The organism is Undibacterium sp. Di27W, assembly GCF_049340345.1.
Classification (GTDB): Bacteria; Pseudomonadota; Gammaproteobacteria; order Burkholderiales; family Burkholderiaceae_D; genus Undibacterium.
The window spans coordinates 230685-461370 of record NZ_JBMPOS010000001.1 but is presented as its reverse complement, the minus strand read 5'-3'; the positions used below and the strand labels follow the sequence as shown (position 1 = coordinate 461370).

Annotated in this window: 208 protein-coding genes, 9 tRNA genes and 3 riboswitches (2 of these 220 only partly in view); of the genes, 76 read left to right on the top strand and 141 right to left on the bottom strand. The window is 50.0% G+C overall.

The window, feature by feature from the left end:
• Together ACO0LF_RS02045 and ACO0LF_RS02040 are read right to left on the bottom strand one after the other, a co-directional pair.
• Positions 1 to 162, bottom strand: the beginning of a protein-coding gene (locus tag ACO0LF_RS02045) for an acyl-CoA thioesterase (RefSeq protein WP_423011424.1). The gene continues 300 nt to the left of window position 1, outside the view; 162 of the gene's 462 nt are visible here — the first part of the coding sequence; its start codon is at positions 160 to 162; its stop codon lies off the left edge, out of view.
• Positions 159 to 935 carry an SDR family oxidoreductase gene (locus tag ACO0LF_RS02040; RefSeq protein WP_423011422.1) on the bottom strand — a complete coding sequence of 259 codons (777 nt, stop codon included), beginning with the start codon at positions 933 to 935 and terminating at the stop codon, positions 159 to 161. Before ACO0LF_RS02040 ends, ACO0LF_RS02045 begins: the two co-directional genes overlap by 4 nt.
• Before the next feature lie 341 nt (positions 936 to 1276).
• Between ACO0LF_RS02040 and ACO0LF_RS02035 the strand changes: the two genes are divergently transcribed.
• The gene (locus ACO0LF_RS02035; RefSeq protein ID WP_423012429.1) at positions 1277 to 2899 is read left to right on the top strand and encodes an electron transfer flavoprotein-ubiquinone oxidoreductase; all 1623 of its coding nucleotides are present in this window, start codon (positions 1277 to 1279) and stop codon (positions 2897 to 2899) included.
• Positions 2900 to 3123: 224 nt separating this feature from the next.
• On the opposite strand, the gene ACO0LF_RS02030 is transcribed toward ACO0LF_RS02035, so the two are convergent.
• From ACO0LF_RS02030 to ACO0LF_RS01895, 28 genes are all read right to left on the bottom strand, one after another.
• A complete protein-coding gene (locus ACO0LF_RS02030) occupies positions 3124 to 3690 on the bottom strand; it encodes an NUDIX domain-containing protein (RefSeq protein ID WP_422950379.1) in 567 nt (188 codons plus the stop codon).
• Positions 3683 to 4150, bottom strand: a complete 468-nt coding sequence (locus ACO0LF_RS02025) for a DUF2818 family protein (RefSeq protein ID WP_423011420.1) — start codon at positions 4148 to 4150, stop codon at positions 3683 to 3685. Before ACO0LF_RS02025 ends, ACO0LF_RS02030 begins: the two co-directional genes overlap by 8 nt.
• 11 nt (positions 4151 to 4161) lie before the next feature.
• Positions 4162 to 5646: an NADH-quinone oxidoreductase subunit NuoN gene (gene nuoN / locus ACO0LF_RS02020; RefSeq protein ID WP_423011418.1), complete on the bottom strand. Its 1485-nt coding sequence runs from the start codon at positions 5644 to 5646 to the stop codon at positions 4162 to 4164.
• Positions 5647 to 5718: 72 nt separating this feature from the next.
• Positions 5719 to 7212, bottom strand: coding sequence for an NADH-quinone oxidoreductase subunit M (locus tag ACO0LF_RS02015; protein ID WP_423012427.1), 1494 nt, complete (start codon positions 7210 to 7212; stop codon positions 5719 to 5721).
• 26 nt (positions 7213 to 7238) lie between these two features.
• Positions 7239 to 9326, bottom strand: coding sequence for an NADH-quinone oxidoreductase subunit L (gene nuoL / locus ACO0LF_RS02010; RefSeq protein ID WP_423011416.1), 2088 nt, complete (start codon positions 9324 to 9326; stop codon positions 7239 to 7241).
• Positions 9327 to 9431: 105 nt separating this feature from the next.
• Positions 9432 to 9746, bottom strand: coding sequence for an NADH-quinone oxidoreductase subunit NuoK (nuoK, locus tag ACO0LF_RS02005; RefSeq protein WP_162041807.1), 315 nt, complete (start codon positions 9744 to 9746; stop codon positions 9432 to 9434).
• Positions 9747 to 10394: an NADH-quinone oxidoreductase subunit J gene (locus ACO0LF_RS02000; protein WP_423012425.1), complete on the bottom strand. Its 648-nt coding sequence runs from the start codon at positions 10392 to 10394 to the stop codon at positions 9747 to 9749.
• Positions 10395 to 10410: 16 nt separating this feature from the next.
• Positions 10411 to 10899 (bottom strand): NADH-quinone oxidoreductase subunit NuoI, encoded by a 489-nt coding sequence (nuoI, locus tag ACO0LF_RS01995; protein WP_110253963.1) that lies wholly within the window; start codon positions 10897 to 10899, stop codon positions 10411 to 10413.
• Between the two features lie 12 nt (positions 10900 to 10911).
• A complete protein-coding gene (gene nuoH, locus ACO0LF_RS01990; protein ID WP_423011414.1) occupies positions 10912 to 11970 on the bottom strand; it encodes an NADH-quinone oxidoreductase subunit NuoH in 1059 nt (352 codons plus the stop codon).
• Positions 11970 to 14276, bottom strand: a complete 2307-nt coding sequence (gene nuoG / locus ACO0LF_RS01985) for an NADH-quinone oxidoreductase subunit NuoG (protein WP_423011412.1) — start codon at positions 14274 to 14276, stop codon at positions 11970 to 11972. The genes nuoH and nuoG overlap by 1 nt, the downstream gene beginning before the upstream one ends.
• 32 nt (positions 14277 to 14308) lie before the next feature.
• The gene (gene nuoF / locus ACO0LF_RS01980; RefSeq protein WP_423000863.1) at positions 14309 to 15604 is read right to left on the bottom strand and encodes an NADH-quinone oxidoreductase subunit NuoF; all 1296 of its coding nucleotides are present in this window, start codon (positions 15602 to 15604) and stop codon (positions 14309 to 14311) included.
• Positions 15604 to 16089 (bottom strand): NADH-quinone oxidoreductase subunit NuoE, encoded by a 486-nt coding sequence (gene nuoE / locus ACO0LF_RS01975; RefSeq protein WP_423000861.1) that lies wholly within the window; start codon positions 16087 to 16089, stop codon positions 15604 to 15606. The genes nuoF and nuoE overlap by 1 nt, the downstream gene beginning before the upstream one ends.
• A gap of 37 nt (positions 16090 to 16126) precedes the next feature.
• Positions 16127 to 17380, bottom strand: coding sequence for an NADH-quinone oxidoreductase subunit D (locus tag ACO0LF_RS01970; protein WP_423011410.1), 1254 nt, complete (start codon positions 17378 to 17380; stop codon positions 16127 to 16129).
• Complete coding sequence (locus ACO0LF_RS01965) at positions 17380 to 17976, bottom strand: NADH-quinone oxidoreductase subunit C (protein ID WP_423011408.1); 597 nt, start codon at positions 17974 to 17976, stop codon at positions 17380 to 17382. Before ACO0LF_RS01965 ends, ACO0LF_RS01970 begins: the two co-directional genes overlap by 1 nt.
• Positions 17977 to 18005: 29 nt before the next feature.
• Positions 18006 to 18482, bottom strand: coding sequence for a NuoB/complex I 20 kDa subunit family protein (locus ACO0LF_RS01960; protein WP_423000855.1), 477 nt, complete (start codon positions 18480 to 18482; stop codon positions 18006 to 18008).
• Between the two features lie 6 nt (positions 18483 to 18488).
• Positions 18489 to 18848: an NADH-quinone oxidoreductase subunit A gene (locus tag ACO0LF_RS01955; protein WP_110253971.1), complete on the bottom strand. Its 360-nt coding sequence runs from the start codon at positions 18846 to 18848 to the stop codon at positions 18489 to 18491.
• Positions 18849 to 18961: 113 nt separating this feature from the next.
• A tRNA-Leu gene (locus ACO0LF_RS01950) sits at positions 18962 to 19046 on the bottom strand.
• A gap of 85 nt (positions 19047 to 19131) precedes the next feature.
• Positions 19132 to 19527 carry a preprotein translocase subunit SecG gene (gene secG, locus ACO0LF_RS01945; RefSeq protein WP_423011406.1) on the bottom strand — a complete coding sequence of 132 codons (396 nt, stop codon included), beginning with the start codon at positions 19525 to 19527 and terminating at the stop codon, positions 19132 to 19134.
• 41 nt (positions 19528 to 19568) lie between these two features.
• On the bottom strand, positions 19569 to 20312 hold the full coding sequence (gene tpiA / locus ACO0LF_RS01940) for a triose-phosphate isomerase (RefSeq protein ID WP_423011404.1): 744 nt from the start codon (positions 20310 to 20312) through the stop codon (positions 19569 to 19571).
• 190 nt (positions 20313 to 20502) lie between these two features.
• Positions 20503 to 21483, bottom strand: coding sequence for an NAD(P)H-quinone oxidoreductase (locus ACO0LF_RS01935; RefSeq protein WP_423012423.1), 981 nt, complete (start codon positions 21481 to 21483; stop codon positions 20503 to 20505).
• Between the two features lie 156 nt (positions 21484 to 21639).
• A complete protein-coding gene (pnp, locus tag ACO0LF_RS01930; RefSeq protein ID WP_423011402.1) occupies positions 21640 to 23775 on the bottom strand; it encodes a polyribonucleotide nucleotidyltransferase in 2136 nt (711 codons plus the stop codon).
• A gap of 225 nt (positions 23776 to 24000) precedes the next feature.
• The gene (rpsO, locus tag ACO0LF_RS01925; RefSeq protein ID WP_110253976.1) at positions 24001 to 24270 is read right to left on the bottom strand and encodes a 30S ribosomal protein S15; all 270 of its coding nucleotides are present in this window, start codon (positions 24268 to 24270) and stop codon (positions 24001 to 24003) included.
• A 131-nt stretch (positions 24271 to 24401) separates the two neighbouring features.
• On the bottom strand, positions 24402 to 25940 hold the full coding sequence (locus ACO0LF_RS01920; RefSeq protein ID WP_423011400.1) for a 2-isopropylmalate synthase: 1539 nt from the start codon (positions 25938 to 25940) through the stop codon (positions 24402 to 24404).
• Positions 25941 to 26337: 397 nt separating this feature from the next.
• On the bottom strand, positions 26338 to 27204 hold the full coding sequence (pssA, locus tag ACO0LF_RS01915; RefSeq protein ID WP_423011398.1) for a CDP-diacylglycerol--serine O-phosphatidyltransferase: 867 nt from the start codon (positions 27202 to 27204) through the stop codon (positions 26338 to 26340).
• A 115-nt stretch (positions 27205 to 27319) separates the two neighbouring features.
• Positions 27320 to 27757 (bottom strand): hypothetical protein, encoded by a 438-nt coding sequence (locus ACO0LF_RS01910; RefSeq protein WP_423011396.1) that lies wholly within the window; start codon positions 27755 to 27757, stop codon positions 27320 to 27322.
• 504 nt (positions 27758 to 28261) lie between these two features.
• Positions 28262 to 29278: a ketol-acid reductoisomerase gene (gene ilvC / locus ACO0LF_RS01905; protein ID WP_110253979.1), complete on the bottom strand. Its 1017-nt coding sequence runs from the start codon at positions 29276 to 29278 to the stop codon at positions 28262 to 28264.
• Between the two features lie 56 nt (positions 29279 to 29334).
• Positions 29335 to 29826 (bottom strand): acetolactate synthase small subunit, encoded by a 492-nt coding sequence (gene ilvN / locus ACO0LF_RS01900; RefSeq protein ID WP_110253980.1) that lies wholly within the window; start codon positions 29824 to 29826, stop codon positions 29335 to 29337.
• Entirely contained in the window at positions 29826 to 31541 is a 1716-nt protein-coding gene (locus ACO0LF_RS01895) for an acetolactate synthase 3 catalytic subunit (protein ID WP_423011394.1), read from the bottom strand. Before ACO0LF_RS01895 ends, ilvN begins: the two co-directional genes overlap by 1 nt.
• Positions 31542 to 32070: 529 nt before the next feature.
• Between ACO0LF_RS01895 and ACO0LF_RS01890 the strand changes: the two genes are divergently transcribed.
• From ACO0LF_RS01890 to rarD, 11 genes are all read left to right on the top strand, one after another.
• A complete protein-coding gene (locus tag ACO0LF_RS01890) occupies positions 32071 to 32643 on the top strand; it encodes an RNA polymerase sigma factor (protein WP_423000836.1) in 573 nt (190 codons plus the stop codon).
• Positions 32640 to 33056 (top strand): DUF3619 family protein, encoded by a 417-nt coding sequence (locus ACO0LF_RS01885; protein WP_423011392.1) that lies wholly within the window; start codon positions 32640 to 32642, stop codon positions 33054 to 33056. Before ACO0LF_RS01890 ends, ACO0LF_RS01885 begins: the two co-directional genes overlap by 4 nt.
• A 2-nt stretch (positions 33057 to 33058) precedes the next feature.
• Positions 33059 to 33793, top strand: a complete 735-nt coding sequence (locus ACO0LF_RS01880; protein ID WP_423011390.1) for a DUF3106 domain-containing protein — start codon at positions 33059 to 33061, stop codon at positions 33791 to 33793.
• A gap of 3 nt (positions 33794 to 33796) precedes the next feature.
• Positions 33797 to 34315 (top strand): RDD family protein, encoded by a 519-nt coding sequence (locus ACO0LF_RS01875; protein ID WP_423011388.1) that lies wholly within the window; start codon positions 33797 to 33799, stop codon positions 34313 to 34315.
• A gap of 62 nt (positions 34316 to 34377) precedes the next feature.
• On the top strand, positions 34378 to 35049 hold the full coding sequence (locus tag ACO0LF_RS01870) for a TetR/AcrR family transcriptional regulator (RefSeq protein ID WP_423000828.1): 672 nt from the start codon (positions 34378 to 34380) through the stop codon (positions 35047 to 35049).
• The gene (locus ACO0LF_RS01865) at positions 35046 to 35627 is read left to right on the top strand and encodes a TIGR00730 family Rossman fold protein (RefSeq protein ID WP_423011386.1); all 582 of its coding nucleotides are present in this window, start codon (positions 35046 to 35048) and stop codon (positions 35625 to 35627) included. Before ACO0LF_RS01870 ends, ACO0LF_RS01865 begins: the two co-directional genes overlap by 4 nt.
• Before the next feature lie 106 nt (positions 35628 to 35733).
• Positions 35734 to 35943 carry a DUF3460 family protein gene (locus ACO0LF_RS01860; protein WP_423000824.1) on the top strand — a complete coding sequence of 70 codons (210 nt, stop codon included), beginning with the start codon at positions 35734 to 35736 and terminating at the stop codon, positions 35941 to 35943.
• A 47-nt stretch (positions 35944 to 35990) separates the two neighbouring features.
• A complete protein-coding gene (locus ACO0LF_RS01855; RefSeq protein WP_423011384.1) occupies positions 35991 to 36848 on the top strand; it encodes a segregation and condensation protein A in 858 nt (285 codons plus the stop codon).
• Positions 36849 to 36888: 40 nt separating this feature from the next.
• Positions 36889 to 37728, top strand: a complete 840-nt coding sequence (panC, locus tag ACO0LF_RS01850; protein WP_423011382.1) for a pantoate--beta-alanine ligase — start codon at positions 36889 to 36891, stop codon at positions 37726 to 37728.
• The gene (locus tag ACO0LF_RS01845) at positions 37728 to 38636 is read left to right on the top strand and encodes a cobalamin-binding protein (protein WP_423011380.1); all 909 of its coding nucleotides are present in this window, start codon (positions 37728 to 37730) and stop codon (positions 38634 to 38636) included. Before panC ends, ACO0LF_RS01845 begins: the two co-directional genes overlap by 1 nt.
• Before the next feature lie 81 nt (positions 38637 to 38717).
• A complete protein-coding gene (rarD, locus tag ACO0LF_RS01840; RefSeq protein ID WP_423011378.1) occupies positions 38718 to 39614 on the top strand; it encodes an EamA family transporter RarD in 897 nt (298 codons plus the stop codon).
• 54 nt (positions 39615 to 39668) lie between these two features.
• Here the strand turns inward: rarD and ACO0LF_RS01835 are convergent, their stop codons facing one another.
• A complete protein-coding gene (locus ACO0LF_RS01835; RefSeq protein WP_423011376.1) occupies positions 39669 to 40187 on the bottom strand; it encodes a hypothetical protein in 519 nt (172 codons plus the stop codon).
• A gap of 197 nt (positions 40188 to 40384) precedes the next feature.
• Positions 40385 to 40484: riboswitch (TPP riboswitch) on the top strand.
• Between the two features lie 57 nt (positions 40485 to 40541).
• On the opposite strand from ACO0LF_RS01835, the gene ACO0LF_RS01830 reads away from it, so the two are divergent.
• On the top strand, positions 40542 to 42671 hold the full coding sequence (locus ACO0LF_RS01830) for a TonB-dependent siderophore receptor (protein WP_423011374.1): 2130 nt from the start codon (positions 40542 to 40544) through the stop codon (positions 42669 to 42671).
• A gap of 111 nt (positions 42672 to 42782) precedes the next feature.
• On the opposite strand, the gene ACO0LF_RS01825 is transcribed toward ACO0LF_RS01830, so the two are convergent.
• Positions 42783 to 43535, bottom strand: a complete 753-nt coding sequence (locus ACO0LF_RS01825) for a CPBP family intramembrane glutamic endopeptidase (RefSeq protein WP_423011372.1) — start codon at positions 43533 to 43535, stop codon at positions 42783 to 42785.
• 163 nt (positions 43536 to 43698) lie between these two features.
• Positions 43699 to 44250: a TetR/AcrR family transcriptional regulator gene (locus ACO0LF_RS01820; protein ID WP_423011370.1), complete on the bottom strand. Its 552-nt coding sequence runs from the start codon at positions 44248 to 44250 to the stop codon at positions 43699 to 43701.
• A 228-nt stretch (positions 44251 to 44478) separates the two neighbouring features.
• Between ACO0LF_RS01820 and ACO0LF_RS01815 the strand changes: the two genes are divergently transcribed.
• Positions 44479 to 44988, top strand: a complete 510-nt coding sequence (locus tag ACO0LF_RS01815) for a hypothetical protein (protein ID WP_423011368.1) — start codon at positions 44479 to 44481, stop codon at positions 44986 to 44988.
• A gap of 61 nt (positions 44989 to 45049) precedes the next feature.
• Here the strand turns inward: ACO0LF_RS01815 and ACO0LF_RS01810 are convergent, their stop codons facing one another.
• The 8 genes from ACO0LF_RS01810 to ACO0LF_RS01775 all read right to left on the bottom strand — a co-directional run bounded on the left by ACO0LF_RS01810 (position 45050) and on the right by ACO0LF_RS01775 (position 51496).
• Entirely contained in the window at positions 45050 to 46507 is a 1458-nt protein-coding gene (locus ACO0LF_RS01810; protein WP_423011366.1) for a Ppx/GppA family phosphatase, read from the bottom strand.
• Positions 46508 to 46656: 149 nt separating this feature from the next.
• Positions 46657 to 47547 (bottom strand): class I SAM-dependent methyltransferase, encoded by an 891-nt coding sequence (locus tag ACO0LF_RS01805; RefSeq protein ID WP_423011365.1) that lies wholly within the window; start codon positions 47545 to 47547, stop codon positions 46657 to 46659.
• Between the two features lie 172 nt (positions 47548 to 47719).
• A tRNA-Lys gene (locus ACO0LF_RS01800) sits at positions 47720 to 47795 on the bottom strand.
• A gap of 65 nt (positions 47796 to 47860) precedes the next feature.
• Positions 47861 to 47936: transfer RNA gene (locus ACO0LF_RS01795), tRNA-Lys, on the bottom strand.
• A gap of 67 nt (positions 47937 to 48003) precedes the next feature.
• Positions 48004 to 48765 carry a tol-pal system protein YbgF gene (gene ybgF / locus ACO0LF_RS01790; protein ID WP_423011363.1) on the bottom strand — a complete coding sequence of 254 codons (762 nt, stop codon included), beginning with the start codon at positions 48763 to 48765 and terminating at the stop codon, positions 48004 to 48006.
• A 96-nt stretch (positions 48766 to 48861) separates the two neighbouring features.
• Positions 48862 to 49389 (bottom strand): peptidoglycan-associated lipoprotein Pal, encoded by a 528-nt coding sequence (gene pal, locus ACO0LF_RS01785; protein ID WP_423011361.1) that lies wholly within the window; start codon positions 49387 to 49389, stop codon positions 48862 to 48864.
• A 70-nt stretch (positions 49390 to 49459) separates the two neighbouring features.
• Positions 49460 to 50737, bottom strand: a complete 1278-nt coding sequence (tolB, locus tag ACO0LF_RS01780; protein ID WP_423011359.1) for a Tol-Pal system beta propeller repeat protein TolB — start codon at positions 50735 to 50737, stop codon at positions 49460 to 49462.
• 15 nt (positions 50738 to 50752) lie between these two features.
• Positions 50753 to 51496, bottom strand: a complete 744-nt coding sequence (locus ACO0LF_RS01775; protein ID WP_423011357.1) for an energy transducer TonB — start codon at positions 51494 to 51496, stop codon at positions 50753 to 50755.
• Between the two features lie 488 nt (positions 51497 to 51984).
• On the opposite strand from ACO0LF_RS01775, the gene ACO0LF_RS01770 reads away from it, so the two are divergent.
• The 3 genes from ACO0LF_RS01770 to ACO0LF_RS01760 all read left to right on the top strand — a co-directional run bounded on the left by ACO0LF_RS01770 (position 51985) and on the right by ACO0LF_RS01760 (position 54278).
• Positions 51985 to 52380 carry a VOC family protein gene (locus ACO0LF_RS01770; protein WP_423011355.1) on the top strand — a complete coding sequence of 132 codons (396 nt, stop codon included), beginning with the start codon at positions 51985 to 51987 and terminating at the stop codon, positions 52378 to 52380.
• A gap of 91 nt (positions 52381 to 52471) precedes the next feature.
• Positions 52472 to 53023, top strand: coding sequence for a cytochrome b (locus tag ACO0LF_RS01765; RefSeq protein WP_423011353.1), 552 nt, complete (start codon positions 52472 to 52474; stop codon positions 53021 to 53023).
• A gap of 25 nt (positions 53024 to 53048) precedes the next feature.
• Positions 53049 to 54278 (top strand): erythromycin esterase family protein, encoded by a 1230-nt coding sequence (locus ACO0LF_RS01760; RefSeq protein WP_423011351.1) that lies wholly within the window; start codon positions 53049 to 53051, stop codon positions 54276 to 54278.
• A 21-nt stretch (positions 54279 to 54299) separates the two neighbouring features.
• On the opposite strand, the gene ACO0LF_RS01755 is transcribed toward ACO0LF_RS01760, so the two are convergent.
• Positions 54300 to 55205, bottom strand: coding sequence for a LysR family transcriptional regulator (locus tag ACO0LF_RS01755; protein ID WP_423011349.1), 906 nt, complete (start codon positions 55203 to 55205; stop codon positions 54300 to 54302).
• Positions 55206 to 55363: 158 nt separating this feature from the next.
• On the opposite strand from ACO0LF_RS01755, the gene ACO0LF_RS01750 reads away from it, so the two are divergent.
• Both ACO0LF_RS01750 and ACO0LF_RS01745 read left to right on the top strand, forming a co-directional pair.
• Positions 55364 to 56002, top strand: a complete 639-nt coding sequence (locus tag ACO0LF_RS01750; protein ID WP_423011347.1) for an NAD(P)-dependent oxidoreductase — start codon at positions 55364 to 55366, stop codon at positions 56000 to 56002.
• 149 nt (positions 56003 to 56151) lie between these two features.
• Entirely contained in the window at positions 56152 to 56715 is a 564-nt protein-coding gene (locus ACO0LF_RS01745; protein ID WP_423011345.1) for a hypothetical protein, read from the top strand.
• A gap of 162 nt (positions 56716 to 56877) precedes the next feature.
• Here ACO0LF_RS01745 and ACO0LF_RS01740 read toward each other — a convergent pair whose 3' ends face one another.
• The 7 genes from ACO0LF_RS01740 to ACO0LF_RS01710 form a co-directional block, all read right to left on the bottom strand.
• Entirely contained in the window at positions 56878 to 57375 is a 498-nt protein-coding gene (locus ACO0LF_RS01740) for a lipocalin-like domain-containing protein (RefSeq protein WP_422950426.1), read from the bottom strand.
• Between the two features lie 32 nt (positions 57376 to 57407).
• Positions 57408 to 57632, bottom strand: a complete 225-nt coding sequence (locus tag ACO0LF_RS01735) for a hypothetical protein (protein ID WP_423011343.1) — start codon at positions 57630 to 57632, stop codon at positions 57408 to 57410.
• Positions 57629 to 58930 carry a PQQ-dependent sugar dehydrogenase gene (locus ACO0LF_RS01730; protein ID WP_423011341.1) on the bottom strand — a complete coding sequence of 434 codons (1302 nt, stop codon included), beginning with the start codon at positions 58928 to 58930 and terminating at the stop codon, positions 57629 to 57631. The genes ACO0LF_RS01735 and ACO0LF_RS01730 overlap by 4 nt, the downstream gene beginning before the upstream one ends.
• A gap of 13 nt (positions 58931 to 58943) precedes the next feature.
• Positions 58944 to 59483, bottom strand: a complete 540-nt coding sequence (locus ACO0LF_RS01725; RefSeq protein WP_423011339.1) for a manganese efflux pump — start codon at positions 59481 to 59483, stop codon at positions 58944 to 58946.
• Positions 59476 to 61173: a PQQ-binding-like beta-propeller repeat protein gene (locus tag ACO0LF_RS01720; protein WP_423011337.1), complete on the bottom strand. Its 1698-nt coding sequence runs from the start codon at positions 61171 to 61173 to the stop codon at positions 59476 to 59478. Before ACO0LF_RS01720 ends, ACO0LF_RS01725 begins: the two co-directional genes overlap by 8 nt.
• 17 nt (positions 61174 to 61190) lie before the next feature.
• Positions 61191 to 62225 (bottom strand): ferritin-like domain-containing protein, encoded by a 1035-nt coding sequence (locus tag ACO0LF_RS01715; RefSeq protein WP_423011335.1) that lies wholly within the window; start codon positions 62223 to 62225, stop codon positions 61191 to 61193.
• A gap of 124 nt (positions 62226 to 62349) precedes the next feature.
• Entirely contained in the window at positions 62350 to 62682 is a 333-nt protein-coding gene (locus tag ACO0LF_RS01710) for a hypothetical protein (protein WP_423011333.1), read from the bottom strand.
• Here ACO0LF_RS01710 and ACO0LF_RS01705 point away from each other — a divergent pair.
• A complete protein-coding gene (locus ACO0LF_RS01705) occupies positions 62654 to 63454 on the top strand; it encodes a MipA/OmpV family protein (protein ID WP_423011331.1) in 801 nt (266 codons plus the stop codon). The genes ACO0LF_RS01710 and ACO0LF_RS01705 overlap by 29 nt on opposite strands.
• Positions 63455 to 63528: 74 nt before the next feature.
• Here ACO0LF_RS01705 and ACO0LF_RS01700 read toward each other — a convergent pair whose 3' ends face one another.
• The 5 genes from ACO0LF_RS01700 to ACO0LF_RS01680 all read right to left on the bottom strand — a co-directional run bounded on the left by ACO0LF_RS01700 (position 63529) and on the right by ACO0LF_RS01680 (position 67952).
• Entirely contained in the window at positions 63529 to 64674 is a 1146-nt protein-coding gene (locus ACO0LF_RS01700; RefSeq protein WP_423011329.1) for an acyltransferase family protein, read from the bottom strand.
• 125 nt (positions 64675 to 64799) lie between these two features.
• Positions 64800 to 65750, bottom strand: coding sequence for a DMT family transporter (locus ACO0LF_RS01695; RefSeq protein ID WP_423011327.1), 951 nt, complete (start codon positions 65748 to 65750; stop codon positions 64800 to 64802).
• Positions 65751 to 65842: 92 nt separating this feature from the next.
• Positions 65843 to 66667 (bottom strand): AraC family ligand binding domain-containing protein, encoded by an 825-nt coding sequence (locus ACO0LF_RS01690; protein ID WP_423012421.1) that lies wholly within the window; start codon positions 66665 to 66667, stop codon positions 65843 to 65845.
• Between the two features lie 84 nt (positions 66668 to 66751).
• Positions 66752 to 67186 carry a ribonuclease HI gene (gene rnhA, locus ACO0LF_RS01685; protein WP_423000756.1) on the bottom strand — a complete coding sequence of 145 codons (435 nt, stop codon included), beginning with the start codon at positions 67184 to 67186 and terminating at the stop codon, positions 66752 to 66754.
• The gene (locus ACO0LF_RS01680; protein ID WP_423011325.1) at positions 67179 to 67952 is read right to left on the bottom strand and encodes a class I SAM-dependent methyltransferase; all 774 of its coding nucleotides are present in this window, start codon (positions 67950 to 67952) and stop codon (positions 67179 to 67181) included. Before ACO0LF_RS01680 ends, rnhA begins: the two co-directional genes overlap by 8 nt.
• Between ACO0LF_RS01680 and gloB the strand changes: the two genes are divergently transcribed.
• The 3 genes from gloB (at position 67930) to ACO0LF_RS01665 (ending at position 70641) form a co-directional block, all read left to right on the top strand.
• Positions 67930 to 68742 (top strand): hydroxyacylglutathione hydrolase, encoded by an 813-nt coding sequence (gene gloB, locus ACO0LF_RS01675; protein ID WP_423011323.1) that lies wholly within the window; start codon positions 67930 to 67932, stop codon positions 68740 to 68742. The two genes, ACO0LF_RS01680 and gloB, sit on opposite strands and share 23 nt — an antisense overlap.
• Before the next feature lie 11 nt (positions 68743 to 68753).
• Entirely contained in the window at positions 68754 to 69950 is a 1197-nt protein-coding gene (earP, locus tag ACO0LF_RS01670; protein ID WP_423011321.1) for an elongation factor P maturation arginine rhamnosyltransferase EarP, read from the top strand.
• Positions 69951 to 70065: 115 nt separating this feature from the next.
• Entirely contained in the window at positions 70066 to 70641 is a 576-nt protein-coding gene (locus ACO0LF_RS01665) for an elongation factor P (RefSeq protein WP_422950438.1), read from the top strand.
• 114 nt (positions 70642 to 70755) lie between these two features.
• On the opposite strand, the gene ACO0LF_RS01660 is transcribed toward ACO0LF_RS01665, so the two are convergent.
• From ACO0LF_RS01660 to ACO0LF_RS01650, 3 genes are read right to left on the bottom strand one after another with little or no spacing between them, the layout of a single operon-like run.
• Positions 70756 to 71565: a MetQ/NlpA family ABC transporter substrate-binding protein gene (locus tag ACO0LF_RS01660; RefSeq protein WP_423011319.1), complete on the bottom strand. Its 810-nt coding sequence runs from the start codon at positions 71563 to 71565 to the stop codon at positions 70756 to 70758.
• Positions 71566 to 71624: 59 nt separating this feature from the next.
• Entirely contained in the window at positions 71625 to 72284 is a 660-nt protein-coding gene (locus ACO0LF_RS01655; protein WP_423012419.1) for a methionine ABC transporter permease, read from the bottom strand.
• Positions 72284 to 73315, bottom strand: a complete 1032-nt coding sequence (locus tag ACO0LF_RS01650; RefSeq protein WP_423011317.1) for a methionine ABC transporter ATP-binding protein — start codon at positions 73313 to 73315, stop codon at positions 72284 to 72286. Before ACO0LF_RS01650 ends, ACO0LF_RS01655 begins: the two co-directional genes overlap by 1 nt.
• A gap of 260 nt (positions 73316 to 73575) precedes the next feature.
• Between ACO0LF_RS01650 and ACO0LF_RS01645 the strand changes: the two genes are divergently transcribed.
• On the top strand, positions 73576 to 73884 hold the full coding sequence (locus ACO0LF_RS01645; protein WP_423011315.1) for a hypothetical protein: 309 nt from the start codon (positions 73576 to 73578) through the stop codon (positions 73882 to 73884).
• An 81-nt stretch (positions 73885 to 73965) separates the two neighbouring features.
• Here the strand turns inward: ACO0LF_RS01645 and ACO0LF_RS01640 are convergent, their stop codons facing one another.
• Complete coding sequence (locus ACO0LF_RS01640; protein ID WP_423011313.1) at positions 73966 to 75219, bottom strand: DUF1501 domain-containing protein; 1254 nt, start codon at positions 75217 to 75219, stop codon at positions 73966 to 73968.
• Between the two features lie 40 nt (positions 75220 to 75259).
• A complete protein-coding gene (locus tag ACO0LF_RS01635) occupies positions 75260 to 76840 on the bottom strand; it encodes a DUF1800 domain-containing protein (RefSeq protein WP_423011311.1) in 1581 nt (526 codons plus the stop codon).
• A 385-nt stretch (positions 76841 to 77225) separates the two neighbouring features.
• Here ACO0LF_RS01635 and ACO0LF_RS01630 point away from each other — a divergent pair, with 385 nt between their 5' ends.
• Positions 77226 to 78803 (top strand): ABC transporter substrate-binding protein, encoded by a 1578-nt coding sequence (locus ACO0LF_RS01630; protein WP_423011309.1) that lies wholly within the window; start codon positions 77226 to 77228, stop codon positions 78801 to 78803.
• A 105-nt stretch (positions 78804 to 78908) separates the two neighbouring features.
• On the opposite strand, the gene ACO0LF_RS01625 is transcribed toward ACO0LF_RS01630, so the two are convergent.
• Complete coding sequence (locus ACO0LF_RS01625) at positions 78909 to 80480, bottom strand: thioredoxin family protein (protein ID WP_423011307.1); 1572 nt, start codon at positions 80478 to 80480, stop codon at positions 78909 to 78911.
• A gap of 241 nt (positions 80481 to 80721) precedes the next feature.
• Here ACO0LF_RS01625 and ACO0LF_RS01620 point away from each other — a divergent pair, with 241 nt between their 5' ends.
• Together ACO0LF_RS01620 and ACO0LF_RS01615 are read left to right on the top strand one after the other, a co-directional pair.
• A complete protein-coding gene (locus ACO0LF_RS01620) occupies positions 80722 to 81246 on the top strand; it encodes a DUF2846 domain-containing protein (protein WP_423011305.1) in 525 nt (174 codons plus the stop codon).
• A 444-nt stretch (positions 81247 to 81690) separates the two neighbouring features.
• Entirely contained in the window at positions 81691 to 82749 is a 1059-nt protein-coding gene (locus ACO0LF_RS01615) for a sulfate ABC transporter substrate-binding protein (RefSeq protein ID WP_423011303.1), read from the top strand.
• A 154-nt stretch (positions 82750 to 82903) separates the two neighbouring features.
• On the opposite strand, the gene ACO0LF_RS01610 is transcribed toward ACO0LF_RS01615, so the two are convergent.
• The 4 genes from ACO0LF_RS01610 to gltX form a co-directional block, all read right to left on the bottom strand.
• Positions 82904 to 82979 (bottom strand) — tRNA-Glu (locus tag ACO0LF_RS01610).
• A gap of 66 nt (positions 82980 to 83045) precedes the next feature.
• Positions 83046 to 83121 (bottom strand) — tRNA-Glu (locus ACO0LF_RS01605).
• Between the two features lie 32 nt (positions 83122 to 83153).
• Positions 83154 to 83229 (bottom strand) — tRNA-Ala (locus ACO0LF_RS01600).
• Between the two features lie 64 nt (positions 83230 to 83293).
• Positions 83294 to 84688, bottom strand: coding sequence for a glutamate--tRNA ligase (gene gltX, locus ACO0LF_RS01595; RefSeq protein ID WP_423011301.1), 1395 nt, complete (start codon positions 84686 to 84688; stop codon positions 83294 to 83296).
• Between the two features lie 191 nt (positions 84689 to 84879).
• Here gltX and ACO0LF_RS01590 point away from each other — a divergent pair, with 191 nt between their 5' ends.
• The 3 genes from ACO0LF_RS01590 to ACO0LF_RS01580 all read left to right on the top strand — a co-directional run bounded on the left by ACO0LF_RS01590 (position 84880) and on the right by ACO0LF_RS01580 (position 86109).
• On the top strand, positions 84880 to 85782 hold the full coding sequence (locus ACO0LF_RS01590; RefSeq protein ID WP_423011299.1) for a pseudouridine synthase: 903 nt from the start codon (positions 84880 to 84882) through the stop codon (positions 85780 to 85782).
• A 72-nt stretch (positions 85783 to 85854) separates the two neighbouring features.
• Positions 85855 to 85931: transfer RNA gene (locus ACO0LF_RS01585), tRNA-Pro, on the top strand.
• A 101-nt stretch (positions 85932 to 86032) separates the two neighbouring features.
• Positions 86033 to 86109: transfer RNA gene (locus ACO0LF_RS01580), tRNA-Pro, on the top strand.
• A 79-nt stretch (positions 86110 to 86188) separates the two neighbouring features.
• Here the strand turns inward: ACO0LF_RS01580 and ribD are convergent.
• Positions 86189 to 87286, bottom strand: coding sequence for a bifunctional diaminohydroxyphosphoribosylaminopyrimidine deaminase/5-amino-6-(5-phosphoribosylamino)uracil reductase RibD (ribD, locus tag ACO0LF_RS01575; RefSeq protein ID WP_423012417.1), 1098 nt, complete (start codon positions 87284 to 87286; stop codon positions 86189 to 86191).
• Positions 87287 to 87308: 22 nt separating this feature from the next.
• Complete coding sequence (gene apbC / locus ACO0LF_RS01570; protein WP_423011297.1) at positions 87309 to 88397, bottom strand: iron-sulfur cluster carrier protein ApbC; 1089 nt, start codon at positions 88395 to 88397, stop codon at positions 87309 to 87311.
• 202 nt (positions 88398 to 88599) lie between these two features.
• Here apbC and ACO0LF_RS01565 point away from each other — a divergent pair, with 202 nt between their 5' ends.
• Complete coding sequence (locus tag ACO0LF_RS01565) at positions 88600 to 89286, top strand: carboxypeptidase regulatory-like domain-containing protein (RefSeq protein ID WP_423011295.1); 687 nt, start codon at positions 88600 to 88602, stop codon at positions 89284 to 89286.
• A gap of 74 nt (positions 89287 to 89360) precedes the next feature.
• Here ACO0LF_RS01565 and ACO0LF_RS01560 read toward each other — a convergent pair whose 3' ends face one another.
• Complete coding sequence (locus ACO0LF_RS01560) at positions 89361 to 90887, bottom strand: phage tail sheath family protein (RefSeq protein ID WP_423011293.1); 1527 nt, start codon at positions 90885 to 90887, stop codon at positions 89361 to 89363.
• Between the two features lie 23 nt (positions 90888 to 90910).
• Entirely contained in the window at positions 90911 to 91510 is a 600-nt protein-coding gene (locus ACO0LF_RS01555) for a DUF924 family protein (RefSeq protein ID WP_423011291.1), read from the bottom strand.
• A 127-nt stretch (positions 91511 to 91637) separates the two neighbouring features.
• Here ACO0LF_RS01555 and ACO0LF_RS01550 point away from each other — a divergent pair, with 127 nt between their 5' ends.
• From ACO0LF_RS01550 to ACO0LF_RS01535, 4 genes are all read left to right on the top strand, one after another.
• A complete protein-coding gene (locus tag ACO0LF_RS01550) occupies positions 91638 to 92171 on the top strand; it encodes a GbsR/MarR family transcriptional regulator (RefSeq protein WP_422950456.1) in 534 nt (177 codons plus the stop codon).
• Positions 92172 to 92293: 122 nt separating this feature from the next.
• Positions 92294 to 92731, top strand: a complete 438-nt coding sequence (locus ACO0LF_RS01545) for a thiol-disulfide oxidoreductase DCC family protein (RefSeq protein ID WP_423011289.1) — start codon at positions 92294 to 92296, stop codon at positions 92729 to 92731.
• A gap of 8 nt (positions 92732 to 92739) precedes the next feature.
• A complete protein-coding gene (locus ACO0LF_RS01540; RefSeq protein ID WP_423011287.1) occupies positions 92740 to 94056 on the top strand; it encodes an SDR family oxidoreductase in 1317 nt (438 codons plus the stop codon).
• Complete coding sequence (locus tag ACO0LF_RS01535) at positions 94053 to 94526, top strand: DUF2269 family protein (RefSeq protein ID WP_423011285.1); 474 nt, start codon at positions 94053 to 94055, stop codon at positions 94524 to 94526. The genes ACO0LF_RS01540 and ACO0LF_RS01535 overlap by 4 nt, the downstream gene beginning before the upstream one ends.
• Positions 94527 to 94531: 5 nt before the next feature.
• Here ACO0LF_RS01535 and ACO0LF_RS01530 read toward each other — a convergent pair whose 3' ends face one another.
• Complete coding sequence (locus ACO0LF_RS01530) at positions 94532 to 95263, bottom strand: site-2 protease family protein (protein WP_423011283.1); 732 nt, start codon at positions 95261 to 95263, stop codon at positions 94532 to 94534.
• Positions 95264 to 95312: 49 nt separating this feature from the next.
• Positions 95313 to 96197, bottom strand: coding sequence for a DUF2167 domain-containing protein (locus tag ACO0LF_RS01525; RefSeq protein ID WP_423011281.1), 885 nt, complete (start codon positions 96195 to 96197; stop codon positions 95313 to 95315).
• 249 nt (positions 96198 to 96446) lie between these two features.
• Between ACO0LF_RS01525 and ACO0LF_RS01520 the strand changes: the two genes are divergently transcribed.
• From ACO0LF_RS01520 to ACO0LF_RS01505, 4 genes are all read left to right on the top strand, one after another.
• Positions 96447 to 97514 carry a hypothetical protein gene (locus tag ACO0LF_RS01520; RefSeq protein WP_423011279.1) on the top strand — a complete coding sequence of 356 codons (1068 nt, stop codon included), beginning with the start codon at positions 96447 to 96449 and terminating at the stop codon, positions 97512 to 97514.
• Between the two features lie 128 nt (positions 97515 to 97642).
• The gene (gene metG / locus ACO0LF_RS01515) at positions 97643 to 99712 is read left to right on the top strand and encodes a methionine--tRNA ligase (RefSeq protein ID WP_423011277.1); all 2070 of its coding nucleotides are present in this window, start codon (positions 97643 to 97645) and stop codon (positions 99710 to 99712) included.
• A gap of 31 nt (positions 99713 to 99743) precedes the next feature.
• Positions 99744 to 100223, top strand: a complete 480-nt coding sequence (locus ACO0LF_RS01510; protein ID WP_423011275.1) for a GNAT family N-acetyltransferase — start codon at positions 99744 to 99746, stop codon at positions 100221 to 100223.
• A gap of 174 nt (positions 100224 to 100397) precedes the next feature.
• Complete coding sequence (locus ACO0LF_RS01505; protein ID WP_423011273.1) at positions 100398 to 102230, top strand: aminopeptidase P family protein; 1833 nt, start codon at positions 100398 to 100400, stop codon at positions 102228 to 102230.
• Positions 102231 to 102322: 92 nt separating this feature from the next.
• On the opposite strand, the gene ACO0LF_RS01500 is transcribed toward ACO0LF_RS01505, so the two are convergent.
• The 8 genes from ACO0LF_RS01500 to pstS (ACO0LF_RS01465) form a co-directional block, all read right to left on the bottom strand.
• Positions 102323 to 103768 carry a serine hydrolase gene (locus ACO0LF_RS01500; protein WP_423011271.1) on the bottom strand — a complete coding sequence of 482 codons (1446 nt, stop codon included), beginning with the start codon at positions 103766 to 103768 and terminating at the stop codon, positions 102323 to 102325.
• Positions 103769 to 104062: 294 nt separating this feature from the next.
• Entirely contained in the window at positions 104063 to 105355 is a 1293-nt protein-coding gene (gene phoR, locus ACO0LF_RS01495; protein WP_423011269.1) for a phosphate regulon sensor histidine kinase PhoR, read from the bottom strand.
• Positions 105356 to 105522: 167 nt separating this feature from the next.
• Complete coding sequence (phoB, locus tag ACO0LF_RS01490; RefSeq protein ID WP_186951889.1) at positions 105523 to 106209, bottom strand: phosphate regulon transcriptional regulator PhoB; 687 nt, start codon at positions 106207 to 106209, stop codon at positions 105523 to 105525.
• Positions 106210 to 106218: 9 nt separating this feature from the next.
• The gene (phoU, locus tag ACO0LF_RS01485) at positions 106219 to 106929 is read right to left on the bottom strand and encodes a phosphate signaling complex protein PhoU (protein ID WP_423011267.1); all 711 of its coding nucleotides are present in this window, start codon (positions 106927 to 106929) and stop codon (positions 106219 to 106221) included.
• Between the two features lie 105 nt (positions 106930 to 107034).
• Positions 107035 to 107814: a phosphate ABC transporter ATP-binding protein PstB gene (gene pstB / locus ACO0LF_RS01480; protein ID WP_423000690.1), complete on the bottom strand. Its 780-nt coding sequence runs from the start codon at positions 107812 to 107814 to the stop codon at positions 107035 to 107037.
• A gap of 13 nt (positions 107815 to 107827) precedes the next feature.
• Positions 107828 to 108700, bottom strand: coding sequence for a phosphate ABC transporter permease PstA (gene pstA / locus ACO0LF_RS01475; RefSeq protein WP_423011265.1), 873 nt, complete (start codon positions 108698 to 108700; stop codon positions 107828 to 107830).
• Complete coding sequence (pstC, locus tag ACO0LF_RS01470; RefSeq protein ID WP_423001037.1) at positions 108700 to 109734, bottom strand: phosphate ABC transporter permease subunit PstC; 1035 nt, start codon at positions 109732 to 109734, stop codon at positions 108700 to 108702. Before pstC ends, pstA begins: the two co-directional genes overlap by 1 nt.
• A 116-nt stretch (positions 109735 to 109850) precedes the next feature.
• Positions 109851 to 110894, bottom strand: coding sequence for a phosphate ABC transporter substrate-binding protein PstS (pstS, locus tag ACO0LF_RS01465; RefSeq protein WP_423011263.1), 1044 nt, complete (start codon positions 110892 to 110894; stop codon positions 109851 to 109853).
• Positions 110895 to 111135: 241 nt separating this feature from the next.
• Between pstS (ACO0LF_RS01465) and ppk1 the strand changes: the two genes are divergently transcribed.
• From ppk1 to ACO0LF_RS01450, 3 genes are all read left to right on the top strand, one after another.
• Complete coding sequence (gene ppk1 / locus ACO0LF_RS01460) at positions 111136 to 113271, top strand: polyphosphate kinase 1 (RefSeq protein ID WP_423011261.1); 2136 nt, start codon at positions 111136 to 111138, stop codon at positions 113269 to 113271.
• Between the two features lie 2 nt (positions 113272 to 113273).
• Positions 113274 to 113753 carry a phosphohistidine phosphatase SixA gene (gene sixA, locus ACO0LF_RS01455; protein ID WP_423011259.1) on the top strand — a complete coding sequence of 160 codons (480 nt, stop codon included), beginning with the start codon at positions 113274 to 113276 and terminating at the stop codon, positions 113751 to 113753.
• An 88-nt stretch (positions 113754 to 113841) separates the two neighbouring features.
• On the top strand, positions 113842 to 114729 hold the full coding sequence (locus ACO0LF_RS01450) for an EamA family transporter (RefSeq protein WP_423011257.1): 888 nt from the start codon (positions 113842 to 113844) through the stop codon (positions 114727 to 114729).
• On the opposite strand, the gene ACO0LF_RS01445 is transcribed toward ACO0LF_RS01450, so the two are convergent.
• The 3 genes from ACO0LF_RS01445 to ACO0LF_RS01435 all read right to left on the bottom strand — a co-directional run bounded on the left by ACO0LF_RS01445 (position 114730) and on the right by ACO0LF_RS01435 (position 117089).
• On the bottom strand, positions 114730 to 115611 hold the full coding sequence (locus ACO0LF_RS01445) for a UDP-2,3-diacylglucosamine diphosphatase (RefSeq protein WP_423011255.1): 882 nt from the start codon (positions 115609 to 115611) through the stop codon (positions 114730 to 114732). It abuts the gene before it with no gap.
• 2 nt (positions 115612 to 115613) lie between these two features.
• Positions 115614 to 116378, bottom strand: coding sequence for a GNAT family N-acetyltransferase (locus ACO0LF_RS01440; protein WP_423000676.1), 765 nt, complete (start codon positions 116376 to 116378; stop codon positions 115614 to 115616).
• A 234-nt stretch (positions 116379 to 116612) separates the two neighbouring features.
• Positions 116613 to 117089, bottom strand: coding sequence for a hypothetical protein (locus ACO0LF_RS01435; protein ID WP_423011253.1), 477 nt, complete (start codon positions 117087 to 117089; stop codon positions 116613 to 116615).
• Positions 117090 to 117285: 196 nt separating this feature from the next.
• Between ACO0LF_RS01435 and pstS (ACO0LF_RS01430) the strand changes: the two genes are divergently transcribed.
• Complete coding sequence (pstS, locus tag ACO0LF_RS01430; RefSeq protein WP_423011251.1) at positions 117286 to 118350, top strand: phosphate ABC transporter substrate-binding protein PstS; 1065 nt, start codon at positions 117286 to 117288, stop codon at positions 118348 to 118350.
• Here pstS (ACO0LF_RS01430) and ACO0LF_RS01425 read toward each other — a convergent pair.
• The 7 genes from ACO0LF_RS01425 to ACO0LF_RS01395 form a co-directional block, all read right to left on the bottom strand.
• Positions 118347 to 119189: a DUF4184 family protein gene (locus tag ACO0LF_RS01425; RefSeq protein ID WP_423011249.1), complete on the bottom strand. Its 843-nt coding sequence runs from the start codon at positions 119187 to 119189 to the stop codon at positions 118347 to 118349. The two genes, pstS (ACO0LF_RS01430) and ACO0LF_RS01425, sit on opposite strands and share 4 nt — an antisense overlap.
• Positions 119140 to 119835, bottom strand: coding sequence for a replication initiation protein (locus ACO0LF_RS01420; protein WP_423011247.1), 696 nt, complete (start codon positions 119833 to 119835; stop codon positions 119140 to 119142). Before ACO0LF_RS01420 ends, ACO0LF_RS01425 begins: the two co-directional genes overlap by 50 nt.
• On the bottom strand, positions 119832 to 120470 hold the full coding sequence (locus ACO0LF_RS01415; protein WP_423011245.1) for a VOC family protein: 639 nt from the start codon (positions 120468 to 120470) through the stop codon (positions 119832 to 119834). Before ACO0LF_RS01415 ends, ACO0LF_RS01420 begins: the two co-directional genes overlap by 4 nt.
• Before the next feature lie 45 nt (positions 120471 to 120515).
• Positions 120516 to 121424, bottom strand: coding sequence for a hypothetical protein (locus ACO0LF_RS01410; RefSeq protein WP_423011243.1), 909 nt, complete (start codon positions 121422 to 121424; stop codon positions 120516 to 120518).
• Positions 121425 to 122084: 660 nt separating this feature from the next.
• Positions 122085 to 123386: a c-type cytochrome gene (locus ACO0LF_RS01405; RefSeq protein ID WP_423011241.1), complete on the bottom strand. Its 1302-nt coding sequence runs from the start codon at positions 123384 to 123386 to the stop codon at positions 122085 to 122087.
• A gap of 53 nt (positions 123387 to 123439) precedes the next feature.
• Positions 123440 to 124192 carry a c-type cytochrome gene (locus ACO0LF_RS01400; protein WP_423012415.1) on the bottom strand — a complete coding sequence of 251 codons (753 nt, stop codon included), beginning with the start codon at positions 124190 to 124192 and terminating at the stop codon, positions 123440 to 123442.
• Positions 124193 to 124315: 123 nt separating this feature from the next.
• The gene (locus ACO0LF_RS01395; protein ID WP_423011239.1) at positions 124316 to 124672 is read right to left on the bottom strand and encodes a hypothetical protein; all 357 of its coding nucleotides are present in this window, start codon (positions 124670 to 124672) and stop codon (positions 124316 to 124318) included.
• Between the two features lie 134 nt (positions 124673 to 124806).
• Between ACO0LF_RS01395 and rpoD the strand changes: the two genes are divergently transcribed.
• Entirely contained in the window at positions 124807 to 127476 is a 2670-nt protein-coding gene (rpoD, locus tag ACO0LF_RS01390) for an RNA polymerase sigma factor RpoD (protein ID WP_423011237.1), read from the top strand.
• A 242-nt stretch (positions 127477 to 127718) separates the two neighbouring features.
• Here the strand turns inward: rpoD and ACO0LF_RS01385 are convergent, their stop codons facing one another.
• Positions 127719 to 128243 carry an AAA family ATPase gene (locus ACO0LF_RS01385; protein WP_423011235.1) on the bottom strand — a complete coding sequence of 175 codons (525 nt, stop codon included), beginning with the start codon at positions 128241 to 128243 and terminating at the stop codon, positions 127719 to 127721.
• On the bottom strand, positions 128231 to 128821 hold the full coding sequence (pnuC, locus tag ACO0LF_RS01380; protein ID WP_423012413.1) for a nicotinamide riboside transporter PnuC: 591 nt from the start codon (positions 128819 to 128821) through the stop codon (positions 128231 to 128233). Before pnuC ends, ACO0LF_RS01385 begins: the two co-directional genes overlap by 13 nt.
• Before the next feature lie 200 nt (positions 128822 to 129021).
• On the opposite strand from pnuC, the gene ACO0LF_RS01375 reads away from it, so the two are divergent.
• Positions 129022 to 129519: a pilin gene (locus ACO0LF_RS01375; protein ID WP_423011233.1), complete on the top strand. Its 498-nt coding sequence runs from the start codon at positions 129022 to 129024 to the stop codon at positions 129517 to 129519.
• Positions 129520 to 129603: 84 nt separating this feature from the next.
• Here the strand turns inward: ACO0LF_RS01375 and ACO0LF_RS01370 are convergent, their stop codons facing one another.
• Positions 129604 to 131835: a TonB-dependent receptor plug domain-containing protein gene (locus tag ACO0LF_RS01370; RefSeq protein ID WP_423011231.1), complete on the bottom strand. Its 2232-nt coding sequence runs from the start codon at positions 131833 to 131835 to the stop codon at positions 129604 to 129606.
• A 303-nt stretch (positions 131836 to 132138) separates the two neighbouring features.
• Here ACO0LF_RS01370 and ACO0LF_RS01365 point away from each other — a divergent pair, with 303 nt between their 5' ends.
• Positions 132139 to 132321, top strand: a complete 183-nt coding sequence (locus ACO0LF_RS01365) for a hypothetical protein (protein ID WP_423011229.1) — start codon at positions 132139 to 132141, stop codon at positions 132319 to 132321.
• 75 nt (positions 132322 to 132396) lie between these two features.
• On the opposite strand, the gene ACO0LF_RS01360 is transcribed toward ACO0LF_RS01365, so the two are convergent.
• The 5 genes from ACO0LF_RS01360 to ACO0LF_RS01340 all read right to left on the bottom strand — a co-directional run bounded on the left by ACO0LF_RS01360 (position 132397) and on the right by ACO0LF_RS01340 (position 137111).
• Positions 132397 to 133152, bottom strand: coding sequence for a hypothetical protein (locus ACO0LF_RS01360; protein WP_423011227.1), 756 nt, complete (start codon positions 133150 to 133152; stop codon positions 132397 to 132399).
• Between the two features lie 12 nt (positions 133153 to 133164).
• The gene (locus ACO0LF_RS01355) at positions 133165 to 134004 is read right to left on the bottom strand and encodes a MipA/OmpV family protein (protein WP_423011225.1); all 840 of its coding nucleotides are present in this window, start codon (positions 134002 to 134004) and stop codon (positions 133165 to 133167) included.
• 148 nt (positions 134005 to 134152) lie between these two features.
• Entirely contained in the window at positions 134153 to 134935 is a 783-nt protein-coding gene (locus tag ACO0LF_RS01350) for a glycosyltransferase (RefSeq protein ID WP_423011223.1), read from the bottom strand.
• A 160-nt stretch (positions 134936 to 135095) separates the two neighbouring features.
• The gene (locus tag ACO0LF_RS01345) at positions 135096 to 136412 is read right to left on the bottom strand and encodes an ATP-binding protein (protein WP_423011221.1); all 1317 of its coding nucleotides are present in this window, start codon (positions 136410 to 136412) and stop codon (positions 135096 to 135098) included.
• Between the two features lie 12 nt (positions 136413 to 136424).
• Positions 136425 to 137111 (bottom strand): response regulator, encoded by a 687-nt coding sequence (locus tag ACO0LF_RS01340; protein WP_423011219.1) that lies wholly within the window; start codon positions 137109 to 137111, stop codon positions 136425 to 136427.
• 241 nt (positions 137112 to 137352) lie between these two features.
• On the opposite strand from ACO0LF_RS01340, the gene ACO0LF_RS01335 reads away from it, so the two are divergent.
• Together ACO0LF_RS01335 and ACO0LF_RS01330 are read left to right on the top strand one after the other, a co-directional pair.
• Complete coding sequence (locus tag ACO0LF_RS01335; RefSeq protein WP_423011217.1) at positions 137353 to 138069, top strand: hypothetical protein; 717 nt, start codon at positions 137353 to 137355, stop codon at positions 138067 to 138069.
• Between the two features lie 90 nt (positions 138070 to 138159).
• On the top strand, positions 138160 to 138843 hold the full coding sequence (locus ACO0LF_RS01330) for a GNAT family N-acetyltransferase (RefSeq protein ID WP_423011215.1): 684 nt from the start codon (positions 138160 to 138162) through the stop codon (positions 138841 to 138843).
• A gap of 63 nt (positions 138844 to 138906) precedes the next feature.
• Here the strand turns inward: ACO0LF_RS01330 and ACO0LF_RS01325 are convergent, their stop codons facing one another.
• From ACO0LF_RS01325 to ACO0LF_RS01285, 9 genes are all read right to left on the bottom strand, one after another.
• On the bottom strand, positions 138907 to 139851 hold the full coding sequence (locus ACO0LF_RS01325; RefSeq protein ID WP_423011213.1) for an exopolyphosphatase: 945 nt from the start codon (positions 139849 to 139851) through the stop codon (positions 138907 to 138909).
• 180 nt (positions 139852 to 140031) lie between these two features.
• Positions 140032 to 140511 (bottom strand): DUF3060 domain-containing protein, encoded by a 480-nt coding sequence (locus tag ACO0LF_RS01320; protein ID WP_423011211.1) that lies wholly within the window; start codon positions 140509 to 140511, stop codon positions 140032 to 140034.
• A gap of 291 nt (positions 140512 to 140802) precedes the next feature.
• Positions 140803 to 141084, bottom strand: a complete 282-nt coding sequence (locus ACO0LF_RS01315; protein ID WP_423011209.1) for a hypothetical protein — start codon at positions 141082 to 141084, stop codon at positions 140803 to 140805.
• A gap of 11 nt (positions 141085 to 141095) precedes the next feature.
• Positions 141096 to 141443, bottom strand: coding sequence for a chorismate mutase (locus ACO0LF_RS01310; RefSeq protein WP_423011207.1), 348 nt, complete (start codon positions 141441 to 141443; stop codon positions 141096 to 141098).
• Positions 141444 to 141740: 297 nt separating this feature from the next.
• Positions 141741 to 141959, bottom strand: a complete 219-nt coding sequence (locus ACO0LF_RS01305; RefSeq protein WP_423011205.1) for a hypothetical protein — start codon at positions 141957 to 141959, stop codon at positions 141741 to 141743.
• Positions 141960 to 142127: 168 nt separating this feature from the next.
• Positions 142128 to 143411 carry an MFS transporter gene (locus tag ACO0LF_RS01300; protein WP_423011203.1) on the bottom strand — a complete coding sequence of 428 codons (1284 nt, stop codon included), beginning with the start codon at positions 143409 to 143411 and terminating at the stop codon, positions 142128 to 142130.
• A 567-nt stretch (positions 143412 to 143978) separates the two neighbouring features.
• Positions 143979 to 144536: a hypothetical protein gene (locus ACO0LF_RS01295; RefSeq protein WP_423011201.1), complete on the bottom strand. Its 558-nt coding sequence runs from the start codon at positions 144534 to 144536 to the stop codon at positions 143979 to 143981.
• A 213-nt stretch (positions 144537 to 144749) separates the two neighbouring features.
• A complete protein-coding gene (locus ACO0LF_RS01290; protein ID WP_423011199.1) occupies positions 144750 to 145592 on the bottom strand; it encodes a transposase in 843 nt (280 codons plus the stop codon).
• A 315-nt stretch (positions 145593 to 145907) separates the two neighbouring features.
• Positions 145908 to 148610, bottom strand: a complete 2703-nt coding sequence (locus ACO0LF_RS01285; protein ID WP_423011197.1) for a DUF4214 domain-containing protein — start codon at positions 148608 to 148610, stop codon at positions 145908 to 145910.
• 340 nt (positions 148611 to 148950) lie between these two features.
• On the opposite strand from ACO0LF_RS01285, the gene ACO0LF_RS01280 reads away from it, so the two are divergent.
• A complete protein-coding gene (locus ACO0LF_RS01280) occupies positions 148951 to 149958 on the top strand; it encodes a hypothetical protein (protein ID WP_423011195.1) in 1008 nt (335 codons plus the stop codon).
• 556 nt (positions 149959 to 150514) lie between these two features.
• On the opposite strand, the gene ACO0LF_RS01275 is transcribed toward ACO0LF_RS01280, so the two are convergent.
• Together ACO0LF_RS01275 and ACO0LF_RS01270 are read right to left on the bottom strand one after the other, a co-directional pair.
• Positions 150515 to 150606, bottom strand: a tRNA-Ser gene (locus ACO0LF_RS01275).
• Positions 150607 to 150699: 93 nt separating this feature from the next.
• Entirely contained in the window at positions 150700 to 151950 is a 1251-nt protein-coding gene (locus ACO0LF_RS01270) for an aspartate kinase (protein ID WP_423011193.1), read from the bottom strand.
• On the opposite strand from ACO0LF_RS01270, the gene ACO0LF_RS01265 reads away from it, so the two are divergent.
• Positions 151892 to 152155 (top strand): hypothetical protein, encoded by a 264-nt coding sequence (locus ACO0LF_RS01265; RefSeq protein ID WP_423012465.1) that lies wholly within the window; start codon positions 151892 to 151894, stop codon positions 152153 to 152155. The two genes, ACO0LF_RS01270 and ACO0LF_RS01265, sit on opposite strands and share 59 nt — an antisense overlap.
• A 289-nt stretch (positions 152156 to 152444) precedes the next feature.
• Here the strand turns inward: ACO0LF_RS01265 and ACO0LF_RS01260 are convergent, their stop codons facing one another.
• The 4 genes from ACO0LF_RS01260 to ACO0LF_RS01245 all read right to left on the bottom strand — a co-directional run bounded on the left by ACO0LF_RS01260 (position 152445) and on the right by ACO0LF_RS01245 (position 156402).
• Positions 152445 to 153011: a DUF1415 domain-containing protein gene (locus ACO0LF_RS01260; protein ID WP_110254278.1), complete on the bottom strand. Its 567-nt coding sequence runs from the start codon at positions 153009 to 153011 to the stop codon at positions 152445 to 152447.
• A gap of 123 nt (positions 153012 to 153134) precedes the next feature.
• Positions 153135 to 153824: an aquaporin Z gene (gene aqpZ / locus ACO0LF_RS01255; protein ID WP_423011191.1), complete on the bottom strand. Its 690-nt coding sequence runs from the start codon at positions 153822 to 153824 to the stop codon at positions 153135 to 153137.
• 277 nt (positions 153825 to 154101) lie between these two features.
• Entirely contained in the window at positions 154102 to 155688 is a 1587-nt protein-coding gene (aceB, locus tag ACO0LF_RS01250; protein WP_423011189.1) for a malate synthase A, read from the bottom strand.
• Positions 155689 to 155721: 33 nt separating this feature from the next.
• Positions 155722 to 156402, bottom strand: a complete 681-nt coding sequence (locus ACO0LF_RS01245) for a haloacid dehalogenase type II (protein WP_423011187.1) — start codon at positions 156400 to 156402, stop codon at positions 155722 to 155724.
• 166 nt (positions 156403 to 156568) lie between these two features.
• Between ACO0LF_RS01245 and ACO0LF_RS01240 the strand changes: the two genes are divergently transcribed.
• Entirely contained in the window at positions 156569 to 157474 is a 906-nt protein-coding gene (locus ACO0LF_RS01240) for a LysR family transcriptional regulator (RefSeq protein WP_423011185.1), read from the top strand.
• 144 nt (positions 157475 to 157618) lie between these two features.
• Here ACO0LF_RS01240 and ACO0LF_RS01235 read toward each other — a convergent pair whose 3' ends face one another.
• The gene (locus tag ACO0LF_RS01235; RefSeq protein WP_423011183.1) at positions 157619 to 159265 is read right to left on the bottom strand and encodes a hypothetical protein; all 1647 of its coding nucleotides are present in this window, start codon (positions 159263 to 159265) and stop codon (positions 157619 to 157621) included.
• Between the two features lie 222 nt (positions 159266 to 159487).
• Between ACO0LF_RS01235 and ACO0LF_RS01230 the strand changes: the two genes are divergently transcribed.
• A complete protein-coding gene (locus ACO0LF_RS01230) occupies positions 159488 to 161923 on the top strand; it encodes a hypothetical protein (RefSeq protein WP_423011181.1) in 2436 nt (811 codons plus the stop codon).
• A gap of 49 nt (positions 161924 to 161972) precedes the next feature.
• Here the strand turns inward: ACO0LF_RS01230 and ACO0LF_RS01225 are convergent, their stop codons facing one another.
• The 4 genes from ACO0LF_RS01225 to ACO0LF_RS01210 all read right to left on the bottom strand — a co-directional run bounded on the left by ACO0LF_RS01225 (position 161973) and on the right by ACO0LF_RS01210 (position 165702).
• On the bottom strand, positions 161973 to 163682 hold the full coding sequence (locus tag ACO0LF_RS01225; protein WP_423011179.1) for a methyl-accepting chemotaxis protein: 1710 nt from the start codon (positions 163680 to 163682) through the stop codon (positions 161973 to 161975).
• A 233-nt stretch (positions 163683 to 163915) separates the two neighbouring features.
• The gene (locus ACO0LF_RS01220) at positions 163916 to 164119 is read right to left on the bottom strand and encodes a cold-shock protein (protein ID WP_007878889.1); all 204 of its coding nucleotides are present in this window, start codon (positions 164117 to 164119) and stop codon (positions 163916 to 163918) included.
• 256 nt (positions 164120 to 164375) lie between these two features.
• Entirely contained in the window at positions 164376 to 165161 is a 786-nt protein-coding gene (locus ACO0LF_RS01215) for an enoyl-CoA hydratase/isomerase family protein (protein ID WP_423011177.1), read from the bottom strand.
• 61 nt (positions 165162 to 165222) lie between these two features.
• A complete protein-coding gene (locus ACO0LF_RS01210) occupies positions 165223 to 165702 on the bottom strand; it encodes a thioesterase family protein (RefSeq protein WP_423011175.1) in 480 nt (159 codons plus the stop codon).
• 144 nt (positions 165703 to 165846) lie between these two features.
• Between ACO0LF_RS01210 and ACO0LF_RS01205 the strand changes: the two genes are divergently transcribed.
• The 4 genes from ACO0LF_RS01205 to ACO0LF_RS01190 all read left to right on the top strand — a co-directional run bounded on the left by ACO0LF_RS01205 (position 165847) and on the right by ACO0LF_RS01190 (position 170716).
• On the top strand, positions 165847 to 167049 hold the full coding sequence (locus tag ACO0LF_RS01205) for an acetyl-CoA C-acetyltransferase (protein ID WP_423011174.1): 1203 nt from the start codon (positions 165847 to 165849) through the stop codon (positions 167047 to 167049).
• A 29-nt stretch (positions 167050 to 167078) separates the two neighbouring features.
• Positions 167079 to 169211 (top strand): 3-hydroxyacyl-CoA dehydrogenase NAD-binding domain-containing protein, encoded by a 2133-nt coding sequence (locus ACO0LF_RS01200; protein WP_423011173.1) that lies wholly within the window; start codon positions 167079 to 167081, stop codon positions 169209 to 169211.
• A 156-nt stretch (positions 169212 to 169367) separates the two neighbouring features.
• Positions 169368 to 169727 carry a hypothetical protein gene (locus ACO0LF_RS01195; protein WP_423011171.1) on the top strand — a complete coding sequence of 120 codons (360 nt, stop codon included), beginning with the start codon at positions 169368 to 169370 and terminating at the stop codon, positions 169725 to 169727.
• Positions 169727 to 170716, top strand: a complete 990-nt coding sequence (locus ACO0LF_RS01190) for a CapA family protein (RefSeq protein ID WP_423012411.1) — start codon at positions 169727 to 169729, stop codon at positions 170714 to 170716. The genes ACO0LF_RS01195 and ACO0LF_RS01190 overlap by 1 nt, the downstream gene beginning before the upstream one ends.
• A 15-nt stretch (positions 170717 to 170731) precedes the next feature.
• Here ACO0LF_RS01190 and ACO0LF_RS01185 read toward each other — a convergent pair whose 3' ends face one another.
• Positions 170732 to 171043, bottom strand: coding sequence for a 2Fe-2S iron-sulfur cluster-binding protein (locus ACO0LF_RS01185; protein ID WP_423011169.1), 312 nt, complete (start codon positions 171041 to 171043; stop codon positions 170732 to 170734).
• Between the two features lie 105 nt (positions 171044 to 171148).
• Between ACO0LF_RS01185 and ACO0LF_RS01180 the strand changes: the two genes are divergently transcribed.
• The gene (locus ACO0LF_RS01180) at positions 171149 to 171487 is read left to right on the top strand and encodes a hypothetical protein (RefSeq protein WP_423011167.1); all 339 of its coding nucleotides are present in this window, start codon (positions 171149 to 171151) and stop codon (positions 171485 to 171487) included.
• Positions 171488 to 171601: 114 nt separating this feature from the next.
• Here ACO0LF_RS01180 and ACO0LF_RS01175 read toward each other — a convergent pair whose 3' ends face one another.
• The 4 genes from ACO0LF_RS01175 to ACO0LF_RS01160 form a co-directional block, all read right to left on the bottom strand.
• Positions 171602 to 171898: an SCP2 sterol-binding domain-containing protein gene (locus tag ACO0LF_RS01175; protein WP_423011165.1), complete on the bottom strand. Its 297-nt coding sequence runs from the start codon at positions 171896 to 171898 to the stop codon at positions 171602 to 171604.
• Positions 171899 to 171995: 97 nt separating this feature from the next.
• Positions 171996 to 172649, bottom strand: coding sequence for a class I SAM-dependent methyltransferase (locus ACO0LF_RS01170; protein ID WP_423011163.1), 654 nt, complete (start codon positions 172647 to 172649; stop codon positions 171996 to 171998).
• The gene (locus ACO0LF_RS01165) at positions 172642 to 173445 is read right to left on the bottom strand and encodes an HAD family hydrolase (protein ID WP_423011161.1); all 804 of its coding nucleotides are present in this window, start codon (positions 173443 to 173445) and stop codon (positions 172642 to 172644) included. The genes ACO0LF_RS01170 and ACO0LF_RS01165 overlap by 8 nt, the downstream gene beginning before the upstream one ends.
• The gene (locus ACO0LF_RS01160) at positions 173442 to 174383 is read right to left on the bottom strand and encodes a CysB family HTH-type transcriptional regulator (protein WP_423000588.1); all 942 of its coding nucleotides are present in this window, start codon (positions 174381 to 174383) and stop codon (positions 173442 to 173444) included. Before ACO0LF_RS01160 ends, ACO0LF_RS01165 begins: the two co-directional genes overlap by 4 nt.
• Before the next feature lie 172 nt (positions 174384 to 174555).
• Here ACO0LF_RS01160 and ACO0LF_RS01155 point away from each other — a divergent pair, with 172 nt between their 5' ends.
• Positions 174556 to 176772 carry a patatin-like phospholipase family protein gene (locus ACO0LF_RS01155; RefSeq protein ID WP_423011159.1) on the top strand — a complete coding sequence of 739 codons (2217 nt, stop codon included), beginning with the start codon at positions 174556 to 174558 and terminating at the stop codon, positions 176770 to 176772.
• A gap of 56 nt (positions 176773 to 176828) precedes the next feature.
• Here the strand turns inward: ACO0LF_RS01155 and ACO0LF_RS01150 are convergent, their stop codons facing one another.
• The gene (locus tag ACO0LF_RS01150) at positions 176829 to 177995 is read right to left on the bottom strand and encodes an ABC transporter substrate-binding protein (RefSeq protein ID WP_423011157.1); all 1167 of its coding nucleotides are present in this window, start codon (positions 177993 to 177995) and stop codon (positions 176829 to 176831) included.
• Between the two features lie 76 nt (positions 177996 to 178071).
• Positions 178072 to 179058 (bottom strand): fumarylacetoacetate hydrolase family protein, encoded by a 987-nt coding sequence (locus ACO0LF_RS01145; protein ID WP_423011155.1) that lies wholly within the window; start codon positions 179056 to 179058, stop codon positions 178072 to 178074.
• Between the two features lie 187 nt (positions 179059 to 179245).
• Here ACO0LF_RS01145 and ACO0LF_RS01140 point away from each other — a divergent pair, with 187 nt between their 5' ends.
• A complete protein-coding gene (locus tag ACO0LF_RS01140; protein ID WP_423011153.1) occupies positions 179246 to 180979 on the top strand; it encodes a methyl-accepting chemotaxis protein in 1734 nt (577 codons plus the stop codon).
• Between the two features lie 257 nt (positions 180980 to 181236).
• Here ACO0LF_RS01140 and ACO0LF_RS01135 read toward each other — a convergent pair whose 3' ends face one another.
• Positions 181237 to 182328, bottom strand: a complete 1092-nt coding sequence (locus ACO0LF_RS01135) for a hypothetical protein (protein ID WP_423011151.1) — start codon at positions 182326 to 182328, stop codon at positions 181237 to 181239.
• A 382-nt stretch (positions 182329 to 182710) separates the two neighbouring features.
• On the opposite strand from ACO0LF_RS01135, the gene ACO0LF_RS01130 reads away from it, so the two are divergent.
• Positions 182711 to 184552: a DUF885 domain-containing protein gene (locus ACO0LF_RS01130; protein ID WP_423011149.1), complete on the top strand. Its 1842-nt coding sequence runs from the start codon at positions 182711 to 182713 to the stop codon at positions 184550 to 184552.
• A 220-nt stretch (positions 184553 to 184772) separates the two neighbouring features.
• On the top strand, positions 184773 to 185657 hold the full coding sequence (locus ACO0LF_RS01125; protein WP_423011147.1) for an HDOD domain-containing protein: 885 nt from the start codon (positions 184773 to 184775) through the stop codon (positions 185655 to 185657).
• A 92-nt stretch (positions 185658 to 185749) separates the two neighbouring features.
• Here ACO0LF_RS01125 and ACO0LF_RS01120 read toward each other — a convergent pair whose 3' ends face one another.
• From ACO0LF_RS01120 to prpB, 7 genes are all read right to left on the bottom strand, one after another.
• A complete protein-coding gene (locus ACO0LF_RS01120; protein ID WP_423011145.1) occupies positions 185750 to 187639 on the bottom strand; it encodes a propionate--CoA ligase in 1890 nt (629 codons plus the stop codon).
• Between the two features lie 197 nt (positions 187640 to 187836).
• Positions 187837 to 188562: a hypothetical protein gene (locus ACO0LF_RS01115; protein ID WP_423011143.1), complete on the bottom strand. Its 726-nt coding sequence runs from the start codon at positions 188560 to 188562 to the stop codon at positions 187837 to 187839.
• Between the two features lie 244 nt (positions 188563 to 188806).
• Positions 188807 to 189997, bottom strand: coding sequence for a 2-methylaconitate cis-trans isomerase PrpF (prpF, locus tag ACO0LF_RS01110; protein ID WP_423011141.1), 1191 nt, complete (start codon positions 189995 to 189997; stop codon positions 188807 to 188809).
• 79 nt (positions 189998 to 190076) lie between these two features.
• Entirely contained in the window at positions 190077 to 192671 is a 2595-nt protein-coding gene (gene acnD / locus ACO0LF_RS01105) for a Fe/S-dependent 2-methylisocitrate dehydratase AcnD (protein ID WP_423011139.1), read from the bottom strand.
• Between the two features lie 62 nt (positions 192672 to 192733).
• On the bottom strand, positions 192734 to 193207 hold the full coding sequence (locus ACO0LF_RS01100) for a GNAT family N-acetyltransferase (RefSeq protein ID WP_423011137.1): 474 nt from the start codon (positions 193205 to 193207) through the stop codon (positions 192734 to 192736).
• A 42-nt stretch (positions 193208 to 193249) separates the two neighbouring features.
• Complete coding sequence (gene prpC / locus ACO0LF_RS01095) at positions 193250 to 194398, bottom strand: bifunctional 2-methylcitrate synthase/citrate synthase (RefSeq protein WP_110254118.1); 1149 nt, start codon at positions 194396 to 194398, stop codon at positions 193250 to 193252.
• An 84-nt stretch (positions 194399 to 194482) separates the two neighbouring features.
• A complete protein-coding gene (gene prpB, locus ACO0LF_RS01090) occupies positions 194483 to 195373 on the bottom strand; it encodes a methylisocitrate lyase (protein ID WP_423011135.1) in 891 nt (296 codons plus the stop codon).
• A 208-nt stretch (positions 195374 to 195581) separates the two neighbouring features.
• Here prpB and prpR point away from each other — a divergent pair, with 208 nt between their 5' ends.
• From prpR to ACO0LF_RS01065, 5 genes are all read left to right on the top strand, one after another.
• Positions 195582 to 197222 (top strand): propionate catabolism operon regulatory protein PrpR, encoded by a 1641-nt coding sequence (gene prpR, locus ACO0LF_RS01085; protein ID WP_423011133.1) that lies wholly within the window; start codon positions 195582 to 195584, stop codon positions 197220 to 197222.
• Between the two features lie 116 nt (positions 197223 to 197338).
• Positions 197339 to 197704: a response regulator transcription factor gene (locus tag ACO0LF_RS01080; protein WP_423011131.1), complete on the top strand. Its 366-nt coding sequence runs from the start codon at positions 197339 to 197341 to the stop codon at positions 197702 to 197704.
• Positions 197701 to 198312: a chemotaxis protein CheC gene (locus ACO0LF_RS01075; protein ID WP_110254122.1), complete on the top strand. Its 612-nt coding sequence runs from the start codon at positions 197701 to 197703 to the stop codon at positions 198310 to 198312. Before ACO0LF_RS01080 ends, ACO0LF_RS01075 begins: the two co-directional genes overlap by 4 nt.
• A gap of 11 nt (positions 198313 to 198323) precedes the next feature.
• Positions 198324 to 199340 carry a diguanylate cyclase gene (locus ACO0LF_RS01070; RefSeq protein ID WP_423011128.1) on the top strand — a complete coding sequence of 339 codons (1017 nt, stop codon included), beginning with the start codon at positions 198324 to 198326 and terminating at the stop codon, positions 199338 to 199340.
• Between the two features lie 104 nt (positions 199341 to 199444).
• The gene (locus ACO0LF_RS01065) at positions 199445 to 200179 is read left to right on the top strand and encodes an AAA family ATPase (protein WP_423012409.1); all 735 of its coding nucleotides are present in this window, start codon (positions 199445 to 199447) and stop codon (positions 200177 to 200179) included.
• Between the two features lie 7 nt (positions 200180 to 200186).
• On the opposite strand, the gene ACO0LF_RS01060 is transcribed toward ACO0LF_RS01065, so the two are convergent.
• Together ACO0LF_RS01060 and ACO0LF_RS01055 are read right to left on the bottom strand one after the other, a co-directional pair.
• The gene (locus ACO0LF_RS01060; protein WP_423011126.1) at positions 200187 to 201578 is read right to left on the bottom strand and encodes a YfcC family protein; all 1392 of its coding nucleotides are present in this window, start codon (positions 201576 to 201578) and stop codon (positions 200187 to 200189) included.
• A 13-nt stretch (positions 201579 to 201591) separates the two neighbouring features.
• The gene (locus ACO0LF_RS01055; RefSeq protein WP_423011124.1) at positions 201592 to 202710 is read right to left on the bottom strand and encodes a succinylglutamate desuccinylase/aspartoacylase family protein; all 1119 of its coding nucleotides are present in this window, start codon (positions 202708 to 202710) and stop codon (positions 201592 to 201594) included.
• 282 nt (positions 202711 to 202992) lie between these two features.
• Between ACO0LF_RS01055 and ACO0LF_RS01050 the strand changes: the two genes are divergently transcribed.
• The 4 genes from ACO0LF_RS01050 to ACO0LF_RS01035 all read left to right on the top strand — a co-directional run bounded on the left by ACO0LF_RS01050 (position 202993) and on the right by ACO0LF_RS01035 (position 210236).
• Complete coding sequence (locus ACO0LF_RS01050) at positions 202993 to 203946, top strand: MurR/RpiR family transcriptional regulator (protein WP_423011122.1); 954 nt, start codon at positions 202993 to 202995, stop codon at positions 203944 to 203946.
• A gap of 252 nt (positions 203947 to 204198) precedes the next feature.
• Positions 204199 to 206907 carry a TonB-dependent receptor gene (locus ACO0LF_RS01045; protein WP_423011120.1) on the top strand — a complete coding sequence of 903 codons (2709 nt, stop codon included), beginning with the start codon at positions 204199 to 204201 and terminating at the stop codon, positions 206905 to 206907.
• Positions 206908 to 207034: 127 nt separating this feature from the next.
• A complete protein-coding gene (locus ACO0LF_RS01040) occupies positions 207035 to 208285 on the top strand; it encodes a cyanophycinase (RefSeq protein ID WP_423011118.1) in 1251 nt (416 codons plus the stop codon).
• A gap of 343 nt (positions 208286 to 208628) precedes the next feature.
• Positions 208629 to 210236, top strand: a complete 1608-nt coding sequence (locus ACO0LF_RS01035; RefSeq protein WP_423011116.1) for a methyl-accepting chemotaxis protein — start codon at positions 208629 to 208631, stop codon at positions 210234 to 210236.
• Between the two features lie 28 nt (positions 210237 to 210264).
• Here the strand turns inward: ACO0LF_RS01035 and ACO0LF_RS01030 are convergent, their stop codons facing one another.
• The gene (locus ACO0LF_RS01030) at positions 210265 to 211875 is read right to left on the bottom strand and encodes a hypothetical protein (protein ID WP_423011114.1); all 1611 of its coding nucleotides are present in this window, start codon (positions 211873 to 211875) and stop codon (positions 210265 to 210267) included.
• A gap of 208 nt (positions 211876 to 212083) precedes the next feature.
• Positions 212084 to 212419 carry an energy transducer TonB gene (locus ACO0LF_RS01025; RefSeq protein WP_423011112.1) on the bottom strand — a complete coding sequence of 112 codons (336 nt, stop codon included), beginning with the start codon at positions 212417 to 212419 and terminating at the stop codon, positions 212084 to 212086.
• A 342-nt stretch (positions 212420 to 212761) separates the two neighbouring features.
• On the opposite strand from ACO0LF_RS01025, the gene ACO0LF_RS01020 reads away from it, so the two are divergent.
• Both ACO0LF_RS01020 and ACO0LF_RS01015 read left to right on the top strand, forming a co-directional pair.
• Positions 212762 to 213214 carry a cache domain-containing protein gene (locus tag ACO0LF_RS01020; protein WP_423011110.1) on the top strand — a complete coding sequence of 151 codons (453 nt, stop codon included), beginning with the start codon at positions 212762 to 212764 and terminating at the stop codon, positions 213212 to 213214.
• A 337-nt stretch (positions 213215 to 213551) separates the two neighbouring features.
• The gene (locus tag ACO0LF_RS01015; RefSeq protein ID WP_423011108.1) at positions 213552 to 215675 is read left to right on the top strand and encodes an EAL domain-containing protein; all 2124 of its coding nucleotides are present in this window, start codon (positions 213552 to 213554) and stop codon (positions 215673 to 215675) included.
• Positions 215676 to 215746: 71 nt separating this feature from the next.
• Here ACO0LF_RS01015 and gcvP read toward each other — a convergent pair whose 3' ends face one another.
• The 4 genes from gcvP to ACO0LF_RS00995 form a co-directional block, all read right to left on the bottom strand.
• Positions 215747 to 218635 (bottom strand): aminomethyl-transferring glycine dehydrogenase, encoded by a 2889-nt coding sequence (gcvP, locus tag ACO0LF_RS01010; protein WP_423011106.1) that lies wholly within the window; start codon positions 218633 to 218635, stop codon positions 215747 to 215749.
• A 119-nt stretch (positions 218636 to 218754) separates the two neighbouring features.
• Positions 218755 to 219132: a glycine cleavage system protein GcvH gene (gcvH, locus tag ACO0LF_RS01005; RefSeq protein ID WP_423011104.1), complete on the bottom strand. Its 378-nt coding sequence runs from the start codon at positions 219130 to 219132 to the stop codon at positions 218755 to 218757.
• A gap of 93 nt (positions 219133 to 219225) precedes the next feature.
• Positions 219226 to 220356 carry a glycine cleavage system aminomethyltransferase GcvT gene (gene gcvT / locus ACO0LF_RS01000; protein WP_423012407.1) on the bottom strand — a complete coding sequence of 377 codons (1131 nt, stop codon included), beginning with the start codon at positions 220354 to 220356 and terminating at the stop codon, positions 219226 to 219228.
• 80 nt (positions 220357 to 220436) lie between these two features.
• A riboswitch (glycine riboswitch) is annotated at positions 220437 to 220575 on the bottom strand.
• An 11-nt stretch (positions 220576 to 220586) separates the two neighbouring features.
• A riboswitch (glycine riboswitch) is annotated at positions 220587 to 220675 on the bottom strand.
• Between the two features lie 513 nt (positions 220676 to 221188).
• Complete coding sequence (locus ACO0LF_RS00995; RefSeq protein ID WP_423011102.1) at positions 221189 to 223594, bottom strand: penicillin acylase family protein; 2406 nt, start codon at positions 223592 to 223594, stop codon at positions 221189 to 221191.
• A 226-nt stretch (positions 223595 to 223820) separates the two neighbouring features.
• On the opposite strand from ACO0LF_RS00995, the gene ACO0LF_RS00990 reads away from it, so the two are divergent.
• Together ACO0LF_RS00990 and ACO0LF_RS00985 are read left to right on the top strand one after the other, a co-directional pair.
• Entirely contained in the window at positions 223821 to 225632 is a 1812-nt protein-coding gene (locus ACO0LF_RS00990) for an ABC transporter transmembrane domain-containing protein (protein ID WP_423011100.1), read from the top strand.
• 59 nt (positions 225633 to 225691) lie between these two features.
• Positions 225692 to 226069 (top strand): VOC family protein, encoded by a 378-nt coding sequence (locus ACO0LF_RS00985; protein ID WP_423011098.1) that lies wholly within the window; start codon positions 225692 to 225694, stop codon positions 226067 to 226069.
• 55 nt (positions 226070 to 226124) lie between these two features.
• On the opposite strand, the gene ACO0LF_RS00980 is transcribed toward ACO0LF_RS00985, so the two are convergent.
• Positions 226125 to 226700 (bottom strand): TetR/AcrR family transcriptional regulator, encoded by a 576-nt coding sequence (locus ACO0LF_RS00980; protein WP_423011096.1) that lies wholly within the window; start codon positions 226698 to 226700, stop codon positions 226125 to 226127.
• A gap of 107 nt (positions 226701 to 226807) precedes the next feature.
• Here ACO0LF_RS00980 and ACO0LF_RS00975 point away from each other — a divergent pair, with 107 nt between their 5' ends.
• The gene (locus tag ACO0LF_RS00975) at positions 226808 to 228028 is read left to right on the top strand and encodes an MFS transporter (RefSeq protein ID WP_423011094.1); all 1221 of its coding nucleotides are present in this window, start codon (positions 226808 to 226810) and stop codon (positions 228026 to 228028) included.
• 48 nt (positions 228029 to 228076) lie between these two features.
• Here the strand turns inward: ACO0LF_RS00975 and ACO0LF_RS00970 are convergent, their stop codons facing one another.
• Complete coding sequence (locus ACO0LF_RS00970; protein ID WP_423011092.1) at positions 228077 to 229738, bottom strand: amidohydrolase; 1662 nt, start codon at positions 229736 to 229738, stop codon at positions 228077 to 228079.
• A 369-nt stretch (positions 229739 to 230107) separates the two neighbouring features.
• Between ACO0LF_RS00970 and ACO0LF_RS00965 the strand changes: the two genes are divergently transcribed.
• Positions 230108 to 230686, top strand: partial view of a transglycosylase SLT domain-containing protein gene (locus tag ACO0LF_RS00965; RefSeq protein WP_423011090.1) — the start only. Its footprint extends 975 nt past the window's final position; only the first 579 of its 1554 coding nucleotides appear in the window; it begins with the start codon at positions 230108 to 230110; the stop codon falls past the right edge of the window.

The following is a 230686-nucleotide window of genomic DNA, read 5'->3' as shown; positions in this document are numbered from 1 at the left end:
CGGCAGACAACCCATCATGCTCAGCCACTCAATGCGCGCCTGTTCCATATAACGAAAGTACACAGTATTGTTGACATGGCCCATGGCATCCATATCGCCCCATCGGATAGGAATGGTGACGGTATAGACCAGCTTCTTTTCCGTAACCTTATTCTCTATCATTGCACGCTCATACCATCATCTGCCGTGACGATGGCACCGTTGAGGAAACGTGATTCTTCAGCAGCCAGCAAGAGCAGCAGACCATCCAGATCTTCTGGCGCGCCTACGCGTTTTCTAGGCAACATGTCGACCAGCTTTTGACCCGCGTCTGTAGAAAAATAATCTGAATTGATTTCAGTGGAAATATAACCCGGGCAAATTGCATTCACATTAATGCCATACTTGCCCCACTCTACCGCCATGGCCTTGGTCATATGGATGACCGCTGCTTTACTCATGCAGTAAATGCCTATTTGTGGCAATACACGCAGACCAGCTACCGAAGCAATATTGATGATGCGATGCTGTTTTTTTGGATCACCCTTGTGACGGGCAATCATGCGCTTGGCTGCTTCCTGCGCCACAAAAAAGGCTCCACGCTGATTGGTGTCCATGACATAGGCATAATCATCCGGTGTCACGTCAACCAGGCGTTGCGTGGTAGACACACCTGAATTATTGATGAGGATGTCGATAGGGCCTGCCTCGGTCTCGGCATGGGCAATTGCAGACTTGATGCTGCCATAATCTGTGACATCCAGAGCGACCACATGGGCAGCACCACCTTCAGATTCGATTTCAGCACGCAATTCCTTGAGCCTGTCTATGCGGCGTGATGCCAGCACGACCTGCGCGCCAGCCTGTGCCAGAATTTTTGCAAATCGTGCGCCAAGACCACTGGAAGCACCAGTTACCAATGCAATCTTGCCTTCGAAATTAACTTCTATGCCCATCTGATTCTCCGCAATATTTGGAATAAATTCACTAATCTATAACCTCTATGATGACATACTGATTATGCTTGTGTTGTATGGATTTGAGTTACTTGGAAATTTTTACAGAAATTTTCCTGCTATTTTGCACGATCTTGATGCATACCAAAGTTGGCTCTGCGATAATTCTGTGTATTTTAGATATCCACAACAATAAAAATTCGAGCCCCTCCTCGCTTGCGCAATACATTCACAGCAGATAACATGCTGACAGCAAATAAGCACGTTCGTTCGAAAATCTTCAGAAAGTGAAAATAGCCATGACACAAAGCATACTTGAACAGTACGGTCCTCGCGACGCAATGGAATATGACGTCGTCGTCGTCGGTGGCGGACCCGCTGGCCTGTCAGCCGCCATCAAGATCAAGCAACTTGCGGCAGAAAAAGGGGCGGAAGTATCTGTTTGTGTACTGGAAAAAGGCGGTGAACCTGGCGCGCACATCCTGTCTGGCGCAGTCATGGACCCAAAAGCACTGACTGAACTCTTTCCTAACTGGAAGGAAATGGGCGCGCCACTGAATACCGAAGTCACAGAAGACCGCGTCCTGGTCCTGACCGAGAGCAAAGCCTACCGCACGCCTAACTGGATGCTGCCAGCCTGTTTCGAAAATCACGGCAACTACATCGTTTCGCTGGCCAATGTGACGCGCTGGCTGGGCCAGCAGGCCGAAGCGCTGGGAGTAGAAGTATTCCCCGGTTTTGCCGCAGCAGAAGTCTTGTATAACGATGACGGCTCAGTCAAAGGTGTTGCCACCGGCAATATGGGCGTAGACCGCCATGGCCAACCCACCTCGGCTTTTCAGCTCGGCATGGAGTTGCATGCAAAGTACACCCTGTTTGCCGAGGGCGCACGCGGCCATCTGGGCAAGCAAGTCATCGCCAAATATGATTTGAACAAGGGCAAAGACCCGCAATCCTATGGCATAGGTATCAAGGAATTGTGGGAAATCGATCCCAAGCAACACAAGCAAGGTCTGGTCGTGCATACGACTGGCTGGCCATTGATGGATCAGTACAGTGGTTCTTTCCTGTATCACCTGGAAGATAATCTGGTGGCAGTTGGCTATGTGGTTGGCCTGGCGTATGAAAATCCGTATCTGTCACCTTACGAAGAATTCCAGCGCTTCAAGACCCACCCTGCTATCCGTACCTTCTTTGAAGGCGGCAAACGTATTTCTTATGGCGCACGTGCTATCACAGCTGGTGGCTTGCAATCCTTACCTAAACTGGTGTTCCCTGGCGGTGCATTGATAGGCTGTGACGCTGGCTTCCTGAACATGAGCCGTATCAAAGGTAGCCATGCCGCCATCAAGACTGGCATGCTGGCAGCAACAGCCGCCTTTGAAGCCGTATCTGCCAATCGTCAGCATGATGAACTGAGTGCTTATTCAACAGCATTTGAACAATCCTGGCTGCATGAAGAGTTGTACACCGCACGCAATGTCAAGCCCCTGCTCAAGCGTGGCACTTACGGCTCACCGCTGGTATGGCTGGACCAGGTGGTCTTGCGTGGCAAGGCACCATGGACGCTGCATCACAGCAAGGCCGACCATGAATGCCTGCGCCCAGCATCTGAATGCAAGCCTATTGTTTACCCCAAGCCTGATGGCAAGCTGACATTTGATCGTTTGTCCTCAGTGTTTATCTCGAATACCAATCACGCAGAAGATCAGCCTATTCATCTGACCTTAAAAAATGCTGATGTTCCAGTTTCGGTCAATCTGGCTAAATTCGCTGGCCCGGAAGCACGTTATTGCCCGGCGGGTGTGTATGAATTCGTGAAAACTGAAGAAGGCGCAGACCGCCTGCAAATCAATGCGCAAAACTGCGTGCATTGCAAGACTTGCGATATCAAGGATCCGACACAGAATATCGTCTGGGTGACGCCTGAAGGGGGGGGAGGACCTAATTATCCAAACATGTAACATGAGGTACTGATTAAGCTACTGCGCGGGGCGATTTTGAGCCTGCTGTTTTTGCAGATTCGTCGCCGTACCTTCGTACGACTGCGCTTCTTAACTCAAACTAGCCCCGCTCGCTACGCTTACTCAGCACCTCATGACACAGACATATGGATGACAAAGCAAACGAAAAAGCCGCGATAAGCGGCTTTTTCGTTTTCAAGATTTTTTGTGGCTCTGATTTGCAATCACCACTTACCAGCCAGGATTTTCTCCAGCCAGAATGTGCCTATGACGGTTTTTACGTCGGTGATCTGGCCGGATTTTATCCAGTCCAGCATTTCTGGCAGTGTGGCGGTGAATACTTCGAGGAATTCTTCTTCATCGAGGGCGGCCTGCCCTGCCGTTAAACCCTTGGCCAGGTAGATATCCAGGTGTTCGTCTGAATAGGCGATGGCGTTGTGAATGGTGCAGACGAAAGACCAGTCGCTGGCGGTGTAGCCGGTTTCTTCACGTAACTCGCGCTGGGCGCAGAGCAAGGGGTCTTCACCTGCATCGATTTTACCAGCCGGGAATTCTATGAAGACTTGATGTAAGGGATAGCGAAACTGCTTTTCCAGCAGGATGCGTCCATCATCAAACAGGGGAATGATAACCACGGCACCAGGATGACGTATGTATTCACGGGTCGCTGTCTGTCCATCAGGCAAGGACACGACATCTTTATCGACCTTCAGAAAACTGCCCTCATACACCAGCTCGCTGCTGATCTTGTTTTCTTGCAGATCCAGCTTGCTGGTAATTTTTTCAGCCATGATTGCGCTTCAGGTAGCGGTATACGAAACCAGGGAAAGCCAGTACCAGGAACAGGCAGGCATTGATGACATAGAATTCCCAGGCTTGCGGGAAACGATTACCTGCCGCTGACTCAAGGACAAAAGCAATGCCACCGACGCAGAAATACAGCACAATCAATTCAAAAAGGCGCAACCACAGTGATTTTACAATTGGTAAGGGTGCGCCTCCAGAAACTTCAGTCTGCACCTGCTTTTTTATTAAATCGTCGCTGGAGGAAAATACCAGGCCATCTGAGCGTGAATCTGTACCAGCCACATCAACTATCGATATGAGCTCAGGAGCACGGGAGAAAATAGATTTGAGGAATGCAAAGCGCTGCAAAGCAATGATGCCAAAGCAGCGCTCATTCAAGAAAGGCAGGTTGGCAGCCAAAACTGCCAACACGATGATCAACCAGGTTGATGCAGAATTACCCACTGCTGGCCGTATCAGTATTTAAGTGTATTGGAAATGGCGTTCACACAGGCTGTCATCAAGGAGCCAGGCATGAGACCCAAAACCAGTACCAGCAAACCATTGACACTCAAGACCATGCGCATATCCGTGCTGGCAGCAATAGGGCTGTGATCCAGTGGTTCATCAAAATACATCAGTTTGACGATGCGCAGGTAATAGAAAGTACCAATCAGTGAGAATGCCACGGCAACCAGGGCCAGCCACAATTTACCGCTGGACAGTACAGCCTGCAAGACCGACAGTTTGGCGTAGAAGCCCATCATAGGTGGGATACCAGCCAGCGAGAACATCAATAACAGCATGATGAAGGCAAACCATGGGTTGCGCTTGTTCAAGCCTTTCAGGTCATCGAGGTTTTCCGCCTCAAAACCCGAGCGTGCCAGCAACATGATAATGCCGAAAGTGCCCAGCGTGGTCAACACATAGGTAATGCTATAGAACATGGAAGAGCTGTAGGCATCTACCGCCAGATCCGCATTGCCATTCGCCACGCCAGACAACAAGCCCAGCAACATGAAACCCATTTGCGAAATGGTGGAATAAGCCAACATACGCTTCAAATTGGTTTGCGCAATCGCCGTCAGGTTACCTATCGCCATCGACAAGACTGCCAACACCACCAGCATTTGTTGCCAATCGACCGCTAGCGGGAACAGTCCCTCAACCAGCAAACGGAAAGTAATCGCAAACGCTGCCAGTTTAGGAGCGCCGCCCAGCAATAAAGTCACCGCAGTCGGTGCGCCCTGATAAACGTCAGGCACCCACATATGGAAAGGCACGACACCCAGTTTGAAGGCAAGGCCGGCAACCAGGAAAACGATACCGAAAACCAGAATAGTCTTGTTCGCTGTCGCTGTCGCAGTGACTTTGACGACTTCATTCAATTGCAGGGAACCGGTAGCACCGTACAACATGGAAATACCATACAACATGAAACCGGAAGCCAGAGCACCGAGGATGAAATACTTCATCGCCGCTTCGGTAGATACAGTATGTTCACGACGCAAGGCAACCAGGGCATACAAAGACAGGGACATCAATTCCAGGCCCAGGTAAATCACCAGGAAGTTATTACCGGAAATCATCACCATCTGGCCCAGCAAGGCAAACAAGGCCAGGACATAGTATTCGCCGCCAAGATGCGTATTCGTCATGGCACGGTCACTGACATACTGACGGGAGTAGATCAGGGTCATGCCCACAGCAATGTAAGAGAACAATTTCAGCAGCACGGACATGGGATCAGAAACAAACATATTGTTACTGACATACTCAGACTTCACTGGTTCAGCGAGTGCTACCGTCAAGACACCACAGACCGTCAATGCCAATATGCTCAAGGCATAAGTGACATTGCGTTTGCTGTCAGGCAAAAACATATCTGTCAGCAAGATGGCGCAGATGGCCAACAGCAAAAAGATTTCAGGATAAAGTGGTATCAGGTTCATATTATTCATTTTTTACTAGCATTGATCTGCTGCCACGCTTGCCCCAGGCAAACTGCGTGGCTTGCTTATCCAAATTCCCGGTCAGGGTGTCAGCTTAGGAACTGCCACATGTTGCAACAGATCAGAGACTGAAACCTGCATCGCATCTGTAAATGGTGCTGGATACAAACCCATTACCAGTACCGCTATCGCCAACACGCCCAGCATGAAGAATTCACGTTTATTGATGTCGGTCAGATGGGCTACATGTTCATTCGTGATATTGCCGAAGACCACGCGCTTAACCATCCACAAAGAGTAAGCCGCACCAAAGATCAGCGCTGTTGCTGCCAGCATACCTATCCAGAAATTGAACTGTACCGCACCCAGGATCACCATGAACTCGCCGACGAAACCGGAAGTTGCAGGCAAGCCGCAGTTAGCCATGGAGAACAACACGAACAAGGCAGCAAACTTCGGCATTTTATTGACCACGCCACCGTAGTCAGCAATTTCACGGGAGTGTACACGGTCATACAAGACACCGATGCACAGGAACATCGCGCCAGAGATAAAGCCATGGGAAATCATTTGTACGATAGCGCCCTGCACTGACATGTCGTTGAACATGAAGAAACCCAGTGTCACGAAGCCCATATGTGCAATCGAAGAATACGCCACCAGCTTTTTCATATCCTTTTGCACCAGTGCCACCAGACCGATGTAAATAACGGCGATCAGCGACAGTGTGATCATGAAACCTGCCATGTAATGGCTGGCATCAGGTGCTATAGGCAGAGAGAAACGCAGGAAACCATAAGCACCCAGTTTCAACATGATCGCTGCCAACACGACAGAACCACCAGTAGGCGCTTCTACGTGGGCATCTGGCAACCAGGTATGTACTGGCCACATTGGCACCTTGACTGCAAACGCCATCAGGAAGGCGCAGAAAATCATGATCTGGGTGCTCAGTGGCAAAGGCAGTTTATGCCATACCAGGATATCAAAGGAATGACCGGCTTTCAGGTACAGGTAGATGATGGCAATCAGCGTCAACAAAGAGCCCATCAAGGTGTACAGGAAGAACTTGAACGCAGCATACACGCGGTTCGGGCCACCCCAGACACCGACGATGATATACATAGGGATCAGCGTCGCTTCAAAGAAGACATAGAACAACATGCCATCAGTTGCGCAGAACACGCCTATCATCAAGCCAGACAAGATCAGGAAAGCACCCATGTATTGGGAGACTTGCTTTTCTATGACTTCCCATGCTGCGATCACGACGATCACCGTGATGAAGGCAGTCAAAGGTACCAGCCACAAAGAGATACCGTCTATACCCAGGGCATAGAACACATTGAAGCGTTCTATCCAGCTATGTTTTTCGACAAACTGCATGCCATGCGCAGTATTGTCAAAAAGCTTGATCAAAGGCAGTGTGACGATGAAACTGCAAATCGAGCCTATCAGGGCCACACCGCGTACCAATGCATTATTGTTATCGCGGCCAAAAGCCAGTATGAAGATACCGAAAGCTATCGGTAACCAGATCGAAAGGCTAAGTAGAGTAGAAGTTGACTGCATAATAATTATCTTTTTATAGCCGTGGTCACTTATTTAGCAAAGGGAAACAGCACTGTGTAAGCCAGGAAACCCATCACGCCGAGTATCATCACAAATGCATAGTGATAGATATAACCACTCTGCAAATGACGTATCAATTTGGAGACCCAGCCAACCAGTTTCGCGCTGCCGTTAACTACCAGGCCATCGATGATGCCTTTGTCGCCGATATTCCACAAACCGCCACCGAGCATGCGTGCGCCACCGGCAAACACGATCTCGTTGAAACGATCCATGTAGTACTTGTTGTCGAGCAAAGTGTAAAGTGGCATGAAAGTACTCTTGATCCTGGCCGGTATTTCAGGCTTGACCATGTAGAACACATACGCCACTACCACACCTGCCAATGCCAGCCAGAACGGTGGCGTCATGAAGGAATGCAGACCCATTGCGCCAGCACCATGGAATTCGTGATGCAATTCTTCCATTGCATGATGCGCTTCATTGACAAAAATCACGTTCTTGAAGAAGCCACCAAACAACATAGGCTCAATTGCAATCGCACCGATGAACAGCGAAGGAATCGCCAACAGAACCAGAGGCAACCAGACAACTAAAGGTGACTCATGCGGTTTTTGACCCGGAGCCAAACCATGGTGATGATCGTCATGATGATCATCAGCAGCATGGTGGTCGTCTTTGCGTGCATCCTTATGCGCTTTTTTATGATCATCGTGGTGATCATGTGCATGTGCCTTGCCAAAGTTTTCCTTGCCATGGAAGACCAGGAAATACATACGGAAAGAATAGAAAGCCGTAACGAATACACCTGCCAGCACAGCAAACTGGGCAAAACCAGCGCCAGGCAAATGACTGGCCTGTACTGCTTCGATAATACTGTCTTTGGAATAGAAACCAGACAGGAAAGGCGTACCTATCAATGCCAGCGAACCAGCCAGAGATGTCAGCCAGGTAATCGGCATGTACTTCCTCAAGCCACCCATGTTGCGGATATCCTGATCATGATGCATACCGATAATCACGGAACCCGCACCCAGGAACAACAGGGCTTTAAAGAAAGCATGCGTCATCAAATGGAATACTGCAACCGAGTAAGCAGAAGCACCCAGTGCCACGGTCATATAACCCAATTGCGACAATGTAGAGTAAGCCACTACGCGCTTGATATCGTTCTGGATGATGCCCATGAAACCCATGAACAGCGCAGTAATCGCACCTATCACCAGAATGAAGGACAAGGCAGTATCAGACAATTCAAACAATGGTGACATGCGTGACACCATGAAGATACCAGCAGTAACCATGGTCGCCGCGTGGATCAGTGCAGAGATCGGGGTTGGGCCTTCCATGGAATCTGGCAACCAGACATGCAGAGGGAACTGCGCAGATTTACCCATCGCGCCGATGAACAGGCAGATACAGGCAACCGTAATCAGCATCCAGTCTGTATGCGGCAACAGCATGGCTGCCAATTCATTTTTCTTGGCGAATACTTCAACATAGTTCATGGAGCCAGTATTGGCGACCAACAAGCCTATGCCCAGGATGAAACCAAAGTCACCGACACGGTTAACCAGAAAGGCTTTCATGTTGGCGTAGATTGCCGTTGGTTTGGTGTACCAGAAACCAATCAGCAAATAAGACACCAGACCCACAGCTTCCCAGCCAAAGAACAATTGCAGGAAGTTGTTACTCATGACCAGCATCAGCATGGCAAAGGTAAACAAGGAAATATACGAGAAGAAGCGGTTATAACCTTCGTCTTCTGCCATATAGCCTATGGTGTAGATATGCACCATCAGTGACACAAAGGTCACAACGCACATCATCATCGCTGTCAGGCTGTCTACCATGAAGCCGACTTCCAGCTTCATGTTACCAACCTTCATCCATTGATACAGGGTCTCGTTATACGTTGCGCCATCCAGCACGGCAGACAAGGTCATGCAAGAGATGATCAATGCAATCAACACACCAAGTATGGTGACTGTATGCGATACCTTGCGGCCAACCACATTGCCAAAAAACTTCGTTCCTAGCAGACCTGCAATAGCAGACCCAACCAGGGGCGCCAGTGGTACTGCCAATAATAATTGTGGGTTAAGTTGCCCCGCCATGATGACCCTTTGTTAGCTTTATTACTTTTCTAAATCGCCAGCCCATACCGGACTACCGGACTACCCGCCTGTCGCAGCAGGCGACAATCCGCACCATTAAACTGATTAACCTTTTAATGCATCCAGATCTTCGACATTGATGGTGTCCAGATTACGGAACAGCACCACCAGGATCGCCAGACCTATCGCTGACTCAGCAGCAGCAACCGTTAGTATGAAGAACACGAATACCTGCCCTGCTGCATCACCCAGATAATGGGAGAACGCGATGAAATTGATATTCACGGCCAACAACATCAATTCAATCGCCATCAGCAAGACGATGATGTTTTTACGGTTGAGGAAAATACCGACGATGGAGATCGCAAACAGGATTGCGCCCAAAATCAGGTAGTGCGTCAAACTCAAAGTCAAAGCCATTTAAGCCTCCGGATTCACAGTAGCTGCCGCAGCAGTGGCATTATTCTGGGCGCGTTCGGATTCAGCTTTCATGCTGACGATACGGATACGGTCCTTGGCTTTCACTTTAACCGCAGCAGCAGGATCAAAATATTTACTGTCTTTACGACGACGCAAAGTCAGGGCCACTGCAGCAACAATAGCCAGCAACAAAATGGCCGCAGCAATTTCAAAGGCAAACTGGTAATGCGTGAAAATCTCCATGCCCAGGTATTTGGTATTGCCTATCTTGTCAGCTGCTGCTGGCACATGATTGTCCGGGCGCAAAAAGCCACGCAGCAACACTGCAGACATTTCCAGCACGATGATGACGCCAACTGCCGCAGCAACCGGGAAATGGCTCCAGAAACCTTCTCTCAATTTGTCGAGATTGATATCCAGCATCATCACCACAAACAGGAACAAGACCATGACCGCACCGACATACACCAGCACCAGCACGATAGCCAGGAACTCAGCCTTCAACAGCAACCAGATACCCGCGGCATTGAAGAAGGTCAGTACCAGAAACAAGGCGGCATGCACAGGGTTGCGTGCAGAAATCACCTGGATCGCAGCGACTATCATGATCGCTGCGAAAACATAAAATAAAACGGTAGTAAATTCCATATCGAACCAGGTCCAGTTAGCGGTATGTGGCATCAGCGGCACGCGCTGCTGCAATTTGTGTCTCGTAACGATCACCTACAGCCAGCAACATCTCTTTGGTGAAATACAGATCGCCGCGTTTTTCACCGTGATATTCCAGCACATGGGTTTCCACGATGGAATCGACCGGGCAGGATTCTTCACAGAAACCGCAGAAGATGCACTTGGTCAGGTCGATGTCATAACGGGTAGTACGGCGGCTGCCGTCGGCACGTTGATCAGATTCGATCGTGATAGCCATTGCCGGGCAGACTGCTTCACACAATTTACAGGCGATGCAGCGCTCTTCCCCATTCGGGTAGCGGCGCAAGGCATGCAGACCACGAAAACGTGGGGACTGCGGTGTTTTTTCCTCAGGAAATTGCACCGTGATCTTGCGGGCGAACATATAGCGGCCTGTCAGGGCCAGGCCCTTGATCAGTTCGCGCAGCATCAGGCTGCCAAAAAAATCCTTGATTGCTTCCATTTTTTTAGCCTCTTACTTCCAAATATTCCATGGAGTTTGCATCCATGCTGCGACGATCACCAGATACACCAGGGTAAGCGGGATAAATACTTTCCAGCCCAGGCGCATGATCTGGTCATAGCGATAGCGTGGGAAAGATGCGCGTGCCCAGATGAACATGGAAACCACAACAAAAGTCTTGATACCGAGCCAGATCCAGCCAGGGATGAAATCCAGGAAGCTGAACGGTGCAGACCAGCCGCCGAGGAACATCAAAGATGCCATGGCAGAGATCAAAATCATGTTGGCGTATTCAGCCAGGAAGAACATGGCGAAAGACATACCAGAGTACTCAACCATATGACCGGCAACGATCTCGGACTCACCCTCAATCACGTCAAACGGATGACGGTTGGTTTCAGCAATACCGGAAATCACATACACCACGAACATAGGCAGCAACGGCAACCAGTTCCAGGAGAACAGATTGAAACCATGGCTGGCTGCAAAACCCTTGGTCTGGGCATTCACGATGTCGGTCATGTTCAGGCTGCCGGATACCATCAGCACGATGACCAGCACGAAGCCCATGGCGATTTCATAGGACACCATCTGTGCAGAAGCACGCATGGCACCGAGGAAAGCATACTTGGAGTTAGATGCCCAACCGGCGATAATGATGCCGTAGACTTCCATGGAAGTAATCGCCATGATCAGCAGCAAACCGGCATTGACGTTCGCCAATACAGTTTCAGGGCCGAAAGGAATCACCGACCATGCTGCCAGCGCCGGCATGATGGTCATGATAGGTGCCAGCACGAACAAGACTTTATTGGCCTTGGCCGGAATGACGATTTCTTTGAGCAGCAGCTTCAGCGCATCGGCGATAGGCTGCAACAAGCCTGCCGGACCTACGCGGTTAGGGCCAAGACGGATGTGCATCCAGCCTATCATCTTGCGTTCCCACAAGGTCAGGTAGGCAACACAACCCATTACTGGCAATGTGATGCAGACGATCTTGATCAAATTCCAAATTAAAGGAATATGAATGAATTCCCATACCCAATTGAAAATAGAGAGCAGCAAATTCATTATGCACGCTCCAGTTTGATCGCACCGAACATGCCGTCCAGATTACTTGTCAGGGTGTGGCCCGCAGCAATCCTGACTACATTCTCAGGCAGAGATTGATCGATTCCCACAGGTATCAGGGTAGAACCTGTTTTACTCAGTCTCACCATGTCACCTTCGGCAATACCCAGTTTGCTGGCATCAGCAGAGCTGATCCATGCTTGCGGTGCACGCGCATCGGCTGTCAGTTGCAGAGATTCCGCACGGCGTACGATAGCGTCTGTACTGTAGATACCAACGTCAGCAATACGTTCCATGCCAGCAGCTGCATTAGCAGGAACTGCCGGAGCCAGTTTTGCCAGATTATTCAATTGCGTAGTCAGGTCAGCTTGCGTCAATACTGTTGCACGCACCGCTTCTGCTGTCTCAAAATCAAAATTATCCAGGCCCAGCAAATTGCCGAGTACGCGCAAGACTTTCCATGCTGGACGAGTATCGCCCAGAGGCTTGACGACGCCATGGAAACTTTGTGCACGGCCTTCGCAATTCACGAAAGTACCGGATGTCTCTGTGTAAGGAGAAACTGGCAGCAAAACGTCAGCATATTCAGCGCCATGCTTGAATGGCGACATGACGACGACCATTTCAGCATTGTCCAAAGCCGCCTTGGCTTGTACTGGATGCGCGCTGTCAAGCAAAGGCTCGGCGTGCAAAACGATGTAGGCTTTTTTCGCTTCAGTGAAGACTGGCTTGGCATTATTGGCAGGGATGGCATTTGCCAGGTAGCCGCCAACAGTGTTTGCTGCTTCTGTCAGATAACCAAATTCAGTAGCTGCGTTTTCAGCTATCCATTGTGCCAGCGCATGCAATTGCGATGCTTCTGGATGATAAGAAGCTGTGTTACCCAGGAACACGCCTGCATTGCCAGCCAGCAGGCTGGCGGCAATCGCTTCTGCTTTGGCAGATGCTTGCACAGCCTCAAAACCAGCTGGTTTGGCGATTTCTTTTTTAGCTGCGATAGCAACTGCAACTTCAGCCAGGAACGCTGTCCACAGAGAAGGTGCGACTACTGCATTGTTGGCCAGCTTGATGAGCAATTCATCATTGGTCGCATGCAGGATACTGAGTTTGGCACCCATTTTTACTGATTGACGCAGACGCGCTGCCAGCAAAGGATGGTCCTTACGCAGGAAGGAACCGATAACGAAAACATTTTTCAACTGACCAAACCTGGCGATGCTGGTACCCAGCCAAGGCTTGACAGAAGAATTCAAAGCGAAGTCAGACTGACGCAGGCGGAAATCAACATTATCAGAACCCAGGCCACGCACTACGCGTTGCAGCAGTGTCAGTTCTTCCAGGGTGGAGCTAGGTGCGGCAACCGCAGCGATCGCATCTGCGCCATGTTCATGCTTGACGTTACGCAGACCATGCGCGACATATTCGAGCGCTGTCTGCCAGTCAGTTTCCTGCCATTCACCGCCCTGCTTGATCATGGGCTTGGTCAGGCGTTCTGTGCTGTTCAGTGCTTCGTAAGAGAAACGGTCTTTGTCAGAAATCCAGCATTCATTGATTTCTTCGTTTTCAAGCGGCACTACGCGCATGACCTTGTTGTTCTTGACCTGAACAATCAGGTTGGAACCCAGGCCATCATGGGCACTGACAGATTTACGACGTGACAATTCCCAGGTACGGGCAGAATAACGGAAAGGCTTGGATGTCAGTGCGCCGACTGGGCACAGATCTATCATATTCCCTGACAATTCTGAATCAACTGTCTTACCGACGAAGGAAGTGATTTCAGAATGTTCGCCACGGTTGAGCATGCCCAGTTCCATGACGCCAGCGATTTCCTGGCCAAAACGAACGCAGCGCGTACAGTGTATACAGCGGCTCATTTCTTCCATGGACACCAGAGGACCTACGTCCTTGTGGAATACCACGCGTTTTTCTTCATCGTAACGGGATGCAGTGCCACCATAACCAACAGCCAGATCCTGCAATTGGCATTCGCCGCCCTGATCGCAGATAGGGCAATCCAGCGGGTGATTGATGAGCAAAAATTCCATCACTGCTTTTTGTGCTTTTACTGCCTTGTCGCTGGACGAACGGACGATCATGCCCGCTGTCACAGGTGTGGCGCAGGCAGGCAAAGGCTTCGGTGCTTTTTCAACCTCGACCAGACACATGCGGCAGTTAGCCGCAATAGATAATTTTTTGTGATAGCAAAAGTGCGGAATGTAGGTGCCAAGCTTATTGGCAGCATCCATTACCATACTGCCCTCTTGGACTTCGACTTTTTTGCCGTCTATTTCGATTTCAACCATGGTCTACTCTAAGTGTGCTAACCGAAGCTGGCTTACATGTAAGTGGGCACCAAGCAATGCTTATGCTCGATGTGATATTCAAATTCTTCGCGGAAATTCTTGATCATGGCGCGTACCGGCATCGCTGCTGCATCGCCTAGAGCGCAAATTGTCTTGCCCTGGATATTGTCAGCGATGGAGTTCAGCATATCCAGATCATCTGGACGACCATGGCCATGTTCTATCCTGTGCACCATGCGATACAACCAGCCGGTACCTTCACGGCAAGGTGTGCACTGACCGCAGGATTCTTCAAAATAGAAATAAGACAGGCGCAACAATGATTTCACCATGCAGCGTGTTTCATCCATGACGATAACTGCACCAGAACCCAGCATGGAACCGGCCTTGGCAATGGAGTCATAGTCCATGTCGGTCGCCATCATCACATCACCAGTCAATACCGGCATGGAAGAACCACCAGGGATAACTGCCTTGATCTTTTTACCGTCACGCATGCCGCCAGCGAGTTCCAGCAAGGTGGCAAATGGTGTACCCATAGGTACTTCGTAATTACCAGGTTTTGCTACGTCGCCAGACATGGAGAAAATCTTGGTGCCGCCATTATTTGGCTTACCCAGCGCAGCGTATTTTTCGCCGCCCATGGCAAACACGAAAGGTACAGCAGCAAATGTCTCGGTGTTATTGATCGTGGTTGGCTTGCCGTATAAACCAAAGCTGGCCGGGAAAGGAGGTTTGAAGCGTGGCTGCCCTTTCTTGCCTTCCAGCGATTCCAGCAAGGCTGTTTCTTCGCCGCAGATATACGCACCGTAGCCGTGGAAAGCATGCAACTGGAAGTTGAAGTCGGAACCAGCAATCTTGTCGCCCAGCATATTGGCTGCACGTGCTTCTTCCAGCGCTTCTTCGAAACGATCGTAGTCAGCAAAAATCTCGCCGTGGATGTAGTTGTAACCCACGGTGATGCCCATGGCGTAAGCGCCTATGGCCATGCCTTCGATCAGGGCATGCGGGTTATAACGAATGATGTCACGATCCTTGAATGTACCAGGCTCGCCCTCATCTGTATTACAGACCAGATATTTTTGACCAGGGAATTGACGCGGCATGAAGCTCCACTTCAAACCAGTAGGAAAACCCGCACCACCGCGACCACGCAAGGACGAAGCCTTCAACTCAGCAATCACTTGCTCAGGAGGGATTTTGTCATTGAGGATACGCTTCAAGGATTCATAGCCACCACGTGCTACGTAATCTTGCAGATGCCAGTTTTTACCATCCAGACCAGCCAATATTAAAGGCTTAATATGGCGATTATGCAGACTCGTCATTATTTACCCTCTTTCAATTCATTGACCAGACCGTCAATTTTTTCATTCGACATGAAACTGCACATGCGCTTGTTATTAACCAGCATGACAGGCGCATCGCCGCAAGCACCCATGCATTCACCTTCTACCAGGGTGAACTGGCCATCGGCCGTGGTTTCCCTGTAATCAATACCAAGCCTTTGCTTGAGGTGATGAGCTGCACGTTCGCCACCAGACAAGGCGCAAGGCAGATTGGTACATACTGAAATCTTGAACTTGCCCACCGGCTTGGTGTTGTACATATTGTAGAAAGTCGCGACTTCCTGCACTGCTACAGCGGGCATGCCGATGTAGTCAGCCAGCGTCTGCATAACTTCCGGGGATACCCAGCCAGTTTCATCCTGGGCAATAGCCAATGCGGCCATCACAGCGGACTGGCGCTGGTCAGCCGGGAACTTTGCAAGTTCACGATCAATTTTTTTAAATGCCTGCTCTGATAACACCATAGCTAATGCCTCGATTCGACGCCCTCAGGGCGCCGCTTTATCTGTCAATCTCACCAAACACAATATCCTGAGTACCGATGATCGTTACCGCATCAGCAATCATGTGACCTTTTGCCATTTCATCCAAACCCTGCAAATGCGCGAAACCTGGCGCACGGATTTTCAGACGATAAGGCTTGTTAGCGCCATCGGACATCAAGTAAATACCAAACTCACCTTTTGGATGCTCAACTGCGGCATAAGCTTCGCCAGCAGGAACATGGAAACCTTCGGTGAACAGCTTGAAGTGATGTATGAGCTCTTCCATATTCGACTTCATGTTCACGCGATGCGGTGGCGCAACCTTGTGGTTATCAGTAATTACCGGGCCCTGGTTATTTCTCAGCCACTCTACGCATTGTTTGATGATGCGGTTGGACTGGCGCATTTCTTCCACGCGCACCAGATAACGGTCATAACTGTCGCCATTAACGCCGACTGGGATATCAAAATCCAGCAAGTCATAGACTTCATACGGCTGCTTCTTGCGCAAATCCCACTCAATACCAGAACCACGCAACATAGGACCACTAAAACCCATGGCCATGGCACGCTCTGGCGACACCACACCAATACCTACCAGGCGTTGCTTCCAGATACGGTTATCAGTCAGCAGTGTTTCGTATTCGTCGACATATTTCGGGAAACGGTTGGTGAAGTCTTCAATGAAATCCAGCAGGGAACCCTGACGGTTTTCATTCAGCAACTTCATCGCTTTTTCATTCTTCAAGGCCGATATAGTGAATTGCGGCATTTGATCCGGCAAGTCACGGTACACACCACCTGGGCGATAGTAAGCTGCATGCAAACGTGCGCCTGAGACTGCTTCATAGCAATCCATCAGATCTTCACGCTCGCGGAACGCGTACAGGAACACTGCCATCGCACCCACGTCCAGCGCATGCGCACCTATCCACAGCAAGTGGTTCAGCAGGCGCGTGATTTCATCAAACATGACGCGAATGTACTGCGCACGTAAAGGCACTTCCAGACCCAGCATCTTTTCTATGGCCATGACATAGGCGTGCTCATTGGCCATCATGGATACATAGTCGAGACGATCCATGTAAGGCACGGATTGCAGGAAAGTTTTTTGCTCAGCCAGCTTTTCAGTCCCACGATGCAAGAGACCAATGTGCGGATCAGCACGTTGTATCACTTCACCATCAAGCTCCAGCACCAGGCGCAACACACCGTGCGCAGCAGGATGCTGAGGACCAAAGTTCAGGGTGTAATTCTTAATCTCAGCCATTATTTCATCCCGTAATTTTCTTCACGAATCACACGCGGCACATTTTCGCGTGGCTCTATCGTGACAGGCTGGTAAACGACGCGCTTTTGATCTGCGTCATAACGCATTTCAACATAGCCAGAAACTGGAAAGTCTTTACGGAATGGGTGACCGATAAAGCCATAGTCAGTCAGGATACGACGCAAGTCATTGTGACCATCAAACAGGATACCAAGCAGATCGAAAGCTTCACGCTCATACCAGTTGGCGGCATTCCAGATATCGATCAACGAAGGCACGACTGGCATTTCGTCATCCGGCGCAAATACGCGCACACGCAAACGCCAGTTATGCTTGATCGACAACAGATGGGAAACAGCAGCATAACGCGCGCCTTCCCACAAGCCATCGCCATAGGCAGAATAATCAACACCGCAAAGGTCGATCAATTCTTCAAAACTGGTTTCTGCATGATCGCGCAAGCTGCGCATCACATCCAGATAAGCAGCTGCAGAAACCACGATAGTAATTTCACCCAGCGCATTCTTCAAATCCAGAATACGCTCACCCAGGACATTCTTTACTGCCGTCTCAAGGTTTTCCAGTTTGGTAGTCATAATTTAATGTTGCTCCAGCGAGGCCGCAATTAACGAGCAATGGTATTGGTACGTTTGATCTTGTTTTGCAACTGTATGATGCCGTACATCAGCGCCTCAGCGGTTGGCGGGCAACCTGGCACATAAATATCAACAGGCACAATACGATCGCAACCACGAACCACAGAATACGAATAATGGTAGTAACCACCGCCATTAGCGCAAGAACCCATGGAAATAACCCAGCGCGGCTCTGCCATCTGGTCATACACCTTGCGCAATGCAGGCGCCATCTTGTTGCACAGCGTACCAGCAACAATCATGACGTCAGACTGACGCGGAGACGGACGAAAAACCACACCAAAGCGATCCAGATCGTAGCGTGATGCGCCAGCGTGCATCATCTCTACCGCACAGCAGGCCAGACCAAAAGTCATAGGCCACATGGAACCAGTGCGCGTCCAGTTGATCAGCTTGTCAGCGGTCGTCGTTACAAAGCTCTCGTTGAATACACCTTCAATTGCCATAATCCATCACTCCCAATCCAGAGCGCCTTTTTTCCAGATGTACCAAAATCCAACGCCAAACTCGAGCACGAAGCCGAGCATAATCAGAAAACCTGTCCAGCCCAGATCACGCATTGCTACTCCCCAAGGGAAGAAGAATGCCGTTTCCAGGTCAAACAAAATAAACAAAATCGCTACCAGGTAATAACGCACATCAAACTTCATGCGCGCATCTTCGAATGCCTCAAAACCGCATTCGTAAGCAGAATTTTTTTGTGAATCTGGTTTATAGGGAGCAAGAACACGCCCCAGAATTTGCGGCACCACACCAACGGCGATACCAACCAGAATAAAGAGAAGAACTGGGAAATAATTTTCGAGGTTCACGTTAGGCTACCTGTAATTGAATGCCAGATTGAAGCATTTATTTCTTAAGATCAAACCACAAGAAATAAAGCTTCCTCGACCGGGCCAGCAAAGAAAACTGACCCTATTTTTTTTGGTGCCGACGACGAGACTCGAACTCGTACAGCTTTCGCCACTACCCCCTCAAGATAGCGTGTCTACCAATTTCACCACGTCGGCTTAAGCCCAGCATTCTACTATGTATAGCCTCATTGTTCAACGCGCAATTGCAGCAATTCAACGTTTTTTGCTGAGCAAGATCAAATTATTTTGGAATCTGACCCGCTTGACCAGCGGCGGACGCTGGTGCGGATGCTGCAGTTGCAGCAGAAGCCGCTGCAGGAGCAGATGCCGGCACACTGGCGGCAGCAGGCTGGGTCACAGTAGTAACACCTTCCATCACACCACCAGAAGGCTTGCGAGCACCAGAACTAAACACTGCCAACCCCAGCGTCGCTGCAAAAAATATTGCAGCAGCAACACCTGTCGCCTTGGACAGGAAATTGGAGGACCCTGTTGCACCAAACAGACTACCAGAAGCACCGGAACCGAAAGACGCCCCCATGTCAGCACCTTTACCGTGCTGCAACAACACCAGGCCAATAATTGCCAATGCCGACAGAATCTGAACAATAATGACCAACGTATGTAAAGTTTGCATTCAAAACATCCAAGAAAAAATTAAGTACTACAATAAATCAATCAACTGGCAGCAATAATCACGAGAAAATCTTGCGACTTCAGTGCAGCACCGCCAATCAAACCACCATCAATATCGGGCATTGCCAATAACTCCCTGGCATTTTCCGGCTTCATGCTACCACCATACAAAATCTGTACTTTTTCTGCCGCAGCGACATCACGAGCAGCTACTTGCTGACGCAGGAAATGATGCACCTCTTGCGCCATTTCCGGTGTTGCTGTTTTACCCGTACCGATAGCCCATACAGGCTCATAGGCAATCACCACACCACTCAGGCTATCCAGCACATCCAGGACTGCAATCAACTGCGCAGCAACGACTGCATTGGTTTGACCACTCTCACGCTGCTCCAGAGTCTCACCCACACAGACTATAGGCAAAACACCATGCTTCAACAATTGCTGGGCTTTATGCGCCACCAGCTCATTTGTTTCAGCGTGATAAGCGCGACGCTCGGAATGTCCAACGATTGCATATTTACACGCGCAGTCTTGCAACATTGCCGCAGAAATCTCGCCCGTATAAGCACCATGTGCATGCACAGACACATCTTGCGCCCCCCAGGTGACAGCCGTACCATCGAGCAATTCTGCACATTGCGCAAAATACGGCGCAGGAGCACAAACCAATACATCGCACTGCACATTGGCAGGCAAACCCGCTTTGATTTCAGACAACAATGTACGGTTGGCAGCAAAACTACCGTTCATCTTCCAGTTACCGGCTATTAAGGTACGTCGCATAGTGGGCCAAAATATAAATAACCGTCTATTGTAGCCTCCGGCGCAAGCAGGGTCAAACCAGCAAGACCAGTTTTACACCAAGATTTGCCTCAAAGACATAATTACATCAGATATATGAACAATATAACAACGTAAAGAGTTATCGCAGTATTTAGTTAAAAAACAACATCTGAAATTTTAAGACGCAAACTTAATCCAAAGCCAGCATGATCTTACCTATATGCGCCCCCTCCTCCATCATGGCATGAGCCTGAGCCGCCTGCTCCAGCGGAAAAACCTGATGTATGACCGGCACGATCTGCCGGGATGCCAGCAAGGGCCAAACGTGCTGCTGCAACTCTGCAGCGATTTTCGCCTTGAAAGCGACGGAACGCGGACGCAAGGTCGATCCCGTCACCGTCAGGCGCCTGCGCAAGACCTGCCCCAGATCAAGCTCCGCCGAGTTACCGCCAAGCAGGGCAATAATGGCCAAACGCCCATCATCTGCCAGGCAATTGATTTCTTTTGGCACATAGGAGCCAGCCACCATGTCGAGAATGACATCCACCCCTTTACCAACCGTTAATTCCTTGATGACATCAACGAAATTTTCAGTCTTGTAATTAATGCCGCGCTCTGCGCCCAGCTTTTCTGTCGCCCTGCATTTTTCATCCGATCCCGCTGTAGCAAACACTCTATGACCCAGGGCCCTGGCAATTTGTATTGCTGCCACACCGATACCCGAGGTGCCGCCCTGCACCAGCAAGCTTTCGCCAGGTGACAGGTGCGCGCGCTGAAATACATTACTCCAGACCGTAAAATAAGTTTCCGGCAGCGAGGCTGCCTCCATTAAGGACAAACCGGCAGGCAGCTTCAAACACTGTCCCGCAGGTGCTGCGCAATACTCAGCATATCCACCACCCTGCACCAGAGCGCAAACATGATCACCCAACTCAAAACCACTACCCTGCAGCTCACCACCAACCACCTCACCCGCCACTTCCAGACCCGGTAAATCGGATGCACCAGGTGGCACGGGATAAAAACCAAGGCGCTGCAAAACATCGGGGCGATTCACACCAGCCGCACTAACCTTGATCAATAATTCACCCTTGCCCGGCACTGGCACGGGCCTGCTACAAATCTGCAAGACTTCAGGTTTGCCATATTGGGTAATTTCTATTGCGCGCATTTCTGTTTTCATCGTCAGCCTCTGGGTGAGTACAGCCTTATCAGCCACAATTGTAAGCCAATAAAAAAACGCCCGTGCAAGACGGGCGTTTTTCAACTCTCAGGGACAAGGAGAGCGTCGGATTTGGTGTCGACGGGCTCCCGGGCTGAGAATTTATTACTGCTGCTGTTGTTGCTGTGGCTGAGCTTCAGATTCAGAAGCTGCTGCTTTCATCGACAACTTGAAGCGACCACGGTCATCAGTTTCCAGTACTTTTACACGTACTTGCTGACCTTCTTTGAGGTAGTCAGCAACTGCATTCACGCGCTCATTGGCGATCTGGCTGATGTGCAGCAAACCATCTTTACCTGGCATGATTTGCACGATCGCGCCGAAGTCCAGCAATTTCAATACTGTACCTTCGTAGATCTTGCCAACTTCAACTTCTGCCGTCAGCTCTTCGATACGGCGCTTGGCTTCCTGGCCAGCTGCTGCATCAACAGAAGCGATAGTGACTACGCCTTCATCGCTGATGTCGATTTGCGTGCCTGTTTCTTCTGTCAGAGCACGGATCACTGCACCACCCTTACCGATAACATCACGGATTTTTTCAGGGTTGATCTTGATCGTGATCAGGCGTGGAGCGAAGTCAGACAATTCGGTTTTACCGACTGGTACTGCCTCTTGCATTTTACCCAGGATATGGATACGACCCTCTTTGGCTTGCGCCAGAGCGACTTGCATGATTTCTTTAGTGATACCCTGGATTTTGATATCCATTTGCAGGGCAGTGATGCCTTCTGCAGTACCAGCTACTTTAAAGTCCATGTCACCGAGGTGATCTTCATCACCCAGGATGTCTGTCAGAACAGCAAACTTGTTGCCATCCTTGATCAGGCCCATGGCGATACCGGCAACATGCGCTTTCATAGGCACGCCAGCATCCATCAAAGCCAGGCAGCCGCCGCAGACGGAAGCCATGGAAGAAGAACCATTGGATTCTGTAATTTCGGATACCAGACGGACTGAGTAGCTGAAATCTTCTGGATCAGGCAAAGCAGCTTGCAATGCACGTTTAGCCAAACGGCCATGACCGATTTCACGACGCTTAGGCGTGCCAACACGGCCTGTTTCGCCAGTAGCGAACGGAGGCATATTGTAATGCAGCATGAAGCGGTCAGAGTATTCACCCATCAACGCATCAATTTTTTGCTCGTCACGGGCCGTACCCAGAGTAGCAATCACCAAAGCCTGAGTTTCACCGCGCGTGAACAGGGCTGTGCCATGCGTACGTGGCAAAACGCCAGTGCGGATAGTGATAGGACGCACAGTGCGTGTATCACGACCATCGATGCGTGGCTCGCCTTCCAGGATTTGGGAGCGAACGATTTTCGCTTCCAGATCAAACAGGATATTGCCAACTTCAGATGAATCAGGAGCAGCTTCGCCTTTGGCAGCAGCTTGCTCAGCCAGTGCCGCAGCAACTGTAGACGTTGCCGCCTTCAATTGTTCAGTACGCGCCTGTTTTTCTTTAGTTTGATACGCAGTGCGCAACAGAGGCTCTGCCACTGCTGTAACAGCAGCGATCAGTGGCTCATTTTTTGCAGCAGGCGCCCATTGCACTTCAGGCTTGCCACCGTCACGTACCAGTTCATGGATCGCATCGATCACAGCTTTCATTTGCGTGTGGCCGTAAACAACTGCGCCAAGCATGATTTCTTCGGACAATTGCTGCGCTTCAGACTCAACCATCAATACAGCTTGCTCAGTACCAGCAACAACCAGATCCAGCTTGGATTGTTTCAGTTGAGTTGCAGTTGGGTTCAGCACATATTGGCCATCAATATAGCCTACACGTGCTGCGCCAACTGGGCCACTGAATGGGATGCCAGCAACAGAAATCGCTGCAGAAGCACCGATCATGGCAGCGATATCAGGATCGATCTCTGGATTGACGGACAATACATGGATGATGACCTGAACTTCATTCAGATAGCCTTCTGGGAACAGAGGGCGAATTGGGCGATCAATCAAACGGGAAGTCAGTGTTTCTTTTTCTGATGGACGACCTTCACGCTTGAAGAAACCGCCAGGAATGCGGCCGGCTGCGTAAGTTTTTTCCATGTAGTCCACGGTCAGGGGAAAGAAATCCTGACCTGGTTTTGCATCTTTCTTGGCAACAACGGTTGCCAGTACAACGGTATCTTCTATGGATACCAGGACTGCACCCGATGCCTGGCGAGCGATTTCGCCGGTTTCCAGTGTTACCTGGTGCTGACCATATTGGAAGGTTTTAGTAATTTTATTAAACACAATGTGTCCTTTCTATTTGCCGACAGATTTTCAGGCGCTGTCGTTCACCTCACCACGAGCAATCCGCCTGGACTGCTTTTTGCCTGTTTTTCAATATTTACATCAAAAACCGGGCTAAAACTGGATAAAACTAGATGAAACCAAAACTCTAGATGGACAAAAAGCCTGCGACAGTGAACTGACGCAGGCTTTTTGCTACAAATCTTTTGCTAAATTCAGCAAGAATTACTTACGCAAGCCGAGTTTTTCGATCAGTGAGCGATAGCGATTCAAGTCTTTACCTTTCAGGTAAGACAACAGACTCTTACGACGGTTAACCATCATGATCAAACCACGACGTGAGTGGTGATCTTTAGAGTGTGCTTTGAAGTGACCATTCAGATCATTGATACGTGCAGTCAACAGAGCAACTTGCACTTCAGGAGAGCCTGTGTCGTTTTGACCACGGGCATTGTCCGCTACGATAGCGGCTTTTGCATTTTTTTCGATAGACATGATTTTCCTTAACATGCGATAACAATAGTCATATTAACTATACAAACCATCATTATCGTGACATAACAATTCCGCCGGAATGACAGAACGCGTGACTATAACACCGTTTTTAGCCAGAATCAAATCCGGGCTTAAATCTGTGGATTCAGCTTCTCGGTTTTTGATTGCAATTTATTTAATGCAGACAAATAAGCTTTCGCCGAAGCAACAACGATATCAGGATCAGCGCCAACGCCGTTGACGATGCGACCAGCCTTGGACAAACGCATAGTCACCTCCCCCTGCGACTGCGTACCAGTAGTAATCGCATTCACCGAGAACAACAGCAGCTCTGCCCCACTCTGCACCTTGGAGTCGATGGCATTCACGATAGCATCTACCGGGCCATTGCCATTGCCTTCGCATGTCACTTCTTTGCCTTCAGAAGTAAATACGACTTTGGCATACGGCAGCTCACCCGTTTCTGAACGTTGGGACAAGGACACATAATGGAAGGCATCATTGTTATGTGCATATTCTTCGTCAGAGACCAGGGCAAGAATATCTTCGTCAAATATTTCAGACTTCCTGTCTGCCAATTCCTTGAAGCGAGCAAAAGCCGCATTGACTTCAGTTTCTGATTCCAGCGAGATTCCCAACTCTTCCAGACGCTGCTTGAAGGCATTGCGGCCAGACAATTTACCCAAGACCAGCTTGTTGGCGCTCCAGCCTACGTCTTCCGCACGCATGATTTCGTAAGTATCACGCGCCTTCAAAATACCGTCTTGATGGATACCCGATGCATGGGCAAAGGCATTTGCGCCAACAACAGCTTTATTCGGTTGCACGGCAAAGCCTGTGATTTGCGACACCAGCTTGGATGCAGGGACGATCTGGCTGATATCTATACCCAGTTGTAAATCGAAATAATCTTTACGTGTACGCACCGCCATGACGATTTCTTCGAGTGCCGTATTACCTGCACGCTCACCCAGGCCATTGATGGTACATTCAATCTGGCGTGCACCGCCTATCATGACGCCAGCCAGGGAATTGGCAACGGCCATACCCAAGTCATTGTGGCAATGCACGGACCAGACTGCCTTATCTGAATTCGGGATGCGCTCACGCAGGGACTTCAGCATATTGCCGTACAGCTCAGGTACGGCATAACCAACGGTGTCGGCAAAGTTAATCGTGGTTGCACCTTCTTTAATGACTGCTTCAAGCACGCGGCACAAGAAATCCATATCTGAACGGCTACCATCTTCAGGACTGAACTCAACATCGTCAGTAAAGTTGCGGGCATAGCGCACAGCTTGTATGGCTTGCTCCAATACCTGATCCGGCGTCATGCGCAATTTCTTTTCCATGTGCAAGGGAGAAGTCGCGATAAACGTATGAATACGCTTGCGCTGGGCGGCCTGCAAGGCTTCTGCGGCACGGGCAATATCACGGTCATTGGCGCGCGATAGCGAGCAAATCGTCGAATCCTTGATGATGGAAGCAATCGCCTTGATAGATTCAAAGTCACCCGGCGAGGCTGCAGCAAAACCTGCCTCAATCACATCAACCTTCATTCTTTCCAGTTGCTTGGCAATACGGATTTTTTCATCCTTGGTCATAGACGCACCGGGTGATTGTTCGCCATCGCGCAAGGTTGTGTCGAATATGATGAGTTTGTCGGCCATGCTATTGCTCCTGATATAAATTGAAGTTTGAAATGTTGTAGGTGTAAAAACTGCAAACTGTGAATATTCTCCGGCCTACCCTTGCAAGACGCACATGGGTGGCGAGACTACTCAAATTGTGGGTATAGGGGGATTTAGCGCGTGAACGCTAGTAGAGATGCCAGCAATAGCGATAGCAGACCAGACAGGCCTGCCATAGTGTTTTTTGCTATTGATGTGGATATAGATTTCATGCAAAAGACTATAAGCGCAAAGGCAGAAAAGTGCAAGAATTTATAGCAGGAAAATCCTGTTTTTATGAGGCAGAAAAGCAAAAAAGCCGCGATACATTTTTCGTATTGCGACTTTTCTTGAAAAACACCGAATTTAATCTGGAATTACGAGTTTTGATGCGAGCTTATTTATCATCATGGTGATGATCATCAACGCTGGTCTGCACGATACTGACTGGCCTGCCTTTGCGCCAGCGCCACAGCAGGACGGCATAGCCAGACAAGCCATACAGGACAAACAAACCAAACAAGACCTTGGGTGGATCACTGACCACAGCCACATAAGCCAGCACGATAAGGAAAGGTGCAATGAATGGCACTGAACGACGCAGATTCACGTCTTTGAAACTATAGAAAGGCACATTGGTCACCATCGTCAAACCAGCGAACAAGGTGATGCTCCAGGTACTCCAGCTCAGGTCACGTCCAGGGAAATGCAAGTCTTCCATCAACAATATAAAGCCAGCAACCAATGCTGCCGCTGCGGGGCTGGGCAAGCCCTGGAAATAACGTTTGTCGACCACGCCTATATTGGTATTAAAGCGCGCCAGGCGCAAAGCAGCCCCGGCACAATACACAAAAGCGGCCAGCCAGCCGAGCTTGTTCATACCCTTCAGCGACCATTCATAAGCCACGAGTGCCGGAGCTGCGCCGAAAGAGATCATGTCTGACAAACTATCGTATTGCGCCCCAAATTCACTCTGGGTATTGGTCATGCGCGCTACACGGCCATCCAGGCCATCCAATACCATGGCAACAAATATTGCCAGGGCAGACTGGTCAAAACGCTGGTTCATGGCCATGACGATTGCATAAAAACCACAGAACAAGGCTGCAGTTGTAAAGGCATTGGGCAAAAGATAAATGCCACGCCGCGGCTTGGCTGGCACATGCAAACCATCTGCTTGCGCACTTGCCTGCGTATTTTTACGCAGGCCCTTGGGGAAGAGCTTAAAACTACCTTTGGGCTTACGTCTTTGTGTCGGTGCCATTCGTGATCTATAAAAAATTACCCAGATTACATGAGTAAGATATGAAAAGTGGGCGAAGTATAACGCCGATTACCCTTGATGAAAACAATGTTAATGCTACAAGCAAAGCGACTTTCTAACTCTTGTCAGCCCGTTCATACAGCAACACACGCAGCCATTGCCTGGCCTCATCCGCCTCATCAAAGAAGGCATATGCACAAACTCCTTCATAAATACGTTTAAATGCAGACTCAACAACACCACGTCCGGCAACACCGGGGGCAGCAGCGACGACATTGGCAATACATGCAAAAGTAGCCACCCCGTTCGCCGTAATACGCCCCAGCTCCTCCATACCTTCGGGCGTACCAAGCATGGATTCCTTGATAATAGCCAGCCCAGCCCAGGGGCCACCATGCATCAATTGCAGCGAATAGGGACGCACTGCCGCACCCCACTGACGTACCAGCTCAACATTCCACGGGCCCAGCACTTCCGTCACCAAAATCCGGCCTTCAAGATAGATCTTGAATCGACCGTGAGGTGGAAACGCGCTTTCGATTTGCAGATCCATGAACACCACCTGATTTCATCTTCTTTTCCAGATTCTAATCCATCCCTATTGAGAACGAGGAAAACTTCAAGGGGCCGCAACATTAAGTAGCAATCTACAAAAAACAAAAGCCGCCCAAAGTGGACGGCTTTCAGTCTGCTAATTTCATACATCTTCGAGCTGCATGCACCTACGAGCGCTCGCTGGATGATGCCCAGCGATCTCAGCAATTAGTTTTTGCTTTGATCAAACAGTTTGTTTTTTGCAATCCAAGTGCACTTGAAGGCGTAAAAAAATCGCCCCTGCGGGCGATTTTTAGCCTTCGAGCTGCGCGCGCCTATGAGCGCACGCTGGATGATGCCCGGCGATCTTAAAAATTAGTTTTTGCTTTGATCAACCAGTTTGTTTTTAGCAATCCAAGTGCACTTGAAGGCGTAAAAAAAGTCGTCCTAATGGACGACTTTTAGCCTTCGAGCTGCGTGCGCCTATGAGCGCACGCTGGATGATGCCCGGCGATCTCAGTAATTAGTTCTTGCTTTGATCAACCAGTTTGTTCTTCGCGATCCAAGGCATCATGGCACGCAATTTCGCACCAACTTCTTCGATTTGATGCTCAGAAGTCAAACGGCGGCGGGAGATCAAAGTCGGTGCACCGGCTTTGTTTTCCAGGATGAAACTCTTCGCGTATTCACCAGTCTGAATATCTTTCAGGCATTGGCGCATGGCGTTTTTAGTGTCTTCTGTGACGACTTTAGGGCCAGTCACATATTCGCCATATTCTGCATTGTTGGAGATCGAGTAATTCATGTTGGCGATACCGCCTTCATAGATCAGGTCAACGATGAGTTTCAATTCATGCAGACATTCGAAGTAAGCCATTTCTGGCGCATAACCAGCTTCAACCAGAGTTTCGAAGCCAGCTTTGATGAGCTCAACCGCGCCACCGCACAGAACCGCTTGTTCACCAAACAAATCAGTTTCTGTTTCTTCACGGAAGTTGGTTTCGATGATGCCGGCACGGCCACCACCATTAGCCATCGCGTAAGACAAGGCGATGTCGCGGGCAGAGCCAGATTTATCCTGATATACAGCGATCAGGTGAGGCACGCCGCCGCCCTGGCTATAAGTACCACGTACAGTGTGGCCAGGTGCCTTAGGAGCGATCATGATGACGTCCAGATCGGCGCGTGGCACAACTTGACCGTAATGGACATTGAAGCCGTGGGCGAATGCCAGCACTGCACCTTGTTTGGCGTGAGGTGCAACGTTTTCTGCGTAAACCTGGGCGATGTTTTCATCTGGCAGCAAAATCATGATGACGTCAGCAGCTTTAACTGCGTCGTTCACTTCAGCCACGTTCAGACCGGCATTTTTTGCCTTGTCCCATGAAGCGCCGCCTTTACGGAGGGCGACAGTGACTTTACAGCCGGAATCATTCAAGTTCTGTGCGTGTGCATGACCTTGAGAACCGTAGCCGATGATAGCAACGTTTTTGCCTTTGATCAGGGAGAGATCACAATCTTTGTCGTAGAAAACTTTCATTTTGTATCCTAATAATTAAGTATTTTTGTAAGGGATGGCGTATGCCTGAAACTATATTAAACCTTGAGGATGCGTTCGCCGCGTCCTATGCCTGAACCACCGGTACGTACCGTTTCCAGAATTGCCGTGCGGTCTATGGAATCGATGAAAGCATCCAATTTACCTTTATTACCGGTCAATTCTATGGTGTAGGTCTTTTCGGTGACATCAATGATGCGGCCACGGAAAATATCTGCGGTGCGCTTCATTTCTTCGCGCTCCTTGCCGACCGCTCTTACCTTGATCAGCATCAGTTCGCGTTCTATATGCGCGCCTTCGGTCAGATCAACCACTTTGACTACCTCAATCAGGCGGTTCAAATGTTTGGTGATCTGTTCGATGATGTCGTCAGAACCAGAGGTCACGATAGTCATACGCGACAGCGTCGGGTCTTCGGTCGGTGCCACCGTCAGGGTTTCAATGTTATAGCCGCGGGCGGAAAACAGACCAACCACACGGGACAAGGCACCGGCTTCATTCTCAAGAAGGATGGAAATAATATGTCTCATTACAGATCCTCCGAACCAAGCAACATTTCAGTCAAGCCCTTGCCTGCCTTGACCATAGGCCAGACATTCTCGGTTTGATCAGTAATGAAGTTCATGAATACCAGCCTGTCTTTCATGGCAAAGGCTTCACGCACTGCGCCATCGACGTCTGCCGGGTTTTCTATCTTCATGCCGACGTGACCATAGGCTTCCACCAGCTTGGTAAAGTCAGGCAGAGAGTCCATGTAAGACTCGGAATAGCGTGAACCATAATCGATTTGCTGCCACTGCCTGACCATGCCAAGGAAGCGGTTGTTCAACAAAATGATTTTTGGCGTCAGGTGATATTGCTTGCAGGTTGCCAGCTCTTGTATGCACATCTGTATCGAGGCTTCGCCAGTGATACAGGCCACAGTCGCATCCGGGTTAGCCATCTGCACACCCATGGCGTACGGCAAACCTACCCCCATAGTGCCCAGGCCACCAGAATTAATCCAGCGACGTGGCTTATCAAAGCGGTAGTATTGCGCGGCCCACATCTGATGCTGGCCTACGTCAGAGGTGACAAAGGCATCGCCCTTGGTGACTTCCCAGACTTTTTCAACCACAGACTGTGGTTTGATGACTTCGGTGGAAGTCGGGTATTTCAGACATTCACGGCCACGCCATTCATTAACCTGCTTCCACCAGGTAGCCAGCGCCTTGGGATTAGGACGTGTCTCAACCGCACTCAGTTGTGACAGCATTTCCTGCAAGACGTCTTTGACATTACCTACGATAGGAATATCAACCTTGACGCGCTTGGAAATCGACGAAGGATCAATATCAATATGAATGATCTTGCGTGGATGTGAAGAAAAATGTTTGGGATTGCCGATCACGCGGTCATCAAAACGAGCACCAATGGCAATCAGCACATCACAGTGCTGCATGGCCATATTGGCTTCGTAAGTACCATGCATGCCTGGCATGCCAAGGAATTTTTCATCGCTGGCACGATAAGCACCCAAGCCCATCAGGGTATTGGTACATGGGAAGCCGAGTAAATCGACCAGCTTGTTCAGCTCTGGTGCAGCATGCGCGAGTATCACGCCGCCACCGGTGTAAATCATGGGACGTTCAGCCTGCAACAGCAGTTGCACAGCCTTGCGAATTTGTCCTGCATGCCCCTTGTCGACTGGCTTGTAAGAGCGCATTTCGACTTCTTTAGGGTAGCTATAGGTAGTTTTGTGCATGCTGATATCCTTGGGGATATCGACCAGCACAGGACCAGGACGACCTGTCGTCGCTATATAGAATGCTTTCTTGACGGTCTCGGCCAGATCCCTGACGTCTTTCACCAAAAAATTATGCTTGACGCAAGGACGGGTAATGCCAACGGTATCACATTCCTGGAAAGCATCCTGGCCGATAACGGCACTGGGAACCTGTCCTGAAATAATGACCATGGGAATCGAATCCATATAAGCAGTTGCCAGCCCGGTTACCGCATTGGTAACGCCAGGTCCGGAAGTGACCAGGGCCACGCCTACTTTATTGGAGGAACGGGAATAAGCATCGGCAGCATGTACTGCAGCCTGCTCATGACGCACCAGGATGTGTTGAAACTTGTCCTGATTGAAGATTGCATCATAGATATAGAGTACGGCACCACCCGGATATCCGAATACATGCTCAACACCCTCTTCGGCAAGACACTTGACAAGTATCTCTGCGCCTGTAAATTCTGAACTCATAAATTGTGTCCTTTCAAGGTCCATAGGAGATTGATCGGATGTTCTTTCCTGGCGAAATCGACATGTAAATACCGGAAAGCTGAGATCCCTTTATGTGCGGTCACATTCCCCTTTACACATCCGTTGGATATGGTGCCAGGCAAGGCTTAGTGCACTCGTTCAATCAGTATTAAGGCTTTTACAAGGACAGACTTCTCACGCTTGTGGCATGGGTCAGAACAAACAGCTTCTTAAAGCGAACTTGTCGGCGACAGCATTGTGAGCCGTTCCAGACAAGTATTTTGTGCTCCGAGATTTTGGAGCGGACTCAAACAGTACTGCGTCGCAGCAATTTGGTCAAGGAAAATTCTATAAGAAAAGAAACTTATTTAGCTTTAAAATGTTAGTGAATGACAAGAAATCACAAAATTCAGGACATAAGCACGTATTTTTGCTAGCATGTGCGCAATTTTGCATGGTCAGCTCCCTTGAAAAGTTAAAGAAGAAGCCGAACCTGCTATAAACCACGTAAAGCGCGTAACTGCCAACAATGGCCACAGACAAAGAATTATCCAGCTTTTTGGAAGGTGTAGAGCGTCGCGCCTTTAAACATGCTGTCTATACCGTAAGAAATGAAGAATCTGCTCTGGACATCGTCCAGGAAGCAATGATCAAGCTCGCCGAAAAATATGGTGACAAGCCAGCGGCAGAATTGCCCATGCTGTTTCAGCGCATATTGCAAAATACCATTCTGGATTTTTTTCGCCGTGAAAAGGTCAGAAATACCTGGGTCAGCTTGTTTTCCAGCATTACACCTTCCAATAATCAAGATGATGATAATTTTGACTTATTGGAAAGTTACGCTGCAGAAGATGGCACGGAAGCATCAGAATCCAGTGCCGACAAGATAGAACGTGAGCAAGTTCTCAATATAATTGACGAAGAAATAAAAAAACTTCCAGCACGTCAACGGGAAGCCTTCCTCATGCGTTATTGGGAAGACATGGATGTAGCGGAAACCGCCGCTGCAATGGGTTGTTCCGAGGGTAGCGTTAAAACACACTGTTCCCGGGCGACACACGCATTAGCTGTCACGCTCAAGGCTAAAGGAATTCACCTATGAACTATTCAAAAGAAGCGAAAGACCTTGAGTTTGCTTACAAGGTAAGAAGAGCGCTGAATGAGTCAGCGGAAAGCCTGCCTGCCCCCACCCTGGACAGGCTGGCGCAGGCGCGCAAACTGGCTTTGACGCGCAAGAAACATGAAGCACCTGTAGCTGTACAAGTATTAAAAGGCGCATTTGCCGGTAATTCTGGCTTTTCTTTCCAGGGCCCAGGCTCCTGGATGGGCAAACTGGGCCTGGCATTGCCTTTATTGGTCCTGGTTGTTGGCTTGTTGGGTATTTACGAATACGAACAACAGCAAAACATCAATGAACTGGCAGATATCGACACTGCCGTTCTGGTAGATGAATTGCCGCCAGCCGCTTATGTCGACACCGGGTTCAGTGCTTATTTGAACAAAACCGAGGAGTAGTAGTGAGGTTAGCGTCAATACCGAAATCTATCTGTCTTGTTATTATTTCTCTTGCAATACCGCTGGCTTTGGCTGGCGGTATTTCTGTTCCTGCGTCCACTGCACAGACCAACAGTAAGCCTGCTACCGGTTTGCTGGGTGGCAGTACGCTGAGCAAACCCTTGTGGACCGAACTTAGCCCTGCACAAAAACAGGCTTTGGCACCACTCAGCCCGGAATGGGACAAAATGTCCGAACTGGGTAAGAAAAAATGGCTGGAAATTGCCAATCGCTACGCAAGCATGAAGCCGGATGAACAAGCCAGATTGCAGGAGCGCATGCGTGACTGGGTCAAATTGACACCCGAGCAACGCATGGCTGCCCGTGAAAATTACGCAAAATCAACACAACTCAAACCTGAGCATAAATCTGCACAGTGGCAACAATACCAACAGTTGAGCGAAGAAGAAAAAAAACGCCTGGCTGATGAGAATCAAAAAAAGAAAAGTGTGACGAATCTGTCCTCTGATTCTGTCAAGAATCCAAAAATCCTGGCACCCATCAAAGTCGGCCCCAAGCCTGCAACGAGCCCAAGTCCGACTCTGCCAGCTGTCAAGGTGGTGACTCCTGCCGCCGCCGTCACTGCCGCGCCTGCTTCAACAGCCATCCCCTCACCCGCAGGTAATGCTGCTCCCGCATCCAGTGCGGCCGACTCCGCATCGGCAAGCAGCTCCGCACCCCAAGGACCGGGCAAGTAATCTGTGAATTCTGATCTGACTGCTCCGGCTATACGTCGCCGCCTCATTTGCATGGTGTATGAAGCCATGCTCTTGTTTGGCATCGTCTTTGTCTCCGACTTTTTGTTTGATGTTATTACGCAAAGCAGGCATGCCCTGATGTTGCGTCATGCACGCCAGTTTTGGCTATTCCTGGTGATTGGCGCCTATTTTGTGTTTTGCTGGAGTCGCAGCGGCCAGACCCTGGCCATGCAAACCTGGCGTATCAAAGTGACCGATCTGGATGGTGGCAAATTGCCTGTCGCTAAAGCCATAGTTCGCTATTGTCTGGCCTGGATGTGGTTTTTACCCGCCATGGGCTTGGTTTACCAATTAAACCTGAAAGAATGGACAATGGCAGGCGTAGTTCTGATCGGTATGCTGGCCTGGGCTTATACAGCACGGATGAGCAAAGACGGTCAGTTCTTGCATGACAGACTGGCAAAGACGAGATTGATCCACATTCCTTCGGAAAATGAACTGAAAGCGCAGTCCAGCGCCTGATACTCTTTTGATGTTGGGCTTTCAATGTTATTCTTATGAAATAATTTATCGAGAAGAATGACATGCAACACAAAGCTCCTCGTCGCACCAGGGAACGCATACTAGAACTATCCCTGCGCCTTTTCAATGAGTTCGGCGAACCGAATATCACCACGACTGTGATCGCGGAGGAAATGAATATTTCCCCCGGCAACCTCTATTATCATTTCCGCAACAAAGACGATATCGTTAACTCTATCTTTGTCCAGTTTGAGGCAGAGATTAATAAGAAACTGGCCTTCCCTGAAGGGCGCAAAGCCAATATTCAGGATATCTGGACTTATCTGCACCTGACATTTGAACTGGTCTGGCGTTACCGCTTTTTCTACCGCGACCTGAATGACTTGCTCTCCAGGAATCGCAAACTGGAACTCAATTTCAAAGAAATATTGACGCACAAGATCAAGGTGGCGACCGGACTTTGCACCGGCCTGCGTGCCGACGGCGAGTTTGAAGCCAGCGATATCGATATTGATGCCCTGGCCACCAATATGGTGGTGGTCGCGACTTACTGGTTATCCTATGAATATGTGCGCAATCCACGCAAATATACAGAATTGCAAACCATGTCTGAGTCGCTCGCACGTGGCTGCTATCAAGTCATCGTCCTGATCAGCCCTTACCTGCGTGGTGAAACCAAGAATGTCTTCGAGAAACTGTCGCAAGACTATTTGCGCAAAATGAATCCCACATGAAGAAGATTTGCGTTTATTGCGGCTCCTCCCCCGGCATCACGGAAGGCTATGCCATTGCTGCTCGCCAATTGGCAGCCGAACTGGTCAGGCAAGACCTGGGGCTGGTGTATGGCGGTGGCAATGTAGGCTTGATGGGCATTATCGCCGATGAAGTCCTGCGTCTGGGCGGGCAAGTCACCGGGGTAATACCACAAGCATTGATGGATAAGGAAGTTGGTCATACCGGCTTGAGCAAACTGCACATTGTTGCCAATATGCATGAACGCAAAGCCATGATGGCCGACTTGTCTGATGCCTTTATCGCCATGCCAGGTGGCATAGGTACGCTGGAAGAACTGTTTGAAGTCCTGACCTGGTCACAACTGGGTTTTCATGAAAAGCCAATCGGTTTATATAATACCAATCATTTTTACCAAAAATTGCATGATTTTCTGTTGCATACGGTAGAGCAAGGTTTCTTGCGCCCTGCCCATCTGGATTTACTCTATATAGAAACAGATCCGGCTCAGCTATTGCAAAAATTTGCTGAGTATCGCCCCAAACATGTCAAAAAGTGGCTGGAAGTCAAAGATCTTTGATTTTATTGGCGCAATTGAATCTTTACTCCAGGGGCAAAACACCATAGTCAGGTCAAAAGCAGAGTAAAATGCGGCTTCATCTGACTTTTTGTGTTTATTTCAAATTATGAAATTCTCCAAGCAATTCTCGCTGTACGAATCCGAAGCAACCAACTTCATCAAAGACTTGAAAAAAGCCAACCCAGCGCTGGAACAAAGCCAGCGTGATGGCCGTGCTCTGCTGTGGGACAAGCAGGCGATTGATCTGGATACGCAAAAGCGCACTGAGGAATCACGCATCAATCAGCAAGCTTACGTGTATCAAAACAAGGGCTGATTAAGCCCGCTTGATACCCAGCTATATAGCAATAATCCGAAAAGCTTGTGACTACCACAACTGCTTTAACGCCAAGCGATTTACCTCTGGTTGGCGCAGTCGACAGCACACCTGATGTGGTCGACGGTTTGGCGTTTGCCAAACTATATGGCGAGCCTTTGTTCAAACTGCCAAATGATCTGTATATCCCGCCTGATGCGCTGGAAGTATTCCTGGAAGCATTTGAAGGCCCGCTGGACTTGCTGCTTTATCTGATACGCAAGCAAAACTTCAATATCCTCGACATCCCGATGGCGCAAGTCACGCTGCAATATTTGCAGTATGTCGAGCAGATACGCAAACACAATCTGGAGCTGGCAGCTGAATATTTGCTGATGGCGGCCATGCTGATAGAAATCAAGTCACGCATGTTACTGCCGTCGAATAAAAACAAAGACAGCGAAGAAGCCGATGACCCGCGCGCAGAGCTGGTGCGCCGTCTGCTTGAATACGAGCAAATGAAGCTGGCCGCTTACGACTTGAATGCAGTGCCGCAACTGGGTCGCGACTTCTTGCACGCCCAGGTTTTTGTAGAACAAAACACCGTGCTGCATTGGCCACATGTCGATATCGCCGACCTGCAATCCGCCTGGGCCGACGTACTGAAACGCGCCACACTGGTGGCTCACCACAAAATCAGCCGCGAAGAACTCTCGGTGCGTGCACATATGACTGGTATTTTGCGCAAGCTGCAATCTTCCAAATTTGTAGAATTTTCCGACCTGTTTGATATCAGCCGCGGGGCGCCGGTACTGGTAGTGAATTTTGTTGCCCTGCTTGAGCTGGCCAAAGAAACCCTGATAGAAATCACCCAGGCTGAAGCCTTCGCACCTATCTATGTGCGCCTGGCCTATTCAGCTGCCTGATCGCATTGAATAAAACTACTCCTCACTATAGAGCCGTAACATGAAAATCATTTCCTCCATTGAAGAATTGCGCGACCAACTGAGTGGACAATTGCGTACTGCATTTGTACCTACCATGGGCAATTTGCATGAAGGGCATTTATCCCTGATGCGGCTGGCAAAAAAACATGGTGACCCGGTGGTCGCCTCAATTTTCGTGAATCGCCTGCAGTTTGGCCCGAATGAAGATTTCGATAAATATCCACGCACTTTCCAGGCTGACGTAGAGAAGCTGGAAAAAGAAGGTGTATATGTCTTGTTTGCCCCCACTGAAAAAGACTTGTATCCAGAACCGCAAGAATACCGCGTGCGCCCACCAGATGACCTGGGCAATATACTTGAGGGTGAATTCCGCCCTGGTTTTTTCACCGGCGTCACTACCGTTGTTCTGAAGCTGTTCTCTTGCGTGCAGCCACGCGTCGCCGTGTTCGGCAAAAAAGATTATCAGCAGCTCATGATAGTACGCAATATGAGCAAACAATTTGCCTTGCCAACTGAAATCATCGCCGCAGAAACTTTCCGCGCAGAAGATGGCCTTGCCCTGTCTTCTCGTAATATGTATCTGTCGCCAGAAGAGCGTGCCGAAGCACCTGCCCTGTACAAAGTATTGAATGAAGTCGCGGCAGAAGTGCGCGGTGGTCATCTGGATATGTTTGAACTTGAACGTCAAGCCATGGCAAAACTGGCTACACGCAACTGGAAACCAGATTACATCTCGATACGCAAACGCTGCGACCTGCAGCCACCATCTGCCGGGGATATTGCCCAGCAATCTCCACTGGTTGTAGTCGCCGCTGCCAAACTGGGCGGCACACGCCTGATCGACAATCTGGAAATCTGATGCGCTTGTTACAAGCACTGCAATCCACAGTCAAATTGGTAGCAGGCAGCACTGTGTTGGCGACCTGCCTTGCATCCACCACTGCGTTTGCATCCATCACCGTGCTGGATGATGCGCAACGCCAGGTCACCGTAGATAAACCTGCGCAACGCATCGTCAGCCTGGCGCCACATATTACGGAGATGCTGTTTGAGGCCGGTGCCGCCAACAATATCATTGCCGTTACTGATTATAGCGACTACCCGGAAGCAGCAAAAAAACTGCCATCCATAGGGAATATTTTCGCTCTGGACCTGGAACGCCTGCTTGCCCTCAAACCTGACCTGGTCATCGTATGGGGCACTGGCAATGCAAAAATCTTGGCCAATAAATTACGCAGCAATCACATCACCGTCTTTGAAAGCGAGCCCCATAATTTTGAAATGGTGGCGACCTCGATAGAGAGGCTGGCGACACTGGCTGGCACTGACAATACAGGCAAAGCCAATGCACAAAAGTTCAGGCAGCGTCTCGACAATCTGCGCAAGACTTATCAATTGCCCGCTTCTGTGACACCGGTCAGTGTGTTTTATCAAATGATACGCAGACCATTGATGACCATCAATGATACCCATATGGTGTCTGATTCCATACGTCTTTGTGGTGGCAGGAATGTATTTGGTCAACTCAAAGACCTGAGCTCTACCATCACCACAGAAGCCGTGCTGGCGGTCAACCCCGATGTCATACTCAGCAGTGGCGAAAATATCGACAATATGGCGGACTGGAAGCAATTCCCCACCCTGACAGCTGTGAAGAAAAATAATTTCTATGCAGTCAAAGGCGACTGGCTGAATCGCGCAGGACCGCGCATACTCGATGGCACCGAGGCGCTTTGCAAGCATCTGGCCGCAGCAAGAAGCAAATAGACCCAAGCAGCAAACAATTTCTTTTCAAGCGATAATGATAGCCTTGCTTGCTGCTGCAAGCTTTATTGTTGATTGCTACTCATGCGCCAAGGTATCTTGTTTGCAGGCTCCGCTTATTTTCTCTGGGGCCTGTTTCCTATCTATTTCAAAACCCTGCACGACGTCCCGGCACTGGAAATTTTACTGAACCGCATGCTGTGGTCGCTGTTATTTCTGCTAGGTGTTTTGGCCTGGCGCAAGCAATGGGCATGGGTAAAGGATGCAGCACAACAACCGAAATTGATTGCCGGTTTTGCCCTTAGCGCCCTGCTTTTGTCAGCCAACTGGTTTGTGTATATCTGGGCAGTCAATCATGGTCACATCGTTGATGCCAGCCTGGGTTATTTCATCACACCTCTGGTCAATATTCTTATAGGTTCAGTCTGGCTGCGCGAAAAGCTGCGGCCGGGTCAATGGTTGTCGGTGGCACTGGCGGCAACGGGTGTCGCCTGGTTGACCATACAAACCGGCCACTTACCCTGGATAGGCCTGATACTGGCAACGACATTCGGCACCTACGGCTTGCTGCGCAAGACCTCGGCATTAGGTGCGCTGGAAGGCTTGTCACTGGAAACCGCCCTGCTCTTTCCGTTTGCCTGTGGCTGGCTATGCTGGATGACTTTGCAAGGGCAAAACAGCTTCATCGCCAGCAGCGTGGATATCAAGATGCTGCTACTCATCAGCGGCCCCATTACCGCCATCCCCTTGTTGCTATTTGCCGCTGGCGCCAGACGCATTCCCATGACCACACTGGGACTGCTGCAATACATCTCGCCCCTGGTGCAATTGCTGTTAGGCGTCTGGCTTTATCATGAGCCTTTCGACTCCAACAAATTGACAGGCTTTATCGCTATATGGACCGCACTCATTGTCTATTCTTGCGAAGGGCTTTGGAATAACTTCAGGTCATCTCAAAGCAAGGCCAACCCATCTGCCTGATTTGAAGGGCAGGACTAAAATCGAGCTACCCTTCAGGTATAGCAAAGCCGTCATTTAATGACTGGTGCTTAATGTGACTCGCACGGGAAATTGCATTTTGCACGCAACCCCTTTGCACAGAGCTGGTTTATAGTGCTCTTCCATCAAAGCCATCGCCGCTATCTTTGTCATGCGTTCATCCGGGGATGTCAACACGCCTACAGCATTCGGCGTCCCATCTGCATTGACCTCAACGACGACCGATAAATCCCCCTTCAGGTGAAGTACGTCCTGAGCTTTCATGATCACCCTCAGTATGTCTTTTGTACCCTTCAATGGATAAGGCGGCTCATCAGTTGCATCCAGGTGCTCATACATGGAGCGGACGATGGCCTTCTCCTTGTTGCTCAACTCGGCATAAGGCTTATTGATCGGTACGCTGACATTCGTCACTGCATTTCGCGGGATATGAGAGCCAGTTTCCAAGCTCTCATGTTTGAGGGAATATTCTGCTGCCGGTGCAGCTTGTTGCGCATATGCAGATGCGCCATGGAACAGGCAAAAAATTACAACCCAGGAGTGAAATTTAGACATAAGCATAGAAGTCCAATCAGTGAATTGACAGTTAATGCAGAAAATGATCAGGCAGACAAGTGTACAATTTATTAATTATACAAGCCCTACTCATAAAAACCATGACAAAAACTGGTTTTTTCTTCAATGAAATAGCGGCCCTCACTGCGGGCCTATATGCAACGTCAGCCTTGACATGCCGTTTCATGGTAAAGTGTGGCCTACGCTAGGGGTCCTGGAAATAATAATTTCCGGGTGAGAGAGTCCCTTCTACCTGATCTGGATAATGCCAGCGAAGGGAAGCGCAAAGTCCCGGTCGTTCTTGCTTCTTTGTTTGCTCCCGCGCTGTCATCCACAACGCAATAAGAGCACACCATGTCTAACATCACCATACGTCCCAGCATCATCGCCTTTTCCATCGCCCAAGCTTATCTCTTGCTGTCATCTGCCAATGCGCAAAGCAACACTGGCAATGACAAGGCGCTGCCAGAAGTCACCATTACCGGTAGCAAAGTGACTGAACCCAAGGTGGAGCGCAGCAAGGTCACTGGCTTTATTGACACCGCGCTGGTAGATACGCCTTACTCGGTGAATGCTTTCAGTGCGGCGCAGATGCAGGATTTGCGCATACGTCAGACCACAGATGCCATGAAGTTTGATGCCAGTGTCAATGATGCCTATAACGCCATTGGTTATGCCGAGCAATTCTCCATACGCGGCTTTGCACTCGACAATGCCAGCAGCTACCGCAAAGATGGCTTTGCCATACCAGGGGATGCCGCCATCCCCCTGGAGAACAAGGAACGCATAGAAATCCTCAAGGGTATCGCAGGCTTCCAGGCTGGCTTTGCTACGCCAGGCGGCATCATCAATTATGTGACCAAACGCCCCACCAGCTACGCCGTTCGCTCTGCCACATTTGAAATCAGCGAGCGTGGCACAGTGTATGGCGCGGCGGATATCAGTGACAATTCCAGCGACAAGCAATTTGGCTTTCGCATCAATGCAGCAGGTGAACGCCTGCGTTCTTATGTCAAAGGCGCTGACGGTAACCGCCAGTTCGTTTCTGCTGCATTTGACTGGCACATCACACCGCAAGCCCTGCTGCAAATCGATGCGGACTACCAGCACAAATCACAATTATCAGTACCCGGTTTTCAATTATTCAATGGCACTGATTTGCCACGCGGCGTCCCTGCTGACCTGATGCTCAATGCCCAGCCCTGGGCCAAACCTGTCGATACCCGCAACAGCAACCTGGGCCTGCGTTTTGAATACCAGATCAACGCAGACTGGCGCGCCAGTGTCGCCGCTAATAAACATGAGTTCAAGCGCGATGACTACACTGCCTTCCCTTATGGTTGTGGTGCGGCCAATCTGTATCCTGGTTATTGCGCGAATGGTGACTATGATGTGTATGACTACCAAAGCGTCAATGAATCCAAATCACTGTGGGGCACACAAGCCCTGCTGAATGGCAAATTCAACGCTGGTGGCATGCAGCATGAACTGGCTGTTGGCATCAGCAATTCGCAACGCAAGGATTATTTTGGTGACTATGTCTATGACTATGCAGGCAGCAGCAATTTGTTCCGCCCTGTCAGCGTGATGCCATCAGCAAATAAAACCGGCCCCGTCTTTCTGCGTCGCACTGATAAGGAATGGTCAGCCTTTGTGCAAGACATTATCAGCCTGCAAGACAATCTGAAACTGCATCTGGGCCTGCGTCGTTTGAATATCTCACGTACTCAGTTTGATAATCCTGGCTATGACCAAAGCAAATTCCTGTCCACCGCAGCCCTGGTATTTAAACCGACTCAGCAAGTTTCTGTCTATGGCAGTTTTGCCCAGGGGCTGGAGCATGGCGGCATCGCCCCTTTCGGCACCAGCAACGCCAGCCAGATGCTAAACCCTGGTAAATCCACGCAAATTGAATTTGGTGTGAAAGCAGATGTGCAGCGTGACCTGAGCCTGTCTGCCGCCATCTTCCGCATCAAAAAACCGCTGGAATATACCAATAGCAGCAATACCTATGTCAGCAATGGTGAAGCACTGCACACAGGACTGGAACTGTCTGCTCAAGGCAAACTCACGCCACAGTTGAACCTCGGTGCCAGCCTGACAGCCCTTGATGCCAAACAACAAAACACGGGGATCAGCAGCCTGGACGACAAGCGCGTCATGAACGTGCCGCGCTTCAAATCTACTGTCTATACCGATTATGCCGTAGCGGAAGTCAAAGGCTTGAATGTCAACGCAAGCTGGCAATATGCCAGCAGCAAGGCATTCAGCCCGGATAATAGTGTGACTGTGCCTGGCTACCATGTCGTCAATCTGGGTGCGCGTTATGCGACGCAGATCGGTACAACAGCCACTACCCTGCGCTTTAATATCGACAATGCGCTGGACAAGTTTTACTGGCGTGACGTGACGCAATCCCTGGGTGGTTATTTATTCCCGGGCGCACCGCGCACTTATAAAGTGTCGGCACAATTTGATTTCTGATAGCTGCCAGATAGCTTCACTTCATAAAAAAGACAGGTTCAAACCTGTCTTTTTTTGCTACCTGCACATCCTGATTGCTGCATGACTTATAGGTGCAGCAATACAGCGTTTTTACCAGTTTGCACTTAAGAGTCCGAATCCGGCGAGGATATCCCAGCCTGCGTGCTCAATAATACCTGCGCGGATATTGCCACGCCAATGGGCGAGTATACCCAGAAACAGACCATGCAACACAATAGCTATTACTGAGCTGAGCCCCTCATAGGCATGCCCAATACCGAACAGGATAGCCTGGAGCAAAATGGCGACGCCAACATTTCCCGTCATTAAAGCAAGCTGACGCTGGAGATAACCCCGAAACACGATCTCTTCACATATGCCGGCACTGATGGATAAACATATCCAGGCAGTGATTCCAAAAAAACCAGTCGGCCTGGAAGAGAGTATAGGATTACTGGATGGCGAAACCTGATCTGGCAAGAGATAATGTACACCAGATGAGCATGCATAAATCAGCACAAGTGCCAGTACGGCATAGGCACAATCACTAATCAATTTATTCGGCGTGAAGGACTTGAATTCAAAAAATTCCAGCACTGAACGGCCATAGCCCTGCATGCCTTTATAAATGAAAAATGCCCAGTACCAAAGTATCGCGATCATGATCAAATTCGTCTTGAGCATTTGAGATGGATCAGGTGTCTGGCTAACAGCAGGCTTGCTTGAAACATTCAACACTCCAGCCACCAGCAAAATCATGACGATGCCAAACAAAGTCAAGGTATGCCTTGGTGAGGCCAATAATTTCTTTGGATTTTCTATCGTTCCGGTCGCACTTGCTGAGTTGTTATAGAGCTGGTTCATGCTAGGCATATCCTTATATTTGTTGAATATCAAGTGTGATAAAACATCAGAAAATTTTATCGATGTGATGCAAACCGGATGAAGAAAGGCAATGTGCTCCTGTCATTTCGCCTCGTCTCTATCTTCAGGTTTTTACTTCCACAAAACACGGGATGCGTGATCCTTATGCTTTGAATTTTTCATTGCCTTGACTTAACAGCCTGACGAAGAATTTCAATGCGGCCGTCGTGCGATCCAGATCACCCGTACTCATATATTCCAGCACCAGACCATCGATCACAGCACCGCATAAAGTAGCGATGGTACGGCGCTCGGCTGATTCAGGTAAGCCATGCTCAAGTACTTCCAGCCAGCTGGAACTCGTATCGGATAAAAATTGTGCATAGACTGCGGGATTTTGCAGCGCCAGTACCTGAACCTCAAACAGCAAGCGCACATAGCGAATATTGTCACTGTCGGTAATCCAGCTCCAAAACGACTCCATACTGGCTTCACCTTGAGTAGCATGCATCATTTTGATCACTGATTGCTGTACACGAGAACGCGCCTCATCCATCACGACCGTGATCAATTTTTCCTTGGATTCGAAGTGGTAGATTAATAGTCGCGCACTGGTTCCAATTTGCTCTGCCAGTGGTCGCAACGACAGCTCAGCCAGGCCGTTAGCCAAAAAATAGTCAAGCGCGTTATCGCGCAATTCATCTCGTCTAGTCATGAAACACATGTTACATGAAACGATCGTTACATACAATTAAATTTAATAAAGCTTTTGATTTATTTTTGACGTATTAAAAAATTGCTGTCCAGACTAGTCGGGCATCGCCTCTTTATTACCTCAGTATTGATATTCAATACTTTGCAGGCAGCGAGTGTCATCACAGACAAGCTGTGTCATCCTGGACCTGACATTTCAGCAAAGCCATGAATGATGAGGAGTGAAGACATGATGAACAGTTTCAAGTATATTTTTCTTGTTACCGGCAGCCTGCTCGCTGGTTTTGCAGGTGCAGAAGAAGTGTTGAAATGCCGCGCCAGCTTCCCGAATTTTGGCAATGGTAAACATCAATTTGAAATACAAATCGACAAATTGGCTGATGGAAGACTGGCAGGGAAAATTGATGGCAAAGCAGCCAACCAGGACATCAGGATGAAGGAATATCCCGTATCCAGGGATCTTGATTATGCAACTGATCCGTATTCAGCTGCCTATGGTAAATTCAACGAGGCTGAAGTTGCACTTATCCATATCCACAAGCTGCAAAACGACCAGCACCTGGGGGAACGGACTATCATTTCATTTCTATTAAAAGAAGTCAGCAAGGTTGACTTCTATGACATGGCAGGAGGTAAGCCAAACAAATTTGGCGGTACAGTATTATTTGCAGCCTATGATAAATCAGGCAAACTTTTAGGACGGGTATTCCGGTCCATCATGGTGGCTGATTGCATTTAATTGATCTCTAGCCCTTGTCCAGGCAAATCACTGGACAAGGTTTATTGCGTGACGGGGGAAATTACACATTTGCCCTGACGAGAAAATCCATCCCTATCTCGCGCCAGCATTCAATTTCTTTTTGCAACCAATAAGCTACGGTGGGATGCACACTGACCCAGTCACGCTTCATTTCCAGCTCGACCCGGCCTTTCATTTTCAGGCGCACATCTTCAAAGTCAATTTCTGCTCGTGAGTGCATGAGCATGACAGCCAGGCGCAGGGCCAGCACTGCTTTGGCAAAATCCTGGTCACCCAGGCCATCGCCCACTTTGCGCAAATTACCTTTCTGGCTGAGGATGAGTTTGCTCATGACCCTTTGCTCGCGCGCAGTAAAGCCCGCCATATCGGCATTTTCTACCATATAGGCACCGTGCTTGTGATAGCCAGTATGTGAGATCGCCATGCCGACTTCATGCAAGATCGCACTCCATTGCAATAAGCGCACATAGGTATCACCAGCAGGTTTCAATTGCAGATACAGGGATTTGACCATATCTGCAACCCGGTTTGCCCGCGACATATCAGTACGGAATAAACTGGCAAAGGTCTGTACTGCCACTTCGCGACGGTCACGCTTGGTGGCGCGCAAATACAGGTCCCACATCACACCCATGCGCAAACCGGCTTCGATGGGTAGCAAGACACTGATATTAAATTCCATCATCAAACCTATGAGTATGGCCAGCCCACCAACCACCATGGCAACACGCTCAGGCTTGATGCCACTTAACTCCAGTTGATCGATTTGCCCGCATTGCACACAATATTGTTTGAGTGCATTCAGACTCTTCAAGGTCAGACTGCCATCACCCAGCCCACCTTTGCTGATGGCATCAGAAATCGCCCGCATTGTACCTGAAGAACCATAGGCCTTGCGCCAGTGCTGGGGTTGATAAGGTGGCGCTGCATCTTCAAACATGGAGCGGGCTGACAGGATGGCAGCTTCAAATGCCGCATCCGTCAAACGCCCGTCAGGAAAAAAGCTGGCACTGTGCTTGACCGTGCCTATGCTAAAAGATTCCACTTTCACGATTGCATGGCCGTGACCAAGTATCACCTCGGTAGAGCCGCCACCAATATCCAGCACCAGACGGCGCTCCTCTGGTATAGCCACGGCATTTGACACGCCCATGTAAATCAGGCGCCCCTCTTCTTCGCCGGAGATTACTTCTATGGGGCAGCCTATGGCCGCCTCGGCCAGCGGCAATAATTGCGCAGCATTTTTGGCGATGCGTATGGTATTGGTCGCGACTACGCGCAGGTTTTCTATCGGATAAGCATTCAGGATTTCACGAAACCGCGCCAGGCAGTTGATCGCTTTATCCATGGCCTCTGGCGTCAGGTTGCCATTTTTATCGAGGCCTGCTGCAAGGCGTATGGGATCGCGTGCGCTTTTGATGACTTTGATGACATCGCCTTCATGCCGGGCGATGTGCATGCGAAAACTGTTGGAACCCAGGTCAACGGCGGCCAGCATGTTTTCTATCCTTTACTGAGTATGAGTATGGCGATCAACAAACGTGTTTAAAATAGCTAAATACAGAATAAGCATAAATGATATTAATCATTCTTTATGACCATACAGTGACCGTGACAAGCGACGGTGGTCTGCACACCACAAAATGCTTAAGACTGCACAAAAAATCTTCTTTGCATAGCTTCCAGTCCCGTTGTTTTCAAGACTTCAGCCAGGCGCTCTGCCGGCCTTTTGGCGGGCAAGCCCTTGTATTCTGCCACGATGAGCTCATTCTTCATGGAATGCTCCCATCCTACCAGTTCTGTGACCCTGACCTGATATCCATGCGCTTCCAGTTGCAAACAACGCAGTACATTGGTGATCTGGCTACCAAATTCACGTGTATGGATAGGATGACGCCACATTTCTGACAAGGGATTATCCTTGACCGCATCGCCCTTGGTCTTGCGCAGTTCTGCCGCCACTTCCGCCTGGCAGCAAGGCACCAGCACCATGAACTGGGCTTTTTTCTTGAGAGCGAACTGGATAGCGTCATCAGTAGCAGTATCGCAAGCATGCAAGGCAGTGACGATATCGATTTTTTCGGGCAAGGCTGATGAAGTAATGGAATCGGCAACAGACAAGTTCAAAAAAGACATGCCAGGAAAATCCAGCCGTTGCGCCAGCTCAGTCGAACGCTGCACCAGTTCGTCGCGCGTCTCTATGCCATAAATCCTGGCCTTGCTTTGCGCTTGTTCTGACTTGAAGAACAAGTCATACAAGATAAAACCCAGATAAGACTTGCCTGCGCCATGATCCACCAGGCTGATATCTGCATGATCTTGCTGCAATTTCAGCAGTAGCGGCTCTATGAACTGGTACAAATGATAAACCTGCTTGAGCTTGCGGCGACTATCCTGGTTCATCTTGCCGTCGCGCGTCAGTATATGCAGCTCCTTGAGCAGTTCCACTGACTGTCCTGGACGTATCTCATGCTTCTCTTGCGTCTCTGGTGTCTTTTGTATAGCCTGCTTGTTGACCTTGCCAGCTTTCTTTTTCATGGTATGACGCTCACAGAGAGTATGAGGACACGATAGTCCTGCAACCGATATTAAGATAAACGACTGGAGAGACGCCAGCTCTTTATGCTGGCGCTTCAGCACATCAGAGTATGCCATCAGCCAAAGTGGAAAACAAAAAAGGACTCAGGCATGACACCTGAGTCCTTTGTTTTGGTAGGCCGTGCGGGATTCGAACCTGCGACCAACGGATTAAAAGTCCGCTGCTCTACCAGCTGAGCTAACGACCCAAAACTGTTACAAACTGCTAAAAAATTTAAAGACTTAGTAAAGCGACCTAAGTCTTTGGTATTCGTGGTAGGCCGTGCGGGATTCGAACCTGCGACCAACGGATTAAAAGTCCGCTGCTCTACCAGCTGAGCTAACGACCCGAAGACCAAGATTATAGGTGGTTTCGGGGTCGCTGTCAACGCCGCTGCCAGATTAAGGAATATAGCCTTATTTTAAGGCTGCCAGGCGGTTCTTGGCTGCCTGGGCTGCTTCGGTATCAGGATACTTGGCAATCACGCTTTCCAGGACCTTTTTGGCGGCAGGCTTTTCTTTCAATTCTATATGGCAGGAAGCGATATTCAACAGGGCATCAGCTGCCTTGGGATGATCGGGATAGTTCTTTACAACCTGCTGCATGTTCAAAATGGTATTGCGGAAATCCCGCTGGGCAAAGTAAGCGAAACCCAGCCAGTATTGTGCTGACCCGGCAAATGCGGATTGCGGATAATTCATCAGGAAGCTGGAGAAAGCTGGCGTTGCCGCCTTGTAGTCACCTGCCTTGAACAAGGCCATGGCGGCATCATAAGAACGCTGCTCACCGACATCAACGGTGGCTTCTTGCCCGTCTACAGTCATGCGCTTGGGCTCCAGCTTGCGGATGCGATTGTCGAGATCCACATAAAAATCCTGCTGGCGCTTTTGTGCATTCGCGAGGTCATTGGCCAATACTTCGATCTGGCCGCGCAGCTTGGCGATTTCTGCATGCAATACTTCATTCTCATTTGCCAGCGCAAAGGCGGAGCTTTTGTCTGCCTTGGTTTCCAGCCTGGAGTCCAGCTTGGCATTCACAGCATCCACTTTTGCCCGCAAGTCCAGGATGGCCTTGCGCGCCTCATCATCATCAAAAATACCGGCAGATGCCACCGAGGGCAGAAATGCGCAGGACAGTGCTGCTGCGAGGAAGGTAGTGCGTAGGGAATTGAGTTTCATGGCAATCTGAAAAAATGGATATGCACTGCACCTTCAACATCAAAGATGCAGCGCCAAATGCAAAGAAAGCCTCAATCGAGGCTTTCAAACACGGGCTTACTTGTACAGAATGTCGGAACGACGATTTTCTGCCCAGGAAGCTTCGTCACTACCTGTTGCCTTTGGTTTTTCCTTGCCCAAAGAAACAGCTTCAATTTGTGCATCAGATACACCCAGCAAAGTCAGGGATTTGCGTACTGCTTCAGCACGTTTTTGGCCCAGTGCCAGATTGTACTCACGACCACCGCGTTCATCAGTATTGCCTTGAATCAGAATGTTGCGGTTTTTGTTCGTTACCAGGAACTTGGCATGCGCATCAACCACAGGTTTGAATTCTTCTTTCACAGCATAGCTGTCATAGTCAAAATACACGCTGCGTTTAGCCAGGGCACCTTGCGTCAATGGATCAACATTTGCTGTCACTTGCTTGACTGCATTGGTGTCAGTTTGCGTATTGTTTGTTGTTGAAACTGGTTTGTCTTCAACTTTCTTGTCTTCCAGAGGGACTTTGGAAGCACAGGCAGTCATCAGAACTACACTGGAAATCAACATTGCCAGGGTTTTGGATTGGGATGTAAAACGCATTTTCTCTCCTGATTAAAATAGATAAGCAAATAATTAAGCGCAATTAGCTAAGCAAATAGTCAAATACTGCTTATTTCATGAAAGGACCCCAAGTGGGTTCCCGAATATCTCCGGCCTGGACCGTCAATTTTTGTTTCACCTTACCATCAATGGACACTACAGCAAGCGAGCCGCGGCGGCCGGACTCGGTTGCATACATAATATAACGTCCATTCGGTGAAAAGCTCGGTGACTCGTCCTTGGTAGTGTCTGACAGCCTGAGTTCCTGGCCGCTGGCCAAATCCAGTACATATAACTGGAATTTGCCATCGCGACGTGAAATATAAGCCAAAGTCTTGCCGTCGGGGGATATTCTTGGTGTGATATTGTAGGAGCCACCAAAAGTAACGCGCTTGGCTTCACCCCCACCTGCACTCATTTTATAGATTTGCGGATTACCGCCACGGTCACTGAGGAAGTAAATTGACTGACCATCAGCTGCAAATTGTGGCTCAGTGTCGATGGAGGAGCTGGAAGTCAATTTTTGCAGATTACCGCCACTGGCGTTGACAGTAAAAATCTGAGTCTGACCATCGCGCGACAAGGCCACTGCCAGCTTGCTGCCATCTGGCGACCAGGCTGGCGCAGAATTATTACCTTTAAAATTGGCAACTTCAGTTCTTTCACCAGTGACCAGATTTTGCACCAAAATTACAGGTTTGCGCTTTTCAAAGGACACATAGGCAACCTTGGTACCATCTGGAGACCAGGCTGGTGAAATAATCGGCTCAGGCGAGCGCAAGGCGACTTTGGTGCCTTCGCCATCTGCATCAGCCACTTCAAGCCTGTATTCAGAACCGGCCTTGGTCACATACGCAATGCGAGTGGAAAAAATACCGCGTACGCCGGTCAGTTTTTCATAGATATCGTCAGCAATTTTATGGGCCGTCAGACGTACATTGGCAGGAGGGGCAGTAACGGCAAAGCCAGACAAGGTGCTGGACTTCACGGTATCAAGCAATTTATAGCGCACATCAAAGCGGCCATCAGCCAGGCTTTGCACGCTACCAACTACAAGCGCATCTGCGCCTTTGGATTTCCAGTCGCCGAAGTTGACGACAGCGTTTTCATTCAGGACGACATTGGCATCAATAATTTTGAAATAACCACTGCGCGTCAGATCATCCTTGATGATGCTGGTGACTTGCTGAGGTGTCAGTGCTTCGTCAGTGAAAGCGGCAATGGCGATAGGAATCTGGTTGGAACCTACGCCAGAAACTTCTACCCTGATCTGGGCTTCAGCCAGGGCAAGGCCAGACAAATTAGCGACTGCGGCGACAACTGCAGTGACAGCGATTTTTTTCAACATGGACATCATCGGAGTTTATTCTTCCTTCATACGATAAACCAGCGTCAGGCTGGTCGGGACAAGGCCAGTCTTATCACGCGGAAAAGGTGCAGACTTTTCTATGCCTGCAGCCACAGCGTCATCAAAACTGACAATCCCCGAGGATTTAACTTTGCGTATTGCACCACGGAGTGATCCATCTGGCAATAGGTTAATGCTGTATTCCACTGTAGGATTACCGGCCGTGCTATCAATTCCGCCAAAAACTGTATTGGATCTGACCTTGGCAGCGATTTTTGCGATATAGCTAGGGTCGCCACGGTTATTGCCCGTCGATTTGTCAGCAGTGCCAGAACCGCCACTCCCTACCTTGGCAGCCTGATTGGTAACACGCGCCAGTTCTTCTTTGTATAGGTCGTCGGATTTTTTCTTGTCCTTGGCCAGCAATTTTTTCTTCTCGGCAGCTTCTTGCGCAAGCTTTTCTTCCTTGCGTTTCTGCTCTGCTAATTTTTCCTGCTGTTCTTCTTTGCGTTTTTTCTCAGCCAATTCACGCTGATGCTCTTCTTCTTTTTTCTTTTCGAGCAATTTACGTTTTTTTTCCTGTGCCAGAGCGATTTCCGGGTCTTCCTGACGCACTTCTTCCTTGACCGGAACTGGCTCTTTTGGTTTTTCTTCCACTACAGGGTCGGGGATGGGGATAGGCTTAGGTGCGGCTTCGCGGGTCGTCGTATCCCAAAGCTCGGCTTCTACTACGTTACTGGCCTTATTTTGCCAACTCACGCCTATCCACAAAAAACTTAATAAAATAACATGAACAAGCGCAGCCATTGCGATGGCTCGCAGTTGCCCTGTCTGATGCTGATGGAAATCCGGATGTGCTTGATTGGAAACCTGATTCATAGTCCTTAAGACTTTATTGGCACGACTTGGTTCCGGAATTGTTAACCACGTCAGTGACAAAAAATGCGCATTAATGTTGTAACAGCTGAAATTATAAACCGCAATGGGCTTTTACCCCAGAGTTCATAACTATCGAATATGTTAAAGCATAATATAAAGCTATTTTGTGTAAAATTTGTAAGTATTAGCGAATTAGCACTCAACGCTGGATGGCAAGGTCCTTCGCCATGCCTTGCAATCTGGTTCTTGATTTCATGATGCAGGCGATTACTTCATGCTCCGCCGCCCAGCGACTAGAATGAAGATGATGGTTTGTTTGCCTGACATCAGGCTGTATTTTTTCTTTTATCCAAGAGCAAAGGAAAATCATGTCCCACTTAGCCACCCCAGGTGCGGTCGTCTACGCCAAAGATTTGAGTAAAGTCAGCTGTTTTTATGAACAACTCCTGCAATCCATCGCGACGCATGCGGAAGACGAATACACAGTCCTGGAATTACCGCATTTCCAATTAGTCATTCATGCCATACCGGACCGCATTGCCAACACTTTCGAAATCACATCTCCGCCCAAAAGACGTGGGGAATCAGCCGTCAAATTGATGCTGCCAGTTGCCAATATAGGCAAAGCCAGGGAAGTGGCTGCCAGTTTGGGCGGACAAATAGATGCGGCCGATCGCGAATGGGAATTCCAGCATTGCCGCATCTGCGATGGCCATGACCCGGAAGGAAATGTCATACAAGTCAGGGAATTTATCTCCAGGTAAGCACAAAAATATGAAGCGAAGCCGAATTGATCTTGAAACTTCTACGACCTTATACGGTCCATCATCTTTTTAATCCTGATGGGTAAACGAAATGATGGATCAAGCAAACCGGCTCAGCAAACTCACTATTTCTTTGCACTGGATCATCGCGATTCTCATCGTGGGTTTATGCGCCGTCGGCTTGTACATGACCAGGGCTGAGGCCTGGGCGCTTTATCCCTTGCACAAATCACTGGGCGTGCTGGTTCTGATTATCGCCATTGTGCGCATCATCTGGCGCATATGGAATGGCTGGCCTGCTGCTGCGGCAAACTATACAAAGCTGGAACAAGTAACGGCCAAAGTCATTAAATGGGCATTGATCCTTGGCACGATAGCCCTGCCCTTCAGTGGCATGCTGTTTTCCGGGGCCAGTGGCCATGGCTTTGGTATTTTTGGCCTGGTCCTGGTACCTGCACAGCATATGCCTGGCAATCCGGCTGAAGTTCTAGCGTACAGTGAATTCTGGGCAAGCACTGGCGAAACCATGCATCATGTCAGCGCCTATATCCTGATCGCCGCCATACTCTTGCATATGGCAGGTGCACTTAAGCATCACATCATCGACAAGGATGCAACACTCAAGCGCATGCTGGGCAAATAAATCCTGCCATTTCCAAAGAAAATATATGATGCATAAAACCTGGATAAGCGGGCTATTGTTCGCCCTTGCCTTGCCCGCTGCCATCGCACAAACCACATCGCCTGCCTGGGATGCCTGGCTGACAAACAATACCAGCGCCGTCTCAGACAACAATGCCAGCGATGTCTATGCCGACCTGGCCGCTTTTGGTGCCGCCATCAAAGACAAGCGCATCGTCATGCTGGATGAGCAAAGCCATGGCGAAGAAAATGTCTTTGCACTGAAAGCCAGACTGGTCAGGTATCTGCATGAAAAACACGGTTACCATGTATTGGCACTGGAAAGTGGTTTATATGATGTAGACCGCATCTGGCGTACTGCTGATGCGGCGAACAACATACGCTCACAAGCAGCAGGAAATGTGTTCTACCTGTATGCCAACAGCCCGGCCATGCAGGGTTTGTTCGATTATCTGCAAACACAAAAACAGGGCAAGTCTCCATTGATATTGTCTGGCATGGACGGTCAGCACACAGGTCTATATGCCAGGCAATATCTGGTGGCTGATCTGAAAAATCAAGTCAATGACAAACTGGGGAATGATGCGTTCTGGGACAAATTTACTGAGCTCAGCTTGCAGTTGTTCAGCATGAACCGCTCCCTGCCAGATGAAAAAACCCAGGCGCAATACTTTCAATTCATACAGAAATTAAAAACTGCCCTTTCTTCCAGGGAGCAATATTTTTGGCAGCGCATCGTCATCAGCATGGAAGATCAGGCCTTGCGCTACTGGGGGCACAGGCATGAACACCGCAGTGCGGTCATGGGTGAGAATTTATTGACCCTGTTAACGCAGCGCTACGCCGACCAAAAAGTCATCGTCTGGGGTAATTTTGTCCATTTGAATCGCAGTGGCTTGCCACAGCATGGCAATCTCGGGCATGTCATTAGCCGACAGTTCAAGGACAAAGTCTATGTCGTGCATTTCACAGGCAACAAGGGCAGTTACTATAATTTCTTCAACGATCAGAACACGCCTGTCCTGAGCTTTCCTTCCAAGACGATAGAAAATCATCTTGCACCCCAGCCGGGGCCTTATAATTTTACTGACTGGCGAAAACTGCCTGTACAACTGAAACAGGATGTGAGCATGCAGGCTGCATTGACGTCTTATTTGCCACAAGGCTTATATGAACTACCTGAAGCTGGGCCTCAATGGCATGAACGTATTGATGCTACGTTTTATCTGGATAAGATAACGAGTACCAAACCATGAGCTTGGTCGCAGATTTTTAATTCAATCCGTTTTAATAAACGACTTATAAAAATCAATAAAAGCCCTGACCTTGACTGGAATATGTCGACCCGGTGGCAAGACGGCATACACCCCACCCCTGGGCAATTCATAATCAGGTAAAAGGCGTTGCAACTTGCCAGCCTTGATCGCCGCCGCCGAACTCATTTCTTCCATGGCAGAGATACCCGCACCATGCTGTAAGAGTGTGAGTAAGGCAGTCGGAGAATCAACCTGCATGCGTGACTTCATATGCAAGCTGTGCACGTTACCGTTTGCATCGCTGATTTTCCAGGTCAAGGGCGTCGGCAGCAGGGATAATGCTATCCATTGATGCGCTCGTAGATCTTCTGGCAATTTGGGTGTGCCATGTTTTTTCAAGTAACTGGGCGCAGCCACGATATATTGTTGAAACTCACCCAGCTTGATGGCTCTTTGTGAAGAATCACGCAACCAACCCATACGAAAAGATAAATCTATGCCATCGGCGACCAGGTCCGATATGCGGTCGCCAGTACGTAAATCCATGCTCAATTGTGGATGGAGACGAGAGAATTCAGCAACTGCAGGCGCGATAGCCAGGCTTGCGTGGCTGACACTGGCGGAGATGCGCAGCAAACCAGTTAGCTCGTCTTGCTGACTCCCTACTTGCGTTAACGCATCGCGCAGGCCTGAGAGCAAGGGTTGACACTGCTCGTGCAGATGTCGCCCGGCATCAGTCAAGGCCATCTGGCGCGTCGTGCGTGTAAACAAACTTAAGCCTAACTGGTGCTCCAGCCTGTTGATTTGCACACTGATCTTGGCCTTTGCCACATCCAGCCTGTCGGCCGCTGCGGTAAAACTACCGGCCTCTACAACAGCAGCAAATATCGTCAGGCTATTCAGATCAATCTGGTCCAGCGTTGCCATCCTCCCACCTCTACTTGCGCGCTTGATACACATCATTTTACTCTGGCAACGATGATTGATAAGAATTTTCTAACAATGAATTAATAATTATGACGTTTATCTAAGCAATCAAAACTGTCAAACTGCACTCCATCAACTCATAGCTCAAGGAGAAATAAATGAATATCGCCCTCATCGGTGCCAGTGGTTTCATAGGATCGGCCATTTTGAAAGAAGCTTTATCGCGTCAGCACAAGCTTAGCGCTTTTGTCGCACATCCAGAAAAATTGGCAGCAACTGACAATCTCCAGGTATTTGCCACCGACGTACAGGACCTGGATGCGCTGGGCAAACAATTGGCTGGCTTTGATGCCATCATCAGCGCCTTTAGCGGCCACGCCAATACTGAGACCCTGGCTTATTACGTCAGTGGCATCAAGAACATCATTGCAGCCGCCAAACATGTACACACGCCACGCTTGCTGGTTGTTGGTGGTGCAGGTTCGCTGGAAGTTGCGCCTGGCTTGCAGGTGTTGGATACACCCGACTTCCCAGAGGCCTATAGAGCATCTGCAGAAGGTGCGCGTACTGCTCTACAACTTTTACGTCAGGAAGAAACGCTCAACTGGACCATGCTCAGCCCTTCAGCCATGATTGCGCCAGGACAACGTACTGCACAATTCCGCCTAGGCAAAGACAGTTTATTGATCGCTGCAGATGGCAAGAGCCATATTTCGGTAGAAGACTACGCCGTCGCCATGCTCGATGAATTGGAAAAACCAGCACATCAAGGTCAACGATTTACTGTTGGATATTGATTAACAACATCTAAAGTCACGTGGGTGCATACTAAGGTAGGGGATGCTTATGCGGACAGCATTTACTGTGATATCTTTCAGTCTCACAGTAAACCGGCTTCCCGGCAAATCAACCGTAGTTAACCCACAAACACTTTGGAAATAATCATATGAGCGCACTGGTAATCAAGGAATGGAAAGTTGGCACTAAGGCCATCGATGATAAAAACAATTTCATCAGCATCACAGGCCGCCAAAGCGGACTGATCGCCTGGATTTTATCTTTGATGGGGGTCGATCCAACTACCAGGATTTTGGTTGGCGTGGATAGAGTGGAGTTCACCTCCAACTCCCTGGCTGGAACAGAATCACGTATGTTACCGCTGCAAAGTATTTGTTCGACTTATTACGGCTATCACAAGCCTTGGAAGAAGGCACTGGGCTTCTTTGCAATAGCTTTCTTTATTGCGTCCAGCTTGATAAAGGAGCAGATGTTTACTCCTGCGATTGTAATATTGTTAGTTGGGGCGCTGATAGGTTTGGTGTACTACTTTTTAAACCGCGAACTGACCATGGGTTTTGTTGAAAATAGTGGTCTCATTGACGGCATACGATTCAAGCGCTCTGTCATTGAAAATATTGATGTGAATGAAGAGCAAGCGAAGTCTGCTTGCGTCATCATACAAAAATTGATAGAAGCCAAGGAAAAGCGTAGTACGGCGGTCAGTAGCTAAGCCAAAGTAAGCAATACCAGGCTTTGCGGACTTGAAAGCCGAATGACAAGCGGGCTGCCAATTTTAGTGTAGGCAGCCCGCTTGTTTTTATTGGCGCTTACATTAATTGCCGCTTATATTAAGCAGCCAACTAAGCACCTAGCTAAGTAAGGCTACGTAAGCTTAAGTAAGGCGCTTTAAACGCCGCAAATATTGCCCTGGTGTTCCTACGTTCAGATAATCCTTGCCATCAAATACAAAGCTGCGCTTTTGTACCGTGCCTGTGTAGGCACGCATGACATCGGCAAATACGTTCATGACTATGGTGCCGCCCAGATGCGGGTGATTGGTATCCATCTCTACCGTATAGGTGCCGAAATAGGCATACGGGCTAGCCGTGGCAAAGCTGTCGATCAGCAGGGAATGTGGCACTTCCCAGGGCTTTTGCGGTGTCAGCCAGGATGATTGCGGCTGACCGCTGAAAGGGTCTGCTGGTATCGCCAATGGTGGATTTTGCGAAATCATCAAACTGAAGTGGCCGCTCTTGTCATATACCCAGTAACCTGCCGATGGATTGCCCCAGGGGTAGGTTTTCTTGGTCGGGTCGCTGGGGTCGTCACCGATATCCCAGGCTTCGACCATTTCCCAGCTACCGATGAGGGTTTGTGCATTGAGGCTCATATGAAATTCCTTCTGCAAATTTAATCAACTGTCTATTTTGGGCAACCTTCATTGATCCAGGTCTGGAACATCGCAAGCTGTTCTTTGGTAAAAGGCGGATAAGGTGGTGGTGGCATGCCGCCCTGTAACTGGCTCAATACCATGCTGGCATTGAGCCTGACATCATCGTATTTGGTCAGGTCCAGCCGCCACATCATGGATGCGCGAAACTGATTGAACAGAGGCGCAATATCTTTTTCGAATGAAACCTGGCTCATGATGTCAGCTCCATATTATTGACAGGAATTTTCCAGACACAGCCGCTAGCGGCGCGTGCGCGTATATCTTTTTTTGCAGTGAATTCAAAATCGCCAAAATCGACCACATACATGAATGCACCATCTGGCGAAAAAGCGACATCAATCGGCCGGTGCCAGGGCACAGATGCCAATGCGGGCAAGGCATGCTTGCTCCAGTCTTTGGTATCTACACGGATAAGATTGCGCCCCACTCTTGGCCCCGGCGGCCCGGTCATGGGACGTTCATCGCCAAATTGCGCGACGATGAGATCACCGGCATGGTGTAGCCCGGCAGGTATCTGCGCCATCTTGACTGCACAGGCATTGACATCGAAGGCCATTAAGGGTGTTTCTGGGGCTGGCAGATCTGCATGATTAGCCAGGACAAAGGCTTGCCCTTCACCTTGTGGATTGCGATAGGCTGGCGCGTTTATGGGCAAGCCGCCGAGATAGTCTGGCCAGCCATACCAGGCACCTGGTTTTATTTCAAACAGAAAGTCAGGGCAATTCCAGACTGGCCGCACACCGCGTACGTCAGTTCCCTGCTCGGTCGCAATGAGTCTGCCATCCGGCAAGAATAACAAGCCAAAGGCATTGCGTATGCCCCAGGCTAGCAGCTCCAGATTTGTACCATCCAGATTACAACGCATGATGCTGGCAGTGCATGGCGTCTGGCCTTGTAAGCAGGTTCCACCTGCGTGCACTTGTCCAAAGCGCGCAAATGCGCTGGAGGAAATTTGCTGGCCTTCAGGGTCGCTGACTGTCGCTACATGGTCACTGAGCGTAATGTCATAGCCAGGTATATCTGGCGCATGCCTGGTTTCACGCAGCCAGGCCAGGTCGTGCGAATCCGTGCCTATGATGCCGCTATTAGTCATGGCACCCTGACCAAAATACATTTTATTGTCTGGCCCTACCGCCACCATATTGGTGTGGTAATTGCCAAAGCCAGGCAGATCATCCAGCAACACCGCCCACGCGTTTGTTTTCAGGTCAAGACGACTGATGCGACCTGGATAGCCCCCCTCAGAAATGATGAGGCTGTTGTCATGCCAGACCAGACCATTGACTGGCTGGCGCAAATTATTCAATAATTCCTCGACGCTGCCATCTTCATTGACACTGAGTATGCGCCCGCCTTTGGCAGCGCCATCAAATGGCAAACCCGTCTCAGCAATATATACCTGCCCGGCAGGGGAAACCGCCACACTGCTAGGGAAATTAAGATTGCGCACATAGGCCTGCATGGCCGTGCGTTCACTCTGGTCTTTTGGCATGATGAACAGTCCGTCAGTCGTTATACATCATGCGTACAGCCAGAAAACACATATAGGCACCGGCCAGCAATTCCACGCGCTTGGGTAAAAAATTACGTATCCAGTTGGCGAAATACAAGCCAAAGCAAGCCATGCCTGCGCTGATGACACCGATGATGATGGCCGAAGTCATCACAGGCGCACTGGAAAAACTGACACCTGCGCCAGCGACGACATTGTCAAGGCTTAGCGCAAGCGGCAAACCCAGCAAAAAGCCCGGATGATTGACGAATTGTGGCAAGCCTTTGGCTTCGCTGCGATAAGCCAGCCACAAGATAATGACGCCACAAGCGAGCATGGCAAATGGTGCGATATGGGAGGCAAGCGGGCCCAGCATACTGATCAGGCCGCGCCCAAGCAGCAGGCCCAGTATCGCAGCCCCCAGCTCACAAGCACAAAACGCGATTGCCAGCATATGCATACGTCTGCGCTGCATGGGTAACAACCCCAGAGACGTGCTGGCCTGCAAATTGTCGAGCCCGGCGACAATACCAAACAAGATGACTTCAAGCATGTTGATTCTCCTGGTCTTTCAAACCATAGATACGCAATACCCCGCCCTGCTTGCCAAATACCAGCGCACCGGCCACCATATAATTGCCTGCCACTGCCGGCCCCAGGCAATAGCCATAGCCACCATTCATGCCACCAGTCTGGTCACCCAGATTGTCTTGCCAGAGCATCTTGCCGCTATAGACATCAAAGGCATACACAGCCACTTTGGAGGTGGAAAAGAACACCAGATCGTTGACGACCACAGGAGAGCTCAAACCTGATTCACCAGGTGTGCGGTACATCGGCGGTTGTGACTCTATGTACAGACGCGGATCACTGTCATCCATGGCCCAGGCATCTTCCAGGGTTTCCCAATCCAGGGCGCGCATGAAAGGGGTCGTGCGGTAATCAATGCCAGCTTCGACATTATGATAATTATTGCCGCCTACGCCGATGAACAGACGACCCAGCGCAGTGTGCACGGCGGCTGTGCTGTAAGTGCCAGAATAATTTTCCTGATCTTCTTCATCCGACTCTTGATTTGGCACATAGGGGTCCATACGCTGGTCGTTGGGGGAGACATGCGGATCGACCGTGGGTATCTGGGTGCCATCGTTATAGAAAGGCAGTAATTGTCGCCAGTTCAACAATTCCAGCGTCGCTGCATCAAACCTGAAGAAGCCACCATTCTTGCAACCAGCAGTGACAACGCGGCGGCCATTGATGGTCAACAGCGTAGGTGAACCACCAAAATCAACATCGACGTCGGTAGCGCGATAACTGCTCTCTGCCGGTGGCTGACTAAAACCACGAAATTGACCGCTGGATGCGTCCAGCGACAATATACCGTTGGAAAAACCTTTACTGGGCAAGGCACTGTCAGGCACAGGGTTGCCAGTTGCGCAGTACAGGCGATCCAGCCGCTCATCATAGGCAATGGAAGACCAGACCGAGGCCCCGCGTATAGCAGGATTATTCGGCCCTATGGTGTACATGGCTGGCAAAGTGCCGCTCACAGATTCTGGCGGCAAGACATTGGGTAAATTGGGCACGCCTTCTTCATACTGGCATGTGCAGTATATCCATTGCACCTGACCAGTCTGGGCATCCATGGCATAGATAAAGCCAAAGCAGCCGGGGTTTTCACCCTCACCCATGCCAACAAAGACGAGACCATTGCTGCCATCTGCAGCCGCTACCACCGGAGATGACCAGCCTGCTGCTGGCACGCCTGCCGAGACATCGCCAAGATTGGATGTGGGTTGATTGAAATCAGGATCAGCATGGCGCAAATCCACAACCCAGTTCAAGCTCAGGTCCGTCGCATTCAGGCAATAGAACTTGCCATTGAAAGCGCTGAAATAGACTTTATTATCCCAGATAGCCGGGGTGCACCCCATGCCCATGAAGCCGTGCGTATCACCTTCAGTCGGGTCTATCGGCCATTCATAATGCGCCACCGTCATGCCGCTGGACAATTCTATCTTCATGAACTTGCCACCATTCGCTCCCGGCAATTCATGATTATTCGCCAGCCCTACATACAGGTAACCATCGACGATGGCAGGCACAGACAAGACCGGGCCAGGGATGGCTATATCATGTAATAGCGTGAATTGATCAAGCGTATCACGACTAATATCACTGCCCTGCACTTCACCCGTGTGCGCAGTATCGCCATGGAACATCCACCAGTTAGTTTGCGTCATTGCGGCTCTCCAGAATGTCAGGCGGGAATATAGTCAAATGTGGGACCGGCAGTCTGGCCAGGAACGACTTCCCGCGTCATCAGCAACTGTGCCTGCTCTCTGAGCGACTGCATGGACAGCAAGGCCAGTGCAAGATTGTCAGGCTGGCCGTTAAAGACATTGTGCAGTTTGCGCAGCATGTCAGAGTAAGTGCTGTTGAAAGTCAGGTTCAGGTCGGTAATGCGCGGCTTGCCTGCATAGCTATGTGGGTTGGGATTGCTGATGACAGGGTAAATGCCGCCGACATCAAATTTTATGCGATGGCCTTCAAATACCCAGGCAGGCTGGTCTGGCTTTGGTGTGGGGTTGGCGATCAGTTTGCGGCCATGGTAAATCTCTGCGTATTTGTAGTAATGCGCCAGTTCATGCTCAGGATCAATCGGGCTGGTGTCGCTGCCCTCGCCCTGCTCAACGATCATATCTATCGCCGCCAGCGCTGTTGCCTCATCGTAGACACCCTTGTTTTGCAATTCCTTGAAACCCGTCACCAATTGTTTTTCTGGTGGACCGGTAAAGATATTACCCATTTTGGACAATTCACAAATTTCTTTTTTGATGTGCGCATAGAACTCGCCTATGGTCACACCATCTGCTGGCGGTGTTGTGCCATCCACGGTTTTCTCGGGTTCTTCTATAACCATGAATACATCAAACAGCAATTGCTTGGATAGTGCGGCCAAGGGGACGATGAGGCTGTCCTCAACCGAACCTGGCAAGTTTCCGGGATAGTGGGGAATAAAGTGCTGATGATCAATTTTCGGATGCCCACCTATGGCATTAAGGACATTGCAGTCCAGCGACATGTGCAACATCTCTTGCTTGACGATGGATTTGATGAGATGGGCGATTTCCAGATTCTGGTCTGTCTTGATTGAATACAAGGCATACAGATAAGGCGGTATGGTCGAATGCTCCAGCTCTATGGCAGTTTGCAAGGAATGCTTGAGCAGTTTCAAGCGATGATCGAAGCTATTCTCACGGCATTCGATCAATGCATGTTTGAGGCGAATCATGAATTCTCCCGACGGGTAACAGTCCATTAACGCTTACTAGCCTGAATATCGCCTTGAATGTGGCTTCATATTCAATGCGCATATTTAACATTTTTAATAGCCTATTTAACATCATCCCTCATGATTATAAAATACGCAAGTGATTATCTAAAAAACAAATAAAAATCAACTTACTGTGTCTTTCATGTAACTCACTCACGCATACCAAGGTCAACTTCAGGCTTTCTGCTACGTCATCACAGGCTGCAAAATCACCATAAGTACCGGATTTCAATACGTCTTGTCCACGCATGCAGGGCCTGCAATTTTCCATTGGCATAGTTTTTTCAACTTTGCGAGACTTCGCTCCGAGCTCTCCGTCGGAGAGTAGTTGTGCGGCAAGAATGCCGCCCGGACTGTTTAGCTTCCATTGATGAAAAGGGTTCACCATGAAACATATTTTTACACTGACAGCCATCGCTTTCTCCAGCTTCATGGCAATGTCATTTTCTGCCCAGGCACAAGACAAACCGGCGCAAGAGCCTGAGACGACTGCAGTCATGGGCGCAGGTTTTTTCTATGCGCCTGAATACCTGGGCGCAAAGAAAAATCGCTTTGGTCCGGCCTTGTTTGGCGAATACCAAAACAAGAATGGTTTCTTTCTCAGCTCTTCCCGTGGCATAGGCTACAGCCAGAAAGTCGATAATTTTTCCCTGAGCGCAGGCCTGGGTTATCGTGCTGGCCGCGAAGACTCCCGCGATTCTCACTCCCTGTCCAGTTCCGATGATTTGAAAGGCATGGGTGATATCTCTGGTTCGGCAACTCTGAATTTGAATGCGAGCACCACATTTGCTGGCGGCATCAGTGCCAGCTTCGGTACCAATCTGGCGCTCTCTCGCAGAGAAAACGGTAACGCCTATCATTTTGGCTTGTCGGCCCCGGTGTTTCAAACTACTTCAGACAAAGTCGAAATCGGCGGTTCTTTGACTTATAGTGACGCCAAATACAACCAGACATATTTTGGTGTAACACCTACTCAAACTGCCAATTCCGGCTACAGGACATTTAGCCCCAAAGCGGGCTTTTCCCAGGCATTGGGAACCGTCTCCTGGACGCATGTCATAGACAAAAACTGGTCAGTACGTAGCGCAGCTGGCGTCTCGCAAGTATTAGGTGATGCGGCAGACAGCCCATTGACCAAAAAGAAAACCAGCCCTATCTTGTTGACTACGGTAAATTATACTTTCTGATTTTCTTTGGCTTGAATAGACTCCTATCCTAAAAAAACGGGCCTGATATCCACGAGATTCAGGCCCGGTTTTTATTAAGCAGTTTGCAAAGCAGGAGGCACATTCCTGATTTTTTTACGCAGATAAGTATTTGCTGGTTCAGCAACATAGCGAGCCACCAAACCAGCCAGTACTGCACTCAGTAACAGGAACAAAAAAAGGCAGGGCAAGCGCATTTCATACGACAATTCCTTCTTGCTGATGATATTGCGCATAAGCGCCAGCACGATGATGTGAAACAGATACAGTTCATAACTATGCCTGCCCATCCAGCCTAGCCATGCCATTCCTTTGCGTATGGCCCAGCCTTGCTGAGATGCTTGTTTCGTCGCCATCAAAAAAGCAGCACTGCACAGAGAAATCAAAGTAAACCCTTCGACTTCATGGCCACCTATGCCGCGCAAATATACAACTGCCAGGACTAGCATGGCGAACCAGCGCAAACAAATTGCGGCAGTTTTCCTTAACTCAATCTTTTGTGCCAGCAATGCAGTCAGGCAGCCTATGGCAATCGCGTCAAAACAGGCGAAGTAGGCGTACATGTATTCAATTTCATTTTTCAGATGCTGACTGCGGTAGATAGGTGCATACACGATCAAGCCCAGGCAGAGCAAAACAAATAAACTCTGTTTGCGCAGGGTAATGCACAACAAAGGCAGGCAAAGATAAAACATCTCTTCGACAGACAGCGGCCAGTAGATATTGAGGCAATAATTAAAATAGCCTGTCGACTGCATCAAAACGTTATGCCAGAAAGTCAGCACCGAGCCTGCTGCAATGAAAAAATATGAGGCAGGCATATGATGGCCGTTATCAGCATTATCAAAATGCGGCACGCCCAAACTGCCGAGCGTGACAATGATGAATAAGGCCAGTAACAATGGCGGCATGATGCGGGCAATTCGCAACAGATAAAATTCTCGCCAGTTGATATGCGCCAGACTGCCCCAGCGCCTGAGTGAATTGGAAGTGATCAGGTAACCAGAAATGGTGAAGAAGATAGTGACACCATAATTGCCATTCAATACGATGGCACGCAATACATCTGGCCCGAGCAAACTCCCCAGGGGGCTGTCTTTCAAGCCAAGTCCAAGTGAGAAATGCAAAAGCAAGACCAGCAAAATGGCCAGTCCACGTAAAAAATCAATTCCTGCGTTTCTGCTGCTTATATTTTCCTGCATGGACAAACATCCTTCAAATCCGGTGAATACACAAAGAAGAGGGTTGACTCTGAATCAACGCATTCGTTTCTTTGTATACCATATTTCCAGGGATGAACGACTTGCAGAACAGTTGAAGCAAATTCTTAGTGAATAGCTTGAGGTTTTGCGCGCAAAGCAGTCACAACACCAACAATCAATAAAATGATGCCAAGTAATACCATGGGCTCGGGCATACGTTTGCTCAGGATGAAGGCATAAGCCAGCGCAGCCAGCGTCTCAAACACAATGAGCTGCCCTGCCAGATTGGTAGGCAAACGCTGGCTGGCCTGGTTCCAGCACATCGTGCCCAGCCATGAGGCAAATAGGCCTATGATAAGCATCAGCGTGATGAAGTATTGTGGCCGGGGCCCAAATGGCATGGAAAAATCCTGGCCAGTCACTCCCATGTATATCCATAGTCCAAGATAACCGAGCAAGGCCAGCGGCAAGGTTGCAACACCCTGGGCACTGGCCCAGACTCTGGGATTGCGGTCGGGGTGGTGACGCAGCCAGTCGGCATTTCTTAATGGATACCAGGTCCAGCAAGCCACCGCAATCAGGGCGAACAAGCCACCGATGATATAGGTCTGAATATCTTTGTCTGAGGCTGCCTGCAATGCGGCTATTTCTACACTGTTGACGCAGGCAACACCCGCAAAAATAATCAATAGCGATGGCAGCATGCGTCGCCAGCCTATGCTGCCATCGCGCCGGGCATTGCGGTAATTGGCAGTGATGGCAATGACGACCGGCAGTGTACCTATCAGCATGGTGGGCAAGGGTGCACCTGAGCGTTGTATGGCGCTGGCCAGGCACAGGTAGTAGAGTATATTGCCGATGGCGGCCAGCTTCAGTGCCTCCAGCCAGTCTGACTTATTCAGCAAACGCAATTGTCGTCTGTCCATCCAGGCTATCGGCAGAGTGATCAGTCCAAATGCCAGGTAGCGGCCAAAGGATTGCAAAGCAGCCGGGTATTCTGGCAAGAGCAAAGGACCGATGAATACCAGCCCCCACATCAAGCCTGCCGCCATCGCATATACAACGCCTATACCCATGCTGTTCACCCCCTGAAAAGAATCAGCTTAAAACAATACGGGAGAGTAGTCTTGTACCAGATTGCGCTTGTAGCCAGTGTTTGGGGTACTGCTTAAGCACGCATCTGCTGCTGATAACGAGCAGGTGTCACACCATAGCGACGCACGAAGGCTCTATTCAAATGCGACTGGTCTGTCAGGCCCGTTGCTGCTGCCACCTGAGCCGGCGGCAAGCCCTTGCCCAGCAGGCATTTGGCTTCATAAAGACGCAGGGCCATCAGCATTTGCTGAGGGGTCGCATGATATTGCGCCTTGAAACTGCGCAAAAAATGAAAGGGGCTAAGACCCGCCACCAGCGCAAGTTGCTCAAGGCTGATGCGTTCTGCCATGCTGGCGCGCATATAATCGAGCACACTAACAAAGCGTTGTTTGGCTAAGGATACTGGTGCTTGCGGCGCACTGGCAAAGCGTTTGAATTCAAACAGGATATCAAACAAGAGACTGTCAAAACTCAGCTTGTCGGTCGCTTGCCAGATTTGCTCCAGCATGACACCCAGCTTGCGCGCACTATTGGCATCATGGGCGACTGCATCCCTGAACCACCAGCCTTGCTCACCCGTGACTTCGGCCACGACATCAGGATCGATGTACATCATACGGTAGCGCCAACCAGTATCAGTCTCTGCCCTGCCAGTATGCAACTCATCAGGGTTCATCATCACTACAGAATCTTGCGGTGCCAGATGATCGCTACCCAGATAACGAAAGCGCTCTACTCCACTGGCGATAGAGCCGAGACCAAAAGCTTCATGCGTATGCGGCTCAAAGGCATGGGCGACGATATGGGCGCGGTAAAGTTCTACGCCTGGGCGATGTTGCGCCTTTTTGAATTCGGCACGATCACTCACATGTTCAAAACTTTCAGGCACACCGGGCATGGACAAAGCGCCATCATTGTTCTGAAGGCCTTGTTGTATGCCAGTGTGGATGTTCGCTATGTCCATAAGATATATTGCCTGCTTTTACAATACCGTTTCAACACCACGGTTAGCCAGTTGATCCGCTCTTTCGTTGCCGGGATGGCCGGTATGGCCACGCACCCAGCGCCAGTCGATTTCGTGGATAGTACGCGCAGCATCAAGTTGCTGCCACAGATCGACATTTTTTACTGGTGCCTTCGACGCGGTTTTCCAGCCCTTGGCTTTCCAGCCTGTGATCCATTCAGTGATACCTTTTAAGACATACTGGCTATCGGTATGCAGGGTGATGTGGCAGGGGCGCTTCAATGCACTCAGAGCCTGTATCACCGCCATCAATTCCATGCGGTTATTGGTGGTTTCTTTCTCACCGCCAAATAATTCTTTTTCTTTATTGCCAGCGATCAGCAAAGCGCCCCAGCCACCGACGCCAGGATTTCCCTTGCAGGCACCATCTGTGTAAATTTCTATGTTATCCATTTGATTCTTTTGATTTGTTTGCTACTGGCAAGGCATGTGCACTAGTGAGCCGTTTTTGTTTCCAGGCAGGACCTATCAAATGCATGCCTTTCACTCTTTTCACGGCTTGCAATATATACACTGCACCAAAATAAGGCCACCAGCGTTGCCCCGCTTTTTCCATGAAACGATAACGATGCAACCATTTTTCCGATTTGAAAGGGGGAGCATAGCAACCAAAGTCACTGCTGCCCACTTCCATGTTTAATAATTTCAGCCAATCCTTCAAACGCGGCGGGCTGATGAATTCCCCTTCCTGGGGTAAAAAATAATTTTTGCTCAAACGCCCGGCAGCCTGCCTGGCCCCCCAAAGACTGGCGCGATTGAAACCAGTGATGATGACCCGCCCCTCAGGTATCAGTACCCTTTCCACTTCGCGCAAGATCTGGTGAGGTTCTTCGGCAAACTCCAGAACATGTGGCAGAACTATCAAGTCTATGCTGTGTGCGTCAAAAGGCAATTCAGCAAAATCGTGCACCACCACCACAGGTCGTTTTTGTCCAGGTGGATTATCACCAGGCATGCTGGAATTGGTCAGCCAGCGATGTGGCATGCGACTGGCAGCCAGCGCATCAATTTGCGGCAAACCTATTTGCAAGGCATTGAAACCAAAGATGTCCACCGTCAATTTGTCGAGCATGGCCTGCTCCCATTGACGGATATAGCTGCCTGCTGGCAGCTCTAACCATGTTCCAAGGTCTATAATGTTTTTTTCCAAAGCATCCATGCCTGATATGAAGAATTCCCTGAGTATATTGACTGTCCCCGCCTTTGACGACAATTATCTATGGATTATCCATGATGGCCAGCACGCTGCCGTGGTTGATCCTGGCGATGCCATGCCAATTTTACAAGCCCTGGCACAGCATGGACTGACATTGTCCGCTATTTTACTCACTCATCATCATGCAGATCATATAGGTGGTGTACCACGCCTGCTGGAACATGCGGCAGTCCCCGTGTTTGGCCCCACTAAAGACAAGATAGCCGTGATCACGCAAAAACTGCAGCAAGATGATGTAATAACCGTGCCAGGCATCAACCTGGAGTTGAAAGTGCTGGACGTACCCGGCCATACACTGGGTCATATTGCCTATTTTGCACCTGAGCAGCATTGGCTGTTTTGTGGCGATACTCTGTTTGCCGGTGGTTGTGGCCGTCTGTTTGAGGGTACGCCTGCACAGATGCTGCATTCGCTGGACCAACTGGCAGCCCTGCCGGATGACACCGCAGTGTATTGCGCCCATGAATACACCCTGTCCAATCTGCGCTTTGCCAAAGAAGTGGAACCAGGCAACCAGGATTTGCTCGAACGCATCAAACGTGAACAGGCCAGACGTGAACAAGGCATACCTACCGTGCCTACCCAGATAGGCCTGGAAAAACAGACCAATCCCTTCTTGCGCAGCCGCAAAAGCACAGTCATCGAACGCCTTTTGGAAAGCGGTAAAATCCCTGCCATACAAAACGATGCCAGCCATTTCGCTGCCTTGCGTGAATGGAAAAACCGCTTTTAAGAAACATAAAGATGCATTTAACAGAAATAAATACACAGCCCATAGCAAAATCTCTGGCCTTGTTTTGCAAGGTTGTCGATAATTTTGGCGATATAGGCATATGCTGGCGCATGGCCAGGCAATTGCAGCAGGAACATGGTATTGCCGTGACGCTATGGGTGGACGATTTGCGCAGCTTCCAGCGCATCTGCCCGCAAGTAAATATTGATGCGGACATACAAGAAATTGCAGACGTCATCGTCAGGCACTGGCGCGATCAGCAAGGTACATTTACCACTGCCAATATTGCCGACATCGTCATAGAATTTTTTGCCTGCGATATCCCGCCAGGCTACATTCAAGCCATGGCAAAGTGTGAGCCACGCCCGGTCTGGCTGAACCTGGAGGGCTTAACGGCAGAAGAATGGGTAGAAGGCTGCCATACCCTGCCCTCGCCTTACCCGTCTTTGCCATTGACCAAGCATTTCTTCTTTCCGGGTTTCAATAACAAAACCGGTGGCTTGTTGCGTGAAGCCAGCGTGGACCATGAAAGAGCTGCCTTTCAAGCTGATCCTCAGGCTGTGGCAGCCATCCTGCAACAATTGGGATTGACCGAAGCTGAGATCAATAGCACCAAGGTATCGCTATTTTGCTACCCGCATGCACCGGTAGCTGAGCTGCTTAAGGCCTGGGAAAATGCCGACCAACCCATGACCTGCCTGGTGCCTGAAGGTGTAGCGAGCGAAGCCATAACAGCATTTTTGGGGCAGCCCTCCAGGGCAGGTATCAGTGGCAGCCGTGGCGCATTGACAGTACGCGTCCTGCCCTTCACCCCGCAAGCTGATTACGATAAATTGCTGTGGGCTTGTGATATCAACTTTGTGCGTGGTGAAGACTCTTTCGTGCGGGCGCAGTGGGCCAATAGGCCCTTCATCTGGCATATCTATCCCCAGGATGAAAACCTGCATCATGTGAAATTGAATGCATTTTTAAAAACCACTACCTCTGCCACGGCAAGTCTGATTGCCTTGTCACATGCATGGAATGGCGTCATCCATCCACCATTGGACTGGGCAGAAATATGGCAAGGCTTTCAAGCTGACTTGCCTGAAATTGCCCGACTGTCCACACAATGGCAGGAAAAAATGCAAGAAAATGGGGATATGACGAGCAATTTATTGAAGTTCGTCAATGCAGTTAGGGTAGCAAGCCAAAAAGATGCAGTATAATGTTGGGTTAATTTTTAACCTGTTTTAAATCTCAATCAAACGTGGGCTTGCGGTGATTTTTTGCCAGTGGGCAACAGATGATTTTTATGCAACCTACTTTTTACGTATACTCGCTATGAAATTTGCAAAAGAAATTCGTGTTGGCAACATCATTATGGTCGACAGCAAGCCAATGATCGTTTTGCGCTCTGACGTCAACGGCTCCAGCCGCACAGGCTTCACTTACAAGTGGAAAATGAAAAGCTTGTTGACCAACAGCCCACAAGAAAACGTTTTCCGTGGCGACGACAAGTTTGACGTAGTTGTATTGGACAAAAAACCAGTTACTTATTCTTACTTCGCTGACCCACTGTTCGTATTCATGGATCAAGAATACAACCAGTATGAAATCGAAGCAGAAAACATGGGTGAATCCTTGAATTACCTGAAAGATGGCATGGAATGCGAAGCGGTATTCTATGACGGCAAAGCGATTTCTGTTGAATTGCCTACCACTATCGTTCGCCAGATCATTTACTCTGAGCCAGCAGTCAAAGGCAATACTTCAGGCAACGTCCTGAAAGAAGCCAAGATCGAAAATGCAATCGAAGCAAATTGCCATATCGTTCAAGTTCCACTGTTCGTCAGCCAGGACGACATGATCGAAATCGATACACGCACTAACGAATACAAAAAAGTCGTACGTAACTAATACGTAACCAATACGTAAGACCCATAAAAAAACGCTGCTTATTTATTAAATAAGCAGCGTTTTTTTTCGCCTTGAATTTAAGCTTGCCCAAGTGGGATAAGCTTAAACCTGGTATCAGAATGCAGGAACAACCGCACCCTTGTATTTCTCTTCTATGAATTTTTTGACTTCTGGCGAATTCAATGCAGCGACCAGCTTTTTGAATGCAGGGCTGTTTTTATTGTCTTCACGTGCTACCAGCAAATTTGCATAAGGTGAATTGGCATCTTCGATGAACAGTGAGTCTTTGACAGGATTGAGCTTTGCTTCTATCGCATAATTGGTATTGATCAAGGCCAGGTCAACCTGGTTCAATACGCGTGGCAAAGTTGCCGCTTCCAGTTCCTTGAATTTCAGTTTCTTAGGATTTTCAATAATATCTTTTTGCGTCGCAGAGATATTTTTTGGGTCCTTCAATTTCAACAAACCCTGTTTTGCCAGCAACAGCAAAGCGCGGCCAGAATTGGATGGATCATTTGGGATGGCAATAGTCGCGCCATCAGGCAAGTCAGCCAGTTTTTTATACTTACTGGAGTAAGCAGCGAAAGGTTCTACGTGTACCTTGGCGATAGGCACTTCGATATCGTTCTTGTGGCTTTTCTTGAATTCATTCAGGTAAGGCTGGTGCAAAAAGAAATTGCCATCCAGATGTTTTTCATTGACCTGCACTGCTGGCTGTATATAGTCAGTGAATACTTTCACTTTCAAATCCACACCCTCTTTGGCGAGTTGCGGTTTGATAAATTCCAGTATCTCGGCATGTGGCACCGGACTGGCTGCAATGTTCAAGGTTTCTACGGCAAATGCTGATGGTGAAAACACAGCAGCAGCTGTCAAACTACCTGCCAGGATAAGGGTAAAACGGCGTTTCAAGTTCAAAGACATAGTGGCTCCAATTTAAAAAATAAAAACTTACTTAGTTACTTACTTAGTTACTTGCTTAGTTATTTACGTGTGAATTTCAAAACCAGCTTGTCACCTACAAATTGCAGCAACTGCACCAGCACGATCAAAATAAATACGGTGACCACCATGACCTCAGTCTGGAAACGCTGGTAACCGTAGCGCAGCGCCAGGTCACCCAGACCACCACCACCGATCACGCCCGACATGGCTGCATACGACACCAGGGCAATCGTCGTTACTGTTGCTGCAGCCAGCAAACCCGGTAAAGCTTCCGGCAATAAGGCGTGCCAGATAATTTGCCAGGTCTTGGCACCCATGGCCTGACAAGCTTCAATAATTCCCTTATCTACTTCCCGCAACACGTTTTCTACCAAGCGTGCAAAAAATGGCGTTGTTCCAATTACCAGCGGCGGTATGGTTCCCGGCACCCCCAGCGATGTTCCCATCAACAGCAGCGTGAAAGGGATCAATACGATCAGCAAAATAATGAAAGGGATAGAGCGCAAAATATTCACGACTACCGACAACACTGCGTACAGCAGACCCTGCTCCAGCAATTGCTTTTTACCTGTCAAAAACAGCAGTACACCCAAGGGCAAACCCAGCACCACGGTGAACAGCAAAGAGGCACCCGTCATCGTCAAAGTATCTAGTGTCGCCAGTGCGATATCACTCCAGTCAATTTGAGAAAAGTCCATCATTGCACCCCTGTTGCTGCGCTGATTCTTGCCACGCGGACACCAGCATTTTTCAATAAATTCTCTACAGTTGCGGACTGTTCCCGCGTACTGTGCAACTCCACCAGTAACTGCCCGTAAGGCGTATCCTTGATGCGTCCTATCACGCCTTGCAGAATGGCGATATCGACACCAGCTTGCGCCGCGATACGGGTGATGATGGGCTCATGCGTACTTGCCCCTACATAACTCAAACGCAGCAAGTGACGGTCAGCGTCCTGGTCGCTGCGCTCCAGCACAGACAAGTCCAGCGCCTGATTTTCTGCGACCAGGCTTTGTGTCACCGCATGTTGAGGATGCAGGAACACATCGACCACGTCGCCGAGCTCAACAATCTCTCCCGCATCTATGACTGCCACCTTGTCGCAGATCGTGCGTATCACCTGCATTTCATGGGTGATCAAGACGATGGTCAGGCCCAGTTTTTTATTGATATCCAATAACAGGCGCAAGATCGCTTGCGTGGTCTCAGGGTCCAGTGCCGAGGTCGCCTCATCGCATAGCAATAGATGCGGATAATTTGCCAGCGCCCTGGCTATGCCCACCCTCTGCTTTTGTCCACCAGACAATTGCGATGGATATTTATGACCCTGGTCTTGCAAACCTACCAGCTCTAGTAATTCGGTTACCCTTGCCTGGATTTCCTGCCTTGTATATTTGCCACTCAGCTTGAGCGGAAAGGCAATATTTTCGATAACCGTTTTTGCATGCAGCAAATTGAAATGCTGGAACACCATGCCCACACGCTGGCGCAAGGCATGCAGTTGTTGCGTGTCAAAACTGGTGATGTCCTGATCATCAATCACTACTTTGCCCGCACTGGGACGTTCCAGTAAATTCAGGGTGCGCAGCAAAGTACTTTTACCCGCACCGGAACGGCCTATGATGCCAAAAACCTGACCCGTTTCTATGTTGAGATTAATATTATGCAAAGCCCTTACTGCGCGGCCCTGATGGCTATAAATTTTTGCTAACTGCTCTATACGTATCACTGAATATCTGACCGGCTGTTGTTGCTGTTGGACTCAACTTTATCGAAGGCAACAAGTTTTTTCCAATCATATATATGCATTTGTATATACAACTATTCGTATAAGCAAAGTTGAAAAATGAATACGCACTATCAATTGAGCAGGTTTGATTAAAGTTGATGCGTGGCAATAAACTGTGATTTGTGTTTAAATCGCTTGTAATTTATGCCCAGGCTCGCTATGTTGAAATGATCCTGGTCCTGGTCTTAGGAGTTCATATTATGGTCACGTCCGTTACATCTTCGAGCGCAGCGCAAGTTGCACAACAACAGCAACTCTTGCAGCAGGCTGCTGCCGGGCAACAGAAACAAAGTGCGGAAACCATAGGCGCAGCAGCAGACCGCGACTCTGGCGCCGCTGATGCTATTGCAGATCAAAAAAGAATTACCGCCTCACAAGCTGAGCAACAGGCGCAGCTTGCCAGCAAACAAAATGTAAAGCAGCCAGAACCACCGCCGCCAGAGCAGCCAAAACCTGTCATCAATACCAGCGGACAAGTGACTGGGACAACCATCAATACCACGGCCTGAACACCGTGCACATACAAAAAGCCACTCAGGATTAATCCTGAGTGGCTTTTTTACTTGCTATGATCAGCAATTAGTCAGCAATCAGGCTTTGTTCACAAATAAATTAAAGCTGGACCTGGCATAAGATTGCTCAGGAAAAACCTTGAGCAATTGATTGTCAGACAAACCCATATGACGCTCGCAGACCTGCGTCAATATAGAACGAAAATCGGTAGTCACAGGCACATCACGCCCTTCATATAACTGATCATTACCGAGGCCGCGCCAGTCGCCATATACCTTGCCGCCAGCGACTTTGCCACCTAGCACCCACATGACATTGCCATGTCCATGGTCAGTGCCGCCATTGCCATTCTGTTTGGCAGTACGGCCAAATTCTGACATCACGACGATCGTGGCGTCATCAAACATGGGGCCAAGGCGCCTGGCCAGATTCGCCAGACCCAGACCGAGCGGTGACAGGCGGTTGGCCAACTGACCTTTACCTGCCCCCTGGTTGGCATGGGTGTCCCAGCCACCCAATGCCATGAATACCATCTGGATTTTAGGATCATTCTTGAGCAAGGTCGCAACGCGGGTGCTATCGTCAGGAAAACCATTGGGCAAGGGTGCACCACCATCCGCAGCCTGCTGTTCTTTTTCCATGGACGCGCCCATCATTTCCTGGTGTGCCTCTTTGGCATCACTGAAAACTTTGGCGTATTTATCGTTTTCCTTATACATCTGCTCAAAAGCTGCGCCTACCTTGGGCCTGTCCAGTACATTCGCCTTGGTACCCGCCGCACCGCTGGCGATATTGCTGGCGGCAACCGTGCCCGACAAAATACGGGGCATGACAGCACCGACACTGACAGCGCGCGTTGGGGTCGTCGTGCCTGGTAAATTGCCCAGCAAACGGTTCATCCAGCCATCTGTCGTGCCTTTACGCCCAGGCGTGCCAGACTCCAGATAATCCTGGGCATCGAAATGTGAACGGGTAAAATCCGGTGAGCCACTGGCATGCACGAAAGCCAGTTTCTTTTGCTGCCAAAGATCCTGCAAGTCTGCCAGTGCGGGATGCAGACCAAAATAGCCATCGAGATCTATTGCACCATCGGTCTGACCCGGCCTTGCCAGTGCGATAGTCGGGCGCAGGCGCGCATAATTGCTGTCACCATAAGGTGCTACCACATTCAAGCCATCCACCGCACCCCGCAGCATGATGACGATAAGCTTGTTTTTTGTTGCTGCCTCGGTAGCTGCGCCATTCGCTCTGGCGGCCCAGGCGGCCTGCCCCACAGGGACCAGCAAACCCGCTCCGGCGGCCATGGAATATAAGAAATTTCTGCGTTTCATTTTGCTCTCTTTATCTGTACGATCTGTGCGCTTGCCTGCTTCAATGCTGCATAAAATCCGGACTGCCCAATATCAGTGAGGCGCGCAGGGCTTCGGGATTACCATTCACAATTTCTATGCTGCGACCAGACAAGCCAGGTCCCAGGGTTTGTAGCAAGGCAGTGGCACTCACCGCAGGCATGACTGCGGGCCGGTCTGATTTTTCCTCAGCCTGTTTTGCCAACTGTTTCTTGCCCATTTTGTCGCCATCCTCTATCTCTTTATCGAATGGCAAACGACCCGTTGCGAGTGCGGTTGCAAAGTTGATGCGGCGGCTGATGGCATCCGGGTTCATCCAGGCATCCTGAGTGTTTTTATAACCATCTGGCGTCTGGCTACCGTATAAAGGCATGCCGAGTTGTGCCAGCACACCCAGGGCTGGCCTGACATTTTGCACGTTGACATCACTGGCCCGGATGGCTGACACCACATATTGATACGGGGTTTTATATTTCACGCCCGCATTTTGGGGATCACGAAATTCGGCACTGGCAAACAAGGTTTGCAGCACCGCCCGTATATCACCACGGGTATCAAGGTAACGTTTGGCAAGCTTGTCGACCAATGCTGGCGCAGGTTTGTCAGCGACAAAATATTGTGCCAGTTTGAGACTCAGATGATGGGCGGTAGATGGATGTATGGCCAGTACATCGAGTGCGAACTCAGCTTCTGCCTGACCACGGGGCGCTATGGTTTTACCAAGCCATTGCTTGCTACCGTTATCATGCCTGCTCGCATCGAAGTAAAAATTCTGGTTATTCCTGACCATGGCACGCGGATCAAAGGTCCAGCCGGTCAGCATGCGCGCCAGTTCTGTGACGTCTTTCTGGGTATAGCCACCATCCACACCCAGGGTATGCAACTCCATGACTTCACGTGCATAGTTTTCATTCAGGCCGCTGGACTTGGCCTTTTGCCCACCGCCCTTGCCCTGCTTGCCATTCGCATGAAAGTCTGCTGACGTGGATAGCCAGTTATCCAGATAAAACAACATGGCAGGATGCTTGGCCGTCGCCCCCAGCAAATCACGAAAGTTGCCAAAGACATAGGGACGTATGGCATCGCGCTCATAGCTGGCGACAAGTGCACGGTCCAGACCTTTGCCATTGAACACATTGAAATGATTGAACCAGAAATCGACCATCACTTCTTCCAGCTGATGTGAGCTTTCTATCGCATGGTATAGCCTGGATTCTGCGGTTTGCTCCATAATGCGGCCGACAAGTTCACGGCGTTTCTTTTGCGCAGCATCAGATTCATCGCTGGTATCTTTCAAGGCTTTTTGATAATCAAACAAGACCGCGCCAGCACTCTGCCCCATGACATCAAGTGATTTCAATTTCTTTTGCAAGCCATCTGGTAAGGGCAGGAATTGTGGATTCAACTGCTGCTCTATATAGGCATCCACACCCATTTTTTTGACCCGTTCTATATCGCCAGGCCGCGGCCCGTAGGCAAGGCGGTTCAATACATGCAAGGCCTCGGCCTCAGTCGAAGGACTTGCGGCATGCACCGGAAGAGCACAGATATTGACGGTGATTAACAACACCAGCAAGCCAGGAATTTTTGTCAGGTTTTTCATTTATTTTTTATACCCGTTATTGAAACTGTCGAAGTATTTATGTTGAAGTATTTATGCCGAAGAACAATGACTTGCTTACTCGTTCGCACTATGTAATCAATATAGTTTCATGCGAATAGCTTTCACAAGTAACGATATGTAAATCAGAATAAGCAAAACTGCGGATTGTTACAGGTAAAAGTCTTGCAGCCCCTCGCAGAACATAAGCGACAAGCAGATTCATTTCGTTCTTGCAGAATGTGCATCCATTTGTAAATTTGTAAGTTGGTTTTATCAAAATCTCAGAACACATTCCATCCCATTTCAAATATACAAATACATTCATGGCCCTGATGAAAAGCGCAGGCAATGGTAAGCTTGCAAGATTGAAACTTGAAAATTGCTTATGCTTCCCACCACAAAAAAATTCCTGCTCCCTGCACTGCTTGCAGTCTCGCTGGGTATTTCCCAGCCTGCTTCCAGTCTTGCAGCCAATCTCAAGATAGGCCTTGCCGCTGACGTTAATTCCATGGACCCGCATTATTTCAATAGTGGACCGAATAACGCCATGGCCTCGCATTTGTTTGAGGCACTGGTCAATGTTGATTCAGATGGTCGCGTGGCGCCTGGCCTGGCTTTATCATGGAAGGCCATCAACCCTACTACCTGGGAATTCAAATTGCGGCCTGGCGTGAAGTTCCATGATGGCAGCGAGATGACAGCAGAAGATGTGGTGTTTTCCCTGGACAGGCCAGCTCAGATAAAAAATAGCCCTGGCCCCTACACCAGCTTTACCAAACAAATTATTGGCAAACAGATCGTTGATGCCCATACCTTGCGTCTGAAAACGGCAACAGCATACGGCCCGCTGCCGCTGGACATGAGTTCTGTATTCATCGTTTCAAAAAAAGCAGCATTGCAGGCAAGCACCGATGACTTCAACAGCGGTAAGGCAGCAATCGGTACCGGCCCCTATAAATTTGCCAGTTTCAAACGCGGTGATGCAGTTGAGCTGACAAAAAACGATGCTTACTGGGGTGAAAAATCCGCCTGGGACAAGGTTAGCTTCCGCATCATCACTGCAGGTGCGCCGCGCATGGCTGCTCTCTTGTCTGGTGATGTCGATGCGATAGAGAGCATCCCTCCAGCAGATTTGAGCAAACTCAAAAGCAATGCCAAATTCAAGCTGGAACAAAAAATTTCCTGGCGCACCCTGTTCTGGCAACTGGATCATCAGGCCAGGGTCTCACCCTATATCACCGACAAGGCAGGCAAACCCCTGACGACCAATCCGTTGAAAGACATACGCGTGCGCAAGGCGATTGCCAAGGCCATCAACCGCACAGCATTGACAGAGCGCATACTGGAAGGCCTGGCAGTGCCAGCATCCAATCTGGTCGCCCCTGGCGTGTTTGGCTATAACGATGCCTTGAAAGTGGAAGCCTATGACCCGGAAGGCGCTAAAAAATTACTGGCGGAAGCTGGCTATCCCAATGGCTTTGCGATTACTCTGCATGGCCCCAATAATCGCTATATCAATGATGAACAGATAGTGCAGACTGTCGCACAATTTCTCAGCAAGATAGGGATACAGGCCAAGGTGGAGACACAGCCGCTGGCAGTGTATTTCCCCAAGACGTCCAAGGGCGATTTCAGCATGGCCTTGCTGGGCTGGGGTTCACTGGCTGGTGATTTTGCCCTGCGTACCACTCTGGGCACTGTCAATGCCGACAATGGCTGGGGTAGCTGGAACTGGGGCAAATACAGCAACCGTGCACTGGATGAGGCAATACAATCTTCCCTCGCCTCTGTCGAAGCTGACAAGCGCGAAGCATTTGCCAAAACAGCCATGGCGACCGCCCTGCAGGATTATGCAGCCATCCCGCTGCATCATCAATATGCCAGCTGGGCCATGCGCAAGGGCTTGCATTACAAGGCCAGGACGGATGAATTTACCTTTGCTCATCAATTCAAGCCAGACTGACTTGCATTGAAAATCCCATAAAAAAAATCCCGCGATATCAAGTCGCGGGATTTTTTTGTTTTATACCAAGATTGCCATCAGGATTTATGTATCAAGATTTATGTATCAAGATTTACTAAGCACACCCTGGCAAACTGTTTTTTGCGGATCACTCGCGGGTAACTTGCCGCAAATGCCATCGAGTTGCGTGCGGGCTTTTTGATAAGCGACCTGGTGCTTGCCTTCTTTATTCCAATCTGTCAGTTTTTTACCCATTTTTTCCAGGTAGGCACGGTTACGCTCATAAAAGGCATTGTCAATTTTCGCAGCTTCACCAAAAACATTTTGCACCGCTTTTTCTATACGGGCATCATCATTGGGTGCCAGTTCAACCAAGCTACTGACGTAGTTGGAACCCCATTGCAAACGGGTGGCTGGGCCTTTGGCGGCGTTATACGCCTGTTCATACCAGTTTGCAGCGCCCACTTTATCGCCGCGCTTCTTGGCATTTGAACCCAGGGTGGACATGAAATAATAAGGCGAATGTGAACGCTTGAGTTCAGCCTTGAGCAAGCTGTCTGAATCATCAAGCAAGCCAGCATCACCCAAAGCATGGGCAGCCGCATTGACGACAGACTGGCGCTCATAGGCATCGGTGGTTGCCTGTTCTATCAGACCCACACGTTTTTGCACATCCTTTTGCAAGGCTGCTTCTGGCTTGGCATTATCCAGACTGGCCAGAGCAACCTGGGCACCAACTGCTCCCAATCTGTCGGTCTTGGAAATCGTGGCATCGTCGGCCAGCTTGACCAGCGCCGTGTTCCAGGCACGTACCAGCTTGTTGCGAGGCTCAGATTTGGCAGCGGTCAAGAACTCGGTGATTTCCCCGGCGGCATTGCTCAACAAATCCATATTGTCGCGCGCTGTTTTGGGGTCATTAATGGCTTTCAAGACCTTCTCTGTTGCCTGTGTCTTGTCTATATTTGGCACAGTCTGGCCAGGCTTGGCCGTGGCTGCAGCGTAAATACCGCGCATATACAAACGTGTGGCATGCAAACCAGCCGGGCTCAGTTCAGACAGTTTGAGCAAAGTCGCCACCAGTTCTTTGCCGGGCACCAGTTTTTGCTCAGGATCATCCCATGAATAATCGGCCAGCAAGCTCCAATCCTCATCCTTGAGATTCTTGCCGCCGGTCAGTGCCAGCTTCATGGTGTCTTGCACGGACAACGTGGTATTCAGTGCCTGGGTCAGGACTTGCAGATAGCGCTCAGAATCAACTTCGCCTGGCAAACGGGTGATCTCGGTGCCGTCAGGCTTGAACAGGATCATGGTGGGATAGCCGCGCACCTTGAATTGCGATGCAAATTTTTGCGCACCCGGCGTATCACCATCCAGATAGACAGGAATGAAATGACGCGACTTATCGATGAACTCCTGGCGATTGAAGATCGTTGCCTTTACTTGGTTACAAGGTGGACACCAGATTGCGCCCCAATACAGAAACAAGGGTTTATTACTGGCCTTGGCCTGGGCAAAAGCCGCTTCAACATTATTATCTTTGCGCCAGTCTATGCCACCCTGCGCGGCATTGGCAGCATGGGCAGAGGCGCTGGCTGCCTTGCTATCGGCAGCATGCGCTGGCAAGCTGGCAATGCTGCTAGCGAGTAAAGCAAGTATCAGAGAGGGAGTTATCTTCATGGATTTGGACCCGGGATAAATATATCAGGCGTCCAGTGTAACAAAATTAATGTCCCTGTTGTGCACCAGACCTGGCCTGTTATCAGACTAATTTTGAGCTTGCATATTTGTTTTCTTAGACTTGATGAGCCAGTTTGACTAAGTGAACTGCGTATTGCCAATGGGCTTGGAAGTTGTCACCTTGAATGCTATCTGCTATCTTAGCGCGTCATTTAAGCTTAGCTCTTTAATAAATTTCACTATGATGAAACGCTACTTTATTTTACTGATCTCCATACTACTCACCGCATGCGCGGCAACGGGTCCTGCATATCAAGCAGCCAGGGCACCTGAAAATGGCAAGGCTCTGATCTACGTCTACAGAGTAAAATCATTTGCTCTAGGAGGCAGAGATGCTTACTTTTACGTCGACGGGAAAAATATCGCTGATTTAAGTGTAGAGGGATACACGTGGTTTCAGATCCCGGCAGGAGAGCATAAGTTTGAACAAAGATGGCCTGCCGATGTGCCCGGCAGCACTAACCCTGTCACAGCAAAAATAGCACAGCTTTTTAAAAAGAGCAGCGATGATGGAAGTGTAGAGAAGAAAACACTGCAACAAGGTTATGTCAATTGGGAAGCAGGACAAACCTATTACTATCGTTTTGGAACCAACCTCGCTGGCACCTCTCCAATGAAAATAGAGTGGTTTTTACAAGAAATCACTGCCGAGCAAGCCCTGCCAGAGCTAAAGAAAACAAAATTACAAAACTCCTTCACAAAATAAAGGGCGCATCAATTCAGTCAGCATCGTATTGTCATGCCTCAACACAATAAATGGCCTGGGATACGATGCTGTCACGATGTAGATAAGCTGGAAAATTTACGTCCTGCCATTCAAACTTGGCAAACAGCGCAAAGGAATGCTACCTGAAGCCACCCGTCTATTTGCCTTACTTCAAAGTATTGTTTATGTCGATAAGGCCCGGTTATCGTGCGGCATTCTTTTCGACATTTCCCAGACTGTTTAGCAATAACCCTCTTTAAAATGCCGCAACTCCTCCCAGGCATGTTGCAATCAATCCCCCATCTGCTTTTGATGCCTGTACCTCACTAAACTTTGCCTGCAACCAGGGATTATGCTTTTCTGATATAAGCAAGTAAAAATATCATCGTTCACAAGCACTGTATTTTTACGCAAGATGGACGATCTGCAAATTGAGAGAGAAAAATGAGCAAGATCGCCCACGTAAAACAATTAATCAAAACCCGTCAACGCCAGCGCCGCGCCAGTTTTACTGCTGCATTGCTGATCGCGGGTGTCAGCCTGCTCGCCTTCTATAGTACGGCACAAGCCGCCACAGGCAGCATCTTGAATGCATCGTATGACGTGACCAGGGAATTGTTCAAGGACATTAACCCGGCCTTTGTCGCGGACTGGAAAAAGAAAACCGGCGAAAGCATCAGTGTCAACCAGTCCCATGGTGGCTCCAGCAAACAGGCACGCTCTGTTATTGATGGGCTGGAAGCATCGGTAGTCACCATGAACCAGGCCAATGACATCGACATCCTGGCCGATAAGGGTTTGTTGCCACAGGACTGGGCCAAGCAATTCCCCAACAATGCCGCGCCGTTTTATTCGACCATGGTATTCCTGACACGCAAGGGCAACCCAAAACATATCGCCAGTTGGGATGACCTTGGCAAACCTGGCTTGAAAGTCATCATCCCCAATCCAAAAACCTCAGGCAATGGCCGCTATAGCTATCTGGCAGCCTGGGGCTCAGTCATCAAAACTGGCGGCACAGAAGCACAGGCACGGCAACTGGTAGAAAACCTGTTCAAGAATGTGCCGGTACTCGATGGCGGCGGACGTGGTGCCACCACCACTTTCACCCAGCGTGAAATTGGTGATGTACTGGTAACCTTTGAAAACGAAGTGCAACTCGTGCGCCAGGAATTTGGCGACAACTTTGAAGTCGTTTACCCCAAAATCTCCATCCTGGCAGAATCGCCGGTCGCGGTAGTTGATAAAGTGGCAGACAAACTGGGCACTCGTAAAATTTCTACCGCCTATCTGCAATTCCTGTATACCGAAGCTGGTCAGGATTTGATCGCCAAACACTATCTGCGCCCACGCTCAGAAATCGCAGCAAAAAAATATGCAGCCTCGTTCAAACCTGTGAATTTGTTTACTGTCGATGATGTATTCGGTGGCTGGAAACAGGCGCAGAAGAAGCACTTTGATGATGGCGGGGAGTTTGACCGTATTTATCAGACGAAAAAGTAAGGGGAAATTTAAAACGGTAAAACCGGGGAAATGAAGCGGGTAAGTGAAGCAGATCAATGCTAAATCATTTACCCGTTTTTCAAGGAGGAAACTCTGAAAAACAAAAAAGCCTTGATTTCTCAAGGCTTTTTTGTTTCTCTTAACGAGAACTTACTGGCGTCCCCAAGGGGATTCGAACCCCTGTACTCACCGTGAAAGGGTGATGTCCTAGGCCTCTAGACGATGGGGACATATTCTGTCCGTGTTACTGACCTAAACTACAACAACTTGTTGTCCACAATAAGCATTAAGTTTATTGGCGTCCCCAAGGGGATTCGAACCCCTGTACTCACCGTGAAAGGGTGATGTCCTAGGCCTCTAGACGATGGGGACAACAAGTATGTTTTCTGCTCTGCCACATTTTTTGGTGGAGGTAAGCGGGATCGAACCGCTGACCTCTTGCATGCCATGCAAGCGCTCTCCCAGCTGAGCTATACCCCCGACGCTGCAGAACAGAAACAAGATTATAGGGGATACATCGCAAGATGTAAAGCCCCCAGACTTTCTAGCCTGCAATTACGCTCAGGCGCTGTATAACGACTTCACGGCCAAACAGCTCGATGACGGCATCAATGGATGGCGTTTGCAATTGACCTGTCAGCAGCAAGCGCAAAGGCATGGCCAGTTGCGGCATCTTCAATGAGAAGTCGGCCAGGGTTTGTTTCATGGCGGCAGACAGTGCAGCCTTATTCCATTCCACGGTTTTGCACAGCTCGGCGTATTGACGCAAGGCTGGCAAGATAGCTTCAGTCACATGCTGGGTCAGCAATGCAGGATCTGCCGCTGGCTGACGATAGAACAGCATGGCAGCCTGCCCCAGCTCTACTGTGGTATTGGTACGCTCTTTCAACAGTGCGATCACGGCTTCCAGTGCAGGCGCATTGTCAAACTGCGCACCATCATCCAGCATTTGCTGTTTGATCAAACCAGCCAGGCGCGCATTGTCGGCGGCCTTGATGTAGTGGTTGTTGATCCATGCCAGTTTTTCAGGATTAAACTGGGCGGCAGAACCAGACAAATGGCTTAAATCAAACCAGCTGCACATTTGCTCCATGGAGAATATCTCATCATCACCATGGCTCCAACCCAGGCGCGCCAGGTAGTTGAGCATGGCTTCTGGCAGATAGCCCTGTTTTGGATACTCCATCACACTGACAGCGCCATGGCGCTTGGACAGCTTTTGCCCGTCCGGGCCTAATATCATGGGTAAATGACCATAATGCGGCAAAGTCGCGCCAAGCGCATTGAGGATATTGATCTGGCGCGGTGTGTTATTGACATGATCGTCACCACGAATGACATGGGTGATTTGCATATCCCAGTCATCGACTGCGACGCAGAAGTTATAAGTAGGCGTGCCATCAGGGCGGGCAATAACCAGGTCATCCAGCTCACGGTTACCAATAGTGATTTGTCCCTTGACGACATCCAGCCAGCTGACTTCGCCATCCAGAGGATTTTTGAAGCGTATCACCGGTTTGCGGTCAGCCGGAATCGCTGGCAAGGTCTTGCCAGCTTCAGGACGCCAGGTACCGTCATAGCGCGGTTTTTCACCTGCTGCACGTTGACGTTCACGCATGGCCTCAACTTCATCTGGTGAAGAATAGCAGTGATAGGCAGTGCCTTTTGCCAGCATGTCAGCCAGCACTTCGCCATAGCGCTCCATGCGTTTCATTTGATAAAAAGGGCCTTCGTCATGATGCAGACCCAGCCAGTTCATGCCATCCAGGATAGCTTGCACGGCTTCTGGCGTAGAGCGTTCAAGATCAGTATCTTCTATGCGCAGCACGAAAGTGCCACCAAAATGACGGGCAAATGCCCAGCTGAACAAGGCAGTGCGGGCACCGCCAACATGGAGATAGCCGGTAGGGCTGGGAGCGAAACGAGTACGTACAGTCATGAGATCACTAGCCTGCGCCCTGCTGTCGATAAGCTGACACACTAGGACGCGATAATGGTTAAAACCAGCATTTTACCGTTTTAACATCCCGGGCGGATAGTTTCATGATACACGCCAGACCGCCAAGCTCCTCCCCCATGCCTGCATGATAGTATGGCGGCGCAAACAGACCATACAATAAACGATCAGATATGCAAGTCCAGCCCCTTCAAACCCTACCATTGCCAGTGCGCGATGGCATCGCGCCCAGCTACATCTGGATACCCGAAGGCCATTGGGACAATCTCTGCCATTTTTTGCAAGCCCATTTCCCGGATGTGGATGCCAGCACCTGGCAAGCACGGCTGGAAAAACAAGAGGTGGCAGATCAGCACGGCAAGACTCTGCTTGCTGACAGCGCTATCAAACGTGGCATGTGTATTTACTACTACCGTGAAATAGAGAATGAAACACCCATCCCGTTTCATGAAGAAATCCTGTTCCAGGATGCGCATTTGCTGGTAGTAGACAAGCCGCACTTCTTGCCTGTCATTCCATCAGGACGGTTTTTGCGAGAAACCCTGCTGGTCAGGCTAAAGAAAAATACAGGCTTGATGGATCTGACCCCCATACACAGACTGGACAGAGAAACCGCAGGCGTTATGCTGTTTTCCCATAATCCAGTCACCCGCGGGCAATATCAATCCCTGTTCCAGCGCAAAAGCATGACAAAGACCTATCACGCTGTTGCAAAGCATTTGCCAGAACTGGTTTTTCCTTTCCGTCATTGCAGCCGCATGGAAGAAGCAGACAAGTTCTTTGTCATGCGTGAAGTGGCAGGCATGGCAAATTCAGAAACCCTGGTTGATATCAAGGAGAGGCGTGGTGAGCATAGTCTCTACCAGTTGCAACCAGTGACCGGTAGAAAACATCAATTGCGCCTGCACATGAGCAGCCTGGGTGCACCTATTTTGAATGATGCGTTTTATCCAGTCGCCCTACCCTGCAAGGCGGATGATTTTTCTGCTCCTTTGCAGTTGCTGGCAAAATCCATCTGTTTTGATGATCCGATTACTGGACAGCAACGCTATTTTGAAAGTAAAAGATCACTGTAATCGCCTGCCATAGAGGGCCAGACTGGCAAACGGGTTGACAGCAAGTCTCTAAAGCAGTAATATTGCGGTCTTCGGAGTGTAGCGCAGCCCGGTAGCGCACCTGCTTTGGGAGCAGGGGGTCCAAGGTTCGAATCCTTGTACTCCGACCAGATTCCAGGGATCGTCAGAGACGATCCCTTTTATTTCGGTAGATTCAGATCTTGTTTTTCAAGCTGCATCAATTGAAATAATAAATGACAGACCAGTTTTTCGGAGTGTAGCGCAGCCCGGTAGCGCACCTGCTTTGGGAGCAGGGGGTCCAAGGTTCGAATCCTTGTACTCCGACCAAGTTAAAAAGGATCGTTGATTATTCAACGATCCTTTTTTCTTTTCTGCCTTATATTTTCCTGCTTCACATATAAATGATTTATCTGAAGCGCGCCAATACCCGCAAATCATCTCCTACCTGACTAACTTCCTGGAAGTGCAAGCCCCTGGCTTGATCCACATGCGTTAATTCAGGTAAATTAAATAAACCAGCCCCACTCCCCAGCAGCTTGGGTGCCAGGTACAGCAATAATTCATTGACACAGTCTTGCCTGATTAACGCACCATTTAATGTCGCCCCAGCTTCCACATGCAATTCATTGATTTGCCTGCGACCCAGTTCTTGCATCAAAGCTGGCAAATCGACTTGCTGATTTGCACCACGCAAACAAATAACTTCTGCCCCCGCCTGTTCCAGTTGCGCCTGCTTTTCAGTTTCTGACACAGCACAAACAATCAAAGCTCCACCTTGCAAAACCCTGGCTTGTGGCGAGATACGCAGATGTGAATCGACAATGATTTTTTGTGGCTGACGTGGAGTGTCTATGCCCCGCACATTCAGCATGGGGTCATCCGCCAGCACGGTGCCTATGCCAGTCAAAATTGCATCCGCACGTGCGCGCCAGTGATGACCATCCTGCCTTGCTGCTGACCCGGTGATCCACTGGCTTTGGCCATTACTCAAAGCGGTGATGCCGTCGAGGCTGCCAGCAACTTTCATTCTGACCCAGGGCTTGCCAGTCTCCATGCGCTGGAAAAAACCTAAGTTCAATTCCCGCGCCTGCAAGGCAAGATCAGGAAAAGTACCACATTCAACTGCGATACCGGCTTCACGCAAAATACTTAAACCGCGCCCAGCCACTTGTGGATTGGCATCTTGCATGGCCGCGACCACGCGGGCAATACCTGCATCGCGCAAACCATTTGCGCAAGGTGGTGTACGACCAAAATGGCTGCAGGGTTCAAGCGTGACATAGGCAGTGGCGCCACGCACGTCGTTACCTTTTGCTGCAGCATCGCGCAATGCCTGCACCTCTGCATGCGCCTGCCCCACAGGCTGGGTCCAGCCCTGCCCCAGCACCTGACCATCACGCACTATCACGCAACCCACTTTGGGGTTGGGTGAAGTTTCTATGCTGGCGCGACTTGCCAGTTCCAGCGCCTGCTGCATGTAAGCATAATCAGCCTGCCTATCCATACTATCCATACTCGCCTGCACCTCAGGTATTTTGTATGGTGATAGTCGGGAATTTGCTGGTCATGTCCTTGGCTTTTTCAGCAACCTTGATCGCGACTTTGCGGGCAATGTCTTTATACAGGCCAGCGATTTGCCCATCAGGCTCGGCGACCACAGTCGGCGTGCCAGCATCAGCTTGCTGGCGTATCGTCATCGTCAAAGGCAGGCCACCGAGGAAATCGACGCCAAAGTCTGCGCACATCTTTTGTCCGCCGCCTTCGCCAAAAATATGCTCGGCATGACCGCAGTTGGAGCAGATATGGATGCTCATGTTCTCAACGATACCGAGGATAGGGATGCCAACTTTTTCAAACATTTTGAGACCCTTGCGTGCATCCAGCAAGGCGATGTCTTGCGGAGTCGTCACGATGATGGCACCAGTGACCGGCACTTTTTGTGACAGCGTCAGTTGCACATCGCCAGTACCAGGTGGCATATCAACGATCAGATAATCCAGATCACGCCAGTTGGTTTGCCCCAGCAATTGCTGCATAGCCTGGGTCACGAGTGGGCCACGCCAGACCATGGGCTCGTCAGGGTCTATCATGAAACCGATGGAAGATACTTGCAGGCCATGGTTTTCCAGCGGTTCCATGGTTTTGCCATCGACTGTCTCAGGGCGGCCAGAGATGCCCATGATCATGGGTTGCGAAGGGCCATAGATGTCGGCATCCAGGATACCGACAGCCGCACCCTCAGCGGCCAGGGCCAGGGCCAGATTGGCAGCGGTAGTCGATTTGCCGACCCCACCCTTGCCTGAGGCCACAGCAATGATATTTTTCACGTTAGGCATGAGTTTGATGCCAGGCTGCACAGCATGGGCAATGATTTTTGAACTCACATTGACCAAAACCTTGCCCACACCTGGCAAGGCCGTAATGGCAGCCACAACGGCAGCGCGTATCAGTTCAAACTGGCTTTTAGCCGGATAGCCCAGCTCCACATCCAGGCTCACGTCTGCGCCTTCTATCTTGATATTTTTTACTGATTTAGTCGTGACCAGGTCTTTATTCGTGTTTGGGTCTGTCACTTTTGCCAATGCGGCTTTAATGTCGTCAACTGTAATACTCATGCAATTCTCCATAGATATGTCGCAAGTCTAGCGCAATTTGCGTATCAAGGCTGCATCTGTCCTGATCTATCCTGATCTGCTCCGATTACCAGGACTGTTGTAAGCAGGCATGTTGAAGCATCGCAAACTTCCCTTGCCCATTAGAGTTCAAGCATAATGACCCTGCCCGTATTTGTACTTATCAAAAAATCAGGAGACACTAATGTCCATTCAAACAAAACTGCAAGCGCATAAATTTTGCCTGTCATTGGCTGCACTGGGCCTTTGCAGTTATTCCCTGACTGCCCAGGCTGGTTTGCTGGTAGGACATTTAACCGACAAAAACGGGCAAGCCATGAGCAATGCCGTTTTGTTTGCAACGCCGCTGGACACGCCCTCCCCCGCAAAAAAACCTGGTGAAACCAGCGTGGTGGCACAAGAGAATTATGCTTTCAGCCCATATCTAACTGTCATACGCGCAGGCACTCAAGTTCGCTTCCCTAACAAGGATAATCATGAACATCACCTGAAGTCATTTTCCCCGGCCAAGACATTTGAATTGCGCGTGAATAGCAAGAAAGAAGAGCCCGCCCCTATCTTGTTCGATAAAGTCGGCGAAGTTGCCCTGGTCTGTCACTTCCATGACTGGATGCGCGGCTTTATCTATGTTGTTGATGCACCGTATTTTTCCAAGACCGATGCATCGGGCAGCGTGGCCCTCAACAATCTGCCCGCAGGCAAATATGAAGTCAAAGCCTGGGCTCCGAATATGTTTGGAGAAGCTTTGGCGCAAACTGTGCAAGTGGGCAACGATGGCCCAACCAACGTCAAATTCCAGTTCAATTTCGTGCCCAAGGCACCACCTGCTCCTCGCAATCTGAGCAAGGGTGCGACATTTGGTTATGACTGATTTATTGTGATTTACAGAGTGTCCCGCATAGCGCAGGGCACTCGTCATCTGCTGAATTACAGCTTAAACGCAGCCTAGTCGGCTTGCATTTGCTGCTGGAAAGTCAGCACAATAAATTCTGCGGGATGCACCAGCGCGACCTTGACCGTGACATTCATCACACCATCAAGCAGGTCTTGCGCTGTCATGGTGCTACCCAGACCGACACTCACGCTGTAGGCGTCCGTTGCCTTGCTGCCAACCAGACCGCCTTCCTTCCACAATGTATTCAAAAAATTGCTGATAGAGGCGTTTACGCTATTCCAGGCCAGATTATCGTTGACCTGAAACACATAGGCTTGCAAGGCAAGTTTAATCGATTGCTCTATCATCATCACGGTACGCCTGACATTGATATAACGCCAGTCATCACTATTCCCCGCCAGGGTACGGGCTCCCCAGACCAACAGGCCATAATTAGGGAACGTGCGTATGGCGTTCACGGCCAGACCATTCAAGGGGACATTCAAGGCAGACTGCTGCTGATCATTGATGGCGACCACAGGAGAAATAGCATTGATGACAGTCGTGTTGGCTGGTGACTGAAACACGCCAAAAGTATGATCGGTACGCGCATAGACGCCCGCCATCGCAGCAGCGGGTGGCAGCAGGTTAACGCTGCTGGCGATATTACTCATGCAGAATTGATATAAGGGTGAAACCGCCATCAGGCTTTGATGACGCTGGCGTACCGCCACTGCATCGCCTGCCTGCGTCAATGCATTGACGATGTTGAGGTAAGACTGCAACTTTGGCGCACCTGGATTAGACGGTGGAAATAAAGTAGGCGCTTCTGTGCTCAAATCTGCCACCAGCAAAGGCAAGCTAGCTACTGAAATCCAGCTGTAGTCTATCTCACCAAGGCTGATGATATTCGTGTTCAGCCATGGATAATAACTTACAGCATATTTATTGAACTCATCACCCAGCCCGGCAATTTTGTAGAAGCCACCGCTACCCGTACCACCCGTGATCGGGTCTTGCGCACTGCCATCGGCAGCTAAATAGCCATTGTGCACATCCAGTATGCATATGATGTGTTGTGATTGCTCACAGCTTTGTAATGCCAGTTGCGACACACTGGTCCAGTCATCCAGGCCAAGATGCACTGCGTCTGGCATGACCAGTAAATCTGCTTCTGCACAGCCAGCAGCTATAGTCAAAGCATTTGTATAAACGTCTTTGCTAAAAGTACCGGCAGCAATCACTTCATCGTAAGTGCCAAGAGACAGCACGTAGCAAATCCCGCCGCCATTATTGAAGAACAATTCCAGGCCATAGTAGAGACCGAAAGCAGGTGCAGCTTTATTGGCCTGGTATGGCGGCGTTGCCTGGCTATTGCTGAGGTAGTCATATTCTATCTGTGGAGCAGCACCGAAGATATCAATGTATTCCGCTAGCGATGAAATGCGTACTGGCAGAGCTGCTCCAGCTGCCTTGGTGCTGTTCTTCGCCGTATAGCCAAGAAATACAGGGACAGCAGTAGGGACTGCTACCACCGTACTGGAAAAACCATCCACTTCAGTAACATACACACCTGGCGTTGCAAGTTGCTCTATCATGCCTCGGTACTCCCTGGTAATTGCTAGAAAGATGAGCCGGGTCCAGCCAAAAATGTCAACTCATCCGCGGTAGATGTTCGCCCGAGTATCGCATTCCTGTGCGGGAAACGGCCAAAGCGGCCAATGATCGCGCGGTGCTTTATCGCGAATTTATAAAACCCATCAAAAATCTCGCGCTGTGCTTCTGGCACTTCGCGGCGCAAGGCATCATACAGGGCAACCGACCTGTCCTGATCTACCAGCGACTCTGAATGTTCGAGTGGCAGATAAAAGAATACTCTTTGTATGGGGCGCAACTGACGGTCAGCCTGCAATTGCAAACCTGCCTCACAGTACACCCTGGCTTGCGCATCATAGGCAAAAGACTCAGGCAAGTCCCTGTACATATTCCTGGGGAACTGGTCGCAAAGGATGATCAATGCCAGCCTGCCTTCAGCGGTATTTTCCCAGCCAGACAATTCCCCCTGTATGGCTTGCTCGGTCAGGTTGGCGAAGCCATCCCTGATGGCCGCATCCAGGTCATCACTCTTGGACCACCATAGCTTGGCCTGGGATTGCGAGGTTTTGGCATCGTCGGTATCCAGGCCAAACCAGAAATTCAATACTGCATGCACGTCATCCATCTATGCCCCTCTTAGATTTAAGCCTCATTAAGCTACATACTGAGCAATTTTATCTTTTGATTAAGGAAATAGACAATTCTTTTATTTCTGTCTTGACTGAAATAAGGGAATTAACTACACTGTGCTCATGGAACTTACACCCGTCAAACAAAAATTTATCCTGCACTGGGGCGAAATGGGCACCTTATGGGGTGTTAACCGTACCGTGAGCCAGATACATGCCCTGTTGTATATAGTCGGCTGCCCCATGCAGGCAGAAGAGATTGCAGACACACTGGGTGTAGCAAGATCGAATGTATCCAATTCGCTCAAAGAGCTGCAAAACTGGAAACTGGTGAAACTGGCGCATGTCATGGGTGACCGCAGGGCGCACTATGAAACCTCGCTGGATGTCTGGGAATTGTTTCGCACGGTAGTACGTGAACGCAAGGAAAGAGAATTCAATCCCACCATCGCTACCTTGCAACAATGTCTGGATAGCCCGGACCTGGATCAGGAAGACAAGGCTACACAGTTACGCATAGCAGAAACCCTGGCGCTGATGAAGACCGTCACCACCTGGACCGATGAAATGCTGCGACTGGAACCAAATACCCTGATGAAGCTCTTGAAGATGGGGGCTGCGGTACAAAAATTTGTGCGTGGAGATGACAAGCAATAAGCTTGCTACAACAGCATTCATCTGATTCGCACAAGAAAAAATGCCCAGGCATTTTTTTTGAAAACAAATTTCTGTTTCGACAGAAATATCAGAAATAATAGTTAGAATGGAGAAAGAGCAAAATGAGCGACTACCCACTGACCCTGCTATACGATGCATCATGCCCAGTCTGTAAGCTGGAAATGGATAATTTGCGTGAACGCGATCAATTGCATCAATTGAATTTTGTCGATGCCTCCGCACCTGGTTTTGATGCTGCTAAATATGGCGTGAGCCTGACAGAAGCGATGCGCGTCCTCCATGGTGTCAAGCCTGATGGTACGGTAGTGACTGGCGTAGAAGTCATCCATCTTGCCTATCGTGCCGCGGGCCTGGGCTGGCTGACTGCATTCAGTAATTTGCCTGTACTCAAACCCATCTGCAATTGGGGCTACGAACATTTCGCAAAAAATCGCCACTGGGTTTCTGAAGTATTTGCAGACACTATCTTACGCATTGCTGCCAGACGCGCTGAAAAACGTAGCCGCGCCTGCAAAGAAGGCAGATGCACAATTAAATAAGTATCATCATGAAAATTCTTATTTGCGGCGCGCAAGGTTTTCTGGGCCGCCATATCAGCCAGGCTTTGCAAGAGGCGGGACATGAAGTCTGCCATGGTGTACGCAAACCCAAACTGCCTGAACGCCTGACTGATCCTGAAGAAATAGCGATCAATTATGCCCAGGATATCGAGCCAGCCATCTGGGAAAAACGTCTGCGCAGCCTTGGGCAAATTGATGTCATCATCAATGCCGTCGGCATACTCAATGAAACGCCAGAACTCAGTTTCGGTGCCATTCATCACGATGCACCTGCTGCCTTGTTTTATGCAGCCGCCAGACGTGGCGTTAAAGCCGTCGTACAAATATCTGCTCTCGGTGCTACGAACGAAACTGAGCACCCGGAAGCGATGACAGGCTATATGCAAAGCAAACGTGCGGCTGAAAAGGCACTCATCGCCAGCGGCCTCAGCTACTTGATCCTGCGCCCTTCTTTGGCTGTCGGCATTGACGGTGGCAGCAGCCAGTTATTCCGCAGCATGGCCAGCTTGCCTTTGCTTGGTTTGCCAGGTCGCGGTGAACAGCAGGTGCAGCCTGTGCATGTAGATGATCTGTGCGCAGCAATCGCGCTCTGGCTTGCAGATGAAAACCGCAAAAGCATGCTCTTGAATGCAGTCGGCCCGCAAGCCATGTCTTACCGGCGCATGCTGGAAATTTATCGCAAAGCCATGGGCATGTCTGCTCAATGCATGTTTTCTATCCCCATGTCTGTGATGCGTTTCGCTGCCAGCGCAGCCAGACTGTTGCCGCAAAATCTGTTGACACCAGATAGTTTGCGCATGCTGGAACAAGACAATGTTGCTGATGCTACTGCACTTGCAACACATCTGGGCAGGCCAGCAAAATCGCATAAGGACTGGTTCACTGGCATCCCTGCCAAGATGCTAGCCAGCAGTGCGATTGCAGGCTGGAGCCTGCCGCTGTTTCGTTATGTGCTGGCGCTGGTTTGGTTTGTCACTGCCGCAGTATCGTTTGGTCTTTACCCTATCTCCGGCAGCCTGGCCTTATTGCAGCCTTTAGGACTTAGCGGTACTCCTGCGATGTTCATGTTGATGGCCGCATCGACCCTGGATTTGTGTCTGGGCTTGGCCACCCTGCTCTGGCCACGGCGTATTTTATGGCTGATGCAAATTGCCCTGATTGTTGGCTATAGCGGCATCATTGCGATTTACTCGCCTGAATATTATTTACACCCTTTTGGTCCGGTCCTGAAAAACCTGCCGATACTGGCTTTACTCGCTTATTTATACGCTCATCAAACAGACACACGAAAAGAAACAAAATGAACACCTATCTATTGCTTAAAACTTTGCACGTCCTGTCCTCTGTCTTACTGGTTGGTACCGGCTTTGGCTCAGCCTTTTATATGTTCTTTACCAACCGCAGCAGGCAATTCAAGGCGCAGGTCGTGGTTGCGCGGCTGGTGGTACTGGCGGACTGGTGCTTTACTACGCCCGCAGTAATCATCCAGCCCCTGACTGGCTTTGCCATGGTGCACATGGCAGGCTGGCCCTTGAGCACACCCTGGATCATGTGGTCTTTCGTCTTGTATCTGTTTGCCGGGGCCTGCTGGTTGCCGGTGGTGTGGCTGCAAATACGCATGAAAGCCATGCTCGAAGTTGCTGATGCGAATAACACCAGCACGCTGCCTGAGCAGTACTGGCGTTATGCCAAGATATGGGAATGGCTGGGCTATCCGGCATTTATCGCCATGATAGGCGTGTACTTTTTAATGGTGAACAAGCCCAGTTTTTAAAACTGCTAAACGCCTTTGACCTGACGTGCAGCCTGCACCATCTCATGCACGTCATTGGTCATAACCGCCAGGAAGCCCAGCAAGATCAGGTAGTAAGCTGCATAGGTAAAGCGGACTTCGGCTGACATATTATAGTAAGCCTTGTTCTCTTCTGCTTCCGGGTCGTATTTCCAGGCGCGCCACAATTGCGGCCATGCCAGAAGACCAATGATGATGAGCATGGGGCTGGGGCGGTAGTAAAACAAAGCCAGCAAGACGGGCACGCCAACAAACCAGATGCGCGGTGTCAGTACGGCGGTAATGCGCCCACCGTCGAATGGCGACAGCGGTATCATATTGAACAGGTTTAAAAAGAAACCTGAATACGATACTGCCAGCAATAAATCGCTATTGTAATTACGGGCCAGGAAATAACACAGGATAGAGCCGACCGTGCCTGCCAGCGGCCCGCCCAGACCAATATAAGCCTCGGTCTCGGCATCGTGGGGCATGTCTTTCAATTCTATCCATGCCCCCAGAAAAGGGATAAAGGTAGGCAAGCCCACATCCAGCCCACGCTGACGGGCGGCGATGTAATGCCCCATTTCATGCACGAACATGAGCAAGACAAATCCCACTGCATACCACCAGCCATATATCCAGGCGTAAACAGCGATGGAAATAATCATGGTGCCGCCCGAAGTCAACAGCTTGGTAAACTTGACGCCGGAAAACAGCAGGAACAACAATTTCATCATGATTAATTCACTCTCACCTGGATTTGATAGCAATACTGCTGTTCAGTTTTTATTCCGCTTTTTTACGCCCAAACAACTTGCCTATCATTGCCCCCAAACCTACTACAGCCAGCAAAGCCAGCTTGGCAAACTTGGCAAAGAAGGCAAAGATGATGGCAAACAAGCCCAGCTTTTTAGCGGCCACACCTGCCACAAGCGCGGCCAGACCATACTCAGCCACCTTGTCGGTACTGATATTAAAGTCACTATAACGCTTGCCTTCTGAGAATTGCAGTTGGCCCAGCAAGTTTTTGGCGATGGATTTTTGTTGCGGCAAATCATGCAAGTCCGTCACCAGATTCATACTGATATAACCTTCACGGCCCAGTGCATAGGTGTTGTAGTTAACACCCTGGCGATCATTGCTACCTAGTTTATCCTTGGTGATGGCGGACCACACCAGTCTATGGGTAGGTGCTTCATAATTTGGTTTTTCTGCCCAGCCTACCAATTGCATTTCAGGGATGCCGCGCTGGCGGCGCTCCTTATTACCTTCTTCCGTACCTTCTTGCAGGCTCTTCAGCAAATCATCGGCATTCCACTCCTTGGCATCATCATCCTTGATATAGCCAGATTTTTGATAGCGCGCAACGATCATCCAGTTACCATCTTCAGGGAAGATGGCCCCCAGCAAACTCGGGTCAGAAGAGTTACCCATGGCATGCATGATGCGCCCTGCCTGAGGCATGGGAATGTAAATCTGACCTGCAGGCAATTTCAAGACTGCCTGGTCTATCATTTTGATTTCAGCAGGGCCAGCCTGCATGACTTTCTTGGCATCCTCAAATGCAGCTTTGACTTCCGCATCAGCGGCAGCATTTTGCGCACCAGCAAAATGGCTGAACATGATTAAAAATAAGCTTGCTACCCACTTTAAAAACTGCTTGGCGATCATATTTATTCCCTGTAGATTTATAGACCTTGACAGGCATTACCCATTGCCGTGGCCACTTATTATTGCAATTATTTCATGGATTTTGTGCATTTATACACATTTTATTTCCATAACGCTATGCATAATGCCTTGAAGGTTAGACTAAATCAAATCCATACTTAGGTATTAGGCGCTAAAATAGCGCCCCCGGCTTAGCTATCAAATACAAGTGTTTGCCATCTTTGCAAAAAGACAAACACAAGCAGACTCATGACCTTCTCCGCAAGTAATACCGACACAAGCATCCATCAAACCGTGGAGAACCTGCCTGCCGCCGTTATCAGTATGGCTGAACGCCATTTGCGCGATATTTTGCAACTGGCGTTTGAGCACACTGAGCAACAGCAAGCGGTGGTCGTGTTTGACAGGCGCTGTCCTTTGGCACTGGCTCTGACCAGCGCCTATCGCGCTTGCCTGCCTGATGCACGCTTCATCGATTTTGATGCAGAGACGCCTGAGCTTATTTTGTCGACCTTGAATGCCTTGCAGGCGTCTGATCTGGCGGTGCTGATACAGTCCACCAATTTTCGCCTCGAAGCCTACAGGTTGCGGGTAGAGTTATTCAAGCGCGGCCTGAAAGTCATAGAACACCCGCATCTGGCGCGCATGGAGGGCGATGAAAACCTGTATTACATAGAATCGCTGGCCTATGACGCCAACTACTACCGTGGCACTGGCAATGCGCTCAAACAAAAAATCGATAGCGCCAGCCGTGGTGTCGTCGATAGTGGCGGTACTGAACTGGTCTTCAGTGGCCGCTTTGAACCGGCCAAGCTCAATGTTGGCGACTATCGCCAGATGAATAATGTCGGCGGCCAGTTCCCTATCGGTGAAGTGTTCACCGAATCGGTGGCGCTGGAAGATGTGTATGGTCAAATCCGCATCTTTGCCTTTGGCGACACTACTTTCACTGTCAATCGCCCGGAACAGCCGATTACCCTGATCGTGGAAAAAGGCCAGGTCGTCGGCACCATCAATTCCACACCTGAATTTGATCAGGTGCTGGCTAATATCCGCGCTGACGATAGCGTAGTCTGGGTGCGCGAACTGGGTTTTGGCATGAACAAGGCTTTTTCCAAGGACAAGACGGTGCGCGACATAGGCACTTATGAGCGCATGTGCGGCGTTCATTTATCCCTGGGGGCCAAGCATGGCAGCTATGCCAAGCCGCATATCAAGCGTGGTGAAGGCCGCCATCATGTCGATGTCTTCGCCGTTACTGAAGCGGTGAAACTGGATGATGAAGTTGTCTACAGGAATGGCGCCTGGGTAGTTTAAGCAGCATCCCTTAGCAAAACAACACAAAAATCTCTTTACTATCCCCCAGGATCAGGGCATAGCGGCTGCAATTTGTGCTTTCGCTGTTAGAATAATGCTCTTGTCCGTTCATAAAAAGTGCATCAACCATGACCCGTAAGCTGTTTGTTACCACCGCCCTGCCCTACGCTAATGCGCCCTTCCACCTTGGTCATATCATGGAATATATCCAGGCTGACATCTGGGTAAGGCATCAGCGAATGTCGGGTCACGAGGTACATTTCGTCGGCGCGGATGATGCACACGGTGCACCTATCATGATTGCGGCTGAAAAAGCCGGTATCACGCCACAGGCTTTCGTGGCGCAGATCGCTGCCGGACGCAAACAATATCTCGACGGTTTCCATATCCAGTTTGACAACTGGCATTCAACCGATGGTGAAGAAAACCATCAGTTGTCGCAGGACATCTATCGCAAGCTAAAATCTGCTGGCTTTATCACCAGCAAAACCATAGAACAGTTCTTTGACCCGGTCAAAAACATGTTCCTGCCTGACCGCTACATCAAGGGCGAATGCCCTAAATGTGGTGCCAAGGATCAGTATGGCGATTCTTGCGAAGTCTGCAGTGCCGTCTATGCACCAACCGAATTGAAGAATCCTTACTCTGTCCTGACCGGTGCCACACCGATCATGAAATCGTCCGAGCATTTCTTCTTCAAACTGTCGGACGAAAAATGCGTGGAATTCTTGCGTGGCTGGGCTTTGAAAGACAATCGCCTGCAATCCGAGGTGGCGAATAAATGCAAGGAATGGCTGGAAGGCGAAGGCGGCCTGGGTGACTGGGACATCAGTCGCGATGCGCCCTACTTTGGCATAGAAATCCCCGATCAACCGGGCAAATATTTCTATGTCTGGCTGGATGCGCCTGTCGGTTACCTCGCTTCGTTGAAAAATTACTTTGGCAAGACAGGCCGTGATTACGATGCTTTCATGGCTGACCCTACGACGGAACAAATCCATTTCATCGGCAAGGACATTACCTATTTCCACACCCTGTTCTGGCCAGCGATGCTGAAGTTCTCTGGCTATAAAACACCAGACAATGTGTATGCGCATGGTTTTGTGACGGTGTCTGGCGAAAAAATGTCCAAATCGCGTGGCACTGGTATTTCACCATTGCGCTATCTGGAAATCGGCATGAACCCTGAATGGCTGCGTTATTACTTCGCCGCCAAACTGAATGCCAAAGTCGAAGATCTGGACATGAATCCAGAAGACTTCGTTGCGCGTGTCAATTCCGACCTGATCGGCAAATACATCAACATCGCCAGCCGTGCTGCCGGTTTCATCAGCAAGCGTTTTGATGGCGTAGTGGCGACGGACTGGGCCACGGCTGATGATGCCTTCCTGAATAATCTGCGCAATGTAGCGCCAGAAATCAAAGCCTTGTTCGAAGCACGTGAATACGGCAAAGCCCTGCGCGCTGCGATGGAACAGGCTGACCTGGTGAATGCCTATGTCGATTCCAACAAACCCTGGGAACTGGCGAAAAAGACAGAGAACGATGCCAAATTACAGGAAGTCTGCAGCCGCTTGCTGGAAGCTTTCCGCATCCTGACCATCTTCCTGAAACCGGTCTTGCCACAACTGGCAGCACAGGTAGAAGCACAATTGAATATCGCGCCATTGCAATGGGCTGATGTTACTACCCCATTGCCGCATCAGCACAAGATCAATCCTTATACGCACTTGATGCAAAGGGTGGATTTGAAGATATTTGACGACTTGTTTGATGCACCAGCCCCGGTAGCTGTGGCGGCTTCTGAAGCGACAGAGGCTACAGAAGTTAGCACTTCTGACATCGAACCATTGGCAGAAGAAATCAAGATCGATGACTTTGCCAAAGTTGATCTGCGCATTGCCAGGATCGTTAATTGCGAGCATGTAGAGGGTTCAGACAAGCTCTTGCGCCTGACACTGGATGTCGGTGAAGGCCGCACCCGCAATGTGTTCTCAGGCATCAAGTCTGCTTACCAGCCAGAACAACTGATAGGCAAATTCACCGTCATGGTGGCCAATCTGGCACCACGCAAGATGAAGTTTGGCATGTCAGAAGGCATGGTATTGGCTGCCTCTGCCGCTGATGAAAAGGCCAACCCAGGTTTGTACATACTGGAAGCCTGGCCTGGTGCCCAACCTGGTATGCGTGTGCGTTAATATCTTTTGTGCGTAAATACAGTACCAGCGTATGAATATTGTAGTCCGTGAAGCTGTTCTAGAAGATGCGCAACTCATCGCGCATCTGACCCGCACTTGCTGGAACAATAAGGTTGCAGCAAGTTCTACGGGTCATCACGAAAGCAGTGAACGCGTCTGCAATGACTTGATGCAGGGTGGTGGTTTTATCTTATTGCTGGATGATGAACCCATTGCCTCAGTACGCTGGCTACCACTAGATACAGAAACTCAGTGCTGGGAAATGCTGCGCATGGGCGTGCTACCCGCCTTCCGCGGTTCAGCTCTGTCCCAGCATTTACTGGAAGCCGTCATCCATGCGGCACAGGCATCTGGCATAGAAGAATTGCGCCTAGGTGTACGCAGTGACCAGCCCCGTTTGCTGGATTTGTATGCCGCCTTCGAGTTTGAACTCGCGCCTGAGCTGGAATATTCCCACGCCAATCCAAATGAGCCAGCGCCTCATGTCATGCGGCGATTCTTGAAAAATTAAAGAAATCGGCACATCTGCTCATATCTAATATATTTTAGGTATACTCTTTCCCAGTTTTGCAAATGCAGGCATGTGCTGACATTCTAGCAATATCGTCAGGCATAAGCTGCATTTACGCCGTCTTGGTATTAAACTTATCCTCACCCCTGTCTATCCTGCTTTGGAAACTCATCCATGAACAGCCCTGTTAGCCCTTCTGCCATCACTTCCCCCATCCCTGCCCGTCTGGTGCAATTGCGCGCTGCCATGCAGGCGCAAGGGCTGGATGCCTATATCGTGCCATCCTCCGACCCGCATCTGTCTGAGTATTTGCCGGATCGCTGGCAAGGTCGCAGCTATTTCTCAGGCTTTACCGGCTCGGTAGGCACGCTGATCGTTACAGCAGATTTTGCTGGTCTGTGGGTAGATAGCCGTTACTGGAGTTCAGCAGAGGTAGAACTGGCGCCAACTGGCATCAAGATGATGAAAATTGCATCAGCCGCAGCTACGCTGTATATAGACTGGCTGGCCAGCAATCTGCAAGCTGGGCAAACGGTGGGCGTGGATGGCGCAGTATTGGGCCTGGCAACTGCCAGAGCACTGGAACAGGCTTTGCAAAGCCAGGGCATCACATTCAATACCAGCCATGATCTTTTGGATAAGGTATGGAACGAACGCCCCAGCCTGCCACAAGCTGTAATCTACGAGCATGCAGCACCGTATGCCGTAGTGGCCCGCGCCGACAAGCTGGCGATGCTACGTGAGCAAATGCGCACTAAAAACGCTGACTGGCACTTTATTTCCACTGTCGATGACCTGGCCTGGATTTTCAACTTGCGCGGTGCCGATGTCAGCTATAACCCGGTCTTCGTGGGTCATGCGCTGATCAGCCAGACTGAGGCGAAGCTGTTTGTATCAGCAGGCAAAGTCCCGGCAGAGCTGGCAGCGATACTGGCAAAAGATGGCGTCACCCTGGCAGACTATAGCGAAGCAGCATCGACACTGGCTGCTCTGCCAGCAGATAGCAGCATCATGATAGACCCGCGCAGGATTACGTATGGTTTCCGTCAGAGCATACCTTCAAACGTCAAAGTCATAGAAGCCATCAACCCATCTGTATTTGCCAAATCCCGCAAGACGGCAGAAGAAGCGCAATTCGTGCGCGAAGCCATGAAACAGGATGGTGCAGCGCTGTGTGAATTCTTCACCTGGCTGGAAGGCGCATTAGGCAAGCAGCGCATTACTGAGCTGACTATAGACGAAGAAATTTGTGCCGCCCGTGCGCGCCAGCCTCAGTTTGTCTCACCCAGTTTTAATACCATCGCTGGCTTCAATGCCAATGGTGCCATGCCTCATTATCGTGCGACCAAAGAATCGCATTCCGTGATTGAAGGTGACGGCTTGTTGCTGATAGACTCAGGTGGGCAATACCTGAATGGCACGACGGACATCACCCGCGTGGTGCCCATAGGCCAGGTATCAGAAGCGCAAAAACGTGACTTCACACTGGTCCTGAAGGGCATGATCAATCTCTCACAAATGCGCTACCCGCGTGGCACGCTGTCACCCATGCTTGACACTGTAGCGCGCGCGCCTATCTGGGCTGACGGTGTGAACTATGGTCATGGCACTGGCCATGGTGTAGGTTATTTCCTGAATGTGCATGAAGGTCCGCAAAGTATTTCCCCGGCGATCGCAGAAGCACATATGGCAATGGAACCGGGCATGATTACCTCGAATGAACCCGGCATCTATCGCCCGGGCAAATGGGGCGTGCGTATAGAAAACCTGCTACTGAATGTGCCTGCCCTGCAAACAGAATTTGGCGAGTACCTGGAATTTGAAACCCTGACACTCTGTCCCATAGACACACGCTGCATCACGGTAGATCTACTGCGCGAAGATGAAATCAAATGGCTCAATGATTACCATGCCACGGTCTTGCAACGCCTGTCTCCACGTGTCAGCGGTGCTGCATTGGTATGGCTGAAGGAAAGAACTCAGCCTCTGCTGCGTTCAGGCACATGACAATCTGTTTGCCCACCTGACCACTATTGATAGAGTTTAATGAGGTGCAGTACAGAAGGTAGCGCTCAGGCTACCTTCTGTACTCTGCTGAGCTATTTCTTAGCTCCGTCTGCCAACACTTGCAATCGCTGGATGGCATTCTGATTTTGCGGATTGAGTTCCAGGGATTTTTGGTAATTGCTCTTCGCCAGCTCAATCATGCCTGCCGCTTCATAGGCTTCTGCCAGGCTATCGTAAGTATTGGCACTTTTTGGATATAGGTGAACACCCAGCTTGAATAACTCCAATACTGATTGTGGCTTACCGGTTTTCATTTTGGCGTAAGCCCATTCATTCAAGACTTCCTCACGCAAAAAGAAATCTGCATCTTTGTCTTTTAAATCCTGATAGACAGCAAGCGCCTGATCGTAGCCTGCTTTCTCTATTGCTTGCACAAAGCTGGACGGTATTGTCCATTGCCGCAAACGGTACTGGCTATTGATAATCTTGCTACCTATATCATCTACATCTGTCGTAGCATTAGATAGCACAACCACGCCTTTGCCAGCTTTTCTGTCAAATCCGATATAGCTACGGTAACCACCGGTACCACCAGAGTGATTAATAATTTCACTCCCATACTTACTGCCGCCTCCCCAGGCTAACCAGACTGATTTTCCTGGCTCCTGGGGCGCCAAAGGCTCCTGCATTTTATCGACGATGGTTTGCACGGAACTCTTTTGTTTCCCCATATTGACAGCAAGAAATTTGAGCATGTCTGTTGTGGAAGATCGCAATCCACCCGCTCCATTGAATACTCCCAAATCCCAATTAGAAACAGGTGTCAATTTCCCTTCGCCAGCAAACTCTTGGGTCACGGCATAGGGGCTGGCCAGGTGCTTCTTCATATCCGGCGTCATACCAATGCCTGTGCTCTGCATATTCAAAGGCAAGAGAATGCGGGCTTTTACCAGCGTCTCATAGTCCATACCCGCTCTCAAGCTCAGTGCATGGCCCAGCAAACCTACCCCAAGGTTTGAGTACTCGCTTTTGGAGCCTATATCACGCGGCAACTGATAGGTGGATAAAAATTGGTAGAGTAAGTCCTGGGTATAATCCACATAGGGATTTCTCTGATCTTTTGGCACGAGATTGCCTGGCATTCTGGGCAAACCAGATACATGGGTAGAGAGATCGCGCAGGCTGATTTGCTTGCCAGCACGGCCAGGCATTGTCACCGTTGACGGCAAATATTTTGCCACCGGATCACTCAAGCCAAGCTCGCCTTTTTCTACCATATCAACCAGGATCAGGCTCGTGAATACCTTGGTGATAGAACCAATTTCAAACACAGTATCGGCATCTGCCAGTATATGGTTTTCCAGATTGGCATAGCCATGGCTGATGACGCGACTGCCTTTATCATCGATGATGCCAACCACAATACTGGCACCCATTTTTTCCTGATCTATACGCTGCTTGAGAATGACCCGAATTTCTGCATCACTCAGTGCGGTGGCTGCTTGCGCATTCATGGCGCAAAGTGTCAGGGCCATCATACTGAATTTAAAAGCGCTATTTAGGTTGCTTAGGTTACTTAGGCTACTTAGGTTATTTAGTGCTGAGTATGTCAATTTATCTCTCTCCATATAATGTGCAGTCATCATTCAGCGAACGCAGCTCGCGAGGCAAATGAAGCATACTGCCACACACAAGCCCATAGCATGAAGTATGCCATTGCCTAAGCATTTGATTTTATACAGCGTATTGTTGGGAGGGTGTGTCCGCCTGGGGCAAGCGGACAGGAGTGAATACAGAACGGACAATACACTATCGCTAGTGGACCACAACAATTAAGCAGTGACTGCAGCACCTGGAAACTGCACGCAGAATTTACTACCTACATCCGGCGTAGATTCAATCAGCAAATTCGCCTTGTGCCTTAGCAGCACGTGCTTGACGATGGCCAGGCCCAGACCTGTACCCTGGGTTTCGCGTGAACGGCTTTTATCGACACGATAAAAACGCTCAGTCAGGCGTGAGATATGTTCGGCGCTGATGCCTATGCCATCATCCTGCACCGCAAATTTAGGGCCATTTGCAGTATCTATCCAGCTGATTTTGATGTGGCCGTTCTCAGGTGTATAACGGATGGCATTTGTCACCAGATTGGTCAGCGCACTGCGGATTTCATCATTACTGCCACGGATGTCGGGACCTGTACATTCCAGTGTAATTTTATGTTTGCCAGCAGACAGTGCATGTGCCTCTTGCAAAATCTGTTCTAGCAGGCCCAGCATATTGATGCGTTCTGGCCGTGGTGGATAATCAACAGATTCCAGCCTGGTCAGTGTCAGCATATCCTCCACCAGACGCTGCATGCGTTCACCCTGCTCTGTCATCAGTTTCAAATGCATATTGCGGGTCTGGCTATCCAGGTCATCCTGCATGGAAGCGATTTCCAGGAAACCGTTGATGACCGTCAATGGCGTGCGCAACTCATGCGAGGCATTGGCAATGAAGTCGCGGCGCATCATATCTATACGTTCAGATTCAGTAACATCATGGGTCACCAGAATCTGACGACGGTTTTCAAATGGAATGATATGGGCAATCAGCTTGCGGTCACGGAAAGACAGGGTCAATGGTGTCTCATAGCGGCCCAGGATGATGTAATCCATGAATTCGGGGCTGCGTACCAGGTTGGTGACGCGCATGCCCTTATCCTGGGCATGACTCAAACCAAGATGACTTTCTGCCGCCGGATTACACCATTCCAGGAACAGTACATCATCCATGATGACGACGCCATCCGGCAAGAGCGTCATGGCCTGGCGAAAGCGCGCCAGCCATTCTGCCAGTTCGGCCTGGTTTTTCTCATCGCCACGACGCAACCTGTAAAGACGCGAGAAGATATCCGTCCATGCCCCCCATCCATCAGGCAGGCGAGAGCTATTTGGATGATCCAGCCAGTCGGCCAGACGCTGCAAATAAAATAGCTGCACACAAAACAGGACAACCATCCCTATCATGCCTATCACCAAACCAGCGACCGGTCCCCACAAATAAATAGCGCATGCGGTTCCCATGAAAACCAGGAAGATGCGTACAAATGCAGAAATCCAGAAAATAAGGCGTGGAGACATATTGGGTCCTGATAGTCCTGAGTATTGCTTGGAATGTAATGAGTGATTGCAATAATATACGGTTTGCTGATGCCCGTGAGCGCTATTGTGGCCTGCCTTAAGCAGGAATAGGTCTACCACACTGCATATCAGTCTATGCAGTGTGCGGCGTCACCAGAATTGTCGATTTATTTTTCAGACAGCATATAACCTACGCTGCGCACCGTTTTGATGAGTGACTCTGCATTCTTCAAGACCTTACGTAGACGCAGCACGTGGACGTCTACGGTGCGCTCTTCGATGACGACATGGTCGCCCCAGACTTTGTCGAGCAACTGGCTACGTGAAAACACGCGCTCAGGATGTGCCATGAAAAATTTCAGCAGCTTGTACTCGGCATGGCCGATATCGACCTTGTTGTCTTCTATCTTGACCGTGCAACTGACGGGATCCAGCACGACAGGGCCCGCAGTCAAGGCTGTTTGTGCATGCTCGGGGCTCTTGCGACGCAGCAAGGCCTTGATCCTGGCTGTCAATTCACGTGGAGAAAAAGGTTTGGTGACATAGTCATCGGCACCATGATCAAGTCCGGCGATCTTGTCTTCTTCCATGCTTTTTGCAGTCAGCATGATGACGGGAATTTCATTGAACTGGCGGTCTGAGCGTATCTTGGACAACAGACGCAAACCACTCTGATCCGGCAACATCCAGTCCAGCAAGATCAATTGTGGCGTGCGGCGCTGCAAATATTCCCAGGCTTCTGCCGTGGTATTGACAGCAAAGGTGTTCCAGCCTGCTGCACGCAGGGAAAAACTGACCAGTTCTACAATTGCCGGTTCATCTTCTACGATGAGTATTGTTGTGTCTGTAGCCATTATCAATAATTAATTCTGTTGTTCCTGCTTGCTTGCCACATAGTCTGAATGACGGATATCCTTACCTTCAACGATATAAATCGTATGTTCAGCAATATTTTTTGCATGATCGCCGATACGTTCTATCGCTTTCGCTACCCACAGGGCATCCAGCGAAGATGATATGGTACTCGGGTCTTCCATCATGAAGGTAATCAAATTACGCATGATGGAACGGAAATCATTGTCGATGATGGCATCATGAGCGATCAATTGTACCGCCTTGCCACCGTCGAGACGAGCAAAGGCATCCAGCGATTGATGCAACATGTCTGCCACACTGCTAGCCAGCACGCGTACGGTTTCATAACCGCTGAACATCGGCACGCCACGTTTACTGGTCGCAGCATCTCTGGAGATACGTGCGATTTTGGTCGATTCGTCGCCTATACGTTCAAGATCGGTGATGACCTTGCCAGTCGCCATGACGGTACGCAAGTCATTTGCTGCTGGCTGACGCTTGACGATGAGGTGGCTGCACATGTCATCGAGTGCGACTTCGAGACGATTGACTTCCAGGTCGGATTGAATGACAGCCTCAGCCTGCTCGGCATTGCCGGTGCGGAAGCAAGACATGGCATCATGAAAATGGCTTTCCACCAAGCCGCCCATTAACAAGACCTTGGAGCGTATCGTCTCCAGGTCCATATCATATTGTTTTGAAGAGTGTTCGCCTGTCACAGGTTTCTCCTGAATTCGCAATTGCAAAATATAAACGTCACTAGCTCGCGCAACATGGTCTATCCATGCTCACATGAATAGACCTGCGCAAACAAGTTCAGTCTGTTAGCCGAAACGGCCAGTAATATAGTCTTGAGTTTCTTTCTTCACGGGATTCATGAAGATATGATCAGTCTCACCAAATTCGACCAGTTCACCCAGGTACATATAGGCAGTGTAGTCGGAGCAACGAGCAGCTTGCTGCATATTATGGGTGACGATGGCGATGGTGTATTCTTCTTTCAGCTCATTGATGAGTTCTTCAATCTTGACTGTAGAGATAGGATCAAGCGCTGACGTTGGTTCGTCGAGCAGCAAAACTTCAGGCTTTACGGAAACGCCACGGGCGATGCACAGACGCTGTTGCTGACCGCCAGAGAGGCTCAAGCCACTCTTGTTGAGTTTATCTTTGACTTCTGTCCAGATCGCAGCTTTTTTCAATGCCCATTCAACACGCTCATCCATCTCGCCTTTGGAGAGGTTTTCATACAAGCGTACGCCAAAAGCGATGTTGTCGTAGACCGACATGGGGAAAGGTGTAGGCTTCTGAAACACCATGCCGACGCGGGCGCGCAGCAAGTTGATGTCCTGATCTGCATCCAGGATATTTTTGCCGTTATAAATGATACTGCCTTCTGCACGCTGGCCAGGATACAGGTCATACATACGGTTCAGGGTACGCAACAAAGTCGATTTGCCACAGCCGGATGGGCCAATGAAAGCAGTGACTTTTTTATCGTAGATATTCAGATTGATATCGCGCAGGCTGCGTGTCGCGCCATAAAAGAAATTCAGCCCGCCGATTTCGATTGCTTTTTTCTGTGTAGAGTCTTGTGTAGTAGTCATATCGAGGCCAGTATTAATGCTGTGTTTTTTGGTTAAACAAAGTACGCGATAAAATATTCAAACCGAGGACGCTGAAGGTAATCAGCAATGCGCCACCCCAGGCCAGTTCACGCCAGTTGTCATAAGGGCTCATGGCGAACTGATAGATCACGACAGGCAGGTTGGCCATAGGCTGGTTCATATTGCTGCTGAAGAATTGATTATTCAAAGCAGTGAACAGCAAAGGTGCGGTCTCACCAGAGATACGCGCTACCGCCAACAAAATACCAGTCACGACACCCGCTTTGACGGCACGCAAGCGTATCAGCAAGGCGACCTTCCAGCGTGGTGCACCGAGAGCAAACGCTGCTTCACGCAAGTTTGCAGGCACCAGTCCCAGCATATTATCTGTGGTACGCACGACCACGGGAATGGCAATGAGAGAAATGGCGATACTGCCAGCCCAGCCAGAGAAGTGCTTGACGTTGGCAACATAGATCGCATATACAAACAAACCAACTACGATGGATGGTGCTGACAACATGATGTCAGTCACAAAACGGGTAACGCCGCCAAACCAGCTCTTGTCACCATATTCTGCCAGGTAGATACCTGCCAGTATGCCTATGGGAGTGGAAATCAGTGTGGCAATACCCACCATCACAAAGCTGCCGAAGATGGCATTCATCAAGCCACCACCATCACTGCCTGGTGCGGGTGTTGATTCTGTGAACATGGAAAAGTTAATTGCCGTAGCGCCCTTGAGCAGCAAGGTAAACAATATCCACATCAGGAAAAACACTCCCAGCACCATGGCGATGGTGGACAGTGTGATGCCTATTTTGTGCATCAGCAAACGCTGGCGATATACCGGGTTGCTGGCAGATTGCATCGTTGAATTTTCCATTATTTTGCACCTTCTTTACGTGACAGGCCAAGCAACATCAATTTCGCAGCAGACAAGACAATGAAAGTGATGACGAACAAGATCAAGCCCAGCAGGAATAAGGACGAGGTATGCAAAGGCGTTTCAGCTTCTGCAAATTCATTGGCCAGCGTGGAAGCAATACTATTACCAGCGGCAAACAGCGACCAGGACAGGTGATGAGAATTACCAATCACGAAGGTAATCGCCATGGTTTCACCCAGAGCACGGCCCAGGCCCAGCATGACGCCGCCAACAACACCAATTTTGGTGTAAGGCAAAACGATCTTGCGTACCACTTCCCACTTGGTGCAACCCAGACCATAGGCAGATTCTTTCAAGACTGGCGGCACGACTTCAAACACATCGCGCATCACAGAAGAGATGAAAGGAATAATCATGATCGCCAGGATCACGCCTGCTGGCAAAATACCCATGCCTATCATGGGACCAGAAAACAAGATACCGATAACTGGCAGCTTGCCCAAAGTCGCCGCCAACACCGGCTGCACATATTGGGAGAACAAGGGAGCAAATACAAATAAACCCCACATGCCGTAAATAATACTTGGCACACCTGCCAGCAACTCGATTGCCGTACCCAGTGGGCGCTTGAGCCAGTTGGGGCAAATCTCGGTCAGGAACAAGGCAATACCAAAACTGACAGGAAAAGCAATCAGCAAGGCGATAACTGAAGTCACCAATGTACCAACGATGGCGATCATGCCACCGAATTTGTCATTCACAGGGTCCCATTCTATCGTCCAGATGAATGGCAAACCAAATTCCTTCATGGCCGGAATGGCACGCAGGAATAAAGAAATAATGATACCGACCAGCACTACCAATACCAGGGCAGCAAAGCTGAAAGTCAGTTTATGAAAAAAGAAATCTTGCCAACGCTGACGGCGCATGACAGCGGCCATTCTCGCAGGATCGATTTGCTCGATCTGATGCGGTATTGCGTTTGCAGAAGGTGGGATTGCAGTTGGTGCAGTCATGTTGACGGAGGACATGTGAGTAGTCATGGGTGTCTTTTCCACCGGAAGGTAATCCGGACATTTCCGGATTACCTCATTCAATGTAATTCAATCGTTTGTAGCTATTTTTTGCAGCTCTTTAATACCAGGAATTACCAGATTGCCTTGCCGCTGGCATCTTTGACTTTTGCTTTCCAGTTGTCTTCGATCAATTTGACGACTGCAGGTGGCAGAGCAACATATTCCAGTTCAGCAGCCATGGCGCCACCGTTTTTGAATGCCCAGTCAAAGAACTTCAAGACTTCTTTGCCTTTTTCAGCATCAGCCTGCGCTTTGTGGATCAGGATGAAAGAAGCACCAGTGATAGGCCAGGTGATTTTACCAGGCTGGTTAGTCAATACCAGGTACATGCCTGGTGCTTTGCTCCAGTCAGCGCCAGCAGCGGCAGATTTGAAGTTTTCATCATCTGGTTCAGCAAATTGGCCGTCTGCATTTTTCAACAAGGTGTAAGTCATCTTGTTTTTCTTGACGTAGGCGTATTCAACATAGCCTATGGAATTTCTGATCTGCTTGACGCTGGAAGCAACGCCTTCATTGCCTTTGCCACCTACGCCAACCGGCCATTTGACAGCAGTCGCAGAACCAACAGCGGTTTTGAATTCAGGGCTGACCTTGGTCAGGTAGTCTGTCCACAGGAAAGTCGTACCAGAGCCGTCAGAGCGATGTACAACAGTGATCTCTTCTGCAGGCAATTTCAAACCAGCATTGATGGCTGCGATTTCTGGTGCATTCCATTTAGTGATTTTGCCCATGTAGATGGCAGCCAGTACTTCACCTGTCATCTTCATTTTACCTGGAGCGATGCCGTCCAGATTAACAACCGGCACTACACCACCGATAATGGCTGGAAACTGTACCAAACCCTCGGCGTCCAACTCTTCTAATTTCAAAGGCGCATCAGATGCACCGAAATCAACAGTTTTAGCTTTAATTTGCTTAACACCACCGCCAGAGCCTATGGATTGATAGTTCAGGCCATTGCCACTGGATTTTTTGTATGCCTCAGCCCATTTTGCATAAATTGGATACGGGAAAGTCGCGCCAGCACCTGTAATATCGGCGGCTTGAGCAGCGCCAAATGTGACAGCTACGCCAATTGCAGCGATGAGAGTTTTGACAACACGTTTGATTTGCATGTTCACCTCAGAGTTAAATAACAGTATTCAGTACTACGAGGCGCACTGTACAAGCCAAATATGACAAGATTATGACTTACCGCAAAGCCTGTGAAATAATTGAACTTATTATCATTTTTTTGTCATAAACTTGTCATTTAAGACGTCTAGAATGTTTGCGTATATATATGACGGCTTTTATGACATGCAAAAAACTATGCCAAACCAGGAAGCACCCTCTTCAACAACCGTGTTGGAAGAAATGAAGCAAGATAGTCACCCAGAAATCAAGGCTGTGGCCAAACCTGCCAAGCCAAATGTGACAGAGTTGTCGCGCTCCGTGATTTTCCTAGATAGGGAAATGTCACAGATCGCCTTCAACTGGCGCGTACTGGCACAAGCGGAAGACCGCAGCATTCCCTTGCTGGAAAGATTGAAATATTTGTGCATCGTTGGTAGCAACCTCGATGAATTCTTTGAAGTCAGGGTCGCCAGCCTGCTGGCACAAAACACCGTCGATGGGGAATTGGTGGAACACCCGGCTTTCCAGGCCATGCTCAAACGTGTCAGCAATGAATGCCATCAACTGGCCAAAAGACAATATGAATTACTGAATCAGGAAATCCTGCCTCAGTTATCCAAAAAAGGCATACATCTGTTGCGCCACTCTGAACGCAATGAAGCCCAGCGCGCCTGGGTCAAGTCTTATTTCGAGCGTGAAGTCAGGCCCTTGCTGACACCGATAGGCCTGGACCCTGCCCATCCCTTCCCGCAAGTCGTCAACAAAAGTTTGAACTTCATCGTCTCACTGGCGGGTAAAGATGCCTTTGGTCGCGGTACCGGCATCGCCATCGTCAAGGCGCCCCGCGTTTTGCCTCGCATCATCCGCCTGCCGGATGAATTGTCTAATGACGGCATGGCTTTTTGCCTGCTGTCCTCCGTGATTCACTCGCACATAGAAGATTTGTTCAATGGCCGTGAAGTGATCAATTATTCACAGTTCCGTGTCACCCGCGACAGCGACCTGTGGGTGGATGAAGAAGAAGTAAAGAATTTGCGCCAGGCTTTGCAAGGTGAATTACAAACCCGCCAGTTTGGCGCAGCAGTGCGTTTGGAAGTAGCAAAAAACTGCCCTGAGGACCTCTCACGTTTCCTGCTTGAGCAATTCAATCTCGACAGCGACCGCCTGTATCCAGTGGATGGCCCGGTGAATATGGTCAGGCTGGGCGAGCTGGTGGATCATGTCAAGCAGCCCAATCTGCGCTTCCCGCCTTTCTCTGCCAAGGCCATAGGCAAATATGCGCATGCTGATATTTTCACTTTGCTGCGCAAGCAAGACATACTCTTGCACCACCCCTTCCAGCCTTTCCAGACCGTCATCGATTTCATACGTTCGGCATCACAAGACCCCAGCGTAGTCGCGATCAAGCAGACTATTTATCGCACTGGCATGAATTCTGACTTGATGGAGTCATTGATCACGGCAGCCAGACTGGGCAAGGAAGTCACCGTCATCGTTGAATTGATGGCGCGTTTTGATGAAGAGGCGAATATCAACTGGGCGGATAAATTGCAACGCGCCGGTGCCCAGGTCGTGTATGGCGTGGTCGGCCTGAAAACCCATGCCAAACTGGCGCTGGTGATACGCCGTGAAGAAGGCGGCACTCTACGCCATTATGCCCATCTAGGTACAGGTAACTACCATCCATCCACCACGCGCTTTTATACTGACTTTGGTTTATTGACGGCGCATCCAGGCATGGCGGCAGAGGTCAATGAAGTCTTCATCCATCTGACTGGCCTGACCAAACCCAAGAAACTCGATTATCTGTGGCTGGCACCGTTTGCCCTGCAACCGCAAATCATCAAGGCCATACGCAATGAAGCACGTATAGCGCGTGAGGGTCGCCCGGCGCGCATCATCGCCAAGATGAATGCCTTACTGGATGAGTCTGTCATCCGCGCCCTGTATGCAGCATCGGCTGACGGCGTCAAGATAGACCTCATCATCCGCGGTGCCTGCGCCTTGCGCCCTGGCGTGCCGGGCCTGTCAGAAAACATCAGGGTGCGCTCCATCATTGGTCGCTTCCTTGAGCATAGCCGCATCTATTATTTCCGCAATGACCTGGCACATGACGTGTATCTGGCCAGCGCTGACTGGATGAATCGTAATCTGTTCCGTCGTATAGAAGTCGCTTTCCCGGTCCTGGAAAAATCCCTGAAAAAACGCGTTATTTCCGAAGGTCTGGAACCCTACCTGAAAGACAATGTGAATGCCTGGACACTGGATTCCGATGGCCGTTACGAACGCAAGAAAGCCAGGGCAAAACAAGAGCACTTCTGCGCCCAGCAACATTTGATGCTCACCTTGGGTTCGCTATCTGATACGGATAATTAATAATGGACCTTATCCTCTGGCGTCATGCAGAAGCAGAACCAGCAACTGCGGAAATAACAGATGAATTCAGAAAACTGACGGGCAAGGGAAACAAACAAGCCAGCAAGATCGCTTTCTGGCTTGACAGCACCCTGCCAGAGACTTGCCGCATACTGGCCAGCCCGACTATACGCACCCGTGACACTGCCGAGGCCCTGATTGCTTGCGGCAGAAAATACAAAGTCGTCCCAGAGTTGGGGCCGGAGGCGACCGTCACGGATGTACTGACAGCCGCCAACTGGCCCAACAGTCGCGAGCCGGTACTCATCGTCGGCCACCAGCCTTACCTGGGCCAGGTCGCGGCTGAGTTGCTCGGCCATCCCTTGCAAGAGTACAGCGTGCGCAAGGGCAATGTCTGGTGGATCACGCAAAAGCAGCGCGAAAATGCCATCGTGCAGACTTACCTGAAGGCCATCATGTCACCCGACCTGGTGGTCAAGTAAACACACGGGGCACTGGTAAAAATACCGGAGTCAGCAGCGATTCGCAGCAACTGTTAGTATGTAGGCCCGTCTTTACCCATAAAGCACGATGAAACCCACGCACATACTTGCCGCCTTGCTCGCTGTTATCACCTGGGGCATCAATTTCGTCGTCATCAAGATAGGCTTGCAGGGCTTGCCGCCTGTGCTGTTCACAGCATCACGCTTTATATTTTCTGCCCTGCCTCTGATATTTTTCGTCCCCCTTCCAAAGACCTCGTGGAAGTGGGTGGTCGCCTATGGCATGTTCCAGTTCGCCTTCCAGTTCACACTACTGTTTTGTGGTATCAAGCTTGGTTTTCCAGCCGGACTGGCCTCGCTGGTCATGCAATTGCAAGCCTTTATCACCATGGGTCTGGCAGTAGTGATGCTAGGTGAAAAACCTCAGTTCGTGCAAGTCCTGGGGGCTTTGATTGCCTTGTCTGGCATGGGCCTGGTAGCCATGCATCTGGAAGCCCAGGCAACCATCATCGGTTTTCTGCTGGTTGTCATGGGCGCAGTGTGCTGGGCTATCGCCAATATCGTCACCAAAAAGATAGGTGTCGTCAATCCCCTGTCCATGGTGGTCTGGGGGTCAGCCATAGCCAGCCCGCCTTTGCTGCTGGCCTCTTTCATGATGGAGGGTATGGATGCCTGGCAAACTGCTTATACGCAATTGAATTGGACTTCGATAGGCGCAATCGCTTATCAATCCTATCCCAATACCATCGTTGGCTTTGGCATATGGTCATGGCTGATGCGTAAATATCCTGCTGCCACGATAGCCCCCTTCACCCTGCTGGTGCCGGTGGTAGGCATGCTGACCGCCTCCATCGTTTTGAATGAAACTTTATTCTGGTGGAAAATCTGTGCCGGTTTATTGGTGCTTGGCGGCCTGGCGTGCAACCAGTTTGGTTTGCGCATCTGGTCCTGGTTCAAACCGGCAACGGCAAGCTGATCAGCTAGTTGCGACTTCCAGTTCGCTGTCCAATTCATCTTCCTTTTCCCGCTCTTGCTCCACATAGGTATCTGCCACCTGATCTGGTTGGCAGATATCATGCCAGGTCACCAGCCTGAGTTCACCCTTGGCATCTTCCACCAGGGCTGACAGGCTCTCGACCCAGTCGCCATCATTGCAATACAGGATGCCGCCTATGTCGCGGATTTCTGGCTTATGGATATGGCCGCAGATTATCCCATCAAGGCCCTTGCGACGAGCCTCATCTGCCAGTGCATCTTCGAATTGGGTGATGTAGCTGACCGCATTCTTGACTTTCTGCTTCAGGTATTGTGATAGCGACCAATAAGGCATGCCAGCGCGGGCGCGCCAGTTATTGAAGATCTGGTTGAATTTCAAGATGACTGTATAGAGGCTGTCACCCACATAAGCCAGCCATTTGGCACAGGCGATGACACCATCAAACCGGTCTCCATGCAAGACCAGCATGCGCTTGCCCGCGGCCGTGGTGTGTACCAGCTCGTCCCTGATCTTGATACCACCAAAATCCAGGTCAATGAATTGACGTACCGACTCATCATGGTTGCCAGGCACGAAAATCACATTCGTGCCTTTCTTGGCTTTTTTGAGGACAGTCTGCACCACGTTATTGTGGGTCTGATCCCAGTACCAGCGGCGCTTGAGTTGCCAGCCATCGATGATGTCACCAACCAGATACAAGGTCTCTGAATCAGTGGCACGCAAAAATTCCAGTAACTTGGCCGCCTGGCAGCCGCTCGTTCCCAGATGCAAATCTGAAATCCAGATAGTGCGGAAACGCTGGGTTTCTTTCTTACCGGTTTTATACAATTTGCTATTAAGGAACTGATCGGCTGGTTTCATGTTTATTGCTCCCCTGTGCCGTAATGGCGTGCGTAACGGTTATCCAGATTCGCCAGCGGCAGCATGACGAATAAATCGGCACTATGAAAATCAGGGTCCCAGGCTGGGTCACCACAAACCCAGGCACCGGCGCGCAGATAGCCTTTCAACAGCGGTGGAATACGCGCCTCGGTAGAACTGCTATCGATTTCATCAAGAGGGAAAGGTGTGTGTGGTGTGACGCGGTATTCCAGCGGAGAGAAATCTGCGGCAGACAAGCCACGGTAAATCGCCGCCGCATTCTGGCCGCCATCAGTCAGGCTGATGCTGGCACAACCTATCAGGTGCGAGCAACGTTCACGGCGCATATAGGCGGCCAGGCCAGCCCACAGCAGCATGATGACGGCACCACTGCGATAATCAGGGTGGATGCAGGCACGACCTGCTTCTGCCACGCTATTGCGTATATGCTGCAGACGGGACAGGTCAAATTCGGTTTCGGAATAATAGCGGCCCAATTGACGGGCAGCGTTTGGCCCCAGTATGCGGTAGGTGCCTACCACTTTCAGGGTCTTGGAGTCACGTACGATCAGATGATCGCAATGCTCGTCAAATTCATCTTTATCGAGGCCATCTGGATTGGATAAAGCAGACAGGCCCATGCTTTCTATAAAGACTTTATAGCGCAGGCGCTGTACTTCTTTGACTTCTTTTGCCGTGGTAGCAAGGCTCAGATTAAGCTTGGAAAAACTGGGATTAGCATCGGCGGGTATCGTGAGTAATCGCATTCATCGTCCTTGTCATGTTGTTCGTTGATCCGACGAACGAAGAATAATCAAGGATTACTTCAGCAAGATGACAGACAGATGTCGGTTTCATGACAAGTCAAAAAAACAACAATCCTTGCTGATATACATCATGCAAGGATTGCTTTTGGGAAATCATCAGATCCTGTTGCTTTTGGTCGAGCGCCCTGTCCCGCGCTATGCGGGAAAGAACGATGAAAGCAAACAGTACTGGTTTTACTTTTCTTTTTTGGGTCTGCCCGCTTTTAGCGGCGCCAGGCCAGCGATCAATTTCTTCAGGTTAGGGACGTCGGTCTTGCCCAACAAGGCGACGCCTATGCGCAATAGCTGACTTTTCTTGACTTCCACACCCGCCTTCAGGCAAGCTTTTTTGACTGCGCCCAGAGCCGCGTATTCGCTTTCAGGCATGGTGAAACTATCACGCACCAGCTTGGCTTTCTTAACTTTTTCTACTACCTCAGCGACTACTTTCGCTTCAGTGGCCTTTGCTGCAGGCTTGCTGCGGGCACTGGTTTTTGCCACTGCCGTTACTGCCTTTGCTGGCGTTACTGACGTTTTTTCCACGGCAGCAGGTTTGCTGACGACTTTTTTCTTGATAGCGGCGACTGGAACTTTCTTAACAGCCACGACTTTTTTCTCTGTATTTGCTGCTGCCACTACCGGACTTAATTTCTTCAATGTTGCGGTTGCCATTCCAGCCTCCAGGTTAAAAAACATGTAAACAATATAAACAATTTATTGTTGATATGCAAGGAAGAAGCATAGCCAGTAGAAATGACAAGAACATTACGAAAAAATCGCCGCCAGCAATAATTTCTCATGTCATGAGATAATCCGCGCCATTTCACCGGGTAGCAATGCCCCACTCCTCTGGCATTAAATTTTTATTATGATTACACGCAATTCTCTCTTCCTGCCCCTGGCCTTACTCCTTTCCCCCACCATTTCTCATGCTGACGTCCAGGGTTCTGGCTCATCTGCAGCCGCCCCCTTATATCAAAAGTGGGCCGATGCCTATAGCAAAAATGGCGGCCCTACCATCGCCTACCAGGCAAGCGGCTCTTCCGCAGGCATCAAGAAAATCAAGGAAAACACCGTAGAATTTGGTGCCAGCGATGCCGCCATGAGCCAGGCAGAGCTCAAAAAAGAGAAATTAATACAATTCCCATCAGCCATCTCTGGTGTCGTGCCTGTCATCAATTTACCTGGCATCAAGACTGCAGACTTGCGTCTGACAGGTGAAGTCCTCGCTAATATTTTTTCTGGCGATATCACAGTATGGAATGATGCTGCCATCACGGCCCTGAATCCTGGCCTGCGCCTGCCAAATAAGAATATAGAAGTCATCGTGCGCCAGGATGGCTCAGGTACCACTTATAATTTTTCTGATTACCTGAGCAAAGTCAGTAAAAACTGGCAGGCGAAATTTGGCAAGAGCCTCACTATCGTCTGGAACACCAGGCTGACGCAGGTCAAGGGCAGCAGTAGTATCGCCAGTACAGTCAAGAAAACGCCTTACTCCATCAGCTATATAGACTACAACTATGTGAGCCAGGAAAAACTCGACTTTGCCCTGCTGCAAAATCGTGATGGCAAATTCATTGCTCCTTCGGCAGAGGCATTTTCAGCCGCGCTGACGAACAGCAGCTGGAAAACCGATGCCAATTTTGAAGAAATGCTGACAGACAAGCCAGGCGCAAAATCCTGGCCCATCACCATGGGTACTTTCATCGTCATGCAGCAGCGCGCAAAGGATGTGCAGCAAACCACAGCCACCATGCAATTTTTCACCTGGGCCTTCATGCGTGGCGATCGCTATGTCAATAGCGTGGATTTTGTGCGTCTGCCGGATAGCCTGCAAGCGAGGATATTCAAGGAAATGACCACGGTCACTGATAAAAAAGGCGAAGTATTGAACTGGAATTTGCGTACCGACATGCACGCAAAAAATTAAGCAAGTTCCTGATTAGGTCCCCTGGCCTTGGCGATCAATAAGGCCGCAGTCGTCAACAGGACGGCAAAGCCGCTAGTCGCGCACAAGGCCAGGCGAAAGAGAAATGCCTCATTCGTCTGGCTGGACATATAAAAGGCGAGTGGCAAAGCCAGCAAGAATGCTGTGAATGCCGTGCTGACAAATAGCAGGTAGCGCCACTGATCGTTTTCCCGAGGTTCCAGTATGACGATATGCGGCAATCTTTTCAGCCAGCGCCAATAACACCAGGCCAGCCCCATCACGCCAGCCAAAGTACTCAGATGCTGCAACAGGTGAAAAACTTGGGTATGGACACCTGCAACTGTGATGGCCTCGCGCAAAACATCAAAATAAGCAACCGCAAAACCGTTGGCATGAGTAAATGCATCCCAAACGATATGCGTCGCTGCCCCCAGAAGCAAAGCCAGCGAGATCCAGACAATTTGCGACCTCGACAAGGCTTGCGGTAGAGAGACATGCGCCTGCAAGGCTTGCCTTTGCATTTGTGGCAGCAAGTAAATGAAGTGCGCCTGCATCACACGCATAAACATGAACACCAGCCAGCCTGCCGGCAGGCAAACCAGTAGCAAACCCAGCCATTGATGGGCCAGCGTAGCAAGATCAAAAGCAAATACATAATACCCAAGATCTGGCGCTATACTGCCTATCACCAAAGCCATGAGATTGAAACGCCGCGGCGCAAGACGCCGCAAGGGAAGGATGGCGAGCGGATGAGCAAAGGTCCAGGGCATGATGTTTGATGTTGAGGGCTTAATTCTTTTTGCAGGAAATAGCGAAATCGACATGATAATGCTCATCATGTCTGATCCATGGTTTTCCCTGCATGAAATTCAAATGCTTTTGCAAATATGGTCCGCGAGGTGTAGCAAATAACTTTGCGTGATAAGGACGATCAATAATCACTAATGCCAGGCTTTTGCCCTTTGCTTTCGCCGCCAGGTCCAGTTGATATAAATGCTCAGCTAGCGCGGCAAAATCTATACGGTAGTCTCCAAAACGCCCTTCTACATCAAAGTCAATACCATAACCAAATTCATTGCTTACATTACCAGGCAATGGTCTTGAAATATCTTGAGCATCCAGTACTGGAACCATAAAATCGACGGACAAACCATTTTTGTGAGCACGATGCGGGCGTATGCGTCCACCCTTCTCCCAACCTGTTTCGCCGTAAACAAAAACTTTATCACTCGCAGCTAGTTCAAGTTGCCGATACGCGCGAGCAATAATATCTGCAACCGTAGAGTGCACATAAGTCCGGCCCAGGCCTACTCCCAAGGCACTATAGGCAGAAAAATTGCGCCCCTTCGCTGGCAAGCTGATGCCATTTTCCAATCGTCCATTATCCACTGTCCCATAGCATATACTTTCTTTAGCTTGCGTTTCGCAAGAAAATACCGGCACCAAACAGGCCAGACAGATAATGATACGCCTGAATATAGTCAAGATAAGGTCCGCAATCCCATTGGTGTGATGATATGGGCGATTAATTGTGGTGTCTGCCCTGCAGGAATTGCTGTCACCACGATATCACCCCTCATATTCAAGTCTTGCAGGAGTTGTGAAATCCTGGCTGCATCAGGATGCAATAATTCCAGTTTCAGCAGACTCATACCCTGATCTTGCATCTGTGCTGCAGGGTGCGCCGCAGTATGCCATTCAATCAGCGCTGGTGCGATGCCATGGAATGGCAAGGAACCATCTTCTGGTATGGTGATCAGCCAATGATTACTGCCACGGCTCATGGGTTCGATCTTGCCCAGGTCTTCCTGGCCTGACTTCAAGCTGGTTTGTATGTCGTTACTGCGTGCCACCCAGTTGGACAAGCGTGGCCGGCTGCCAGGCTCCAGAGTATCAAGTGCAAACCAGCGTGGTCGCTCTGGTTTGGTAGCAGCAGGATTAATGGCGATCACTTCAAGAAATAATTCAGGCCCCAAACGCACAAACATATTGTGCGTGCCCATGCGCATATGTTCGCCACCTGTGCTGGGGTCTACCCCCAATACTTCTTTGACATAGGCTGCGCCTGAAATTAAATCAGGCGCAGTAATGGTGATGTGATCGAGTTCACAATCCAACAAGTTGTTCTCCTTATTCTGCGCGGATAAAGTCAACTTGCTTCGCGCTTATTTTGCTTCTATGGCCTTGACTGGCGCAGGCACAGCCGGGGCAACTGGAAATGCATTTCTCCAGTTCTCTGGTGTGCATTGGTCCCATTTCACATTCGACACGTAAAATAATGCCGCTTGTTTGTGGGACAGGAAGTGGAAAGATGGCTGCTGTATCGCTTTCACAGAACCATCGGCAATGAAATATTCTATGGAAAAACGTGGATAAGCCATGACCAGGCCACCTACGGCAAAAGACACGTCTTCTGGCTTGATAATTTCTGCCACTTTGTCTTCGCTGGTGCCCGTGGTGACATCCATTAAACGCAACCTGGTTTTTTCAAACAGCTCGCGCTCGGCCATGGATTCACGTGCATTATTGAGTTTGCGCAAAATCCCAAAGGGATTAGTACCGATGTCCACCAGAGAGCCAATTTGTGATAGCGAAGGGTTATTGACTACTTCGACTATACTGCGCCAGGTAGACTTGCCAGAGAATTGCAACGTCACGGCACTGGTACTCTGGCTGGCAGCCAGCAAACCCTCTACCCAGGCATTTGCATCCTTAGCCCAATGGTATTTGATCGCAGAGGTATAGCCACGGCAACTATAAAATGCCAGCGCATCTTGCTTGGAGACTGTACCTGAGAGCTTATTGTCGACAAACACCAGACCACCTACCTCACCATCCGTCATTGCCACATAGGCGATATTGCGACCCTGGGCATCTTTCATCTCGAAGCGCTCCATGGCAGACTCTGGCGGCACTGTCGTAATGATATAGCGGGCATCTGACTTTTGATCTACCGCCAGGCTTTTGATAGGGCCAGTATTTTTATTCGATTGCTCTACATTATTGGCAGCAAGAACAGGAGAGGAGATACTCAGCGCGAGGGCTGGCAGGCAGGCAAGTAGAGTTGATCGCATATGATGAAAAAGATTTATAAAGAAACAATCTTAACTGAAATTGCTTCTTTATAGCATTTTTCATCTTCACACCACAAGACAGCATTGCAATTTGTTACGATCAAACTGCATGCCAGCCAAAGGTTTAATTGACCATGTAGCCGCAGGCATGAATATCCAGGAAAAATCGCCCCGTCGGGCTCGGGCATGACAGGCATAGGCTACAGCCCATGGAAAGCTCATGGCTTGCCGTATTTGGGAAATATTCAGATGAGAAATATTCGGTGAATGAGATATCTACAGAAAACAAATACTGAGATCACCATCGCAAGCTGTCGTGGTGGTGCTACTACCAGCACGATATCTGGCGTGGACAGGGGCGCCGGATAACGCTATTCCTGTCGCTGCCGTAGCAGATAAATTCTATCCGGCCACTGGCATCACTACGTCAGATTCACACTAGTGCTCGCACCACCACTACACGCCGCCAACAAAGCTGTCGATACGCAAAAATTCAGGATTTGAAAAAACTTTATTTACTGAGCATGCACGCATCATTTATTTGAGACTAGTGTAAGACCAGACAGTATTCAAATATGTTCAAAAATGTATTTAAATTGTCACCAAATTGTATCTATTGCTCTATATCAAACAAAATGGCCTGACTTATTCCGCACAGCCTTAGTCGTTTACCGCTGTGCGATAGCGATTAACTTCTGCCGAAGTCAGCACAGCTGCTTTATTACCCCAGGCATTGCGTGTATAGCTGAGTACCAGCGCGACTTCGCTATCATTGAGGGTGTGGGCAAACGGCGGCATACCATAGGGTCGAGGGTTAGCGCTGGTAACGGGTGGAAAACCACCTGACAACACCATGCGCACAGGATTCGATACAACCTGGCCGAGCAATGCCGGAGTCGACCTGAGTGCGGGATACACATTTGCGACGCCCTCGCCTTGAGCACCATGACAATCCATGCAATGAGTTTTGTACAATGCAGCACCCTGCTTCATGACACTGCCCATATTTTCTGCACTCAGTTCAGGACCTGCCATGGCCTGGTCAAACATATCTTTTTCTGCTGCCTGCACAGTAGGAATCGCTTGCAGATATGCCACCATGGAATTGATATCTGCATCGGACAAATGCTGGGTACTGCCTGCCACCACCTCAGCCATGGGGCCAGACACAGCAGTATGCTGATTGACGCCAGATTTCAGCAAGGCGACTAATTCTTGCGCCGGCCACTTGGCCAGACTGACTTCCTTGCTATTGGTGAGTGCTGGCGCATACCAGCCTGTCAATTCGCCGCCAGATAAATCACTGACACCCGCATTGGCACCCAAACCATTGCGGCTGCTATGGCAGGCACTGCAATGACCCAGGCCATTGACCAGATAGGCGCCACGATTCCATTCTACTGATTTGCTTTTATCTTCCTGGTAGCTGGTCGGCCTGAAATAAGCCGCTCGCCAAAATGCCAGCAAAGCCCGTTGATCATAAGGGAAGCGCAATTCATGCGGCTGATTTGCTTTTTCCACTTTGGGCAAAGACATCAGATAGGCATACATGGCGTCTGCATCATTGCGTGACACCTGGGTGTAATTGGTGTACGGAAAAGATGGATAGAGCATGCGCCCACCCCTGGATTTACCGTTATGCAAGGCTTGCCAGAAATCCTCGGCTGTCCAGCTGCCTATGCCAGTCTTGACATCGGGCGTGATATTAGGTGTTTTAAAGTGACCAAACTCGGTCTGCAGTAAACGTCCGCCAGCAAAGGCTGCCTCGCCTTTTACCGTATGGCAGCCCATACAATTTCCAGCCTTGACCAGATAGGCGCCCTTGCTGATTTGATCGCTTGCAGACAACTTGTCGGAGATGCCGGTGGCACTTTTATCATCAACCAGATAATAACCAAAACCAGCCACGGCGGCGGCTCCAGCCAGCAAGAACAATAAAACAGACAATATAATTTTTTTCATAAGCTTGTTACGACTAAGTGATTCACCGTTGGAGATAAACGCCCTGTACCAACTTAGCGCGCCACGCTACCGCAATTGAGCGGCAATCGTGCATACTCATCCGCCTTCAAAATGGGAGCGACACTATCGGTCGGTATGTTCTGTACTGCCAGCCAACTGGAGACGGCGGCAATATCTTCGGGCTTAAGTTTGCCCGCCACTTGCTGCATGCAATCCGGCGCATGGGCTTTGCGACTACCGGTTTGCCAGGCCCCCAACTGGCCAATCAGATAATCTCGCGGCAAACCCAGCAAACCAGGAACAAAGGGGGCCAGCCCGGTCATGCTCTTGCCATGGCAAGAGACACAGGCAGGCAAACCACGCAGCTTGTCACCCTGCACTACCAGCAGCCTGCCCTGCTCCAGCATGCTGGCACTGGCTACGCTGGCTTGTGGAGCAGAATAAGGGGGATGCAGGCCGGCAAAATACTCGGCAATCTCTTTCAGATAGACATCCGACATATGGGCGACCATATAGCGCATGGCGGGATAAGCGCGTTTGCCGTCCCTGAAATTGAGTAATTGATTGTATAAATAGCCAGCAGGCTTGCCTGCAATGCGCGGATAGAAACCATCGCTATTCGCCCTGCCCTCGGCCCCATGGCAGGCGGTACAGGCTTTCAGCCTTTGCTCCAGAGTGTCAGGCACTTTCTGCGCAAGTTGCGCGGATACCATCAATGGCATGCCCAAAAACAAATAGAGCAGATAAAGCAGGCTGGACTTCAAACAGGATTTCAAATGCGATTTGAAATAAGATGCAGTGGACATGGCGATAACAACAAATGTTTGCACAAAGACGTTAGCTTAACAGTTTGTCCAATTTCTTTGACAAAGACTGCAAGGAATACTGATCTACATCAAACCTTGCCAAGTAAGCCACCGCTTGAAGCTTCAAGCAAATCGCCTCAAAAACCAGGCAAAGCCTGCATCCATGTACCTTGCGGTAGTTTGTCTGACAGCCCATCCAGCAGCCGTAAGAAATTTTCTGCAAAAGAAAGCAAAGTCTTGCTTGTCAAGAACGCCCAAGCCGAGGATAATTCTGCCCTTTCGTCTCTTTTGAGGCCCAGATTCAGCAAGATGACCTGGCCCGCTTTTACCAGCGGGCTTTTTTATCCGCGCCGCGCCTGCCGTTGATCTGCAAATGATGATCGCCAGCAGCTTTTCGCCCTTGCTATTGCCAAACACCATTGACAAGCATTTGTTGTCGTATTCGAATTTGTTACATGAAAAATAGCTTAACTGACTCAAACACTGCTCCTCCTACAACAAAAACAGGTTCAACCCTCACTTTAGGCAAAAAACCGCCATTGCAACTGAACCGCCAGCCGCTCAGCCTTGCGCGCACGGCTACGGTTCAGACTGTGCAAATGGTGGTTCCCGTCGTGGACACGATGGAAGACACGCCTACTCTGGTGACGACGCCTGTGACTGTGATTACCAAGCGTCGCTCAAGATTGGCGTCTGCTACGGCTGATGGCTCGACAGATGCGGGCGAGGATGCGGTGGATGCGCCATTAGCCACAGATATTGAAAGTGCAGACGATGCCAGCGCGACATTCGCAACTGCTCCGTCAGATTTCACTGGCGTACAAGTTGCAGAAGCGGTAGAGGCTGGTAATAAGCCAGAAACAGCTGCGACCACTGCCGATGCTGAAGTGGCCAAGCCGCGTGTCGTCGTCATACGCAAAAGCGGTCCAAAACTGGCCAAGAAATTATTGCTGGCTGACCAGCCTGCGACGCCTGCACCTACGCTGATCAAGCGCGAGGCACGCATAGGCTCAGGCAAACTGGCGCCACCGGCACCTGTAGTAACACTGAAACCTGTAGCCGCAGCCACACCCGGCGCAGTTGCCGGATTTGCTGCATCGGCGGCGCCAGCTACACCCTCTGCTACTGCCAGAACTGTGGCACCTGTGGCACCGATGGCACGCACGACTCCGGTAGCGATGGACGTGGCAACTGCCCTGAATGCCATCGTCTCGGCTTCTCCTGCCGCGGCCGCAAGCAGCATCAAGGATATAGATACATCGGCTTATGTTTTGCCAGCGATGCGCGAGCCTGCCAAGCGTGGCCGCAAGTCTTCTGAATTTCATTTTGAAAATGATGAAATCCAGGCGCTGAATGCAGCTGAGTCAGCCGAAATGAAACGTGCGGCCCGTGTCAAGGCCAAGAAGCCTAGCGCAGCCAATGCTGCCAGCCAGGAAGCGCAACTGGAGCTGTATCGCAAGCAGTTGACTAAATTGATCAATCTGGGCAAGGACCGCAGTTACCTGACCCATGCAGAAATCAACGATCATCTGCCCGACGATGTTGCCGATGCCGAGATGATACAAGGCGTAGTCAGCACCCTCAACGACATGGGTATTGCTGTGTATGATGCAGCACCCGATGCCGCCATGATGCTGTTGACCGACAACGTCGCCAACAATGTCACTGAAGATGAGGCAGAAGCCGCTGCTGCTGCCGCATTGGCAACAGTAGACTCTGACTTTGGTCGCACCACTGACCCGGTACGCATGTACATGCGTGAAATGGGTGGCGTAGAGTTGCTGACACGTTCAGGTGAAATTGAAATCGCCAAACGCATAGAAGATGGCTTGAAAGACATGGTGCAAGCCATCTCTGCCTGCCCTGGCACCATACAAGAAATACTGGTGATTGCAGACAAGATCGCCAAAGATGAAATCCGTGTGGATGACATCATTGACGGCTTGCTGGACCCGGATGCAAGCGATGCACCGGCGATAGAGCTCAGCGACAATGATGATCTCGACGATCTGGATGACGACGATGATGCAGTAGCAGAAAATGCCAGCGGCATCAGCGATGAGCAATTGCAGCACATGAAAAATGTGGTCTTGCAAAAATTCGCCATCGTCAGCATGCGCTTTGAGCAAATGCAGGCTGCCCGCGCTGCCGATGGCTACAAATCACCTGCCTACCAGCAGGCGCAAGCTGCCATCACACGTGAATTGCAAGGCATGCGTTTCAGCGTCAAGACGGCAGAAAAACTGTGCGACTCTTTGCGCAAGCAAATGAAGACCATGCGCCAGACTGAGAAGCAGATGCTGGAATTGATGGTCAATAAATGCGGCATGCCACGCGCTTATTTTGTTGAGCATTTCCGTCAGAACGCGACCAATCCTGAATGGCTGAACAAAGAAATCAATGGCACATCCAGCTATGCCGCCATCCTGGGTCGCAACATCCATGCTGCCCGTGAATTGCAGCAAAAGCTGATCGACCTGGAACACAATGTCAGCCTGCCTTTGCATGATCTGCGTGAAATCAACAAGCAGATGGTAGCGGGTGAGAAACGTTCCAGCGAAGCCAAGGCTGCCATGACTGAGGCCAATTTGCGCCTGGTGATTTCCATCGCCAAGAAATATGTGAATCGTGGCCTGCAATTCCTGGATCTGATCCAGGAAGGCAATATCGGTTTGCTCAAGGCTGTGGATAAATTTGAATACCGTCGCGGCTATAAATTCTCTACCTATGCAACCTGGTGGATCAGGCAGGCAATTGCCCGTGCAATTGCCGATCAGGCACGCACTATCCGTGTGCCAGTGCACATGATAGAAACCATCAACAAGATGAACCGCGTGCGTCGCCAGCTCTTGCAAACGACCGGTCTGGAACCAGAACCGGCAGCAATCGCCGAGAAAATGGGCCTGCCAGAAGGCAAGGTAAGGGAAATCCTGAAGATCGCGAAAGAACCGGTTTCTCTCGACGTGCCTATCGGTGACGACGGTGATTCACAATTGGGTGACTTCATTGAAGACAGCATGACCCTGTCACCTATGGCAGCAGCAATGCAGGCTTCTGTACAAGAAAAATTGAAAGAAGCACTGGACTCCTTAAGCCCACGCGAAGCCAAGGTCTTGCGCATGCGCTTTGGCCTGGAAACCAGTACAGAATTCACGCTGGAAGAAGTGGGCAAGCAATTTGAAGTCACGCGTGAACGCATACGTCAAATTGAATCCAAGGCCATGAAAAAACTGCGCCACCCAGCCCGCGCTGACCACCTGAAGAGTTTGATGGAAAGTAGCTAAGTCATCATCGCTTCAAATCAAAAAGCACTGCATCTTCAAGATTGCAGTGCTTTTTTATTGGTGCCACTCCATTAGAAACCGCGATGAAGTACTGACATTAAAACAGAGTGTAATCAGCACTCTCGTCATTTCGTAGGAGCGGCTTTAGCCGCGAACAATGTGCCGCGCCAATGATTATCGACAGTAACAGGCATTCGCGGCTGAAGCCGCTCCTACAGAGCAGTATTTAAGAATTGTCTACATTAACTGAGCAAAAAAGACAGGGCAAACTGTACCTGCTCCAGTCTTGCCTGCGTGCTGCCCTCGACCAGCAAGAAAGGGATTTCTCGCTCATCCAGCACATTCAATAATTCTTCATGCACACGATCACGCACATACGCGGACTCGCGCTGCAAGCCATCGGCCTGCCAGGGAAAATCCGGTGCTGTGACGAGACAAAAATCATAGTGATGCGAGAGTTCCAGCTCAGCCAGTTCCGCATCTGGCTCGCCAAAATAATGACGGCTGTAGATGGCGGTCATGATGGGTCCTGTATCGCAAAATAACCATTGCTTAGCCTGCTTTGACAACTCTGCTTCGCGCTGCACCTGTGTCCTGGCAATCAGGATTTGCTCTTCCTGCCTTGGTACTCGCTGATGCTGCTCAACAAATTCACGCAAATATTCAGGCACCCACAGGGTTTGATAATGGGCAGCCAAAGCCTCGGCCAGTATGGATTTACCGGAAGATTCCGCCCCCAGAATGACAACGCGATTTACCGGGGACATGTTTTACTCCAGACACGCAGGCCAGCGATGGCCATGAAAATGAAAATAGCATACAGCACGGCTGTGGGCATCAAGCCCTTGTACACATACAGGCCTACATACAGAACATCGACAACAATCCAGACATGCCAGTTCTCCAGTTTTTTACGGCTCAGCAAAACCTGGCCCAACAAACTACCTGCCGTCAGGAACCCATCGGCATAGGGCACATCGGTATCTGTATAGTGCTTCAAAAACCAGGCCAGCAAGACAAAAGCCAGCAGCGTTGCCGCTAAAGCCAGCCACCTGCCCTGCGCAGGCAAGCGCGTCACCGGCAAGTGCTCATGCCCATTATCGCCACGTAACCAGCACATCCAGCCCCAGACAGATGCCAGGATAAAGACAAACTGCAAACCCATGTCACCATAGAGCCTGGCGTCAAAAAATACCGCCGCATACAAGCCAGATGAAATAATGGAAAACAGCCATGCCCAGTGCAATTGCCTTATATTCAAAGCGACAGTAATAATGGACAGTGCAAAAGACAGCAGTTCCAGCAAACTGGTGCTGAAACCGAATAAGGGGATAGGATCATTCATCATGCATAAGAAAATTGATTAGCCCGCATTATCAACGATAGTAGCAGCGATGTCATAGCCAATTACGCAACATGAGCGGGGCCAGGCGATGACAAATCCAGTATCATGCTGCACTACGGCTATATTTAGATTGTGATAAGCAATACTTATCCGCTATATTTCTAAAACAAACTTAACAGCATCAACAGAAAACTGGCACCATGAAAAAACAATCGGGATTTACGCTATTGGAAATGATGGCAGTCATAGGGATTATTGCCATTTTAGCCTCAATGGCTATTCCCTCCTATATGTTCAAGATCATCAGGGAACAGCTGGAAACTGGGATAAAGTTTGCCGACATCGCTAAAAAACCAGTAGAAGCTGCCTGGCTGCTTGAGCACAAATTTCCTGCCGATAATAAGGCTGCAGGCTTGCCAGAGGCAAACAAGATAGTCAGTAATCTCATCAGCTCGGTTGCTGTTCAGGACGGTGTTGTCAATATCACATTTGGGAATAGCGCCAATAGCGTACTCAAAGGCAAGGTCATCAGCTTGCGCCCGGCCGTGGTTGACGATGCTCCCATCGTACCGATTGCCTGGGTCTGCTCCACCGGCCCAGTGCCTGAAAAGATGACGGTCAAGGGCCTGGACAGCACTAACGTCGCACCAGCCAATCTGCCTGCTTACTGCCGTCCCAAGGTAGCAGAAAAAAAATAAGCAGCACTTAACCCTATATAAAGCTGCATAAAAATATCAAATACCAGCCAAGGGCACTTCAGAGATGAAGTGCCCTTAATTATTTCAGAATTTGTGTTCAAACATGACGCGGGCAGTCACTGTGGTAGGCGTGATATTGGTTTGAACTGAACCGTTACTCCCTGTAAAGCTGCCAATATTGATATTATCCTGATGCAGTAGATTGCCCAGCGACACACGCAAATTTGTCTTAGGGTCAAACTTCCACAAGGCATATACATCGAGTACACGCTTGGGCACAGAATACGAACTCTGTGTATCAGAAATTTTAACCAGGCCGCCGTCTTGGAAGCTGGCATTACCGCCTATTGTTAAAGGTATCTTGTCCAGCTTGTAATCTATACCCAAATTGGCACTGACAGGGGTTTGTGAATCCAGGCGGTTATTCGGTCCAGTCACACTGCTGAGAGTGGACCAGTTGAAAGAGACATTCGCCCTGAAGTCGATAGCCGGTGCCCCTTCCATCATTGCACGCAAAGGGAATTTGGCTTCCAGTTCTATACCCCTGGTCGTTGCCTGGCCATCATTGACTGGCATACTGACCCACTTGCCATTCGTGTCCTGAGACAAATCTGTGCGGGTAATATCATTGATCCTGCGGAAAAATACACTGGCGCTCAGCATACCGCCGCCTGGCAGATAATGTTCGTAAGCCATATCGAGGCCCCAGGCCAGTTCCGGCTTGAGGTTAGGATTGCCCTGGGAATCTGGATTGCCCTGACTATTGTCGTTAGAGATAAAACGGCGCGGTATCAGGCGATTGGTGTCGGGCGCCTTGTAAGTACGTGTGATACCGAGCCTGACCTGATCGTTTTTGCTGTCCGGCAGTTTGTACAAAGTCTGCAGTATCGGGCTCCAGACGCTGAACCTGTTATGTATGCTGTAAGGCGTATTATTCTTGTCCGTGCTATTCGCTTTGAAGTCGCCGCTGCTACGGGTATCAATACCCTCCCAGCGCAAGCCACCATAGACAGACCATTGCTTGGTGACATTCCATTCATCCTGGGCAAATACTGCCATGCGGGTTACATCTGCATTGAAGTTTTCGTCAAGATTGATCAGTGGCAAAGTGTTACTAACATCAACTTGTGTACGTGTTTCGCCACGCTTGCTATACGCTCCATCCCAGCCAAATACAAACGAGTGATCCTGAACAAATGGCGCACTGTATTTGCCACTCATGGTCAGGCCTTTGTCTGTAGCACCCGAAATACTCCTGCGGTCAAGTATCTGTGCTTTATTCTCGCCATAACCCCACAATTCCACATCAGAATTACGCTTGTTGTAGTTCAGGCCGAGTTTGACATCCAGCTTGGCACTATCTGCCAGTTTATGTATCCAGTTCAGATTGGTGCGCAACATGGAGGAGTCAGAGTGTACATTTTGCAGATCACTCGCATAAATTGGTTTTAAGCTATCTTCCTTGCCCTTTAATTCTTCTGGCAATATGCCAACGATGTCAAATGTCCTCATTTCACTGAAGTGCCCATCAAAGCGGCTCGCATTGACAAAGCTCTGCGTGGTCAGCGTATCGCCATTTTCAAAATTCCAGTTTATTCTCGGTGAAAACCCGAGGTTATTGAAAGTACCCCACCCCAGACTATTGGTGTGCATTGCTGTATAAGGCCTACCATTCGCATCCGTGCGCACTTCATCTGAATACGAAGGACGTTCATATTGCCCATGATTGAGATTGCCGGAAATGGAATAAGACATGCGCCCAGCCTTGTCCGACACTTGGTAATTGATGTTTTCACCAAACTTGCCACCATCCTCAAACAAACCAAGCTTGAGTTCCTTTTGTGCAGTCTGTACAGACTTTTTCAAGACGATATTGATCGAACCTGCAATTGACGCCGTGCTCAGATCTGCTGTAGCAGCGCGTATGACTTCTATGCGCTCTATCAAATCCGGCGACAAAGAATCCAGCGAAAACCCCGGTGGACTAGGTTCGCCGTTGAGCATAATCTGGGTATACCCGGCACCCAGGCCACGCATGCGTATATCACCGCCACGCCCCTGCACGCCACCTATGGTAACGCCAGGCAAGCGCTTGAGCACTTCGCTGATCGTGGTATCGCCATAACGTACGATGTCTTCCTGGGTGACGACGATCTTGGTGGCAGTATCCTGGCGGCGCTCGTCATAATTACGTGTGCCTTGCACCTCTACTTTTTGGATCTTGGATTCTGATGCTTTGGCATCTGCTTTTTCAGCAGGTTCAGGCTTGGCTGGATTTGCAGTTTGTGCAAAAGAAGACTGGCTAAAAGCGGCCATGATCGCCAGAGATAAAATTGTCGGGCGCAAAGAAAGGCTGGGTACTGGCATATAAATATTATTGTAACAACAGTGATATAGAGTGAAGCTAAGACCATATCACATCAGCTGAGTTCCTTGATGCAACAATTCGTTACTTAAGCCGTAATACCACTACGCCACTATGTTTTTTGCACATGCCACATATATGCTTTCCATCATGCCAGCATGATGGAAACATCTGATACACAGATTTACACTACAGTTGTCAACCCAAAGACCCTGTCAGGCATTGAATGCTGAGTAGTACAACAGGAGTCCATCATGCGAATTAAGCTCATTACCATGGCAGCCATCATTCTGAGTATGTCCAGTTTGTCAGGCTGTGTCGTGGCACCAGTCAACGGGTACGGATATGGTTACGGGTCGCGCGTCTATGTCAGCCCGCCGCCTATCATTATTGAGGGTGGTTCTTACTGGGGTGGCAGGCATTGGCGACGCTGGTAGCAACCGTCTGTGAACAGCTAATTCTGCCTTCCAGCGAACTAGCTGTTCAAACAGGTTTGCTTGCTTATTGACCGTTCATTCAAATAGCGGCGCAATGGCGATAGGTGTTTGCTGTGTCAGCAACTGGCCTTTTTCCTGCACATCGGCAAAACGCAGCGTCGCGGTTTTATAAGCCTTGTTCGCCTCATCAGGAAAAGCACTATTGTCCAGCAAGGACAGTACATGCATTTGCGCATCTGCGCCCCTGAATTTTAGCCCCGCTTGTGACAGATTTTTAGGATAAGAAAAACGCACGCCAACGCAGGCTTTGTTGCCCACTTTGATATCCCCTGTGCTTTTTAAATACGTCTGCGCCTGCTCGCAAGCCTGACGCAAGTCGGCCAGCTCATACACCCCATCTGCCCTGGTTTGTATCGATATTCTGCTTTGGAAAATGTACTGCCCTGCTACCTGATTAATCGTCAGTTCTGCGTTTTCATCATAGGCTGATTTCAACAGTGGAAAACTGGCACGTCCCAGCACATCCAGGGGCAAATTCAGACGCATGGTTTTACCGACCAGATTTAATTGCAGATTGTCTGGCAAGGCATTTCCGGCTTTGCTGGCAACCTGGAAATGACTTTGAATCAGATGTTTTGCTTTGCCATATTTTTCAAACTGTATCATCAGTCTATAGGCATTGCGGTAGCTGATCCACTCAGTATCTGCCTGGCTTTCCGATGCCTGTACCGCGGCTTGCTTCATGCCTGGCAATGCGCTATTCGATTGCGCAAAAACCTGCATGGCAGCAAACTGCATCATGACAAAAATGGAGGCGTACTTGATGATCATGCTTTTATAAAATTAAAATCGATATGCCAGTCCCGAATACACGGTGACATAATTTCTTTTACCCAACCACAAACTATCCTGGTCTATATCAAACTGGTGTGTTGCTGTCACTTGCGAGGTAATGATCCAGGACGAACTAAGGTCCCAGTTCCAATGTGCACCCAAGTAAATATTTCTGACATTGGCATTGGTATTGGGTGCAGGCTTGTTCGCTTTCCAGGTTAAGGTTTCGCCACCTGAAGCCGCAAAACCATTTCCAGAATTGGCAACATTGGTTATGTAACCATCCGCAAGATTGGGATCAAAACCTGAGTTGGCGTTATCGTAATAGCGCCTGCTCCAGGTCAGGCCAGACGACAATGCAAGCCCGTGATGCTCGGCAATTCTGTAATAGCTGCGGCCTTCTATATTCAGGTAAGTCGTCTTCTTCCCAGCCCCTGTTCCGAGCAACAGTTTGCTAGCGATGCGCAGATTATTCAAAGGGCGTAAGTTAAAGAAACCACCCACCTGAAAACTGCCATCCACGTCCCCATATCCTGCCAGTTTGCGCGCTGCCGATGCACTACAGCCTCTTTGATAAGATAGCAAAGGGCCAAACTCGTAAGCATCGTTCCGGCTCAAATGCACGCCAAGATTAGTATTACGCAAGAACACACCATTACTCCATTGCATTTGCACATTAGGCATGATGCGAGTGGTTTGTTCGCCACCAACTTCGCAACTGGGCTCAGACAATACGCCCAGACCGATATACATATCAGAGCTACCGTCCGGCAAGCTACTTGAAGCCGGAGTCTGGGCACAGGCCACATGGGCGACACAAAAAAGAGATACAAATATTATAGATTTCATGCTGATCAATTGTAGTCGTGTATATACCCAGCCTATCGTCAATACCATTAAAAATGCGCAGCGATGCTACAGGTATAGAGGCAAGGGAAATCCGCATCATAGACAGCTCTTTCCAGTTTCGCAACGACCATACCCATACACCCTCTGCTCAAGGTGCTTTCGCATCTCCTGAAATCACATCGACATACAAGCGCACATAATTTTTTGCCATCATTTCAGCCCTGAATACCGTCTGATAACGTGCCTGCGCAAACTTGCCCAGGCGCTCTGCCAGTTCTGGCTGGTCCCATATACGACTCATGGCTGCACGCAAAGCAAGTACGTCTTCAGACGGCACAAGCAAGCCGGTTTCACGGACAATATTGTCATAACTGGCATCCCCATCCATCTCGCCCAGTAACTCACTTGATATCATGGGCTTGGCAAACATCGCTCCTTCCAGCAGCGATATATCATCGCCATCCGATCCCACATGGGATGGAAACAACAGCCCATAGCAAAGACTCAGCAAAGCGACTTTATCTTCCTCAGGCAAAGCCCCCAGAAAATGTACATTATTGAGTCGCAAGTTCCTGGCTTGTTGCTTCAAATCTGCCTGCTCCGGGCCATCACCCACTATCAAGACCGTCATGGCACTACCTGCCACGGCCTCCAGCAAAATAGGCAAACCCTGCTGATTACTCAGCGTACCTGCGAACAAAAAGAAGCGTCCGGCAAAGCGCAGCCGCCATTTATTGAGCATGGCAGCTTGTGGCTGTTTGTCTGGAACCAGCTCATTACCATCACGAAGATGAGCCAAGTGGATGTTACTGGCCAGATAGCCCGGCGCTTCCCATGCCAGCTTGTCAATATCATTCAAAAACCAATGGAGCAGCGGCTGGTACACTTTTTCCAGAAATTTTTGTCGCACGATGTTTGAGTGAGGGCTCACGATTGCAGGTTTCCTGATTCCACAATACAAATGCATTAATCCATAACAATGAAATACGACAGCACACCATGAAGAGAATGATAGAGAGCAGGCGCTGACAAATCTTCCCCAACTTGTCTGGCAAATGTCATCAATTTGTACGTCTGTGGCTCAGTGGGGCTTATTGGGCCTGCAAAGGTAAAGAAATGATAAATCTTGCCCCGCCAAACTGCCCTTCTTGTACGATAATTTGGCCGCCATGGGCCTCTATGGCTTTCCTGGCAATGGCCAGGCCCAGGCCAAAACCGCCAGTGTTGCGGTCACGACTACGGTCCAGCCTGTAAAAAGCATCGAAGACACGCTCGCGTTCACTGGCAGGTATGCCGGGACCATCATCTTCCAGGCTAATGTCGATATTGCCATCCAGCTTTCTGGCGCGTAACCAGATGCGACCATTGGCATATTTGGCGGCATTGCGCAAAAGATTGCTGATAGCCCGCATCAGCAAACGCTGATCTGCCCGCACATTGCCAAGGTCGACAGAGAAATCGGTCTCTAATTGATGAGCCACCAGCACATGCTGCAAACTGTTGACGCAGTTATTCAAGCTCTTACCGAGATCAAATTCACGGCAGTCCAGCCTGGCATCCTGATCCAGCTTACCCAGGTCCAGCAATTCACTGACCAGCGCATTGAGCTCACTGATATCCGCCTCCATGGCCTGCATGCGCGGCTCAAGTTGGGGATTTTTTGCGGCGTTTCTTAGTAATTCCAGGGCAAACTCCAGCCTGGCGATGGGGGTGCGCAATTCATGGGATACCGAATGCAAGAGATTCTTTTGCGCCGCCAGCAAAGCCTCTATGCGCGTTGCCATCTGGTTCATGCGCTGCGCCAGCGGGTAGATACTGTCGCGCTCACTGGTTTGCGCCCTGACCTTCAAATGCCCGGCACCAAACTCATCAGCGACTTTTGCCAATGCCTGCAAACCACGCCAGTGGCTGCTGGACCAGACCGCGATCGGTATCAGCAAACACAGGGCGACTATGATATAACGCAGCAATTCGGTTTTTAGTACGGGCGCAACATCAATCGGCAATTCCTGCGCCAGCAAGACTTCTTCATCACTGCCTATATAGCGCTCGCCATTCAAGTCGACGCGGCGATAAAAGGATTTGGCAGTCACATCCATGACCACATCCCCCCGCATCAATTGCGCCTGCTTTGTCTTGGTCAATTTTTGCTGCGCCATTTGCAAAGGGATCAACTCTATCCTGGCGTGGGTAATTTCACGTATCTTGTTGAGGCGCGTCAGCCATTCATTTGGCCCGGCCTGGTCGACGTATTCGGTCAACAATAAAATCTGTCCTGATGCCTGCTGCAGTGCCACTTCTTCCAGGGGGTCACCAAAAAAAATGGTGATGGAAGCGTAAATGGCAATCGTGGCGACGCTGATGGACAGCATCACCAAGGCAAAGAAGCGCAGGAACAGACGATTCATCCCCTGATCCCACTAATCCCAGGCAGACGGGCTGAACAAATACCCCTCTCCCCAGACTGTCTTGATCTTGTCAGCGTCAGCGTCATCAAATTTGCGCCGCAAACGGGAAATTTTATTGTCTATACTGCGATCCAGGCCATCAAATTCTATGCCGCGCATCTGTATCAAAATATCATTGCGCGACAAGACCTTGCCAGCAGCTTCTGCCAATACCAGCAGCAATTTGTATTCAGCACTATTGAGCGCAACGGGTTGATCGCGCCAGAACACTGTGCGGTCATTGCGACACATGCGGAAGGCACCAAAGACCAGCTCGCCACTATCCTCTTCAGGTTCCTCCTTGACACGCCTCAGCAAAGCACGCAAACGTGCCAGCAATATCCTTGGTTGCACAGGTTTATTGACATAATCATCTGCACCCTGCTCAAGGCCAGATACTTCATCAAAGGCATCTTCGCGCGCAGTCAAAATCAAGATCGGCACAGCACTGATGGCACGCAACTGACGGCAAACCACCATGCCATCCATGCCGGGCAACATCAAATCCAGAATCACGATATCTGGCGAGCTTTGCTGGAAATGCCCAAGCGCAGCATCACCACGGCTGACGATGTCTATCGTAAATTCATATTCACCCAGATATTCGGCAACCAGCGCCGCGAGCTTGACATCATCTTCCACCAGCATTACACGAAACATATATTTCTCCTTGGCCCGCATTGTTATCAGCAGGCCGCGATTTTACGCAAAAAGCCAGGTGTGTAGAGACTGCTTACAATTTTCAGACAATTTCTAAGCTGCGTCGCATCTACAAATTTAAGACAAATATTCTACATTTCGAGAACGATTTCCTTAGCACCAAAAGCTATTCTCTGCCCCATCAAGCTCTCATTAACTGTGGTTTCTTGCAGGCCACATCCTTATACCCTTAGGTTATTCCATGAATTTACCAAAGCACTTATTCTTCGCCATCATCGCCAGCGCTGTACTGACTGCCTGCGGAGGCAGCAGTGATTATATTCCCAAGCCCCTGCCTGCACAGCTCAGCATAGATTTCAGCGCAGAACCAAGCGGCTGGGCTTTTGGCACCTCGGACTTTAGCAGCGAAACCAGGCCCACCGACATCGTCACAGAATACCGTACCCTGCCCCTGCCATTTAGTGGTAAAGGTTTATACACCTATGGCACTAACCGCAGTGATGATTTATTTATCTATATTAAGAAAAAATATTCAGGCTTTGCCCCCAATACCGAATATGCCCTGAGTTTTCAAACCACCATCGTCAGTAATGTCGCCTCAGGCTGCTTCGGCGTAGGCGGCTCGCCTGGCGACAGCGTCTGGCTATTTGCCGGCGCCTCCCCGACAGAACCATTGACAGTAAAAAATGGGGATGAGTTCATCATGAATATAGACAGAGGTGGCCAGTCAGGTTCGGGTAAATATGCCCTGGTGCTGGGCACCATAGGCAATGCCAGCACAGATTGTGGCCGCGCACCCTATATGGAGAAAAAACTCAGTAATCAAACACCATTGAACATCAAGACCGATGCCGATGGCAGCCTGTGGCTCTTGCTGGGCATAGACTCAGGTTTTGAATCCACCAGCCACATCTATTACAAAAGCATCATAGTAAACGCCGTACCCGTCGCTAAATAAGGCGAAGGCAAGGTCAAAACTGCCGTTTGCCTGTACGCCAGGCACGCGGCACAGTAAAATTCTCTATCGTGAAAACCATAGATGAATTCCATGTCAGCAGTTAATACAGATAAGCCAGAAAATCCAACAGCAGCAGAACTATCCGGCATCAGCGCACAGATACAAGCCGCCGCCCTGCAGGCAGGTCTTGCACTACGCCTGGCCGACAAGGGCCATGCCAGCGCGCCCGCCTATCTGAAGGCAGAAAAAGTCCTTGGCCATAAGCTGAGTTTTCGCAACGCCACCGTGGCAGATGCCGACTACATCGTGGCTTTACGTACCGATGAGCAAAAATCCAGGTTCATTTCCAGCACCTCGGCAGATGTAGAGGCACAGAAGCAATGGCTGGAAAAATATGCCCATGATGACAGGCAAATTTACTTCATCATCCAGGATATGGCAGGAGAAAAGATAGGCACGGTACGCCTGTATGACCAGCAAGCTGATTCATTCTGCTGGGGCTCATGGATCATACAAGCTGGCGCAGCCAGCAGCAGCTCGATAGAATCCGCCTTGATGGTGTACCACTATGCGCTGGCCCTGGGCTTCCAGCAGGCGCATTTCGATGTGAGAAAAGCCAATGAATCCGTCTGGAAATTCCATGAACGCTTTGGCGCAAAAAAAACCGGCGAAACAGCAGAAGACTTGCTCTACACCATCGCCGCCAGCGACATCGTCCACTCCCTGGACAGGTACGCAAAATTCCTGCCCAGGGGCATACAAATCCAGTTTTAAATCCAGTTTTGATTGAGTACTGCCGGCGCATTACAGTACTGTCAACGCATTTATATCAGCGCCTCAGCCGTCTTGATTAATACGGCTGATGAGCGTTGCCAACACCTGCTCCGCCTGCTCATTACCGACCTGGCAAGTACCGGCATTTTCATGGCCACCACCGCCAAACTCCAGCATCAAGGGGCCTATATTGGTTTTGGAAGTGCGATTCAAAATCGACTTGCCAGTCGCAAACACGGTATTCTGGTTTTTCAGGCCCCAGAGTACATGGATGGAAATATTGGTCTCAGGAAATAAGGCGTAGATCAGGAAGCGATTACCTGCAAAAATGGTTTCTTCATTGCGCAAGTCCAATACCACCAGGTTTTTATGCACGGTAGCACAGCGCAGGATTTGCTCCTTGCACTTTTCTTCATGCTCAAAATACAGATCCACCCTCTCCTTCACATCCGGGTTTTGCATGATTTCCGCAATACCCTGGGTCTTGCACAGGTCAATCAACTCCATCATCAAATTGTAGTTTGATATCCTGAAGTCACGGAAACGCCCCAGGCCGGTGCGCGCATCCATCAGAAAGTTCAGCAAATCCCATTCTTGCGGGTGCAAGACTTCCTGGCGATTGAATTGCGCAGAGTCTCCCTTGTCGACCGCCGCCATCATACTGTCCCAGGATGCCGGGAAAGCCTTCAGCCCGCCATAATAGTCATATACCACTCTCGCTGCCGACGGTGCTTCAGGCGCGATGACATGGTTCGTCCTGGCACCACCCTCAGCATTGCGCAAAGTCTCAGACAAGTGATGGTCAAACGCCATATGTATCCCGTCTACATAGGGCAAATTGGTACTGATATCATTGTCGCTGACGGCAATCTTGCCATCCTGCATGTCTTTGGGATGGACAAAGAGGATGTCATCAATCAAATCCAGGTGTTTGAGCAGGACTGCACACACCAGCCCGTCAAAATCACTACGCGTAATCAAACGAAATTTCTTGGCATTCTCAGACATGAATACTCCCCCTATCGAGTGGTGAGTGGTTTATTCCTCATACAACAAACTCGCTTTACAACATAGTCTCGGCGCTTACGTTTAATGTAATCACTTTCCCTGCGCTTGTCCATGATGTAAGTGAATATGCAACAAGTCAAACCATAACAAAGGGGCATGCCCCTTTGTTATATCGAAAAACTAGCGCCTGCTGACCTGATTGTCATTGCCTGAACTCTGCACTTGCGGCTCCTGACCATTCAGCGCCTGCGTCCATTTGACCTGATTATCGTTGCCAACAAGTTGTACCTTGCCCAATTGCGCTATGGTGACCTGGTTTTCATTGCCATTGACATGCACTTGCGGGCAAGCCCCAGTCAGGCTGATCTGATTGCCATTGCCCTGTATATATACTGGCTGGCCATTGCATTGTGTGCTCTTACTCATGTCATTGCCCGTCATGCGTACGCCATCTGCACGGCCTGTCTGCTTGCCGCCGCTATTACTCTGGACCGCACTGACACTGGTCCCAGGCGCTTTGACACTGACATTCGCGCCTGAGCCAGTATTCTGGTTCGCATTCACGCTGATGCCAGGCATGTTCACTGATACATCGCCCGCATAAGCGCTTGCACCTACTAATAGCAAGACTGTCAATAAATGCTTTTGAAATTTCATCATTCTGCCTTTATTCATACAAAAATTAATCAAGCAATTACCTGCTATATGCAAAGGTAACTGAATTCCAGCCCGGGTTAAGCTTTGCTGTGATTGCAAGGGAGGAATAAGGCAGAATGCTAACATAATGCCAATAGCAGGCCAGAAAATGGGAAATGAGGACATCAGGCGCAACTTTTAATAGGTATGCGTGTGTCTCATTTTTAAAACCAGTCTGCCTCGGCAGAAGCCATCTATTTAACAATGGAGGCAGCGAAGTGGCGCATGAAGTTTATCCAGTCAAGTTCTCGCCCGTTAAAGGTTTTCTACTTCTCTGTACAATATGCCCACTGCATAATCCCAGGCTTCTGCATACTGTGGCACTGCTTTCTGCATGCCTGGCTGCAAGCTGGCATCAGCCACCGCCCGGTCTATGTTTTTCACGCTAATAATTTTATCCAGCAGTAAAGGCTGTGCAGCAACGAGAGCAGCCAGCATTTCGCCCGTCAGCAGATCCACTGTCTGAAAAGTTTTGGTTTCCTGATCAGTTACTTTATTAAACAGCTCTTGCGCCTGTTTTTCCCAAGTGGCAAGCAAGTCTTGCTGAATTATTTTGCTGGCGATGATTTGTGCACAAAAAAATCATGCGCAACTCTTTGCTCAATACCATATTGTGATGCCAGCCCTGCCACCTTCTTCAGTAACGCCTCTTCAGGCTCTGGTTCATCAATGGAAATCCTGGCACTCCACTTATGCCTGGCCACATCTTGTGCCATATTTAATCGTTGCTGCATCAGACTGAGCAAACGCAGCAACCTCGGGTCACTGAAATTTTGCGCTTGCGCTGGATGCGCTGACAACAAAGCTGCCCCAGCCACGGCAAAATAACATAACCAACGCCGAAAGGTTTTCTGGATAGTGCAATGAAATACCAGGGAAACAAAATTGTGTGTCATCAGTGTGCCATCAGTACAGAAATCTCGGGCAAAAAATCCGATTGAACTTGAACACATATTGATTTCATATTTCCCAATATTAATCGCCACATTTTGTTTTTTTCAGAGGCCAGGATCCTCGCCATCTTTCCGGTTTCGTCTTGGGAAATTCCTATTCTGATCACCGTCCTTCCTGCCTCTTTCACGATCATTTCGAGCCCACTCCTCTTGATGATTTTCTTCAGTGGATGGTCTTGCTTCGGAAGTAAATAAAAATAAGGTCAGGCCTTACATTACTCTGATAAGCGCGAATATCGACTAATCTTTCCTCTCATCGATATTTTCTTTTTTTTCAAAAAACATGTGCTCATGTGAATGATATGCAGTAAACATCCACAACACACCTAAAACAGGAAGCGCATAAGGTCCAATATCAACATGAAAGAATTTATGCAATATGACCATTGGCAATATGATGGCAAAAATCAATGCAAAAACCTGATAAACACGGTGCAATGATTTTGATTTTTTACTCATAATTAAATTAAAAAATACCAGTTTAAGGATGCTCTGATTATCTCCATATGACCACGCGACTATCCGAATGAGTACTTTAGATAACTTTAGAAAGCAAAAGTAGGATACCCATTAGCCCCTGGCAATGAAGTAATCGAACAACATACCCGCAACAGAGCCTGCGCTAAATTATTCAAAACGCTCCCTGACAATACCGCGATAAATCAGGAAGGTTGCCAGCAAGCCTATGCCGCCAGCCATGGCCAGCCAATATCCTGGCGCGGCCTTATCGCCGGTGGTTTCTATCAGCCAGGTTGACACCAGAGGTGTCAAACCACCAAAAAGCGCCGTGGCCAGGCTATAGGCCAATGAAAAACCTGCTGTACGAATGCGTAAAGGGATAATTTCAGTCAGGGCAACTACCGTGGCACCGTTATAGCTGCCGTACAGGAAAGACAGCCATAATTCCACGATCAGCATATGCTCATAGCTTGGATTGGCGATCAGCCATGATAACAAGGGATAAGCCGTGACCAGCGTCAGACCAGAGAACAATGCCATCAGCGGCCACCGGCCTATACGGTCTGACAGCGCTCCCATGACAGGTAACCAGATGAAGTTGGAAACGCCCACAAACAAGGTGACCAGCAGGCTTTCCACTGTTGTCAGTTTCAAGACACTTTTGCCAAACGTAGGCGTATAAACCGTAATCAAATAGAAAGACACGGTAGTCATGACTATCAGCATCATGCCGGTTAACACCAGTGGCCAGTTCAGCGAGATCGTTCTCAGCATTTCCTTGAAAGTCGGATGCGTTTTTTGTGCCAGATAGGCTTCGGTTTCCTGCAATGAGCGCCGGATATAAAACACCACTGGAATAATAGAGCAACCGATGAAAAACGGGATGCGCCATCCCCAGTCTGCGATAAATTCCTTGCTCAGGTTTTCATTTAAAAAATAACCCAGACTGGCAGAAAAAATGATGGCAACCTGCTGGCTTGCTGATTGCCAGCTTACATAAAAGCCTTTGTTTCCAGGTGTCGCCATTTCCGATAAATAGACCGAAACCCCACCCAACTCAACACCGGCAGAAAAGCCCTGCAACAAACGCCCTATCAATACCAGCAAGGGAGCTAGCAAGCCTATCGAGGCATAACCCGGCACGAATGCGATCAGTGCCGTGCCCGAAGCCATGATCCCCAAGGTCAGCACCAAACCTTTACGGCGGCCTATGCGGTCTATATAGCCCCCGAGGATAATGGCACCCAGAGGCCGCATGAAGAAGCCGGCACCAAAAGTGGCAAAGGTCATCATCAGGGCGGCATATTCACTGCTGGCAGGAAAAAATGCCTTGGCGATGTAGGTCGCATAAAAGCCAAACAAGAAAAAGTCGTACATCTCGATGAAATTCCCACTCGTGACACGTATCACAGTAAAGAATTTCGATTGCTGCGGGCTGGCAGTTGTACTCACCTGAAGTCTCCTGAATGCTGCTGATAAGAATGTAAAGAATAGCGTAAATAGTAACGTGACTTAAGCGCTCTGCTCACATTTGCTACTTTACGTTACAGTTCTTATTCTGTATTTGCGCGCAAAGCCGGGGGCTTACGGCAAGACAATTCTATGTTATAGAAATGTGTGAATTGAACACTCGAGCCCTTCTTTGCTCATGCCATCGCAATCCTTGTTTTGAAATCAGTTATCTGCTCTGCGATGCACAAGGGAGAGAGGAACCAAATCCGGCAGCCACTAAGCTGCCCGTCAGGTGAACGCATGCAGTACTGCGATGTTTTTGAAGTAGCTGTGCTGATGAGCGAAATCCGGCTTTATGTTTCGCTAGATCCATATTGGTGACTGGTACGATTCACGTAATCACAAGTTGAAACAAAAAGCACGACGGTATTTTGAAACAAGCGTGTGGTGGTGTAATCAATCTCATTGCGGTGTATTGTGAGTATGTTGTTCGACTACCGGGGGCTAATGGGTACCCCCTTCTTTTTTGTGTTGCTCAATTAAGTCACGAACGGGGCGAGGCATAGGTTAAATTCCAGGACGATTACCTACTTTAGATTGCCCAGATAACTCAGTTATACATCCGGCATCAAAATTGTCCAATTCAAAGCCACCATAATTCAATACCTTTTTTGGTTTTTCGAATGTACCTAAAACAAAAACATATGAAGTTAGATTTTTTTCGCATTTCTTGCTAACCATCCCCACACGAACAGAAACATCGACAATAGTGTCTTCTGCTACAGGCAGTAGGTTGATTTCAGAAATTTGAACATTTTTGCTAACAGAATCCCTTTCCCCTATTGAAACAGCAACCAATACTTGCCGTTTGAAATCAACTCTGGATAGTATTTTTTCATAGTCAGAGTGACTCATAGCTGATTTTACCCATGATAAATCAAGCTGTTCTTTATTTTCAAAGTGATACAAATTAGGCGCAGTCGGTCCGTTAGCCCCAGTAAAAATCTGCACAAATTCAACCGCGTTGGAGCACCCGGACAAAGACAATAAGACGGAAAAAAAAATAATCCTTGGAAGAAATTCACATACGTCAAAAAATTTAACTCCTATTTGCGACATTTGCATGGAATGTTTCCTTTCTATATCAGAAGAATGGGGTCAGAAGAAGGGGTCAGGTCTTACATTACGACAATTCTACACTTGGAATAGATAAATATAAGACCTGTCCTTTCTTTGTCTTTAACGGCTTATCTATACAATACGAGTCGCTGAACCAGCCCCTCAGCCACATATCAGCAAGAAGCTCCATATGACTCTTGAGTGAAGATCAGGCTGAGATCAAGACTCTGCCTCAAATGCCCGCACCGCCCGACTTACAGTGACATAGTGGACAGAGAAAAATTCTGCAATTTCCGCCATGGAATAAGCACCGGAACGATAGGCCTGGGCCATCGCTTCATTACGGTCAGTAAACTTTTCCTGATAGGTATGCAAGGGCAAAGAAATTGCACGTCTGTGGGCGATGGACACGTCCCGGAGATCTTCTGGCCGTAATTGATGCTGGTATCTGTCGACGAACTCATCATCCCCCAGCAGCAGTTGATGCCGGGTCGCCAGCAAGGGCGACGCCAGGCCTACTCCATCCAGTACAAACTTGACATAGGCTGTTCTGGCCTGCTTGCGTTTTGCGCCAAACTGTCCAAGTAAATAGTCAGTATCCAGCCACGGTGGCGCGTGTCGGTCACGCATGGTGAATTCATAGCTACTCCACTGCCAATGTTCTGGCAATTCCACCATCCCGGCACGCACGGGATTAAGAATAATGTAGCGCGCCAGCTCTAACAGATGCGCTTCTTTTTGCACCAGAATGGCTTTATACCTGCCCTGGAACAAATGCCCCACTTGCTTGTGACGACGATTAAAACGCTGGGTATATAAACCATTGAGCTGACGCATGCCCCGCGACAAATTGCCATCGATGGTTTCCACCAACAGATGGTAGTGATTACTCATTTCGCAGTAAGCATGCACCACCCAATTAAAGCGATCACATACCTCGGCCAGTACCGTCAACCACTCCTGCCTGTCATCATCATCCAGATAAATATCCTCACGCCTGTCTCCGCGAGAAGTGACGTGATACAAAGCTCCGGCAAATTCTAGTCTTAGTGGTCTGGCCATGCTTTAAGCATAGCAGGTTTTCTGAAAAATGTATGAATGTAAGACCTGACCCCTTCTTTTCTTCTAAAGTCTCCTTACCCAGAATACTTCGCCCGAGAAGAAAGGATCAGGTCTTTCATTACGACAATCCTATTCTTAGAAAATGTATGAATGTAAGATCTGCCACGTTCTTTTGGAATTGTCGCAATGTAAGACCTGACCCCCATCTATCTTTGCACCTAAAACTGCCCCCCACCCTTTGTTGGAAAAAATGAGCAATTCTGACGCGACGCTGGAGAAGAGCAAGTCAATCGCAAACTTGAGAGCCAAGCCAAATTATCGATTGACAAGGCATATGCCATTTGCAATTGAAGACGTTGTCAACGTTAGGGTGTTAAACCCGACAATGTGCGCCTCAATCACCGCGATCGGCGGCGTTTCAGTATACGCTCGACAGGCAAAGACATAGCTGGCATTTCCAGTACCTTGGGAACCAGTAAGGCCAACCTTTTCGCCAGCGCTCAAGACGAAGTTACTCCGACCATAGACAAATCCTGTCGGGGAATAGGTCGCTTGAGTTTGCTTGCAGACAAACTGTGACGAAATCTCATTAGAGACGTCAGAAACAATTTGCGGAAGTAGATTGCAATATGCGACCCTAAGACCAAATGAGCACGTGTTGGTGATGGTGACATTGTCGCCGCTATTCCCGTAGGGCAAACCCCTCCCATACTGCAAGCAAGAGTTTGAGTTCTGCACATAATGACTGGAATCGCCTCGGATACAAGATATCGTAACAGAAGTAATGTTACCCGCGCCCACCGTGCCGGTGCTTGCAGTTGGAATGCAAACATATCCGGTAGGCTGGGTAACGATGCCGACGGCATAACTGCTTCCGGCGGGATGCGTCGCAGGAAAATTGAAGCTGGCAGAATTGGCGGCCACTGCGAGGGTCTGTCCGCTATCGCTCAATACTAAGCCGCTCACCGCACCCAAGCCATAGATGCTGCCGCCCACGCTGAAAACACCAGACACGAGCACGGGCACGCATTTGACCTGCACTGCAGTAACGGTCGATGTGATTACTCCAGTTCCGGAGGCGATAGTACAGTTCATTCCCGCAGGCTGTGTAAGAACCGTGACGGCATAGGACGCACCTTGAGTAAACCGTGTAGGAAATGCGAACACAGTATCGTTAGGCGTGATGGGCAAAACTTGGTTGGCATTAGACAGTACTAGGCCTGGCGCCGCACCTAAACCGGTGATAGTGCCTCCCAATGTGTATTCTGACTGCGCAGTTACTGGGCTACATTCGTTCATAAGCGAGGTTGCAAGGCAAATCTTTCGGATGCGGAAATTGCTTCGATCGACGACATACAAGTTTCCTTTCCTATCGATCGTAATACCGCTCGGGAATTTGAACATGGCATTGGCCACGTCACCATCTAGGTAACCGGGGGCCTTGGAAAAGCCTGTGACTGTAGTGACTTGCCCATTGGCAATGCGACGGACGGCATGATTGGCGGCATCGACCACGTACAGCTCTCCGGTTTCCATATTCCACGCCAAACCTTCTGGTCCTCCAAAGCTGGCGGTAGCGGCGTCACCGTCTTGCATGCCGTTGACACCACTGCCAGCGAAGGTTGTCACGTTGCCTGTTGGCGTTATTTTCCGAACACGCCGGTTGCGTCTGTCTGAAACATAGACGTTATCGAGTGAATCTACCGCCATTCCGACCGATTCCATATCAAAACTGGCGTTCACACCAACGCCGTCAGCGAACCCCGCCATGCCATTTCCGGCCAGAGTGGAAACTACACCATCAGTACTAATTTTTCGAACTCTGGTTAATTCAGCAATATATAAATTTCCCTTGCTATCAATAGCTACTCCGGACGGAAAATAGAAACGTGCCGTGAGTGCCGGTCCATCTTGATAGCCTGCTAACCCGTTGCCGGCAACAGTTGTAACCAAACCTGCAGGCGTTACTTTACGAATGCTATGGTTGCCTGAATCCGCGACGAACACATTCCCCACCTTGTCCACTGCAAGCCCGTCAACGTTCTGAAAGCGTGCGGCGCTACCAAATCCATCTAAAAATATCGGCGGCATGAATGGCCCTTCGCCAGCGACACCAGCGAAGGCAGAAACGTCTCCAGAAAGTGCGATGCGGCGCAAATTAGAAAAATCTGAAACGACTAAAGCTCCATTTTGGTCGAGTGTGATCTGGTTTGAGGCAAGGAAACGAGCAGTTGCACCTGGGCCATTCACATAGCCCTGATTGCCGCCTCCTGCCAATGTAACCACCACTGATGAAGGTTTAACTGCATACGTCACGCCATATTCAGCAAATGAAATCCCCCCTTTTATCTCGTTCAAAACATTGGCCTTATTCTCAGGGCTTTCACTAAAACTTGCTAGCACACCTTCTGGCGTGATTTTCCCGTTGTTGACTTGGGTAGTCCAATAATTAAATCCTATTTGATCAGGGGCTCGGTGCAGCACATTTTGATAAAAATTGTTAATCAATGTTGTAGTGCTTGGGTTGATGCCATACCTATTTTGAAATTCTGGTGATTGAAAAAAACTAGCCGCCACAGTCGTTAAACTGACCCCTCTATCCATATCTTTTATCCAATATCCAAAACCAACCAAATCCGGTTTGCGAGCAAATGCAGCTTGATATAGCCGATAGACTTGTCCAACATTTCCATCAATATCGAAGGTAAAGGATGTGTCGCTGAACCTTAGACGTGCATTATTTGCGACGTATTGGGTGCCGCCTGTTCCTACATTATCGGACACCGCATAGCCTGTTCCAGTTTGAGTAATTGTGTAACTACTCATCGTGCCAGAGAATAATATCGGTGCAATAGTTGTTGGACTTTGCAACTGCAATTGTTTTGGTGGACTCTTAATATTGGTGCTAGGGTCGCTGTTATCTGCACTTCCCGCGCCACATCCCATCAAAGAAATTACTGAGGCGAATATTAACGAAATCTTTAGCATATGCGCTGTTTTGGGGAGGATGGAAAACATAGCGATCTGACTTTCCAAATGAAATATTATTTATATTGCAATATTTTTATTGTAACACCACGTTAGTGCATATCCTTGTCTGTGTTTCCTCTTCAGCAAATCCCAACATTGAAGAAGATAATAGAATTCCACCAAAACAAACTTATGTAATATCCTGATTTTTCCTAAGTTTCAGGAATCGTGGAACGGGTCGCACCATCAAAGTCAATTTTCCAATCAAATTTATATTGGCGCATCACCCGCAGGGGTGACGAAACGTTGTTTTTATTTTGTCAACTAATTATTATCGATAGCAAGTTGATACAACTAAAAAGTATTCATTCTTTATACCCCACAAACTATGCTGCTCAAACATTTTTCTGACCTGGTTAACCAAATTTACGCAGCGAGTGCCGAGCCTAGTCAGTGGCCTGCCGCTGTGGGGGCGGTTGCACAGGCCATGGACGCCACGCGGGCGTTGCTGTTCACGCCCTTTGTCGAGCCCACCAACGGTGGTTTGATATTTCCGTGGCGTATCGACGAGAGCGACTTGATGCTGTGGGGAACCAAATACATTGACCACGACATTTGGGCGCGCAATGCCCAGCGCAAAGGCTTGTGGCGTGATGGTTCAGTAGCGATTGATCAATATTTGGTGGCGGAAGAGGAATTTTTAGACTCTGTTTTTTATCGTGAATTCTTAAGTACCATGCATTTGGGCAGGGTATGCGTTGGCGTTGTTTTTGAAGGGTCGCCCGGCCTGCCCAGCACAGCGTTATCTGTGTTCCGCGATTTTAACGCTCCATTTGGCGAAGATGAACGTGAGTTCATGAATTTGCTGATGCCGCACCTATCGCGCGCGTTGAGCCTGATGCACAGGCTCAACCGGGCGGCGTATTTGGTGGAATCGATGCGCGCTGCCCTGGATCGCTTGCGCTTCGGTGTAATTTTGTTGAATCAACACATGGAGGTAATCCATTTGAACGCTGCTGCGCAGCAGGTTTTAAATCGCAATGACGGCCTGCAACTAGATGCTAAACGCTGTATGACCGCTTCAGGCTTTGAGCGGCGAGATGGCCTCCGGCTGGAAGCATGGTTGAGACACCTCGCAACACTGTCTACGTTGAACCGTTGTAGTGTTGGCGACACATTTGAAGTGCAGCGGAGTCAATCACAAACAAAGTACTGCGTTCAATGCCACCCATTGGAATCGACTGACCCACTTGTCCAGCACGAAGGTGCGCATTACATTGTTTTCGTAACCGACCCGCACCGGCTTGAGCTACCAGCACCAAAACAACTGCAACGGCAGTTTGGTCTGACATCGGCAGAGGCACGCGTTGCCCTCGCCATGTCCCCAAGGTGGTAGCTATTGCGACGTGGCGACGACTTTTAAGGTGAGCGAGGAGACTATCCGCTCGCAAATCAGAGCCACGTACGCCAAAACGCATACTAGTGATAAGGCCAGCTTGTCCCGATTAATTCTATCGTTGGGTAAAGCCGTTGTATAGATATTGTAAAGAAAAACAGAGCGCGTATTAGACCCGTTTCCCGGCGACAGTACAAAAACCGGTCAATATTCGGTGCGCGCCAACGCAGTAACCTTCCCTAGTATTAACGAGACCGCATATTACTTAGTGTTTTCTATCAGAACGGCGTTTTTGAAAGATGGGGTCATTACGACAATTTTATTCTTAGAAAATGTATGAATGTAAGACCTGCCCCCGTCTTTGAATGAACCCGTCTTTCGCTAATTTGGTTTGTGCAAATTCACGTGCAAAGTAGTTCAAAGTTTCGCGGCGTCTTACAGTAATCACTCAACTGCATTTAAAAATTTCGATCTTATTGCCAGCCTGAACACTTGCGTATCAATGACTTCAAAAAAGAAAAAGCCCCTGGTTACCCAGGGGCTTTTTCAGTATTGCTGGCGGAGATGGTGAGATTCGAACTCACGATTCAGGTTACCCCAAATGCTTCCTTAGCAGGGAAGTGCCTTCGGCCACTCGGCCACATCTCCACACTATTGCAACCGCCAAAAGCTCAGCTGCAATTGAGACCGTGATAATAGCTGCTTGTATGACTTTGGTCAACAGTCAGGCCAGAAAATTTTTTAAGCGCTTTCCAGACCGAATGCTTTATGCAGGGAACGAACTGCCAGTTCCATGTATTTTTCATCGATCAGGACTGAAATCTTGATTTCTGAAGTGGAGATCATCTGGATATTGATGCCCTCTTCCGACAAGGTGCGGAACATCTGGGAAGCGATACCTACGTGGCTGCGCATGCCTACACCAACGACAGAGACCTTGGAGACCTTGGAGTCACCCACGATGCTGCCTGCGCCTATATGGGCCTTGACGCTGCTTTCCAGCACGTCCATGGCCTTGGTGTACTCACCGCGTGGCACGGTGAAGGTAAAGTCGGTCTTGCCTTCGACAGACTGGTTCTGGATGATCATATCGACTTCGATATTGGCATCAGCAACCGGGCCCAGGATTTGATAGGCAATGCCTGGTCTGTCTGGCACACCCAGGACGGTGATTTTTGCTTCATCACGGTTAAACGCGATGCCGGTGATGGTAGCTTGTTCCATGTGTGTATCTTCCTCAAACGAAATCAGGGTGCCGGAATTCGCTTCTTCTTCCAGCGGTATTAATGGGTCGGTCAGTGATGATAAAACGCGGGTAGGCATGCGATAGTTCCCGGCAAATTCGACGGAGCGAATTTGCAGTACTTTGGAACCCAGCGAAGCCATTTCCAGCATTTCTTCAAAGGTAACAGTATTCAGGCGGCGCGCATCAGACACCACGCGCGGATCGGTCGTGTAGACACCGTCAACGTCAGTATAAATCAGGCATTCTTGCGCTTTGAGGGCAGCAGCCACGGCCACGGCAGAAGTGTCAGAGCCGCCACGACCCAGAGTCGTGATATTGCCCAGCTCATCAACACCTTGAAAGCCGGTGATGATGACGATCTTGCCTGCATCGAGATCAGCCTTGACCTTGGCTTCATCAATCGAGGCTATCCTGGCCTTGGTGTGGGCAGAATCAGTCTTGATGGCAACTTGCCAGCCAGCATAAGACACAGCCTGCTTGCCTATCGCTTGCAGGGCAATAGCCAGCAAACCGACGGAGACTTGTTCGCCAGTGGAGGCGATCATGTCGAGTTCACGAGGATCTGGTTGGGCAGAAATTTCTTTTGCCAGGCCGATGATACGATTTGTTTCACCAGACATTGCTGAAGGCACCACGACTATCTGGTGACCGGCATCATGCCATTTGGCGACGCGCTTGGCGACGTTCTTGATGCGTTCTGTCGAACCCATCGAAGTACCGCCGTATTTGTGGACGATTAAAGCCATAGATATAGAAACTGAGATAGAAACTGAGATAGAAGACCAAAGGGCGAAAAATGCGGAAAATCAACCTCTTACTGTACATGCTGCTCTGCAAAATAACAAGGCACTTAGTTCCAGAAAAACGGAAGAAACGCTGGCCCGGGATTTGGCGCAAGCCGATTTTTTACAGAAAGATGGCAATAGAAATAAGGGATTTGCAGGAAAATAGCATTGAATAAGGCTGGATGCAGCGTAGAGGCTTGCCATTATTTGCCCTCTGACAGCAAATAACGGAGTAGATAAAAGGAAATTTTTAGATATTTCCTTTAAAAATCAAAAGCTTAAAAACACATACTCCCTATCAGTATATTCATTTTTAATGATTTACACTGATTAGCGATAAAAAGTAAATTGTAAATTACTTATTTGCATATCAATATAAGAATTGAATAGATTGATATGCAAACTGCTTTTCTTGACGCTTTTGTTGACGCTTTCTTGATTTTACTGATCCAGGCTTACTTTTTCTCGTATTTGGAAAACAAGCGACGCCAACCTTCATGGCCCAGTTCGCGCATGGTTTCCATATTTTTTTCATAGATTTGCTCGGCCTCAGGGAAAGCTTCTACCGCCTTGTCTATACTTTCTTCACGCAGCAAATGCAGGGTCGGGTATGGTGAGCGATTGGTATAGTTTTCTATATCATCCTGCTCGGTGCCAGCAAACTGATAATCAGGATGGAAACTGGCAACTTGCAGGATGCCATCGAGTTCCATTTCTTCCAGCATGCCGTCGGCCACATCGAGAAAATCATTGAAGTCGAGAAAGTCATTCAATGCCAGGGGATGAATCAGCAGGGTGGTTTCTATTTTTTCTGGATTGGCTTCGGCCAGCAATTCAAGCTCACGCTCCAGGTCTTCCAGCAAGGCTTCTGGTGTTTTGGCCTGGCTGACGACATAGCGCACTTGCTGCTTGACTTGCACAGCCTTGGCAAATGGGCAGAGGTTCAAACCAATGACGGCTTTGTCCAGCCAGGCTGCGGTTGAGGAAATGACGTCGTCGGTATCGATGAGATTGCTGGGCATGATGATCATAAAAGAGCTGAAGGCCTGAGGATACCATGCCAGATTTTCAGATGCATGACATCCGACAAGTTTGCATGGTATTTACCAGCCTGCAGCGCTTACGCCCTGCCCGGTCTTACCCTATTATTTTGCCTCGCCAGCAATCGCCTTGTAGCTGACAGCACCCAGCACAGCACCAACGATAGGGGCTACCCAGAACAACCATAATTGCTGCAAAGCCCAGCCGCCCACATAGATGGCAACACCGGTACTACGCGCAGGATTGACTGAAGTATTGGTGACAGGAATACTGATCAGATGGATCAGCGTCAAACCCAGGCCGATGGCGATAGGGGCAAAACCTTGCGGTGCACGGCTATCGGTAGCACCGAGGATAATGACCAGGAACATCATGGTCATGACCACTTCCGTGACCAATGCAGCCACCATGGAATATCCACCAGGTGAATGCTCGGCGAAACCGTTAGAAGCAAAACCACCCGATACATCAAACCCTGCCTTGCCACTGGCGATCAGGTACAAGACACCACCAGCAACGATGCCACCCAAAACCTGGGCGACGATGTAAGGCAGCAATTTATTCGCTGGAAAACGGCCACCAGCCCACAGGCCGATAGAGACAGCCGGGTTCAAATGGCAGCCAGAGATATGGCCTATCGCAAACGCCATGGTCAACACAGTCAGACCAAAAGCCAGTGACACACCATGCAAGCCTATGCCCACACCAGGGAAAGCTGCTGCCAGTACGGCACTGCCGCAGCCGCCTAGTACCAGCCAGAATGTTCCCAAAAATTCAGCACCATATTGTTTCATCTTTTTACTCACTTTTCTAAGGTATGGGGTTGCCCGAGTTTACTGCGCAGCGAACCAAAAATCGCGCTGGCACAGTGGCAACAATATAACAAACTTATATTGCCATATTGTTAAAATGTGTGATGTATTGCTATTTTTTGCCCGACTACACTGATGAATTAAACATGTTTTTCAAAAATCACTGACCACCTTTACTAAAGAGCAATAAAAAAGCGAACACCTCAATGTTCGCTTTTCTGCTTACCAGCAGCCCTGAGGCTACAATATTGTTACAACATCAGATTTCTTCGTATAAAGGCAAAGTCAGGAATTCAGCAAAATCTTCAGAAGTCGACATTTCTTCAAAAATTTGTGCGGCACGGTCATAAGTGGCACCTGTACCAGCCACTTCTTTGACCTTGGCCAGTTCTTCAGGAATCATCGCGCGCACCATATCGGCAGTGACTTTGCGGCCATCTTCCAGATTGCCTTTAGCCGAACGTATCCATTGCCAGACTTGTGAGCGGCTGATTTCTGCGGTTGCCGCATCTTCCATGAGGTTATGGATAGGCACGCAACCATTACCAGCCAGCCATGCGCCGAGGTAATGAATACCGACGTTGATGTTGTAACGCAGGCCCGCTTCGGTGATCGGTGTTTCTGGCTGGAAGTTCAGCAAGTCTTTTGCGCTGACTTCGATATCAGGGCGTTGTTTGGAAATCTGGTTAGGGGCGTCACCCAATACCTTTTTGAACTCTGTCATCGCCAGTTCTACCAGGCCAGGGTGAGCTACCCAGCCGCCATCGTAACCATCAGTTGCATCACGGGCTTTGTCATTGCGCACGCCGCCCATAGCGATGTCGTTTTTCTCTGGATCGTTCTTGATAGGGATCAGCGCTGCCATGCCGCCAATAGCTGGTGCATTGCGCTTGTGGCAGGTTTTCAGCAACAGCAAAGCATAAGAACGCATGAAAGGTGCTGTCATGGTGACCTTGGCGCGGTCTGCCAGGCAGAAGTCTTTGTCGTTCTTGAATTTCTTGATGCAAGAGAAAATATAATCCCAGCGACCAGCATTCAGGCCTGAGCTATGTTCGCGCAGCTCATACAAAATCTCGTCCATCTCGAAAGCAGCAACGATGGTTTCGATCAGCACTGTGGCCTTGATGGTGCCTTGTGCCAGGCCGATTTCATTTTGTGCCATGACGAAAATGTCATTCCACAGGCGCGCTTCCAGATGCGACTCCATCTTCGGCAAATAGAAGTAAGGGCCAGCGCCGCGTGCCAGTTGTTCTTTGGCGTTGTGGAACAGGAACAGGGCGAAATCAAAGATACCGCCGGAGATGCGCTTGCCATCGACGAGTACATGTTTTTCATCGAGGTGCCAGCCACGTGGGCGCACGACCAGGGTAGCGATCTTGTCGTTCAGTTTGTAGGATTTACCGTTTTGTTCCAGGCTGATGGTGCGGCGCACGGCGTCGCGCATATTGATCTGGCCAGTGATCTGGTTATCCCAGTTAGGTGTATTGGAATCTTCAAAGTCTGTCATGTAGCTGTCAGCGCCAGAGTTAAAGGCGTTGATGACCATCTTGCGCTCTACCGGGCCAGTGATTTCTACACGGCGGCATTCCAGTGCTTTGGGAATAGGAGCGATCTTCCAGTCACCTTCGCGGATATGGCGTGTTTCTGGCAAGAAGTCTGGTGTTTCACCGGCATCGAGACGTTTCGCACGTTCTACACGGGCAGCCAGCAATTCCTGACGGCGTGGCTCGAATGCGCGGCTCAGTTTGGCGACCAGGGCCAGGGCTTCTGGTGTCAGAATCTCGGCAAAGCCTGGCTTGATTTCGCCGCTGATTTGCATGCCTTCAGGTAAAGTCAGTTGTGTCATTGTGGTCTCCAGAAAAAATGAATTAAAACGAAATCAGTTGCGATGTTTTGCTATAAAGGGAATCAAGTCTTGCAGCGTGTGCCCTACACCATGCGGCGTGACGCCCAGTTGTTCCAGCGGCGCATTTTGCCGATTGACCCAGAAGGTGGTGTAACCAAACCAGGTAGCACAGCAGGCATCCCAGCAATTGCTGGATACAAATAAAATATTCTTGGCTGGCACACCAAATACATCAGGTGCCATTTGGTAGGCTTCAGGTGCGGTCTTGAATTTTTTGACGACTTCGACCGACAGCAAATGGCTGAATATGCCTTGCATGCCTGCGGCATCGACAGCCGACTGTAGCATGTGCAGGTTACCGTTCGATAAAATCGACATCTTCATGTCTTGTGCCTGCAAGGCTTGCAGGACAGCCAGGTTTTCAGGAAAAGCTTTCAGCCGCGCATATTGGCCCATGAGAGTATTTTGCGCGTCCAGGCTCAGTTCCAGCCCCAGCTTTTGACAGCAAAATATCAATGCGTCCTGGGTTACTTCCCAGAATGGCTTGTACATGCTGCACATGGTACGCAGGCGTGTATATTCAATTTGCTTGTCACGCCAGAGTTCAGCCAGCGCCCTCCCCTTGCCAGGAAACAACTTGTCTGCCTGTTCACTGATGGAATAGACATCGAACAAAGTACCGTAGGCGTCAAAGGCGATGGCAGAGATGGTCATGGTTTTATTTATGGTCCTGACAATATGAAGCTGGCGTAATTGCAAAAAATTGAATGCTAATTATCATGAAAGCAGTATATTCAATATAAAATACTATAATCATCGAATTTCATCACTACATCTTTTCATTTTAGTTGCAAATGAAAAGGTCACGAGCAAAGCTTTCATGGATCAATTCAAACAAATCTCTACTTTTGCTGAAGTGGCAACACGCGGCAGCTTGTCGGCAGCAGCCCGGGCTGAAGGCGTGGCCCCGGCAATGATAGGCCGCCGTCTGGATGCTCTCGAAGAGCGCCTCGGCGTCAAGCTCTTGCAACGCACTACCCGCAAGCTGGCACTGACGAATGAAGGCGAAGCCTTTCTCGAAGATTGCCAGCGCATACTGGCCGACCTGGAAGCAGCAGAAGGCGCAGTGTCTGAGCGCAGCGCCCGCGCCAGTGGCACGCTGACGATCTCGGCCCCGGCAGGTTTTGGACGCCAGCATGTGGCACCACTGATGCCGTCTTTTTTGAGCGAACACCGTGATGTGAAACTGACGCTGAGCCTGAATGACCGCGTCGTGGACTTAATCGGTGAAGGTATAGACGTGGCGATACGCATTGCCGCCTTGACAGACTCCAATCTCATAGGCGTCAAGCTGGCGGATAACAAGCGCGTGGTGGTGGCATCGCCCGCCTACATCAAGCGCCATGGCACACCGCAAACTCTGGATGAACTCAGCAAGCATAATTGCCTGGCTTTCAGCGCCGACGGCAGCCAGCGTGGCTGGACTTTTCGACAGAATGGCAAGAACGTCACACTGAAGGTGGAAGGCAATATGGTTTGCAATGACGGCGAAGTCTTGCATGACTGGGCGCTGTCAGGCAAGGGCCTGGCCTGGCGCTCCATGTGGGAAGTGGGAGCAGAAATTGAATCGGGCAAGCTGGTGACGGTGCTGGATGAATTCAATGCGCCGGGCAATGATATCTATGCGATATTTGCCCAGCGCCGTCACCTGCCCTTGCGCATACGGGCCTTCATCGACTTTTTACGTCACGCCTATAGTCAGCCCAATTACTGGAATAAGTCCTGAGCTGCCTCCCCCGATCAGGCTTTTTTACTCTTTTGCTTATAGGACTTACGCAAAATTGTCCCAGCAAGGCGTGGCGACGAAGACAGTACTTCAGTACGTCTAGGAGCTGCAACGCAGCTGGGGCGGTTTTGCGTAAGTCCTAGCTTATTTACCTACCGCAAACAGCACTGCATTATTGATCGCATATACCGCGCCGTCTGCCCCTATGGCAGTTGGGGTATAGGATTCACCAAGGCCACTGGTCAGGCGTATTCTTTCACTGAGGGTATTCGTTGCCAGGTCCCAGCGATATAAATAGCCGTCTTCACTATTGACCACGATGGAACGGGTGAAAGGGTCGACTGCTGCCGTATTGATGCACCATTCATAAACGCCACCCGGCCAGTTGGGGTCGGGTGTGGCACCCAAGATGGTCAAGACTTCTGTCATGACTTGCTGGGCTGAGACACTGTCTTTCTGACTGGTATTCGGGTCCAGTATGGCGATCCGATTTTTTGAATCACCAGTACCAGAACGCGCATAATTATTGTATTTGACCATGATCAAATAAGGGGAGCTGCCTTTGTAACTGGGCATCATGCTGCTTGGCACAATGGAAGCCGTGTCATCCCAGCCGAAGGAACCAGGCAATTTTGTTTGCGATAAATCTGCATTGAAATGCAGCATCCAGCCACGCTGGTTATGCGCACCGGCTGTGGTTTCCAGCACGCCTATATAGACATCGCCATCTGGCCCTATAGTGGGGGATGCGGTGCTGTCATCAGAGACAAAGGCTGCCGCTTTTTCCTGCGGGTCCATCAGGCGCACCTTGCTTTTGACTGCCAGCGTCGCGCTATCCAGGGCCAGCAAATAACCCGCCTGACGTATCCCCGTTGCGGCTTCAGCATTGACGACCACATACACCGTTTTTTGATCAGCAGAGACAGCGGGGGCACTATTAGTGGCTGGCTTGACGATGCTGGCATCCTCAGTCATGCCAGCTACAGCTACCCAGGTCGCCTTGCCGTCTGCGGTGATACGTGCAAAGCCGCTGCGCACACCAGCAGCATTACCTGCATTGGCAACAAAGCCAAAATAAATATTATTTTGCGCATCGGCAGTAACAGGGGTATTGATAAAGACTGCGGCATCCAGGGCTGCTTTGGCAGCCGTGTATTTGGCGTCACCATAAAACACTGCGGTCTGCGTAGTCGCCGTGGCTGAGTCAGCATCATCACGGTAATACAGTTTGCCACCGGCGCCGGGAGCATAGACACGATTATTGCTGGTCAGTGTCAGGTTGTAGCTTGGTGTCCAGCGATGTGTGGGCATGATGTAATCGCTGGGTACGCTCCAGATCTGCGCGCCGGTGCTACCAGAGCGCGCCTCAAATCGATAGGTATCTGCAGCCTCAGACTTGACAGGCAAGATCACGGTATTTTTTGCTGTGATGACTGGCGAACCGTAGTGATAAAACAAATAACCAGCTGCCGAATACTGCGGCGCCAGATCGACGCCAGTTTTCCAGAGTATGCGATTGAGGGCTTGGGTGGCAATGCCGGAAATCGCATCATGCTGGGCATTGCGGCCCAGGCCAAACCAGGCAGGACCATTGACCTGGGTTTCTTTGGGTGGGATGACATCACCACCACTGACTACGGTACTACCGCCACTACTACCACCGCCACCACAAGAAACCAGGACAAGACCCGCCATCAAACTCAGCACGCACTTAATCGCTTTGTATTGCCATGAATAGCGCTTACTCAGATTGATCTGTGCGCTTGTTTGCATACTTATTGGCGTATTCATTTGTCTCCCCAGCTCCCGACATGTCGTCGCATTGATATCAATGGTGCACGACAAACTTGAACCCTGGATCTGGATAAGATCAGGACATGAATTGACGTGACAAAAACCAAACTTACAATATTGCAATAGCACGCAAGATTGACTTAATTTTGCCAAAAACTCAAGAGTGATTTCAATGTCAGGCTACAATTTGCGTATATTGTTTAGCCCGGCCACTTCTTCATGCGCAAAAATCCCGCTACTATCATCTTGCTCGCAACCAGTCTCGCAGCTTGCCTGCTGATATCTGCCTGTGGCCAGGACGGTAAAGCGCCGGCAAAAACAATTCCACCACCTCTGGCCATCTTGTCGTTTACTGCAGAAAAGCCCATGACAAATGCCGGGGAAAGCAACCACTTGCATTGGCTGGTACAAGGTGCCAAGAAACTGCAGATCAGCCCTGACATAGGCCTAGTCAGCGATGAACAAAATGTGGCTGTGCGAGCAGATGTCTCGCGGGTATATACACTGACTGCCACTGATGAGCATGGCAATATCGCCAGTGCCAGCCTGACGATTGATGTCCATCAGGAAGCAGGGAAACTACAGCCCTACCCCATCATGTTTGTCACCCAGGTCCCGCTGCAAATGGACCAGGCTGGACGTTTGTCTGCCTTTGCCAATCATTTGACGGATATGCATCAAGTACCACGTGGTGGTGATTTGATGTTGCGCTATCCTGATGGCAGCCTGCGTAACCTGACCAGGGAAGCTGGTTTTGGCATGCCAGCCTTTCAGGGTACAAAAGCCATCGCGGTGCGCGAACCGGCTATACATTGGGATGGTCAAAAGGCGCTGTTCAGCATGCTGGTTGGCGCACAGGATCAGCCCGGCCACCCCATCAAGACGCGCTGGCAAATCTATGAAGTCACGGGCTTGAGTCAACATCAAAAAGCACAGATCAGCAAGCTGGCTGTTCAGGATGTAAATTTCAACAATCTGTCGCCACTGTATGCCAGCGATGAATCCATCATTTTCACCTCTGACCGTCCCTATAATGGGCAAGCTCATCTCTATCCGCAACTGGATGAATACGAAGCCACGCCGACCATCAGCGGCATATGGAAACTGAATCCTGTGAATGGGCATTTGCAGTTGCTCAGTCATACACCCAGCGGTGCTTTCAATCCTGCCATCGACAGTTATGGCAGGTTATTGTTTACCCGCTGGGATCATTTGCAGCAAGACCAGCTCGCGGATCGCGACCGCGATGCGCAAAACAATGGCTTCGCCCTGCCCTTTCACTCATTTAATTATGCAGATGAAAGTCTGAATGCCCGCAAATTATCTACACGTGCTGAAGTATTCCCGGAATCCAGGATAGGTGGCACTGGTCCCTACGGGAAAATCAGTGGCTTTCGCAGTAATTTTTTCACGATCTGGCAAATCAACCAGGATGGCACGGCAGAAGAGACTTTGAATCACCTGGGCCAGCATGAACTTGCCTTTGGCCCCATGTCAGTCAGCTTTAGTGATGACCCGCACTTAAAGACACAAACGACTGCCGATCTGCAAGCCAATCGCTTTTCGCTGCGTCGTGAAGCGGGCTTGTTTCATTTGCGAGAAGACCCACTGCATCCAGGTACTTACTATGCCACTGATGCACGAGAAGCGGCGTCCTACACTACCAATCACCTCATTAAACTGCAAGCCAGCCCGGACATGAATCCGGAAAAAATCACGATTACTCCTATAACAATCACTGCCGCCAATGACATCTTGCCAGGTGGCCGCTATCGCAATCCCCTGCCATTGTCAGATGGCAGATTCATCGCCAGTCATACCTCAGACTTGTCGCCGCCAGCCGATGGTCTGGGTTTAAGTGATTTGCGCCTGAAGTTCTTGAACAAAGATGAAAAATCGGGCTTGTATAGTGCAGGATCAAGCTTGACTGGCGGCTTGCATAAATCGCTGAGCTGGTGGGAGGGAAAGGAAAAGAAAAGCTATCAGGGTGCATTATGGGAACTGGAAGCCGTAGAAGTCAGGTCACGCCCCAGGCCCTGGCGTGCCAGTTCGCAACTGGAAGCACCAGAGCGTGCAGTACTCGCAGAAGAAGCTGTCAGTGAAGCGGCATTGCAGCAATGGCTCATCAACAATGAGCTGGCCCTGATCGTGACGCGCGACCAAACCAGTCGTGACCGTGCCGACATGCAGCAGCCCTACAACTTGCAAGTCCCAGGGGGCAAGAAAACCGTTTCCAGCAATGAGAAACAAGCCAGGGTCTACGATATTTCGCATTTCCAGGTAGTCGAAGCCAGCTTGCTCAGGGCCTATGAGAACAGGCCGGGGCGACGTACACTTGCCAGCTACAGCGATCTACAGAAAATGCACAATCCTCCCTTGACAGGCGCTCCGCCGGGCAGCGTCAAAATCGCCAGTGATGGCTCTACTGCCGCCTTTGTTCCCGCAGGCAAGGCCCTGAGCTGGCAAACCACCGATGAAAAAGGCAATGCCATCGTGCGTGAGCGTAACTGGATTACTTTCCAGCGCGGCGAAATGCGCGTCTGCGCCTCTTGCCACGGGGTGAATAGCCTGAACCAGTCTGGCCAGGCGACACCGACCAACAAACCTCAGGCCTTGCGCGAATTGCTGGGTTTGTGGAAGACGCTAGCAAAGTAAATGGCTTGCACACTCATTTGCAAGCTCATTTCAAACTAGAAAGGGAAAACTAAAACTCTTCCCAATCATCCTGCCCCGCTGGTGCTGCAGCCTTGGCCGTGCTCTTTGATGCAGTTGATGGTGCTGCTGGCAATGACTTCACCGGAGCACGTTTTGCAACTGGCCTGTCTTTGACCACCGCCCTAGTCGCAGTCGGCGCTTTAGCCACATGGTCATTGGCATCAATCTTGAAAATACTGACCGCATTATTCAAATTATTGGCCTGGTCACGCATGCTGCTGGCTGCTGCCGCAGCCTGCTCTACCAGTGCGGCATTTTGCTGTGTTGCCTCATCCATCTTGCCTATAGCCAGGCTGACCTGGTTGATACCATCCCTTTGTTCTGCACTGGCAGCGGTGATCTCGGCCATGATATCGGCCACGTTTTTGATTGATACAACAATCTCATCCATGGTTTTACCGGCATCGTCCACCAGACGCGAACCCACCTCGACCTTGTCGACAGAACTGCTGATAAGTTCCTTGATTTCTTTCGCCGCATTGGCAGAGCGTTGTGCGAGATTACGCACTTCGGTTGCTACCACCGCAAAGCCCCTGCCCTGCTCACCGGCACGTGCGGCTTCAACGGCGGCATTCAAAGCAAGAATATTGGTTTGAAAAGCGATGCCGTCGATGACACCAATAATATCGACGATTTTTTTAGAGCTTTCTTTGATCGATGACATGGTATGCACCACGTCACCTACCACCTGACCACCTCTGCTGGCGACTTCAGATGCGTTCGATGCCAGGGTGCTGGCCTGGCGCGCATTGTCGGCATTCTGTTGTACAGTCGAAGTCAATTCTTCCATGGAAGAAGCGGTTTCTTCCAGGCTGGCGGCCTGTTGTTCAGTGCGGCTGGACAAGTCCATATTGCCAGTCGCAATCTCTTCTGAAGACACGGCAATGGACCCGCTTGACTGACGCACCATGGTCACTGTTTGCATGAGGCTTTGACGCATGTTTTCCAGGGCAGAAACCAGTTGTCCCATTTCATCACGAGATGTTGGCTTCAGTTGCTGGGTCAGATCACCATTGCCTATCGCGTCAAACTGGGTTATTGCCAATTTTAAAGGACGGGAAATCGCTGCCAGTAAAAAATAGGCTGAAACAAATACAGCAAGCAGGCCACCGAGAACACCCAGTATGTCGACCCACAGGAAGGTGGTAAAAGCCGTCTCACTTTCTGCGAGCGAACTGGCTGCACCAGTAAATTGATATTCACTGAGCTTGGCCATTTTTTCAGAGTAAGCACTAAAGGCAGGTGGCACAAGCTTCATATTGATGCTGTCGGCCTCTTCCTTATTGCCAGCTTTAATGGCATTGAACATGGGAAGGTGGGCCGTCTTGATGTAATTGTCACGCAAGGCAACGACTTCATCAGATAATTTTTTTTCTTCTGCGTCTTGCGGCAAGCTCAGGTATTTTTTCCAGTAAGTTTCAGACTGGTTAAAAAAATCCTCTGAACGCTTGAGGGTCTCGGCAGTATCGGGGAATTCAGGATGGGCAATTGCCCGGTCTACCGCAGTGCGCGCGCGCAGCATAAACACACGGGATTGCCCCATAGCTTCTACCGATGGCAATTGATTGGAAAAAATGTCCTTGATAACGGCATTGCTATTCCTGACGCCGTATATCCCCATCAAACCGCCTATGATCAACATGATGGCCATGAAGGCCATTGCACCTATCAGTCTTAGCCTGATCGTCAGATTGAACATCTTCACTTCCCCTTTTAACGTTCCAGTTTGGAACAAGAATACAAAAATTCTTCTTGAGAGTATTGATCCGAGACAACTTCAGTGCATCTACTACAAATTAAGTATAAATAAGTTTGTAAGTGTTGGGGTAAGAAAATTTTGTGCTTTTGCAAAAAAAAATCCCCGACAAATCGGGGATTTTTTAGAGCAAATCTGGTGCGAGACCAGATATCAGCAGACTAACAAATAAGCAATTAGATTGCTTGGATGTTAGAAGCTTGCTTGCCTTTAGGGCCTGTCGTTACTTCGAAAGAAACGCGTTGGTTTTCTTTCAAAGATTTGAAGCCGTTAGATTGGATAGCGGAGAAATGAGCAAACAGATCTTCACCGCCTTCATCTGGAGTGATGAAGCCGAAACCTTTTGAATCATTGAACCATTTAACAATACCTGTTGCCATTACAATTTCCTATTTCAGTTAATGTGGGCATATGCCCGATAGATCGTTTCAACCAAGTAAGAAATGACAGACTGATACTGCACTACCACTTTGAATCTCAACGACTGAACGATTATACGCAGAATTTCAGAGAAAAGTAAAATAAAACACTACACTTTCGATTTATCTTGCGTTTCCAGACGGAAAAACCGCCTTTCAAGCACAAAAACTGTCATATAACTGTCACATTCCCGCTATCAGAACCAAATTGCCACCATTAATTCAGTTTGCAACCAAAATGGGCGGTGCGCTTATCCAGGAAGGCCGAGACCCCTTCGGCAAAGTCGGGCGTCATCGTGACTGATGCAAAAGCTTCGATTTCGTCATTGACTTGTTGTTCCAGCGAAGTTGCATCTGACTGATAAATCAGACGCTTCATGCGGGCATAGCTTTCCTGTGGGCCACGCAGCAGTCGCATCGCCAGCTTTTCTGTCACATCTTTCAATTGTTCTGGCGGCACGACAAGATTGATGAGGCCGAAGGCCAGCGCCTCATCGGCGTCGAAGTTTTCGGAAAACAATAACCATTCCAGGGCTTTGCGGTTACCGACCAGACGCGGCAGGAACCAGGTGTTCCCCACGTCAGGGCTGGCACCTATCTTGGCGTAGGCCATATTAAAGCGTGTGCCCTTGGCTGCGACGACCAGGTCAGCCGCATTCATGGTGCCCATGCTGCCACCGGCAACGGCGCCATGGACCGAGGCAATCACAATAGCTGGCAGTTGATGCAAGCGTAATATCGCCTGGTTCAACTCAGCCCCAATTTCACGTATGGCTTCAGGGGATGCCGGGTCGCCAGGCTTGAAGCTGGCGATGTCGCCACCGGCGCCAAATACCTTGCCCTCGGCACGGATAATGACGACGCGTATGCTACGGTCTTCTGCCAGCAACTCGGTCAACTGGTTCAGAGAACGTATTTCTGCTGCTCCCATCACATTCATGCAGTGTGGATTATCAAAAATGATGGTAGCCAATCCATTGGCTTTTTCCAAGCGTATGCTCATGTCATCCCCCCTAGTTATGATTTATATCTATCATCCTAGTAACAAGCGGGCAGAAAGGCAATCAGGCACGGCCATGTAACATGAAAGCAGCGGCACCTGTCGCAATTCTGTCACCCTTTTCATTGCGCAAATCCATGAGAACATTGGCAACACGCTTGCCCAGCCTGGTGACTTCGGCGGTGGCAACAAAGTGCTTGCCGCGACCTGGCTGCAAATAATCGATGCGCAAGTCTATGGTACTCATCTTGCCAAATTCCTTGATTTGCGACATCACATCATCTTGTGGGCTTTGCTGTGCCATTTTGAGCAGGATGGCAAAACCTGCCACGCTATCCAGTACAGAAGCGATCACGCCGCCATGTAACATGCCCTGGGCAAAATTGCCTAATAACTCGTCGCGCATGCCGATGGAGAGACGCGGTGCGTCCGGGTCAAAGCTATCCAGCTTCATTCCCAGTAAATGACAGAACGGGATTTTTTCCTCAATGACAATTTTAAGCATGCCTTGAAACTCGGGATTATTGATGATGTTTTTTGTCATGACTGCTGTCCTCATGCTCTGCGAGCAAATTTAAAACACGGCATTTAATCAAGCAATTGCTTTATTAATTGTATCATCATACACTTGAGCATCAATAAAGCCATCCATCCCCTTATATACAGACCAGCAGACAGGAGAAAACAAATGACCGAAGCCTATCTTTTTGATGCACCGCGCACGCCGCGTGGCAAGGGCAAGAAAGATGGTTCGCTGCATAGCGTCAAACCCATCTCATTACTGTCTGGCCTGATGCAGGATATGCAGCAACGCTTATCTCTCGATACTGCACTGATTGATGATGTAGTCCTTGGCTGTGTTACCCCCATAGGTGACCAGGGCGCAGACATTGCCAAGACTGCCGCGCTGGCTGCAGGCTGGGACTGGCAAGTCGCCGGCGTGCAACTGAACCGCTTTTGCGCATCCGGCCTGGAAGCAGTCAATCTGGCGGCGCAAAAAGTACGCTCTGGCTGGGAAGATTTAGTGGTCGCTGGCGGTGTTGAATCCATGTCACGCGTGACCATGGGATCAGATGGTGGTGCCTGGGCAGCCGACCCGCACACCAGCATGCAAACCGACTTTTTACCGCAAGGCATAGGGGCCGACCTGATTGCCACGCTGGAAGGATTCAGCCGTGAAGATGTCGATGCCTTTGCTTTGCGCTCGCAAGAAAAAGCGACGGCAGCGCGGGCTGCTGGCCGCTTCAAATCACTGCGCCCTGTGTGCGACATGAATGGCCTGGTGATACTGGCTGAAGATGAATTCATCAAGCCACAATCCAGCATGGCAGCACTTGCCTCGCTCAAGGCTTCATTTGAGATGCCGGGCAAGATGGGCTTTGATAGCGTCGCCATACGCAAGTATCCGCAACTTGAACGGATAAACCATGTACACACTGCTGGCAATTCTTCCGGCATCGTCGATGGTGCAGCGCTCGCTTTGATAGGTACAGAAGCCATGGGCAAGCGCCTGGGCCTGACCCCGCGTGCCCGCATTGTTGCGTCTGCCGTAACAGGCACTGACCCAACCATTATGCTGACCGGCCCCGGTCCGGCCACTTTAAAAGCCCTGAACAAGGCTGGCCTGCGTATCGAGGACATCGATCTGTTTGAAGTCAATGAAGCTTTTTCTGCAGTCGTCATGAAGTTCATGAAAGACCTCAAGGTGCCGGAAGAAAAAGTGAATGTAAATGGTGGTTCGATTGCACTAGGCCACCCGTTGGGGGCAACTGGTTGCATGCTGCTGGGCAATCTGATTGATGAGCTGGAAGCGCGTCAGTTAAAGCGTGGCCTCATCACCCTGTGTGTGGGTGGCGGCATGGGCATTGCCACCATCATAGAGCGCGTATAAATCAGAACATAAGAACGAGAAAAAACATCATGATCCATTACAGCAAAGACGAACAACAAATAGTCACCCTCAGCATCGATATGCCAGGTATGTCAGTCAACACCATGAATGCGGCATTCCGTGATGCGCTGACATCTGCCGTCGGCAGGCTGGAAGAAGAAAAAGAGCAATGCAGTGGCGTCATCCTGACTTCTGGCAAAGACAGTTTTTTTGCCGGTGGCGACTTGCGTGAACTCATCAACATTGAAGATGCCAAATCCTGCCTGGAAATGGTAGAGAAAAACAAGGCCGTGCTGCGTCGCCTGGAAAAGCTGGGCAAGCCAGTTGTTGCCGCCATCAATGGTAGCGCCCTTGGCGGAGGCCTGGAGCTGGCACTGGCCTGTCATTACCGCATCGCCCTGGATAATCCAAAAGCGAAAATCGGTTTCCCTGAAGTGACACTGGGGTTATTGCCCGGTGCCGGTGGTGTAATACGCACTGTCCGTATGCTGGGCTTGCAGGAAGCCATGCCCTATCTACTGGAAGGCAAGCAGGTGGCTCCGGCAGCCGCCGTTAAGGCTGGCCTGGTAGATGCGCTCGCCAATAGCCATGAAGACATGTTGCAACAGGCTAGAGCCTGGATACTAGCCAAGCCACAGGCACAGCAGCCATGGGATGATGCAGCCTATAAACTGCCGGGTGGCGCGCCCAACTCTGCCAAATTACTACCCATGATCATGGTGGCACCTGCCCTGTTGCGCGAAAAAACCCGGGGCAATTATCCTGCGCCCGAAGCCATACTGGCTACTATGGTTGAAGGAGCACAAGTCGACTTTGACAATGCCCTGAAAATTGAAGGCCGCTATTTCACTCATCTGGCAACAGGCCAGGTTGCCAAGAATATGATAGGCACACTGTTCTTCCAGATGCAGGAAATCAGTTCAGGCAAAAGCCGCCCGCGGGATATCGCAAAAGCCAAAGTCAACAAACTAGGCGTGATAGGTGCAGGCATGATGGGTGCAGGCATAGCTGCTGTCAGCGCAGCACGCGGCATACATACAGTATTGAAAGAACAGACCCTGGAAAAAGCCGAGCAAGGCAAAACCAATATTGCCAACAGCCTGCATAAAAAAGTGGGCCAGGGTCGCTTGTCTGCAGAAAAAGCAGCGAGCCAGCTGGGCCTGATACAGCCCACAGCAAGTGCCAGTGACTTCTCTGGATGTGATCTCATCATCGAAGCCGTGTTTGAAAACCGTGAACTCAAAGCAGCAGTCAGCAGTGAGGCTCAAAGCATGCTGGCGACAGATGGCACCATGGCCAGCAATACCTCCACCCTGCCGATCAGCGGCCTGGCAAAAGCCGTCACTCATCCTGAGCGTTTCATAGGCATACACTTCTTTTCACCCGTCGATAAAATGCAACTGGTGGAAATCATCAAGGGTAAACAAACCAGCGAGGCAACACTGGCGCGCGCCTATGACTATGTACTGCAGATAGGCAAGACACCCATCGTCGTCAATGATGCACGCGGTTTTTTCACCAGCAGGGTGTTTGCCAGTTTTGTCAACGAGGGTTTGAGTATGCTGGCAGAAGGCTTGCCAGCGGCGCTCATAGAAAACGCCGCACTCTCGGTCGGCATGCCGGTAGGTCCATTGGCAGTGCAGGATGAAGTCTCACTGAGCCTGTCACGCCATGTTGCTGCGCAAACCAAAGCCGATCTGGAGGCAGAAGGCAAAAGCTGGCAAGCACCCGCATCTGCTGCCATCATCAATGTCATGCTGGATCAGCATCAGCGCGCAGGCAAGGCTACTGGCGCAGGTTTTTATGAATATCCTACAGATGGCAGCAAAAAGTATCTTTGGCCGGAACTAGGCACCTTGTTCGGCAAAGATAGCGTCAGTCTGCCTTATGTCGATTTGCAAGACAGGTTTTTATACATGCAGGCGATAGAAACCCTGCGCTGCCTGGACGAGGGTGTACTGGAGTCGACCCGCGATGCCAATATCGGTTCAATTTTTGGCATAGGTTTCCCAGCCTGGACTGGTGGTGCCGTGCAATTCGTCCATCATGTGGGAGCGCAGCGATTTGCTGAGCGCGCCGCCGAATTGCAAGCCCTTTACGGTGAGCGTTTTGCCTTGCCAGCCAATTACCAGGTGCTTGCGGCCGACAGTCAACAATATTGAGATTGCGGCGGCATACAAAATTTCAGGAAAGCGGGCTTCCATGCACTCTTAAATCCTGTGATAATCAGCGCTCGACTAATTCGGGGCGGTGCAGCTATGTGGTCAGATGAGAGATGGTGGGGAGGCAGTTTTGTTATATTCAGCAGTCTTTTATTGATGACCATGCCATGCGCAGCCAAGCCGCTCTTACGCTGCTATGTCAGCTATGCTGGCAGCATGCAAACCATAGAGACCCAGTTAGTCTCTGACCCCTATGATGTAAAAACCACCGACGTAGGTGAGCGCTTTACCTTCAAGGCTGTTATGGTGGGCAAAGCGCAGCAGATAGACTATATCAAGCTGTATGCTTATTTCCAAACCCGCCGCAGTGATATCCCTGTTCACCAGGCAACTTACCGCCCACCCTTTAAAATCACGCAGAAAGAAAGCTTGCTGACACCGCAAAATTCTATCTATGCGGGTGATATAGAACGTGAATTGCAGTACCGCTGCACTTTGCAGGAGGTACAGCAATGATGAGGCTCAAGCATGCAAGCAAACTGTTGGCGGCATTTACAATGGCGGGCGCACTCACCCATACTGCCCTGGCACAAGACGATAGCGTCAGTATACTATTTGCCGGCGACGTGGTCCTCGATGGCAAGCCAGGCAAAATGATTGCCGAAGGCAAGGACCCGTTTTTTGCCTTTGCCAAATTATTCAAAAGTACTGACATACGCGTGGTCAACCTGGAGTGCGTGGTTGCTACGACGGGTGATGCAGCCGACAAGAATTTCACCTTTCGCGCCCATCCCCGTACCCTGACGACGCTGAAGCAGCATGTCGATGCAGTGTCGATTGCGAATAATCATTCTGGTGATTTTGGTCGTGCGGCTTTCCAGGAAATGCTGGGTTTGCTGGATCAGCAGCATATCGGGCGCTTTGGCGGAGGCAATAATCTGCGCGAAGCACATACCCCACTGATCATAGAAAAGAAAGGCTTGCGCATAGCCTTGCTGGGCTATAACGAATACATGCCGCGCAGCTTTGAAGCAGAAGCGCAGGCGGCAGGTGTGGCCTGGAGTGAAGATGAACAGGTGGCACTTGATATACGCAGCGCACGTCAGCAATACCATGCCGATCTGGTGATACCCTTCATGCACTGGGGCTGGGAAAATGACAAGCTCGCCGTCGACAGGCAGCGCCAGTTAGCGAGATTGATGATAGATGCGGGTGCCGATGCCATCATAGGTGGTCATCCCCATGTGATACAGGATGTAGAACATTACAAGGGCAAGCCCATCATTTACAGCCTGGGTAATTTTGTCATGGATGAACTTGACAATGAACCGCAAACCCGCGGCTGGGTGATACGCCTGCAGCTGGACAAACAAGGTGTCAAAGCCTGGGATACTCGTTTAGCCAGGATAGATCATGATGGCGTGCCTCACCCTGTACCTGAGGCCAGCACAGCCTGCTGGAACCGCAAGGATGGACAGCTCGGGCAATGTAGTAACGCTCAATAATAATGATGCCAGCCGCTACACTTTGACTGCGGCTGGCACATCCAACACCACGTCTGAGCAAGCCTGGGCTACGCAGGGCAAGATCCAGCCTTCCTGCTTTTCTTCCAGGCTCAGGCCGGGCCAGTCTATCTGGTATTTAATTTCCCCAGACAGCTTTTTGCACATACAGGTACGACAGCTGCCATTACGGCATGAATTGGGGATGCGTATGCCTTCCAGCAAAGCTGCTTCCAGCAGGCTGAGTTCATCGGCCACCTCACAAGTCCAGCCCTGCGGTTGCACTGTCAAGGTCCATGCCTGATTCCCTAACACATCCTGCTTACTCATTTTTTCTCGCTATCGTCCTTGTCTTCATGCCCGAATTTTACTAGATTGAAAGTCTGCCCTCCTGTTGACTGTCAGCAGTGGCAGTAGTCATTCCAGGAGCTCAACATGATGGCAGCCAGTGCACATTTACTTTCTCAACAGCAAGACACTTATTCAGAAAGGCGCAATGCCCGCGCACCAGATTTTATACTGATGCAACTCGATCCCCGCGATGTCATAGAAGGAGTAATGTTAAAAGAAGGTTTTCAATCCGAGGATGCGCCCTCGGCAGGTAATATGCGTGAGCATTGCCCCCATTGCAGCGGTGTACAGCTGCAACTGATATTGCGCTATAAATTCGTCAAGCGTTCGCACCTGTTTTGCAGCAGTTGCACACGCTGCTATGACGCCCTATATCCAGATGGTACTTCGGCACTGGCTTTGAGTGCGATGTCGCTGGTCTAGTGCATATTGAGTGTATATTTCGAACGCATATTGCAGGTGCAAAATGAAAACGGCATTTCCTCGCTATCGCCAGGGAAATGCCGCTCTGTTCAAATGGGTCTGTAAGACTGGTTCTTACACCACAGTCTGCAAACGCATGGCAACACTCATGTCGCCGGACACTTTCAACTTGCCCATCATGAAACCATTCATAGGATTCAATTGACCGGTCAGCAAGGCTGCCAGGTTTTCCAGGGAAATGGTGATGGTGCAAACAGCTTCTTTATTTTCATTGCTGACAGTATTTGGTGTCACCAGTGCATCAACGAATACCACGCCTTCATCAGCGCAATCAAATTTCAAGGTAGCGTTCAAACCACTATCGTCACCAACTTTAGCGCGTATCGCTTCTGTGCAAGCTTGCAGATCCATGAATTACTCCAGAAAAAATTTTAACGACTTGCAATGTATCACGGCAGGCTTTCGAGGGACAATACTAGAAGTGAGTTGAACTCATTTCATCAAAAACCTACTTCAATACACAGGTCAGCATCCAGTAGTAAGTGTTTCTGAAAATACGGATATCGCGTACAGCAGGACCAAACTTTTTGCGCAATGCGCTATCGGTAGGGAAGTTCTTGAGTATTTCCACCCGGCTACCATCTTCCTGCTTGCGTAACTGAAAGGTATTGCCTTCAAGATCAGTGCGGGCTATCACTGTGCTACTGCCTTCGACATAATTATTGTCGATCAGGACCAGAGTAGTACCCTTGCCTGTCACCTTGCTGAGATGGCCCAGCAAACTGGTCTGATCATCACGCATGACATGCGACCAGAAAAAACCGGCAAAACAAGTCGTATATTGACCAGCTGTTGCTGCAGGCAAGTCATGCAGGTCAGCCAGGGCAAATTGCACTTTACTCTCTGGATAAGATTTGGCCTGCGCTACATCCAGCATGGGCTGGCAATAATCAGTCGCTAGAACGGTGCTTGCAACAGGCGCGAAACGCTCAGTCCAATAGCCTGTGCCGCAGGCTACTTCCAGCACGCTCTGGTCTTTCAATACATCCAGCACTTTGCTCTGGATTTCACGCAAGTCTTGCTGGCGCTCTGGCTTTTGATACACTTTTTCCAGAGTCTGGGCACGTTGCGCATAGTATTCGCGCATTTTATTTTCACTCATTTTTATCTTTCAACAGAAAATCTACCAACTCTACAAATCCCTCGCCAAATTCAGCATTGCAGACATAGGCCGGGTGGGCCTCAAACCTGTCCAGGTATTTGCGTATGTTTGCCACCCCGACCGAAAGCGGGTAATGGGCAAACATGCTGGCATCATTGGCAGAATCGCCAATAAATACATAGTTCTTTTTTGCGGCATCATCACTGACGCCAAATACTTCATGCAGCAAACGCTGACTCATGCTTTGCTTGCTGAATGGTGCAACCGAGGCATGGGCATGGATGCTGCTAGTGGTTGCATACAAACCATGTTCACGTATCAAGGCCACGACTTCATTCAATTGTGACAGTGGTATCGCAGGGATATTTTCCGCAATATCAAAAGCCAGATCACCTATGCGTTGTGCCGCATCGGCAGCAGGCAATACATTCGGGAAATGCTGGCGCATGATGTCAGCAAAATCCAGCAGGCGCTGCCTGTGCTGCGAGCGGGTTGCTGCATCAGCATAGTACATGGTCTGTTGCCTGCCCTCGCTATCTATCCAGAAAGCACTCGCACCATTTTCTGCAATGACGGCATCAAAATCACATAGCCTCAATAAAGGCAAGGTCCAGTAAGTAGGTCGCCCTGTCACGGCTATGCGCCGCAAACCTGCAGTTTTTGCACGGTCCAGCGCAGCCAGTGCAGCAACGGTCAGCTTGCCATGACTACTGAAGGTGTCATCAATATCCGTCAATATCCCGCGCACCTGCCTGCATTGCTCTGCAGGCCAGCTACTCAGTGCCTGCATGCTCATAAATCGTAAGTATCCTTATTACCCTGCATGACATTGTCTATCATTTTACGGTTCAGGGTAGGGTTCAGCAATTCTATGAAGGTATAAATATAGCTGCGCAAATAAGCGCCCTGCTTGATCGCTACTCGCGAGATATTCATGCCAAACAATTGCCCTACGGGTATGGCGCGCAAATTCTTGTCACGTTCTGCATCAAAAGCCATGCCAGCAATAATGCCAACACCCATTCCCAGTTCCACATAAGTCTTGATGACGTCGGCATCAATTGCTTCCAGCAGAATATCCGGCTTCAGGTTACGTATCTGGAAAGCATGGTCTATCTTGCTGCGACCGGCAAAGGCAGCATCATAGGTAATCAGGGAATAATGGGCAATTTCTTCCAGGCTGATGTTCTTTAATTTCAACAAGGGATGCTCAACCGGCACGACAACCACATGTTCCCATTGATAGCATGGCAAGGAAATCAAGCCATCAAAGCCAGCGATGGCCTCCGTCGCAATCGCAATGTCGGCCTGATCGCGCATGACCATTTCGGCAATTTGCTTGGGATTACCTTGCAACAAGGACAATCTTACCTTGGGATATTTTTGCATGAAGGCTTGCACCACCTTGGGCAAGGCATAGCGTGCCTGGGTGTGGGTGGTGGCAATGGTGAAGCTACCACTGTCCTGCGCTGCAAATTCCTTGCCTATGCGTTTCAGTCCATCAATTTCTTGCATAATCAGTTCAACCGACTTCAACACCGCCCTGCCCGGCTCCGTCAAACCACGTATGCGCTTGCCGTGTCGTGTAAAAATGTCAACACCCAATTCCTCTTCCAGCTCAATAATTGCCTTGGAAACACCGGGCTGCGATGTAAATAAGGCCTTGGCAGCCTCAGTCAGATTAAAATTCTGTCTTACAGCTTCGCGTACAAAGCGCAATTGATGTAGGTTCATGGGGTAGTTTTTTTGTAAAGGCGAGGATAATCTCTTATGCAATTATACCTAGGTTAGCATCGTTTTATATGCATGCGTTAGTATATAGACCCTGAGCCAAGAATTCCATGTTTCCACCAATTACAACATGCATAAATCATTTTTACATCTAGTTTTCATCCTTGTCAGCAGTTTGCTGATCCCACATCTATCCCACGCTGAAAGTATTACAGTCCCTGCAACACCAGTAAAGCCCCCCAGGATATGCCTGGCCTTGTCTGGCGGCGGCGCACGTGGCTTTGCCCATGTAGGTGTACTCAAGGTACTGGAAGAGTTACGTATTCCGATTGATTGTATCGCTGCTACCAGTATGGGAGCGGTGGTAGGCGGTCTGTATGCAGCAGGTTTTTCTGCCAACGAAATCGAAGCCAAGCTGGATGCCTTGAAACTCAATGACATTGCCCTTGACCGGGTAGAAAGACGCTACCTGCCCCAGAACGTCAGGGAAGAAGATGAACAATACCCACTAGGTGCCACCCTGGGCTTGAGTGCCAATGGTGTCAGGCTGCCAGCGGGCGTGGTGCAGGCCAGCCAGTTTCTCGAAATATTGCAGAATTGGACAGCACATCTACAGCCTGATATTGATTTTGACAAGCTTCCCATCCCTTTCCGCACACTGGCCACAGATATGGAAACCGGGAAAATGGTGGTCTTTACCAAGGGCCCGCTACATAAAGCCATACGTGCCAGCATGGCTGCGCCGGGCGTATTTGCCCCCATAGAAATCGATGGCAGATTATTGTCCGATGGTGGACTGGTCAGAAACCTGCCCGTGGATATAGCAAAACAGATGGGTGCAGATGTGGTAATTGCCGTCAACATCGGCACCCCCTTGATGCCACGCGACCAGTTACTGACCCTGTTCAATGTTAGCCAGCAAATGGTTAACATATTAACCGAGCAAAATGTGGAAGCCCAAAAAGCACTGCTTGCGCCGAATGACTTATTAATAGAACCCAATCTGGGCAATATCAGCTTCATGGACTTTGCCAGATCAAAGGAAGCTGTACTCATCGGTGAAAAAGCCACCTCTGCCCTGAATGCAAAACTGGCCGCGTATAGTCTGCCAGCCGAAGTTTATGCCATCAAGCATGAGATACGTCTCAACCCTCAACTACCGCCGATCAAAATACAATTTGTCGACGTCGTCACCAACGGCGCCGTGCCTGAAAGTGACATACGCCGCCAGTTGAATATACTTACAGGCCATGAATACAAGGCAGAAGATATCAACCGCAAGCTGGCCATACTGAATAATGCCCGCGAATTTGACAGTATCAACCACGAGCTGGTGGAGCGTGATGGCGAATATGGCATACGCGTGAATGCCAATGGCCGCAACTGGGGACCGCATTTCCTGCGCTTTGGTCTGGCGCTATCAAGCGGCTTTGAAGGCACAGGCGGCTTCAAGCTGCAGGTTGGTCACAGACGCCCCTGGCTGACCGATGGCGGTCTGGAATGGCGCAATGACCTGGAATTTGGCAATAGCATCAAATACCATACCGAGTTGCGACAACCCCTGTTTGAGCGCGAGGGTATGTACCTCGCACCATTTGCAGAGATTGGACAAAACACCAGAAATTTATATAGCGACAATACCCGCATTGCTGAATATAACTTCCGTAGTGACAAGCTGGGGCTGGATCTTGGTTTTCGCTTAGGTGAACAAAGCATACTGGGTGAAGCCAAGCTGGGCTTGAACTTCAACCACTACCGCGTACGACCCAAGATAGGTGGTTACTTGCTGCAAAATCAAGATGGCAGTGTAAAAGTGGAATCACTGCCGAGCGCAGACTTGCAACAATTTGGCCTGAAGACGGCAATCGTCATAGATCAGCTCAGTGATGTCAGTTTCCCGCGCTATGGCTATAAAGTGGATGCCAGTGCTTTCGTCGGCACAAGTGACACCCATAAAAACTTCCAGGAAGTGGCGATCAATACCACCTGGACCAATAGCATCAATAACCACAGCATCAACCTGAAACTGAATGCAGCCGGGCTGTTCCAGAAAGGGACAGATGTGCGCGGCATAGGCTCTACCCTTGGCGGCTTTCAGCAATTGTCTGCCTATCAGCCTGACCAGTTCACTGGTGACTTTATGGTTTATGGCAGCCTGACATATTTGCTGCGCGCCGTGAAGTTTGATTTGGCGGGACAAAGCCTCTTTCTTGGTACATCTCTGGAAGCAGGTAATGTCTGGGAACGAGGGGATTCAATGTCGCTTAAGTCATTGCGCAAGAGTGTCAGCCTGTTTGCTGGTTTCAACAGTTTCATAGGCCCTATCTACCTGGGTTTTGCAGTCGGGCAAAGTGGCGCAAAAAATGTTTTCTTCCAGTTAGGCAGGCAATAAAAAAACGCTCAATTCTAAAGAATTGAGCGTTTTACTTTATGTATTAAGCAGGTAAATTAACCGCCATAGGCATACACAAACTTCCCACCCTGGATTTTACCCATGACACGAGAGCGCTGATCCAGTCCTACATGATCTGTTGCGCTCATATTAATGACACCTTGTGGCACCACCAGGCCTTTGGTGTTTTCCAGTGCAGCACGCAAGGCTAACCTGAAAGCCTTGCTGCCCGGTTGCGCAGTTTTCAAAGCCTCAGGAATGGCATTTGCCAGCAACATGTATGCTCCCCAGGCGTCCCCTGCAAACTGGGTGGTGCTGCCTGCGCCATACGCCGCTTCATATCGACGGACAAAATCAACAGAGATTTTTTTGACGGCATGTTGATCGGGCAGTTGCAAGGCAACCACGGCTGGCCCGGTAGGGAATAAAGTGCCTTCTACATCCTTGCCACCAAGCTTCAAAAACTCCAGACTGGCAATACCATGGGTCTGGTAAATCTGTGCCTTGAAACCTCGCTCTATCAAGGTTTTTTGTGGCAAGACTGCGGGCGTGCCAGAACCGGCGATGAGCACGGCATCTGGTTTGGCTGCCATCATTTTCAACACTTGCCCGGTGACGCTGGTATCAGTACGGGCAAAACGCTCATTCGCAACGATCCTGATATGACGCAGCTCAGCCAACTTGGAAAACTCTCGCCACCAGCCTTCACCATAGGCATCGGCAAAACCAATAAAGGCCACAGTCTTGACGCCATGGTCTGCCATATGCTGCGTCAATATGGTCGTCATATGGGTATCATTTTGCGGCATCTTGAAAACCCAGGCACGCCTGGCATCCATGGGTTCAACGATGCTGGCTGATGCCGCCAGGGTAATCATGGGCGTCTCGTTCTCGGCCACGGTTTCCAGCATCGCCAGAGCACTGGGCGTGGTATTCGGGCCAACGATGACATCGACCTTTTCTTCAGTGATGAGTTTGCGCGCATTCTTGACTGCATTGCCGGGATCACTGGCATCATCGAGCAGGATGTACTCCACTTTTTTGCCAGCAATTTCCTTGGGCCACAGCATGACGGTGTTCTTGGAAGAAGCTCCTATCGCCGCCGCTGGGCCGGTGGTCGACAGGTTGATGCCTACTCTGATCTGTGCCTGCGCCTGCAAACTGCCCAGGCTCAGTGCTGCGACCACAGCACTCCGAAAAGAATATGAAAAAATCAAAAACATGCAGCACTCCAGGACAGTTTATTGAAACAGCGGATGACCAAGTGTAATTTCCAGAATACTGCATCATCCTGAAAATTTACGCGTCTGGCTCGACCACGCTTTGATCGATTGCGCCAAAAATGGATTTGCCATTTTTATCCAGCATTTCTATCTTGATACTGTCACCAAATTTCATGAACGGTGTCACTGGCTCGCCAACGGCGATCATTTCCAAAGCGCGTTTTTCAGCGATGCAGCTATAACCCTTGCTGGCATCCTTGTTCGACACCGTGCCAGAACCTATGATAGTGCCAGCCCTGGCATTCCTGGTCTTGCACAGGTGGGTAATCAATTGTGGGAAAGAAAATACCATGTCCACCCCGGCATTCGGTTGGCCGACCAGCATGCCATTGACACTGGAACGCAGGGCCAGATGGACTTTGCCAGCTTTCCATGCTTCACCCAGTTCATCTGGCGTCACCGCAACAGGAGAGAAACTGGAAGCAGGCTTGGACTGGAAGAAGCCAAAACCTTTTGCCAGTTCAGCCGGGATCAGGTTGCGCAAGGATACGTCGTTGACCAGCATCAGCAAGCGTATATGGTCAGCTGCGTGCTGCACCTTGACGCCCATGGGCACATCGCCAGTCACTACGGCGATTTCGCTTTCAAAATCGATGCCCCATTCTTCAGAGCCCATGACAATATCATCGCAAGGGCCGATAAAATCATCGCTGCCACCCTGATACATCAGGGGGTCATGCCAGAAGCTCTCAGGCATCTCGGCATTCCTGGCCTTGCGCACCAGCTCTACATGATTGACATAGGATGAGCCATCTGCCCATTGAAATGCACGTGGCAAAGGGGCCATGCAGTTTTTGGGTTCAAACTCAAAACTGTTGGCTGCCCGCCCGGCGTTCAGGCGGTTATACAATTCTTCGAGCTGAGGCTGGATAAAATTCCAGTCATCCATGGCGCGTTGTAAAGTCGGCGCAATGCCATCAGCAATCGCGGCGGTTTTCAAATCGCGTGAAACAACCAGTAATTGCCCGTCCCTGGAGCCATCCTTCAGTGTTGCCAGCTTCATAATTCCTCTATTTTCATCAAGTATTCTTCGATTTTACATGAAGGAAAACATCAAACTGTCAGGAAACAGACAACTGGTGCGACTAATTATCAGTTTACTCTGCAAAGCCCCCCGATTTTAGGTATGCTGAAAACAGAAATACGCCGTCGTTCGCTTTCCTAAAACTGATCTGTACAGGAATCCCGCCATGAACTTCAGTAACTTTAAAATCAGGGTACGTCTCAGCTTTGGCTTCGGCCTGACCTTGCTGACCATGCTGTTGATGGTTATTATCAGCGTGGTAAGGCTCAATGACATTGCCGACCGCAATAAGGAAATCCTCGAAGATGATGCAGTAGGCGTCATCAGTGCACTGGAGATTTCAGCCCTCATCCAAGAAAATGGCAGCCGTACGCTGGAGTTATTCATTACCCCGGATCAAAAAGCCCGTACAGCGCAGTATGGTGCTATTGACGCCAATAAGAAAAAAATCAATGCCCTGCTTGAAATTTCCAAAAAACTGGCTATACCAGCCGATGAAAAAGAAGCCGTTGAAAAATTGATCGTCTCCAATGCCGCTTTTGTCTCTGCTTTCAGCAAGACTGGTGACTTGATAGAACTCGATCAAAAAGATGAAGCCATCGCCATGATGCAGAAATCCACCTTCCCTGCACTGAAACAATCCCTGATTGATATCGACAAACTTTGTGCCATACAGAAAAAAGACATGAGTTCCAATGGTGAGGAAATCAAAAGCATTATCATGTTTTCACGCAATCTGATGATTATCCTGGGCATTATTGCCCTGCTCATCAGCACTGCCTTTGCAGCCTGGATTTCACGCTCAATTACCAATCCGCTGGATGAAGCTGTCAAGGTGGCGACCAAGGTTGCCAATGGCGATCTGACTGGCCGCATAGAAGTGCGTACTCGCGATGAAACCGGCCAACTCTTAAGTGCCCTGGCTGATATGAATAATAGCCTGGTCATGACCATCAGTCAGGTGCATAGCAGCACCGCCATGATCTCTACTGCCTCCAGTGAAATTGCCTCTGGCAACGCTGACTTATCGAGCAGGACAGAGTCGCAAGCCAGTTCACTGGAAGAAACTGCTTCATCCATGGAAGAACTGACCTCTACTGTCAAGCAAAATGCCGACAATGCGCGTCAGGCCAATCAACTGGCGATCTCTGCCACGCAAGTTGCCACCAAGGGTGGACATATCGTTGGCCAGGTCGTCAATACCATGGGTTCCATCAAGGATAGCTCGGGCAAGATCGTTGACATCATTGGTGTCATCGATGGCATTGCCTTCCAGACCAATATCCTGGCACTGAATGCCGCTGTTGAAGCAGCCCGCGCCGGTGAGCAAGGTCGCGGCTTTGCCGTGGTTGCTGCCGAAGTCAGGAACCTGGCACAACGCAGTGCCAGCGCCGCCAAAGAAATCAAGACCCTGATTGATGACTCAGTAGAAAAAGTCAACTTGGGTAACAAGCTTGTGGATGAGGCTGGCATGACCATGGATGAGATCGTCACCTCCATCAAACATGTGGCAGATATCATGAGTGAAATCACTGCCGCCAGCCAGGAGCAAAGTGCAGGTATAGAACAAGTCAATCTCGCCATTACCCACATGGATGAAATGACACAGCAAAATTCTGCCCTGGTGGAACAAGCAGCGGCAGCAGCTGAAAGCATGCAGGAACAAGCAGGTGCCCTGGCCCAGGCTGTCAGTGTTTTCAAACTTGATAATGTGGTAAAAACTCAGCCTGCTGCGACTGTCAGTAAAGCCAGTCCCAGGCCGCAAAAAACAGCAAGTACCACTTTAAAAATCAGCAAAGCACCAGTAGCAGCGAGCAAAGCGGCAGAAAAATCACCCGCTAGAAAATCCAGCATGGAAAAACCATCTGCAGGTGGTAATGATGACTGGGAAGAGTTTTAAAATCCTGATTCGCCCTGAGCAGCAATGACAGGTGGGTAGCCGGATAATTGTGCAGGGTGCGCCGTGCGCACCGTCCTCATAGGCAAAAATTCATCAGGAATGCGGGGTTCATTCAAAATTGCGTATGTATAAATGGTGCGCATGGCGCACCCTACAAGCTGCTGCCCCTGTAAAGACGTAGGGGTAAAAGCCCAATAAAGACAAAAACAGCTCCTTAATCCTTAAAGGAGCTGTTCTTTTTAATGCCTATGTATAACTCAAACCGATAAATCAACTTGCTGTAAATTATGCGCCTTGCCATCTTCACTCAGCCAGATGCCTGAAGAACGGAGTTGTCCATTCGACTGGTTTTGTGCATTGTTCAAGGCGAAATCCGTGCTCACATTACCGAGATACAAAGCTCCCACATTCGCCTGCTTCAGGCTTTGCAACTGATCCTTGCCAGCACTATCCTTGGTCCAGACTTTCAATTTTTGGTAAATCGCATCGTTTTCATCTATCCAGTGATTGCCATCACTGTCATAGGCGGCCAACTCAGAAAAACCATTACCTGTGCCCGGCCCAAACAATTCGCTGCCGTCATTAATCTTGCCATCATTATTCTTATCCAGCGCCAGGAAGCCTGCGCCTTTGACAAAAGAAATGTCTTCTTTCTTACCATCGGCGTTCAAATCAAAAGAAAATTTCTGCGATGTCAGTTGCGCAGAATTACCATCAAAATTGATGACCAGCGGATCGACTTTCTTGCCATCCCCCAGGCGTACACTGGCACTGCTTTCTTCATGATAGCTGCGACTAAGCTGGAAGGAGAGATTAAAATCAATTTCCTTATTGTCCGCAGTGACTATCTTGCCACTGGCCTGGAAGGAAGTCTGTTCGGTTTCAGTATAGGACTGGTGCGTATCCACCTCAACACCCCAGCCTTGCGGCTGCGGCGATGGGGTCGGCGTTGCAGCCTCAACTGGCGCTGCGCTGGCAGCTGCTGCAGTGCTGGCATCTGACTTGATGTCTGCGCTGTTGAATAGATTAATTTTCTTGCCCGTCATCAGTTCTACGATGTACTTGATCAAACGTATGCGTGGATCGTTATCAGCTTCATCGCTGGCTTTTTGTACCGAATCAGCAGGCGCCGTTGAGTCTGCAACAGGCGCGGCCTGGGCAGCACGCGCTGCATCGGAGATTTGTACATTGGCGGAAGAATTTCTCAGATTGGCAGGCGAGCTGGCATTCCTGCCTTCGAAATCAGGGCGCTTGTTACCTACCCAGGCACGCAGTTTTTCCTGAGTTTCCAGAGTCGCTGTTGCTACATATTGAGATGCGAGAGAAATATCCGAGGAAGCAATTTTCATGATGCGCTCCAGCCTTGAGCTGCCAATAAAAAAACCGGAACCCACACAGACGCATTACGCTTTATGCATTTCATAAGCAATAGCAAACCCTCGCATTGCAAAAAAGAACGCGACCGCGCATGACAGGTATCCCCTGCCCTATATCAGTTCCATCCGCACGCATAAAGAAATTGTCATTCAAATGGAATATGCGTGATCTACAAAGGTAACGGTAGAAGAACAAAAAGCTTTATGCAAAAAGATAAGAATGGCAGGATTTATTTTCATTCCCAGCCCCTGTCTTGTTGCGAAACCACAAAGGCTTGCGCAAAGTCATAGTTGGCTGGCGCATGCACAGTGGTATGCTTGCAAACTATTTTTTACTATTCCTCGGGAAATTTTCATGAGCAAATTACGCTTACTACCAGGCATACTCTTTTCAGCGGGCTTGATCGGTTCTGCCCTGCTTGCAAATAAGGCCATGGCCGCGACCAAAATGCCCCATCCTACGGTGAAAACTATCGTATCGGCGGCAACGCTGGAAGAAGGTAAGCGTCTGAACAAGCTGGCCGATGAATTTTATGAAAAACAAACCGCTTTTGACCCCGTAGGTGCCACCTATAACGGTGATACCCGTTACGACGACAAACTGCCCACGAATATGTCGGCACCTGTCTGGGCAAAACAAGTCGCCATGTGGCGCGATATCTATAGCAAACTGGCGCAGATCAAGCGCGAGCAATTATCAGCCACTGATATGGTCAGCTATGACTGTCTGGACTATGAACTAAAATCCAGTCTGGAAACCAGCAAATTTGGCTGGTATCTACTCCCCATCAATCAAATGGATAGCCTGCCAGTGACTCTGGCGCATTTTGCCTCGGGCCAAAGTGCCCAGCCCTTGAAAACGGTGAAGCAATACCAGATCTTTTTACGTCGCCTGGCACAATTGCCAAGCTGGCTGGTGACAGCCAAGGGCAATATGCGTCTAGGCATGAAGCGTGGCATCGTCCTGCCGAAAGCATTGGTCGATTCTGCACTGCCGCAATATACGCAACTGGTGACAGATAAAGTGGAAGATCATGCTTATTTTGCGCCAATCAAGAATTTCCCGGCTGATTTCAGTGATGCAGATAAACAACGTTTGAGTAAAGAATACAAACTGGTTCTGGCGACCAGGGTATTGCCTGCCTTACGCCAGTTTAATCAATTCCTGTCGCATGATTATCTGGCTGCCAGCCGCAGCAGCAGCGGTCTGGGTGCGTTGCCAGGCGGCGATGAATGGTATCGCGCCCTGGTCCGCGACCAGACTACCACCACGCTGGACCCTGAAACCATACACGCCCTGGGCTTGAAAGAAGTCGCTCGCATACAAAGTGAATTTGTCGCCCTGGGCCCTAAATTGGGTTATAGCGGAGACCCTGTCGGCCTGCCCGCATGGATAGATACACAAAATCAGTATCGCCCCTACAAGACAGAGGCAGAGGTGCTGGATGGCTATCGGCAGATAGAAAAAATGGTCAAAGCCAAGCTGCCTGAACTGTTTAACAAGATGCCCAAGGCAGCACTGGATATCCGTGCCGAGCCAGAAATCAGTCGCGCCACGGCATCTGACCATTATACCCAGCCTGCCTTTGATGGCTCCCGTCCCGGGGTATTCTGGGCCGTCATCAACAATCCGGCAGACTACAGCACGGTAGGCATGAAAACCCTGTACTTACATGAGGGCCAGCCTGGTCATCATTTCCATTTAGCAACATCGCAGGAATTGGACATCCCCAAATTCCGCAAGTTTGGCGGCAACAATGCTTATACTGAAGGCTGGGCTTTGTATGCAGAAACCCTGGGCAAAGACATGGGATTGTTCGAGAATGACCCGGCCGCCTATCTGGGCCACCTGACCGATGAGCTCTTGCGTGCCACCAGGCTGGTGGTAGATACCGGTTTGCATGCCAAGGGATGGACACGTGAGCAAGCCATACAGTACCAGCAAACCACCCTGGGCTATAGCGAAGCCGCCTCGCGCCAGGCAACCGAGCGCTATATGGCATGGCCTGGTCAGGCCCTGGGTTACAAAATAGGCTCACTGAAAATCATGGAACTCAGGCAAAAAGCCAGTGCGGCCCTGGGCTCTCGCTTTGATTTGCGTCAATTCCATGACGTCATACTCAGCGATGGCACCCTGCCTCTGGCATTATTGGAAGCCAAAGTGAATAAGTGGATAGACAGCCAAAAGACAAATTGAGCAAGTTTGGATTTATTTTCTATTGCTTGATTGACCTGCATCACTATCTGAAGCAGAATGAAATCATGTGAGTTCATTCTGCAAACACAGGCAATGAATAGAACCCAGTGCAGGGCTTGTTAAATAAAAGATAAGACAAGTCCTGGGCTGACTGGTAGGGTGTCAAGTGTCCATTGCACCCACAATATATGTTTGTTTAACGTGTGCAAAAGACATTGCGATGAATAAAATCGATGCGCTCAACAGCATAGCTGAACAAGCCAAACGGGGTGAGCTGGTCTTCCCCACGAATGTTGCGGCTTCCCTTAAGATACAACAAACCCTGGACGACCCTGATTGCAGTATTGAAACTGCAACCAAGCTGGTCCTGAATGAGCCTTTTCTGGCGGCCCGTATGGTCGCCATTGCCAATTCGGCTGCTTACAACCGTGGCAATGATGTCACCAATGTCAAAGCAGCCATCAGCAGGCTGGGCTTCCGCACCTTGCGCGCTGTCGTCGCTTCGCTGGTGGTACGCCAACTGGCAGGCAGCAGCAAGAACAAGCAGTTACAGGCCATGACGAACAAGCTCTGGGAGCACACTGCTCAGGTGGCAGCCTTGTCGCGCGTAATTGCGCGTCGCATCACCAAACTTGATCCCGACACTGCAATGTTCGCGGGTATCGTGCATGAAGTGGGCAATTTCTACCTGTTGTCGCGGGTTGATGAATTTCCCTCCTTGCTGGAGCGCGATGAACCTGCACCAGATTCCAACCCAGATGACCTGCCTTCATTCCTGGACACCATCATAGACCGCGAATCATCTGAATCACAAATAGGTTCAGCCGTCATCAAGAGCCTGATGTTGCCCCAGGCTGTGGTGGAAGCGGTAGAAGCCCTGTGGTTCGGCTTGCGTGCGATGCCACCAGAAACCCTGGGAGATATCCTGTTGCTGGCCAATGAACTGGCGACAACGCATTCACCCATGGACATCCATTCTTATGCAGAAGAGTCAGAACAATATACTTCTGAAATTGATTTTGTCGTGGGTGACGGCACTCTCAATAGCATACTGGAAGAGTCAGAAGAAGAAGTACAAACCCTGGCCGCAGCGCTGCAAATCTGAAGCTCTGCCAGACCAAACAAAATGGGGAGCATTTGCTCCCCATTTTTTATTCAATACCTGCTCAACACTCAAGCCAATATTCAAGCCAACATTCAAGCCAATAGCGCCGCCTGAATTTGCTGCAAGGAAGACGGATCTTCTATCGTCGTCAAATCCCCTGCTTCGCGCCCCTCGCAGATCGCCTGTATGGAGCGACGCAGCAATTTACCAGAACGGGTTTTCGGCAGCATATTGACGAAATGCACACGTGACGGCCTCGCAACAGCGCCCAACTGCTTGTCAACCACACTCATGACCGCTGCCTCCAGTGCACGCTTTTGTTCTGGCGTTTCAGCGAGTTCCGGGTTTTTGAGTATGGCAAACGCGACGGCAACCTGGCCCTTGAGCTTGTCCTCAACACCCACCACCGCCACTTCAGAAATTTGCGGATGGCTAGAAATGCTTTCCTCTATCTCGCGCGTACCCAGCCTGTGCCCCGCAACATTGATGACATCATCGGTACGGCCCAGAATGAAGTAGTAACCATCCGCATCCCTGATACCCCAGTCAAAGGTGGAATACAACTGCTCGTGCGAGAAATTGGACCAGTAAGTATTGACGAAGCGCTGGTCATCACCATACACGGTTTGCATGCAACCGGGTGGCAATGGGCCTTTGATGGCAACCACGCCTTTTTCATTTGCCGCACACTCAGCACCCGTGTTTTCATTGATGATACGCACGTCGTAGCCATACATGGCTATGCCCGGGCTGCCGAGACGGGTAGCAGTCTGTTCCACGCCACGGGCCACGGTCAAAATCGGCCAGCCGGTTTCTGTCTGCCAGTAATTATCGATGATGGAGACACCCAGTTCACCAGCTATCCAGCTTGAGGTAGTTTCATCGAGCGGTTCACCGGCCAGGTACAGGGCCTTGAGCGAAGACAGATCATATTTGCGCATCAATTCAGACGGATGCTTTTTCAAGACGCGCACCGCTGTCGGTGCCGAGAACATGCGCGTGACCTTGTATTTCTCGACGATGCTCCACCAGATACTTGCGTCAGGACGTATCGGTGTGCCCTCATACATGATGGTCGCCATACCAGCGATCAGTGGGCCATAGACAATATAAGAGTGGCCGACCACCCAACCTATGTCTGAAGTCGCAAAATAAGTTTCTCCCGGCTTACCACAGAAAATATGCTTCATCGATGAAGCCAGTGCCACTGCATAGCCACCAACATCACGCTGCACACCTTTGGGTTTGCCGGTTGTGCCTGAGGTATACAAGACATAGGACATGGCATTTGATTCCAGCCACGTTACAGGTACCTGAGCATCCATATGCTGCGCTCTTGCAGCCGCATAATCAACATCACGCCCGGCTACCAGTTGCATGGCATCAAGGCCGCGATCTACCAGCAAGACATGTGCAGGCTTGTGCTCAGCCAGGGTGATGGCTTCATCCAGTAAAGGTTTATAAGGCACAGCATTGCCACCACGCATGCCTGCATCAGCCGATACTACCAGCACAGGCTTGGCATCATCAATGCGTGTGCCCAGGCTCTTAGAAGCAAAACCACCGAATACCACAGAATGCACTGCACCTATGCGCGCGCAGGCGAGCATGGCAAAGGCCGCTTCAGCAATCATGGGCATGTAGATCAATACCCTGTCGCCCTGCTTCACACCCAGCCCCAGCATGATGGCCGCCATGCGCTGGACTTCTGCGTGCAGCTCGGCAAAGCTATAGGTTTTTTCTGTATTGGTTTCAGTAGAAATGGCGATCAGCGCGGGCTGGTCTGCCTGGCTTGCGAGCCAGCGGTCGACAGCGTTATGGCAAAGATTGGTTTCACCACCGACATACCATTTGGCGAATGGTGGCCTACTGTGATCAAGTACCTGCGCATAGGGTTTGTGCCAGTCTATCAGTTTGGCTTCCTGATCCCAGAAAGCCTCAGGTTCTTGTATGGATTTTTGATAAAAAGCTGCATAAGACATGGTATCTCCTTCATTTTATTAGAACCTGTTTACGATCTGTAGCGAGCGTGCGTCAGCGGGGAGAAGAGCAGCGCAAAAAGCGGAATGTACTTTTAGTACATGAGCATTTTGAGCAGCGCATGAACCCCGATCACGCTCGCGCAGTAAGATCGTAAGCAGGTTCTTATCACTAGAACCGTATTCTTCACAATCAAGACTTAGGCTATACGACTCCTGCGCTGAAATGCCAAAGGGCTGAGCTCCACCCATTTAAACAGATACATGATGGCCAGCTTGGTGATGGCACTGACCGTTGCCAAAAACAATAAAGGCCAGCCAGTCTGCAAACCCATGGCAAAGGCAAACAAGATCGTCGTCACATCCATGGCCAGGATAAACTGGCTCATTTTCAAAGAGACCGCGCCGGTCTTGCCTGACTTCCAGATCAGGCTGATCTGATGCGCATATCCTTGAGCTAAAAATAGAGTGACCAGCACAATCAGACTTTGAGAAGCCCTGCGACCTTCATCTATAAAAATCCCGCCAAAGATCCAGCTCATCATCAGCCCCGACAAGGCCAGCAACATGATTACCGTCGCCATCATGGAAGAAGCAAAAGCAAGCCTGGTCTTGCGGTCTCTATAAATTTCCCACAACAAAGCCAGTATCAGCATCGCTGCTATCATCCTCGGCCAGACAATAAAATGATTAAATGGCCGTATGGAATAACCATAAACAAAGAATGCGCAATACGCCAGGAAGCTGACCGTAAACTGGTTTAAGGACAGCAAGTCAGTCGGCTTGTCGCTCTCACTACCATTCACCTCATGGGCTGTCCGCGCCGCAGCCTTTCTATCCCAGACCATCTTCACTTGTGACCAGATACCGTACAGGCTGATCAGTATAAAGATGGAATTCAAACTACCAGCAAGGGTGTACCACATGAGTATCCTTCATTTCACAGCCTTGCAAAAATCCGGGCGCAAGCCTGCCCTGCTCTCAGGTGTTTCCACCTGAGAGTCGGATATGTTTATCTTGAATTACTTTGCTTGCTACAGCCTTACCAGGCTCGCTAAAAAATAAGAGGCTGTTACAAAATTAAGATGGCTAGGCGTCGCCGACGCATACAGTACTTTAGTACGGCAAGGCGGCGCAACAACGCCAGGTTAATTTTGCAACGGCCTCTAATCAGAAGCTGCCGCCGGGTATGCGTACCCAGCCTTCCATAAGCACCCGTGCGCTACGGCTCATGATGGCCTTGGTGACACTCCATTCGCCGTTGACTTGTGTTGCCTCAGCGCCCACCCGCAAAGTGCCGGATGGGTGGCCAAAACGCACCGCAGTGCGTGTTCCACCGCCAGCAGCCAGGTTTACCAGCGTACCCGGTACGGCTGCCGCAGTACCTATAGCCACGGCTGCCGTGCCCATCATCGCGTGGTGCAGTTTACCCATGGACAGGGCGCGTACCAGCAAATCGATATCTGCCGCCTGGACTTGCTTGCCGCTGGATGAAGTGTAGTCGACAGCCTTGGCAACGAAAGCAACCTTTGGGGTGTGCTGGCGTTGAGCTGCTTCTGAAATATCCTTGATCAAACCCATGCGCAAGGCGCCGTGTGCGCGTATGGTTTCAAACATGGCGAGAGCCTTGGCATCACCATTGATGGCGTCCTGCAATTCTGTACCTGTATAGCCTATCGCTTCTGCATTGATAAAGATGGTGGGAATGCCGGCATTGATCATGGTCGCCTTCAGCGTACCCACACCTGGTACGACGAGATCATCGACCAGATTACCAGTCGGGAACATGGAACCACCTGCGCCCTCTTCATCGGCGGCAGGGTCCATGAATTCAAGCTGTACTTCTGCTGCTGGAAAGGTCACGCCATCAAGTTCAAAATCGCCGGTTTCCTGTACCGCTCCGTCGCTCATCGGGACGTGAGCAATAATGGTCTTGCTGATATTTGCCTGCCATACGCGGATAGTGGCTATACCGTTTTGCGGGAGACGGTCAGCATCCACCAGACCAGCACTAATGGCAAAGGCACCGACTGCCGCAGACAGGTTGCCGCAATTGCCGCTCCAGTCGACAAAGGCCTTGTCTATCGCCACCTGGCCAAACAGGTAATCAACATCATGGCCAGGCTTGCTGCTTTTTGAGAGGATGACGGTTTTGCTGGTGCTGGAAGTCGCGCCGCCCATGCCATCGATCTGTTTGCCATACGGGTCGGGACTGCCGATCACGCGCAACAACAAGGCATCGCGTGCTGCGCCTGGCTGTTGCGCAGCCTCAGGCAAATCCTGCAGGCGGAAAAATACGCCCTTGCTGGTGCCGCCACGCATATAGGTTGCCGGGATTTTGATCTGTGGAAAATGGGCCATAGTCTTTAACTCTTTAAAATTTGATTCAGAAGCAGCACTACTCCATCAAGAGTAGCGCTTGCAAACAGCATCAGTGAAATTATGCAGCCTTGGCAGACTCCAAAAAGTCCTGAGCAAAACGCTGCAAGACACCGCCAGCTTCATAAATCGACACTTCTTCTGCCGTATCCAGGCGGCACATCACGGGCACTGCTACAGATTCACCATTCTTGCGGTTGATGATCAGGGTCAGGGTTGCGCGTGGCATGCGATCACCGATGACGTCAAAGGTTTCTGTGCCGTCGATGTTCAGCGTCAGGCGATTCACGCCTGGCAAGAATTCCAGCGGCAAGACGCCCATGCCGACCAGATTGGTCCGGTGTATGCGCTCAAAACCTTCAGCAACAATCACTTCCACACCCGCCAGGCGCACACCCTTGGCTGCCCAGTCACGTGAAGAACCCTGGCCATAATCAGCACCAGCGATTACGATCAAGGGCTGTTTGCGCTCCATATAGGTTTCTATGGCTTCCCACATGCGGGTAACAGTGCCTTCCGGTTCTATGCGGGCCAGTGAACCTGCCTTGACCTTGCCATCAACGATGACCATTTCATTCTTCAAGGTCGGGTTGGCAAAGGTGGCACGTTGCGCTGTCAAATGATCGCCACGATGGGTCGCATAAGAATTGAAATCTTCTTCAGGCAAACCCATTTTGGCGAGGTATTCACCAGCGGCGCTGTCGAGCATGATGGCATTCGATGGTGACAGATGGTCAGTCGTGATGTTGTCACCCAAGACTGCCAGCGCGCGCATACCCTTCATGTTGCGCGCACCTGCCAGTGCACCTTCCCAATACGGTGGGCGGCGGATATAGGTGGTCTGTGGACGCCAGTCATACAGGGGGCTGACTTTTTCACCATCATCTGCTTGTTTGGCAAACATGGGGATATACACTTTACGGAATTGCTCAGGCTTGACGCTGGAAGCGACCACGGCATCAATTTCTTCGTCAGTCGGCCAGATGTCTTTCAGTGTCACCGGCTTGCCTGCCGCATCCAGACCCAGCACATCTTTCTCGATATCAAAACGGATGGTGCCTGCAATCGCATATGCCACTACCAGTGGTGGCGAAGCCAGGAAAGCCTGTTGCGCATACGGATGGATACGGCCATCAAAATTGCGGTTACCTGACAACACAGCCGTCGCATACAGATTACGGTCTATGATTTCTTTTTGGATAACAGGATCAAGCGCACCGGACATGCCATTGCAGGATGTGCAGGCGTAGGCGACCACGCCAAAGCCGAGTTGCTCCAGCTCAGGCATGAGATTGGCTTCCTCCAGGTACAGGGTCACAGCCTTGGAACCTGGGGCCAGTGAACTCTTGACCCAGGGTTTGCGAGTCAGACCCAGCTTGTTGGCATTGCGCGCCAGCAAACCTGCGGCCACCATATTGCGTGGGTTATTAGTATTGGTGCAGCTGGTAATCGCAGCGATGATGACTGCGCCATCTGGCATCAGGCCAGGCTCATTTTCTACCGTACCACTAATGCCGCGTGCAGCCAGCTCAGACGTTGGCACACGCTTGTGCGGGTTAGACGGCCCAGCGATATTACGCACGACAGAAGACAGATCAAACTTCAGCACGCGTTCATATTCTGCATTCTTCAGGGTATCTGCCCACAGGCCAGTTTCCTTGGCATAGGTTTCTACCAGTTTGACGAGTTCATCATCACGGCCTGTGAGTTTCAGGTATTTGATGGTTTGTTCGTCGATGTAGAACATCGCTGCAGTGGAACCAAATTCAGGTGCCATGTTGGAAATGGTGGCGCGGTCGCCCAGGGTCAGGTGGGATGCGCCTTCGCCATAAAACTCCAGGTAAGACGAGACCACTTTTTGATTGCGCAAGAATTCTGTCAATGCCAATACCGTGTCTGTAGCCGTGATGCCTTCTTGCGGTTTGCCTGTCAGTTCTACACCTATGATGTCTGGCAAACGCATCCAGGATGCACGACCGAGCATGACGCTTTCAGCTTCCAGGCCACCTACACCAATCGCGATCACACCGAGCGCATCTACCATCGGTGTATGGCTGTCTGTGCCGACCAGGGTATCTGGATAAGCTACGCCATCAGTCACTTGCACGACTGGCGACATGCGTTCCAGATTGATCTGGTGCAGGATGCCATTACCAGGCGGGATCACATCAACATTCTTGAATGCCTTCTTGGTCCAGTTGATGAAGTCAAAGCGATCTTCATTGCGCCTGTCTTCAATGGCGCGATTCTTGTTAAACGCGTCGGGATCAAAACCACCACACTCAACCGCCAGCGAATGATCGACCACCAGTTGGGTAGGTACGACAGGGTTGACCAGTGCCGGGTCACCGCCTTGCAAGGCTATTGCATCGCGCAAACCAGCCAGGTCCACCAGCGCAGTCTGGCCAAGGATGTCATGGCAAACCACACGGGCTGGGAACCACGGAAAATCCAGGTCGCGCTTGCGCTCTATGAACTGGCGCAGGGAATCAGTCAGCGTAGCCGGGTCGCAACGGCGCACCAGGTTTTCTGCCAATACGCGCGAGGTGTAGGGCAGCTTGTCATAGGCACCTGTCACGATGGCATCTACTGCTTCACGTGTATCAAAGTAATCCAGAGTAGTGCCAGGTAGTGGCTTGCGGAATTGAGTATTCATGGCTCGCTATTTTCAATATTAGTATTCGGTGTTCAGGGCAGCTCAAGGTAATCCAGAGCAGCTCAGAGTTGCAATTTGAAGCCTTCATGTGATGCTGTGAAGCCCAGGCTGCCATAGAACCTGTGTGCCTGTATGCGCTTTTTATCGCTGGTCAGTTGCACCAACTGGCACCCACGCTCGCGCGCCAAGTCTATGGCCTGCTCTATGAACCAATGGCCTATACCTTGCCCGCGCAGATAGCCATCTACACGCACGCTTTCTATCATGGCGCGGGTAGAGCCTTTCCTGCTCAGACCGGGGATGAAAGTGACCTGCTGCATGGCAATAATACGGCCATCCAGCTCAGCCACCATCAGGAACTGATTGTCGTCGGCTGCTATGCGGTCAAAGGCCTCGGCATAACATGCGTCCTCCGAGCCTACGCCTTCACGGTTCTTGCCCAGATCATCGTCGGCGATGAGCTCCAGCAGGCGCGGCAGATCTTGCTTCACAGCGCGTCTGGTGCTGAGTTTCGAAAAATCTGCCTGCAGTTTCATATGCAACTTCTGTCTTGCTTATTTACGCTTACTTATTTACGCTTATTTACGCTTATTCAAGGGAACAAATTTCAGATCTTCAGGGCCGACGTAATTGGCGCTAGGACGAATGATCTTGTTATCGATACGCTGTTCTATGATGTGCGCCGCCCAACCTGAAGTACGGGCAATCACGAACAAAGGTGTGAACATGGCAGTCGGCACGCCCATCATGTGGTAAGACACGGCAGAGAACCAGTCCAGGTTGGGGAACATCTTCTTGATATCCCACATCACGGTTTCCAGACGTTCGGCGATATCAAACATCTTCATTGCACCGGCTTCTTTAGACAGATTGCGTGCCACTTCCTTGATGACCTTGTTACGTGGATCAGAGATGGTGTAGACAGGGTGACCGAAACCGATCACGACTTCCTTGTTTTCTACGCGCTTCTTGATATCGGCTTCAGCTTCATCAGGATTGTCGTAACGCTTCTGGATTTCAAACGCCACTTCATTCGCGCCACCATGTTTAGGACCGCGCAAGGCACCGATCGCGCCAGTGATGGCGGAATACATGTCAGAGCCTGTGCCAGCAATGACGCGGCCAGTAAAGGTAGAGGCATTGAACTCATGTTCTGCATACAGTATCAATGAAGTATGCATGGCTTTTTCCCATGATGCGCTTGGCTTTTCACCATGCAGCAGGTGCAGGAAATGGCCGCCTATGGATTCATCATCAGTTTCCGTTTCTATGCGTTTGCCATTGTGGCTGTAGTGATACCAGTACAGCAGCATGGAGCCCAGCGAAGCCATCAGGCGGTCAGCGATGTCGCGTGCACCAGGGTGGTTATGATCATCTTTTTCTGGCAATACGCAACCCAGTGCAGAAACGCCAGTGCGCATGACATCCATAGGGTGGGACGATGCAGGCAGCCATTCCAGTGCTGCCTTGACATTGGCTGGCAGGCCACGCAGGGCCTTCAGTTTAGCTTTGTAGCCTCGCAATTCGGCGACGGTAGGCAATTTGCCGTGCACCAGCAAATGGGCAATTTCTTCAAACTCGCAGGCGTCGGCCACGTCCAGGATATCGTAACCGCGGTAATGCAGGTCATTACCGGTTTTACCTACGGTACACAGGGCGGTATTGCCAGCAGTAACGCCAGACAGGGCGACGGATTTCTTAGGTTTGAAAGGAACTGCTTCAGTCATGATTATTTCTCCAGAGGTCATATACAGGGCTGTTCCACCTTCTCGCTTGATGCAACGCAAGTGGCAGAACAGCTTATATCATTATTATTTGTTTTTTTGCTGCGCAAACAGGGCATCGAGCTTTTGCTCAAAGTCGTGGTAATTGATGCGTTCATACAATTCCATGCGGGTTTGCATGGTGTCGACGACATTCTTTTGCGTACCATCGCGGCGTATCGCACCATAGACGTTTTCTGCAGCCTTGTTCATGGCACGGAAAGCGGACAATGGATACAAGACCAGGCCCACATCCACCGCGGCCAGTTCTTCGACGGAATACAAAGGAGTAGCACCAAATTCAGTGATATTTGCCAGAATAGGCACTTTGACGGCATTGGCGAATTGCTTATACATCGCCAGTTCAGTGATCGCTTCCGGGAAGATCATGTCAGCGCCCGCCTCTACGCAAGCTTGCGCACGATCAATCGCTGCTTCCAGGCCTTCAACTGCCAGCGCATCGGTACGCGCCATGATGACGAAATTGTCGTCAGTACGGGCATCGACTGCAGCTTTCACGCGGTCGACCATTTCCTGCTTGCTGACGATTTCCTTGCCAGGGCGATGGCCGCAACGCTTGGCACCTACCTGGTCTTCGATATGGATGGCAGCAGCACCAAACTTGATCATGGATTTGACAGTACGTGCCACATTGAAGGCGGATGAACCAAAGCCAGTATCCACATCCACCAGCAAAGGCAGGTCGCAAACGTCAGTAATACGACGCACGTCGGTCAGGACATCGTCGAGATTGGAAATACCCAGATCAGGCAAGCCCAGGGAACCGGCAGCAACACCGCCACCAGACAGGTAGATCGCCTTGAAACCGGCACGCTTTGCCAGCAAGGCATGGTTGGCATTGATTGCGCCTACGACTTGCAGAGGGGATTCTTCCTGCATCGCCTTGCGGAAGGCGGCACCTGCGGAGTATGTACTCATGTGTATGCTTTCAGGTTAATAAACAGATTCTGGGATGCGTATTGCAATCGGCGTGCCAGCAGCCCTGGCCAGACTGCTGTTTCAGACCTATATGCATATAAATCAAATACTTATTCGCCATGCACGCATATTAAATCCTGTGCAAGGCCGCAGATTTGTTTCATAATAATGTTTCACATTGAAATTTGAAACGTCAATTGAAACACATATGAAACACCCACCTGCGCTGCGCGATACCCACGACAAACCCGTCATATGGACAGTGTCCATCTCACGCCTGTTCGATATGTTCCGCGACATCATGGTCGAATATGATGTCAGTGCTGACATAGAACCCATACACATGGGTTTTGAAGAAGCCGCCCAATATCTGAAAGAACGCCTGCAAACCGAGAGGTGCGATGCGGTCATCGCAGCGGGCTCGAACGGGGCCTACCTCAAGAATCGCCTCCCAGTCCCGGTCGTTATCGCCAAGGCCAGCGGCTTTGATGTCATGCAGGCCCTGGCCAGGGCGCGCAAGGTGTCGCCCGCCATTGGTCTCATCAATTATCAGGAAACCATGCCAGAGTTGGCCGATTTCAAAAGCACTTTCGGTTTCCAGCTGGAGCAGCGCACCTACGTCACAGAAGAAGATGCGCGCGCCCAGATCAGTGAACTCAAGGCGGGCGGCATCAAGGTCATCGTCGGCGCGGGCCTGATTACCGACCTGGCGGAGGAGGCTGGCCTGACCGGCATTTTCATGTATTCCGCCACCTCGATACGCCAGGCTTTTGATGATGCGCTGGAAATCGCCCGTCTGACACGACTGGAATCGGCCCGCGGACGGCATCACCCTGCGGCTGAATCTCTGCGCGCCAAACATGGCCTGAACGATTTGCGCGGTGACTCTGCTGCCATGCAGGCGACCCGCAAGTCCATTGCCCTGTTCGCCCGCTCCCCTGCAACGGTATTGTTACAAGGTGAAACAGGCACAGGCAAGGAATTGGCGGCCCAGGCTTTACACAGGGAGAGTACGCGGGCGCGCCAGCCCTTTGTTGCCGTGAACTGTGGTGCAATTGCTGAAAGCTTGCTCGAATCTGAATTGTTTGGCTATGAAGAAGGCGCTTTTACAGGCTCAAAGCGTGGCGGCCATGCAGGTTTGTTTGAAATCGCTCACAGAGGCACGGTATTCCTTGATGAAATAGGCGAAATGCCCCTCCCCCTGCAAACCCGGCTTTTGCGGGTATTGGAAGAACGCGAGATCAACCGGGTCGGCAGCATGCGCCCCATACCTGTTGATGTGCGTATCATCAGTGCTACCCACTGCGACCTGGAAGCCAGGGTAAAAGAAGGAAAGTTTCGCGCTGACCTGTATTTCCGCCTGGCGGTATTGCGTTTGCACTTACCAGCGTTACGGGAGCGTGTCGACGATTTATTGCCGCTCGCAGTGTGGTCTCTGAAGCATGCTTTAGCTGCCATGGGCGTAAGGCCGCATGCCAACCTGCATGCAGAAATCGCCAGTTGCAGCATGCTCTTACAAGCTTATGCCTGGCCAGGTAATGTAAGAGAACTACGCAATCTCATGGAACGCCTGGCCCTGTTTTTGGCGGCCGAGCCGCTACAGGCATTGACGCCAGGCTTCGTCGCCAGAACCTTGCCAGAATTAAATACCACGCTGCATTTCACACAAAGCTCACAAAATATTACGCAAAATACTGCCCATTACCTGCCTGCCATCTCCGATACACCGCCTCCGCCAGAGTCACTGGAAATGGTCATGGAAAAATTCAAGCACAATCGCGAAGCGGCCGCTGACTACCTTGGCATCAGCAGAACCACCCTATGGCGACGTCTCAAGCAAAAATCGTAATCATTTGAAACATTAATTGATCATCTGGAGGGCGAATTTTGTGTCGCACTAAGGTAAAATGAATTTACGCTACCACTCACAATTCTTGGGTGCATTAGTCTTGCATAAAATATATTATGAAAAAAATACTTATTGTCGACGATAGCAAAGTTTCCCGTATGGTGATACGTGCGCATGTGAAGGCCGCACATCCTGACTGGGAATTTTTTGAAGCTGCCAGTGGCGAAGAAGCCATCAAGTCCGTCGTAGAGCACCAGCCCGACTTTTGCACCATGGACATCAACATGCCTGGCATGCTGGGGACTGACGCAGCAGAGCAGATTTTGCAAACCAATCCGCACATACGTATCGCCATTTTTTCGGCGAATGTACAGGACACCATGCAAAACCGGGCTACGTCCATAGGCACCATCTTTGTCGCCAAGCCGGTGACTGAGAAATCCATCACTATCGTCCTCAATTATTTCGCGAGCGGAAAATGAATTCCCTGACCGAACTTCATCTCGATGCATTAAGCGAGGTCTTCAATGTCGGCGCTGGCAGAGCTGCTGCCAGCCTCAGTGATATTGTGGGTGAAGAAGTTCGCTTGTCGGTGCCTTCTGTCGAAATCCGCAAATCCTCAGAAATTGATGTCTCTTCCATGGGCTTGCAAAGTGAGCGATTTGGCGCAGTGCACCAGACTTTCAGCGGCTCCTTTGAGGCTGAGGCAATACTGCTGTTCACCGAAGAGCACGCACTGGAAATCGTACGCGACATGATGGGTTCGCAAATCAGCCTGGAAGACCTGGCTGAGTTTGAACAGGAAGCCATGTGCGAACTGGGCAATATCATCCTCAATGCCTGTTTGTCAGCGATGGCGGACATGCTGAACATCCCTCTGAACTGCTCCTTGCCGGATTATTCGGTGGCAACGACAGAAGAAATTTTCCGTCGTGTCAGCGATGACCTGGACCAACCTTATGTCTTGCTACTGCATATAGATCTGGCGATAGAGAGAAGGCATTCAGAAGGACATTTGATTTTCTTGCTTAGCTCTACATCTTTAAAAGATTTGATCATCCAGCTTGAGCGCTTTTTGGGAGCAGTTTAATGGCGCAGTTGATGTCCCCTTCCCCATTCGCGATGGAGCAAATATTCAATTCCATCAGTCTGGGCCTGATCGTGCTTGATGCGCAGCAAACTGTGCGCATGTGGAATGGCTGGGTGGAAAGGCATACTAGCATCCCGGCCAACCAGGCCATAGGCAAGCATATATCTGAAGCTTTTGAAGAATTGCCCAGTCGCGCCATCCTGAATGCCATCACCAATACGCTCAATTATGGCTTGCCTGTCGTCTTGTCCAACGCCCTGCATCGCTCACCTTTGCCGTTGTTCCAGCGCAGTGAGCATGAGCCTGAAAGCGAAAAAGTCCGCATAGATCAATCCATCACCATCACACCTATCACTGCAGAATATGGTGAACGCCACTGCCTGATACAAATCAGTGATTCGACGACTTCAATCAAACGCGAAAAGATTTTGCGCACGCATTCTGAAGCCCTGAAGCGCGAAGCCACGACTGACAGCCTGACTGGCATTTATAATCGTCGCTTCTTTGATGAGCATTACAAAATGGCGATGGGCCATGCTGTGCGACATAAGGTCCCCTTGTCGGTCTTCATGGTCGATATAGACTACTTCAAGGAATACAATGACAGCTATGGCCATGTGGCAGGCGATAAAGCCTTGATACAGGTCGCTGCTGCCCTGCGCAAGCAATTAATGAGAGCCACTGATGTATTGGCCCGTTTCGGGGGGGAAGAATTTATCCTCATGCTGCCTAATATGGCACCCGATTCTGCCATGCAGTTTGCAGAAAAACTGCGCATGGCGGTCTGGGATTTGAACATACCGCATATCAATTCCCGTATCAGTCAGCGCATCAGCGTCAGCATAGGTTTTAGCAATTTCTATAAACATCCTGATGTCGATGCCAATTCCCTGCTCAAGTGCGCGGATGCTGCCCTGTATGAAGCCAAGAAGGCAGGCCGCAATCAAAGCCAGTATTTGACCTTACAACACTTTAATGTGCAGAGCACAGCACCTGTGGGCACCCTGCATAAGTCCGTCAGCAATTAGCACAGATGGCATCGCCCTGGCCCGGCTTACGGGCATCCGTGAAACTGCTGAATTCCGTGGTAGGCTGTGGCATATTAAGCCACATATTTAATGCCCCCTCAGCTATGAGCCTGACCGCCAAACCCTACTTGCAACGCATCAGCATGCGCGATGATGCCATTATTGATTTCGACAGCTACCCCTATCACATCCCGGCAGTCAGGGAACTCGATATGCTGGAATTTCATGCCGACGTCACTTTTTTCGTCGGTGAAAACGGTGCTGGCAAATCGACAGTGCTGGAAGCCATTGCCATGGCGCTAGGTTATGGGCAGGAGGGTGGGACGAAGAATGTCGCTTTCCGCACCACGGAATCAGTCTCTTCATTACACCAGAATTTGCGCTTATCCAAAAGCTTCAAGAAACCCCGTGATGGCTATTTTTTGCGTGCTGAGAGTTTTTTCAATGTTGCCACTTATATGGATGAAGTTGGCTATGTCGATGGCTACGGCGGCTCACTGCACACGCGCTCGCATGGTGAATCTTTCATGGCCCTCTTACTCAACAAGCTGCAAGGTAATGGTCTCTACCTGATGGATGAGCCCGAAGCTGCCCTGTCACCAAACCGCCAACTGGCCGCCCTGAGCGCCATACATCAGTTGGTGCAGGATGGCTCACAATTTATTATCGCCACCCATTCGCCAATACTGCTGTCATACCCGCATGCAAAAATCTACCAGTTTGATGGCAGCGGCATCACGGAAACACGTTATGAAGACACGGAACACTTTGCAGTGACCCGTGACTTCCTCAATAATTATCCCAAGCGGCTGGAACAATTATTGGCAGACGAAGAGTAAGTGCGTCCTACCAACTGATCACACAAGACAAAGCCAGCAAACCCAGGGCCAGGACAAAGTACAGTAACTGCAGCGGTATCATCCATTTCGCCCAGGTCGCCCAGGGTATGCGCGCCAGCGCCAGCACGCCAACGGTAATCCCTGAGGTTGGTATCATCGGCGTCGTAAATTCACCAAACTGAAATGCCAGTATGGCAGTCTGCCTGGTCACCCCAACCAGATCAGCCAGAGGTGCCATGATAGGCATGGTCAATGCCGCCTGCCCACTGCCAGAATGAATAAAGAAGTTGATGACAGACTGGATCACAAACATCTTGTGAGCCGCAAAGATGGGATGTGAGGACTGCACGAAAGGCATGAGGAAGTTCAACATGGTGTCAATGATATTCGCGTCACGCGCCAGTATCATAGTGCCACGTGCCAGGGCTATCACCAGCGCGGTGGTTACCAGGTCTTTAGCGCCTTGCATAAAGGCTTCGACAAAACTGTCAGCATTGAGCTTGCCAACCATGCCCACCAGAATGGCCATGACCAGGAACAGGGCAGCAATCTCTTCTATATACCAGCTGTATTTAACGACTCCCACGACCATGGTAATGAGAGTCAGCAGAAACATGCATAGCACCGCCTTGTGAGTAGCAGTCATGCCGGTAAAACTGGTGAATTCATCGATCTTGAGATTTTTGCGTTTTTCTTCATCAATCTCAAAGGTAGGGCTGAGCAAGGGATTTTTCTTGATGCGTGCTGCATACCAGCTCAGGAAAGCAATGGTCACCACGGTCGCCAGCAACCACGCAACAAGCCGGAATCCTATACCAGAAAATAACGGTACTCCAGCAATCCCCTGGGCAATACCGACATTGAAAGGATTCAAGAATGCCGCAGCAAAACCAACTTGTGAACCGATAAAGGGAATCGATACTCCCACCACAGAGTCATAGCCAAGTGCCAGCGCCAGCGGGATAAAGATCATGACGAAAGGTATGGCTTCTTCTGCCATGCCAAAGGTCGCCCCGCCCAGAGAGAACAGAGTCACGAACAAGGGGATGATACCGGCCCTGACCAGGCTGGAATGCGTATGCGCCCTGGCCACGGATTTGATCATGGCATCAATCGCCTCGGTCTTTTGCAAGACTGCAAAAGCACCGCCGACGATGAGTACAAAACCGATGATCAATGCGGCTTCAACAAAACCCTTGATCGGTGCCATCATCAGGGCCACGGCACCTTGCGGATTACTGGTCACGTAATGAAAGCTGGTCGGGTCTATCAGTGTCTTGCCATTCACCACATGGGTATCGTATTTACCGCCAGGTACCAGCCAGGTAGCCAGTGCAATCAATGCCAGCAAGGAAAACAGCAGGACAAAGGTATTCGGCAATCTGAGTTTTTTCAGCATGATCTGCTCCCGGTCACAAGGACAGTAAATTACCTGTACGATAGGCAACGGGACCAGCTATCTTGGCGATGCGCATGCCGTGCGTGGCGTAGCGTCTGGCGACACGGGCGAATAAAATGCCGGATACTGTCGCCAATACTGGCGTCACCTGCGCACTGACCGGGTCAACAATGTCGGCCACCCTCTCACCTGCCTGTATGTGATCGCCAGTTTCTCTGGTAAATACCAGGATGCCTGCATGTGGGGCACGCAAGGGTTCTACACCTTCCAGCGGAGTAGGCTGGCACAAGGCTTGGGGTAAAGCCGGGGCTTTGCCACGCAGGTAGCCCGCCTGCCTGAGGAAATTGATGATAGCCAGGGCATCTGTCTGGGCCAGTTCATGACTGACCTCGGTTTCGCCACGCAATTCCACCGTGATGGACAGACAGGCATTTGGAACAGGCGCGGCCTTACCGAAGTGCTGCGCCAACTCCCACCAGTGACGTGAACAGGATTCGTCAAAAGGATCATCACCCGACAATACCGACACCAGCACTGCCTGCGCGCCAAGATAAGCAGCCAGTGGCATGCAGTCTTGCGCCAGTGGTGTGCCAGTATATAAATGCATGACAGCCTGGTTATCACAATGCAGGTCCAGCACGATATCGGCATCTACCGCCAGGGTTTGCAGGATTTTCTTTTGTTGCTCTGTTGCAGTTTCTGGCTGCCAGGCTTGCAGTACTGCCAGCGCCTGCTGGCGTATCAGTTTTACATTTTCTTTTTCATCAGCACCCAGCTTGCCTTCCAGTAAAGGCAAAAGATGCGGTGTCAGGTGGCGATAGCCACGGTTGAAATTGACACCAGTCGCCAGATCAAAGCGGCCAAAAGCCGTACCCTGTATGTCCTGCGCCAGCCCTATGGGGTTAGCGACGGGCACCAATACAATTTCAGCTGCAATCGCAGAAATTCTTTCATACTGCTCCAACATTTCACGCAAATAATGATTTACCAGCATGCCGGGTATTTCATCTGCGTGCAAAGACGACTGTATATACACCTTGTGTCCATGATCAGGAGTGCCGTAATGAAAACTCCGCAATTCACGGACCGTTCCGCTACTGATATCTGGCAAGGCATGGCTTTGTATTTGCATAAAAACTCTTTTCTTTTGTTGGTAATGGTAAGGCCCAAAAACTGGTCCATGCAGTATTTATCCCATAGTGCAGACTTTACTCTCGCCGTCACATCGTTTTTTACAATGGCAGTTTTTGCAAGCAGAAAAATACAACACTGCCTGAACCCGTCCTCACTGCGGCCAATGAACGATTTTTTACATATTCTACATTTATGAAAATAAAACGACAAATAGTATTGAAAATATTTTTAAACAGGGCTACAGTTCATTCATCGAAAAAAGTTCTCTTGAATGCTGCACATGAAAAAATTAAATACCCCTGTTGAATCTGCCTCCCCGGAAATGGTCTTTGCCAAATCGACATTGGGTGAATCCCTGATGCTGGTCTTGCAGGAAGGATCAGCATCCTATAAGCGCATAGCCAATTTCCTCTTGCGTAACCAGGTCAAGGTGACGGCACTGGGTATAGAAGACATGGCAGAGCAATGTGATGTGTCAACCGCCACCATCAGCCGCTTTGCGCGTGACATGGGTTTTAATAATTACGCAGGCTTGCGCAACCAGATTGCAGAAGTAGTACAGGCAGTGTTCCAGCCGGTAGAAAAACTGCGCAATACCATAGAAGCCAAAAAGAATGCACCCTCACCTGCCCATACCAGCATGCAGTTTGCCGCAGCCAATATCGATGCAGCTAACCAGGGCATGTCCGAGCCAGATCTGAACGAAGTAGTCAGCCACATCGCCAAAGCTAAAACTGTGTATGTCATGGGCTTTGGCCTCAGTGCCCACCTGGCTGGCATGCTCGCCCTGCATTTACAACCCTTCTGTTCCCATGTGGTGGAGGTGGTGGGTTACGGCGGCACTGAAGTGGCGGCTGGTCATCTGGCAAATATTACCGATAAAGATGTGCTCATCGTTATCTCTTTCCCACGTTATGCGCTGGATGTCATCAAGCTCACGCAGTTTGTACGTGACCACGGTGCCTGCATCGTCACCATCACAGACTCACCCGCCTCACCTATCGCACAACTGGGTAATTACCTGCTGCTGGCACCCAGCACCCACGGTGTCTTGCCCAGCAGTGCCAGTGCCGCGATTGCGGTTATCGAAGCCCTGGTCAGCAGCATGATGGTATCGAATAAAAAGAACGTGGAAAAAGCCATGCGCCTGACCGAAGCCATATCAGCCTATCTGCATAGCGCTGACAACAACGTCAAATACACACAGCCGGATAGCAATAAACCCAAGAAGTAAATAAACAAAATTAGCGAAGCACAGTCACTCCCCGGAGTGCCTGAGGGGGATGCTTTTTTAAAATTTCTGTAAGAACCTGTTCAAGATCTGTCGCGAGCGAGCGTCAGCGGGGTAAGGGTAGCAAAAACGCAGCGCAAAAAGCGGAATGTACTTAAGTACATGAGCATTTTGAGCAGCGCATGAGCTCCGATCACGCTCGCGCAGCAAGATCGTGATCAGGTTCTAAAACCTGAGGAGAAGAAGGCAATGGCAATGAAAAAACAAGCATGTCAGCCCATACCCAAGAAATTGGCTGTCGCAACCTGGTCTGCATTGAGTGTCATGGCGATGCTGGGCATGGGTACACAAAGCGCATGGGCACAAGCAGATAATGACCCAAACAAACCGCAACGTGTAGAAATTACCGGTTCATCAATCAAACGCATCGATGCAGAAACTGCCCTGCCGGTGCAAATTATCAGCCGCGAATCGATAGAAAAATCTGGCGTCACTACCGCAGCAGAATTGCTGAGCAAAGTATCGGCCAGCACAGCGGGCCTGACGGACGGTGCCAGCTTCAGCGATAACGGTGGTACGCAACGTGGCTTCAACGGCGCCAACCTGCGTGGCATAGGTGTGTCGTCCACCCTGATCTTGCTGAATGGCCGCCGCCTGGCCAACTTCGCCTCACCCGGCACATCATCTGGCGTGGATTTGAATTCCATTCCATCTGCTGCCATACAACGTGTGGAAGTATTGAAAGACGGTGCATCCGCTATCTACGGCGCAGATGCGATTGGTGGTGTCATCAACTTCATTACCCGTCCTGATTATCAGGGTGCAGAGATATCTGCATACGTAGGCAATACCCAGCACGGTGGCGCGGATAAAAAAATCATCAGCCTGTCTGGTGGCATAGGCAGTCTGAGCCAGGACAGGTACAACCTCATGGGTGTGGCCAACTTCCAGAATACCGGCAGCTTACGCTCTACCCAGCGTTCATGGATAGGCTCAGCCTACCAGCCTGACATCAATCTCGATGTCGGCAGCTCCAACACTTTCCCTGCCAATGTACGCCGGACCACGGCCAGTGGTGGTGCCACCGGTTCTCGCCTGAATCCCAGCGCACCAACTTGCAACCCACCTGCCACGGTGTTTGCAGCAGACAGCTTTGTCGGTAGCAAAGCCTGTCTGTATGACTATATGCATGATACTGAAATCTTCCCTGAATCCCAGCGTGCATCCCTGCTGGGGCGCGCCCAGTTCGCTATCGATGCCGACAACACCCTGTTTGCAGAGGTGCTACACAGCGATACCAAAACCACTTACCGCATCAGCCCGCTGACGGTCAGCAACCTGAATTATCCGGTCACCGGAATTTATTATCCGAATGACTTGATCACCACCAACAAAACCCCTTTGCGCGTCGGCCTGCGCCTCAGTGCTGCTGGCCCGCGTACCAATGAAGTGAATGCAATTGCACAGCGCCTGGTGGTCGGTGCCAAAGGCACGATTGCAGGCTGGGATTATGATACGGCACTGAATCACAGCGTTAGCAAGGTTGATGACAAGTATGTCGATGGCTATGTCAGGACATCGGCTTTTGACAGTGCCTTTTTGACTGGCAAGATCAATCCTTTCGGGCCATCAGGAACTGAGGGAACAAATCTCTTGAATGCAGCAAAAATCAGCGATGCAGCCCGTCAGTCCAGGGCCACTACAGACTATTTTGACATCAAGGCTTCTCGCGAATTGTTTGCCATGGCAGGTGGTAATGCCGGTCTGGCGATAGGTGCAGAATACCGTCGTGAAAAACTGGAATTCACCCCCTCTGCCCTGCTGGCTGCTGGCGAGATACGCGGTGATGGTGCTGCAATAGCTTACGGCGGCAGCCGCACCGTCAAAGCCCTGTTTGCCGAATTGAATTTGCCGGTACTCAGCAATCTCGAAGCCCAGGCTGCCGTGCGCCATGACAGCTATAACGATGTGGGCAGCACCACCAATCCAAAATTTGGCTTGCGCTGGACCCCTACGAAAGAAGTCGTGATACGTGGCTCTTACAGTGCCGGTTTCCGCGCCCCTAGTCTGGCAGACATCAATGAACCGGCTCGCACAGGCCAGACCAGCGGTATCTATAATGACCCGCTCGGCTGTATCAAGACCGGCAATATCGACAATACCAAGAACCCTGACTATTGCGGCATACAGCCAGACCTGATTAAGGGTGGCACAGCGAATCTCAAGCCTGAGACATCGAAGCAGTTTTCTGCCGGTATCGTGGTTGAACCCAGCCGCAGTCTGACTGCCTCCCTCGATTACTGGCGCATAGAAAAGTCTGACACTTTGCTGGCCAACGAAGGTGCTTACTTTAGCGACCCCAAGTCCAATCCTGGCTACGCTATGCGTGGCGCGGCGGATCCCAGCCTGCCAGGCATACCCGGCCCTATCTTGTCCGTCGATGGCCGGGTGAAAAATATAGGTTCGCTGAAAACCTCGGGCGTGGATGTTAACGTCAACTGGAAGCTGCCAGAAAACAGCCTGGGCAAATTCAATGTCAGCCTGAACGGCACTTATGTCATTGATTACAAGACCCGTAACACGGCTGCCAGCCCGGAAGTGAATGGCGTAGGTATCTATACCGATACCCAGGTAGTGCAACGCTGGAGACATACCCTGACATTTGACTTTGACCGTGGCCCATGGGGTGCGACACTGCAGCAGATTTACTATCAGGGCTATCATGACCAAAATGCGCTGGCCGATGGCAGCACCCGTGATGTGCCTGCCTATGTCTTGTGGGATTTGAGTGGCAGCTATAAGTTCAGCAAGGCATTCAGCCTGCGCGCGGGGATCAAGAACCTGCTCGACACCAATCCGCCGCGTTCCAACCAGGTATATAGCTTCCTGGCTGGTTATGACCCCAGCTATACCGATCCACGCGGCCGCTTCTTCTATATATCCGCAAACTACGCCTTCAAATAAACAAGATCAATCGCATTTCCACGGCAGCGCGTTCGGGGGCAACACTTGGTGTTGTCCCTTTTTTTAAATTCATACGCATAGCGGTGAATTGAATCACTTACAATAGCAAAAAATCAGGATGAAAATAATGACAATTTCTCTGAAAAATACTAAGCGACTGCTGCGTGGTTTGCTCAGTTGTCTGGCAATTTTAATCTGGCAATTACCCATGAATGCTCATGCAGAAGATATGTCCGCGCCACAATCGAAAGGCTCACTCGTCATCATCGGTGGTGCATTAAGGGCAGATAATGCCGTGGTCTGGCAGCGCATCGTGCAACAGGCGGGGGGCAAAGGTGCCAAGATTGCGGTCATTCCGGCGGCCGCAGGCAATCCGGAAAAATCCGGGGGATTTGCGGTGGAATCCCTGAACCAGAATGGTGCCCAGGCTTTTTTGATCCCCTTGTCGGTCAAGCATCCACAATTCAAACCAGAAGATATCGTCAACGACGCTGCCTGGCTGGATAAGCTCAAAGATGCCAGTGGCGTGTTTTTCACTGGCGGCGACCAGGGTCGCATCGTGCAGGCGCTGGTCAAGCCTGATGGCGGCAAGACAGCGATGCTGGAAGCAATCTGGGCGCTATACCAGCGCGGCGGTGTCATCGCCGGTAGCAGTGCTGGTGCTGCCATCATGAGTACCACCATGTTTTATGATGCCAAGCCTGTGCTGCCCACGCTCAAGCTTGGTGTCACTGATGGCAAGGAAATTGCGGCTGGCCTGGGCTTCATCGGCCCTGATGTGTTCATAGACCAGCACCTGATCATCCGTGGCCGCTTTGCCCGCATGCTGCCAGTCATGCTGAAAAAGAATTACAAACTGGGCCTGGGTGTTGATGAAAATACCGCCATGGTAGTCAGCAATCAGACAGAAGTTGAAGTCATAGGCTATAAAGGCGCGATCCTGTTTGACCTGAGCCAGGCGACGACCGATGGCAGCCAAAAGAATTTTAATATCAGCAATGCCCGCATCAGCTATCTGGACCGAGGTGACCGTTTTAATTTGCGCACCAGGACGCTGACACCCTCGCCTGAGAAGCTACAGAATAAACTCAATCTTTCCCAAGCTGACCATGCTGGCCAGCGTTTTTACCCTGACATCCTGGCCAATACGGTAGTCACTGACCTGATGTTCCATTTAATTGATGGCAAGCAGGAACGCGCCATAGGCCTGGCATTTGGCATGGATGCACAGCCTGAACTGGGTTTTGAATTCAGCTTCAGCAAGCTAGCAGAAAGCCAGGGCTACTTTTCCAATGCCTCCGGTGCGGAAAGCTATACCGTGCACAATCTGCGACTGGATATACGACCGGTAAGCATGAACCTGCCTTTGTATAAATAAGGCCAGCCTGCCACCAAGTCCCTTCAAGTTCCATCGAGCCCCATCAAGCAGGATGGCTACCACAACATCCTGCATTGCAAATCCCATCAACACAACATCCCTCCACTCTAATTTGTCGTTTGTTTGCAAATACTTCCTCTCCAGCATGCTGGCATCACTTACAATCAAGTTACGGTCCTCCTTGCGCATCGAGGATAGGACTGCGTGATCGCCAATTATTAAAACTATGCATACCTGCCCTGAATGCAGGTGGTTGCCTGAGGTGATACCTACTAATGCCTGTTATCCCCCATGCATCTGCCCGCCATTGCGGCACACTGCAGCAAACCAGTGAGACCACACCATGAAACTCAGCACCCGCATCATCTTGCTGTGCGCCATCACCCTGTTCGGCATTTCAGTCATTTCCGCCATTTCCTTGTATTCTCTGCGTCAAACCATGATGAAGGAACGTACCGAGCAAATTTCCAATATGGTGGAGATGGCGCATGCGGCGATAGAAAAAGCCTATGCCCTGGAACAATCAGGCAAGCTTTCCCGCGAAGATGCGCAAAAGCAAGCCAAGCTGGCGATTTCCAGTTTCCATAAAGAAGAAATGTATTTCTTTGTACGTGGCTATACTGATGATTTATTGCTGGTACACCCCAAAGCTTCGCGCATAGGCGTGCCCCAAAAGGATATGAAGGAATCCGGTGACCGTTACCGTACTTCACTGGAGAAAAACGCCATAGGCGTGGTGCAAGCTGCTGGCACACGCCCTGGTGTCGAGGGGCCTGTTGAGAAAATCTATGCCGTCAAAAAATTCGCTCCCTGGGATTGGCTGGTAGGCACTGGCACCTATATTGACGACATCAACGAGGCCTTCTGGCATCAAGCTGGCATTCTGCTGGGCGTAGGCTGCATTATGATGGCCATGGTCGGCGCATTGGCCTGGCATATGACACGTTCCATCCTTGGGCAACTGGGTGGTGAGCCAGCTTATGCAGCCGAAGTAGTTGGCCATATCGCCGAAGGTGACCTGACTGCCGACATACATATCAAAGACAATGACCAATCCAGTCTGCTGTTCGCCATCAAGACTATGCGTGACAAGCTTGCTTCTGTCGTTAGCGAGGTGCGCACCGGGTCTGAATCGATTGCAACGGCTTCTGGCGAAATCGCTTCGGGCAACCTGGATTTGTCCAACCGTACTGAACAACAGGCTGGCGCACTGGAAGAAACCTCATCCACCATGGAAGAACTGACTTCCACCGTCAAGCAAAATGCCGACAATGCCAGACAAGCCAATCAACTGGCGATCTCGGCATCTGAAGTGGCGACCCAGGGCGGCAGCGTGGTAGGCAAAGTGGTGGCGACCATGGGTTCCATTAATGAATCATCGAAAAAAATCGTCGATATCATCAGCGTCATTGACGGCATCGCTTTCCAGACCAATATCCTGGCATTGAACGCGGCAGTAGAAGCGGCCCGTGCGGGTGAACAGGGACGCGGTTTTGCGGTAGTTGCCAGTGAAGTGCGCAACCTGGCACAACGTTCAGCCTCTGCTGCCAAAGAGATCAAGACCCTGATAGACAGCTCGGCAGAAAAAGTAGAAGAAGGTGGCAAGCTGGTTGCCCTGGCAGGTTCCACCATGGATGAAGTAGTTGCCAGCGTCAGGCGCGTGACCGATATCGTGGCAGAAATTGCTTCGGCCAGCCAGGAGCAAAGCTCAGGCATCGAACAAGTCAATCATGCCATCGTTGATATGGATAATATGACACAGCAAAATGCTGCCCTGGTGGAACAGGCTTCTGCTGCAGCTCAGGCCATGAATGAACAGGCAGCCAGCCTAGCGCAGGTAGTGAATATCTTCAAGGTACAACAATTAGCTGCGCCACCAGCAACTCCGGCTAGAGTGCATGTGGCACGTGCTACGCAAACCAGGCAAGCAGAACCGCGTCGCTTGCGCTGAGTGTGCTGAATGTGCGGAGAAGAAACTCTCAATCCAGGGAGTTTTGTCCAGTCAGGCTAATCACTATGCGCAGGCGCTGTAAAGCCTGCGCACTTTCTGAATAATTTGGCCCAGTATCCACATGCAGATTGACCTTGCTATCTTGCGTATCTGGATGATTTTGCGTGTTGACCAGTTTGCCTTGCTCATATCTTGACACTGTCAGAGAACGGTCATGATTCTTTTCAAGACTGACACTATTCAACTGGTTTTTATCAAAGCCTAAGACCAGCTTGCTGCTGGCGCTATCCTCGACTTTGCTATAGCGATAATTTTGCGCATTCGCGTCTTTGCCCAATACAGGTTTTTCATTCGATTTTAATTCCTGATGAAAAGCCGCACTCAATCTGGACTGCAAGACCTGGCTGATACTGCCATTTGCTGCATAGCCCTGCTCTGTGGTTTTCTGACTGAACTGAAGATTGAAATAATCACTTTCCTGTAAACGAGCAGGATTAGGCGTACTTGGCACGCCACTGAGCTTGGCATCAAAGTCAGCAAGGCCGGTCAACAAAGGCTGAGCAGTGTTGTCCCAGAAGCTGGGTACGCGGCCAGGCAATTGCGTTTTAAAGTCAGTAGCATCGTCTTCAGTATTGATTTTCTGCACCGCAGTAAATGCTTCTTTGTAGAGCGAGAGCAATTCCTTGTCTGCATTGCCGCGATCACCTGCACTATCGATTTGCCCTATGAACTGCTGTATCGCCTTATTTCTTTGCGCCGCATTACCACGCAAGCCAGAATTATCATGACTGACATCGATATTGATAGAGCCACTGGCAGACTTGATGCTGAGCTGATGATGGGATTGATCTATACTGAAATTAAGTTCTTTTTCGCCAGCCTTGATATCCAGTTTCAATGAGCTGAAAGCAAAGCTGTCGATACCAGTCAATGCATCCAGATTGATGTGCTGATCAGTGAAATAACTATTGGCTGTCTTTTCCAGGCCTGCCGCCAGTTTTTCCAGAGCCCTGCTTTCGCTGTCAGTCAGTTCTGAACTGCTGCTGGCTTCTACACTCAAACCATCTGCATTATTTTTGATGACGAAATCGACGCTGCGCCCCGATGCCAGGGTCACACTCAAGCCCAGGCTTTGATCCGCAAAATCACGCAAATTACTCAACTTGGCCTGGCTGATGTCGGCGACATTGCGGGCATCTATGCCCTGCCCGGCCTGGCTGGCAATCACGGCCTGTTTGAAGTCCCCATGCGTAGTTTGAAAATGCTCAAACAAAGCTGAGGATATGCCTTTGAAACGCCCGGCAACACTGCTTGATTTGGCATTTTGTTCAATCAGATAACTAAAATCATCATCGCCTTTGTTTTCCAGCCAATGAGTAGTTGCGACAGGTGCAAAACCAGATTGATTGTAGGTTAGCGGCACCAATACCGTACGTGCAGTGCGCAAATCCAGCTGATATGAGGGACTGCTGTCTGTACTTGCCGAGCTTGAAACACTGGAAACACTTGAAACACTAGCAGCATCTGCTGCCACAGTGGCGGGCTTGGTAATGGTGTTATTCAGATTCAAAACCTGGCTTGCACTTGATGACGGAATAAGCTGCGTGCCAGCACCAGCGCCAGAAAGAATAGTCGTCATAATAAGTGCATCCAGAAATTAAGTTCTTGCAGGTTCAATGATAAATTAACGACAAGACGATTCATTTCTTTAGCAAATTCACATCAATTTAATTTACCTGAAGCAAGAAAATCAGTTTTTCCAGGACACCAGGCATAAAAAAAGAGATGCCCAGGCATCTCTTTTACGTCTCTTGCTAGCGCAACAGATCAGCAGGAGTTCACTTAAATCAGGAAAGGCTCCATACATATTCCAGCTTGGTCCAGGCCTGTTGTGGCTTACCATCTTTAGCGCCCGGTTTAAATTTGCAGGAAGAATAAACTTTTTGTGTTGCCTTATCCAAAGCCTTGGAACCACTGGATTTTTCTACCTTGGAATCAACCACAGCGCCGTCAGGACCAACCAGCACGGACAAAACGACAGTACCGGTTTCTTCATTCATCAAAGCTGATTTTGGATAAACTGCTTTTTCGCAAGTTTGCTTATCAACAGTAGGAGCAATTTCGCTTGCAAATGCAGAGAAAGCAGAAACGAATAAGGCGGTGGCGAGGATAGATTTTTTCATGGGAATGATGAGATAGACGAAATACAGAGATGAGAAAGTAATTGCCGCACAGAAACAGATGCGTATTTTACTGCACAATTTTTCCGCAGGGCAATTCTTTTCCATCCGAATACCACTCTTGAATGTTAAAGATTGTGCCCCTCACGCCCCCTTATTGGGTCCCTTGTCGTGCCCCCTAATATCACATCAAGCTTCGCATTAAATTATGGCAATACTGGCTTGCAAGCTGTTGCTTATTAACATGAACACTTTGCCTTTTTCCTTCATCTCCACTAGTCTTAATCATGCAGCAAGTGCCAGGCCACACGATCAATAAAAATAATCATAGAGAGGGAGACAAATATGACATCCATCAAATTACTGCTTGCATTGCTGTTAGCAAGCCTATTCTCATTGGCAATAGCGGAAGACAATCCGGCAGATGCTGTTGCCATGGTAGACAAAGGCCTGGCCTATATGCAAAAAAATGGCAAGGATGCGCTGGTGCAGGAAATCAATAACAAGAACCCTGAATTCATCAATGGCTCTATCTACCTGTACTTGCGTGGTCTGGATGGCATCGTCATCGCTCACCCTATCAACCCTAAACTGGTAGGTAAAAACATGCTGGACTTGCCAGATGCCGATGGCAAATACTATCGCAAGGACATCATTGCACTGGCCAAAACCAAGGGCAAAGGCTGGGTCGATTATCGCTATAACAATCCGGTATCCAAACAGGTAGAAAACAAGACTACTTATATTTTGCGCAATAATGATGTAATACTCGAAGCTGGTATCTATAAAGCTAAATAGATTTAATTATTTTAGATTTAATTTTTTCAATCAGGCTCGCATAAAGGTATCGATAAGATCGATACCTTATTCCTCGTTTTAACTGCTCCGCTGTTTTCACTCCGCTGTTTTCACTCATATTCCACGCACCTGTTAAAACCTTGCGTGCGGCATCGCACAGACACCCAGCTCGACCTGCAGTAACTTCTGATCATGCTTCATGGCAAAAGATGGTTTGCATGGGCAAGAATTTATAGCAAAAAAAGCCTGATATTTCACCAGCTTAGATTGCCAATAACTTGCTTGCGCCTGTATTTTGCTGCTTTCACTCTGCAAATGCTTTATAAGGAACCAGTTCATGGTCAAGCGAATTCTCGTTGTTACACCTGTCATTGCTGACGCCCTGGCGCTACAGGATGCGCTGCTCAAAGCCCGTGATGGTTATTATGAAACGGCATTTGCAGACACCCTGGCTGCTGCCATTGAACATCTGCATGATAAAACCAAGCCTATAGATATCATCTTGCTTGACTGCTTCCTGCCGGACAGCAAGGGCATTGCCAGCTTTCAGCACTTATTGGCAATAGTCCCCAAAATCCCCATACTGACTATCTGTGACACAGATCATGCACTGGCAATCGAAGCTGTTGAGCAGGGGGCACAAGGCTTCCTGACCCGCGGTCATTTTTCCAGTTACCTGGTGCCACAATCCTTGCGCAATATCATTCAGCGCAAAGCAGTTGAGGACGCTGCCTTCCTGGAAAAAGCACGGGCAGAAATCACCCTCAATTCCATCAGTGACGCAGTCATAGGTACAGACATGGCGGGTAATATTGATTACCTCAATGTCGCCGCTGAACATATCACTTTGTGGAAGCGTGAAGAAGCGCAAGGCCAACCCATAGGCACGGTCATGCCACTGATACAAAGTGAAAACCGGCAGCCTAAAGCCAATCCTGTCATACAGGTATTGCAACAAGATACGGCCACCACCCTTACTCCCGGTACCATTTTGCTCAGACGCGATGGCAGTGAAGTCGCCATAGAAGACTCCACTGCGCCTATCCACGATTCCTACGGCAATCTATCCGGTGCTGTCATGGTGTTCCGCGATATCACGGCGACCCAGGCCATGGCAGTGAAAATGGCACATCTGGCACAACATGATTTCCTCACCAACCTGCCTAACCGTGCTCTGTTGAATGACCGCATTGCCCAGGCCATAGGCCTGGCCAAACGTCGCGAAACCCATCTCGCCGTGCTCTTCCTGGACCTGGATAATTTCAAGCATATCAATGATTCTTTAGGTCATGCCCTTGGTGACATGCTGCTGAAGTCAGTCACTGAACGCCTGTGCGCCTGTGTGCGCAGCTCAGATACTGTCAGCCGCCAGGGTGGCGATGAATTCGTCATACTGGTGACAGACGACAAGTCCGCCGAGAATGCCGCCTTCACTGCGGAAAAATTATTGAAGTCACTGGCGACACCGCATAGTATCAATGGCCATGAATTGTATGTCACCACCAGCATAGGCATCAGTTCTTATCCGGCTGACGGTGCAGATGCCGATACCTTAATCAAAAATGCCGACACTGCAATGTACCAGGCCAAGGAAAAAGGTCGCAATAACTACCAGTTCTTCAAGCCAGAAATGAATGTGCGGGCCGTTGAGCGGCAAGTCATAGAAGCCAATTTGCGGCTGGCGATGATACGCAATGAATTCTCACTGCATTACCAACCCAAGATCAATCTGGAAAGCGGCGCCATCACTGGTGCAGAAGCCTTGTTGCGCTGGGATCACCCACAATGGGGCATGGTGCCACCGATACGCTTTATTGGCATTGCAGAAGACTGTGGCGTCATCATCCCCTTAGGCCGCTGGGTCTTACGTGAAGCTTGCATGCAGACAAAACAATGGCAGGATGCAGGTTTAACGATTGCCGAAATCGCTGTCAATATTTCTGCAGTTGAATTTCGCCGCCAGGATTTTGTTGAGGCTGTACGCACCATCTTGCAAGAGACGGGGCTCTCCCCAAGCTGTCTGCAACTGGAAATCACTGAAAGTGTCTTGATGCGCAATGCAGAAAGCAGCATCGCCATACTCCAGCAATTGAAAGAAATGGGTATACAACTGGCCATTGATGATTTTGGCACAGGCTATTCCAGCCTGAGTTACCTGAATCAATTCCCGATTGATGTCTTGAAAATCGATCAGTCCTTTGTGCATGAAATAGGTGCTGCCAAAGCGGGCGGCGATGGCATCATCGTCAGCGCAGTCATTGCCATGGGCAACAGCCTGAAACAAAAAGTCATTGCAGAAGGCATAGAGAAACAGGGACAACTGTCATTCTTGAAAGCCCAGCATTGCGAGGAAGGCCAGGGCTATATTTTCAGCAGGCCACTGGCGGCTGATCAATTCGCTAAAATGCTGCGTCTGGGAGTGACCGCTCATGCGCCTATTCCTGTGCTGATGCCGAATTAAACGATAGTTGATGCGAAAAAAAACGGACATGCAAGCATGTCCGTTTTCGTTTTGAGCCAAACAGTCAATACTTATTCGTAATCGCTGACTGGTATGCAAGAGCAGAACAGATTACGGTCACCATAGACATTGTCTGCACGGCCAACCGGCGCAAAGTATTTATTTTTGCGCAGGGAGGCAACCGGGTAAGCCGCCACTTCACGGCTGTAAGCATGTGGCCACTCATTGGCGATCAGCACTTCTGCTGTGTGCGGTGCATGTTTCAGTGGGTTGTCCTTGGCATCGAATTCACCGCTGGCTACCTTGGCGATTTCTTCACGAATGCTAATCATGGCATCGATGAAGCGATCGAGTTCAGCCTGGGATTCACTTTCTGTCGGCTCTATCATCAGCGTGCCAGGCACAGGGAAGCTCATGGTCGGTGCGTGGAAACCAAAGTCGATGAGGCGTTTCGCCACGTCTTCATTGGAAATACCAGTCGCATCGGTCAATGGACGCAGGTCCAGGATGCACTCATGCGCCACCAGGCCATCATGACCGCTGTACAACACAGGATAATGTGGGGCCAGGCGTTTGGCGATGTAGTTCGCTGCCAGGATCGCTGTTTCTGTTGCTGCCTTCAAGCCTTCTGCCCCCATCATGGCGATGTACATCCATGAGATAGGCAAAATGCTGGCAGAGCCAAATGGTGCGGCGCTGACGGCAGAGATACCATCTTCACCACGTACATAGCCAGTAGACTTTTGGTTAGGCAAGAACTTCGCCAGATGCGCACCAACAGCAACCGGGCCTACGCCCGGGCCGCCGCCACCGTGAGGGATACAGAAAGTCTTGTGCAGGTTCAGATGGCTGACGTCACCACCAAACTTGCCTGGTGCGGCCACGCCAACCAGCGCATTCATGTTCGCGCCATCGACATACACCTGACCACCATGGCTATGCACGATGTCGCACAGTTGCTGTATGCCTTCTTCAAACACACCATGCGTGGATGGATAAGTCACCATCGCTGCTGCCAGGTTGGCGCTGTGTTTTTCTGCCTTGACTTGCAGGTCAGCCAGATCAACGTTGCCCTTGTCATCGCAAGCAACCACAACCACGTCCATGCCTACCATGCTGGCGGATGCTGGATTGGTACCGTGTGCTGAGGACGGGATCAAGCAGATATTGCGGTGTGCTTCGCCACGGGATGCGTGGTAAGCCTGGATCACCAGCAAGCCAGCATATTCACCCTGGGAACCGGCATTTGGTTGCAGGGATACGGCGTCGTAGCCTGTTGCTGCGCACAGCATGGCTTCGAGTTGATCGATCATTTCGCGGTAACCGATAGTCTGGTCATTTGGTGCGAATGGATGGATGCTGGAGAATTCTGGCCATGTGACGGGAATCATTTCACTGGTGGCGTTCAGCTTCATCGTGCATGAACCCAGCGGTATCATGGTGCGGTCCAGCGCCAGATCCTTGTCAGCCAGGCTGCGCAGGTAACGCAGCATTTCATGTTCTGCGTGATAGCGGTTGAAAGTTGGGTGTGTCAGGTAAGTCGTGCCGCGTGTCAGCGCAGTTGGATAGGCATCATTGACGCCAGCTTCTATCGCAGCAAAATCTGGTGTCGCAGTTACACCGCTGGCATTGGCAAAAATCGCCCACAAAGCTTCAACATCAGCACGTGTCACTGTCTCATCCAAAGAGACGCCAACCTGTGTTGCGCTGATCTGGCGCAGATTGTAGCCAGCAGCCTGGGCAGCCAGGTGGTAGGCAGCAGCATTGGCGACATTGACTGTCAGGGTGTCGAAGTAAGTGGTGTTGGCGATAGCCAGACCCTGTTGTTTCAGGCCGCCAGCCAGCACACCCGTCAGGCGGTGTACGCGCAAGGCGATCTGGCGCAGGCCTGCAGGGCCGTGATAGACAGCATACATGGAGGCGATCACTGCCAGCAATACCTGGGCAGTACAGATATTCGATGTAGCTTTTTCACGGCGGATATGTTGTTCGCGTGTTTGCAGGGCCAGGCGGTAAGCCTTGTTGCCTTGTGCATCGACTGTCACCCCAACCAGACGGCCAGGCATGCTGCGTTTGAATGCATCGCGTGTACCCATGTAACCTGCGTGCGGGCCACCAAAGCCCAGCGGTACGCCAAAGCGCTGGCTGTTACCAACAACCACGTCAGCACCCCACTCGCCTGGAGACGCGATCAGTGTCAGTGCCAGCAAATCGGCAGCAGCGATGACCATTGCGCCCTTGGCATGCAAGGCTGCCGCGTATTCGCGGTAATCAACGATGGAACCGTCAACGCCAGGGTATTGCAGCAAGACGCCGAAACAATCATTGTCCAGCGCTTCATTGCCAGCACAAGTGCGTACTTCTATACCCAGTGGTTTGGCGCGGGTTTCTATGATTTCGCGGGTTTGTGGCAAGACATCGGCAGCGACATAAAACACATTCGATTTGGATTTGCCTACGCGCTGTATCAGCGTCATGGCTTCAGCCGCAGCCGTGCCTTCATCGAGCATGGATGCATTGGCGATGTCCATGCCAGTCAGGTCAGTGATGACTTGCTGGAAGTTCAAGATGGCTTCCAGGCGACCCTGGGAAATCTCTGGCTGATACGGTGTGTAAGCTGTGTACCAGGCAGGGTTTTCAAAGATATTGCGCAGGATCACGCCAGGCGTATGCGTATTGTAATACCCCTGACCGATCAAAGACTTCAGTACACGGTTTTTCGACGCCAGTGCCTTCAATGTGGCCAGTGCTTCCTGTTCGGACTTGGCTTCTGTGAATTGCGCCAGTGGCAGCACATCGTGACGGCGGATATTGGCCGGGACGATGGCATCAATCAGGGCTGTGCGGTCAGCATAGCCCAGGGTTTTCAGCATGGCGGCTTGTTCTGCTTCAGAAGGGCCGATATGGCGAGCGATGAAAGCGTCATGCGCTTCCAGTTGGGTCAGTGAAGGACGGGTCATGGTATATGGGGTACAGAAGAGTAACGTGGAATATCAGGTGTAGCTATGCGGGACAAACCGCAACAGGCAAATCCATATTAAAAGAGGCAGCCACAGGGCCACCTCTTTTAACTACATAATCAGGCGATGTTCTTGGCGTAAGCTTCAGCATTCATCAAGGCATCAAGATCAGCAATATTGGCTGGCTTCAGTTTGAACAACCATGCAGCAAATGCATCAGCATTGATGGATTCTGGTGCATCGGCCAGTTCTTCATTGATGGCGACAACTTCGCCAGTCACTGGTGCATAGATATCGCCAGCTGCTTTAACAGACTCAACCACGGCGCAATCCTTGCCAGCTTCGAGTGCTGTGCCAACTTTAGGCAGATCAACGAAAACGATATCGCCCAAAGCGTCCTGAGCAAATGCTGTAATGCCGACAGTGATCGTGCCGTCTGCTTCTGTGCGTACCCATTCGTGGGATGTTGTGTATTTCAGGTCTGCTGGTACGTTCATGATGGGCTCCAGTTAAATAAATTGTTTTAAATAATAATGAGTGGCTAATCAATAGTAGTCAGTACTAACACCTTGTACTGACTGCAGATCAAATTATACGGCCAGGATTTTGCCGTTACGGACAAAAGGCAGTTTGACAACAGATGCTGCCAATTGCTTGTCACGGATAACAACATGTACAGTATCGCCTACAGATACGCCCATAGGCAAACGTGCCAGTGCAATTGCCTGTTCCATGGTCGGGCTGAAAGTACCGCTGGTGATTTCACCTTCGCCTTGTGCGCACACTACTTTTTGATGGGCGCGCAAGATGCCGCCTTTTTCACGCAGGATCAGGCCCAGGAACTGGGCGTTCTGGCCTTGTGTTTGCAATGCTTGTTTGCCAACGAAATCGCGTTCACTGACCAGGTCGATAGTCCAGGCCAGACCAGCATCAAGCGGGTTGACTGTTTCATCCATGTCCTGGCCATACAGATTCATGCCAGCTTCGAGACGCAGGGTGTCGCGCGCACCCAGGCCAGCAGGTTTGACGCCAACCGCGACCAGGGCATTCCAGAAATCAGTCACGCGATCGGCAGAAACAGCAATCTCAAAACCATCTTCACCGGTATAACCAGTGCGTGCCACCATGACTTCACCAAAGGAGGTGTCGGCCACGATAACAGCATTGAAAGGTTTGATGTCTGCGCTGGCAGCCTTGGTTTCTGGCAAGACTTCCCATGCCTTGGCGCGGGCATTCGGGCCCTGCACTGCTACGAGAGCGAAAGCGTTAGCACCATCCCGGCGCTGGGTAATGGTCAGGCCGCTATTGGTTTCTGCATTGCGGGCATTCATCCAGGCGATGTCTTTTTCTGCCGTGCCAGCATTGACGACGAGGCGGAACCAGTTTTCGCTGAAGAAATAAATGATGAGGTCGTCGATGACCGTGCCTTCAGGCTTCAACATGCAGGAATACAGGGCCTTGCCCGCCACCTGCAATTTATCGACATTATTGGCTACCAGGCCACGCAGGAAGCTGCGTACATTTTCGCCCTGCAAATCAACGACACACATATGGGATACATCAAACATGCCGCAATCAGTGCGCACAGCATGATGTTCTTCGATTTGGGAACCATAGTTGACGGGCATGTCCCAACCGCCAAAATCAACCATTTTTGCGCCAGCCGCACGATGGGCTGCATTGAGGGGAGTTGCCTTGAGTGATGTCGCTGCTTGCGTCATGAGTGCCTCATTACCAGATTGCCAGATTGAAGGGACGAACAAACGCATGCCGACGAATAAACGTCGCATGCGCTGAAATCGCATACCCCTCTGTCCTGGTACCTGAGAGATTACGGGAGCCATGTATGTTTGCTGCCCGCGCGCACCTTCGGTGGGTAGTCCGGCGAATATTTATAAAAATAAACCTATCTGCCGCTACCGCTCTCCAGAGTTGGGGCAACTTTTAACTACCCCGTTGATCGGTCCTTTGTGCCTGAGAGTTTTTTGGGTATTAGCCCCTTCGGCGGTAACTTTCGTCACGCTCTCCCGATCAAGTAGCGCGATTATATAAGGCTTGCAAGGGCTTGGGTAGTTGAGTGTGGAAATATTTACAGAAAAGTGCTTAGCTCATGCTGGAATTGTTAAATTAGCAAATAAAATTTTATTTTAAAGAAATTCTTGTATTTGCTTCCATTGCCAAATCGACTATTTAAATATACTTTCCATTTACCGCCTATATTTACCTGATAGTAAATCTCATCCTTGCAGACTGATTTGAATCTTGCATTTTGCGTGAGGCAAATATCTTAAATGCTTTTGCCAAGCTGAAATTAATAACCAGTATTCGTGAAATTATGATTGCAGGCCGGGGGTAGCCCGGCCTGCAATCTTAAATGACGTGTGAAGGTATTTGAAAATCCGAATGCTCAAACACTAGGGATCAGAAATTAGCTCACGCAATAGTTGACCACGAACGCCACTGGATTCCAGCCAAAAGCATGCTGGAATGACGTCAATATGTGCGTTGCATCATTGCCGGATTATGCTTCGGTGATGATGGTAACAGGTCCTCCTATTTCCCCCTCAACACCAACACACTCTTAGCATGCCCCACAACATCCTTCTCACTCAAATACTGCTGCACATAAGTCCCAGCCGCAAACCCTGCCGCCTGATCATTGTAGTGGGCATCAAACAAAACCCCGCTCTGCCCCACGGGATTAATGCCTAGCGCTTTCGAGGCATCGGCAAAATCAATCAGGCGTCGTGTGGATGGCCCGTACACGACATCCCAGGGTGCTGGCCCTATAGGTCCGGACAAATTATTTGGCACTTCACGCCCACCCGCAACTTCAAACGGGCCTATGTTGAATAGCTTGTCCAGCGGCTTTTGCTGAGATAAAGGATGCTTGTGCGTCAGCGTATGCGCCTTGCCCCAGGTCCATTGCTTGCTGTCGGTGCCGAAAGTTTTTTGCAAATGCGCGATGCTGTCGCGCCAGGCCAGTGCCAGGATATCGTCGCGGGTTTCCACTGCTGACGTGGCACGATTATCCCACCAGGGTGAATTCGCATCTGCGAGCAAGCGTGGCAAGGCATAATCGAGTGCGCGGGTGCGCAAGAGGTTTTTAAATTGGACTTCACCGACTTCATTCGCCATCGCCGCATAGGTGATCTGATACAGTAATTGGCTGAAGATGGTGGGCGCTATGCTATTCGCCTGGTAACTGCCATCCCATTTCTCCAGCAATTCCAGCAAACGCTTGCCGTCTGCATCAGTTACTTGCTTGCGCAAGATGGGCAAGATGGAGGGCAAAATCTGGGCAGCATAAGCTGTCTTATTATCGAGCTGCAAAGCCTGGCTGTTTTTGGTATTCCACTTGATGCCAGGCTGCGACAGCAAAACATCTAGACGACGCGCGCGCTCATTCAGATTGTAATAACCGGGTATGGCAAAATCTGCCGATGGCAGGGGCTGCTGATTGGCCGAGACAATGTAGCCACGAGCAGGATTGACCTCATGCGGATTATCGGCGAAATCAGTAAAACCAGGTTTGTCCGCTTCTGCCGTGCTGCCATCGAGGATAAAAGCTGGATTGACGTCCGTTGGTCGCTTGACCAGTTTCGCCGCAGCCCACCAGGCAATATCACCTTGCGCATTGGCCCAGACGACGTTCAAACCCGGTGCATGAATATTGCTGGCGGCATGGGCGGCTAACTCTTTGGTGCTGGCACGGTTTAATTCATAAAATGCATCGAGTACGGGGTTTTCAGTTTCCAGGAATGTCCACCACATGGCGATGGGTTTGGCAGTCAGATCTTCACCCCATGCTTCACGGAAGGCGTCGCTGATGATGGGGCCATGCGCTGATGTTCTCAATTGCAGTTTGAGGGACTCACGCCCTTTGACCTTGATGATTTCTTCGCGGCTTTGCATATCCACCCACTGCCCCTTGATCCAGACTTGATTGGGATTTTGTGGATTGACTTTCTCGGCTATAAAATCGAGATCATCATTCTGGAACATGGTCAGGGTCCAGCCAAAGTTCTGGTTATGGCCCAATAGAGCAAAGGGATTGAGTGCCTGATGGTGACCATATAATTCAAAACCCGGCATTTTGAGATGGGCTTCATACCAGACTGCTGGTGCCGAGTAAGCGATGTGAGGGTCACCCGCCAGCAAGGGCTTGCCACTGGCTGTATTTTTACCGGCGACCACCCAGGCATTGCTGCCCTCGAATTGTGGCAGGCCAAACTCTTCCAAAGCTTGCTGGCTGGTGGTGGCGATACGATTCATTTTATCCCAGTCTGTCACGCCCAATTGCAAGGGTTTGATGACACCTTCTGGATGCCAGGCCAGGTCGAAAATGCGCAAATAATCTGCGCCTAGCTTGTCACGTATCTGTGTCAATACTGGTTCAGTACGAAAGGCAGCCGCAAAGCTGTATGCCATATAGCCAGACACGGCGACCGTGTCATCGATAGTGAATGGCCGTTTGGGTATGCCCAGCAATTCAAATTCCAGAGGAGCTGCGTGCGTAACCTGATATTGATTGATGCCATCAAGATAGGCATTCAGGGCTTTGACTGCAGCAGAGTTTTTATCAAGCCTGGCAGCATAATCAGCCGCATGCTTGCGCAAACCCAGGGTACGGAATAAGCGGTCAGTGTCCAGAAGTTTGGGGCCAAGAATTTCGGCCAGCTCACCTTTGGCCAGGCGACGTACCATTTCCATTTGAAACAATCTATCCTGCGCATGCACATAACCGAGGGCGCGATACAGGTCTGCTTCATTTTTTGCTTCTATGTGTGGTACGCCGCGTTCATCATATTGCACCGTTACTTCGGCTTGCAAGCCAGTCAGCAGCTGATTGCCTGAACGCTGCACGCGCTTACCATACAAATAAACAGCAGCCGCAATGAGGGTAATCAGTAACAGACCTGTCAGTATGACCAAACTCCATTTCAGCACACGTTTCATCTGTAAGCCTTCCATGCGGTATATTGTTTTTTGATTTTACACTGATGGTCAAAATTACACTCAAGCGCTGTTAACTCATAGGTATTGACAATAGTTTATCACTGGAAAAAGACTGTTGCAGGCTATTGATATTCGCCTGCACATCATCATCTACATCTTTTGTTATTGTTTAGCCCGCGGCTTAGCCGATGCTTGCCCTTAGTTTGTCTCTCCTTTAGGACTGCGCATGACCAACCCCTCTCCCGCCGCTGACATTTCCCAGCGCAGCAGCTTGCAAACCCTCAAAGGCCTGCTCCCCTTTCTCACGCCCTACAAGATGCAATTTGTATTGGCTGGCATCGCTTTGCTGGTTGCGGCCAGCGCCACCCTGGCAATACCTTATGCTTTCCGCCAGATGATAGACCTGGGTTTTGGTGCTGGTGACCGCAGTATCAAGCATGTGGACCTGACCTTTATTGCCTTGTTTGGGGTGGCCTGCGTACTGGGCATCGCCACGGCTGCCAGGTTTTATATGGTGTCATGGCTGGGTGAAAGAGTGACGGCCGATATACGCAATGCCGTGTATTCGCATGTGGTCACGCAAAGCCCGGAATTTTTTGAAACCACGCAAACCGGTGAAGTGCTGTCACGCCTGACGACAGATACCACGCTGATACAAACCGTGGTGGGCACCAGCATCTCGATGGCTTTGCGCAATTTCCTGCTTTTCCTTGGCGGCCTGGTCATGCTATTCATTACCAGCCCTAAACTGTCGTCCATCATCATCGTCATGCTGGCGGTAGTGGTCTTGCCCATCATCCTGTTTGGCCGACGCGTGCGCACGCTGTCGCGTGATTCGCAAGATCGGATTGCCGATGCATCGGCAATTGCAGGTGAAATTTTGAATGCCATGCCAACCGTGCAAGCCTTTACCCATGAGCATATAGAGGCGCAACGTTTTTCTGGCACAGTGGAAGGTGCTTTCAAAACCGCCATGCGCCGCATACGCGCCCGCTCACTGTTGACAGTCATGGCTATCTTGCTGATCTTTGGCGCGATTGTTTTTGTCTTGTGGCTAGGTGCGCATGCCGTCATGCAAGGTCGTATGAGTGGTGGTGAGCTGGGTCAATTTATTTTGTATGCATCCATCGTTGCAGGTGCTGTTGGTGCACTGTCTGAAGTCATGGGTGACGCCCAGCGTGCTGCCGGCGCAACCGAGCGTTTGCTGGAATTGATTGAGGTCAAGTCACCGATACAAAATCCAGTAAAAGCACTGAATTTGCCTACTCGTGCCGAGCATGACCCCAGAGGGGCGGCGCTGTCATTGCAGGGTCTGGAATTTCACTATCCTTCACGCCCCAATACTGCAGCCTTGCTGAACCTGAACCTGGATATACAGCCTGGCGAAACTGTCGCCATCGTTGGCTCTTCTGGTGCGGGCAAGACGACGCTGTTCCAGATGCTGCTACGTTTTTATGATCCGCAGCAGGGCAGGATCACACTGGACGGTATCAATATCCGCGAATTGAATTTGCATGAACTGCGTGGCGCGATAGGCGTAGTGCCGCAAGATACCGTCATCTTTTCAGCCAATGCTCTTGAGAATATACGCTATGGCCGTGCCGATGCCAGTGATGCAGAAGTGATAGCAGCGGCAAAAATGGCAGCCGCGCATGAGTTCATAGAAAGGCTGCCGGAAGGCTATCTATCCTTCCTAGGTGAACGCGGCGTGCGCTTGTCTGGTGGACAAAAACAAAGGATAGCCATTGCCCGCGCCCTGCTGAAAAATCCCCCATTGCTATTGCTGGATGAAGCCACCAGCGCACTGGATGCAGAATCTGAACGCCTGGTGCAAGGTGCGCTGGAAGTCGCCATGCAGGGCCGCACTACCCTCATCATTGCCCACAGATTGGCTACTGTGCAGCGTGCCAACCGTATCATCGTCATGGAACATGGTCGTATTGTGGAAACCGGCACCCATGCCTCGTTGGTCGAGCAAGGTGGGGTCTATGCCAAACTCGCGGCATTGCAATTTGATTTGCATAGAAATGAAGAATAGCAATCGATCAATAAAGCATGGCAAAATAGCCAACTCATCACCCACGCATAAAGGAGACCATGATGATAGGCTACATTACCCTAGGCACAAATGATATCGAACGTGCCGCTGCTTTTTACGATGCATTGCTCGCGGATGCTGGTGCCCGGCGCCAGATAAATCTGGAAGATTTTATTACCTGGGGAGCCAGCCCTAAGCATCCAGCGCTGAGTATAATCAAACCATATAATGGCGAAGCGGCCACTCCAGGCAATGGCAACATGGTCGCCCTCGTGATGAAAACCAGAGAGCAAGTTCAGGCTGTACATAAAAAAGCACTTGAACTGGGCGGCAAGGATGAAGGTGCGCCAGGCCCAAGAGGTGACAGCGGTTTTTATGCCGCTTATTTCCGCGACCTGGATGGCAATAAACTCAATGCATTCTGCATGGGTGGTTAAGTTTTTGCTGGCTGTTGCAAGTCGCTCAATTTGCAACAGCCTACGATCAATGCATTTAATCGCTCGCCGTTTCAAGTGCAGCAGCAACCACAGCAAGTATGCGCTGGGAAAATTCTTCATCCTCCGCCACACGTGCCAGCACGACTGCCCCCACCATACTGGCCAAAGCCAGCATAGCCTTATCCTCTCTTTTTTCTTTCGTCTCGCCAGGCAGCAAGTCCGCCAGCACAGCCATCAAATCATGTGCACCTTTATCGGCAGCTTTGCGCACGGTTTCGTTTTGCCGGGCCATGTCTGAGCCCAGTGCCGCCAGGGCACAACCCCTGCCTGGCTTGTCCCTGTGCGCGGGAGACAGGTAATCATTGGCAATGCGTGACAAGGCAGTATCCGGGGATTCTGTCTGCCACTTCTTCCAGCGCTCTGCCGAACGACCCAGACTCAGTGCGCAGGTTTGCGCAATCAGGTCTTCTTTGGAAGAAAAGTTTCCATAAAAGCCACCGTGAGTCAGGCCCGCTCCCTTCATCAGATCGACCACGCTGACACCATCATAGCCACGCTCCCGAAATAGCTGTGAAGCTACATCCAGGATGCGCTGGCGATTTTCATTTGCCTGCTCTCGACTGACTTTCATGACGCTACTCCTTAATAAATTCTCTTGACATCATAAATTATAAACGTAATATATACAATCATGATGGTCATCATTTAAAATCAAATCTCCCATACACGGAAACCAATATGGATACCAGGAACAATCTATTGAACAAATACCCTGCCATCTGGCTGGTATTGCTGGGCACTGCTGGCACTTTTGCCCTGACCATGGGCACCAGGCAAAGCATGGGGCTGTTTCTCAGCCCCATGAATACCTCCACTGGCCTGGGAGTAGGCAATATCAGCCTGGCTTTCGCCTTTGGGCAATTATGGTGGGGTCTGACGCAGCCATTCGCTGGCGCTTTTGCAGACAAAATGGGTGCTGGGCGCGTCTTGTGCGTCGGTATCGTGCTGGTGGCATTAGGTACTTTCATCACGCCGCTGATGACGACCACGGCAGGCCTGATCTTTGCAATAGGCATGCTGGCGGCAGGCGGTGCAGGCATGGCCGGGCCTGCTGTGTTGATGGCGACCGCCACCCGCATGATCCCGGCAGAAAAGCGTGGCATTGCGACTGGCATTGTCAATGCAGGTGGTTCTTTTGGCCAGTTTTTAATGGCGCCAATCGCCATCACGCTCATGGGTTTGTATGGCTGGAATAATGCCATGCAGATCATGGGCTTACTGGTTTTGCTGGCTCTGCCCGCTGCCTACCTGTTGCGCGGCAAACCCGTGCAAACCGCCAGTGCAGGACAAGCACCTGTCAGCACTTCTAAAGCGATCGCTATTGCCCTGAAAAATCCCAGTTACCTGATGCTGGCGGCTGGCTTTTTTGTCTGTGGCTTCCACGTGGCTTTCCTCGCCACCCATTTGCCAGGCGTGATAAGTCTGTGTGGCTTGCCTGCAGAATTTGGTGGCTGGGCGCTGGCCATGCTGGGCTTGTTCAACATCATAGGCAGTATCTCCATGGGTTGGGCAGTCGGTAAATGGCGCATGAAATCATTGCTGTCCTTGCTGTATGCGACACGTGCCATCGCCATCACCCTGTTTTTGCTGACACCTAAAACTGGCACTGTTGTACTGATGTTTGCCGCGATCATGGGGCTGACTTTCCTGTCCACAGTACCGCCAACTGCCGGCCTGGTTGCCAAGTTGTTTGGCCCGGCAAATATGGCCAGCCTGTTTGGCATCGTCATGCTGACGCATCAACTAGGTGGCTTCCTGGGAGTCTGGCTGGGTGGCAAGGTGCTGGAGGCAAACGGCAATTTCAATTTGCTCTGGTATATCGATATCACCCTGGCCGTCGCAGCAGCATTGGTGCACTTGCCCATACAGGAAAAACAATTGCAGCTGCAGGCGGCGTGAACCGCACTGCAGCCATCATGAAAGCAGGCCTTATTTAGTTTACTTAGTTTATTTAGTGGCTGAATAAACCTGCTTACCTGCTACCCAGGTTTGCAAGACCTTAATCTTGTAAATATCGGTGGCAGGCATGTTCAGCATATCCTGGTCTATGAGGATAAAGTCGGCCCATTTACCTGCTTCCAGCGTACCCAGGGTATTTTCCTGATGTGCGGCATAGGCAGCGTCAACGGTAAAGCAGCGCAAGGCTTCTTGTAGTGTCATGGCTTGATTGGCATACCAGCCTTGTGCGGGTTTGCCCGCCATATCCTGACGGGTAACCGCTGCATGGATGCCCCAGAATGGATTAGGGGATTCTATAGGGAAGTCAGAACCACAAGCAATGCGCGAACCCTGTTTAAGGAAACTACGCCAGGCATAAGCCCCCTTGATGCGCTCTACCCCTACCCTGTCCTCTGCCATATTCATGTCCGATGTCGCATGGGTAGGCTGCATGGAGGGCAAGATACCCAGTTGCTTGAAACGAGGAATATCATCCAGTGCCACGACCTGCGCATGCTCTATGCGGTGACGCAAGCTGGCAGATGCTGACGCAGGCAAGCGGGCAAAGCCATCCAGTATCTGACGGTTACCAGCATCACCGATGGCGTGCACATTGACCTGATAGCCTTTGCTGGCGGCTTTTTCTATCATCGCATACATCTCATCGGCAGTCTTGAACAGCAGGCCATGCGTATGCGGCGCATCTGAATACGGCGCCGTCAAGGCCGCGCCACGACTGCCTAGCGCGCCATCAGCAAACAGCTTGACCGCACGCAAAGAATAAAAATCATGTCCATATGTCAGCAAGGGGCCTTGTTGCGAAACTTGATCAAAAAATCCGTCGGTACCACGCACCATGCCATAGATACGTGTCGTCAACTTGCCCTGGTCTGCATATTCACGGAATAATTTGTCGGCAGATTCAGAAACACCAGCGTCATGCACGCTAGTCACACCGACCTTGGCCAGCTCCAGCAAGGCCAGGTCCAGGGCGGCTCTTTGCTCGGCATTCGATGCAGTTGGCACGACATTATCGACCAGGCGCATTGCAGCATCAACGAGGATGCCAGTGGGTTTGCCCTGGGCATCTTTTTCTATTTTCCCGCCAACCGGATCCGGTGTATTTTCTGTAATACCTGCCAGTTGCAAGGCCTTGCTATTGGCCCAGCCAGCATGACCATCTACCCTGGATAACCAGACCGGGCGATCTTTGACTACGACATCAATTTCTTGCGCATTCGGGAAACGACCCAGCTTCCAGTTAGCCTGGTTCCATTCACCACCGATGATCCACTGGTTCAAGGGAAAACGAGCTGCATAATCAGCAATCGCCTTTTGCGCAGCAGCCAGATTGGCCGTAGTGCGCAAACTGAGCTGCATCTGACTTGCCCCCAAACTGAAGACATGGCCATGTGCATCTATCATGCCTGGCAACAAGGTTTTACCACCGCCATCAATATGTCTGGCTTTGGGCAAGCTGGCTGCCAGATCAGCAGAATTGCCAGTGGCAATGATCTTGCCAGCATCATCAAATGCCAGGGCCTGAAACTGCTGCAACTGCGCCCCTTTCAGGGTATAGCCACGGACATGATCGATGATCGTTTCGGCCGCAGCCATGCCTGCGCTCAAGCTTGCAATTGCCACTATCAAAGGCTTCAATGTGCTGTACATAAATCAAATCCAGGAGATAAGAAAAGAAGAGCGTATTGTATTTCAATATGCATTGATAATTTAGATATAGCAAAGAGCAACGCCAGTCTGCTTTCATTCTTGTCATATGACAAAGCAGCATATTCTTGCCACAATAAAAATCCAGATTTAGATGCTATTACGCGACATTCAAATGGTTTTGATGAAAATTAAATGTATTTACCCTCACTTCCATTAAAGGAAAAGTAAAATCCAAAGGGATATCCATGTAACAGATGTAAAACTTGTCATGTAAATGACATTTATCTTGACGCTACAAACGGCACTTGCGTACACTCTCACGATCCTGCAATCCACGTCGACTATGGTCGATTAGACAATTCATTGCCTATGAAACGATTCCGACTAAGCACCCCAAGCATATTGACCGCCGCTCTACTAGCTGGCCTGGCTCCACAAATATGTCTTGCTGACGCTCTTCCCCCAGTTTTTTCCCTCGTATCCGCGCCAGAAACTACCAATGCAGCACAAACTGCCAGTCAGGCTGCCAGTCAAGAGTTACCTGCAGACGTCGCCAATTTTGATTACACTGACAAGACCACAGATTTGTGGGATAGAGTGCGCGCAGGTTATGCCATACCCGACCTGGAAAACCAGCTGGTAGCAAATCAGCTGGCCTGGTACGGCACCCGTACAGAATATATTTTGCGCACGGTACAGCGCGGTTCCCGCTATCTCTACCATGTGGTGGAAGAGCTGGAAAAACGTGGCATGCCCACCGAACTGGCTTTATTGCCTTTCATCGAATCCGCTTTCAATCCTCAAGCAATTTCCACCGCCAAGGCAACCGGCATGTGGCAATTCATGGCAGCGACAGGTCGTGACTTCAACCTCAAGCAAACCATGTTCAAGGATGACAGACGCGGCGTCATTGACTCCACCGATGCTGCCTTGAACTATCTGGAAAAG

What these genes read in the sequence shown, in the direction of transcription:
- ACO0LF_RS01445 (WP_423011255.1), bottom strand. Translation starts at nt 115,611, where the DNA reads ATGAAACCAGCCGATCAGTTCCTTAATAGCAAATTGTATAAAACCGGT.
- ACO0LF_RS00980 (WP_423011096.1), bottom strand. Translation starts at nt 226,700, where the DNA reads ATGAAAGTCAGTCGAGAGCAGGCAAATGAAAATCGCCAGCGCATCCTG.
- ACO0LF_RS01860 (WP_423000824.1), top strand. Translation starts at nt 35,734, where the DNA reads ATGAAATTCTCCAAGCAATTCTCGCTGTACGAATCCGAAGCAACCAAC.
- ACO0LF_RS01890 (WP_423000836.1), top strand. Translation starts at nt 32,071, where the DNA reads ATGGCCACAGACAAAGAATTATCCAGCTTTTTGGAAGGTGTAGAGCGT.
- gcvP (WP_423011106.1), bottom strand. Translation starts at nt 218,635, where the DNA reads ATGACCCGTCCTTCACTGACCCAACTGGAAGCGCATGACGCTTTCATC.
- ACO0LF_RS01125 (WP_423011147.1), top strand. Translation starts at nt 184,773, where the DNA reads ATGAATAAAATCGATGCGCTCAACAGCATAGCTGAACAAGCCAAACGG.
- nuoG (WP_423011412.1), bottom strand. Translation starts at nt 14,276, where the DNA reads ATGGTTGAAATCGAAATAGACGGCAAAAAAGTCGAAGTCCAAGAGGGC.
- ACO0LF_RS01340 (WP_423011219.1), bottom strand. Translation starts at nt 137,111, where the DNA reads ATGTTTCGTGTAATGCTGGTGGAAGATGATGTCAAGCTCGCGGCGCTG.
- ACO0LF_RS01540 (WP_423011287.1), top strand. Translation starts at nt 92,740, where the DNA reads ATGAAAATTCTTATTTGCGGCGCGCAAGGTTTTCTGGGCCGCCATATC.
- phoB (WP_186951889.1), bottom strand. Translation starts at nt 106,209, where the DNA reads ATGGCTACAGACACAACAATACTCATCGTAGAAGATGAACCGGCAATT.
- tolB (WP_423011359.1), bottom strand. Translation starts at nt 50,737, where the DNA reads ATGTTGAAAAAAATCGCTGTCACTGCAGTTGTCGCCGCAGTCGCTAAT.
- pstA (WP_423011265.1), bottom strand. Translation starts at nt 108,700, where the DNA reads ATGGAAAATTCAACGATGCAATCTGCCAGCAACCCGGTATATCGCCAG.
- nuoH (WP_423011414.1), bottom strand. Translation starts at nt 11,970, where the DNA reads ATGAATTTGCTGCTCTCTATTTTCAATTGGGTATGGGAATTCATTCAT.
- ACO0LF_RS01920 (WP_423011400.1), bottom strand. Translation starts at nt 25,940, where the DNA reads ATGGCCGACAAACTCATCATATTCGACACAACCTTGCGCGATGGCGAA.
- ACO0LF_RS01910 (WP_423011396.1), bottom strand. Translation starts at nt 27,757, where the DNA reads ATGGATCTGCAAATCGAAAGCGCGTTTCCACCTCACGGTCGATTCAAG.
- ACO0LF_RS01285 (WP_423011197.1), bottom strand. Translation starts at nt 148,610, where the DNA reads ATGTTTTCCATCCTCCCCAAAACAGCGCATATGCTAAAGATTTCGTTA.
- ACO0LF_RS01935 (WP_423012423.1), bottom strand. Translation starts at nt 21,483, where the DNA reads ATGCGCGCAATAGAAATTACCCAATATGGCAAACCTGAAGTCTTGCAG.
- ACO0LF_RS01240 (WP_423011185.1), top strand. Translation starts at nt 156,569, where the DNA reads ATGGATCAATTCAAACAAATCTCTACTTTTGCTGAAGTGGCAACACGC.
- ACO0LF_RS01835 (WP_423011376.1), bottom strand. Translation starts at nt 40,187, where the DNA reads ATGTCTAAATTTCACTCCTGGGTTGTAATTTTTTGCCTGTTCCATGGC.
- aceB (WP_423011189.1), bottom strand. Translation starts at nt 155,688, where the DNA reads ATGACACAACTGACTTTACCTGAAGGCATGCAAATCAGCGGCGAAATC.
- ACO0LF_RS01765 (WP_423011353.1), top strand. Translation starts at nt 52,472, where the DNA reads ATGATGGATCAAGCAAACCGGCTCAGCAAACTCACTATTTCTTTGCAC.
- ACO0LF_RS01345 (WP_423011221.1), bottom strand. Translation starts at nt 136,412, where the DNA reads ATGAATCGTCTGTTCCTGCGCTTCTTTGCCTTGGTGATGCTGTCCATC.
- pstC (WP_423001037.1), bottom strand. Translation starts at nt 109,734, where the DNA reads ATGTCCTCCGTCAACATGACTGCACCAACTGCAATCCCACCTTCTGCA.
- ACO0LF_RS01200 (WP_423011173.1), top strand. Translation starts at nt 167,079, where the DNA reads ATGATCCATTACAGCAAAGACGAACAACAAATAGTCACCCTCAGCATC.
- ppk1 (WP_423011261.1), top strand. Translation starts at nt 111,136, where the DNA reads ATGAAGCAAGATAGTCACCCAGAAATCAAGGCTGTGGCCAAACCTGCC.
- ACO0LF_RS01590 (WP_423011299.1), top strand. Translation starts at nt 84,880, where the DNA reads ATGCAAGTCCAGCCCCTTCAAACCCTACCATTGCCAGTGCGCGATGGC.
- ACO0LF_RS01325 (WP_423011213.1), bottom strand. Translation starts at nt 139,851, where the DNA reads ATGTCTGAGAATGCCAAGAAATTTCGTTTGATTACGCGTAGTGATTTT.
- ACO0LF_RS01535 (WP_423011285.1), top strand. Translation starts at nt 94,053, where the DNA reads ATGAACACCTATCTATTGCTTAAAACTTTGCACGTCCTGTCCTCTGTC.
- ACO0LF_RS01150 (WP_423011157.1), bottom strand. Translation starts at nt 177,995, where the DNA reads ATGTTTTTGATTTTTTCATATTCTTTTCGGAGTGCTGTGGTCGCAGCA.
- ACO0LF_RS01310 (WP_423011207.1), bottom strand. Translation starts at nt 141,443, where the DNA reads ATGACACACAATTTTGTTTCCCTGGTATTTCATTGCACTATCCAGAAA.
- ACO0LF_RS01035 (WP_423011116.1), top strand. Translation starts at nt 208,629, where the DNA reads ATGAAACTCAGCACCCGCATCATCTTGCTGTGCGCCATCACCCTGTTC.
- ACO0LF_RS01615 (WP_423011303.1), top strand. Translation starts at nt 81,691, where the DNA reads ATGAGCAAGATCGCCCACGTAAAACAATTAATCAAAACCCGTCAACGC.
- ACO0LF_RS01635 (WP_423011311.1), bottom strand. Translation starts at nt 76,840, where the DNA reads ATGAAAAACCTGACAAAAATTCCTGGCTTGCTGGTGTTGTTAATCACC.
- ACO0LF_RS02030 (WP_422950379.1), bottom strand. Translation starts at nt 3,690, where the DNA reads ATGGCTGAAAAAATTACCAGCAAGCTGGATCTGCAAGAAAACAAGATC.
- rnhA (WP_423000756.1), bottom strand. Translation starts at nt 67,186, where the DNA reads ATGGATAACATAGAAATTTACACAGATGGTGCCTGCAAGGGAAATCCT.
- prpB (WP_423011135.1), bottom strand. Translation starts at nt 195,373, where the DNA reads ATGAGTACATACTCCGCAGGTGCCGCCTTCCGCAAGGCGATGCAGGAA.
- pstS (WP_423011263.1), bottom strand. Translation starts at nt 110,894, where the DNA reads ATGCAAATCAAACGTGTTGTCAAAACTCTCATCGCTGCAATTGGCGTA.
- ACO0LF_RS01715 (WP_423011335.1), bottom strand. Translation starts at nt 62,225, where the DNA reads ATGATTCGCCTCAAACATGCATTGATCGAATGCCGTGAGAATAGCTTC.
- ACO0LF_RS01745 (WP_423011345.1), top strand. Translation starts at nt 56,152, where the DNA reads ATGAGCGCACTGGTAATCAAGGAATGGAAAGTTGGCACTAAGGCCATC.
- ACO0LF_RS01725 (WP_423011339.1), bottom strand. Translation starts at nt 59,483, where the DNA reads ATGCTTGAAGTCATCTTGTTTGGTATTGTCGCCGGGCTCGACAATTTG.
- ACO0LF_RS01165 (WP_423011161.1), bottom strand. Translation starts at nt 173,445, where the DNA reads ATGAGCATGCAGGCACTGAGTAGCTGGCCTGCAGAGCAATGCAGGCAG.
- ACO0LF_RS01770 (WP_423011355.1), top strand. Translation starts at nt 51,985, where the DNA reads ATGTCCCACTTAGCCACCCCAGGTGCGGTCGTCTACGCCAAAGATTTG.
- ACO0LF_RS01195 (WP_423011171.1), top strand. Translation starts at nt 169,368, where the DNA reads ATGACCATGCCATGCGCAGCCAAGCCGCTCTTACGCTGCTATGTCAGC.
- ACO0LF_RS01805 (WP_423011365.1), bottom strand. Translation starts at nt 47,547, where the DNA reads ATGAAAAAGAAAGCTGGCAAGGTCAACAAGCAGGCTATACAAAAGACA.
- ACO0LF_RS01185 (WP_423011169.1), bottom strand. Translation starts at nt 171,043, where the DNA reads ATGAGTAAGCAGGATGTGTTAGGGAATCAGGCATGGACCTTGACAGTG.
- ACO0LF_RS00995 (WP_423011102.1), bottom strand. Translation starts at nt 223,594, where the DNA reads ATGAAACGTGTGCTGAAATGGAGTTTGGTCATACTGACAGGTCTGTTA.
- ACO0LF_RS00975 (WP_423011094.1), top strand. Translation starts at nt 226,808, where the DNA reads ATGGATACCAGGAACAATCTATTGAACAAATACCCTGCCATCTGGCTG.
- ACO0LF_RS01405 (WP_423011241.1), bottom strand. Translation starts at nt 123,386, where the DNA reads ATGAAAAAAATTATATTGTCTGTTTTATTGTTCTTGCTGGCTGGAGCC.
- ACO0LF_RS01335 (WP_423011217.1), top strand. Translation starts at nt 137,353, where the DNA reads ATGAATTTACCAAAGCACTTATTCTTCGCCATCATCGCCAGCGCTGTA.
- ACO0LF_RS01565 (WP_423011295.1), top strand. Translation starts at nt 88,600, where the DNA reads ATGTCCATTCAAACAAAACTGCAAGCGCATAAATTTTGCCTGTCATTG.
- ACO0LF_RS01625 (WP_423011307.1), bottom strand. Translation starts at nt 80,480, where the DNA reads ATGAAGATAACTCCCTCTCTGATACTTGCTTTACTCGCTAGCAGCATT.
- ACO0LF_RS01355 (WP_423011225.1), bottom strand. Translation starts at nt 134,004, where the DNA reads ATGAAATCTATAATATTTGTATCTCTTTTTTGTGTCGCCCATGTGGCC.
- ACO0LF_RS01620 (WP_423011305.1), top strand. Translation starts at nt 80,722, where the DNA reads ATGATGAAACGCTACTTTATTTTACTGATCTCCATACTACTCACCGCA.
- ACO0LF_RS01810 (WP_423011366.1), bottom strand. Translation starts at nt 46,507, where the DNA reads ATGCTGGCCGCCGTTGACCTGGGTTCCAACAGTTTTCGCATGCACATC.
- ACO0LF_RS01410 (WP_423011243.1), bottom strand. Translation starts at nt 121,424, where the DNA reads ATGCGATCAACTCTACTTGCCTGCCTGCCAGCCCTCGCGCTGAGTATC.
- pstB (WP_423000690.1), bottom strand. Translation starts at nt 107,814, where the DNA reads ATGACTACTACACAAGACTCTACACAGAAAAAAGCAATCGAAATCGGC.
- ACO0LF_RS01435 (WP_423011253.1), bottom strand. Translation starts at nt 117,089, where the DNA reads ATGGCAACCGCAACATTGAAGAAATTAAGTCCGGTAGTGGCAGCAGCA.
- ACO0LF_RS00970 (WP_423011092.1), bottom strand. Translation starts at nt 229,738, where the DNA reads ATGTACAGCACATTGAAGCCTTTGATAGTGGCAATTGCAAGCTTGAGC.
- ACO0LF_RS01290 (WP_423011199.1), bottom strand. Translation starts at nt 145,592, where the DNA reads ATGGCCAGACCACTAAGACTAGAATTTGCCGGAGCTTTGTATCACGTC.
- ACO0LF_RS01735 (WP_423011343.1), bottom strand. Translation starts at nt 57,632, where the DNA reads ATGAGCCAGGTTTCATTCGAAAAAGATATTGCGCCTCTGTTCAATCAG.
- ACO0LF_RS01180 (WP_423011167.1), top strand. Translation starts at nt 171,149, where the DNA reads ATGATGGCAGCCAGTGCACATTTACTTTCTCAACAGCAAGACACTTAT.
- nuoN (WP_423011418.1), bottom strand. Translation starts at nt 5,646, where the DNA reads ATGAATAATATGAACCTGATACCACTTTATCCTGAAATCTTTTTGCTG.
- ACO0LF_RS01760 (WP_423011351.1), top strand. Translation starts at nt 53,049, where the DNA reads ATGATGCATAAAACCTGGATAAGCGGGCTATTGTTCGCCCTTGCCTTG.
- ACO0LF_RS01045 (WP_423011120.1), top strand. Translation starts at nt 204,199, where the DNA reads ATGAAAAAACAAGCATGTCAGCCCATACCCAAGAAATTGGCTGTCGCA.
- nuoL (WP_423011416.1), bottom strand. Translation starts at nt 9,326, where the DNA reads ATGGCGGGGCAACTTAACCCACAATTATTATTGGCAGTACCACTGGCG.
- ACO0LF_RS01375 (WP_423011233.1), top strand. Translation starts at nt 129,022, where the DNA reads ATGAAAAAACAATCGGGATTTACGCTATTGGAAATGATGGCAGTCATA.
- ACO0LF_RS02035 (WP_423012429.1), top strand. Translation starts at nt 1,277, where the DNA reads ATGGAATATGACGTCGTCGTCGTCGGTGGCGGACCCGCTGGCCTGTCA.
- ACO0LF_RS01235 (WP_423011183.1), bottom strand. Translation starts at nt 159,265, where the DNA reads ATGAATACGCCAATAAGTATGCAAACAAGCGCACAGATCAATCTGAGT.
- ACO0LF_RS01645 (WP_423011315.1), top strand. Translation starts at nt 73,576, where the DNA reads ATGGTCACGTCCGTTACATCTTCGAGCGCAGCGCAAGTTGCACAACAA.
- metG (WP_423011277.1), top strand. Translation starts at nt 97,643, where the DNA reads ATGACCCGTAAGCTGTTTGTTACCACCGCCCTGCCCTACGCTAATGCG.
- ACO0LF_RS01260 (WP_110254278.1), bottom strand. Translation starts at nt 153,011, where the DNA reads ATGCCCAGCAATCTCATCGATACCGACGACGTCATTTCCTCAACCGCA.
- ACO0LF_RS01215 (WP_423011177.1), bottom strand. Translation starts at nt 165,161, where the DNA reads ATGAGCATACGCTTGGAAAAAGCCAATGGATTGGCTACCATCATTTTT.
- gcvH (WP_423011104.1), bottom strand. Translation starts at nt 219,132, where the DNA reads ATGAACGTACCAGCAGACCTGAAATACACAACATCCCACGAATGGGTA.
- ACO0LF_RS01510 (WP_423011275.1), top strand. Translation starts at nt 99,744, where the DNA reads ATGAATATTGTAGTCCGTGAAGCTGTTCTAGAAGATGCGCAACTCATC.
- ACO0LF_RS01140 (WP_423011153.1), top strand. Translation starts at nt 179,246, where the DNA reads ATGAACTTCAGTAACTTTAAAATCAGGGTACGTCTCAGCTTTGGCTTC.
- phoR (WP_423011269.1), bottom strand. Translation starts at nt 105,355, where the DNA reads ATGTCTCCACGCCTTATTTTCTGGATTTCTGCATTTGTACGCATCTTC.
- ACO0LF_RS01015 (WP_423011108.1), top strand. Translation starts at nt 213,552, where the DNA reads ATGGTCAAGCGAATTCTCGTTGTTACACCTGTCATTGCTGACGCCCTG.
- ACO0LF_RS01270 (WP_423011193.1), bottom strand. Translation starts at nt 151,950, where the DNA reads ATGGCTTTAATCGTCCACAAATACGGCGGTACTTCGATGGGTTCGACA.
- ACO0LF_RS01450 (WP_423011257.1), top strand. Translation starts at nt 113,842, where the DNA reads ATGAAACCCACGCACATACTTGCCGCCTTGCTCGCTGTTATCACCTGG.
- ACO0LF_RS01175 (WP_423011165.1), bottom strand. Translation starts at nt 171,898, where the DNA reads ATGGATCTGCAAGCTTGCACAGAAGCGATACGCGCTAAAGTTGGTGAC.
- ACO0LF_RS01640 (WP_423011313.1), bottom strand. Translation starts at nt 75,219, where the DNA reads ATGAAACGCAGAAATTTCTTATATTCCATGGCCGCCGGAGCGGGTTTG.
- ACO0LF_RS01320 (WP_423011211.1), bottom strand. Translation starts at nt 140,511, where the DNA reads ATGATGAAATTTCAAAAGCATTTATTGACAGTCTTGCTATTAGTAGGT.
- ACO0LF_RS01190 (WP_423012411.1), top strand. Translation starts at nt 169,727, where the DNA reads ATGAGGCTCAAGCATGCAAGCAAACTGTTGGCGGCATTTACAATGGCG.
- ACO0LF_RS01550 (WP_422950456.1), top strand. Translation starts at nt 91,638, where the DNA reads ATGGAACTTACACCCGTCAAACAAAAATTTATCCTGCACTGGGGCGAA.
- ACO0LF_RS01100 (WP_423011137.1), bottom strand. Translation starts at nt 193,207, where the DNA reads ATGAAACTGCAGGCAGATTTTTCGAAACTCAGCACCAGACGCGCTGTG.
- ACO0LF_RS01080 (WP_423011131.1), top strand. Translation starts at nt 197,339, where the DNA reads ATGAAAAAAATACTTATTGTCGACGATAGCAAAGTTTCCCGTATGGTG.
- ACO0LF_RS01365 (WP_423011229.1), top strand. Translation starts at nt 132,139, where the DNA reads ATGCGAATTAAGCTCATTACCATGGCAGCCATCATTCTGAGTATGTCC.
- ACO0LF_RS00990 (WP_423011100.1), top strand. Translation starts at nt 223,821, where the DNA reads ATGACCAACCCCTCTCCCGCCGCTGACATTTCCCAGCGCAGCAGCTTG.
- ACO0LF_RS01305 (WP_423011205.1), bottom strand. Translation starts at nt 141,959, where the DNA reads ATGAGTAAAAAATCAAAATCATTGCACCGTGTTTATCAGGTTTTTGCA.
- gltX (WP_423011301.1), bottom strand. Translation starts at nt 84,688, where the DNA reads ATGACTGTACGTACTCGTTTCGCTCCCAGCCCTACCGGCTATCTCCAT.
- panC (WP_423011382.1), top strand. Translation starts at nt 36,889, where the DNA reads ATGAAAATCATTTCCTCCATTGAAGAATTGCGCGACCAACTGAGTGGA.
- ACO0LF_RS01505 (WP_423011273.1), top strand. Translation starts at nt 100,398, where the DNA reads ATGAACAGCCCTGTTAGCCCTTCTGCCATCACTTCCCCCATCCCTGCC.
- ilvN (WP_110253980.1), bottom strand. Translation starts at nt 29,826, where the DNA reads ATGAGACATATTATTTCCATCCTTCTTGAGAATGAAGCCGGTGCCTTG.
- ACO0LF_RS01025 (WP_423011112.1), bottom strand. Translation starts at nt 212,419, where the DNA reads ATGAAAAAATCTATCCTCGCCACCGCCTTATTCGTTTCTGCTTTCTCT.
- ACO0LF_RS01280 (WP_423011195.1), top strand. Translation starts at nt 148,951, where the DNA reads ATGCTGCTCAAACATTTTTCTGACCTGGTTAACCAAATTTACGCAGCG.
- nuoF (WP_423000863.1), bottom strand. Translation starts at nt 15,604, where the DNA reads ATGACGAGTCTGCATAATCGCCATATTAAGCCTTTAATATTGGCTGGT.
- ACO0LF_RS01845 (WP_423011380.1), top strand. Translation starts at nt 37,728, where the DNA reads ATGCGCTTGTTACAAGCACTGCAATCCACAGTCAAATTGGTAGCAGGC.
- ACO0LF_RS01145 (WP_423011155.1), bottom strand. Translation starts at nt 179,058, where the DNA reads ATGAAGCTGGCAACACTGAAGGATGGCTCCAGGGACGGGCAATTACTG.
- aqpZ (WP_423011191.1), bottom strand. Translation starts at nt 153,824, where the DNA reads ATGAAACAATATGGTGCTGAATTTTTGGGAACATTCTGGCTGGTACTA.
- ACO0LF_RS01425 (WP_423011249.1), bottom strand. Translation starts at nt 119,189, where the DNA reads ATGATGAGCATTATCATGTCGATTTCGCTATTTCCTGCAAAAAGAATT.
- ACO0LF_RS01040 (WP_423011118.1), top strand. Translation starts at nt 207,035, where the DNA reads ATGACAATTTCTCTGAAAAATACTAAGCGACTGCTGCGTGGTTTGCTC.
- ACO0LF_RS01755 (WP_423011349.1), bottom strand. Translation starts at nt 55,205, where the DNA reads ATGGCAACGCTGGACCAGATTGATCTGAATAGCCTGACGATATTTGCT.
- ACO0LF_RS02040 (WP_423011422.1), bottom strand. Translation starts at nt 935, where the DNA reads ATGGGCATAGAAGTTAATTTCGAAGGCAAGATTGCATTGGTAACTGGT.
- ACO0LF_RS01690 (WP_423012421.1), bottom strand. Translation starts at nt 66,667, where the DNA reads ATGCCCGGTGTGCCTGAAAGTTTTGAACATGTGAGTGATCGTGCCGAA.
- ACO0LF_RS01680 (WP_423011325.1), bottom strand. Translation starts at nt 67,952, where the DNA reads ATGGATGCTTTGGAAAAAAACATTATAGACCTTGGAACATGGTTAGAG.
- nuoE (WP_423000861.1), bottom strand. Translation starts at nt 16,089, where the DNA reads ATGGTGTTATCAGAGCAGGCATTTAAAAAAATTGATCGTGAACTTGCA.
- ACO0LF_RS01135 (WP_423011151.1), bottom strand. Translation starts at nt 182,328, where the DNA reads ATGAAAATTGCTTCCTCGGATATTTCTCTCGCATCTCAATATGTAGCA.
- ACO0LF_RS01660 (WP_423011319.1), bottom strand. Translation starts at nt 71,565, where the DNA reads ATGTCTTTGAACTTGAAACGCCGTTTTACCCTTATCCTGGCAGGTAGT.
- prpF (WP_423011141.1), bottom strand. Translation starts at nt 189,997, where the DNA reads ATGGCCCATTTTCCACAGATCAAAATCCCGGCAACCTATATGCGTGGC.
- ACO0LF_RS01865 (WP_423011386.1), top strand. Translation starts at nt 35,046, where the DNA reads ATGAAGAAGATTTGCGTTTATTGCGGCTCCTCCCCCGGCATCACGGAA.
- ilvC (WP_110253979.1), bottom strand. Translation starts at nt 29,278, where the DNA reads ATGAAAGTTTTCTACGACAAAGATTGTGATCTCTCCCTGATCAAAGGC.
- ACO0LF_RS01500 (WP_423011271.1), bottom strand. Translation starts at nt 103,768, where the DNA reads ATGATGGCCCTGACACTTTGCGCCATGAATGCGCAAGCAGCCACCGCA.
- ACO0LF_RS01360 (WP_423011227.1), bottom strand. Translation starts at nt 133,152, where the DNA reads ATGATCATCAAGTACGCCTCCATTTTTGTCATGATGCAGTTTGCTGCC.
- ACO0LF_RS01830 (WP_423011374.1), top strand. Translation starts at nt 40,542, where the DNA reads ATGTCTAACATCACCATACGTCCCAGCATCATCGCCTTTTCCATCGCC.
- ACO0LF_RS01530 (WP_423011283.1), bottom strand. Translation starts at nt 95,263, where the DNA reads ATGATGAAATTGTTGTTCCTGCTGTTTTCCGGCGTCAAGTTTACCAAG.
- ybgF (WP_423011363.1), bottom strand. Translation starts at nt 48,765, where the DNA reads ATGAAACTCAATTCCCTACGCACTACCTTCCTCGCAGCAGCACTGTCC.
- ACO0LF_RS01560 (WP_423011293.1), bottom strand. Translation starts at nt 90,887, where the DNA reads ATGATAGAGCAACTTGCAACGCCAGGTGTGTATGTTACTGAAGTGGAT.
- ACO0LF_RS01965 (WP_423011408.1), bottom strand. Translation starts at nt 17,976, where the DNA reads ATGACTACCAAACTGGAAAACCTTGAGACGGCAGTAAAGAATGTCCTG.
- ACO0LF_RS01205 (WP_423011174.1), top strand. Translation starts at nt 165,847, where the DNA reads ATGACCGAAGCCTATCTTTTTGATGCACCGCGCACGCCGCGTGGCAAG.
- ACO0LF_RS01330 (WP_423011215.1), top strand. Translation starts at nt 138,160, where the DNA reads ATGTCAGCAGTTAATACAGATAAGCCAGAAAATCCAACAGCAGCAGAA.
- ACO0LF_RS01120 (WP_423011145.1), bottom strand. Translation starts at nt 187,639, where the DNA reads ATGTCTTATGCAGCTTTTTATCAAAAATCCATACAAGAACCTGAGGCT.
- pssA (WP_423011398.1), bottom strand. Translation starts at nt 27,204, where the DNA reads ATGGCACCGACACAAAGACGTAAGCCCAAAGGTAGTTTTAAGCTCTTC.
- rpsO (WP_110253976.1), bottom strand. Translation starts at nt 24,270, where the DNA reads ATGTCTATCGAAAAAAATGCAAAAGCCGCTATCGTAGCGGACAATGCC.
- ACO0LF_RS01870 (WP_423000828.1), top strand. Translation starts at nt 34,378, where the DNA reads ATGCAACACAAAGCTCCTCGTCGCACCAGGGAACGCATACTAGAACTA.
- ACO0LF_RS01070 (WP_423011128.1), top strand. Translation starts at nt 198,324, where the DNA reads ATGTCCCCTTCCCCATTCGCGATGGAGCAAATATTCAATTCCATCAGT.
- ACO0LF_RS01130 (WP_423011149.1), top strand. Translation starts at nt 182,711, where the DNA reads ATGAGCAAATTACGCTTACTACCAGGCATACTCTTTTCAGCGGGCTTG.
- ACO0LF_RS01655 (WP_423012419.1), bottom strand. Translation starts at nt 72,284, where the DNA reads ATGGACTTTTCTCAAATTGACTGGAGTGATATCGCACTGGCGACACTA.
- ACO0LF_RS01705 (WP_423011331.1), top strand. Translation starts at nt 62,654, where the DNA reads ATGAAACATATTTTTACACTGACAGCCATCGCTTTCTCCAGCTTCATG.
- ACO0LF_RS01695 (WP_423011327.1), bottom strand. Translation starts at nt 65,750, where the DNA reads ATGGGTATAGGCGTTGTATATGCGATGGCGGCAGGCTTGATGTGGGGG.
- ACO0LF_RS01895 (WP_423011394.1), bottom strand. Translation starts at nt 31,541, where the DNA reads ATGAGTTCAGAATTTACAGGCGCAGAGATACTTGTCAAGTGTCTTGCC.
- ACO0LF_RS01055 (WP_423011124.1), bottom strand. Translation starts at nt 202,710, where the DNA reads ATGCAAATACAAAGCCATGCCTTGCCAGATATCAGTAGCGGAACGGTC.
- ACO0LF_RS01245 (WP_423011187.1), bottom strand. Translation starts at nt 156,402, where the DNA reads ATGACCATCTCTGCCATCGCCTTTGACGCCTACGGTACTTTGTTCGAT.
- ACO0LF_RS01750 (WP_423011347.1), top strand. Translation starts at nt 55,364, where the DNA reads ATGAATATCGCCCTCATCGGTGCCAGTGGTTTCATAGGATCGGCCATT.
- ACO0LF_RS01970 (WP_423011410.1), bottom strand. Translation starts at nt 17,380, where the DNA reads ATGGCTGAGATTAAGAATTACACCCTGAACTTTGGTCCTCAGCATCCT.
- ACO0LF_RS01060 (WP_423011126.1), bottom strand. Translation starts at nt 201,578, where the DNA reads ATGCTGAAAAAACTCAGATTGCCGAATACCTTTGTCCTGCTGTTTTCC.
- acnD (WP_423011139.1), bottom strand. Translation starts at nt 192,671, where the DNA reads ATGAATACTCAATTCCGCAAGCCACTACCTGGCACTACTCTGGATTAC.
- ACO0LF_RS01230 (WP_423011181.1), top strand. Translation starts at nt 159,488, where the DNA reads ATGCGCAAAAATCCCGCTACTATCATCTTGCTCGCAACCAGTCTCGCA.
- ACO0LF_RS01370 (WP_423011231.1), bottom strand. Translation starts at nt 131,835, where the DNA reads ATGGCCGCTTTTAGCCAGTCTTCTTTTGCACAAACTGCAAATCCAGCC.
- tpiA (WP_423011404.1), bottom strand. Translation starts at nt 20,312, where the DNA reads ATGCGACGTACCTTAATAGCCGGTAACTGGAAGATGAACGGTAGTTTT.
- secG (WP_423011406.1), bottom strand. Translation starts at nt 19,527, where the DNA reads ATGCAAACTTTACATACGTTGGTCATTATTGTTCAGATTCTGTCGGCA.
- ACO0LF_RS01020 (WP_423011110.1), top strand. Translation starts at nt 212,762, where the DNA reads ATGACATCCATCAAATTACTGCTTGCATTGCTGTTAGCAAGCCTATTC.
- ACO0LF_RS00985 (WP_423011098.1), top strand. Translation starts at nt 225,692, where the DNA reads ATGATGATAGGCTACATTACCCTAGGCACAAATGATATCGAACGTGCC.
- ACO0LF_RS01820 (WP_423011370.1), bottom strand. Translation starts at nt 44,250, where the DNA reads ATGACTAGACGAGATGAATTGCGCGATAACGCGCTTGACTATTTTTTG.
- ACO0LF_RS01720 (WP_423011337.1), bottom strand. Translation starts at nt 61,173, where the DNA reads ATGACGCAAACTAACTGGTGGATGTTCCATGGCGATACTGCGCACACG.
- ACO0LF_RS01220 (WP_007878889.1), bottom strand. Translation starts at nt 164,119, where the DNA reads ATGGCAACAGGTATTGTTAAATGGTTCAATGATTCAAAAGGTTTCGGC.
- ACO0LF_RS01630 (WP_423011309.1), top strand. Translation starts at nt 77,226, where the DNA reads ATGCTTCCCACCACAAAAAAATTCCTGCTCCCTGCACTGCTTGCAGTC.
- pal (WP_423011361.1), bottom strand. Translation starts at nt 49,389, where the DNA reads ATGCGTTTTACATCCCAATCCAAAACCCTGGCAATGTTGATTTCCAGT.
- prpR (WP_423011133.1), top strand. Translation starts at nt 195,582, where the DNA reads ATGAAACACCCACCTGCGCTGCGCGATACCCACGACAAACCCGTCATA.
- ACO0LF_RS01225 (WP_423011179.1), bottom strand. Translation starts at nt 163,682, where the DNA reads ATGTTCAATCTGACGATCAGGCTAAGACTGATAGGTGCAATGGCCTTC.
- ACO0LF_RS01525 (WP_423011281.1), bottom strand. Translation starts at nt 96,197, where the DNA reads ATGATCGCCAAGCAGTTTTTAAAGTGGGTAGCAAGCTTATTTTTAATC.
- ACO0LF_RS01440 (WP_423000676.1), bottom strand. Translation starts at nt 116,378, where the DNA reads ATGCGATTACTCACGATACCCGCCGATGCTAATCCCAGTTTTTCCAAG.
- rarD (WP_423011378.1), top strand. Translation starts at nt 38,718, where the DNA reads ATGCGCCAAGGTATCTTGTTTGCAGGCTCCGCTTATTTTCTCTGGGGC.
- ACO0LF_RS01710 (WP_423011333.1), bottom strand. Translation starts at nt 62,682, where the DNA reads ATGGCTGTCAGTGTAAAAATATGTTTCATGGTGAACCCTTTTCATCAA.
- ACO0LF_RS01385 (WP_423011235.1), bottom strand. Translation starts at nt 128,243, where the DNA reads ATGTCCCCGGTAAATCGCGTTGTCATTCTGGGGGCGGAATCTTCCGGT.
- ACO0LF_RS01115 (WP_423011143.1), bottom strand. Translation starts at nt 188,562, where the DNA reads ATGTGGTACACCCTTGCTGGTAGTTTGAATTCCATCTTTATACTGATC.
- ACO0LF_RS01665 (WP_422950438.1), top strand. Translation starts at nt 70,066, where the DNA reads ATGAAATTTGCAAAAGAAATTCGTGTTGGCAACATCATTATGGTCGAC.
- ACO0LF_RS01295 (WP_423011201.1), bottom strand. Translation starts at nt 144,536, where the DNA reads ATGCAAATGTCGCAAATAGGAGTTAAATTTTTTGACGTATGTGAATTT.
- ACO0LF_RS01815 (WP_423011368.1), top strand. Translation starts at nt 44,479, where the DNA reads ATGATGAACAGTTTCAAGTATATTTTTCTTGTTACCGGCAGCCTGCTC.
- apbC (WP_423011297.1), bottom strand. Translation starts at nt 88,397, where the DNA reads ATGAGTATTACAGTTGACGACATTAAAGCCGCATTGGCAAAAGTGACA.
- earP (WP_423011321.1), top strand. Translation starts at nt 68,754, where the DNA reads ATGCATTTAACAGAAATAAATACACAGCCCATAGCAAAATCTCTGGCC.
- ACO0LF_RS01700 (WP_423011329.1), bottom strand. Translation starts at nt 64,674, where the DNA reads ATGCAGGAAAATATAAGCAGCAGAAACGCAGGAATTGATTTTTTACGT.
- ACO0LF_RS01555 (WP_423011291.1), bottom strand. Translation starts at nt 91,510, where the DNA reads ATGGATGACGTGCATGCAGTATTGAATTTCTGGTTTGGCCTGGATACC.
- ACO0LF_RS01520 (WP_423011279.1), top strand. Translation starts at nt 96,447, where the DNA reads ATGACCTTCTCCGCAAGTAATACCGACACAAGCATCCATCAAACCGTG.
- ACO0LF_RS01065 (WP_423012409.1), top strand. Translation starts at nt 199,445, where the DNA reads ATGAGCCTGACCGCCAAACCCTACTTGCAACGCATCAGCATGCGCGAT.
- ACO0LF_RS01050 (WP_423011122.1), top strand. Translation starts at nt 202,993, where the DNA reads ATGAAAAAATTAAATACCCCTGTTGAATCTGCCTCCCCGGAAATGGTC.
- ACO0LF_RS01400 (WP_423012415.1), bottom strand. Translation starts at nt 124,192, where the DNA reads ATGTCCACTGCATCTTATTTCAAATCGCATTTGAAATCCTGTTTGAAG.
- ACO0LF_RS01825 (WP_423011372.1), bottom strand. Translation starts at nt 43,535, where the DNA reads ATGAACCAGCTCTATAACAACTCAGCAAGTGCGACCGGAACGATAGAA.
- ACO0LF_RS01170 (WP_423011163.1), bottom strand. Translation starts at nt 172,649, where the DNA reads ATGAGTGAAAATAAAATGCGCGAATACTATGCGCAACGTGCCCAGACT.
- ACO0LF_RS01030 (WP_423011114.1), bottom strand. Translation starts at nt 211,875, where the DNA reads ATGACGACTATTCTTTCTGGCGCTGGTGCTGGCACGCAGCTTATTCCG.
- nuoI (WP_110253963.1), bottom strand. Translation starts at nt 10,899, where the DNA reads ATGGAAGCAATCAAGGATTTTTTTGGCAGCCTGATGCTGCGCGAACTG.
- pstS (WP_423011251.1), top strand. Translation starts at nt 117,286, where the DNA reads ATGATTACACGCAATTCTCTCTTCCTGCCCCTGGCCTTACTCCTTTCC.
- nuoK (WP_162041807.1), bottom strand. Translation starts at nt 9,746, where the DNA reads ATGGCTTTGACTTTGAGTTTGACGCACTACCTGATTTTGGGCGCAATC.
- ACO0LF_RS01545 (WP_423011289.1), top strand. Translation starts at nt 92,294, where the DNA reads ATGAGCGACTACCCACTGACCCTGCTATACGATGCATCATGCCCAGTC.
- prpC (WP_110254118.1), bottom strand. Translation starts at nt 194,398, where the DNA reads ATGACTGAAGCAGTTCCTTTCAAACCTAAGAAATCCGTCGCCCTGTCT.
- ACO0LF_RS01885 (WP_423011392.1), top strand. Translation starts at nt 32,640, where the DNA reads ATGAACTATTCAAAAGAAGCGAAAGACCTTGAGTTTGCTTACAAGGTA.
- gcvT (WP_423012407.1), bottom strand. Translation starts at nt 220,356, where the DNA reads ATGACGCAAGCAGCGACATCACTCAAGGCAACTCCCCTCAATGCAGCC.
- ribD (WP_423012417.1), bottom strand. Translation starts at nt 87,286, where the DNA reads ATGGATAGGCAGGCTGATTATGCTTACATGCAGCAGGCGCTGGAACTG.
- ACO0LF_RS02000 (WP_423012425.1), bottom strand. Translation starts at nt 10,394, where the DNA reads ATGGAATTTACTACCGTTTTATTTTATGTTTTCGCAGCGATCATGATA.
- ACO0LF_RS01075 (WP_110254122.1), top strand. Translation starts at nt 197,701, where the DNA reads ATGAATTCCCTGACCGAACTTCATCTCGATGCATTAAGCGAGGTCTTC.
- ACO0LF_RS01160 (WP_423000588.1), bottom strand. Translation starts at nt 174,383, where the DNA reads ATGAACCTACATCAATTGCGCTTTGTACGCGAAGCTGTAAGACAGAAT.
- sixA (WP_423011259.1), top strand. Translation starts at nt 113,274, where the DNA reads ATGGACCTTATCCTCTGGCGTCATGCAGAAGCAGAACCAGCAACTGCG.
- ACO0LF_RS01730 (WP_423011341.1), bottom strand. Translation starts at nt 58,930, where the DNA reads ATGCCAAAAGACCAGAGTGAACGCACGGCCATGCAGGCCTATGTGCGC.
- ACO0LF_RS01210 (WP_423011175.1), bottom strand. Translation starts at nt 165,702, where the DNA reads ATGACAAAAAACATCATCAATAATCCCGAGTTTCAAGGCATGCTTAAA.
- gloB (WP_423011323.1), top strand. Translation starts at nt 67,930, where the DNA reads ATGTTTTTTTCCAAAGCATCCATGCCTGATATGAAGAATTCCCTGAGT.
- ACO0LF_RS01960 (WP_423000855.1), bottom strand. Translation starts at nt 18,482, where the DNA reads ATGGCAATTGAAGGTGTATTCAACGAGAGCTTTGTAACGACGACCGCT.
- pnuC (WP_423012413.1), bottom strand. Translation starts at nt 128,821, where the DNA reads ATGAATGATCCTATCCCCTTATTCGGTTTCAGCACCAGTTTGCTGGAA.
- ACO0LF_RS01740 (WP_422950426.1), bottom strand. Translation starts at nt 57,375, where the DNA reads ATGAGCCTCAATGCACAAACCCTCATCGGTAGCTGGGAAATGGTCGAA.